The sequence below is a fragment of the Micromonospora sp. WMMA1976 genome (assembly GCF_027497335.1).
Lineage (GTDB): Bacteria > Actinomycetota > Actinomycetes > Mycobacteriales > Micromonosporaceae > Micromonospora > Micromonospora aurantiaca.
Window position 1 is genome coordinate 6,283,364 of sequence record NZ_CP114912.1, and the last position, 224,160, is coordinate 6,507,523.

The 224,160-nt window shown below is 72.9% G+C and carries 222 protein-coding genes, 5 tRNA genes, 1 pseudogene and 1 riboswitch (2 of these 229 only partly in view); of the genes and pseudogenes, 123 read left to right on the forward strand and 105 right to left on the reverse strand.

All coding sequences use genetic code 11. The features are described 5' to 3' along the window. Positions 1-232 carry the 3' end of a putative immunity protein gene (locus tag O7546_RS29065; RefSeq protein ID WP_194800257.1) on the forward strand. The gene continues 284 nt to the left of window position 1, outside the view, so the window shows 232 of its 516 coding nt (coding positions 285-516); the start codon falls outside the window, past its left edge; the stop codon is at positions 230-232. Positions 233-246: 14 nt separating this feature from the next. On the opposite strand, the gene O7546_RS29070 is transcribed toward O7546_RS29065, so the two are convergent. Both O7546_RS29070 and O7546_RS29075 read right to left on the reverse strand, forming a co-directional pair. Beyond that, complete coding sequence (locus O7546_RS29070; protein WP_281600264.1) at positions 247-1,647, reverse strand: PQQ-like beta-propeller repeat protein; 1,401 nt, start codon at positions 1,645-1,647, stop codon at positions 247-249. Between the two features lie 18 nt (positions 1,648-1,665). Next, positions 1,666-3,129 (reverse strand): hypothetical protein, encoded by a 1,464-nt coding sequence (locus tag O7546_RS29075; RefSeq protein WP_281600265.1) that lies wholly within the window; start codon positions 3,127-3,129, stop codon positions 1,666-1,668. A 253-nt stretch (positions 3,130-3,382) separates the two neighbouring features. On the opposite strand from O7546_RS29075, the gene O7546_RS29080 reads away from it, so the two are divergent. From O7546_RS29080 to O7546_RS29090, 3 genes are read left to right on the forward strand one after another with little or no spacing between them, the layout of a single operon-like run. Next, a complete protein-coding gene (locus O7546_RS29080; RefSeq protein WP_194800254.1) occupies positions 3,383-4,153 on the forward strand; it encodes an SGNH/GDSL hydrolase family protein in 771 nt (256 codons plus the stop codon). 2 nt (positions 4,154-4,155) lie between these two features. Next, positions 4,156-4,602, forward strand: coding sequence for a hypothetical protein (locus O7546_RS29085; RefSeq protein ID WP_194800253.1), 447 nt, complete (start codon positions 4,156-4,158; stop codon positions 4,600-4,602). Positions 4,603-4,642: 40 nt separating this feature from the next. Next, on the forward strand, positions 4,643-5,545 hold the full coding sequence (locus O7546_RS29090; protein WP_194800252.1) for a sulfurtransferase: 903 nt from the start codon (positions 4,643-4,645) through the stop codon (positions 5,543-5,545). Positions 5,546-5,600: 55 nt separating this feature from the next. Here the strand turns inward: O7546_RS29090 and O7546_RS29095 are convergent, their stop codons facing one another. Genes O7546_RS29095 through O7546_RS29105 form a run of 3 tightly spaced genes read right to left on the reverse strand, consistent with a single transcriptional unit; the run spans position 5,601 to position 7,936 of the window. Then, the gene (locus O7546_RS29095) at positions 5,601-6,794 is read right to left on the reverse strand and encodes a hypothetical protein (RefSeq protein ID WP_194800251.1); all 1,194 of its coding nucleotides are present in this window, start codon (positions 6,792-6,794) and stop codon (positions 5,601-5,603) included. Then, on the reverse strand, positions 6,791-7,321 hold the full coding sequence (locus O7546_RS29100; RefSeq protein WP_194800250.1) for a SigE family RNA polymerase sigma factor: 531 nt from the start codon (positions 7,319-7,321) through the stop codon (positions 6,791-6,793). The genes O7546_RS29095 and O7546_RS29100 overlap by 4 nt, the downstream gene beginning before the upstream one ends. Before the next feature lie 15 nt (positions 7,322-7,336). Continuing rightward, positions 7,337-7,936: a TetR family transcriptional regulator gene (locus O7546_RS29105; RefSeq protein ID WP_194800249.1), complete on the reverse strand. Its 600-nt coding sequence runs from the start codon at positions 7,934-7,936 to the stop codon at positions 7,337-7,339. Between the two features lie 91 nt (positions 7,937-8,027). Between O7546_RS29105 and O7546_RS29110 the strand changes: the two genes are divergently transcribed. The 9 genes from O7546_RS29110 (at position 8,028) to O7546_RS29150 (ending at position 22,604) form a co-directional block, all read left to right on the forward strand. Further along, positions 8,028-9,167 (forward strand): FAD-dependent monooxygenase, encoded by a 1,140-nt coding sequence (locus O7546_RS29110; RefSeq protein ID WP_281600266.1) that lies wholly within the window; start codon positions 8,028-8,030, stop codon positions 9,165-9,167. Between the two features lie 164 nt (positions 9,168-9,331). Further along, positions 9,332-11,125: an HSP90 family protein gene (locus O7546_RS29115; RefSeq protein ID WP_281600267.1), complete on the forward strand. Its 1,794-nt coding sequence runs from the start codon at positions 9,332-9,334 to the stop codon at positions 11,123-11,125. After that, positions 11,118-13,961 (forward strand): hypothetical protein, encoded by a 2,844-nt coding sequence (locus O7546_RS29120; RefSeq protein ID WP_281600268.1) that lies wholly within the window; start codon positions 11,118-11,120, stop codon positions 13,959-13,961. The genes O7546_RS29115 and O7546_RS29120 overlap by 8 nt, the downstream gene beginning before the upstream one ends. Before the next feature lie 71 nt (positions 13,962-14,032). After that, entirely contained in the window at positions 14,033-14,647 is a 615-nt protein-coding gene (locus O7546_RS29125) for a TetR/AcrR family transcriptional regulator (RefSeq protein WP_135242640.1), read from the forward strand. Between the two features lie 77 nt (positions 14,648-14,724). Beyond that, on the forward strand, positions 14,725-16,062 hold the full coding sequence (locus tag O7546_RS29130) for a biotin carboxylase N-terminal domain-containing protein (protein ID WP_269698178.1): 1,338 nt from the start codon (positions 14,725-14,727) through the stop codon (positions 16,060-16,062). Positions 16,063-16,087: 25 nt separating this feature from the next. Next, entirely contained in the window at positions 16,088-17,008 is a 921-nt protein-coding gene (locus O7546_RS29135; RefSeq protein WP_281600269.1) for a hydroxymethylglutaryl-CoA lyase, read from the forward strand. 188 nt (positions 17,009-17,196) lie between these two features. Next, positions 17,197-18,729: an acyl-CoA carboxylase subunit beta gene (locus tag O7546_RS29140; RefSeq protein ID WP_281600270.1), complete on the forward strand. Its 1,533-nt coding sequence runs from the start codon at positions 17,197-17,199 to the stop codon at positions 18,727-18,729. A gap of 92 nt (positions 18,730-18,821) precedes the next feature. Next, positions 18,822-19,970, forward strand: coding sequence for an acyl-CoA dehydrogenase family protein (locus tag O7546_RS29145; RefSeq protein ID WP_281600271.1), 1,149 nt, complete (start codon positions 18,822-18,824; stop codon positions 19,968-19,970). Positions 19,971-20,072: 102 nt separating this feature from the next. After that, positions 20,073-22,604 carry a helix-turn-helix domain-containing protein gene (locus O7546_RS29150; protein ID WP_194800243.1) on the forward strand — a complete coding sequence of 844 codons (2,532 nt, stop codon included), beginning with the start codon at positions 20,073-20,075 and terminating at the stop codon, positions 22,602-22,604. A 268-nt stretch (positions 22,605-22,872) separates the two neighbouring features. On the opposite strand, the gene O7546_RS29155 is transcribed toward O7546_RS29150, so the two are convergent. After that, positions 22,873-23,364 (reverse strand): MarR family transcriptional regulator, encoded by a 492-nt coding sequence (locus O7546_RS29155; protein ID WP_194800242.1) that lies wholly within the window; start codon positions 23,362-23,364, stop codon positions 22,873-22,875. A gap of 101 nt (positions 23,365-23,465) precedes the next feature. Here O7546_RS29155 and O7546_RS29160 point away from each other — a divergent pair, with 101 nt between their 5' ends. Together O7546_RS29160 and O7546_RS29165 are read left to right on the forward strand one after the other, a co-directional pair. Next, positions 23,466-24,047, forward strand: a complete 582-nt coding sequence (locus O7546_RS29160; protein WP_262012862.1) for a YceI family protein — start codon at positions 23,466-23,468, stop codon at positions 24,045-24,047. A gap of 253 nt (positions 24,048-24,300) precedes the next feature. Then, a complete protein-coding gene (locus O7546_RS29165) occupies positions 24,301-25,779 on the forward strand; it encodes a glutamate--cysteine ligase (RefSeq protein WP_194800240.1) in 1,479 nt (492 codons plus the stop codon). 166 nt (positions 25,780-25,945) lie between these two features. Here O7546_RS29165 and O7546_RS29170 read toward each other — a convergent pair whose 3' ends face one another. Next, positions 25,946-27,421: a hypothetical protein gene (locus tag O7546_RS29170; protein WP_281600272.1), complete on the reverse strand. Its 1,476-nt coding sequence runs from the start codon at positions 27,419-27,421 to the stop codon at positions 25,946-25,948. 103 nt (positions 27,422-27,524) lie between these two features. On the opposite strand from O7546_RS29170, the gene O7546_RS29175 reads away from it, so the two are divergent. Both O7546_RS29175 and O7546_RS29180 read left to right on the forward strand, forming a co-directional pair. Continuing rightward, on the forward strand, positions 27,525-28,196 hold the full coding sequence (locus tag O7546_RS29175; RefSeq protein WP_228531852.1) for a PASTA domain-containing protein: 672 nt from the start codon (positions 27,525-27,527) through the stop codon (positions 28,194-28,196). A 97-nt stretch (positions 28,197-28,293) separates the two neighbouring features. After that, a complete protein-coding gene (locus tag O7546_RS29180; RefSeq protein ID WP_269697898.1) occupies positions 28,294-29,205 on the forward strand; it encodes a PASTA domain-containing protein in 912 nt (303 codons plus the stop codon). 35 nt (positions 29,206-29,240) lie between these two features. Here the strand turns inward: O7546_RS29180 and O7546_RS29185 are convergent, their stop codons facing one another. Both O7546_RS29185 and O7546_RS29190 read right to left on the reverse strand, forming a co-directional pair. Beyond that, entirely contained in the window at positions 29,241-29,720 is a 480-nt protein-coding gene (locus tag O7546_RS29185; RefSeq protein WP_194800236.1) for a hypothetical protein, read from the reverse strand. Between the two features lie 98 nt (positions 29,721-29,818). Continuing rightward, positions 29,819-30,106: a hypothetical protein gene (locus O7546_RS29190; protein WP_018785581.1), complete on the reverse strand. Its 288-nt coding sequence runs from the start codon at positions 30,104-30,106 to the stop codon at positions 29,819-29,821. 617 nt (positions 30,107-30,723) lie between these two features. Between O7546_RS29190 and O7546_RS29195 the strand changes: the two genes are divergently transcribed. The 3 genes from O7546_RS29195 to O7546_RS29205 all read left to right on the forward strand — a co-directional run bounded on the left by O7546_RS29195 (position 30,724) and on the right by O7546_RS29205 (position 32,344). Further along, positions 30,724-31,605, forward strand: coding sequence for a helix-turn-helix transcriptional regulator (locus O7546_RS29195; protein WP_194800235.1), 882 nt, complete (start codon positions 30,724-30,726; stop codon positions 31,603-31,605). Then, complete coding sequence (locus tag O7546_RS29200; protein WP_013283299.1) at positions 31,575-31,796, forward strand: DUF397 domain-containing protein; 222 nt, start codon at positions 31,575-31,577, stop codon at positions 31,794-31,796. The genes O7546_RS29195 and O7546_RS29200 overlap by 31 nt, the downstream gene beginning before the upstream one ends. A gap of 149 nt (positions 31,797-31,945) precedes the next feature. Next, positions 31,946-32,344, forward strand: coding sequence for a hypothetical protein (locus tag O7546_RS29205; RefSeq protein WP_281600273.1), 399 nt, complete (start codon positions 31,946-31,948; stop codon positions 32,342-32,344). Here O7546_RS29205 and O7546_RS29210 read toward each other — a convergent pair. From O7546_RS29210 to O7546_RS29225, 4 genes are all read right to left on the reverse strand, one after another. Further along, positions 32,312-32,914, reverse strand: coding sequence for a hypothetical protein (locus O7546_RS29210; protein ID WP_194800232.1), 603 nt, complete (start codon positions 32,912-32,914; stop codon positions 32,312-32,314). The two genes, O7546_RS29205 and O7546_RS29210, sit on opposite strands and share 33 nt — an antisense overlap. A gap of 90 nt (positions 32,915-33,004) precedes the next feature. Further along, positions 33,005-33,811 carry a WecB/TagA/CpsF family glycosyltransferase gene (locus O7546_RS29215; RefSeq protein ID WP_194800231.1) on the reverse strand — a complete coding sequence of 269 codons (807 nt, stop codon included), beginning with the start codon at positions 33,809-33,811 and terminating at the stop codon, positions 33,005-33,007. Next, positions 33,808-34,917 (reverse strand): NAD-dependent epimerase/dehydratase family protein, encoded by a 1,110-nt coding sequence (locus tag O7546_RS29220; protein ID WP_281600274.1) that lies wholly within the window; start codon positions 34,915-34,917, stop codon positions 33,808-33,810. Before O7546_RS29220 ends, O7546_RS29215 begins: the two co-directional genes overlap by 4 nt. Positions 34,918-34,988: 71 nt before the next feature. Beyond that, positions 34,989-35,074: transfer RNA gene (locus O7546_RS29225), tRNA-Leu, on the reverse strand. Positions 35,075-35,283: 209 nt separating this feature from the next. Between O7546_RS29225 and O7546_RS29230 the strand changes: the two genes are divergently transcribed. The 7 genes from O7546_RS29230 (at position 35,284) to pknB (ending at position 44,246) form a co-directional block, all read left to right on the forward strand. Beyond that, positions 35,284-36,072, forward strand: a complete 789-nt coding sequence (locus tag O7546_RS29230; RefSeq protein WP_026267912.1) for a DUF3662 and FHA domain-containing protein — start codon at positions 35,284-35,286, stop codon at positions 36,070-36,072. 6 nt (positions 36,073-36,078) lie between these two features. Further along, on the forward strand, positions 36,079-36,564 hold the full coding sequence (locus O7546_RS29235) for an FHA domain-containing protein (protein WP_128138039.1): 486 nt from the start codon (positions 36,079-36,081) through the stop codon (positions 36,562-36,564). After that, positions 36,561-37,997 (forward strand): PP2C family serine/threonine-protein phosphatase, encoded by a 1,437-nt coding sequence (locus O7546_RS29240; protein WP_194800229.1) that lies wholly within the window; start codon positions 36,561-36,563, stop codon positions 37,995-37,997. Before O7546_RS29235 ends, O7546_RS29240 begins: the two co-directional genes overlap by 4 nt. Positions 37,998-38,136: 139 nt before the next feature. Then, complete coding sequence (locus O7546_RS29245) at positions 38,137-39,519, forward strand: FtsW/RodA/SpoVE family cell cycle protein (RefSeq protein ID WP_228531894.1); 1,383 nt, start codon at positions 38,137-38,139, stop codon at positions 39,517-39,519. After that, positions 39,516-41,024 carry a penicillin-binding transpeptidase domain-containing protein gene (locus O7546_RS29250; protein ID WP_194800227.1) on the forward strand — a complete coding sequence of 503 codons (1,509 nt, stop codon included), beginning with the start codon at positions 39,516-39,518 and terminating at the stop codon, positions 41,022-41,024. The genes O7546_RS29245 and O7546_RS29250 overlap by 4 nt, the downstream gene beginning before the upstream one ends. A 1-nt stretch (position 41,025) precedes the next feature. Continuing rightward, entirely contained in the window at positions 41,026-42,411 is a 1,386-nt protein-coding gene (locus tag O7546_RS29255; RefSeq protein WP_194800226.1) for a serine/threonine protein kinase, read from the forward strand. Then, positions 42,408-44,246 carry a Stk1 family PASTA domain-containing Ser/Thr kinase gene (gene pknB / locus O7546_RS29260; RefSeq protein WP_194800225.1) on the forward strand — a complete coding sequence of 613 codons (1,839 nt, stop codon included), beginning with the start codon at positions 42,408-42,410 and terminating at the stop codon, positions 44,244-44,246. The genes O7546_RS29255 and pknB overlap by 4 nt, the downstream gene beginning before the upstream one ends. Before the next feature lie 179 nt (positions 44,247-44,425). On the opposite strand, the gene O7546_RS29265 is transcribed toward pknB, so the two are convergent. The 4 genes from O7546_RS29265 to O7546_RS29280 are packed head-to-tail and all read right to left on the reverse strand — an operon-like array spanning position 44,426 to position 47,804. Next, a complete protein-coding gene (locus tag O7546_RS29265) occupies positions 44,426-45,076 on the reverse strand; it encodes an aminodeoxychorismate/anthranilate synthase component II (RefSeq protein ID WP_194800224.1) in 651 nt (216 codons plus the stop codon). A 5-nt stretch (positions 45,077-45,081) separates the two neighbouring features. Beyond that, complete coding sequence (locus O7546_RS29270) at positions 45,082-45,354, reverse strand: hypothetical protein (protein ID WP_013473364.1); 273 nt, start codon at positions 45,352-45,354, stop codon at positions 45,082-45,084. Positions 45,355-45,357: 3 nt separating this feature from the next. Then, a complete protein-coding gene (locus tag O7546_RS29275) occupies positions 45,358-47,001 on the reverse strand; it encodes a class E sortase (RefSeq protein ID WP_269697899.1) in 1,644 nt (547 codons plus the stop codon). Then, positions 46,998-47,804, reverse strand: a complete 807-nt coding sequence (locus O7546_RS29280; RefSeq protein WP_194800222.1) for a DUF881 domain-containing protein — start codon at positions 47,802-47,804, stop codon at positions 46,998-47,000. Before O7546_RS29280 ends, O7546_RS29275 begins: the two co-directional genes overlap by 4 nt. 230 nt (positions 47,805-48,034) lie before the next feature. On the opposite strand from O7546_RS29280, the gene O7546_RS29285 reads away from it, so the two are divergent. Together O7546_RS29285 and O7546_RS29290 are read left to right on the forward strand one after the other, a co-directional pair. Further along, complete coding sequence (locus O7546_RS29285) at positions 48,035-48,298, forward strand: cell division protein CrgA (protein ID WP_135242661.1); 264 nt, start codon at positions 48,035-48,037, stop codon at positions 48,296-48,298. A gap of 180 nt (positions 48,299-48,478) precedes the next feature. Further along, positions 48,479-50,677 (forward strand): (Fe-S)-binding protein, encoded by a 2,199-nt coding sequence (locus O7546_RS29290; RefSeq protein ID WP_281600275.1) that lies wholly within the window; start codon positions 48,479-48,481, stop codon positions 50,675-50,677. Between the two features lie 66 nt (positions 50,678-50,743). Here the strand turns inward: O7546_RS29290 and O7546_RS29295 are convergent, their stop codons facing one another. Next, positions 50,744-51,421 carry a GPP34 family phosphoprotein gene (locus O7546_RS29295; RefSeq protein ID WP_194800220.1) on the reverse strand — a complete coding sequence of 226 codons (678 nt, stop codon included), beginning with the start codon at positions 51,419-51,421 and terminating at the stop codon, positions 50,744-50,746. 82 nt (positions 51,422-51,503) lie between these two features. Between O7546_RS29295 and O7546_RS29300 the strand changes: the two genes are divergently transcribed. From O7546_RS29300 to O7546_RS29310, 3 genes are all read left to right on the forward strand, one after another. Continuing rightward, positions 51,504-52,811 (forward strand): hemolysin family protein, encoded by a 1,308-nt coding sequence (locus O7546_RS29300; protein ID WP_281600276.1) that lies wholly within the window; start codon positions 51,504-51,506, stop codon positions 52,809-52,811. Beyond that, on the forward strand, positions 52,804-53,808 hold the full coding sequence (locus O7546_RS29305; protein ID WP_013283320.1) for a hemolysin family protein: 1,005 nt from the start codon (positions 52,804-52,806) through the stop codon (positions 53,806-53,808). The genes O7546_RS29300 and O7546_RS29305 overlap by 8 nt, the downstream gene beginning before the upstream one ends. A gap of 170 nt (positions 53,809-53,978) precedes the next feature. Beyond that, the gene (locus O7546_RS29310; protein WP_194800218.1) at positions 53,979-54,989 is read left to right on the forward strand and encodes a C40 family peptidase; all 1,011 of its coding nucleotides are present in this window, start codon (positions 53,979-53,981) and stop codon (positions 54,987-54,989) included. A gap of 64 nt (positions 54,990-55,053) precedes the next feature. Here the strand turns inward: O7546_RS29310 and O7546_RS29315 are convergent, their stop codons facing one another. Then, positions 55,054-57,087, reverse strand: a complete 2,034-nt coding sequence (locus O7546_RS29315) for a peptidoglycan recognition family protein (RefSeq protein WP_194800217.1) — start codon at positions 57,085-57,087, stop codon at positions 55,054-55,056. 238 nt (positions 57,088-57,325) lie between these two features. Further along, positions 57,326-57,460, forward strand: a riboswitch (cyclic di-AMP (ydaO/yuaA leader). Positions 57,461-57,473: 13 nt separating this feature from the next. Here O7546_RS29315 and O7546_RS29320 point away from each other — a divergent pair. Beyond that, a complete protein-coding gene (locus tag O7546_RS29320) occupies positions 57,474-58,508 on the forward strand; it encodes a C40 family peptidase (RefSeq protein WP_194800216.1) in 1,035 nt (344 codons plus the stop codon). A gap of 49 nt (positions 58,509-58,557) precedes the next feature. Here O7546_RS29320 and dcd read toward each other — a convergent pair whose 3' ends face one another. Continuing rightward, positions 58,558-59,136, reverse strand: a complete 579-nt coding sequence (dcd, locus tag O7546_RS29325) for a dCTP deaminase (protein ID WP_043327610.1) — start codon at positions 59,134-59,136, stop codon at positions 58,558-58,560. A 78-nt stretch (positions 59,137-59,214) separates the two neighbouring features. Here dcd and O7546_RS29330 point away from each other — a divergent pair, with 78 nt between their 5' ends. Then, positions 59,215-59,760: a pyridoxamine 5'-phosphate oxidase family protein gene (locus O7546_RS29330; protein WP_194800215.1), complete on the forward strand. Its 546-nt coding sequence runs from the start codon at positions 59,215-59,217 to the stop codon at positions 59,758-59,760. A 70-nt stretch (positions 59,761-59,830) separates the two neighbouring features. Here O7546_RS29330 and O7546_RS29335 read toward each other — a convergent pair whose 3' ends face one another. Then, positions 59,831-60,823, reverse strand: coding sequence for a zinc metalloprotease (locus tag O7546_RS29335; RefSeq protein WP_194800214.1), 993 nt, complete (start codon positions 60,821-60,823; stop codon positions 59,831-59,833). 267 nt (positions 60,824-61,090) lie between these two features. Here O7546_RS29335 and O7546_RS29340 point away from each other — a divergent pair. Further along, a tRNA-Gly gene (locus tag O7546_RS29340) sits at positions 61,091-61,164 on the forward strand. A 48-nt stretch (positions 61,165-61,212) separates the two neighbouring features. Here the strand turns inward: O7546_RS29340 and O7546_RS29345 are convergent. After that, positions 61,213-61,989 carry a hypothetical protein gene (locus O7546_RS29345; RefSeq protein WP_269697901.1) on the reverse strand — a complete coding sequence of 259 codons (777 nt, stop codon included), beginning with the start codon at positions 61,987-61,989 and terminating at the stop codon, positions 61,213-61,215. A gap of 114 nt (positions 61,990-62,103) precedes the next feature. Between O7546_RS29345 and O7546_RS29350 the strand changes: the two genes are divergently transcribed. Next, positions 62,104-62,649: a hypothetical protein gene (locus O7546_RS29350; RefSeq protein ID WP_194800212.1), complete on the forward strand. Its 546-nt coding sequence runs from the start codon at positions 62,104-62,106 to the stop codon at positions 62,647-62,649. An 80-nt stretch (positions 62,650-62,729) separates the two neighbouring features. Then, complete coding sequence (locus O7546_RS29355; RefSeq protein ID WP_269697902.1) at positions 62,730-63,341, forward strand: dihydrofolate reductase family protein; 612 nt, start codon at positions 62,730-62,732, stop codon at positions 63,339-63,341. On the opposite strand, the gene O7546_RS29360 is transcribed toward O7546_RS29355, so the two are convergent. Then, positions 63,320-63,826, reverse strand: a complete 507-nt coding sequence (locus tag O7546_RS29360; RefSeq protein ID WP_194800210.1) for a GNAT family N-acetyltransferase — start codon at positions 63,824-63,826, stop codon at positions 63,320-63,322. The genes O7546_RS29355 and O7546_RS29360 overlap by 22 nt on opposite strands. A 9-nt stretch (positions 63,827-63,835) precedes the next feature. Beyond that, positions 63,836-64,231, reverse strand: coding sequence for a VOC family protein (locus O7546_RS29365; RefSeq protein ID WP_281600277.1), 396 nt, complete (start codon positions 64,229-64,231; stop codon positions 63,836-63,838). Between the two features lie 87 nt (positions 64,232-64,318). On the opposite strand from O7546_RS29365, the gene O7546_RS29370 reads away from it, so the two are divergent. The 4 genes from O7546_RS29370 (at position 64,319) to O7546_RS29385 (ending at position 67,870) form a co-directional block, all read left to right on the forward strand. After that, a complete protein-coding gene (locus O7546_RS29370; RefSeq protein ID WP_269697903.1) occupies positions 64,319-65,212 on the forward strand; it encodes a LysR substrate-binding domain-containing protein in 894 nt (297 codons plus the stop codon). Positions 65,213-65,241: 29 nt separating this feature from the next. Continuing rightward, positions 65,242-65,808, forward strand: a complete 567-nt coding sequence (locus tag O7546_RS29375; RefSeq protein ID WP_269697904.1) for an NUDIX domain-containing protein — start codon at positions 65,242-65,244, stop codon at positions 65,806-65,808. A gap of 76 nt (positions 65,809-65,884) precedes the next feature. Beyond that, entirely contained in the window at positions 65,885-66,937 is a 1,053-nt protein-coding gene (locus tag O7546_RS29380) for a MerR family transcriptional regulator (RefSeq protein WP_194800206.1), read from the forward strand. Between the two features lie 21 nt (positions 66,938-66,958). Next, complete coding sequence (locus tag O7546_RS29385) at positions 66,959-67,870, forward strand: LLM class flavin-dependent oxidoreductase (protein ID WP_194800205.1); 912 nt, start codon at positions 66,959-66,961, stop codon at positions 67,868-67,870. On the opposite strand, the gene O7546_RS29390 is transcribed toward O7546_RS29385, so the two are convergent. Then, positions 67,867-68,280: an ASCH domain-containing protein gene (locus O7546_RS29390; protein ID WP_151500991.1), complete on the reverse strand. Its 414-nt coding sequence runs from the start codon at positions 68,278-68,280 to the stop codon at positions 67,867-67,869. The genes O7546_RS29385 and O7546_RS29390 overlap by 4 nt on opposite strands. A gap of 40 nt (positions 68,281-68,320) precedes the next feature. Further along, positions 68,321-68,869, reverse strand: a complete 549-nt coding sequence (locus tag O7546_RS29395; RefSeq protein WP_194800204.1) for a phosphoribosyltransferase — start codon at positions 68,867-68,869, stop codon at positions 68,321-68,323. 183 nt (positions 68,870-69,052) lie between these two features. Between O7546_RS29395 and O7546_RS29400 the strand changes: the two genes are divergently transcribed. From O7546_RS29400 to O7546_RS29415, 4 genes are all read left to right on the forward strand, one after another. After that, a complete protein-coding gene (locus O7546_RS29400) occupies positions 69,053-69,685 on the forward strand; it encodes a septal ring lytic transglycosylase RlpA family protein (protein WP_281600278.1) in 633 nt (210 codons plus the stop codon). Positions 69,686-69,753: 68 nt separating this feature from the next. Then, positions 69,754-70,881: a PP2C family protein-serine/threonine phosphatase gene (locus tag O7546_RS29405; RefSeq protein ID WP_281600279.1), complete on the forward strand. Its 1,128-nt coding sequence runs from the start codon at positions 69,754-69,756 to the stop codon at positions 70,879-70,881. 116 nt (positions 70,882-70,997) lie between these two features. Next, positions 70,998-72,854: an acyl-CoA dehydrogenase gene (locus O7546_RS29410; RefSeq protein ID WP_194800201.1), complete on the forward strand. Its 1,857-nt coding sequence runs from the start codon at positions 70,998-71,000 to the stop codon at positions 72,852-72,854. A 184-nt stretch (positions 72,855-73,038) separates the two neighbouring features. Next, positions 73,039-73,308, forward strand: coding sequence for a DUF6458 family protein (locus O7546_RS29415; RefSeq protein ID WP_013283345.1), 270 nt, complete (start codon positions 73,039-73,041; stop codon positions 73,306-73,308). 6 nt (positions 73,309-73,314) lie between these two features. On the opposite strand, the gene O7546_RS29420 is transcribed toward O7546_RS29415, so the two are convergent. After that, the gene (locus tag O7546_RS29420) at positions 73,315-74,181 is read right to left on the reverse strand and encodes an aldo/keto reductase family oxidoreductase (protein WP_281600280.1); all 867 of its coding nucleotides are present in this window, start codon (positions 74,179-74,181) and stop codon (positions 73,315-73,317) included. A 130-nt stretch (positions 74,182-74,311) separates the two neighbouring features. Between O7546_RS29420 and O7546_RS29425 the strand changes: the two genes are divergently transcribed. Beyond that, a complete protein-coding gene (locus O7546_RS29425) occupies positions 74,312-74,719 on the forward strand; it encodes a helix-turn-helix domain-containing protein (RefSeq protein WP_194800200.1) in 408 nt (135 codons plus the stop codon). Between the two features lie 9 nt (positions 74,720-74,728). On the opposite strand, the gene O7546_RS29430 is transcribed toward O7546_RS29425, so the two are convergent. Beyond that, positions 74,729-75,265, reverse strand: coding sequence for a histidine phosphatase family protein (locus O7546_RS29430; RefSeq protein ID WP_281600281.1), 537 nt, complete (start codon positions 75,263-75,265; stop codon positions 74,729-74,731). Between the two features lie 117 nt (positions 75,266-75,382). Between O7546_RS29430 and O7546_RS29435 the strand changes: the two genes are divergently transcribed. Next, positions 75,383-75,673 (forward strand): DUF6458 family protein, encoded by a 291-nt coding sequence (locus O7546_RS29435; protein WP_091413749.1) that lies wholly within the window; start codon positions 75,383-75,385, stop codon positions 75,671-75,673. Positions 75,674-75,738: 65 nt separating this feature from the next. Here O7546_RS29435 and O7546_RS29440 read toward each other — a convergent pair whose 3' ends face one another. Further along, positions 75,739-76,416, reverse strand: a complete 678-nt coding sequence (locus O7546_RS29440) for a hemolysin III family protein (RefSeq protein WP_174532829.1) — start codon at positions 76,414-76,416, stop codon at positions 75,739-75,741. A gap of 75 nt (positions 76,417-76,491) precedes the next feature. Here O7546_RS29440 and O7546_RS29445 point away from each other — a divergent pair, with 75 nt between their 5' ends. The 3 genes from O7546_RS29445 to O7546_RS29455 are packed head-to-tail and all read left to right on the forward strand — an operon-like array spanning position 76,492 to position 78,705. Further along, the gene (locus O7546_RS29445; protein WP_194800199.1) at positions 76,492-77,106 is read left to right on the forward strand and encodes an allophanate hydrolase subunit 1; all 615 of its coding nucleotides are present in this window, start codon (positions 76,492-76,494) and stop codon (positions 77,104-77,106) included. Next, entirely contained in the window at positions 77,103-77,972 is an 870-nt protein-coding gene (locus O7546_RS29450) for a biotin-dependent carboxyltransferase family protein (RefSeq protein ID WP_281600282.1), read from the forward strand. Before O7546_RS29445 ends, O7546_RS29450 begins: the two co-directional genes overlap by 4 nt. Beyond that, positions 77,956-78,705: a 5-oxoprolinase subunit PxpA gene (locus tag O7546_RS29455; protein ID WP_194800197.1), complete on the forward strand. Its 750-nt coding sequence runs from the start codon at positions 77,956-77,958 to the stop codon at positions 78,703-78,705. The genes O7546_RS29450 and O7546_RS29455 overlap by 17 nt, the downstream gene beginning before the upstream one ends. A 9-nt stretch (positions 78,706-78,714) precedes the next feature. Here O7546_RS29455 and O7546_RS29460 read toward each other — a convergent pair whose 3' ends face one another. The 10 genes from O7546_RS29460 to O7546_RS29505 all read right to left on the reverse strand — a co-directional run bounded on the left by O7546_RS29460 (position 78,715) and on the right by O7546_RS29505 (position 94,547). Next, the gene (locus tag O7546_RS29460; protein WP_194800196.1) at positions 78,715-80,556 is read right to left on the reverse strand and encodes an NHL domain-containing thioredoxin family protein; all 1,842 of its coding nucleotides are present in this window, start codon (positions 80,554-80,556) and stop codon (positions 78,715-78,717) included. Positions 80,557-80,897: 341 nt separating this feature from the next. Continuing rightward, the gene (locus O7546_RS29465; protein WP_281600283.1) at positions 80,898-83,669 is read right to left on the reverse strand and encodes a hypothetical protein; all 2,772 of its coding nucleotides are present in this window, start codon (positions 83,667-83,669) and stop codon (positions 80,898-80,900) included. Positions 83,670-84,017: 348 nt separating this feature from the next. Beyond that, positions 84,018-84,155 (reverse strand): hypothetical protein, encoded by a 138-nt coding sequence (locus O7546_RS29470; protein ID WP_013283356.1) that lies wholly within the window; start codon positions 84,153-84,155, stop codon positions 84,018-84,020. 225 nt (positions 84,156-84,380) lie between these two features. Then, the gene (locus tag O7546_RS29475; RefSeq protein ID WP_281601193.1) at positions 84,381-85,850 is read right to left on the reverse strand and encodes a dihydrolipoamide acetyltransferase family protein; all 1,470 of its coding nucleotides are present in this window, start codon (positions 85,848-85,850) and stop codon (positions 84,381-84,383) included. 5 nt (positions 85,851-85,855) lie between these two features. Beyond that, positions 85,856-86,845 carry an alpha-ketoacid dehydrogenase subunit beta gene (locus tag O7546_RS29480; protein ID WP_030269708.1) on the reverse strand — a complete coding sequence of 330 codons (990 nt, stop codon included), beginning with the start codon at positions 86,843-86,845 and terminating at the stop codon, positions 85,856-85,858. Continuing rightward, positions 86,845-88,023, reverse strand: a complete 1,179-nt coding sequence (pdhA, locus tag O7546_RS29485) for a pyruvate dehydrogenase (acetyl-transferring) E1 component subunit alpha (protein WP_013473399.1) — start codon at positions 88,021-88,023, stop codon at positions 86,845-86,847. The genes O7546_RS29480 and pdhA overlap by 1 nt, the downstream gene beginning before the upstream one ends. A 609-nt stretch (positions 88,024-88,632) precedes the next feature. Then, positions 88,633-89,124, reverse strand: coding sequence for a hypothetical protein (locus O7546_RS29490; RefSeq protein WP_281600284.1), 492 nt, complete (start codon positions 89,122-89,124; stop codon positions 88,633-88,635). Between the two features lie 650 nt (positions 89,125-89,774). After that, positions 89,775-91,001, reverse strand: coding sequence for a hypothetical protein (locus tag O7546_RS29495; RefSeq protein WP_281600285.1), 1,227 nt, complete (start codon positions 90,999-91,001; stop codon positions 89,775-89,777). A 52-nt stretch (positions 91,002-91,053) separates the two neighbouring features. Then, positions 91,054-92,712 (reverse strand): GTPase, encoded by a 1,659-nt coding sequence (locus O7546_RS29500; RefSeq protein ID WP_281601194.1) that lies wholly within the window; start codon positions 92,710-92,712, stop codon positions 91,054-91,056. Positions 92,713-92,729: 17 nt separating this feature from the next. Next, a complete protein-coding gene (locus O7546_RS29505) occupies positions 92,730-94,547 on the reverse strand; it encodes an ABC transporter (RefSeq protein WP_194800192.1) in 1,818 nt (605 codons plus the stop codon). Between the two features lie 210 nt (positions 94,548-94,757). Between O7546_RS29505 and dnaK the strand changes: the two genes are divergently transcribed. The 5 genes from dnaK to O7546_RS29530 all read left to right on the forward strand — a co-directional run bounded on the left by dnaK (position 94,758) and on the right by O7546_RS29530 (position 99,521). Then, positions 94,758-96,620 carry a molecular chaperone DnaK gene (gene dnaK / locus O7546_RS29510; protein WP_013473404.1) on the forward strand — a complete coding sequence of 621 codons (1,863 nt, stop codon included), beginning with the start codon at positions 94,758-94,760 and terminating at the stop codon, positions 96,618-96,620. 48 nt (positions 96,621-96,668) lie between these two features. Beyond that, on the forward strand, positions 96,669-97,406 hold the full coding sequence (gene grpE, locus O7546_RS29515) for a nucleotide exchange factor GrpE (protein WP_281600286.1): 738 nt from the start codon (positions 96,669-96,671) through the stop codon (positions 97,404-97,406). 79 nt (positions 97,407-97,485) lie between these two features. Then, positions 97,486-98,673 (forward strand): molecular chaperone DnaJ, encoded by a 1,188-nt coding sequence (dnaJ, locus tag O7546_RS29520; protein ID WP_269697913.1) that lies wholly within the window; start codon positions 97,486-97,488, stop codon positions 98,671-98,673. Between the two features lie 24 nt (positions 98,674-98,697). After that, positions 98,698-99,138, forward strand: a complete 441-nt coding sequence (locus tag O7546_RS29525; RefSeq protein ID WP_120572381.1) for a MerR family transcriptional regulator — start codon at positions 98,698-98,700, stop codon at positions 99,136-99,138. A gap of 176 nt (positions 99,139-99,314) precedes the next feature. Next, complete coding sequence (locus O7546_RS29530) at positions 99,315-99,521, forward strand: hypothetical protein (RefSeq protein WP_013283368.1); 207 nt, start codon at positions 99,315-99,317, stop codon at positions 99,519-99,521. 173 nt (positions 99,522-99,694) lie between these two features. On the opposite strand, the gene O7546_RS29535 is transcribed toward O7546_RS29530, so the two are convergent. The 4 genes from O7546_RS29535 to O7546_RS29550 form a co-directional block, all read right to left on the reverse strand. Further along, on the reverse strand, positions 99,695-100,123 hold the full coding sequence (locus O7546_RS29535) for a hypothetical protein (RefSeq protein WP_135242700.1): 429 nt from the start codon (positions 100,121-100,123) through the stop codon (positions 99,695-99,697). Positions 100,124-100,286: 163 nt separating this feature from the next. After that, entirely contained in the window at positions 100,287-101,504 is a 1,218-nt protein-coding gene (locus O7546_RS29540) for a cation:proton antiporter (RefSeq protein WP_194800188.1), read from the reverse strand. A gap of 5 nt (positions 101,505-101,509) precedes the next feature. After that, positions 101,510-102,010, reverse strand: coding sequence for a cation:proton antiporter regulatory subunit (locus O7546_RS29545; protein ID WP_047892103.1), 501 nt, complete (start codon positions 102,008-102,010; stop codon positions 101,510-101,512). A 68-nt stretch (positions 102,011-102,078) separates the two neighbouring features. Then, positions 102,079-102,309, reverse strand: coding sequence for a winged helix-turn-helix domain-containing protein (locus O7546_RS29550; RefSeq protein WP_120572379.1), 231 nt, complete (start codon positions 102,307-102,309; stop codon positions 102,079-102,081). Positions 102,310-102,574: 265 nt separating this feature from the next. Here O7546_RS29550 and O7546_RS29555 point away from each other — a divergent pair, with 265 nt between their 5' ends. The 16 genes and pseudogenes from O7546_RS29555 (at position 102,575) to O7546_RS29630 (ending at position 115,543) form a co-directional block, all read left to right on the forward strand. Continuing rightward, positions 102,575-102,880 (forward strand): DivIVA domain-containing protein, encoded by a 306-nt coding sequence (locus O7546_RS29555; RefSeq protein ID WP_228531881.1) that lies wholly within the window; start codon positions 102,575-102,577, stop codon positions 102,878-102,880. Continuing rightward, positions 102,877-103,131: a hypothetical protein gene (locus tag O7546_RS29560; protein ID WP_120572377.1), complete on the forward strand. Its 255-nt coding sequence runs from the start codon at positions 102,877-102,879 to the stop codon at positions 103,129-103,131. Before O7546_RS29555 ends, O7546_RS29560 begins: the two co-directional genes overlap by 4 nt. 159 nt (positions 103,132-103,290) lie before the next feature. Next, positions 103,291-105,882: an ATP-dependent chaperone ClpB gene (gene clpB / locus O7546_RS29565; RefSeq protein WP_281600287.1), complete on the forward strand. Its 2,592-nt coding sequence runs from the start codon at positions 103,291-103,293 to the stop codon at positions 105,880-105,882. Positions 105,883-106,033: 151 nt separating this feature from the next. Continuing rightward, complete coding sequence (locus O7546_RS29570; RefSeq protein WP_269697915.1) at positions 106,034-106,414, forward strand: hypothetical protein; 381 nt, start codon at positions 106,034-106,036, stop codon at positions 106,412-106,414. A gap of 81 nt (positions 106,415-106,495) precedes the next feature. Continuing rightward, positions 106,496-107,134: a DUF4178 domain-containing protein gene (locus tag O7546_RS29575; protein WP_269697916.1), complete on the forward strand. Its 639-nt coding sequence runs from the start codon at positions 106,496-106,498 to the stop codon at positions 107,132-107,134. A gap of 1 nt (position 107,135) precedes the next feature. Further along, the gene (locus O7546_RS29580) at positions 107,136-107,630 is read left to right on the forward strand and encodes a DUF2617 family protein (protein ID WP_269697917.1); all 495 of its coding nucleotides are present in this window, start codon (positions 107,136-107,138) and stop codon (positions 107,628-107,630) included. Then, on the forward strand, positions 107,627-108,052 hold the full coding sequence (locus O7546_RS29585) for a DUF4247 domain-containing protein (RefSeq protein WP_194800181.1): 426 nt from the start codon (positions 107,627-107,629) through the stop codon (positions 108,050-108,052). The genes O7546_RS29580 and O7546_RS29585 overlap by 4 nt, the downstream gene beginning before the upstream one ends. A 31-nt stretch (positions 108,053-108,083) precedes the next feature. Further along, positions 108,084-108,506 (forward strand): DUF350 domain-containing protein, encoded by a 423-nt coding sequence (locus O7546_RS29590; RefSeq protein ID WP_030269725.1) that lies wholly within the window; start codon positions 108,084-108,086, stop codon positions 108,504-108,506. Continuing rightward, complete coding sequence (locus tag O7546_RS29595) at positions 108,506-109,279, forward strand: hypothetical protein (RefSeq protein ID WP_194800180.1); 774 nt, start codon at positions 108,506-108,508, stop codon at positions 109,277-109,279. The genes O7546_RS29590 and O7546_RS29595 overlap by 1 nt, the downstream gene beginning before the upstream one ends. Then, a complete protein-coding gene (locus O7546_RS29600) occupies positions 109,276-110,844 on the forward strand; it encodes a polyamine aminopropyltransferase (RefSeq protein ID WP_269697919.1) in 1,569 nt (522 codons plus the stop codon). Before O7546_RS29595 ends, O7546_RS29600 begins: the two co-directional genes overlap by 4 nt. A gap of 67 nt (positions 110,845-110,911) precedes the next feature. Then, a complete protein-coding gene (locus O7546_RS29605; RefSeq protein ID WP_194800421.1) occupies positions 110,912-111,910 on the forward strand; it encodes a hypothetical protein in 999 nt (332 codons plus the stop codon). Positions 111,911-111,977: 67 nt separating this feature from the next. Beyond that, complete coding sequence (locus tag O7546_RS29610; protein ID WP_194800178.1) at positions 111,978-112,754, forward strand: hypothetical protein; 777 nt, start codon at positions 111,978-111,980, stop codon at positions 112,752-112,754. A 72-nt stretch (positions 112,755-112,826) separates the two neighbouring features. Beyond that, a pseudogene (locus O7546_RS29615) lies at positions 112,827-113,396 on the forward strand (hypothetical protein); the annotation flags it as partial. A gap of 209 nt (positions 113,397-113,605) precedes the next feature. Then, a complete protein-coding gene (locus O7546_RS29620) occupies positions 113,606-114,415 on the forward strand; it encodes an SDR family NAD(P)-dependent oxidoreductase (protein ID WP_194800176.1) in 810 nt (269 codons plus the stop codon). Positions 114,416-114,568: 153 nt separating this feature from the next. Next, the gene (pyrE, locus tag O7546_RS29625; protein ID WP_091413808.1) at positions 114,569-115,108 is read left to right on the forward strand and encodes an orotate phosphoribosyltransferase; all 540 of its coding nucleotides are present in this window, start codon (positions 114,569-114,571) and stop codon (positions 115,106-115,108) included. Positions 115,109-115,165: 57 nt separating this feature from the next. Then, a complete protein-coding gene (locus O7546_RS29630; RefSeq protein WP_007454255.1) occupies positions 115,166-115,543 on the forward strand; it encodes a metalloregulator ArsR/SmtB family transcription factor in 378 nt (125 codons plus the stop codon). 172 nt (positions 115,544-115,715) lie between these two features. Here O7546_RS29630 and O7546_RS29635 read toward each other — a convergent pair whose 3' ends face one another. From O7546_RS29635 to O7546_RS29650, 4 genes are all read right to left on the reverse strand, one after another. Further along, entirely contained in the window at positions 115,716-116,561 is an 846-nt protein-coding gene (locus O7546_RS29635; protein ID WP_194800175.1) for a DedA family protein, read from the reverse strand. A gap of 23 nt (positions 116,562-116,584) precedes the next feature. Continuing rightward, on the reverse strand, positions 116,585-119,101 hold the full coding sequence (locus tag O7546_RS29640; RefSeq protein ID WP_281600288.1) for a polynucleotide kinase-phosphatase: 2,517 nt from the start codon (positions 119,099-119,101) through the stop codon (positions 116,585-116,587). Beyond that, positions 119,098-120,627: a 3' terminal RNA ribose 2'-O-methyltransferase Hen1 gene (locus O7546_RS29645; protein ID WP_281600289.1), complete on the reverse strand. Its 1,530-nt coding sequence runs from the start codon at positions 120,625-120,627 to the stop codon at positions 119,098-119,100. Before O7546_RS29645 ends, O7546_RS29640 begins: the two co-directional genes overlap by 4 nt. 213 nt (positions 120,628-120,840) lie before the next feature. After that, positions 120,841-122,406 carry an LPXTG cell wall anchor domain-containing protein gene (locus tag O7546_RS29650; RefSeq protein WP_281600290.1) on the reverse strand — a complete coding sequence of 522 codons (1,566 nt, stop codon included), beginning with the start codon at positions 122,404-122,406 and terminating at the stop codon, positions 120,841-120,843. Between the two features lie 166 nt (positions 122,407-122,572). Between O7546_RS29650 and O7546_RS29655 the strand changes: the two genes are divergently transcribed. Both O7546_RS29655 and O7546_RS29660 read left to right on the forward strand, forming a co-directional pair. Beyond that, entirely contained in the window at positions 122,573-123,055 is a 483-nt protein-coding gene (locus O7546_RS29655) for a SigE family RNA polymerase sigma factor (protein ID WP_269697920.1), read from the forward strand. Next, the gene (locus O7546_RS29660; RefSeq protein WP_194800170.1) at positions 123,055-124,107 is read left to right on the forward strand and encodes an LCP family protein; all 1,053 of its coding nucleotides are present in this window, start codon (positions 123,055-123,057) and stop codon (positions 124,105-124,107) included. The genes O7546_RS29655 and O7546_RS29660 overlap by 1 nt, the downstream gene beginning before the upstream one ends. A gap of 12 nt (positions 124,108-124,119) precedes the next feature. Here the strand turns inward: O7546_RS29660 and O7546_RS29665 are convergent, their stop codons facing one another. Beyond that, entirely contained in the window at positions 124,120-124,329 is a 210-nt protein-coding gene (locus O7546_RS29665) for a hypothetical protein (protein ID WP_120572362.1), read from the reverse strand. A 138-nt stretch (positions 124,330-124,467) separates the two neighbouring features. Between O7546_RS29665 and O7546_RS29670 the strand changes: the two genes are divergently transcribed. Continuing rightward, positions 124,468-124,851, forward strand: a complete 384-nt coding sequence (locus O7546_RS29670) for a phage holin family protein (RefSeq protein ID WP_135242722.1) — start codon at positions 124,468-124,470, stop codon at positions 124,849-124,851. Between the two features lie 163 nt (positions 124,852-125,014). Beyond that, positions 125,015-126,037: a class II fructose-bisphosphate aldolase gene (gene fbaA / locus O7546_RS29675; RefSeq protein WP_194800169.1), complete on the forward strand. Its 1,023-nt coding sequence runs from the start codon at positions 125,015-125,017 to the stop codon at positions 126,035-126,037. Positions 126,038-126,091: 54 nt separating this feature from the next. Here the strand turns inward: fbaA and O7546_RS29680 are convergent, their stop codons facing one another. After that, entirely contained in the window at positions 126,092-127,306 is a 1,215-nt protein-coding gene (locus O7546_RS29680) for a hypothetical protein (protein ID WP_194800168.1), read from the reverse strand. Positions 127,307-127,568: 262 nt separating this feature from the next. Between O7546_RS29680 and O7546_RS29685 the strand changes: the two genes are divergently transcribed. Next, on the forward strand, positions 127,569-127,997 hold the full coding sequence (locus O7546_RS29685; protein ID WP_194800167.1) for a DUF3151 domain-containing protein: 429 nt from the start codon (positions 127,569-127,571) through the stop codon (positions 127,995-127,997). Positions 127,998-128,045: 48 nt separating this feature from the next. On the opposite strand, the gene O7546_RS29690 is transcribed toward O7546_RS29685, so the two are convergent. Continuing rightward, positions 128,046-129,893: a chromosome partitioning protein gene (locus tag O7546_RS29690; RefSeq protein ID WP_194800166.1), complete on the reverse strand. Its 1,848-nt coding sequence runs from the start codon at positions 129,891-129,893 to the stop codon at positions 128,046-128,048. A gap of 74 nt (positions 129,894-129,967) precedes the next feature. Beyond that, positions 129,968-130,966, reverse strand: a complete 999-nt coding sequence (locus O7546_RS29695; RefSeq protein WP_281600291.1) for a diacylglycerol kinase family protein — start codon at positions 130,964-130,966, stop codon at positions 129,968-129,970. Positions 130,967-131,087: 121 nt separating this feature from the next. Here O7546_RS29695 and O7546_RS29700 point away from each other — a divergent pair, with 121 nt between their 5' ends. From O7546_RS29700 to purD, 3 genes are all read left to right on the forward strand, one after another. Beyond that, positions 131,088-132,377, forward strand: coding sequence for an adenylosuccinate synthase (locus O7546_RS29700; RefSeq protein ID WP_120572356.1), 1,290 nt, complete (start codon positions 131,088-131,090; stop codon positions 132,375-132,377). A gap of 211 nt (positions 132,378-132,588) precedes the next feature. Beyond that, positions 132,589-133,518 carry a type IV toxin-antitoxin system AbiEi family antitoxin domain-containing protein gene (locus O7546_RS29705; protein ID WP_194800164.1) on the forward strand — a complete coding sequence of 310 codons (930 nt, stop codon included), beginning with the start codon at positions 132,589-132,591 and terminating at the stop codon, positions 133,516-133,518. Between the two features lie 90 nt (positions 133,519-133,608). After that, the gene (gene purD / locus O7546_RS29710; RefSeq protein WP_281600292.1) at positions 133,609-134,856 is read left to right on the forward strand and encodes a phosphoribosylamine--glycine ligase; all 1,248 of its coding nucleotides are present in this window, start codon (positions 133,609-133,611) and stop codon (positions 134,854-134,856) included. On the opposite strand, the gene O7546_RS29715 is transcribed toward purD, so the two are convergent. From O7546_RS29715 to O7546_RS29730, 4 genes are all read right to left on the reverse strand, one after another. After that, positions 134,840-136,339: a N,N-dimethylformamidase beta subunit family domain-containing protein gene (locus tag O7546_RS29715; RefSeq protein ID WP_281600293.1), complete on the reverse strand. Its 1,500-nt coding sequence runs from the start codon at positions 136,337-136,339 to the stop codon at positions 134,840-134,842. The genes purD and O7546_RS29715 overlap by 17 nt on opposite strands. A 76-nt stretch (positions 136,340-136,415) precedes the next feature. Next, positions 136,416-137,981: an AMP-binding protein gene (locus O7546_RS29720; protein ID WP_281600294.1), complete on the reverse strand. Its 1,566-nt coding sequence runs from the start codon at positions 137,979-137,981 to the stop codon at positions 136,416-136,418. A gap of 166 nt (positions 137,982-138,147) precedes the next feature. Beyond that, positions 138,148-139,362: an acyl-CoA dehydrogenase family protein gene (locus O7546_RS29725; protein WP_281600295.1), complete on the reverse strand. Its 1,215-nt coding sequence runs from the start codon at positions 139,360-139,362 to the stop codon at positions 138,148-138,150. 1 nt (position 139,363) lies between these two features. After that, positions 139,364-139,816 carry an SCP2 sterol-binding domain-containing protein gene (locus O7546_RS29730; RefSeq protein ID WP_194800159.1) on the reverse strand — a complete coding sequence of 151 codons (453 nt, stop codon included), beginning with the start codon at positions 139,814-139,816 and terminating at the stop codon, positions 139,364-139,366. Between the two features lie 78 nt (positions 139,817-139,894). Here O7546_RS29730 and O7546_RS29735 point away from each other — a divergent pair, with 78 nt between their 5' ends. After that, positions 139,895-140,533 (forward strand): TetR/AcrR family transcriptional regulator, encoded by a 639-nt coding sequence (locus O7546_RS29735; protein WP_194800158.1) that lies wholly within the window; start codon positions 139,895-139,897, stop codon positions 140,531-140,533. On the opposite strand, the gene O7546_RS29740 is transcribed toward O7546_RS29735, so the two are convergent. Then, complete coding sequence (locus O7546_RS29740; RefSeq protein ID WP_269697930.1) at positions 140,508-141,185, reverse strand: DedA family protein; 678 nt, start codon at positions 141,183-141,185, stop codon at positions 140,508-140,510. The two genes, O7546_RS29735 and O7546_RS29740, sit on opposite strands and share 26 nt — an antisense overlap. Positions 141,186-141,345: 160 nt before the next feature. Here O7546_RS29740 and O7546_RS29745 point away from each other — a divergent pair, with 160 nt between their 5' ends. Then, positions 141,346-142,488, forward strand: coding sequence for a histidine kinase (locus O7546_RS29745; RefSeq protein WP_269697931.1), 1,143 nt, complete (start codon positions 141,346-141,348; stop codon positions 142,486-142,488). Continuing rightward, positions 142,485-143,129: a response regulator transcription factor gene (locus tag O7546_RS29750; RefSeq protein ID WP_269697932.1), complete on the forward strand. Its 645-nt coding sequence runs from the start codon at positions 142,485-142,487 to the stop codon at positions 143,127-143,129. The genes O7546_RS29745 and O7546_RS29750 overlap by 4 nt, the downstream gene beginning before the upstream one ends. Before the next feature lie 9 nt (positions 143,130-143,138). Here O7546_RS29750 and O7546_RS29755 read toward each other — a convergent pair whose 3' ends face one another. The 7 genes from O7546_RS29755 to O7546_RS29785 form a co-directional block, all read right to left on the reverse strand. Further along, on the reverse strand, positions 143,139-143,753 hold the full coding sequence (locus tag O7546_RS29755; RefSeq protein ID WP_269697934.1) for a DedA family protein: 615 nt from the start codon (positions 143,751-143,753) through the stop codon (positions 143,139-143,141). A 24-nt stretch (positions 143,754-143,777) separates the two neighbouring features. Beyond that, the gene (locus O7546_RS29760; protein WP_281600296.1) at positions 143,778-145,037 is read right to left on the reverse strand and encodes an adenylosuccinate synthetase; all 1,260 of its coding nucleotides are present in this window, start codon (positions 145,035-145,037) and stop codon (positions 143,778-143,780) included. Further along, entirely contained in the window at positions 145,034-145,993 is a 960-nt protein-coding gene (locus O7546_RS29765) for a hypothetical protein (RefSeq protein WP_281600297.1), read from the reverse strand. The genes O7546_RS29760 and O7546_RS29765 overlap by 4 nt, the downstream gene beginning before the upstream one ends. A gap of 10 nt (positions 145,994-146,003) precedes the next feature. Next, positions 146,004-146,945, reverse strand: coding sequence for a serine/threonine protein kinase (locus tag O7546_RS29770; RefSeq protein ID WP_194800154.1), 942 nt, complete (start codon positions 146,943-146,945; stop codon positions 146,004-146,006). Beyond that, positions 146,942-147,700 (reverse strand): NUDIX domain-containing protein, encoded by a 759-nt coding sequence (locus O7546_RS29775; protein WP_194800153.1) that lies wholly within the window; start codon positions 147,698-147,700, stop codon positions 146,942-146,944. Before O7546_RS29775 ends, O7546_RS29770 begins: the two co-directional genes overlap by 4 nt. Before the next feature lie 78 nt (positions 147,701-147,778). Continuing rightward, on the reverse strand, positions 147,779-148,837 hold the full coding sequence (locus O7546_RS29780; protein WP_228531846.1) for a MaoC/PaaZ C-terminal domain-containing protein: 1,059 nt from the start codon (positions 148,835-148,837) through the stop codon (positions 147,779-147,781). Continuing rightward, positions 148,837-150,195, reverse strand: a complete 1,359-nt coding sequence (locus tag O7546_RS29785; protein WP_194800152.1) for a 3-oxoacyl-ACP reductase — start codon at positions 150,193-150,195, stop codon at positions 148,837-148,839. The genes O7546_RS29780 and O7546_RS29785 overlap by 1 nt, the downstream gene beginning before the upstream one ends. Positions 150,196-150,250: 55 nt before the next feature. On the opposite strand from O7546_RS29785, the gene O7546_RS29790 reads away from it, so the two are divergent. From O7546_RS29790 to purB, 4 genes are all read left to right on the forward strand, one after another. Beyond that, entirely contained in the window at positions 150,251-151,543 is a 1,293-nt protein-coding gene (locus O7546_RS29790; protein ID WP_069088131.1) for an acetyl-CoA C-acetyltransferase, read from the forward strand. Between the two features lie 94 nt (positions 151,544-151,637). Next, on the forward strand, positions 151,638-152,153 hold the full coding sequence (locus tag O7546_RS29795; protein WP_194800151.1) for a SigE family RNA polymerase sigma factor: 516 nt from the start codon (positions 151,638-151,640) through the stop codon (positions 152,151-152,153). Then, on the forward strand, positions 152,150-152,899 hold the full coding sequence (locus O7546_RS29800) for a hypothetical protein (protein ID WP_194800150.1): 750 nt from the start codon (positions 152,150-152,152) through the stop codon (positions 152,897-152,899). Before O7546_RS29795 ends, O7546_RS29800 begins: the two co-directional genes overlap by 4 nt. An 88-nt stretch (positions 152,900-152,987) precedes the next feature. Next, complete coding sequence (gene purB, locus O7546_RS29805; RefSeq protein ID WP_194800149.1) at positions 152,988-154,412, forward strand: adenylosuccinate lyase; 1,425 nt, start codon at positions 152,988-152,990, stop codon at positions 154,410-154,412. 98 nt (positions 154,413-154,510) lie between these two features. On the opposite strand, the gene O7546_RS29810 is transcribed toward purB, so the two are convergent. Together O7546_RS29810 and O7546_RS29815 are read right to left on the reverse strand one after the other, a co-directional pair. Continuing rightward, positions 154,511-155,086, reverse strand: coding sequence for a YbjQ family protein (locus tag O7546_RS29810; protein WP_194802200.1), 576 nt, complete (start codon positions 155,084-155,086; stop codon positions 154,511-154,513). A 12-nt stretch (positions 155,087-155,098) separates the two neighbouring features. Next, positions 155,099-155,782, reverse strand: coding sequence for a trypsin-like serine protease (locus O7546_RS29815; protein ID WP_194802199.1), 684 nt, complete (start codon positions 155,780-155,782; stop codon positions 155,099-155,101). A gap of 472 nt (positions 155,783-156,254) precedes the next feature. Here O7546_RS29815 and purS point away from each other — a divergent pair, with 472 nt between their 5' ends. The 4 genes from purS (at position 156,255) to O7546_RS29835 (ending at position 160,716) form a co-directional block, all read left to right on the forward strand. Next, positions 156,255-156,518: a phosphoribosylformylglycinamidine synthase subunit PurS gene (gene purS, locus O7546_RS29820; protein ID WP_013473439.1), complete on the forward strand. Its 264-nt coding sequence runs from the start codon at positions 156,255-156,257 to the stop codon at positions 156,516-156,518. Beyond that, on the forward strand, positions 156,515-157,198 hold the full coding sequence (gene purQ, locus O7546_RS29825; RefSeq protein ID WP_018785472.1) for a phosphoribosylformylglycinamidine synthase subunit PurQ: 684 nt from the start codon (positions 156,515-156,517) through the stop codon (positions 157,196-157,198). Before purS ends, purQ begins: the two co-directional genes overlap by 4 nt. Before the next feature lie 64 nt (positions 157,199-157,262). Further along, the gene (purL, locus tag O7546_RS29830; RefSeq protein ID WP_194802198.1) at positions 157,263-159,956 is read left to right on the forward strand and encodes a phosphoribosylformylglycinamidine synthase subunit PurL; all 2,694 of its coding nucleotides are present in this window, start codon (positions 157,263-157,265) and stop codon (positions 159,954-159,956) included. Between the two features lie 10 nt (positions 159,957-159,966). After that, positions 159,967-160,716 carry a 2-phosphosulfolactate phosphatase gene (locus tag O7546_RS29835; RefSeq protein ID WP_194802214.1) on the forward strand — a complete coding sequence of 250 codons (750 nt, stop codon included), beginning with the start codon at positions 159,967-159,969 and terminating at the stop codon, positions 160,714-160,716. A 68-nt stretch (positions 160,717-160,784) separates the two neighbouring features. On the opposite strand, the gene O7546_RS29840 is transcribed toward O7546_RS29835, so the two are convergent. Then, on the reverse strand, positions 160,785-163,097 hold the full coding sequence (locus O7546_RS29840; protein WP_194802197.1) for a carboxypeptidase-like regulatory domain-containing protein: 2,313 nt from the start codon (positions 163,095-163,097) through the stop codon (positions 160,785-160,787). A gap of 160 nt (positions 163,098-163,257) precedes the next feature. On the opposite strand from O7546_RS29840, the gene O7546_RS29845 reads away from it, so the two are divergent. The 5 genes from O7546_RS29845 (at position 163,258) to amcA (ending at position 167,921) form a co-directional block, all read left to right on the forward strand. Beyond that, positions 163,258-163,611 (forward strand): sterol carrier family protein, encoded by a 354-nt coding sequence (locus O7546_RS29845; protein WP_194802196.1) that lies wholly within the window; start codon positions 163,258-163,260, stop codon positions 163,609-163,611. Between the two features lie 168 nt (positions 163,612-163,779). Then, positions 163,780-165,297, forward strand: a complete 1,518-nt coding sequence (gene purF, locus O7546_RS29850) for an amidophosphoribosyltransferase (protein WP_013283425.1) — start codon at positions 163,780-163,782, stop codon at positions 165,295-165,297. Positions 165,298-165,354: 57 nt separating this feature from the next. Beyond that, entirely contained in the window at positions 165,355-166,509 is a 1,155-nt protein-coding gene (purM, locus tag O7546_RS29855; RefSeq protein ID WP_013283426.1) for a phosphoribosylformylglycinamidine cyclo-ligase, read from the forward strand. A gap of 127 nt (positions 166,510-166,636) precedes the next feature. Beyond that, positions 166,637-167,728, forward strand: coding sequence for a cyclophane-forming radical SAM peptide maturase AmcB (amcB, locus tag O7546_RS29860; RefSeq protein WP_269698185.1), 1,092 nt, complete (start codon positions 166,637-166,639; stop codon positions 167,726-167,728). Next, positions 167,709-167,921, forward strand: a complete 213-nt coding sequence (gene amcA / locus O7546_RS29865; protein ID WP_135242751.1) for a multiple cyclophane-containing RiPP AmcA — start codon at positions 167,709-167,711, stop codon at positions 167,919-167,921. Before amcB ends, amcA begins: the two co-directional genes overlap by 20 nt. A gap of 151 nt (positions 167,922-168,072) precedes the next feature. Here amcA and O7546_RS29870 read toward each other — a convergent pair whose 3' ends face one another. Together O7546_RS29870 and O7546_RS29875 are read right to left on the reverse strand one after the other, a co-directional pair. After that, positions 168,073-168,288: a DUF3073 domain-containing protein gene (locus tag O7546_RS29870; protein ID WP_013283429.1), complete on the reverse strand. Its 216-nt coding sequence runs from the start codon at positions 168,286-168,288 to the stop codon at positions 168,073-168,075. A gap of 291 nt (positions 168,289-168,579) precedes the next feature. Further along, complete coding sequence (locus tag O7546_RS29875; RefSeq protein ID WP_194802195.1) at positions 168,580-169,662, reverse strand: Glu/Leu/Phe/Val dehydrogenase; 1,083 nt, start codon at positions 169,660-169,662, stop codon at positions 168,580-168,582. Between the two features lie 175 nt (positions 169,663-169,837). On the opposite strand from O7546_RS29875, the gene O7546_RS29880 reads away from it, so the two are divergent. Then, positions 169,838-170,677 (forward strand): hypothetical protein, encoded by an 840-nt coding sequence (locus tag O7546_RS29880; protein WP_135242753.1) that lies wholly within the window; start codon positions 169,838-169,840, stop codon positions 170,675-170,677. Positions 170,678-170,933: 256 nt separating this feature from the next. After that, complete coding sequence (locus tag O7546_RS29885) at positions 170,934-171,143, forward strand: BldC family transcriptional regulator (protein ID WP_007073996.1); 210 nt, start codon at positions 170,934-170,936, stop codon at positions 171,141-171,143. A gap of 91 nt (positions 171,144-171,234) precedes the next feature. Here O7546_RS29885 and O7546_RS29890 read toward each other — a convergent pair whose 3' ends face one another. Further along, on the reverse strand, positions 171,235-171,612 hold the full coding sequence (locus O7546_RS29890) for a PPOX class F420-dependent oxidoreductase (protein ID WP_135242754.1): 378 nt from the start codon (positions 171,610-171,612) through the stop codon (positions 171,235-171,237). Positions 171,613-171,666: 54 nt separating this feature from the next. On the opposite strand from O7546_RS29890, the gene O7546_RS29895 reads away from it, so the two are divergent. Further along, entirely contained in the window at positions 171,667-172,443 is a 777-nt protein-coding gene (locus tag O7546_RS29895) for a class I SAM-dependent methyltransferase (protein ID WP_281600298.1), read from the forward strand. Positions 172,444-172,482: 39 nt separating this feature from the next. Here the strand turns inward: O7546_RS29895 and O7546_RS29900 are convergent, their stop codons facing one another. Next, positions 172,483-172,770, reverse strand: coding sequence for a hypothetical protein (locus tag O7546_RS29900; protein ID WP_043327533.1), 288 nt, complete (start codon positions 172,768-172,770; stop codon positions 172,483-172,485). A 162-nt stretch (positions 172,771-172,932) separates the two neighbouring features. On the opposite strand from O7546_RS29900, the gene O7546_RS29905 reads away from it, so the two are divergent. Continuing rightward, positions 172,933-173,790, forward strand: a complete 858-nt coding sequence (locus tag O7546_RS29905; protein WP_281600299.1) for a 3-hydroxyacyl-CoA dehydrogenase family protein — start codon at positions 172,933-172,935, stop codon at positions 173,788-173,790. Continuing rightward, on the forward strand, positions 173,787-174,530 hold the full coding sequence (locus tag O7546_RS29910; RefSeq protein ID WP_194802192.1) for an enoyl-CoA hydratase/isomerase family protein: 744 nt from the start codon (positions 173,787-173,789) through the stop codon (positions 174,528-174,530). The genes O7546_RS29905 and O7546_RS29910 overlap by 4 nt, the downstream gene beginning before the upstream one ends. 63 nt (positions 174,531-174,593) lie before the next feature. Here the strand turns inward: O7546_RS29910 and O7546_RS29915 are convergent, their stop codons facing one another. Further along, the gene (locus O7546_RS29915; protein WP_194802191.1) at positions 174,594-175,931 is read right to left on the reverse strand and encodes an ABC transporter substrate-binding protein; all 1,338 of its coding nucleotides are present in this window, start codon (positions 175,929-175,931) and stop codon (positions 174,594-174,596) included. A gap of 166 nt (positions 175,932-176,097) precedes the next feature. On the opposite strand from O7546_RS29915, the gene O7546_RS29920 reads away from it, so the two are divergent. After that, positions 176,098-176,487, forward strand: a complete 390-nt coding sequence (locus tag O7546_RS29920; RefSeq protein WP_013283438.1) for a hypothetical protein — start codon at positions 176,098-176,100, stop codon at positions 176,485-176,487. Positions 176,488-176,532: 45 nt separating this feature from the next. Next, a complete protein-coding gene (locus O7546_RS29925) occupies positions 176,533-177,237 on the forward strand; it encodes a DUF2786 domain-containing protein (protein ID WP_194802190.1) in 705 nt (234 codons plus the stop codon). Positions 177,238-177,243: 6 nt separating this feature from the next. Here O7546_RS29925 and O7546_RS29930 read toward each other — a convergent pair whose 3' ends face one another. Beyond that, complete coding sequence (locus O7546_RS29930; RefSeq protein ID WP_194802189.1) at positions 177,244-177,756, reverse strand: SRPBCC family protein; 513 nt, start codon at positions 177,754-177,756, stop codon at positions 177,244-177,246. Between the two features lie 255 nt (positions 177,757-178,011). On the opposite strand from O7546_RS29930, the gene O7546_RS29935 reads away from it, so the two are divergent. Then, positions 178,012-178,965 (forward strand): hypothetical protein, encoded by a 954-nt coding sequence (locus tag O7546_RS29935; protein ID WP_194802188.1) that lies wholly within the window; start codon positions 178,012-178,014, stop codon positions 178,963-178,965. An 80-nt stretch (positions 178,966-179,045) separates the two neighbouring features. Here the strand turns inward: O7546_RS29935 and O7546_RS29940 are convergent, their stop codons facing one another. Both O7546_RS29940 and O7546_RS29945 read right to left on the reverse strand, forming a co-directional pair. After that, the gene (locus tag O7546_RS29940) at positions 179,046-179,405 is read right to left on the reverse strand and encodes a transcriptional regulator (RefSeq protein WP_194802187.1); all 360 of its coding nucleotides are present in this window, start codon (positions 179,403-179,405) and stop codon (positions 179,046-179,048) included. Between the two features lie 2 nt (positions 179,406-179,407). Beyond that, a complete protein-coding gene (locus O7546_RS29945) occupies positions 179,408-180,154 on the reverse strand; it encodes a hypothetical protein (protein WP_281600300.1) in 747 nt (248 codons plus the stop codon). A 190-nt stretch (positions 180,155-180,344) separates the two neighbouring features. Here O7546_RS29945 and O7546_RS29950 point away from each other — a divergent pair, with 190 nt between their 5' ends. Continuing rightward, positions 180,345-180,782, forward strand: a complete 438-nt coding sequence (locus tag O7546_RS29950; protein WP_281600301.1) for an ArsI/CadI family heavy metal resistance metalloenzyme — start codon at positions 180,345-180,347, stop codon at positions 180,780-180,782. An 86-nt stretch (positions 180,783-180,868) separates the two neighbouring features. Here the strand turns inward: O7546_RS29950 and O7546_RS29955 are convergent, their stop codons facing one another. Then, entirely contained in the window at positions 180,869-181,279 is a 411-nt protein-coding gene (locus O7546_RS29955) for a RidA family protein (RefSeq protein WP_281600302.1), read from the reverse strand. After that, positions 181,279-182,103 (reverse strand): NAD(P)-dependent oxidoreductase, encoded by an 825-nt coding sequence (locus tag O7546_RS29960; protein WP_269697952.1) that lies wholly within the window; start codon positions 182,101-182,103, stop codon positions 181,279-181,281. Before O7546_RS29960 ends, O7546_RS29955 begins: the two co-directional genes overlap by 1 nt. Before the next feature lie 79 nt (positions 182,104-182,182). On the opposite strand from O7546_RS29960, the gene O7546_RS29965 reads away from it, so the two are divergent. Continuing rightward, positions 182,183-183,079 (forward strand): LysR substrate-binding domain-containing protein, encoded by an 897-nt coding sequence (locus O7546_RS29965; RefSeq protein WP_281600303.1) that lies wholly within the window; start codon positions 182,183-182,185, stop codon positions 183,077-183,079. Between the two features lie 63 nt (positions 183,080-183,142). Here the strand turns inward: O7546_RS29965 and O7546_RS29970 are convergent. The 8 genes from O7546_RS29970 to O7546_RS30005 all read right to left on the reverse strand — a co-directional run bounded on the left by O7546_RS29970 (position 183,143) and on the right by O7546_RS30005 (position 188,673). After that, a tRNA-Phe gene (locus O7546_RS29970) sits at positions 183,143-183,216 on the reverse strand. 76 nt (positions 183,217-183,292) lie between these two features. Further along, positions 183,293-183,366, reverse strand: a tRNA-Asp gene (locus tag O7546_RS29975). A gap of 33 nt (positions 183,367-183,399) precedes the next feature. After that, positions 183,400-183,472: transfer RNA gene (locus O7546_RS29980), tRNA-Glu, on the reverse strand. A gap of 143 nt (positions 183,473-183,615) precedes the next feature. Further along, positions 183,616-184,404, reverse strand: coding sequence for a polysaccharide deacetylase family protein (locus O7546_RS29985; RefSeq protein WP_281600304.1), 789 nt, complete (start codon positions 184,402-184,404; stop codon positions 183,616-183,618). 76 nt (positions 184,405-184,480) lie between these two features. After that, positions 184,481-185,428 carry a MerR family transcriptional regulator gene (locus O7546_RS29990; protein ID WP_194802181.1) on the reverse strand — a complete coding sequence of 316 codons (948 nt, stop codon included), beginning with the start codon at positions 185,426-185,428 and terminating at the stop codon, positions 184,481-184,483. Then, positions 185,418-186,011: an isopentenyl-diphosphate Delta-isomerase gene (gene idi, locus O7546_RS29995; RefSeq protein WP_194802180.1), complete on the reverse strand. Its 594-nt coding sequence runs from the start codon at positions 186,009-186,011 to the stop codon at positions 185,418-185,420. Before idi ends, O7546_RS29990 begins: the two co-directional genes overlap by 11 nt. After that, positions 186,008-187,489, reverse strand: coding sequence for a phytoene desaturase family protein (gene crtI / locus O7546_RS30000; protein ID WP_194802179.1), 1,482 nt, complete (start codon positions 187,487-187,489; stop codon positions 186,008-186,010). The genes idi and crtI overlap by 4 nt, the downstream gene beginning before the upstream one ends. Positions 187,490-187,518: 29 nt before the next feature. Next, entirely contained in the window at positions 187,519-188,673 is a 1,155-nt protein-coding gene (locus tag O7546_RS30005; protein WP_194802178.1) for a polyprenyl synthetase family protein, read from the reverse strand. A 65-nt stretch (positions 188,674-188,738) separates the two neighbouring features. Here O7546_RS30005 and O7546_RS30010 point away from each other — a divergent pair, with 65 nt between their 5' ends. Together O7546_RS30010 and O7546_RS30015 are read left to right on the forward strand one after the other, a co-directional pair. Further along, entirely contained in the window at positions 188,739-189,665 is a 927-nt protein-coding gene (locus O7546_RS30010; protein ID WP_194802177.1) for a phytoene/squalene synthase family protein, read from the forward strand. Continuing rightward, complete coding sequence (locus O7546_RS30015) at positions 189,662-190,984, forward strand: deoxyribodipyrimidine photo-lyase (protein WP_194802176.1); 1,323 nt, start codon at positions 189,662-189,664, stop codon at positions 190,982-190,984. Before O7546_RS30010 ends, O7546_RS30015 begins: the two co-directional genes overlap by 4 nt. Before the next feature lie 375 nt (positions 190,985-191,359). Here the strand turns inward: O7546_RS30015 and O7546_RS30020 are convergent, their stop codons facing one another. Beyond that, the gene (locus O7546_RS30020; protein WP_281600305.1) at positions 191,360-192,460 is read right to left on the reverse strand and encodes a serine hydrolase domain-containing protein; all 1,101 of its coding nucleotides are present in this window, start codon (positions 192,458-192,460) and stop codon (positions 191,360-191,362) included. A gap of 91 nt (positions 192,461-192,551) precedes the next feature. Here O7546_RS30020 and O7546_RS30025 point away from each other — a divergent pair, with 91 nt between their 5' ends. Continuing rightward, a complete protein-coding gene (locus O7546_RS30025; RefSeq protein ID WP_194802174.1) occupies positions 192,552-194,036 on the forward strand; it encodes an FAD-dependent oxidoreductase in 1,485 nt (494 codons plus the stop codon). Positions 194,037-194,040: 4 nt separating this feature from the next. Here O7546_RS30025 and O7546_RS30030 read toward each other — a convergent pair whose 3' ends face one another. Genes O7546_RS30030 through O7546_RS30040 form a run of 3 tightly spaced genes read right to left on the reverse strand, consistent with a single transcriptional unit; the run spans position 194,041 to position 195,477 of the window. After that, positions 194,041-194,805 (reverse strand): crotonase/enoyl-CoA hydratase family protein, encoded by a 765-nt coding sequence (locus O7546_RS30030; protein ID WP_194802173.1) that lies wholly within the window; start codon positions 194,803-194,805, stop codon positions 194,041-194,043. Positions 194,806-194,845: 40 nt separating this feature from the next. Continuing rightward, on the reverse strand, positions 194,846-195,271 hold the full coding sequence (locus tag O7546_RS30035) for a PIN domain nuclease (protein ID WP_194802172.1): 426 nt from the start codon (positions 195,269-195,271) through the stop codon (positions 194,846-194,848). Continuing rightward, entirely contained in the window at positions 195,268-195,477 is a 210-nt protein-coding gene (locus O7546_RS30040; RefSeq protein ID WP_194802171.1) for a type II toxin-antitoxin system VapB family antitoxin, read from the reverse strand. Before O7546_RS30040 ends, O7546_RS30035 begins: the two co-directional genes overlap by 4 nt. A 110-nt stretch (positions 195,478-195,587) precedes the next feature. Here O7546_RS30040 and O7546_RS30045 point away from each other — a divergent pair, with 110 nt between their 5' ends. After that, positions 195,588-196,439, forward strand: coding sequence for a Rieske 2Fe-2S domain-containing protein (locus O7546_RS30045; protein WP_135242775.1), 852 nt, complete (start codon positions 195,588-195,590; stop codon positions 196,437-196,439). 1 nt (position 196,440) lies between these two features. Here the strand turns inward: O7546_RS30045 and O7546_RS30050 are convergent, their stop codons facing one another. Genes O7546_RS30050 through O7546_RS30105 form a run of 12 tightly spaced genes read right to left on the reverse strand, consistent with a single transcriptional unit; the run spans position 196,441 to position 205,389 of the window. Further along, a complete protein-coding gene (locus O7546_RS30050; protein WP_269697966.1) occupies positions 196,441-197,457 on the reverse strand; it encodes a LysM peptidoglycan-binding domain-containing protein in 1,017 nt (338 codons plus the stop codon). A 15-nt stretch (positions 197,458-197,472) separates the two neighbouring features. Next, on the reverse strand, positions 197,473-197,904 hold the full coding sequence (locus tag O7546_RS30055; RefSeq protein WP_269697967.1) for a pilus assembly protein TadG-related protein: 432 nt from the start codon (positions 197,902-197,904) through the stop codon (positions 197,473-197,475). Next, positions 197,901-198,374: a TadE/TadG family type IV pilus assembly protein gene (locus tag O7546_RS30060; RefSeq protein ID WP_194802168.1), complete on the reverse strand. Its 474-nt coding sequence runs from the start codon at positions 198,372-198,374 to the stop codon at positions 197,901-197,903. Before O7546_RS30060 ends, O7546_RS30055 begins: the two co-directional genes overlap by 4 nt. Next, entirely contained in the window at positions 198,371-198,853 is a 483-nt protein-coding gene (locus O7546_RS30065; protein WP_228532557.1) for a TadE/TadG family type IV pilus assembly protein, read from the reverse strand. The genes O7546_RS30060 and O7546_RS30065 overlap by 4 nt, the downstream gene beginning before the upstream one ends. Then, positions 198,853-199,062, reverse strand: coding sequence for a hypothetical protein (locus O7546_RS30070; protein ID WP_194802167.1), 210 nt, complete (start codon positions 199,060-199,062; stop codon positions 198,853-198,855). Before O7546_RS30070 ends, O7546_RS30065 begins: the two co-directional genes overlap by 1 nt. Before the next feature lie 25 nt (positions 199,063-199,087). After that, on the reverse strand, positions 199,088-199,951 hold the full coding sequence (locus tag O7546_RS30075) for a type II secretion system F family protein (protein WP_194802166.1): 864 nt from the start codon (positions 199,949-199,951) through the stop codon (positions 199,088-199,090). Then, the gene (locus O7546_RS30080; RefSeq protein ID WP_269698186.1) at positions 199,948-200,802 is read right to left on the reverse strand and encodes a type II secretion system F family protein; all 855 of its coding nucleotides are present in this window, start codon (positions 200,800-200,802) and stop codon (positions 199,948-199,950) included. The genes O7546_RS30075 and O7546_RS30080 overlap by 4 nt, the downstream gene beginning before the upstream one ends. 41 nt (positions 200,803-200,843) lie before the next feature. Beyond that, entirely contained in the window at positions 200,844-202,382 is a 1,539-nt protein-coding gene (locus tag O7546_RS30085; protein WP_194802164.1) for a CpaF/VirB11 family protein, read from the reverse strand. After that, entirely contained in the window at positions 202,372-203,205 is an 834-nt protein-coding gene (locus tag O7546_RS30090; protein ID WP_194802163.1) for a ParA family protein, read from the reverse strand. The genes O7546_RS30085 and O7546_RS30090 overlap by 11 nt, the downstream gene beginning before the upstream one ends. Then, positions 203,205-203,873, reverse strand: coding sequence for an SAF domain-containing protein (locus O7546_RS30095; RefSeq protein WP_262015953.1), 669 nt, complete (start codon positions 203,871-203,873; stop codon positions 203,205-203,207). Before O7546_RS30095 ends, O7546_RS30090 begins: the two co-directional genes overlap by 1 nt. Then, complete coding sequence (locus O7546_RS30100; RefSeq protein WP_281600306.1) at positions 203,870-204,829, reverse strand: hypothetical protein; 960 nt, start codon at positions 204,827-204,829, stop codon at positions 203,870-203,872. Before O7546_RS30100 ends, O7546_RS30095 begins: the two co-directional genes overlap by 4 nt. After that, positions 204,823-205,389: a hypothetical protein gene (locus O7546_RS30105; RefSeq protein WP_194802160.1), complete on the reverse strand. Its 567-nt coding sequence runs from the start codon at positions 205,387-205,389 to the stop codon at positions 204,823-204,825. The genes O7546_RS30100 and O7546_RS30105 overlap by 7 nt, the downstream gene beginning before the upstream one ends. Before the next feature lie 559 nt (positions 205,390-205,948). Between O7546_RS30105 and O7546_RS30110 the strand changes: the two genes are divergently transcribed. Further along, entirely contained in the window at positions 205,949-206,725 is a 777-nt protein-coding gene (locus O7546_RS30110) for an A24 family peptidase (protein WP_281600307.1), read from the forward strand. A 108-nt stretch (positions 206,726-206,833) separates the two neighbouring features. Then, positions 206,834-209,209, forward strand: coding sequence for a glycoside hydrolase family 65 protein (locus O7546_RS30115; RefSeq protein WP_194802158.1), 2,376 nt, complete (start codon positions 206,834-206,836; stop codon positions 209,207-209,209). Here O7546_RS30115 and O7546_RS30120 read toward each other — a convergent pair. Beyond that, positions 209,182-209,664: a hypothetical protein gene (locus O7546_RS30120; protein WP_281600308.1), complete on the reverse strand. Its 483-nt coding sequence runs from the start codon at positions 209,662-209,664 to the stop codon at positions 209,182-209,184. The genes O7546_RS30115 and O7546_RS30120 overlap by 28 nt on opposite strands. A 116-nt stretch (positions 209,665-209,780) precedes the next feature. Between O7546_RS30120 and O7546_RS30125 the strand changes: the two genes are divergently transcribed. Then, on the forward strand, positions 209,781-210,554 hold the full coding sequence (locus tag O7546_RS30125) for an SAM-dependent methyltransferase (protein WP_269697969.1): 774 nt from the start codon (positions 209,781-209,783) through the stop codon (positions 210,552-210,554). 8 nt (positions 210,555-210,562) lie between these two features. Here the strand turns inward: O7546_RS30125 and O7546_RS30130 are convergent, their stop codons facing one another. Continuing rightward, entirely contained in the window at positions 210,563-210,856 is a 294-nt protein-coding gene (locus O7546_RS30130; protein ID WP_194802155.1) for a hypothetical protein, read from the reverse strand. 26 nt (positions 210,857-210,882) lie between these two features. Then, positions 210,883-211,764: an RNA polymerase sigma-70 factor gene (locus O7546_RS30135; RefSeq protein ID WP_194802154.1), complete on the reverse strand. Its 882-nt coding sequence runs from the start codon at positions 211,762-211,764 to the stop codon at positions 210,883-210,885. 167 nt (positions 211,765-211,931) lie between these two features. Between O7546_RS30135 and O7546_RS30140 the strand changes: the two genes are divergently transcribed. Continuing rightward, on the forward strand, positions 211,932-212,417 hold the full coding sequence (locus tag O7546_RS30140; protein WP_194802153.1) for a carboxymuconolactone decarboxylase family protein: 486 nt from the start codon (positions 211,932-211,934) through the stop codon (positions 212,415-212,417). Positions 212,418-212,426: 9 nt separating this feature from the next. Here the strand turns inward: O7546_RS30140 and O7546_RS30145 are convergent, their stop codons facing one another. Continuing rightward, on the reverse strand, positions 212,427-213,518 hold the full coding sequence (locus O7546_RS30145) for an epoxide hydrolase family protein (RefSeq protein WP_269697972.1): 1,092 nt from the start codon (positions 213,516-213,518) through the stop codon (positions 212,427-212,429). Between the two features lie 93 nt (positions 213,519-213,611). Here O7546_RS30145 and O7546_RS30150 point away from each other — a divergent pair, with 93 nt between their 5' ends. From O7546_RS30150 to O7546_RS30185, 8 genes are all read left to right on the forward strand, one after another. Continuing rightward, entirely contained in the window at positions 213,612-214,073 is a 462-nt protein-coding gene (locus O7546_RS30150) for a MarR family transcriptional regulator (protein WP_194802151.1), read from the forward strand. Positions 214,074-214,150: 77 nt separating this feature from the next. Then, positions 214,151-214,747: a helix-turn-helix domain-containing protein gene (locus O7546_RS30155; protein ID WP_269698187.1), complete on the forward strand. Its 597-nt coding sequence runs from the start codon at positions 214,151-214,153 to the stop codon at positions 214,745-214,747. Further along, on the forward strand, positions 214,747-215,118 hold the full coding sequence (locus tag O7546_RS30160; protein ID WP_194802150.1) for a hypothetical protein: 372 nt from the start codon (positions 214,747-214,749) through the stop codon (positions 215,116-215,118). The genes O7546_RS30155 and O7546_RS30160 overlap by 1 nt, the downstream gene beginning before the upstream one ends. Beyond that, the gene (locus tag O7546_RS30165; protein ID WP_269697974.1) at positions 215,115-216,020 is read left to right on the forward strand and encodes an ATP-binding cassette domain-containing protein; all 906 of its coding nucleotides are present in this window, start codon (positions 215,115-215,117) and stop codon (positions 216,018-216,020) included. The genes O7546_RS30160 and O7546_RS30165 overlap by 4 nt, the downstream gene beginning before the upstream one ends. Further along, complete coding sequence (locus O7546_RS30170; RefSeq protein ID WP_281600309.1) at positions 216,017-216,811, forward strand: ABC transporter permease; 795 nt, start codon at positions 216,017-216,019, stop codon at positions 216,809-216,811. The genes O7546_RS30165 and O7546_RS30170 overlap by 4 nt, the downstream gene beginning before the upstream one ends. 111 nt (positions 216,812-216,922) lie before the next feature. After that, positions 216,923-217,915, forward strand: a complete 993-nt coding sequence (locus O7546_RS30175) for a DUF559 domain-containing protein (protein WP_281600310.1) — start codon at positions 216,923-216,925, stop codon at positions 217,913-217,915. Continuing rightward, entirely contained in the window at positions 217,902-218,543 is a 642-nt protein-coding gene (locus O7546_RS30180) for a hypothetical protein (protein ID WP_194802146.1), read from the forward strand. The genes O7546_RS30175 and O7546_RS30180 overlap by 14 nt, the downstream gene beginning before the upstream one ends. Continuing rightward, complete coding sequence (locus O7546_RS30185; protein ID WP_194802145.1) at positions 218,543-221,707, forward strand: DUF87 domain-containing protein; 3,165 nt, start codon at positions 218,543-218,545, stop codon at positions 221,705-221,707. The genes O7546_RS30180 and O7546_RS30185 overlap by 1 nt, the downstream gene beginning before the upstream one ends. Here the strand turns inward: O7546_RS30185 and O7546_RS30190 are convergent. Beyond that, the gene (locus O7546_RS30190) at positions 221,689-222,603 is read right to left on the reverse strand and encodes an NADP-dependent oxidoreductase (RefSeq protein ID WP_194802144.1); all 915 of its coding nucleotides are present in this window, start codon (positions 222,601-222,603) and stop codon (positions 221,689-221,691) included. The genes O7546_RS30185 and O7546_RS30190 overlap by 19 nt on opposite strands. Before the next feature lie 113 nt (positions 222,604-222,716). On the opposite strand from O7546_RS30190, the gene O7546_RS30195 reads away from it, so the two are divergent. Beyond that, entirely contained in the window at positions 222,717-223,148 is a 432-nt protein-coding gene (locus tag O7546_RS30195; RefSeq protein ID WP_194802143.1) for a helix-turn-helix domain-containing protein, read from the forward strand. Between the two features lie 288 nt (positions 223,149-223,436). After that, on the forward strand, positions 223,437-224,160 hold the beginning of the coding sequence (locus O7546_RS30200; RefSeq protein WP_281600311.1) for an endo-1,4-beta-xylanase. The gene runs 755 nt beyond the window's last position; 724 of the gene's 1,479 nt are visible here — the first part of the coding sequence; the start codon lies at positions 223,437-223,439; its stop codon lies off the right edge, out of view.

A 224,160-nucleotide genomic window follows, 5' to 3' on the forward strand; every position in this document is an offset into this window, starting at 1 on the left:
GTACGCCGCCGGTCAGGCCGCCGTCGTGGCCCACGTGGCCGCCCACGAACTCGGCGCCGCCGCGTACGCGATCAAGGCGGTACGCGCGGCGGCGCCCGCCGGTCTCGCCGAGGCGGCCGGGCGGGCCGAGTGCCGGTGGCAGCGCGACCAGCTCCCGGCCGAGATCCGCGAGCTGGTCCTGGACGACCAGCGGCTGCGCAACGACATCTGCTGGTCGGTCTTCGACTGCTGACGCCGCTGCGCCGGTCAGCGCAGCACGGTGATCGCCGCGTCCGCCGTGACCTGCTTCCACGGCACCAGCACCACGGTGCCGTCGCGTTCCAGCACCTTCGCGTCGCTGCCCTCGGTGCCGGCCGACAGCGGTGCCTCGGCCACCACGCTCACCTTCCCGGTGGCCGCGTCGATCCGGACCAGCCGCGGGGCGAGGTCACGCCGGTCGCCCACCTCCCACGCCAGCACGCCCTGCTCGTCGAGGCGCACGAGTTCCACCTCGCTGTCGGTGTGCCCGGACGACACCCAACGCCGCTTCCCGGTGGTCAGGTCGATCGCCACCACCTGGTTGGCCTGGCGCATCTTGTCGCCGACCGGAGCGGACTCGGTGGGCAGGTACAGCGTGTCCGCGTCGGCCAGGTACGGCCGGACCTCCGGCCCGCTCACCGTGTTGGAACGGTTGACCGGCAGGTCGCTGAACCCCGTACCGTCGACGGGGTTGCCGAACGTGGCCCGCGCCCTGCCGGTGGCGTCGCGCGCGACGAACGTCTCGGTGACCAGACCGGGCCGGCTGACCAGCGGGTCGACGCTGAGCACCCCGTCGCTCTGCTGCGCGGCGGGCAGGTCCTGCTTCCAGCGCGGCTTGCCGGTGGCCGGGTCCAGGCCGAGCAGCGCGCCTTGGTCGCCGTCGCAACGCGCGGTGACCACCGCCTGGTCCCCGGCGGCCTGCGCCTGGGTCAGACGGCAGTCCCGGCCGGGCAGCAGGCGGTCCGCGTCGGTCTGCCACAGCCGCTTGCCGTCGGCCAGCGCGTAGCCGAGCACGCTCTCGCCACTGCGGACGACCACCTGCCCGGCGGTCACCGACAGGTCCGGGGCGACGATCTCGGAGCGGCCCGTCCGGCGTTCGACGGGGAACGTCGCCCGCCACGTCTGCGTGCCCCCGGCAGCGTCGAACCCGACGAGCGTGTCGCACGAGTCGGCGGAACCGAGCGCCACCACGCCCCGCCCCTCGGCGAGCGTCTGCGCGGCCGCGCACAGCGAGGACGCCTGCGGCGCGGGCACGCCCCACGCCTGGCCGCCGTCGCCGAGCCGGTAGGCGATGACGCCGTCCGGCTGCGCCCGCACCACCGCGTCGCCGATCAGCCAGGCGCCGAACATGTCCTGCCCGTCGTACGTCTTCAGCCCGTTGCGCTGGAGTTCCGGGAAGTCGAGCACCCACGCGGTGCGCAGCTTCTTCCCGTCGTCACCGCCGCCGACCAGCCGGGACACGCCGTAGGCGGTGCCGGCCGCGACCGCGAGCACCGCCACCAGGCCACCGGCGACGAGCAACGCCACGCGTCCGCGCCGCTTCGGCGCCACCGGCGGCGCACCGGCCGCACCCGGCCGGCCCGCCGGTGGGTACGCGGGCGGCTGCTGGTGCTGATGCTGGTACGTCATCGGTCGTCTCCGTTCCCGTCAGCGCGCCTGCGCGCGGACGTAGTCGGCCCAGCCGGCCTGGAACTCGTCGAGCGACACGCCCAGCACGTCCCGGGCGGCGCGGTCGGTCGGGGTGCCCGCGTAGACGGCCTCGACGAAGCGGAACAGTTTCGGCTCACCGTGCTTCTCGGCGAGGTGGTTCATCGCGGCGTGCCCGAGCCAGTAGTGGAAGCTCAGCCGGCCGGGGTCGTCCCAGTCGCCGTTGCCGGGCAGCGTGCCGTTCCACCCGTCGCGGACCAGCTTCCGGGCCTGCGCGGTGCGTTCGCTGGCACCGAGCGGGCGGCCGTGGAAGGCGACGTACTCGGCGAAGCCCTCGACCACCCACTCGTCGAGCTTGCTGAACTCGTCCACAGCGGTCAGGTCGGTGCGGGGTGTCATCAGGGAGTGCGCGATCTCGTGACGCAACACCATGCGGGCGTCGTTGTCGCCACCGGAGCGGGTGAAGTAGCGATCGGTGGTGTCCACCACGATGCGGGTGCCGCCGATCGTGGCCTTGCCGTCCTTCCGCTCGGCCGCGACCATGCCCAGCGAGATGCCCGCCTCGGTGGCCTTCTCGGTGCCGATTCGGTAGAGCGAGGTCATCTCGTCCTTGCCGTCGGCGAGCGTGACGACGAACTTGTCCGTCATCGGCTCGGGCGGCGCGTTGGCCCGCCACACGGCCAGGTTGCTCGTCACCGCCTTGTCGACGGCCGGGGCGTACCGCCTCGCCAGGTCGCCCCGGGCCGCGTCGGTGATGATCAGGGCGTACGGGGTCCGCTCGACGTGGATGTCCCGCCACTTGTCCCACGGCCCGGGGTAGTAGACGGTCTTCGAGTCGCCGTTGCCACCGGCCGGCGCTCCGGTCACAGCGACGACCCGGATCGGCGCGTCCTTGCCGGCGCGGACGATCGTCCACCGGTACCACTCGGAGACCGGGGCCCGGTCGAAGCCGTCCAACTGGTGCACGAACGAGACGTCGAGCTGGAACGTGACGCCCTGCCCGAAGGCGTCGCTCACGCGGCCCTGCTGCTCGACCGTCTCGTAGCGGGCCACCGACAGCGGCAACTTCATGAGGTTGCGGAAGAGCTGGGTCTGCCCGGCGATCAGATCCTTGCGGGCCGGATCGAACGCGGCCAGGTAGCCGTCCAGATCCTTGGCCGCGAGCGCCTTGCTGTGCCGGTCGAGCAGTCCGGCCAACTCGGCGTTCGTGACGGTGACGCCGTTCGCGCCGGCTGCCGCCTTCGGCGCGGGGGCGTCCTCGTCGTTGCCGCGCAGGCCCAGCCCGACGCCGACCGCCGTGCCGGCGCAGACCGCCAGCGCGAGTGCACCCGCCGCGAGCCCGATCCAGAGCCCACGGCGGGACTTCGGCGCCGGGGGCGGCGGCGCCCACGGCACCGGCTGCGCGGGCGGCGACACGCCGTACCGGGGGTCGGCGTGGCCGGGCGGTGGGTGCCCCTGCGTCATGTGGTTCCTCGCTCGTGCCGGGTGCGGGACCGGCCGGACGGTTCGCCCGGCCGGATGACGGCAGACATCATCCCCGGTCCGGGCGACGGATTCTGCCCCGCCGGTCGTGTCCGGTGGATTTGTCCCCTCGGGTGGCTGTCGTGAACAGGACGTCGAGACATCCGCCACGTCCGGGGTTCAGGGCCAGCGGGACCGGCCCGCGCGGTGACAGACTGTGCGACGCACTTCTGCCGGGACGTCTGAGGGAGGCGCCGTGCGCTGGCGCAGCTACGTGGCGGTGGGCGACAGCTTCACCGAGGGCATGGACGACGCGTATCCGGACGGCAGCTACCGGGGCTGGGCCGATCTGGTCGCCACCCGCCTCGCCGCCGAGGCCGGGCCCGACTTCGGTTACGCCAACCTGGCCATCCGCGGCCGGCTGTTCCCCAACGTGGTGGCCGAGCAGGTGCCGTCCGCGCTGGCCATGAAGCCCGACCTGATCAGCTTCGCGGCCGGTGGCAACGACGTGCTGCGCCGCAGCTTCGACCCGGACGCGTTCGTCCCCCGCTTCGACGCGGTCGTGCAGCGGCTGCGGTCCGGCGGCAGCGACGTGATCCTGTTCCGGTTCGCCGACGTGATGTCCCGGCTGCCCGGCCAGCGGCTGATGGCCCCGCGCGTGACGCTGCTCAACCGGGTCGTCGGCGAGGTGGCCGAGCGGCACGGCGCGATCCTGGTCGACCTGTACGCCGACGACACCTACCTCAACCCGCTGCTCTGGAGCACCGACCGGATCCACCTGTCGGCGGAGGGGCACCGCCGGGTCGCCGCGCAGGTGCTCACCGCGCTCGGCGTCGGCTGCGACGAGGAGTGGCTGCTGGTGCCGCCGCACCCGGCGCCCAGCCCGTGGCTCGCCGCGCGCGCCGCCGACCTGCGCTGGGCCGGCAAGCACCTGGCGCCGTGGATCAGGCGCCGGCTGACCGGGCGGTCCTCCGGCGACTTCATCACTGCGAAACGGCCGGTGCTCGGGCCGGTCGAGCGCGACTGAGCGTGCGTACCGTCCACGCCGCCGACCTGCTGCGGCTGACACCCGGCGACCCACCCCGCGCCGGGCTCGCCGTCGTGATCGCCGGTGACCGGGTCGAGGCGATCGTGCCCACGGCCGAGCTGTCCGGCGCGTACCCCCGGGTGCGGGTGCGGCGGTGGGCCGGCACGCTCGGGCCGGCGCTGGTGCACGACGGACCGCTACCAGCGGCGCCCACGCCCCGCGAGCGGGTGCACGCGCTGTTCCGGCTCGGTGTGGCCGCCGTGCTCGACGAACATGTCACCGATCCGGCGTTGCGGGCTGCCGCGGCCCGCAACGAGGTGTCGGTGCTGCCCGCTGCCCGGCCGCCCGCGCTCGTGACCGGCGGGCGCGCCGACCTCGCCGTGTTCGACGCGGACGGGTCCTGCCTGGCGACTGTGGTCGCCGGCCGCCTGGTGCACCGCCGCGCCTGACCGGCACCGCGCTCCGCGGATCCGGCGTACCTTGGGGATCATGCCTGTGCCGAGCGATCCGCATCCCCGCCTCCAGTCGTACGCCGACCCGCAGCGCCTGGTCACCACCGAGTGGCTGGCCGAGCACCTGGGCGACGAAGGGCTCGTGGTGGTCGAGTCCGACGAGGACGTGCTCCTCTACGACACCGGCCACATCCCCGGCGCCGTCAAGGTCGACTGGCACACCGAACTCAACGACCAGGTCACCCGCGACTACCTGGACGCCGCGAGCTTCGCCGAGCTGTGCGCCGCAAAGGGCATCGGGCGGGACGACACGGTCGTCTTCTACGGCGACAACTTCAACTGGTGGGCCGCGTACGCCCTCTGGGTCTTCTCCCTCTTCGGTCACCAGGACGTACGGCTGCTCGACGGCGGCCGGCAGAAGTGGATCGCCGAGGGGCGCGAGCTGACCCGGGACAAGGTGAGCCGGCCCCGCGCCTCGTACCCGGTGCCGGAGCGCAACGACGCGCCGATCCGGGCGTACCGGGAGCAGGTCATGGCGCACGTGGCGGCCGGCCGTCCGCTGGTGGACGTGCGGTCGCCCGGCGAGTACACCGGCGAGATGCTGCACATGCCGGACTACCCGCAGGAGGGCGCGCTGCGCGGCGGGCACATCCCGGGCGCGGTGAGCAAGCCGTGGAAGTCCGCCGCGAACGACGACGGCACGTTCAAGTCCGCCGACGAACTGCGCGCCATCTACGCCGACCAGCTCGGGCTGAGCCCGTCCGACGACGTGGTGGCGTACTGCCGGATCGGTGAGCGGTCCAGCCACACCTGGTTCGTGCTCCACCACCTGCTCGGGTTCCCGCAGGTGCGCAACTACGACGGCTCGTGGACCGAGTGGGGCAACCTGGTCCGGGCGCCCGTCGTGAAGGGCGACCAGCCCGGCGGCCTGACCCGCTGAACGTCCCGGCCGGTCCCGCCGTCACCGCGGCGGGGCCGGCCGCGTTCCAGGCCGGTCAGCGGGCGGCTATCGACAGCCGGCCGGGGACGTTGCTCGCCACCCAGTCGACGGCGCCGGTCTCCGGACGCCACCGGGCCAGCCCGGCGTCGTAGCGGAACAGCAGGTCACCGTCGGTGGTCCAGGCGTACACCTCGCAGCACCCCTTGGCCCGGCCCTCGCGTCCCAGGTCGAGCAGGCGGGTCACCGCCCCGGTGCGGGCGTCCAGGACCGCCACGCCCTCGGCGCCGCTCATCGTGCCGGCGGCACCTGCGGTGGTGGTCCACCCGGCCTGGCCGATCCGGTCGCCGCGCTGCCAGCCCCGCCCGTAGACCTCGTTCAGCTGGTAACCGGAGGGAAGCTCCCCGGTGGTCACCGGCCGTCGCTCCGGCGCGCCACCGGAGGCGGGGAACCGGCGTACGGCCAGACCGCCGTCCCCGGACCAGCCGCCCACTGTGAACAGATCACCGGGCCGGGCCGGCTCGGGCACGACGAGCGTCCACGGGTCGACCGGGAGCTTCCGCGTCTCCCCGGTGCGCCGGTCCAGCTCGTACGTGGTGTCGTTGTCCCCGACCAGCAGCCGGTCCCCGGCCCAGACCACGTGTTCCAGGTGGCCGGTGAGCGGATAGCGGCGGACCGCGCCGTCGGTCAGGCCGACCACGACGACCTCACCGGTCTGCGCGAACGCGGCGGTCCGGCCGTCCGGCGACAGGCTGCCCGGCTTGAGCGGAGTGGCCTCGTTGCCCTCGGCGTCGCGGGTGGGCGCGAGCGTCACCACGTCGAGTTCGCGGACCATACCGTCGTCACCCAGCACCCGGACCGGGCCGGCGTCGCCGGTCTCCGGGTCGACCGGCTGGTACAGCGCCAGCGCCCGGCTCACCGGCCGGTCGGAGAGGCGGTAGGCGACCCGGTCGCCGAGCCGGCCCAGCGGGTCGCCCGCCTGTCCGAGCCGGTCCGGGGGCCGCTGCACCACCGGGGCGCTCGGCGCCGACGTCACAGTCGGGCGGGGCGGTGCCGCAGGGGGCGGGCCGGAGCGGTGCAGCAGTGCCGTCGTACCGCCGCCGAGCAGGAGCACGGCGACGGCTGCTGCACCGGCGGCCCGGCGGGCGCGGCGGACCCGCCCGGCCCGGTCCCATCCGGCCTCGGCCGGCCGGGTCGGGCGGATCTCCTCGGCGGCCCGGGTCAGCAGCCGGGTCAGCTCGGGTTCGTTCACGGGTTCGCCTCCATCCCGGTCACCAGGCCGTCTCCGGACGTGCCGGGGGCGGGTACGACATCGCGCAGCTTGCGCAGCGCGTCGTGGCACTGGCTCTTGACGGTGCCGACGGTGACGCCGAGCGCCTCGGCGGTGGCGACCTCGGTCAGGTCCTCGAAGTAGCGCAGGACCACCACGGCCCGCTGGCGTGGTGGCAGCCGGTCCAGCGCCGCGCGCACGGTGAGCCGCAGCGCGGCGTCGGCGTCACTGCCCGGCCGGTCCGGTGGGTACGCACTGAGCCACTCGCGTCGCCGCCGTCGCCACCAGGAGACGGCGTCGCGGTAGAGGATGGCGCGCACGTACGCGGCCGGGTCGCCGTCGCGCACCGACGGCCAGCGCAGCGCCAGCTTGAGCAGCGCGTCCTGGAGCAGGTCCTCGGCCTGGTGGCGGTTCCCGCAGATCAGGTACGCGGCGCGCAGCAGCCGGTGCTGGTGCGACTCGACGAAGGCGAGGTAGTCCGCCCGCCCGTCGTCCGCGTTCCGCCCCATCCGGCTCCTCCTCCGTCACCGGCCAGACGCGCGGGACGGGGGCAAAGGTTGGGTCAGGTAGCGCTGAATCGTCGGGCCGACCCAGTCGGCCAGTTCCTCGGGGTCGAGGTCTGCCACCGGTGGCAGCCGGACGACGTACCGGGTGAGCGCGAGACCGAGGATCTGGCTGGCCACCAGACCGGCCCGGCGGTCGGCGGTCGCCGGGTCGGCACCGGACCGGGCCACCGCGGTGGCGAGCTGGCCGGCGAAGATCCCGCGCATCCGTTCGGCCGCGCCGGGGTTGGTGGCGGCGGCCCGGAGCAGGGCGACGAGTGTCCCGTCCGCCTCCCAGCGGCGGACGAAGTGCCGGGTCAGTGTCTCGCCGAGCCGGTCCGGCGGCACCTCGGCCAGGTCGGGCAGGCGCAGGTCGAACTCGGCCGCCGCCGCGAACAGCCCCTCCTTGCTGCCGTAGTAGCGCATCACCATCGACGGGTCGATGCGGGCGTCGGCGGCGATGGCCCGGATGGTGGCCCGGTCGTAGCCGTCGGCGGCGAAGCGTTCCCGGGCGGCGCGCAGGATGGCCGCCCGGGTGGCGTCCGAGCGGCGGGTGCGGGTGGCGGGTTCGGTCACGTCCACGACTGTAGGCCAACACGTGTTGACATCGGCTCTACAGTGAAGTCAACACGTGTTGGCAAACAGTTGTTGACCGAACCCGGAGGTGGAAGCGATGCTGCCCGAACGCACCGACGTCCTCGTGGTGGGAGCCGGGCCGACCGGCCTGGCGGTGGCGGTCACGCTCGCCCGGCACGGGGTGACCGCGACAGTCGTCGACCGGCTCGCCGAGCCGCCCGTCACCTCACGCGCCGCGGTCGTGCACGCCGGCACCCTGGAGGTGCTGGACCGGATCGGGGTCGCCGCGCCGCTGGCCGCGCGAGGGCTGCACTCGGCCCGGTTCAGCGTCCGCGACCGGGACCGGGTGCTGGTCACCGTCCCCTTCGACAGGTTGCCGTCGCGTTATCCGTACGCGCTGCTGATCTCCCAGGCCGACACCGAGGCGGTGCTCACCGACCGGCTCACCGCGCTCGGCGGGCGCGTGCTGCGGCCGTACGAGATGACCGGCCTGGACCTCGACGGCGACGGCGCCGTCGCGCGCTTCGACGGCGGCCGCGCGGTCCGGGCGCGCTGGGTCGTCGGCGCGGACGGGATGCACAGCCGGGTCCGCGAACTCGCCGGCATCGGTTTCGGCGGCCCGGCCGACCCCGGTGAGTCGTTCCTGCTCGCCGACGTCCGCGTGGACAGCGCGCTCCCGCGCGACCAGGTGAGCCTCTTCCTCTCCCGCCGGGGCCCGCTGGTCTGGGCGCCACTGCCCGACGGCACGGTCCGGCTGGTCGCCACAGTGGACGACGCACCGCGCGACCCGCAGGCGCACCACTTCCAGGCGCTGCTCGACGAGCGCGGCCCGGCGCGCCGGCCGGACCGGGTCACCGGCATGGCGTGGTCCTCCCGGTTCCGGATCCACCACCGGATCGCGAGCACCTACCGTCGCGGGCCGGTGCTGCTCGCCGGGGACGCCGCGCACGTGCACAGCCCGGCCGGCGGGCAGGGGATGAACCTCGGCCTGCGGGACGCGGTCGCCCTCGGCGACGCGCTCGCCGCCGGAGGGCAGGCCCTCGACCGGTACGCGGCCGACCGCCGCCCCCGCGCCGAGGAGGTGCTCGGCTTCGCCGCCGGCCTGACCCGCCTGGCCGCCGCCCCACCTTTCGCGCGCCCCCTGCGCAACGTGCTGCTCCGCCTCGTCTCCACCCTCCCCCCGGCCCGGCACCGCATCGCCACCCGCCTCGCGGGCTTCGAACCACCACCCCGCTGATCTTGCAGTTGCGGCCCTCGGCGGGTCCACTTTGTGCGCGTTCGCCCGGGCGGAAGGTGCAAGATCGGCGGGGAGGTGGGCGGAAGGGGGAGGGATGGAACGGGACGGACACTGTCGGCGCTGACCGGTACGGTGAGCGCCGAAAATCCGAACCGGGAGCGCGATTGGACCGCACCTTCCAGGTGGACCTCCGTGGCGTGGTCGACCTGCTCAGCCATCACCTCTACGGCAGCCCGCGGGTCTACGTGCGCGAGCTGCTCCAGAACGCCGTCGACGCGATCACCGCGCGGCGGTCCGCCGACCCGAAGGCCCCGGCGCGGGTCCGCATCGAACCGCCGGAGCTGACCGGCGACGGGACGCTCCGCGTACACGACACCGGCATCGGCCTGACCGAGGCGCAGGTGCACGAGCTGCTCGCCACCATCGGCCGCAGCTCCAAGCGCGACGAGCTGGGCTTCTCCCGGCACGAGTTCCTCGGCCAGTTCGGCATCGGCCTGCTCTCCTGCTTCCTGGTCGCGGACGAGATCCGGGTGGTCACCCGGCACACCGACGAGCCCACAGTGCTCTGGACGGGCTGGTCCGACGGGCGGTACGCGGTCCGGCTCGCCGAGCCGGACCAGGCCCGCGACGAGCCCGGCACCACAGTCACGCTGGTGCCCCGGCGCGACGCCGACCAGTGGCTCGGCGTACCCACAGTCACCGAACTGGCTCGCCTGTACGGCAGCCTGCTGCCGGTCGACGTCCGGGTCGGTGACACGCCGACCACGTCCGGCCCGCCGCCGTGGCCGACCACGCCCGGGGCGCCCGTCGACCGGGCCGCCCTCCAGCGGTACGCGCAGGAACTGCTCGGATTCGCCCCGTTCGACGTGGTGCCGCTGTCCGTGCCCGAGGCCGGCCTGACCGGCGTCGCGTTCATCCTGCCCGCCGCGGTGAACCCGGCGGCCCGGGCCGGGCACCGGGTCTACCTCAAGCGGATGCTGCTCAGCGAGCACGCCGACGGGCTGCTGCCCGAGTGGGCCTTCTTCGCCCACTGCGTGGTCGACGCCAGTGAGCTGCGCCCCACCGCCAGCCGCGAGGCGCTCTACGAGGACGGGCTTCTCACCTCCGTCCGGGACGCGCTCGGCGACCAGATCCGCGGCTGGCTGGTCCGGCTCGCCAAGCACGACCCGCGCCGGCTCGGCGAGTTCCTCCAGGTGCACCACCTCGGCGTCAAGGCGCTCGCGATGCACGACGACGAGATGCTGCGCCTGGTCGACCAGTGGTGGCCGATGGACACCAACGTCGGCACGATGACGCTCGCCGAGTTCCGGCAGCGGCACGGCGTGCTCCGGTACGCCGCCAGCCTGGACGAGTTCCGCCAGCTCGCCGCCGTCGCCGCCGCGCAGGAACTGGCAGTCGTCAACGGCGGCTACACGTACGACACCGAGCTGATCGAGCGACTGCCCGCAGTGGACCGCTCGGTGCTGATCGAGCGGCTGGAGCCGAGCGACCTGACCACCCGGTTCGAGATCCTCGACCCGGCGACCGAGCTGGCCCTGCGGCCGTTCCTCACCGCCGCGCAGCGGGCCCTGGAACGGCTCGGCTGCGAGGTCGTGATCCGCGCGTACGATCCGGTCTCGCTGCCGGCGCTCTACCTGGTGTCCCGGTCGGCCGCGTTCCACGACCAGCTCGCCGCCAGCCGGGACAAGGCCGACGAGCTGTGGGGCGGCGTGCTCGACGCGCTCGCCGCCTCCGCCCCGCCGGACCGCCCGCAACTCGTGCTCAACCACCGCAACCCGCTGGTCCGCCGGGTCACCACGCTCGCCGACCCGGAGCTGGTCGGGCTGGCCGTCGAGGCGCTCTACGGGCAGGCCCTGCTGCTCGGGCACCACCCGATCCGGGCGGCCGACGCCGCACTGCTGAACAGTTCCTTCCTCGGCCTGCTCGGCCGGGCCGTACCGGGAGAGACCCGTGACTGACGACGACCTCTGGCGGATGCACCACGAGATCGAATCCATGCCGTACGGCCCGGGGCAGATCGCCGCGCTGGAACAACTGCTGCGCCGCGCCGACGCGGGCGACGACAGGCACCTCGCCTTCGCCGCCCGGGTCACCGGCACCACCGCGTACGTCTACGGCGGCGAACCGGCGAAGTCCTTCGTCACGTTCTCCTGGTGCCTGGCCGAGTACGACAAGGATCCGCAGCCCTACCACCAGCGCTACACACACCAGTTGCTCTGGTTCTTCAAGTACATGGTCAACGCGATGGTGAAGTTCCCGGAGCTGCCGCTGGACCGGACGTACGCGGTCCTCGACGACATGGAACGGCGCTACCGCGACTCCGGGCACTCGCTCCAGGCCGTCTACAAGCACCGCTACCTGGTGGCCGCGCACCTGGGCGACGAGGAGGCGGCCGAGCAGTGGTACCGCAAGTGGATGACCACCCCGCGCGACACGCTCTCCGACTGCGCCGGCTGCGACCCGACCACGCAGGTCGCGCACCTGGTGCGGCACGGCCGGCACGAGGAGGCGGTGGCACTCGCCGAGCCGGTGCTCGCCGGGCGCCTCACCTGTAGCGAGCAGCCGCAGGGGATCCTCACCGCGCTGCTCACGCCCTACCGTGAGACCGGCCGTACCGACGCGGCGCGGGACGCGCACCGGGAGGCGTACCGGCGGGTGCGCGGCAACCTGGCCGACCTGTGGGACATCGCCGACCACGTCGAGTTCTGCACCGTGACCGGCAACGAGGCGCGGGCGCTGGAATTGGTCGAGCGGCACCTGGACTGGCTGGACCGGGCACCCACCCCTGCTGCCGCGATGCACTTCGCGGCCGCCGCCTCGGCGGCGCTGCGCCAGGTGCCGGCCGAGCTGACCGTGCACCGCCGCGCCTCCGGCGAGCGGCCGGCCGCCGACGTACCGGTGGGCGCGCTCGCCGACGAGCTGGCCGGTACGGCGACCGCGCTGGCCGAGCGCTTCGACGCGCGCAACGGCACCACGCACCAGTCCGGGTTGATCGCCCGCAAGCTGGCGGCCGGGCCGGTCGGTGAGCACCTGCCGCTGTCGGCGAGCCTGCGCCGCCCGGCGGTGCCCGCGCCGCGTACCGGCTCGGACGCGCCGGTGGCCTCTCCGCAGCCGGTGACGGTGCCCGCCGACGCCGGTGCCGACGAGCTGCTCGCGCTGGCCGAGGAGTGCTGGCGCACCAACCGCCGGGACGGCCTGGTCGCCGCGTTGCGCGCGTACGACGAGCGGTTCGGTGACGCCGACGTGCCGGCGACCACCCGGGCCTGGCGGCTGGAGCTGCGGGCCGGTGAGCTGTCCCAGGACGACGACGGCGTACCGGCGGCGATCGCTGTCAACCGGGAGGCGCTGGCCGCCTGGCGGGAGGTGCCGGATCCGCTGCGCGCCCAGGTGGTGGCCGGGCGGCTCGGTGTGCTGCTCAGCATGGTCGAGGAGAGCGCGGACGAGGGGATGACCCTGGCCCGCGAGTCGGCCGGATACCTGACCGAGCACGGTCAGCCGCGTGACCGGGCCGCCGGTTGGGACCGGCTCGCCCTGGCCCACGTGCACCGCGAGGAGTGGGCGGAGGCGCTCGACGCGCTCGACCGGGCCGAGGCGGAGGCGGACGCCGATCCGTGGCTGGCCGGACGGGTCGCGCTGCACCGCACGCACGTGCTGGAGCAGTTGGAGCGGGCCGAGGAGTTCCGGGACGCGGCGGTGCGGTCCCGCCGGCTGGCGAGTGAGCTGGGCGACGCCGAGATGCTCACCGGCGCCTGCCTGGCGTACGCCCGCTCCACCGACGACCCGGCCGAGGCGGTGGCCGCCTGCGACGAGGCGCTGTCCGTCGCACCGGCCGGCGCGTACCTGCCGCTGCGGGTGACCCGGGGCCGGGCGCTGATGGCCGCCGACCGGGCCGGCGAGGCGGTGGAGGATCTGGCCGAGGCGGTCACCCTCTGCGTCGAACAGGGGCTGGACGGCGACGCGCTGCTGCGCTGGGAGCTGGCCGAGGCGTACCGGGTGGCCGGGCGGCTGGCCGAGGCCGCCGAGGTGGCCGAGGAGGCGGTGCTCGGGCTCGACCGGGCGGGCGCGCAGGCCGAGGCGGACCGCTGCCGGCACATGCTGGCGGGCATCTACGCCGGTCTCGGCGAGACGGATCTGGCCCTCACGGTGCTCGACACGCTGGCCGAGAACCTGGACGGGCCGGACAATCTCCCGCACCGGGCGCAGGTGCTGGAGGAGTCCGGTGGCCTGCTCTACGACGCCGACCGGGACGCCCTCGCCGCGCAGCGGTTCGCGGCGGCGGCGACCGCCTGGCGGCTGGCCGGTTTCCAGGTGGACGAGCTGCGGGCCCGGCGGCGGGAACTGCTCGCCCTGCACTGGTCCGGCGACCTGCCGGCCGCGGTCGCCGCGATCGAGCGGGTGGACGAGGCGGCGGCCGTGCTCCCGGCCGAAGCAGACGAGGCGCCGGTGGTGACGTACGAGCGGGCGATGGCCGCCGACGCGGTGGCCCGGGTGCTGATCGGCGAGGACCGGCTGACCGCCGCGCTGGACCGGGTCGACGGCGTCCCGGAGCGCCTGCGGTCGATCGAGGCGTTCGGCGAGGCGGCGCAGGTCGAGGTGCTGACCGGCGAGCTGCTGCTGCGCGACGGGCGGCCGGAGCAGGCCGAAGGGCTGCTGCGCCCGGTCCTCGCCGGGCTGCCCACCGGTTCCCGCCCGGCCACGCAGGCCGCCTGGCTGCTGGCCCGCGCGCTCGACGAGCAGGGCCGGGAGGCCGAGGCGGCGAAGGTGCGCGCCGACCACGGCATCGAGGAGAACTGACACGACGGGCTGGGGCAACCGTTGGGTAACCGCGGCTGCCCCAGCTCGAACGCGAGGTCTAGGCTGGTCCGGTGGCGGTGGAACAGCAGGCACGGGGTGCGGCGGGTGCGGCCCGGCGCCGGTCCCGGCGGGACGAGATCCTGGAGATCGCGGTCGGCCTCTTCGCGGCGCGCGGCTACCACGGTGTGTCGATGGACGACATCGGCGCGGCGGCCGGTGTCACCGGTCCGGCGCTCTACCACCACTTCGCCGGCAAGGAGGCGATGCTCGCCGCCGCATTGATCCCGGTGAGCGAGGGGTTGCTCGCGGGCGGGCGGGACCGCGCCGCCGGCCATCCGGGTGACCCGCGTGCGGCGCTGGAGTCGCTGATCGACTTCCACGTCGACTTCGCGCTCGCCAACCCGGCGGTGATCGCGTTGCACCTGCACGAACTGGACCGCCTCCCGGACGAGCCGCGCCGCCGGATCCGCCGGCTCCAGCGGATGTACGTCGAGGAATGGGTCACCGTGCTGACCGCGCTGCATCCCGGCCTGCCCGACGGCGCGGCCCGGGTGCTCGCCCACGCGGCGTTCGGCCTGATGAACTCGACGCCGTTCCTCGGCGGCGAGGTGGACCGCCGGCGCCGTGCCGAACTGCTGCGCGGCGCGACCCTCGCGGCCCTGCTCGCGCCCACCGACCCGACCTGACACGCCGCGCGTACCTTAACGCGTGTTAAGAAGAGACCCCGGCTTTGCGTCGAGAAGGGGTCACGTCCGTGCAGAAGATGATCGAATCGTTGTTGGTCGCGAATCGGGGGGAGATCGCGCGGCGGATCATTCGCACCGGTAGGCGGCTCGGGATCCGGACGATCGCGGTGCACTCGGAGGCCGACGCCGCGCTGCCGTTCGTGACCGAGGCCGACGAGGCGGTCTGCGTGGGCCCGGCGAACCCGGCCCAGAGCTACCGGAACGTCGAGGCGATCCTCGACGCCGCCCGCAGCACCGGCGCGGAGGCGATCCACCCCGGCTACGGCTTCCTGTCCGAGAACGCGGACTTCGCCCGTACCGTCGAAGGGGCCGGCCTGATCTGGGTCGGGCCCGGCGCCGATGCGATCAGCGCGATGGGCGACAAGATCAACGCCCGGAACCTGATGGCGGCGGCCGGCGTGCCGGTCGCGCCCGGCACCACCGAACCGGCGAGCGACCTGGACGCTGCGGTCGCCGCCGCCGCGGAGATCGGCTACCCGGTGATGGTCAAGGCCGCCGCCGGTGGTGGCGGCATGGGCATGGGCGTGGCCGCCGACGAGGCGGCGCTGCGCACCGAGTACGACAAGGTCCGCGCGTTCGCCGAGCGGATGTTCGGCGACGGGTCGGTGCTGATCGAGCGGTACTTCCCCCGGGTGCGCCACGTCGAGGTGCAGATCCTCGGCCTGGCCGACGGCCGGGTGGTGGCGCTCGGCGAGCGGGAGTGCTCGGTGCAGCGGCGCAACCAGAAGCTGGTCGAGGAGTCGCCGTCCCCGGCGGTGTCGCCCGAGCTGCGCGAGCGGTTCCTGGCCGCGGCGGTACGGGCCGGCGAGGCGGTCAACTACCGCAACGCGGGCACCGTCGAGTGCTTGCTCGATCCTTCGACGCAGGAGTTCTTCTTCCTGGAGATGAACACGCGGCTGCAGGTCGAGCACCCGGTCACCGAGTACGTCTACGGCGTCGACCTGGTCGAGGAGCAGTTGCGGGTGGCGTCCGGCCTGGCGCCGACGTTCGACCCGGACGCGCTCACCCCGCGCGGTCACGCCATCGAGCTGCGGATCAACGCCGAGGACCCGAAGCGCTTCATGCCCGGCCCGGGCGCGATCGCCACCTGGAACGAGCCGTCCGGCACCGGCGTGCGGGTCGACTCCGGCTACGTCGCCGGCAACACCGTCACGCCGTTCTACGACAGCCTGATGGCCAAGCTGATCCTCACCGGCGACACCCGCGAGGAGGCGGTCGAGCGGGCGCGGGCGGCGGTCGCCCAGTTCGAGATCGTCGGCCCGAAGTGCAACCTGCCGTTCTTCGCCGAGCTGCTGGAGAACCCGGAGTTCCTCTCCGGCGACTACGACACCGGCATCGTCTCCCGGATGCGCTGACCTTCGACCCAGTGAGGTGAATCTGATGGCGGAACTTCCAGGCTCGGTGAGCATCCGTGAGGTCGGTCCCCGCGACGGCCTCCAGAACGAGGAGCCCATCCCCACCGACGCGAAGGTGCGGCTGCTCGACGCGTTGTCCCGCACCGGGGTACGGCGCGTCGAGGCGGTCTCCTTCGTCCACCCGAAGGCGATCCCGCAGATGGCCGACGCCGACGAGGTGTGGCAGCGGGCGGAGAGGGTCGACGGCGTGCGCTACTCCGCCCTGGTGCCGAACACCCGTGGCGCGCAGCGGGCGCTGGCTGCGGGCTTCACCGAGATCGAGGTGGTGGTCTCGGCCAGCGACACGCACAACCGCCGCAACGTCAACCGCTCCACCGACGAGTCGCTGGACGACATCGCCGAGCTGATCGACCTGCTGCACGGCGCGGGCGCCACCGCCGAGGTGATCGTGGCGACGAGCTTCGGCTGCCCCTACGAGGGCGACGTGGACCCCCGCCGGGTGGCCGCGATCGTCGACCGCGTCGCCCGCGACGGCGCGGACCGCGTCGCCTTCGGCGACACCACAGGCATGGGTACGCCCCGGCGCGTCCGCGAACTGGTCACGGCGGTCCGGGACCGTAACGCCCACCTGCCGGTGCTGCTGCACTTCCACAACACCCGGGGTACCGCCCTGGCGAACATGCTCACCGCGATGGAGTTGGGCGTCACCGAGTTCGACGCCAGCGTCGGCGGCCTCGGCGGCTGCCCGTACGCGCCGGGTGCCAGCGGCAACCTGGCCACCGAGGAGGCGGTGCACATGCTGCACGACATGGGCATCGACACCGGCATCGACCTGGACGCCCTGATCGCTGCCGCCGAACTGGCCGAGACCCTGGTGGGCAAGAAGCTCCCGTCCGGAGTCCTCCGAGCCGGCCCCCGAACCCGCCTGACCCCCCACCCCTCCTGACCGTTTCCGCGTTGATCAAGGAGTTTGTGTCCTCATTCGGCCGCGTGGAGGACGCAAACTCCTTGATCACGGGAGTGGATGGGTGGGGGGCGAGGAGCGGGTCGCCGGAGAGGGCGGCGGTGGGGTAGCCTAACGATCGTTCAGGTCGGTGGGCGCCCTGTGCGGGGGCCGTGGCAACGGGAGTCGGCGTGACGCTCGACGGTGAGGCTCTGGAGCAGCTACGCAAGCGCGCCCGCGCCGGAGGTGCGGACAAGTACCACGCGGCGAACGCCGCGAAGGGGAAGCTGTTCGCCCGCGAGCGCGTGGCCTACCTGGTCGACGAGGGCTCCTTCGTCGAGGACGGGCTCTACGCCAACGCGATGGCCGACGGGCTGCCCGCCGACGGCGTGGTAACCGGCACCGCCACCATCGACGGCCGCCAGGTCTGCCTGATGGCGAACGACTCCACGGTCAAGGCCGGCAGCTGGGGCGCGCGTACCGTCGAGAAGATCATCCGGATCATCGAGCGGGCGTACGCCACCGGCGTCCCGATGGTCTACCTGGTCGACTCGGCCGGCGCCCGGATCACCGACCAGGTCGACCTGTTCCCGGGCCGGCGCGGCGCCGGCAAGATCTTCTGGAACCAGGTCCGCGCCTCCGGCTCGATCCCGCAGGTCTGCGCGCTGTTCGGGCCGAGCGCGGCCGGTGGGGCGTACATCCCGGCGTTCTGCGACGTGGTCGCCATGGTGGACGGCAACGCCAGCATGTACCTCGGCTCCGACCGGATGGTCGAGATGGTCACCGGCGAGAAGACCACGCTGGAGGCGATGGGCGGCGCCAAGGTGCACTGCGCCGAGTCCGGCGTGGGGCACTTCCTCTGCAAGACCGAGAACGATGCGCTCGACGTGGTGCGGACGTACCTGTCGTACCTGCCGTCGAACTGGAAGCAGGACCCGCCCGCCGCCGAGGCGGTGGCCGCGCCGGAGAAGGCCGACCTGGCCGCGCTGGTCCCGGCCAGCGAGCGGCAGGCGTTCGACATGCGCCGGTACGTCAAGGGTCTGCTCGACTCCGGCAGCTTCTTCGAGATCCAGGCGCTGTGGGCCAAGGAGCTGACCATCGGGTTCGGCCGGCTGAACGGCGAGGTCGTCGGCGTGGTCGGCAACAACTCGATGTTCAAGGGCGGCGTGCTCTTCGTCGACTCGGCCGACAAGGCGACCCGGTTCGTGCAGCTCTGCGACGCGTTCAACGTGCCGCTGCTGTTCCTCAGCGACGTGCCCGGGTTCATGGTCGGCAGCGCGGTGGAGAAGCAGGGCATCATCCGGCACGGCGCCAAGATGATCACGGCGATCTCCGAGGCGACCGTACCCAAGATCTGTGTGGTGGTCCGCAAGGCGTACGGCGCCGGTCTCTACGCGATGGCCGGTCCCGGCTTCGAGCCGGACGCCACGATCGCGTTGCCCACCGCGAAGATCGCGGTGATGGGCGCGGAGGCCGCCGTCAACGCGGTCTACGCCAACAAGATCGCCGCCATCTCCGACGAGGCCGAGCGGGCCGCGTTCGTGGCCGCGAAGCGCGAGGAGTACGAGCGCGACATCGACGTCGTCCGGCTCGCCAGCGAGCTGGTGGTGGACGCCATCGTCGAGCCGCACGAGCTGCGCGCCGAGCTGGTCCGCCGGTTCGCCGCCGCGCGCGGCAAGGAGCGGCACTTCTCCCGGCGCCGACACGGCGTCACCCCGGTCTGACCGACCCACGCCCGCCCCGGGTCCGACCGACCCACGCACCGGCGTCACGAGCGCCCGGCCCGTCCGTACCGCCGTCCCACCAGGAGGATCAGATGGACTTCCGGCTCAGCGACGAACAGGAGGCGCTGCGCTCCAGCGTGCGGGAGTTCGCCCGCGAGGTGGTCGCGCCCACCATCGCCGAGCACTACGAGCAGCACACCTTCCCGTACGAGATCGTCCGTCAGATGGGCAAGATGGGCCTGTTCGGGCTGCCCTTCGCGGAGGAGCACGGCGGCATGGGCGGCGACTACTTCGCGCTCTGCCTCGCACTGGAGGAGCTGGCCCGGGTGGACTCCAGCGTGGCCATCACGCTGGAGGCGGCGGTGTCGCTCGGCGCGATGCCGATCTACCGCTTCGGTACCGAGGAGCAGAAGGCGCAGTGGCTGCCGAAGCTGCTCAGCGGTGAGGCGCTGGCCGGGTTCGGGCTCACCGAGCCGGGCACCGGCTCGGACGCGGGCGGCACCCGGACGCGCGCGGTCCTGGACGGCGACGAGTGGGTCATCAACGGCTCGAAGGCGTTCATCACAAACTCCGGTACCGACATCACCGCGCTGGTCACCGTCACCGCCGTCACCGGTACCCGGCCGGACGGCGGCAAGGAGCTGTCCACGATCATCGTGCCGTCGGGTACGCCCGGCTTCACCGTCGCGCCCGGCTACTCGAAGGTGGGCTGGAACGCGTCGGACACCCACGAGCTGACGTTCGACGACTGCCGGGTGCCGGCGGCCAACCTGCTCGGCGAGCGCGGCCGGGGCTTCGCCCAGTTCCTGCGCATCCTGGACGAGGGCCGGATCGCCATCGCGGCGCTCGCCGTCGGCCTGGCCCAGGGCTGCGTCGACGAGTCGATCAAGTACGCCAAGGAGCGTCAGGCGTTCGGCCAGCCGATCGGCAACTACCAGGCCATCCAGTTCAAGATCGCGGACATGGAGATGAAGGCGCACACGGCCCGGCTTGCCTACTACGACGCGGCTGCCCGGATGCTCGCCGGTGAGCCGTTCAAGCGTCAGGCGGCGATCGCCAAGCTGCACGCCAGTACGGTGGCGGTGGACAACGCCCGCGAGGCGACGCAGATCCACGGCGGGTACGGCTTCATGAACGAGTACCCGGTGGCCCGCTTCTGGCGGGACTCCAAGATCCTGGAGATCGGAGAGGGCACCAGCGAGGTGCAGCGCATGATCATCGCGCGCGACCTCGGCATGTGAGGACGGCCCCCGGACCGTGTCCTGTCGGATATCGGCAGTGGACGGTCGGGTGGTTGACGATGGGCTGTGGAGCGTCGGAGTCCATCCGTAATCTTCGTGCCCATGACTCCGGATCATGACCGTGCGCGGGGCACAGGCGGTCGTACCGGTCTGTCCGATCTGCTGCGCGGGCACCGGCTCGCCGTCGGCCTGACCCAGGCCGAGCTGGCGGGCCGGGCCGGCGTTGGCGTACGGACGGTCCGCGATCTGGAACGAGGACGGGCCGTACGGCCCCAGCGCACCACTGTCGACCTGCTGGCCGACGCGCTCGGCCTGAGCGGGGACGAGCGGCGGGAGTTCGTCGACACCGCCCGGCCGGCGGCGTCCCGCCCTTCCGGCCCCGGCACCGAGGATCCGCCGGTGGCGCTGCCGCAGCCCGTACCGCTGGTCGGCCGCGAGCGGGACGTGGCGGAGGTGTCCGGCCTGCTCGACGCGTACCCGGTGGTCAGCCTGGTGGGACTCGCGGGCGTGGGGAAGACCGCGCTCGCCGTCACCGTCGCGCACGCGGTGGCGGCCCGGCACCCGGCGGGCGTGGCCGGGGTGCTCGTGGGTGAGGGCTCGGACACCCCGGACGTGCTCGCCGCGTCGGCGTCGATGTTCGGCGTGAACCGGCTGGCCGACCTGTCCTGCCGGATCGGCGACCGGCGGGCGCTGCTGCTCGTCGACGCCGTCGACCGGGCGCCGGGGGCGGTGGCCGAGGCGCTGCGCGTCCTGACCGCCGCCGTGCCGACGCTGCGGGTGCTTGTCACCGGCCGCCGTCCGGTCGGCCTGCCCGGCGAGCTGGTCCGGCCGGTCGCGCCGCTCGACGTACCGCCCCCCGGCGTCGTACCCGCCGACCGGGCCGACCTGGACCGCTGGCCGGCGGCGGCGTTGTTCGCCGCGCGGCTCGCCCAGGTCCGCCCGGAACCGCCGGCCCCGGTCGAGCTGCCGGCGCTCGCCGCGCTCGTGCGCCGGCTCGGCGGACTGCCGCTCGCCATCGAGCTGATGGCGGCACGGGGACGCATCCTCGACGTCACCGAGCTGCTCGACCGCTACGGCGACCGTGTCCTGGACCTGACCGGCGGACGCCCCGGCTGGGAACCCGCCGGTCCGTCCGCCGGTACGGTGACGTTGCGCGACGCGGTGGCGACCAGCTACCGCCTGCTCGCGCCCGCCGACCGGGCGGCGCTGCGGCGGCTGTCCGCGTTCCGTAACCGCTGGTCGGTCGAGCTGGCCGAGGATCTGCTCGCCGACGGCGGCCGGCGGTGGGACGCCGCGCCGATGCTGGACCGGCTGCGCGAGCTGGGCCTGCTGAGTGTCCGGGGCACCGGCCCGTTCCGGTTCCGCCTGCTCGACGCGGTCCGTGACTTCGCCGCGGAGCAGGCCGACGCCGACGGCGAGACCGCCCGTATCCGGATGCGGCACGCCGCGGTGGTCGCCGGGCTGGTCCACCGCACCGCGCCGGGGCTTGTGGGTCCGCGGATGGCCGACGCGGTGCGCGTGCTCGACGAGGCGACGAGCGACATCACCGCGGCGCTGGCGTACGCCGCCGAGCACGCGCCCGAGACGGCGCTCCTGCTCGCCGCCTCCCTGCCCCGCTGGTGGCGGCTGCGCGGGCGGGACGTCTCCGGCCGGCGCCGGCTGCGGGAACTGCTGGCCGATCCGCGTACCGCCGGTGCCCGGCCCACGCTGCGCGCCTGGGCGATGCTCGGCGCGGCCCGGCTCGCCGCCGAGCACGGCGCGGGCGCGGAGGAACTTCCGGGCGTGCGGGCCGCCCTGGTCGTCTTCACCGAGGCGGGCGACGTGACAGGCGAACTGTCCGCCCGGTCCGTGCTCTGCGCGCTCCTGCCCGGGCTCGGCGCGCACGACGAGGCCCGCGAGCAGGCCGAGGCCGCGCTCGCGGCGGCCACCCGGCACCACCGGGTACGCGAGATGGCCGTCGCCCAGGCGCACCTGACCTGGCACGACGTACGGGAAGCTCGGCTGGCCGGCGCCCGGCGGCGGCTGGCCACCGTCGATCGCCTGGCGGCGCAGTGCGGTGACCAGCGTCTGCGTGTGCTGGCGCGGGCCGATCAGGCCGAGCTGACCCGCCTGGAGGGCCGGTACGCCGAGGCGGCCGAGCAGGGGCGCCGGGTGGCGGCCGCGCTCGCGGAGCTGGGCGATCCGGGGCGGCGGCGCCGGACGATCGGCGCGGTCGGGCTGGCCCTCGCCCACGCCGGGCGTACGGACGAGGCGCTGGCCACGGTGGCCGAGCTGTGGCCGTCGGGCGCGGTGCCGGGCCGGCGCCGGCCACCGGCTGTGGAGATGCTCGACCTGCCCGGCTCGGGTGGGGACGTGCGCACCGAGGACGCGTTGCGCGGGTTGATCGAGGGGCACGTGGCGCTGCGCCGGGGAGACCGGGAGGTGGCGGCGGAGTGGTTCGCCGCGACCGCCGACGCGGCGGAGGGTGTCGCCGACCGGCGGGATCTGGTGGAGGCGCTGGTGGGGCTGGCGGTCAGTACCGCCGACCCGGCCGTGCTGGACCGGCTGGACACGGCGCGGCAGGTGACAGGCGTCAGCCTGCTGCCGCAGGAGGAGGAGTTGCTGTTCTCCCTTTCGGCCCGACGGCGGCGATGAACGTCGACGACGCCGCGGCGGTCGCCGGCCTGTCGGCGGGGCACTGGGAGGCGGAGGGCGCGGGGGTGGCGCGAGCGAAGTAGCCCCCTGGTGCTGCCCCTCGCTCCACGCTCGCGCCAGCACCCCCCGGTGCCCCCCGCTGCCGGAAGACTACCGAGGCCGAACGATCGATTCGTGAGTATGTAGACCGCTTTGTCCGGCCGTTGGGGCGGTTCTGCCGGTCATTCTGCCGGTGACCGGTGGGTAGTCGGCGGCTGAGCACGTCCGGTCAGGCGGCGTCCTCGGCCGGTTCGGTGCTGCCGGCGGTGGCACCCGGATGAACCGCGTCGCGTACCCGGCGCAGCCCGTCCAGCAGCCCGTCGAGCTGTGCCGGGTCGAGCTGGCTGGTGAACCACTGCTCGATGATCTTCAGGTGACCGGGCAGGACGTCGTCCAGGCGGCCGAGTCCGGCAGTGGTGACCACCGCGAAGGAGCTGCGCCGGTCGGACGGGCAGGCACGCCGGCAGATCAGCCCGTCCCGTTCCATCCGGTCCACCACGCGGGTCACGCCGCTGGTGGAGAGTGAGGTCTGCGCGGCCAGGTCGGTCATCCGCAGCTGGTTGTTGGGTGAGCGGGCGAGCCGGGTCAGCACCTCGAACTCGACCGGGGAGAGGCCGTGCTCCTCGAACTGGGCGGCGAACCGGGCGGCGAGCCCGGCGTGCGCCTCGACGAGCAGGCCGACGGCAGTGATCCGGGGGTCGTCGAACACGTTCTGGTCCACGCCACCATCCTAGCAACACTTGACACGGGGAATATTGCTATGACTATAGTTGCTCAGTCAGTCGTTGGGCTCCTAAACATTCTTCTCCGGAGGAGAGCATCATGACCAGCAGCACCGAGCCGACTACCCGCGACTGGGAGGGTCTCACCATCCCCGCTCCCGGCACCTACGTGCTGGACGCCGCGCACAAGCGTGTCGGCTTCGTCGCGCGGCACATGATGGTCAGCAAGGTACGCGGTGAGTTCGCCGACGCGACCGCCACCATCACCGTCGCCGACGACCCGATGCAGTCCACGGTCACCGCCAGCATCCAGGCGGCCAGCATCAACACCGCCCAGGCGGACCGCGACGCGCACCTGCGCAGCCCCGAGTTCCTCGACGCGGAGCAGTTCCCGACGCTGGAGTTCCGCAGCACCGAGGTGAAGTCCCGCGACGGCAACGAGTTCGTGCTCGTCGGCGAGCTGACCATCAAGGGCGTGACCCGCCAGGTCGAGCTCGAGGTGGAGTTCGAGGGCGTCGGCCGCAGCCCGTTCGGCCAGGACATCTTCGGCTTCTCCGCCTCCACCGAGATCGACCGGGAGGACTTCGGTCTGACCTGGAACGTGGCGCTGGAGACCGGCGGCGTCCTGGTCGGCCGCAAGGTCAAGATCGAGATCGAGGGTGAGGCCATCCGCCAGGGCTGAGCCCGGCACCGGCCCGTGGGGCCCGCACCGTCCGCCGACGGTGCGGGCCCTTCTCGCGTACGCCTGGCGGTGCGAATCGTCACGCGAAGTTCTCCGCACTGACGCGCTGGTGACGGCCGCGACGGGGTACAGGTGCAGACCTGTCGCCCGTCCAGCCGGGTGGCGGGGCGGGCGCACTTACGCCCACCACGCGAATGGTTCACAATGCGTTGCGGAACGGTACGGTTCCGTCGCACCAGCGCCGGGAGGACACATGGGCACAGACGTCGAGCAGGGCGCCTTCTCCCGCGAGGATCGGGTCCGCTACCGGCAGAAGGTCCGACGGTGCCTGGACGTCTTCGCGCTGATGCTCGACGACTTCGGCTTCGACGCCGACCGCCCGATGACCGGGCTGGAGATCGAGCTGAACCTGATCGACGCCGCCGCCGAACCGGCCATGCGCAACGACCAGATCCTCGCCGACATCGCCGACCCGCTGTTCCAGACCGAGCTGGGGCAGTTCAACCTCGAACTGAACGCCTCGCCCCGGCTCATCGAGGGCAGCGGCTTCGCCGACTACGAGCAGGACCTGCGCAGCAGCCTCAGCCGCGCCGACGAGCGGGCCGCCAAGTCCGACGCGACGATCATGATGGTCGGCATCCTGCCCACGCTCACCGAACGCCACCTGGTCGCGGACAACCTTTCCACCAACGAGCGGTACCGCGTCCTCAACGACCAGATCGTCGGCGCCCGCGGCGAGGACATCGAGCTGGACATCAACGGCGTCGAGCGGCTGCGTACGCACACCGACTCGATCGCGCCGGAGGCCGCATGCACCAGCCTCCAGTTCCACCTCCAGGTCGCGCCGGACAGCTTCGCCGACTACTGGAACGCCTCCCAGGCCATCGCCGGCGTGCAGGTCGCCGTCGGCGCCAACTCGCCGTTCCTCTACGGCCGGCAACTCTGGGCGGAGACCCGGATCGCGCTGTTCCAGCAGGCCACCGACACCCGCCCGGACGAGCTGAAGGCCCAGGGCGTACGCCCCCGCGTGTGGTTCGGCGAGCGCTGGATCACCTCGATCTTCGACCTGTTCGAGGAGAACGTCCGCTACTTCCCCCCGCTGCTGCCTATCTGCGAGGAGGAGGACCCGGTCGAGGTGCTGCACGCCGGTGGTGTGCCCAAACTCGGTGAGCTGCGGCTGCACAACGGCACCGTCTACCGCTGGAACCGACCGGTCTACGACATCATGAACGACCGCCCGCACCTGCGGGTGGAGAACCGCGTGCTGCCCGCCGGCCCGACGGTGGTGGACATGCTCGCAAACGCGGCGTTCTACTTCGGGCTGGCCCGCGGCCTCGCCGAGTCGGACCGTCCGATCTGGAGCCAGCTGACGTTCAGCTCCGCGGAGGAGAACTTCCACGCCGCCGCCCGGCGCGGCATCGAGGCGGTCCTGCACTGGCCCCGGCTCGGCGACGTGCCGGTGACCACGCTCGTGCTCGACACGCTGCTGCCGGTGGCCGCGCAGGGGCTGGACCGGTTCGGTGTCGCCCCGGCCGAACGGGACCGCCTGCTCGGCGTGATCGAGGGCCGCTGCCGTACCGGCCGCAACGGCGCGGTCTGGCAGACCGAGACGGTGTGGACGGCCGAGCGGAACCGGGGGCTGGACCGGGAGGCCGCGCTGCACCACATGGTCCAGCGGTACGCCGAACTCCAGCGCGGCAACGAGCCCGTCCACACCTGGCCGGTCGACTAGTCCCCTGCCGCCCTCATCCCGGCCCTCCGCGCCTCGTCGATCTTGGAGTTGCGGCGCCTTGAATATCCCGAATGGGAGTTTTGTGAGGTGCCACAACTCCAAGATCGATGCGGGCGTGCGGGTGGCTCAGCGGCCGAGGTGACGTGCGGGCTGGGCGGGTGGGGTCTCAGCGACCACGGCGGCGGGTGGTCTCGGTGGGCGGCGGCGGGTCGGCCTGGTCCGTCGAACCGGTCTGGCCTGACGAGCCGGTCGGGGACGAGGAACCGGTCTGGCCTGACGAACCGGTTGGGGACGAGGAACCGGTCCGGCCCGACGAGCGGGTCGAGGACGAGGAGTCGTCCTGCGACGCGGCCGTCGTGCTTCGCGGGTTCGGGTCGTCGGCGGGTGAGCCCTTGTCGTGCGAGCCGGCCTGCGTGGGTGACTCGGGTTGCCGCTGCGGTGGCACGGCCCGGCCTCGGCGGCCGGCGGTCGACCGGGTGGCACGTCCCCGATCCGTCTCCGTCCGGACGGACGCCACGCCTGGCTCGTCGTCCACTGCCGCATCCCGGAGCGCGCCGGCCGACGCGTCCGACGAGGCCGAATCCGACACGCTTGCCGTCGACGTGCCCGCCCGCTTCGATGGCGCCGCGCCTGATCGGCCCGACGTCGAGCTGCCCGGCAACGGCCCGTCCGGCCCGTCCGGTTCAGCGGTGGTGGGCGAGGCATCCCCGCTGATCTCGTCCGGCTCGCCGGTGCGCTGGCGGGGCAGTGTCACCCGCTCGGCGCTCCGGCGCTCGGCACGCTGGGCCAGCGCGGCCATCACCATCGAGCCGCCGACACCGGCGATCACCGCGTACGGGGCGATCAGGTGGGCCGACAACTGCTCCGCGGCGATCCCGGCCAGGCGCGGCACGGCGAGCAGGTACGCCAGCGCGACGAGCAGCGGTCCGGCCGCCCCGGAGGCTGCCGCGCCGACCCGGATCTCCGGTGCGCGGGCGGCTCGACGGGCCGCCACCAGGCCGATCACCAGTGCGGAGAGCACCGACAGCAGCGCCCCGGGCCAGTAGAAGTAGTCGCGGATCCAGAACGCGCCACGGTCCGCGCTGATCTGCCAGATCCCGAGCTGAGCGGTGGTCAGGCCACGGCCGGCGACCACCCCGTCGACCACCGACACCACCGCGAGCAGCCAGAGCCAGCCGGTGGTGGCGATCAGGTTGGTGGCGGCGGCGCGGGTGTGCAGCGCCCAGACGGCGAGCAGTACGCCGAGCACCAGCCCCGCGCCCGCGTAGGCGGCGGCGACAGCCTGCGGCGAGGAGACGTCCGGCACCCGGGCCGCCCGCGCGGGTACCGCCACCAGCAGGACGGTGACGATCGCGCCGACACCCGCGGCGAGCGCCAGGCCGAGCCGGGGCAGCGTGCCCGGCGACTCGTCGGCGCCACCACGCAGGCGCTGGGCGCAGACCGCACCGACGATGACCGATGTCGCCGCGATCCAGGTCGCCCAGGCGAGGCTCGCCACCCAGGCCGCCTCGGCCCGTACCGCGCCGTCCGGCACCCAGTTGATGATGCCCAGCCCGTACCCGAAACCGAGCTGCGCGGCGCCCGCGCCGGCGGCGACGCCGAGCGCGGCGGCTGTCGATCCTCCCCAGCCCCGTCTGACCATGCCGGGGAGCGTAACGTCCCGTGGTCGGCGCGGCGAGTCGTAACGACTGGCCGTGACCGTCAGTGAGCAAGGGATACGGTCGTCGATGATCGGGCGGGGGAGCATGACGGACGAGCGGCAACCGGCGGGCGACGGCACCGGGCCGGGGCGGGGCAGGCTGCTCCTCGGTGGTGGTGTGGCAGTGGTCCTGCTGGCCGTGATCGGCGCCAGCGTCGGGTGGATCCTCGCCGGTGAGCCGGAGCGCTCGGCCGCGCCCGGCGACTCCGCTCCGCCCGCCGCCGCGTCCACATCGGCCTCCCCGACCACGGCGCCGCCGACCACCGCCGCCCCATCATCCGGTACGCGCACCAGCGCCCCGGCCGGGCTCACCGTGCCCGAGGTGGTGGGCGTCGACTTCGAGCAGGCCCGCCGGGACCTGCGCGAGCGCCGCCTCGGTTGGCGACTGGTCTTCGGTACGGGCAGCGGACGCACCGTGGAGCGCGCCTCACCGGCTCCGGGCACTCCGGTGAAGCGCGGCACCACTGTCACCGTGTGGGTCTCCGGGCCGGCGCCGGCCGTGAGCGTGCCGGACGTGGGCATGCTGTCCTGCTCCGACGCGGCAGACGATCTGGTGGAGGCGGGCCTCTATCCCCGGTACGCCACCGGCCGGCAGGGTCCGGTCACGGCACAGGTGCCGGTGGCCGGCAGTACCGCCCGGTGGAACGACCAGGTGACCCTCACCTGCGGGGACCGGGCGTCCACGCCGCCGACGGTCTCCCCGTCGCCGACTCTCTGACCGGCGCGGCGCGCTGATCCCGGCCGGTGTCGCCGTGGCCCGCTACGGTGGACGATCGAGGGCCGTGCGCCCCGTCCCGGTGGGGAAAGGACGTGCCATGAGCGACGACCGTCAGGAACCACCCGCCGGTGACGCGGACGCGACCCGGGCGCTGCCTCCCGAGCCGGACGCGGATGCCACGCGGGCGATGCCGAGGAACGCCGCCGGGGAGGACGCCGACGTCACCCGCGCGATGCCCCGGGACGCGGCCGGGCACGACGCGGACGCGACCCGGGCGCTGCCGAGGAACGCAGGCGAGGAGGACGTGGAGGCGACCCGCGCGATGCCGCGGAACGCGGGCGACGCCGCCCGTCCGTTGCCCGGCGGCCCGGCAGGACAGGCGGGCCCGGAAGGGCCGGGTGGCCCGCGCCGCCCGCTCGACGCGACCGCCGCGCAGGAACCGGTGGGTGCCTGGTCCGGGCGGGCCGGCGTACCTCCACCGCGTCCGGCGGGCTACCCCGAGCCCGGCGGCGAGTACTACGGCGACGAGCAGGCCGGGCGCCGCTGGTGGATGCCGATCCTGCTGGGCATCCTGGCGCTGCTCCTGCTCGGGTTGATCGGGGTGGGGGTGTGGCTGGCGTTGCGTGCCGCCGACCGGAACTCCGATCCGGGCCCGCCGGTGCCGAGCATCTCGGCGCAGACGAGCGCCGCCCCGACCAGCGCCGCGCCGAGCAGTTCACCGCCGAGTACGGCGCCGGCCACGACCGCCCCGGCCGAGGTGCCGATGCCACCGCTGGTGGGGCTGCCGGAGGCCGCCGCCCGGGCGGCGCTCGACCGGCTGGACCTGGACTACCGGGTGCAGCGGCGGGCGTCGGATCGCCCGGCCGGCACGGTGATCTCCACCGATCCCGAGGCCGGTTACCCGGTGGGCGAGGACGAACGGGTCACGATCGTGGTGGCCGTACCCGCGCCACCGACGAGCGGCCCGAGCACCCCGGGCTCCGCCCCGGCGACGACCACGACGCCCTGACGATCACCGAGACGCCCTGGCCGGCGCCGCCACGATCACCACTGGCGTCTGCGGGTGCCGACCAGGCCCAGTCCGGCCAGTGAGATGGCGAGCCCGAGCAGCCCGGAGTAGAACAGCGACCGGCTGAGGTCGTCGGTGACAGCGGTGGGCCGCTCGGCGAGCGTGCCCTCCCCGCCCCCGGTACCCGAGGCCCGGTCGTCGTCGTCCTCCGGCGGGTCGGCGGCCTCGCCGTCCTCGTCGTCGATCGCATCGGACCCGGCGGCATCCGAGTGGGCCGTATCGGAATCGGTCGTATCGGTCGTGGCCGCGTCGGAGTCCGTCCGGCCGTCCTCGCCGGCCACGGTGATCTCCGGTGCCGGTACGGGCTCGGCGAGCTGCTGGGTGGCGGAGAAGGCGGGGTGACGGACCGCGAGCGCGAGGGCGGTCGCGGTGACGAGGAAGAGGAAGAGCCCGAGGGCATAGCCGATACGGGACCGGTGGTGCCGGCGCGCGGCGGGCAAGTTGACCATGACCATCCCAGGTTCAGGGTCCGTGGCGCGCGGGGTGGAACGTGCCGGGGTGGGCGTACCGATTCTATGGCGACGGCACGCCCTCCCGGCCGGGAATCGTCAGGTCAGCCGACCCGGACCGGAGTCCGGACCACCGGGCGGCGGGCCGTCCGCACGGTGTGCTGACGCGGAGCCGGCGCGGCTTGGAGCTGCCGCAACCCCTCCTGGAGTACGAAGATCGACCTCCGGTTGACCGCGTCCCCCGCCGCGTTCAACTCGTAGCCGTCGAGCCAGAGCCAACCGTCGTAGGTCGGCCAGTCGAGCACCCGGATCACCCGGAACATGATCGGTCGGAGGAACTGGACACTCGCCGCGCGAGTCACGTGCAGTACGTCACCGGAGCGGGGAAGCACATGGGCTCCTGGGAAGGTCGGCCGGCGGGACCGGCGAGGCTGAAACGGGGGTCGGGTGCGGTCCGGTGACGGGCGGTCTGCCTCGTGGACCGGCGGTCGGTGGGTCGGTGCTGGTCGGGCCGTACCCACGGTGGCGGACCGCCACCCGACCATCACCCGGCTGCTCCCGGTTACCGCTCCCGCCGCCGCAGCCAAACTGGCGTGCAGCGACGGGGTCTTCATTCCGGGGCAGGTCGCACGGCGCGGGACGGCTCCCCTCCGGCCGTCCCACGGACCGTGGTGTCACCACGCCCGGAGATCAAGCGAAGACGGTGAGTAACCCGTGCCATACGGACAGACTGCATCAGGGACGTGCGACATGCAAGTTGCACGTCGACTTTTGCCGATAGGTGAGTCGGACACGCAAACGGCGAAACTTGAAGCGTCAGGTATCTGAGCGGCACACTGGACGCCGGTTTCGCCCGTCGCGGCCGGTCGACGACCGGCACCACCCCCTGCCGCGAACGACACCCGCCGCTCGCCGGTCGCGCCCGCGGTGGGAGCCGCACCGGGGCGCGACCGACCGGAGGTAGCCGGGTGACTGTGAAGCGTGGTCCCGCAATCCGATGGACGGCACCGTGAGTGAACGGCGCAGCCCCACCATCCGGCGGCGCCGGCTGGGTGCGGAACTCCGCCGGCAGCGGGAGGCGGCGGGCATCACCATCGAAGTCGTCGCCGAGCAGCTGGAGTGCTCGGCGTCGAAGATCTCCCGGATCGAGACCGGCCACACCACGGCGACCCCGCGCGACGTCCGCGACATGCTGCGCATCTACGGTGTCGTCGGCGCGGAGAGCGACGAGCTGGTGCAGATCGCCCGGGAGGCCCGGCAGAAGGGCTGGTGGCATCCGTACAGCACGGTTCTCGTCGGCGCGTACGTCGGCCTGGAGGCGGCGGCCAGCTCCATCCGGGCGTACGAGCAGCAGGTGGTGCCCGGCCTGCTGGAGACCGAGGAGTACGCGAGCGCGATGATCCGGGCGGCCCGGCCGGACTTCACCGACGAACAGGTCGACCAACGGGTGCGTGTCCGTCTGGGCCGTCAGTCGTTGTTGACGCAGGACGATCCGGTCGATCTGTGGGTGGTGCTCGATGAGGCGGTGCTGAGCCGGCCGGTTGGCGGCGACGCGGTGATGCGTGGTCAGCTCAAGCGGTTGGTGGAGGTGGCCGAACTGCCGAACGTGACAGTGCAGGTCCTGCCCTTCGAGGTGGGAGCGCACGCCGGCATGGACGGGACCTTCACGATCCTCAGCTTCCCCGAGCCGAGTGATCCCGATGTCGTGTACGCGGAGAACGCCACGGGTGGGCTCTTCCTGGAGAAGAGTGACGAACTGCAGAAGTACAGCTTCATCTTCGATCACATTCGAGCAGCGGCCATGCGCCCGGAGGAGTCCGTCGCACACATCGCGAAACTGGCAGAGGAGCCACTGTGGAAATGGCGACCAAGGAGTTCCCCGTGGACCTGACGCAGGCGACGTGGTTCAAGAGCTCGAAGAGCGGGCCGAACTGCGACAACTGCGTCGAGGTCGCGTACGTGACCGGGGCGGTCGGAGTGCGGGACTCGAAGGACAAGACCGGCCCGGCCCTGGTCTTCGCTCCGGGTGACTGGCACGCCTTCGTCGCCCGCGCCCGGAACGGCGTGTTCGGCCGGAGCTGACCGGCACCGAGATGTGGTCCCGCCCGGCAGCGCCGCCGGGCGGGACCATTCGCGTCCGCGTACCCGCGCCGCGGCGGGCACCCGTCGCCAGTTCCGATCCGCCTCGTTGAACCGCACGGATCGGCAACCGAACAAGGCAGGCGAGACGGATGACGACGATCGGTTCAGAGAACCTCACCAGCGGCCCGGGCAAGCCCGAGCGGTTCGGTGGCAAGTACCGGGGTGCCCGCCGGGACACCGTCCTCACCGAGGTGGTCTCCGGTGACGGCGACGACACCCGCGAGGGTGGCGTCCCCGAGCAGGCAGCGGCGCCGCTGTCCCTGCCGTCGCTGGAACCCAACCCGCTGACCGAGCCGTCCTTCCCGCCGAGCGGCTGGCCGCTCGAGCAGCAGGAGTCCCTGGTGGACCACCCGCTGCTGCGCGGCCTGCTGATGGAGCTGCCCCCGAAGGGCAGCGTGCCTCCGCCCGGCTGGCTGGATCGCTGGTTCGAGGCGACCCGCGCGATCCTGGAGCTGCTATACGTGCAGGGCGCGAGCCGGTCGCGCTGACACCGCCTCGGCGGCCGGCATGGCCCGCTCGGCGAGCCGGTTGTGCCGCAGCGCGTGGCGTACCCCGATCGCGCACACGCCGAGCACCCCGACGGTGATCGCCGGGCCGGCGACGCCCGGCGCGGCGAACAGGTCGACCCCGGCCGCCGGCAGCACCGCCACCAGCACCGCGATCGCCGTCGCCTGGAGCGGCAGCGCGATCAGCGGGTGCGCCGCCGCCGCGCGCAGTCCGTGCGGGGCGGGGGTGCCCGGCGCCGCCGCGAACGCGCCCGCACCGGACCGCAGCCGCCGGACCCGCCGTACCGTGCAGACCGCCACCACCGCTGCCGGCACGGCCGCGAGGCCGAGCGCGGCGGCGGCCCGGTCCACAGTGGTGTCGCCGGCGCTCTGCAGGCCCACGGCGAGGACCGCCGCGGTGAGCGCGAGGCCGGTCAGCACCAGGGCGGACAACCATCCGGTACGCCGGCGCAGCGCGCAGGCGCGGTCGAGCCCGGGCAGGCCCTCCGCGACCAGTCCGGCGGCGAGCCAGACGGCGGCGACGGGAAGCAGTACGGCGAGACGGTCATCCATGCCCCCTAGCCTTGCCCGTTTCGACGTTCGGCGAATCCGGGACGGCACCCCGGTTCGCCCCGTACCCGGGCCCGTAGGGGTAGGGGCGGCTCAGATGTCGAACGTGGCGGGACGCCCGGTGGCCGGAGCCGGCGGGGTGGCCTTCCACAGGCCGGTCTTCTGGGCGGCGAGCCGGGCCAGGTAGGCCGGGTTGAGGATGACGTACCGGCGCCACAGGCGCTTGGGTTCCAGGCCGAGCCGCCAGAACCACTCCAGCCCGGCGCGCTGCATCCACGGTGGTGGGTTGCGCAGCAGGCCGGCGTGGTAGTCGAAGGCCGCGCCGACGGCCATCAGCGGCATGTCGAGCAGCGGGCGCATGGCGTACGCGAAGACCTCCTGGCGCGGGCAGCCGAGCCCGACCAGGACGAGGCGGGCACCGCTGGCCCGGATCCGGTCGGCGATCTCGGCGTCCTCGCCGGGGGTGGCGGCGCGGAACTTGGACGGCTCGACCCCGGCGATCTTCAGCGCGGGGAACTTCTGCTCCAGCGCCGGTACCAGCCGGGACAGGGTCTCCTCGGTGGAGCCGTAGAGGTAGACCGGCAGCCCTTCCTCGGCGAACCGGGCGAGCACCCGCAGGGTCAGCTCCGGCCCGTAGACGCGGTCGGTGAGCCCGGCGCCGTGCAGCAGGTTGAGCGCCCAGCGCACCGGCTGCCCGTCGGGGGTGACCACGTCGAACGAGTTGAGCCGGGCGTTGTGCGCCGGGTCGAGCACGCCGGTCATCACGCCGTGCACGGCGAGCGCGGTCAGCGCCAGCGGGCGGCGTTCGTGCGCGGCCGCCACGACGGCCTCGGTGGCCCCTGCGTAGTCGGTGGCGTCGACCCCGACGCCGAGCACGTTGCGCTTGGTCCCGGTGGTCATGCCTTCGGCACCCACTTGTCGACGTTCGCCTCGTAGATCTCGCGGAGGATCATCGGCACGTCGTACGTGATCTTCCAGGACGGGTAGTGCTCCTCGAAGCGGGCCATGCTGCTGACGTACCACTGGTGGTCGCCGGTGCGGGCCTGCTCGACGTAGTTGATCCGGGCCTCGCGGCCGGTGATCTCCTGGGCGACCCGGAACGCCTCGATGTGCGAGGTGTTGGAGTGTCGGCCGCCGCCGAGGTTGTAGACCTGGGCCGAGCGCGGCTCGCGGAAGAACGCCTCGAACGCGGTCAGCACGTCGTGCGAGTGGATCGCGTCCCGGACCATCTTCCCCTTGTAGCCGAAGAGGTTGTAGGTCCGGCCCTCCATCACGCAGCGCATCAGGTACGCCAGGAAGCCGTGCAGCTCGGCGGCGGAGTGCGCCGGGCCGGTCAGCGTGCCGCCCCGGAAGCAGGCGGTCTTCATGCCGAAGTAGCGGCCGTACTCCTGGACCATCACGTCGGAGGCGACCTTCGAGGCGCCGAAGATCGAGTGCAGCGACTCGTCGATCGACATGTCCTCGGTGATGCCTTCGTACCAGCGGTGGTCCTCGGGCAGCTCGTAGCGGGTCTCCAGCTCGATCAGCGGGAGCGAGTTCGGCCGGTCGCCGTACACCTTGTTCGTGGAGCAGTGGATGAACGGCGCGTCGATCGCGTGCCGCCGGGTGTTCTCCAGCACGTTGAGTGTGCCGCCGGCGTTCACGTCGAAGTCGGTGAACGGCTCCTTGGCGGCCCAGTCGTGGCTCGGCTGGGCGGCGCTGTGGATCACCACGGCGATGTCCTTGCCGTACCGCTTGAAGACCTGCTCCAGCCCGTCGCGGTCGCGGATGTCGACGGCGTGGTGGGTGTACGCGGAGCCGAGGTCGGCGGCGAGCCGGTCCAGGCTCCAGGCGGTCGAGCCGTCCTCGCCGAAGAAGTACCGCCGCATGTCGTTGTCGATGCCGACCACGTCGAGACCGAGTCCGGCGAAGTGCCGGGCCGCCTCGGAGCCGATCAGACCGCCGGAACCGGTCACCAACGCGACAGTCACACGCCACTCCTGGTCCGTGGGAGGCAGGGAAACCATCGGAGCATAGCGTGACGTCCGGAACGCCCCGATACGAAGCAAGGGCCCCGCTGTGTGCGGAGCCCTTGTTCTGGTGGGGATGGGGGGAGTTGAACCCCCACGTCCTTTCGGACACACGGACCTGAACCGTGCGCGTCTGCCATTCCGCCACATCCCCGTGGCACGACCCGGAACACCATATCGCATCCCGCGCCCGCCATCTGCGGCGGGTGCCGGGACATATTACGCTGTCCACTGGCCACGCCACGAACGATCACCGCTCGTGGCGGGCGAAACTTTAGCACGCTCGCGGGCCTGGTCACGAACGGGCCGACGGCAGCCGGCCGAGCGGCGTGTGAGCTGCGGAGGCGGTGTCCGGATACCATCATTGCCTCGGGACCCGAGGAGGAGCCGGTGAGCGTGCTGCAACGCTTCGAGAAGCGTCTGGAAGGCCTGGTCGAGGGGGCCTTCGCCAAGGTCTTCAAAGGGGTGGTCCACCCCGTGGAGATCCTCAACGCCATGCAGCGGGAGGCCGAGGCGCACAAGGCGATCCTGGCCGGTGGGCGCACCCTTGTGCCCAACCGCTACGTGATCGATCTCTCGCCCTACGACCACAGTCGGCTGGCGCCGTACGCTGCCGCGCTGGCCCAGGAGCTGGCGCAGTCGCAGGCCGAGTTCATCGGCGAGCAGGCGTGGACGGTCTACGGCGACGTGATCGTCGAGGTCGAACGCGGTGAAGGCCTGGACACCGGCATGTTCCGGGTCACCGCCGAGGTGTACACCGGCGGCGACGTCGCCCCGGTCTCCGCGCCCGGCGGCTACGACGCCGGCCCGGCGTACCCGGCGTACGACCAGGGTGGCGGCTACGGCCCTCCGCCCGGTCACGGCGGTGGCCGCAACGTCCGCTTGGTCTCCGGCGACGGCCGCACCTACCCGCTCCAGATGGGCTCGACCGTGATCGGCCGCGGCGACCAGGCCAACCTGCGCCTGCCCGACGTCGGCATCTCCCGGCGCCACGCCCGGCTGGACTTCGACGGCGGCCAGGTGGTGCTGACCGACCTGGGCTCCACCAACGGCACGATGGTCAACGGCCAGCGGGTGTCGGCGGTCGCCCTCAACCCCGGCGACATGATCCAGCTCGGCACCACGACGCTGACCTTCCGCGTGGACGGCTGACCCGCGTTGCCGGAACTGGTCATCACCGTCGCCCGGTTCGGGTTCCTCATCCTGCTGTGGATCTTCGTGTTCACGGTGGTCGGCGTGATCCGCCGGGACCTCTTCGCCGGTGCCCGGTCGGGCAAGCTGGTGGCCGCGCCGCGGGGGATCGGCGCGTCGACCGGGCAGCCGGGGAAGCCGGCGAAGGCCAAGCGCGGCCGGGCCGCCCACCAGTTGGTGGTCACCGCCGGTCAGCTCGCCGGCACCCGGATCACGCTCGGAGAGGCCCAGATCACCATCGGCCGGGCGGAGGACTCGACCCTGGTGATCACCGACGACTACGCCTCGGCGCGACACGCCCGGCTGGTGCCCCGCGACGGGCAGTGGTACGTCGAGGACCTCGGATCGACTAACGGCACCTATCTCGATCGCGCTAAGGTCACCGGACCAACCCCCGTCCCCCTCGGCGTGCCGATCCGGATCGGCCGCACTTCCCTCGAATTACGGCCATGACTCTGACCCTGCGCTACGCGGCCCACAGCGACCGCGGTCTGATCCGAGACGGCAACCAGGATTCCGTCTACGCCGGACCGCGGCTGCTCGCCGTGGCCGACGGCATGGGCGGCATGGCCGCCGGTGACGTCGCCAGCAACATCGTCATCGGTGCCATGGCGCCGCTCGACGAGGACGTCCCCGGTGACGCCCTGGTCGACGCGCTCCGCTCCGCCGTGGGCACCGCCAACCAGCAGCTCCGCGACACCGTGGACGCCAACCCGCAGCTGGAGGGGATGGGCACGACGCTCACCGCGACCCTCTTCTCCGGCAGCAAGCTCGGCATGGTCCACATCGGTGACTCCCGGGCCTATCTCCTGCGCAACGGTGAGTTCGCGCAGATCACCAAGGACGACACGTACGTCCAGATGCTCGTCGACGAGGGCCGGATCAGCGCGGAGGAGGCGAGCAGCCACCCCCAGCGCTCGCTGCTCACCCGGGCGCTCGACGGCCGCGACATCGACCCGGAGTACAGCGTCCGCCAGGTGCTGCCCGGCGACCGCTACCTGATCTGCTCCGACGGGCTCTCCGGCGTGGTCAGCGCGGAGACCATCGCGGACACCATGCGGGAGTACCCCGACCCGCAGCGCTGCGTGGAACGCCTGGTGCAGCTCGCGCTGCGCGGCGGCGGCCCGGACAACATCACGGTGATCATCGCCGACGCCACCGACCAGGACATCGTCGAGGCGTCCCCGATCGTGGGCGGCGCCGCCGCCCGCGACCGGGGCATGGCGACCTCGGCCGACGACTCCACCCCGGCGGCCCGCGCCTCGGCGCTGTCCGCCCCCCGGCCGCCCGCGCCGGAGGAGCCGGCGGACAACCGCGACGACGAGCCGGAGCGTCGCCGTCGGCGGCCGCTGCGTACCGTCGCCATGGTGCTGGCGCTCGCGGTGATCGTCGGCGGTGGCGCGTTCGGCGGGTGGACGTACACCCAGCGGCAGTTCTACGTCGGCGCCACCGACGACGGTCAGCTGGCCGTCTTCCGCGGGGTGCCCGGCCAGGTCGCCGGACTGGACCTGTCGAACGTGCACGAGCGCAGCGAGTCCCGGCTCGACGACCTCACCCTCGCCGCCCAGGAGCGGGTGAAGCAGGGCATCCAGGCCCGCAACGAGCCGGACGCGGAGCGCCGGCTGGCGGAGCTGACCAGCGACGACCCGGCGAACCCGAACCTCAAGCCGCTCTGCCCGCCCGACCCGTCGCCCGGTGCGACCAGCCCCAGCCCGGCAGCGGGTGGGCTGAACCCGCAGGTCAGCGGCAGTCCCGCACCGTCCGTTCCGCCGGTCGGCTCACCGAGTCCCGGCGCGCCGACGCCGCTGACGACCATCACGCCCGACGCCGTACCCTCCGACACCGTTCCGCCGGCCGACCCGGCGGGTTGCCGGTCGCCGGAGTGAGTGCCGGCTCGATCCCGAGGACGTATCCGTGACCGCAGCCGCCGTACCGGCCGCCTCGCCCGCTTCGACGGGCGAGCAGTCCGGCGTACGCCTGGCCCGGTCCCGGCGTAACGCCGAGCTGTCGCTGCTCCTGCTCGCCATGGTGCTCGTGGCGGCGTACGCGGCGATGGTCGAGGCGAAGGCGCTGGACACGATCACGCCCGACTTCTGGATCCCGGCCGCCGCGCTGGGGCTGGTCTTCCTCGGCCTGCACCTGGTGATCCGCTGGCTGGCGCCGTTCGCCGATCCGGCGCTGCTGCCGGCGGTGGCGCTGCTCAACGGCATCGGGGTCGGCTTCCTGCGCCGGTACGACCTGGCCAAGGCCACGCCCGCAGAGCGGGAGGACCTGGCCATCTTCGCCGGCACCGGTGGCCGGCAGCTCGCCTGGACGCTGGCCGCCGTGGTGCTGGCGGCCGGGCTGCTGGCGATCCTGCGGGACCACCGGTCGTTGTCCCGGTACGCGTACACCCTGGGCCTGGCCGGCATCGTGCTGGTGATGATCCCGGCGTTGCTGCCGTCGCGGTTCTCCGAGATCAACGGCGCCAAGCTCTGGATCATCGTGCCCGGCCTGGGGCAGATCCAGCCGGGTGAGTTCGCCAAGCTGACCCTGCTCACGTTCTTCGCCTACTACCTGGTGCGCAAGCGCGAGGTGCTCTCACTCGCGAGCCGGCGCGTGCTGGGCATCGACTTCCCGCGCGGGCGTGACCTCGGCCCGGTGCTCGTGGTGTGGCTGGTCAGCCTCCTGGTCCTGATCTTCGAGAAGGACCTGGGCACGTCGCTGCTCTACTTCGGCATGTTCGTGGTGACGCTCTACATCGCCACCGAGCGGGTGAGCTGGCTGCTCATCGGTCTGATCCTGTTCTTCGGCGGCGCCTACCTGGCGTACGTGCTGGGCAGCACCGTGGGCGGTCCGTTCGCGAACTTCTACGACCGGGCGCAGATCTGGCTGGACCCGTTCGCCGAGCCGTACGACAGGGGCTACCAGCTGGTGCAGGGTCTGCTCACGCTCGGCACCGGCGGCCTGTTCGGGGCCGGGCCGGGCGGCGGCCAGCCGGCGCTGCTGCCCGAGGTGCAGACCGACTTCATCTTCGCCGGCATCGGTGAGGAGATCGGCCTGTTCGGTCTCTCCGCGCTGCTGGTGATCTACCTGCTGATCGTGGAGCGGGGCCTGCGGGCCGCGCTGGCGGTACGTGACTCGTTCGGCAAGCTGCTCGCCGGTGGTCTGGCGTTCACGCTGGGTCTGCAGGTCTTCGTCATCGTCGGCGGCATCAGCAAGCTCATCCCGTTGACCGGTCAGACCACCCCGTTCCTGTCCGCCGGTGGCTCCTCGCTGATGGCGAACTGGCTGCTCATCGCGGTGCTGCTGCGGGTCTCCGACGGCGCCCGCCGCCCGGTGACCGGCGGCGGTGGTCCGGCCGCCCGGCCCGCCGGTGGTCCGCCCGAGCAGTTGCACGGCGCCCAGACGGAGGTGATCCGGCCGTGAACGCCCCCCTGCGCCGCGTCGGCGTTGTCGTGATGGTCCTGTTCGGGCTGCTGTTCGCCAACCTGAACTGGATCCAGGCGTACAAGGCCGACGAGTACCGCAACAGCGACTACAACGGCCGGGTCCAGGTCGCCGAGTACGACCGCAAGCGCGGCAACATCGAGGTCGGCGGCACCGCGTACGCGGTCAGCAAGGAGACCGGTGGTGAGCTGAAGTACCAGCGCACCTATCCGGGCGGGGCGATGTACGCGCACGTGCTCGGCTGGAAGCCGGTCAACGGCAGCGCGAGCGGCATCGAGCGGGTGGAGAACGACTTCCTGGCCGGCACCAGCGACGCGCTCATCGCCAGCCGGATCAAGGACATGTTCACCGGTGACGAGACCGGTGGCGGCAACGTGCTGCTGACGCTCTCCAAGCGGGCCCAGGAGACGGCGTTCAAGCAGCTGAACGACAACCAGGTCGGCGCGACCAAGGGCGCGGCCATCGCGATCGACCCGCGTACCGGCGCGGTGCAGGCGCTCGTCTCCATGCCGAGCTTCGACCCGAACCCGCTGGCCAGCCACAACAGCACCGAGGCGGACCGGGCGTACAACACGCTGGAGAAGGACAAGGACCGGCCGCTGGCGAACCGGGCGCTGTCCGAGACGCTGCCGCCGGGTTCCACCTTCAAGATCGTCATGGCCGCGGCGGCGCTGGAGAACGGAGTCGGCCAGCAGACCCGCATCCCGGCCGGCTCCAGCTACACCGCGCCCGGCGCGGGCCAGCCGATCCGCAACGCGGCGCCGTCGATCTGCCCCGAGTCGCAGGTCACGCTGCGGGAGGCGGTGACCGAGTCCTGCAACACCGGCTTCGCCCAGCTCGGCGTCCGCCTCGGCGCGGACAAGGTCAAGGAGAAGGCGAAGCAGTTCGGCTTCGAGCAGGAGGACCTCAACGTCGGCCAGCTCGGCGAGGGTGGCCTGCCGGTGGCGGCCAGCCGCACCGGCGACATGCAGAACCCGGACGGCAGCACCGACCAGGCCGCGCTGGCGCAGTCCTCGATCGGCCAGAACAACGTGCGGATGACCCCGTTGCAGGGCGCGATGATCGCCGCCGCGGTGGCGAACAAGGACGGCAAGCAGATGCGTCCCTACCTGGTCAAGCAGCTGCTCGGGCCGGACCGCACCACCGTCTACGACGCCGCCCAGCCGCGCGAGCTGCGCCGCCCGATCAGCGGTCAGGTCGCCGCCGACCTGCGCGACATGATGCAGAACGTGGTGAAGGAGGGCACCGGCCGCCGGGCCGCCATCGACGGCTTCGTGGTCGGCGGCAAGACCGGTACCGCCCAGTCCGGCCCGAACACCCCGGACCACGGCTGGTTCATCGGCTTCGCGCTGGACAAGGACGGCACGCCGCTCTCCGCGGTCTGTGTCGAGCTGGAGCAGGCGGGCAGCGGCGGCAGCGCCGAGGCGGCCCGTATCGCCGGCCGGATCATGGCGGCGGCGATCGCCGACTCCGGGAGGCGCTGACGTGCTCGGTCCGGGAGTGAAGCTCGGCAACCGCTACCGCCTCGACGAGCGGATCGCCAGCGGTGGCATGGGCGACGTGTGGCGCGGCACCGACCAGGTGCTGGGCCGTACCGTCGCGGTCAAGAGCCTGCTCCCGGCGCTGCTGGACGAACCGGGCTTCGCCGAGCGGTTCCGCGGCGAGGCCCGGACGATGGCCACCATCAACCACCCCGGCGTGGTCGACGTCTACGACTTCGGCAGCGACCAGCACATCGCGTTCCTGGTGATGGAGTACGTCGAGGGCGACGCGCTCTCCGCCACGCTCAGCCGCGTCGGCCGGCTGACCCCGGCGCGCACGATGGCGTTGCTGGCGCAGGCCGCCGACGCGTTGCACGCGGCGCACGAGAAGGGCATCGTGCACCGCGACGTGAAGCCCGGCAACCTGCTGGTCCGGCCGAACGGCACGCTCGTGCTCACCGACTTCGGTATCGCCCGCTCGGACCTGGTCGGCCAGCTCACCGCCGCCGGCTCGGTGCTCGGCACCGCCTCGTACATCTCGCCGGAGCAGGCCACCGGCGCTGTCGCCACGCCCGCCTCGGACGTCTACGCGCTGGGCGTGGTCGCGTACCAGTGCCTGGCCGGCCGCCGCCCGTTCGAAGGGGACAACCCCCTCGAAATCGCCATGAAGCACGTGCGGGACACCCCGCGGGCGCTTCCGCCGGACATCCCGCCGCAGGTCCGGGCGATCGTGGAGCGGGCTATGGCGAAGGACCCGGCCGCCCGCTGGCCGAGCGCCGCCGCGCTGGCGAGCATCGCCCGGCAGGCCAAGCTCGCGCTCTCCCAGGCGGCCCGCGTCGGGCACCCGATCTCCGGCGTACCCGCCTCGCCCGCCGCGCCGGTCGCGCGGGCGCAGGTGCCGACCGCCGTGCCGCGCCCGCAGCCGCCGGCCGCGGTCCCGCACCCACAGCCCCGGCCGCCCGTGTCCCCGGCGCGCCCGCCTCTCGCCGCGCCGCGGCCAGCAGTTGTCGCGCATCCCGTCCCGCAGCCCCGCCCGCCGGTGGCGCCGCGCGGCGCGGCCCCCGTGCCGCAGCCACGCCCCGTGCCTCAGCACAACCCCCTGGGGTACGCGCGACCGCCCGCCGCCGCCCCGCCCCGGCGCTCCCGGTCCGGGCTGTGGACGACGGCGATCGTGGTGGCCGTGCTGGTCATCCTCTGCTCGGGCGTGATTTCGTTCCTGTACCGGAAATACGGTGATACCGCAGCCGCGCCGGCGAGTGTGAGCGTGACCTCCGGCGCGGTGCGGGCGTACGGAGGCGACTATCCGGTCCGCACGTCGTACCGTCGTGAGGTACGCCTCCTGCCGGCCGGCGGCGGTACGACGACGAGCGAAGGACGAGAGACGCGATGACAGCGCAGGCCCGCCTGCTCGGTGGCAGGTATCAGGTCGGCGAGCTGCTGGGCTACGGCGGCATGGCCGAGGTGCACCGCGGCCGTGACCTCCGGCTCGGGCGGGATGTCGCGATCAAGATGCTCCGTGCCGATCTGGCCCGGGATGCCACGTTCCAGATGCGGTTCCGCCGTGAGGCGCAGAACGCCGCCTCGCTCAACCACCCGGCCATCGTCGCCGTCTACGACACCGGCGAGGAAACCGGCCCCACGGGCGAGACCCTGCCGTTCATCGTGATGGAGTTCGTCAACGGCCGGACCCTCAAGGAGGTCCTCGGCGTCGAGGGACGGCTCCAGCCGCGCCGGGCGCTGGAGATCTGCGCCGACATGTGCGCCGCGCTGGAGTTCAGCCACCGGCACGGGATCATCCACCGGGACATCAAGCCCGGAAACGTGATGCTCACCCAGACCGGCCAGGTCAAGGTGATGGACTTCGGCATCGCCCGGGCGCTCGCCAGCGGCGCCACCACGATGACGCAGACCAGCGCGGTCATCGGCACCGCGCAGTACCTCTCCCCGGAGCAGGCGCGCGGCGAGGCGGTCGACGCCCGCTCCGACGTCTACGCGGCCGGCTGCGTGCTGTTCGAGCTGCTCTGCGGCCACCCGCCGTTCGTCGGGGACAGCCCGGTCAGCGTCGCGTACCAGCACGTACGGGAACAGCCGCCGACGCCGAGCACGATCAATCCGGACGTCAACCCCGCTGTCGACGCCATCGTGCTCAAGGCGCTGTCGAAGAACCCGCTCAACCGCTACCAGAGCGCCGGCGAGATGCGGGCGGACCTGCTCCGCGCCGCCGCCGGGCGGCCGGTGCTCGCCACCCCGGTGATGCCGGCCGACGAGACCATGCCGATGGGCGCCGCCGCGGGCGGCGGGTACCACCAGGCGCAGCAGACCCAGATGATGGGCCCGCAGACCCGCCAGCAGCCGGTGGCGCGGGTGGGTGATCCGGGCAAGCGCAAGAGTTCGTCCTGGGTCATCGCCGCGTTCGCCGCGCTCGGTGTGCTCGCGGTGATCGCGCTCGGCACCGCGCTCTGGCTCAACCAGGCCGGCAACGAGAAGGTGTCGGTGCCGCAGGTGGTGGGCCGTTCGCAGGCCGAGGCGCAGGCGGCGCTCACCCAGGCGGGGCTGCGGTTCACCACTGGCGACCCGGTGCAGAACACCACGTGCGAGAAGGGCTCGGTGGTCGACCAGAGCCCGTCGTTCGGCCAGCGGGTGGAGAAGGACACCGAGGTCACCGTCAACGTCTGCACCGGCCCCGGCCAGGTGACCATCCCCACCAACCTGAGGGGCGGCACGTTCGACGCCGCGAAGGACCGTCTGACCGAACTCGGGCTGACCCCGGTGCGCGAGACCGTCAACAGCAGCCTGCCGAAGGACCAGGTCGTCGACGTTTCGCCGAAGGAAGGCAGCGCGGTCGCCGAGGGCAGCAAGGTGACGCTCAAGGTCTCCCTGGGCAACGTCAGCGAGGTGCCGAACGTCCGCGGCTACACCGAGGACCAGGCGAAGCAGCGGCTCAAGGAGGCCGGCTACGAGGTCCGGGTCCAGGAGGGCGACGAGGTCGACCCGGCCGAGGCGGGCAAGGTCAGCAGCCAGTCGCCGGCCGCCGGGACCAGCCTGGCCAAGGGCGAGCGGGTGACCATCCGGGTCGACGTGCCGCGTGAGGAGGAGCCGACCAGCCCGACGCCGAGCGGCTCCCCCAGCACGTCCCCGAGCACGCCGGGCAACGGTGGCGGCGGCAACGGCGGCGGCAGCGGCTTCCCGTTCCCGCCCGTGACCCCGACCCGCACCGACCGCTGACCACCACCTGACCGACCGACGCGGCGGCGTCCCCGATCCCGGGGCCGCCGCCGCGCCCATGTCTGCGTCGATCATGAAGTTAGCGGTACCGGGCGTCCGATTTGTCCCCGCCAACTTCATGATCGACGGAGAGGGGGCGGGCGGGACCCCGCGCGGGGGTGGGGCGGGAAGCGCGGGGGTCAGGCTGGGGAGAAGGCGGCTCGGCGGCGGGCGTCGACCTCGGCGGCCAGCTCCGGGGCGCGCTCCAGCGCCGCCGGGAAGCCGCAGGCGGCGAGCCAGTTCGCCAGCATCAGGTGACCGCCCTCGGTCAGCACCGACTCCGGGTGGAACTGCACGCCCTCGAGCGGCAACGTGCGGTGCCGCATCGCCATCACCACACCGGAAGCGGTCCGGCCGGTGACCTCCAGCTCGTCGGGGAGCGTCTCGGGCAGGACGGCCAGCGAGTGGTAGCGGGTGGCGGTGAACGGGTCGGGCAGCCCGGCGAGCACGCCCACGCCGTCGTGGCGTACCTCCGAGGTCTTGCCGTGCAGCAGTTCCGGAGCGCGGGCGACTGTCGCGCCGAACGCCTCGCCGATCGCCTGGTGACCGAGGCAGACGCCGAAGATCGGGAGCTTGCCGGCGTACTCCCGGATCACGTCCAGGCAGATGCCGGCCCGGTCCGGGCTGCCCGGCCCGGGCGACAGCAGGACACCTGCGGCGCCGGCGCGGCCCACCTCGGCGACGTCGATCTCGTCGTTGCGCCGCACCTCGCAGTCGGCACCGAGCTGGCCGAGGTACTGCACGAGGTTGAAGACGAACGAGTCGTAGTTGTCGATCACCAGTACGCGCATCGCTGTCACCTGTTCGGGGTGGAGGGTGGGGCGTTGTTCGTCTCGGTGCTGTACGGCAGCTCCTCCTCGCCGGGCAGCCCGGTCGGTTCGGTGATCCCACCGTCACCCGGTACGCCGGAGTCCTGCGTGACCTGCACGTCGTCGAAGGGCAGCAGCGGCTCGGCCCACGGGAAGACCACGAACCAGAGCAGCGCGACGGTGGCGGTGGCCAGCACCAGCGAGCCGAACAGCTTGCCGGGCAGCCCGAACGGCAGTTTGCGCCAGATCCACGAGTACACGGCTCACGCCTCCAACTCGGCCGGACGGCCCGCCGACTTGGCCTGCGTGTGGTCCAGCCGGGCGTGGATGATCAACCGTTGGTAGTTGTCGAACTTCGGGTTGCAGGTGGTGAGCGTCAGCAGCTTCTCGGTGGGCTTCTGACCCGGTTTGCCGGGCACCGGCGCGACCACCTCCACCTGGGACGGCTTGACGATCCGCTGCTGGTATACCCGGTAGACGAGCCACTCCGTCTTGGTCTCGACCACTATCGCGTCGCCGGTCTTCATCTCGTCCAGCCGCCAGAACGTGGAGCGGATCCGGTGGCCGGCGACGGAGAAGTTGCCCACCTCGCCGGGCATGGCACTGTCCGGGTAGCGGCCCGGCGCGTACCGGATGTCCTCCGGGCTGACCCCCTCGACCACCACCCAGTGCTTGTCGAACTTGGGGATGTAGAGGCCGGCGACCGGCCTGCCCTCCGCCGGTGGCTTCGGCTTCACCGTCGGCCCGGTGGTCGGACCGACGGTCGGGTCCGCCGCCGCGTCCCACTCCTGGGCGAGCTGGCTGTTCAGGTCGTTCTGGTGGGCCTCGACGATGACCGCCTTGCCCCAGATCTCGTACCCGGCGAACAGGAGCACCACCAGCCCGAAGGTGATCAGCAGTTCGCCGGTGCCCCGCACGACGGTGCGCAGCCGGGAGCCGACTGTGGGGCGGGTCAGCTCGGAGTAGACGCTGCGGTAGCCGTCGCCGGTCTGCTCGGGCCGCAGTTGCACCACCCGCTCGCCGCGCCGAGGGCGGGGCGGCTCGGCGGGCGGTTCGGCGCCACCGCCGTCCCCGTTCTCGGGGGGCGGGGGCACCGCGCCCATCAGCCCGGTGGCGTCCAGGCGGGGGTCCGCGGGTGGGCGGGTGACGGCGGGCAGCACCGCCGTGGCGCCGCTGTCGGCCGGAGGGTTCCGGTCCGCGCCGGTCGGCCCACCGAGAGGGGGTACGCCGGGCGGCCGTCCCTCACCCCCCGCCGTTCGGCGACCGTCCTCCGGCGGGCGTCCGCCGGCCTCCCACGGGCGGGTGCCGTTCTGCGGTGGCTGCCCACCGCGGCCACCACGCTCGGGCGGGATCGCCCCACCTGTGGAATGGCGGACGGCGTACGGCTGTCCCGCCGGTCCGTACCCCTCCGGTCGCGACTGGCGCCCGCCCGGCCGGTGTGCGACGTCGCCGGGCGCGGCCGGGCGCACCCCGGGGGCGGGACCACCCCGGGGCGCCGCTCCGTGGGGCGCGGGGCCGTTCTGCGTAGGGCCGTGGTGTCCGGCGCCCTGGTGCGCAGGGCCGGCCGGGTGGGGCGTACCCCTGGGGGGAAGCTCGCTCGCCGGGGGGCGGAACCGGGGGTCGGCCTCGGGGCGGGGGGCGCTCGCCGGTTGATGCGCCTGACCGCCCGGCCACGGCGGCGGCGGAGCGACCGGCGGGGCGGTCCGTGGCGCGGAAGGCGGTGGGACGGGCGGCCGGGTGTCCCGGCCGCGTCGGGCCGGGGCGGTGTGGGCCGGGCCGGCGTCCGGCCAGGGCAGGTCGAGCGGCTGTGGCGACGCCGGGGCCGGACGCTCGACGCGGGGAAGGAACGCGGTGGGCTCCTCCCGGCGGTCGTGGCCGGCGCGTTCCCGGGGGTCGCCGCCGGTCACCGGGGCACCGTCGCCGACTGCAACGCGGTGGAGTCCTCGAACGCGGGCACGGTGACTGTGGAGACGCGCTCGGCGTACCCGAGTTGGTAGTGGTCGGCCACTTCCTTGAACACCCGCACTCCCTCAGAGGCGGCGAGCGCCCGCTGGAGTTCCGCGGGATCGCCGATTGCCACGATCTTGAAAGGAGGGGAGTACACCCGGCCGTGCAGCAGCAGGGTGTTACCGACGCAGCGTACCGCGCTGGTGCTCAGCACGCGGACGTTCATGATTGACATGGCCTCCGCGCCGCCGGCCCAGAGCGCGTTGACGACCGCCTGGACGTCGCCCTGGTGCACCACCAGGTCGTCGTTGCTGGCGCCCTTCGGCAGCGGCTGGTCGGGCCGGCGGTCGGCGTCGTTCAGCTCGACTGTCACGCCGCTGCCGGTGAGCGCGGTGAACCCGGCGCCCTGCCGGCTCGCGGCGGCCCGGTCCCGCTCGGTCTTGATCGGCCCGTCGGCGCCGGCGAGCGCTTCGGTCTGCTCCTCCACCTCGGCGCGGAGCCGGGCGGCCTTCGCCTCGCTGGCGGCGACCTCCTCGCGGCGGTCCTCGATCAGCTGGGTGAGCTGGGGCCGGCGGTCCTCACGCAGGGAGGTGCCGCCCGCGGTGGTGGCGGTGGTGGTGAACAGCAGACCGGCCGCGGCGGCGATCAGGGGCACGCCGACGGACCAGCCGGGGCGGCGCTGGCGTGCGCGCCGGGGCAGCAGGGCGGCTGCCGCGCGGCGGAGGACCTTCTGCCAGGAGGCGGCGCCGGACGTGTACTCCACCGGGCGTTCCCTTTCCCGTCGTCTCGTTCCGGCCCGCGCCGGTGCGAGCCGACCTGCTCGACCCGGAAAGTCCGCTCTTTCCGGTTACTGAGTGCACCGGCCTGGCCCCATTCGTGGCCTGGACGGTCCGTCGGGACTACGCTAGCTGTCGAACATTATTGGCCATGGACCGTCGCCCTCGCGCCCGGTTGTCAGGCCGGACGAGGTCGTACCCCCCTCTGGAGAGCGTCGTGCCCAAGTCTCAGGTCCGCAAGAAGAAGGTGTACACCCCGCCGACGGACGTCCGTCCGACGGCGACGGCGTCGACGCGCAAGCCTAGCCCCATCTGGCTGCCCGCTACCGCGGTCGCGCTGATCGTGGTGGGCATCGGCTGGCTGGTGCTCTACTACCTCTCCGAGCAGGCGTACCCGGTCGCCAGCTGGGGTTACTGGAACCTCGCCGTGGGCTTCGGCGCGATGGTCTCGTCGCTGATCCTGCTCTCCCGCTGGCGCTGATCCGGCGCTGCCCCGCCCCGGCGTAGGTCACGCCACGCCGCCCCTGCACGGCGCTTCGGTGCCGGTCCACCTATGGTGTGCGCAGGGCGGCGTGGCCTGGTGCGAGAAGACTCACGTTACTGCTGGGTAACCTTGCGCGTAGGCTGCACGCACAAAGCAGCAGACCGGGAGGCCAACTCGATGGGCAGCGTCCAGATCGTCACCACGATCCTCGCGGCCGCCATCACCGCCGTTGCGGTGTGGCTTGCGGTGCGTGCGGTCATGAAGATGACCGCCGTCATCCGGCTCGGCCAGCCCGCGCCGGAGCGGTTCGGCGACAAGGGCGCGCGTACGAAGAAGATGCTGGTGGAGACCGCCGGTCACACCCGCATGCTCAAGTGGAGCGTGGTCGGCGCCGCCCACTGGTTCGTGATGGTCGGCTTCATCGTGCTGTCGCTGCTGGTGCTGGAGGCCTACTTCGAGGTGGTCTCCACCGGCGGCGGGCTGCCGATCATCGGGCACTGGACGATCTTCGGCCTGGTCACCGAGTGGATCGGCATCCTCGGCCTGGTCGGCATCGGGGTGCTGATGGCGATCCGGCTGCGCAACCGGCCGGGCCGCGCGGAGAACCGCTCCCGGTTCACCGGCTCGACCATGTGGCAGGGCTACTTCGTCGAGTGGGTCGTCCTGCTGGTCCTGATCTTCGGGTTCGTGATCCGCGGCTTCAAGGTCGCCACCGACCACTTCGAGTACCCGGTCTGGGCCGCCCCGCTCAGCCACGCGGTCGGCTCGGTCCTCCCGAACTGGGAGGCGGGCGTCAGCGTCGCCGCGCTCATCAAGATCATGATTTCGATGACCTGGCTCATCGTGATCTCGCTGAACGTCACAATGGGCGTGGCCTGGCACCGCTTCCTGGCCTTCCCGAACATCTTCTTCAAGCGCGACCCGGAGAAGCCGGCCGGTTCCGGCCTGGGCCCGCTGCGCCCGATGACCAGCGAGGGCAAGCCGCTGGACTTCGAGGAGGCCGACCCGGAGAAGGACCAGTTCGGTGTCGCCCAGGTCGAGCAGTTCAGCTGGAAGGGCCTGCTCGACTTCAGCACCTGCACCGAGTGCGGTCGCTGCCAGTCGCAGTGCCCCGCCTGGAACACCGGCAAGCCGCTGTCGCCGAAGCTGCTGGTGCTGAGCCTGCGCGACCACGCGTACGCCAAGGCGCCGTACCTGCTGGCCGGTGGCGGCAAGGACCTGACCGGCGAGGAGAAGGCCACGCAGGAGCAGCTGGCCGGCGTGGACGTGCTCGCGATGGCCGAGGCGGACCGGCCGCTGATCGGCACCGCCGAGGAGGGCGGCGTCATCGACCCGGACGTGCTCTGGTCCTGCACCACCTGCGGCGCGTGCGTCGAGCAGTGCCCGGTCGACATCGAGCACGTGGACCACATCGTCGACATGCGCCGCTACCAGGTGCTGATCGAGTCGAGCTTCCCGTCCGAGGCCGGCGTCATGCTGCGCAACCTGGAGAACAAGGGCAACCCGTGGGGCGCCCCGCAGAACACCCGCGAGGACTGGACCAAGGGCCTCGGGTTCGAGGTGCCGCGCGTCGGCGAGGTCGACGACTTCGAGTACCTGTTCTGGGTCGGCTGCGCCGGCGCGTTCGAGGACCGGGCCAAGAAGACCACCCGCGCGGTCGCCACGCTGCTCAACGAGGCGGGCGTCAAGTTCGCCATCCTGGGCGAGGGCGAGACCTGCTCCGGCGACCCGGCGCGGCGGATCGGCAACGAGTTCGTCTTCCAGATGCTCGCCCAGCAGAACGTCGAGACGCTGAACGAGGCGTTCGAGGGCCGCGAGAAGAGCAAGCGGAAGATCGTCGCCACCTGCCCGCACTGCTTCAACACCCTGGGCAACGAGTACGGCCAGCTCGGCGGCGAGTTCGAGGTCGTGCACCACACCCAGCTGCTGGCCCACCTGGTCAGCGCCGGCAAGCTCACCCCGGTCCAGCCGGTCGACGGCGGCGTGACCTACCACGACCCGTGCTACCTGGGCCGCCACAACCGGATCTTCGCCGCGCCGCGCGAGGTGCTCGGCGATTCGATCCAGGGCGAGCTGACCGAGATGCCGCGCAACAGCGAGCGCTCCTTCTGCTGCGGCGCCGGCGGCGCCCGGATGTGGATGGAGGAGAAGATCGGCAAGCGGATCAACGTGGACCGGGTCGAGGAGGCCATGTCCACCGGGGCGAAGACCATCGCGGTCGGCTGCCCGTTCTGCTCGACGATGCTGAACGACGGCGTGAACGGCAAGGGCGCGGGCGAGCAGGTCGAGGTCGTCGACGTGGCGAGCGTGCTGCTGCGCTCGGTCAAGCCCGAGGCCCCGGCCGGTGAGCCGGAGGTAGCGCCGGCCGCGAGGTGAGGCGTACCCCGGCAGGAGCCGGACCACGACGGCGGCGGCACCCGTGCGGTGCCGCCGCCGTCGCGTTCAGCTGGTCGTGGTGGTCATGATGGCGGCGCTCGTCCCGGCGGTCATCGCGATCATCAGCGCGGCCTGCATCTCCTCGATCGCCTTCTTGGTGGCGGCCGACGCCCAGTCGCCCGCCGCGATCTCCTCGATCCGGGCCTTGACCCGCTCCTTCGGCAGCTCGCGGAAGATCTTGCGGTCCAGGCCGACCGCGCGGGTCAGCGTGAGCAGCGCGGCGGTCCGGGCGTCGACCGGGCCGTCGGTGGTGAGCGCCGTCGTCATCCGTTGCCGGGCCGCGGTCTCCACCGCCGGCTCCGCGCCGGTCGGCGAGGGATAGCGGGTACGCGGGAAGACCAGCAGCACCCGGTCGGACTCCCGGCGCAGCACCCCGCCGTCGACGAGCCCGCCGAGCACCCGGTCGGGCAGGCCCCTGGCGAGCTTGCCGATCCAGTCCTTCGGCTTGCGCGGGCGGCCGGACCCCACAGTCGCCAGCGCCTCGTCCAGCAGCGGTACGCCGGTCGGGGCGGGATCGGTGACCACGAGCCGCTTGTCCACCACCTCCACCCGACCGGCCAGGGCCAGTTCCAGCAGCACCGCCCCGGCGAGGCCGTAGCCGAGGTGCGGACTGCCGAGCCGGTTCGCGCCGTCGTCGTCGTACGCGAGCAGGACCAGTTCGTCGGTGAGCAGCAGACCGTCCATGCGCACCACGCTACGGGGGGTCCACCATCGGCGTCCGCGTGCCACAATCACGCGCATCGACGGCCTTCTGCTTCTGACGCTGTTGCCACTGGTCGGTTTCGTGCTGCTGACCGCCGGCAACGCGTTCTTCGTCGCGACCGAGTTCGCCCTGGTCACCGTCGACCGGGCGGAGATCGACAGGCGGGCCGACGAGGGCGACGGCCGGGCCGTCACGGTACGCCGCGCGTTGCGGGAACTGTCCTTCCAGCTCTCCGGCGCGCAGCTCGGCATCACGCTCACCGCGTTGCTCACCGGCTACCTGGCCGAGCCCGCCCTGGCCCGGATCTTCGCGCCGCTGCTGCGCCCGCTCGGCGGCGCGGAACGCTTCTCCGGCCTGCTCGCGCTGGCTCTCGCCACGCTCATCTCGATGCTGTTCGGCGAGCTGGTGCCGAAGAACCTCGCGCTGGCCCGCCCGATGCCGGCGGCGCTCGCCACGGCAGCGCCGATGCGGGCCTTCTCCCGCACGTTCGGCTGGCTGATCCGGCTGCTGAACGAATCCGCGAACCGGCTCGTGCGCCGCCTCGGCGTGGAGCCGCAGGAGGAACTGGCGAGCGCCCGCTCCCCGGAGGAACTGGGCCTGCTCGCCGCGATCTCGGCCCGGGCCGGCGCGCTGCCGCCGGACACCGCGATGCTGCTGCGCCGCACCATCCGTTTCGGCGACAAGCGGGCCGCCGAGGCGATGACGCCCCGGGTCGACGTCACCGCGCTGCGCGCCACCACGACCGTGGCCGAGCTGCTGGAGGCGTCCAGGCGGACCGGCCGCACCCGGTTCCCGGTCTACGAGGAGACGCTCGACCTGGTCACCGGCGTCGCCGGGGTGCCGGACGCGCTGGGTGTGCCGCTGGCCCGCCGGGCGGCCACCACTGTCGCCGCCGTGGCCCGGGAACCGGTGTACGTCCCGGAGAGCCTCAACCTGAACGGGGTGCTGGCCGCGCTCAAGGCCGCCGGGGCGGACCTGGCGATCGTGGTGGACGAGTACGGCGGCACCGACGGTGTGGTGACGGTGGAGGATCTGGTCGAGGAACTGGTGGGCGAGATCGCCGACGAGTTCGACCCGGACGCGGTGGACGGCTTCGGGCCGGTGGAGCTCACAGTGCCCGGCGGCGAGCGCACCGTCCTGGCCGACGGCGTGCTGCGCGCCGACGAACTGGTGGAGCAGACCGGGTTCCGGCTGCCCGACGGGCCGTACGAGACGCTCGGCGGGTTCCTCATGGCGCGGCTCGGCCACATCCCGGTGCCGGGCGAGACGCTCGACGAGGCCGGGTACGAGTTCACAGTGGTGGAGGTCGACCGGCACCGGATCGAGCAGGTGCGGGTGGTACGCCCCGAGGAGCCCGACGACGGTGCCTGAACTACTCGTCGCGGTCGGGTTGCTGCTCGGCAACGCGTTCTTCGTGGGCAGCGAGTTCGCGCTGATCGCCTCCCGCCGTACGGTCATCGAACCGCTGGCGGCGACGTCGAAGCGGGCCCGGCTGGCGCTGGCGGCGATGAACCAGATCCCGCTGATGATCGCCGGGGCGCAGCTCGGCATCACCGTCTGCTCGCTGGGCCTCGGCGCGATCGCCGAGCCGGCGCTGGCGCACCTGCTGGAGCCGGCGTTCGCCGCCCTGGGGCTGCCCGCCTCGGCCGTACATCCGGTGTCGTTCGTCATCGCGCTCGCGGTGGTGGTGTTCCTGCACACGGTGGTCGGCGAGATGGTGCCGAAGAACATCACGCTCGCCGGGCCGGAGCCGTCGGCGCTCTGGCTCGGCCCGGCCATGCTGGCGTTCTGCCTGGCCACCAAGCCGCTGCTGCTGGCGATGAAGTGGGCGTCCCGGCAGGTGCTGCGGTGGTGGCGGGTGGAGGCGACAGACGCGGTGAAGACCGTCTTCACCGCCGAGGAACTGGCCGGGCTGGTCTCCCAGGCGCGTACCGAGGGACTGCTGGACGCCGAGGAGCACGCCCGGATCACCGGCGCGCTGGCCCTGCACAGCCGTACCGCGGCGGACGCGCTGCAACCCTGGTCCACTGTCACCACGGTGGCCGAGGACGTCTCACCGGCGTCGCTGGAGGTGCTGGCGACCCGTACCGGCCGGTCCCGCTTCCCGGTGGTGCAGCGGGCCACCCGCCGGGTGCTCGGTTTCGTGCACGTCAAGGACGTGCTCGGGTACGCCGGGGCGAGCCGCCGGGCGCCGGTGCCGGCCGAGATCTACCGGCCGCTGGCGGTGGTGCCGCCGGACCGTACGCTCGCCGATCTGCTGCTCGCGATGCGCCGCGAACGCCGCCACATGGTGCTGGTCAGCGACGGACGCCGGCCGATGGGTGTGGTGACGCTCGACGACGTATTGACAGCCATCGTGGGAAGATGAATTGAATACCCTTGGTGTGCAACCGATTGCGGATACGTGATTGAACAAACGGTCGCCTTGATTCCATCGGACGCCTTCCCTAATGTGAGGCACCGACCGCTGTGGGTCGTCTGCCTCGATCTTCCCTCTCGCGAGGCGCCCGGCGGTCGGTTGCAAAGGAGTCCGTGCCGGTGGCAACCACGCCCCCTCAACGTCACGCCCCGAGCGCTCCACCCGGCCGGCGGGCCGGGTTCCGACGGGTGGTACACGGTCTGGTCACCCTGGTCGCGGCCGCCGCGGTCGGCGCCGGAATGCTGACCGCCCCGGCGCACGCGGCGCCGTCGGTGGACGAGATCGACGCGCAGATCGACAAGCAGTGGCAGCAGCTCGAACCCACCATCGAGCAGTTCAACAAGGTCCGCTCGCAGCTTCGCGCCAACCAGAAGAAGTCCAAGGCGCTGAAGGACAAGATGGTGCCGCTGGAGCTGGCCTCCACGCTCGCCATGAACAAGGTCGGCGACATCGCGGCCCGGTACTACATCCAGGGCCCGTCGCAGGAGCTGGGCGCACTGTTGGTGAACACCAAGCCGGGCACGCTGGCCGAGCAGCTGGTCATGCTGGACCGGATCGCCGACGACCAGCGCCGCCAGATCGCCGGTGTGCTCAAGGTGCGCGACGAGTACAACAGGCAGAAGGAGAAGCTCGACGCGCTGATCGCGCTGGAGATCAAGCAGCAGAACGATCTCGCGGCGAAGAAGAAGCAGATCGACTCGGAGATCAAGCGGCTGACCGCCATGCTCCCGGTGACCTCGATCCGCCCGGCGGGCTGCCCGAAGATCGACGGTGTGGTGAGCAGCGCCGCGCGGACCGCCATCAAGACGGCCTGCGCCCAGGTCGGCGACCCGTACGTGTGGGGCGCCACCGGCCCGAACTCGTTCGACTGCTCCGGCCTCACCCAGTACGCGTACAAGGCGGCGGGCATCTCGCTGACCCACTTCACCGGCGCGCAGTGGAACGAGGGCCGCAAGGTGTCCCGCTCCGAGGCGAGACCGGGTGACCTGGTGTTCTTCGGTTCCGACCTGCACCACGTCGGGCTCTATCTCGGCAACGGGGTGATGGTGCACGCGCCACGGACCGGCAAACCGGTCCAGGTGTCGAGCATCAGCACCCAGCCGCTCGCCGGCTTCGTCCGGGTCGCCTGACCCCTGTCACACGGAAAGCCCCCGGTCCGCAGGGACCGGGGGCTTTCGCGTTCTCGTGGAGAGGTCAGCTTGGCGTGCCGACCGGGGACGGCAGGACCAGCACGTCGTCCAGGTTCACGAACATGATCCGGTGACCGAACTGGACCTGCACGTACTTGTTCTTGCCGCGGACCACGGTCCGGTCACCCGGTGCCGAACCGTCGAACGAGACCGCCCGGTAGTACTCGCCGGGCAGCACCCCGCCGACCGCGTACCGCTGGCCCGCGGCGAACGTGTACTGCAGCGGCGAGATGGTCTGGTACGGGATGGTGTCCGGGTAGGCGGCCTGCTCCGGGTAGGCCCGCCCGTACACCGGGATGGTGGCCTTGCCGGGCCGCGGGGTCACCACGAAGCCGGTGGCCCACTTGGCGGTCGGCGCGGAGGCCGGGTTGAGGAACCACGCCTTCTGGCCGAGGTACCAGATCGCCGTCCAGTCACCCTGCCGGCCGGCGAGCGCGTACGTCTGACCGGCGGAGGCGCGGGCGCCGTGGTCGGAGATGTACATGGTGTCCGGCGTACCGTCCGGGCGCAGCCCGAGGTCGTTGACGAGCGGGGCGTCCGGGCTCGGCGCGGTCCGCAGGATCACTGCGGAGGAGCCGCGCGACGGGCACGGCTCGGCCGGCGGCCGGGGCGTCGGGACACCGGGCGGCTGCTGGTTGCAGCCGGTGAACGCCGGCCGGTTGGTGGCGAAGTCCGGGTCGATGGTGACCAGGCCGGTACGGGGCGTGCCGGTGCTGCGGAACGGCGCCTTCATCAGGTCGAAGTAGTGCGACCAGTCCCAGTACGGTCCCGGGTCCCAGTGCATGCCGCCCACGTTGGCGGCGGTGATGCCGGGCACGTTGTCGTGGCCGATGATGTGCTGCCGGTCCATCGGGATGCCGAGCTTGAGCGCCAGGTGCCGCACCAGCTTGGCGGAGGTGCGGTACATCGCCTCGGTGTACCAGGTGCCCTGACCGGCGAAGCCCTCGTGCTCCAGGCCGATGGACTTGGCGTTGACGTACCAGTTGCCGGCGTGCCAGCCCACGTCCTTGGTCTTGATGTGCTGGGCGATGTAGCCGTCCACCGAGCGCAGCGTGTAGTGCCAGCCCAGGTAGTCGGCCCGCTTCACCAGGTCGACGCTCGGGCCGAAGTAGCCCTCGGTGTCGTGGATGACGATGTACTCGATCTTCTGCTGCTTCGGCCGGTCGCCCAGGTCGTGGTTGCCGTAGTCGCCCGGGTCGTCGCTGAGCTGCTCGTACGGCGCGGGGATCCACTCGCAGGCCAGCCGTACCGGGCACTCCAGCCCGTCCGGCCGCTCGGCGTTGCGCAGGCCGAGGCGGGCCAGCCGGGAGCGGTCCGGCTGCGCGGCGGTGGCGGCGAGCGTGACCCGCTGGCCGTCGTCGGTGGTGCGGCTGGCGCCCTGGCCGAGCTGGTCGTAGACCTCGTCGGCGAAGGCCGCCGCGGCGTCCGAGGTGTCCGCGCCGGAGTACCGGGCCACCGCGCCGTACCAGGCCGCCGGGTCGGTGCCGGCGCCGACCGGCCCACCCAGAGCCTTCTGGTACGACGCCAGCAGCGCCGCGCCACCGCGGATGTTCGCGGCCGGGTCGGTGCGCAGCGTGCCCGCGTCGAGCCCGGTGAGCGCGGCGGCGGCGTCGAGCGTCTGGAGCGAGGCGGGCGGCAGCGGGGTCTCCCGCTCCGGCGCGGCGGCGGTGGCCGGGTCGAGCTTCAGCGGCCGGGAGTCGTCGCCGCGCGGGTCCTCGTCCTCGTCGACGTGGGCGCTGCCCGGCATGGCGAGGATGTGCGCGGCGTCGGTCAGGTGCATCGGGCCGTAGCCGCCGCTCGTGCTCGGCTGCCCGGGGTGGGTGTCCCAGCGGGACTCCAGATAGGAGACACCGAGCAGCACGTTCTGCGGCACGCCGTACTCGGCCGCCGCGGCGGCGTATTGTTGTTGCCTGTCGCTCGCGGGCGCGGACGTGTCCGGCGCGGCGGTCACCGGGCCGGTCGTCGCCAGCGCGGTGGCTGTCGCCACTGCGGCGGCGAGCAGTATCCGTCTGCCCGACGGCGGGGCGGAGAGGTGCATCGAACCTCCTGGACAGGGATGGGTGTCACTGCGTCTCCACCCTCACTCCGCACACCCGCGGGGGTCAATACCTTTCCAGCGAGTAATCAGCCTTGAAAGAAAATTTCACCTCCGCTCCGGGTGTGGCCCTTCATCGCGTACGGAGTGTCACGTCGCTGGAAGTTGCGGATCGATAACGGTGGTCCCTACTCTGGTGAATCGTCGGCCGCACGTCTCACCGTCCAACCCGGTCGGTGACGGTCCGACACCGCCGAGTCGCCTCCGGGCGAGCCGGGGAACCAGGTACCTGGGGTGAATCCGCAGCGATGCGGTAGGGCGGCTCCCTTCCCGCCCGAATCCGTCAGCTAACCCGGTAGGCGGTACGGAAGAAGGAGTACGGACGCCCGGTGGCACTCCATGCCCCGCGGCCGTCGTCGAACCGGTCCACCGACCGGTCCAGCGTCGCGCCGCGTTCCCGCTGGTCCCGCTTCACCACCGCCCTCGCCGCGCTGGTCGGCACCGCAGTCGTTCTGACCGGCGGCGCCACTGCGGCACACGCCGAACCCTCGGTCGCCGAGATTGAGGCCCAGATCGACCGCGACTGGAACAAGCTCGAACCGGTCATCGAACAGGTCAACGCCGTACGCGAGCAGCTCGCCGCGCGGCGCAAGCAGGCCGACGCGCTCGGCCGGCAGATCGCACCCCTCCAGGCCCGGGTGGACGCCGCGCTCGGTCAGGTCGGCGGACTCGCCGCCGACGCCTACAAGGGCGACAACCTCTCCACAGTGAACGCGCTGCTGGGCAGCCGCTCACCCGGTGACCTGGTCACCGGCCTGGAACTGCTGGACCGCTTCGCGCACCGCCAGCACGAGCAGGTGCGCTCCGTCGCCGCGCTGCGCGACGAACTGGCGGCGAAGAAGAAGCCGCTGGACGAGATGATCGCCGGGCTGGCCCGTACCGAGGCCCAGCTCGCGGCGAAGAAGAAGCAGATCGACGCCGAGATCGCCAAGCTGGAGAAGCTGCGGCTCAAGGTGTACGGCAAGGGCGGCGGCGGCCCGCTGCGCCCGGCGCCGTGCCCGGCCGGCTACCCCGGCGGCCCGGCCGGGGCGGCGGTCAAGTTCGCCTGCGCCCAGATCGGCAAGATCTATGTCTGGGGCGCGGCCGGGCCCGACCACTTCGACTGCTCGGGCCTCACCTTGGCGGCCTGGGCCAAGGGCGGGGTCTCGCTGCCGCACAACGCGCGCCAGCAGCACGGCGTGACGAAGCGGATCAGCCGCGCCGAGCTGCGCGCCGGTGACCTCGTCTTCTACTACAGCGACCTGCACCACGTGGCGATGTACGTGGGCGACGGCTGGGTGGTGCACGCCTCCCAGTCCGGCAAGCCCATCACCATGAAGCGGGTCGACGACGGCGACATCAACAGCTACGGCCGTCCCGGCTGAGGTCGTGGCCCGGGGCTCCGCCGGTGACGGCGGGGCCCCGGCCGTGCCGTCAGCGCGTCGGCCAGGTGCGCCAGCTCTGCCAGGACCGGCTCGGCGTCGGACCGCGCTGCCCCTGGTAACGCGAGCCGTAGACGGCCGAGCCGTACGGGTGCTCGGCCGGCGAGGAGAGCCGGAAGATGCAGAGCTGGCCGATCTTCATGCCCGGCCAGAGCGTGATCGGCAGGTTCGCCACGTTCGACAGCTCCAGCGTGACGTGACCGGAGAAGCCGGGGTCGATGAAACCGGCTGTCGAGTGGGTCAGCAGCCCCAGCCGCCCCAGGCTCGACTTGCCCTCCAGCCGGCCCGCGAGCTGGTCGCCCAGCGAGATCACCTCGAGCGTGGAGGCGAGCACGAACTCGCCCGGGTGCAGCACGAACGGCTGGCCCTCGGGCACCTCCACCATCGAGGTCAGGTCGTCCTGCTGGACCGACGGGTCGATGTGCGTGTAGAGGTGGTTGTTGAAGACCCGGAACAGCCGGTCCAGGCGTACGTCGATGCTCGACGGCTGCACCAGCGTGGGCTCGAAGGGCTCCAGCGCGAGCGTGCCGGCCTTGATCTCGGAGATCAGGTCGCGGTCGGAGAGCAGCATCGGAACACCATAGCGACCGGTACGGGTGACCTGCGTGTCGCACTACATCTTCGTACACGTGTTCGATAGAGTGTCCACATGGCTTCCTGGTCCGAATTCGCCGCCGACGAGCCCCGCCTCGCCGACGAGATCCGCCTCCTGATGCAGCAGTACGGGCCGGGCTTCGGCTACCTCGCCACGGTCCGCGCCGACGGTGGCCCCCGCGTCCACCCGGTCTCCCCGGTGATCACCGCCGACGGTCTCTGGTGTTTCGTCATCGACTCGCCGAAGCGGCGCGACCTCGAACGCGACGGCCGCTACGCGCTGCACTCGTTCCCGCCGGAGGAGAGCGACGACGAGGCGTACATCGCGGGGCGCGCGCGGCCGGTGACCGACCCGGCCACCGTGACGCGGCTGGCCCGGATCGCCCGCGCGTCGCCGCAGGGCGACTGGCGGCTGTTCGAGTTCACCGTCGAGGTGGCGATGCTGACCCGGCGCGACCCGGTGGCCCAGCCCGGCGCCGCCCCGCCGCAGGTGCGGGTCTGGCTCGACCCGCGCGGAGCCGAACCGGCCCGGCGGGAGCGGGTGGCCGCCGAGGGTCGGCGCGGGCGGCACGGCTTCGACACCCGCCGCCCGGCCGCCTGACCCCGACCCCGAAACGACCGGTGCCGGCCCCGTCCGAGGACAGGGCCGGCACCGGTACGTGGTACGACGGTCAGGCTGCGCGGTAGGCGTTCCACGCGGTGAGCATGCGGCTCGCCTGACCGGCGGTGAACTGGTACATGCAGGAGTCGTACGTGTAGTCCATGAAGTTGGTGATCGGGTCCTTGCCGGCGGTCGAGCAGGTGTCGCGGCCGGTCGGGCACTGGTACGCCGGGGACGCCTCGGCCGGGGTGTCGGAGACGCTGTCGCCCGAGCCGGAGCAGCCGCCCTGGAAGGTGTGGTAGAGGTTCAGCCAGTGGCCGACCTCGTGGGTGCCGGTGTCACCCTGGTTGTAGTTGGTCGCGGTGCCGCCGGGCAGCGACTCGTTGAGCACGACCACGCCGTCCATCTTGTCCAGCGTCCGCTTCGGGAACGTCGCCCAGCCCAGCAGGCTGTCGCTCAGCTCGCCGAGGTAGATGTTCAGCGTGTTCTTGCCGCCCTCACGCAGCGAGGTCTTCATCGAGCGCTCGGCGGAGGAGCCCTGCACGATCGGGTACCACGACGGGTTGGTCACCCGGTTGATCTTCGTGAGCTGGAACCCGAACGCGGTGGCGGCACCGCCGGTCGAGCCCGCGTACGCCTGGTTCAGCACGGTGATCTGCTGGTTGATCATCGAGTCGGTGATGTTGCCGCCGGCCCGGGTGCTGTTCTCCTGGATGACGTGTACGACGACCGGGATCGTCACGGTGGCCAGCGGAGCGACGGCGCCGGTCCGGAAGCCGGCCCGCTCGCGCTGCGCGGCGGCGAGGTCGGCCTCACGGTCACGGACCTGCTTGGCGGTCAGGTGGTTGGGGTCCAGCTTGGCGTTGCCGCCCTTCGCGACGCGAGCGTTCGCGTGCTCGTCGGCGTGGGCGTCGGCCGGTTCGGCGCAGACGCCGTCCGGGGCGGCCGAGAAGGCCGAAGCAGCGGGGACGACGCCGACGGCGGCGGTGCTGAGCAGCAGCGCGAGGGTCGACGTCGCGACACCGGCGGTACGCCGGGTCAGCAGGTTGGGACGGAGTCCCATGGGCCCACCTCTTTCTGACGGCGTGGCAGGGGGTGTGTCACGCCGGTTCGGAAACGTGGGGCAGACGTTACATCCCATCGACGCATTTGAGAACGCCCATACGTTTCCGACGTGCAACTTCGCGCCTGTCGGCTCCGATGGGTGCTTGATCCACTCCAGTTCGGGGAGGTGGCGGGGTCAACCGCCCACCGATGCCGCCACCTCGCCGAGGTGGCGCGCGCACCTGACTGCACGGGGGTGGTGACCTTCAGGTAGAGTGGTGCCGCTGCGGGTGTAGTTCAATGGCAGAACATCAGCTTCCCAAGCTGACAGTGCGGGTTCGATTCCCGTCACCCGCTCCACGCGAAAGGCCCTGGTCAGGACGCAAGTCCCAGCCAGGGCCTTCGACGTCACTCAGGCCACGGGCGCCCGGCGCGCCACCGCGAGAGCGGCTTGTCGTACCGCTCGGAATCGGGCCGGCTGAGCCTGCTGATGTCCTCGAGCAGCTCGGCCGACGCGTTGTGCTCGCGCAGGACGGCCGGCGCGTGTCGTATCACCCACAGTTGCAGCGCGGGGGCCCACGCGTCGATGTCGTGCCAACTCGACCACGGGAGTGCGTCGCCCCCCAGGTCGTACATCCACTCATCCATGGCCTCGACCAGCTGTCGCCGGGCCGGCTCGTCAGCCAGCGCCTCCGCCCAGTCGGCCAGCCAAGGGGTGAGCTTTGTGGTGGCCTCGGCGAGGAACGACAGGGCTGCGTGGGCGGGCACCTTCGCGTCGGGCTCGACCAGGACGTGCACCCACCAGACGTTCAGGAATCTCCGCAGGGCGGCCTGTTGCTCTCTCGGCCACTCGTGCCAGGGGGAGACGGCGAAGAAGTTCGCCAGGCTGTCCAGCCCGTCCGTCGCCACTATTCGGCCGTCCACGAGGTGCTGGGTCACCTGGGGCAGGATCCGGCGCAGCAGCAGACCGGGGTAGTGCCAGTCCGTGGTCCAGTACGTGCGACGAAACAGGTCATCATCGAGCGGCACGTCCGGCGTCTTCAGCAGTGCCAGTTCCTCCGCGCTGCCCCAGTGGCACTCGCAGTTGGACTCCTGCTCGTGGGCCGTCATGCCCTGGAACGCGACGGCCACACCCGCCAGTGCCTCGTCCAGGAGGACGCTTGTCTCAGTCCGATCGGGGATCATGGCGAATCCACCTTCGAGGACTCCGGAGGCATACGCCTGCCGAAGAGATGACCTTACTGTGGAGACGGGGCGGGGCGTGCACCCGATCTACGATCATCTGCCGGAGGTCGCCGAATGACACCGAGCGCTTCGCCGACGACGGACCGGCTCGCCGTCCTGCTCGACTGGGACGGGTCGGCGGGAATCGAGGTCGACTGGCCGGCCCTCACCGAGGCCGCCGGCCACCCCTTTCCCGAGGACTACCGACGCTTCGTCGAGCGCTTCCCACACGGCAACCTCGGCTTCCTGGAAGTGCTTCATCCTTCCGACTGGGGCGTACCGGAATTCCTCCGGTACGCGCGGAACTGGCATCACGCGATGAACGAGAGGGCGGAGTGCACAGGAGGGTTCCCGTACCACTTCGGCACCTCACCGGGAGACCTCCGGGTCTGGGGAGCCGTGAACCTCGACTATCTGCTCTGCTGGCACCTGGACGACGGTCCTCCCGAGCAGTGGCCGACGGTGGTCTGCGATACCGCCCTGATCGACCCGCCCGAGCCCTACGCCGGCACTGCCACCGCATTGCTTGTCGAGATCGCGGAACTGAAGAACCCGGTGCCGGTGATCGGGTACGTCACGGAGATCGACGGGGTGCCCTTCAGGCTCGTCCGGCACGAGTAGAGCGGCTCGGTGGCGGCGATGAGTTGCGGGTCGTTGCCGGGTCTGACGGGGGGACGAGCGGTGACCGGAGGAGCGGACCAATGGGCAAGTTGATCGTGACCGAGTTCCTGACCCTCGACGGCGTGGCGCAGGCGCCCGGCGAACCGGACGAGGACCGCGAGGGCGGCTTCAACCACGGCGGCTGGCAGATGCCGCTGCTCGACGACGCGTCCGGCGCGGTGATGTTCCAGCAGGCCAGCAGCATGGATGCGCTGCTGCTGGGCCGCAAGACCTACGACATCTTCGCCGGCTACTGGCCGAAGGCGCCCGAGGAAATCCCCTTCACCGGCCTGCTCAATGGCGTGCCGAAGTACGTGGTCAGCCGTACCCTCACCGAGCCGCTGGCCTGGGCGAACTCGTCGCTGGTGTCCGGTGACCTCGCCGAGCGCGTCACCGAGATGAAGGCCCGCCACGACGAGGTGCACGTCATCGGCAGCCTGGACCTGATGCAGTCGCTGCTGCGCGCCGGTCTCGTGGACCGGCTCAACCTGTGGGTGTACCCGGTGCTGCTCGGCACCGGCAAGCGCCTGTTCGGCGAGGGGACGGTGCCGAGCGCGCTGCGGCTCACCGAGTCGGTCACCCACGCCCACGGCACGCTGCAACTGACGTACGAGCCGGCCGGTGCGCCCGCCTACGGTGACGCGGCCGCGTAGGGCGCGCGGAGGTCGAGCACGTGCCGCAGGCCGGGCTCCCCGTCCAGCTCCACCCGATGATCCGGCACGAAACCGGCACGCTTGAGCACCGCCAGCGAGGCCGGGTTCGCCAGCGCCGCCGAGGCGACCAGCCGGCGCAGCCCGTACTCGGTGCGGGCCAGTTCGCAGACGCGCCGTACGCCTTCACTCGCGAGCCCGCGCCCGGCGGCGCGTTCGGCGACCCGGTAGCCCAGCTCGGCGCTGCCGTCTGCGACGTCGACCAGGTTGAACCGGCCGAGCACGGCGCCGTGGTCGCCGACCAGCACGTGGAAGTGGCAGGTGCCGCGTTCCTGCTCGTCCAGCAGGGCCGCGTGCCGGGCGGCGTATCCGGTGAAGAAGTCGTCGCCCCGGTCGGGGACGTACCGGGCGAAGTAGGCCCGGTTCTCCCGCTCGAACCGCAGCACGGCGGGTGCGTGGTGGGCGGCGAGTCGTTCCAGCTCCGGCATCGGCCCAGGCTAGGCGTCGGCCGGGTAGCAGCGCAGTTCGATTGTGTTGCCGTCCGGGTCGCTGACGTAGATCGAGGTGCCGGTGCCCCGTGCGCCGAAGCGCAGGACCGGGCCGGTCAGCACGGTGAACACCCCGGAGTCGACCACCCGCTGCCAGTCGACCGGCTCCACCACGAGGCAGAAGTGATCCACGTTGGACCCGGTCGGGTCGCCCTTGATCAGGTCGATGATGGTGCCGGCGTCGACGCGTACGGAGGGGAACGGCACCTCGCCGGCCCGCCACCTGTCGACCCGCACCGGGGCCAGGCCGAGCGTGCCGCAGTAGAAGCCGAGGGAGCGTTCGACGTCGCTCACCGAAAGCACGAGGTGGTCGAACCCGGTCACCGTCACGAGATGGTTCTGCATGCGTCAACCCTGGTCCGCCGGGTGAGCCGGACCAAGCCCGATCCGGACTACGATCGTTTACTCGCAGGCAACGACGGAGGTGCTCCGGTGCTGGAGCGGTACGAGGTCGAGACGTTCCTGACCCTGGCCGAGGAGCTGCACTTCGGGCGGACCGCCGAGCGGCTGCGGGTGAGCACCGGGCGGGTCAGCCACGTGGTGCGCAAGCTGGAACGCCGCATCGGCGCGCCGCTGTTCGAGCGCACCAGCCGGGTCGTCCGGCTCACCCCGATCGGCGCCCGCCTGGCCGAGGAGATGCGCCCGCTGGTGGCCGGCATCGAGGCGGCGGTGCAGCGGGCCGTCGACGCCGGGCGCGGGCTCACCGGCGAGCTGCGGGTGGCGTACGTGGGTGAGTCGACAGCTCCGGTGCTGCTGCGCGCGGTGGCCCTGTTCACCGAGCGCCATCCGGACTGCGAGGTGCACGTGCACGAGGCGCCGCTGGCCAGCACCCGGTCGAGTCTGCTGGACGGCACGATCGACGTGCTGATCGCCTCGTACCCCTTCGACGGCATGGCGAACGGCCCGGTGCTGCTGCGCGAGCGCCGGGTGCTCGCGGTGGCCGCGGGCCATCCGCTCGCCGCCGAGGAGTCGGTGTCGCTGGAGGTGCTCGGCGACCATCCGGTGGTGCAGTACCCGGTGGTGACCTCGGCCGCGTTCAAGCAGGACCGCACCCCGGACCGCACCCCGTCCGGCCGCCCGGTGCCGAAGGGCCCGGTGGGCGGCAGCTTCTCCGAGATGCTGGCGCTCGTCGCGCTGGGGCGCGGGGTGCTGCCGGTGGGCGAGCAGGCCCGTCAGTTCTACGCCCGCCCGGACGTGGCCTACGTGCCGATCCACGACGCGCCGCCGATCTGTCGCGGTCCGGTGTGGCCGGCCGGGAACACCACCACCCGGGTACGCGAGTTCGTCCGCGCGGCCGCCGACGCCAACCCGCTGCCGCCGGAGTGACGTCGTACCCGGCTGGCAGCATCGGCGGGATGCGGGACGAGATCCGGGCACTGGTCGAGGAACTGCCACCGGGGGACGATCTGGAGGCGCGGCACCGGGAGGCGGCACTGGCCTGGCTGGCCGGCACGGAGGACATCTTCCGCCGGGCCAAGCCGCGTACGCCGTCGCCGCACCTGGTCGCGTACTTCCTGCTCCGCGACCAGGCTGACGGCGCGGTTCTGCTGGTCGACCACCGTCTCGCGGGCATGTGGCTGCCGAGCGGCGGGCACGTCGAGCCGGGAGAGCACCCGGCCGACACGGTGCGCCGCGAGCTGCGGGAGGAACTGGGCGTGGCGGCGGTCTTCGCGCCGCCGTTCGGCGAGCGCCCGGCGTTCCTCACCGTCACCGAGACGGTCGGCCCGCCCGAGCACCGGCACACCGACGTGAGCCTCTGGTACGTGCTGTCCGCCCACCGTGACCAGCGGTTCACGCCCGATCCGGTGGAGTTCGCCGGCATCCGCTGGTGGACGCCGGCCGAGGTGACCGAGGCGCCGGCCGGCACGATCGAGCCGCACCTGGGCCGGATGCTGACCAAACTGGCGGCAGCGACGCCTTGACCCGTCCCCTGCGGCAAGGCCCAGCGTGATCGGTGCCGGTCGCGGTGACCGGCACGAGGAGCGCGAGGGAGGCACGGTGCGACTGCTGACCATCGGCGCGTTCGCCCGCGCGACCGGCCTGAGCGCCAAGGCGCTGCGCATCTACGACGACTGCGGGCTGCTGCCCCCGGCTGCGGTGGACCCGCACTCGGGCTATCGCTACTACGCGCCGGAGCAGGCGGACCGGGCGCGGCTGATCGCCGGGCTGCGCCGGGCCGGGATGCCGCTGGCCGAGATCCGTACCGTCTGCGGCCTTCCGCCCGCTGCCGCCGCCGAGGCGCTCGACGCCTGGTGGCGGCGGGTCAGCGCGGACACCGCAGCACGCGGCCGGGCCGTCGCGCTCCTCGTCGACAGGCTCAGCGAGAGGGGCACCACCATGTCCGAGACCACCTTCCGGTACGCGACGCGCTGCGAGACCGGCACGGTCCGCGATTCCAACGAGGACACCGCGTACGCGAGCGCCACGCTGCTCGCGGTCGCCGACGGCGTACGCGGTCCCGCCGGGTCCACCGCCAGTGCGGCGGCGGTGGACGCGCTGCGGCAGTTGGAGCAGGCGGACGCGCCGCAGGCCGACCTGCTCGCCGCGCTCGCCGACGCGGTGAACCGGGCCGACCGGGCGGTACGCGCGCACGCCACAGACGCCGACCAGCCCGCCACCACGCTCACCGCGCTGGTGCGGCGCGGCACCCGGCTCGCGCTGGTGCACGTCGGGGACAGCCGGGCGTACCTGCTGCGCGGCGGCGAGCTGTCCCGGCTCACCCAGGACCACACGTACGTGCAGACGCTCGTCGACCAGGGCCGGCTCACGCCGGCCGAGGCGGGGGTGCATCCGCAGCGGGCGCTGCTGGCCCGGGCGCTCGGCGCGGGCGCGGAGGTGGAGGCGGACCTGGCGCTGCGGACCGCGCTGCCCGGCGACCGCTACCTGCTCTGCTCCGACGGTCTCTCCGCCGTGGTGGACCCGGGCGCGCTGCACGCCGCGCTGGCCGAGGCGGACGACCCGGAGACGGCCGTCGAGCGCCTGGTAGAGCTGGCGTACGCGGCCGGCGCGCCGGACAACGTCGCCTGCGTGGTCGCCGACCTGGCGGCGTGATCCCCCGCGACCCGGGCCGGGATGTCCGGCCCGGGTCGTACCCTGGCGATCATGCGAATCGGCATCGTGATCCTGCCCGACCAGCGCTGGTCGGAAGCACGTCGGCGGTGGGCCCAGGTGGACGAGTGGGGCTTCGACCACGCCTGGACCTACGACCACCTGGGCTGGCGTGACCTGGTCGACGGGCCGTGGTTCGACTCGTGGACGACGCTGACCGCGGCGGCCGGCGTGACGTCCCGGGTGAAGCTCGGCACGCTCGTGGCGTCGCCGAACTTCCGGCACCCGGCGGCGTTCGCCAGGCAGGTGACGGCGCTCGACGACGTGTCGGACGGCCGGGTGCTGCTCGGCCTGGGTGCCGGCGGCATCGGCTTCGACTCGGCGGTGCTCGGCGGCGAGACGCTTCCGCCCCGGCAGCGCGTGGACCGGTTCGCCGAGTTCACCGAGCTGCTCGACGCGATCCTGCGGGAGGACGGCACGACCTGGCGCGGGGAGTGGTTCACCGCAGTGGACGCGCGCAACAACCCGGGGTGCGTCCAGCAGCCCCGGGTGCCGTTCGTGATGGCCGCGAACGGTCCCCGCTCGATGCGGCTGGTCGCCCGGTTCGGGCAGGGCTGGGTCACCACCGGGCTCGGCGGCGACGACGTCGAGGCGTGGTGGGGCACGGTGACGGAGCTGTCCGAGCGGATGTCGCGGACGCTGGAGGAGGCCGGCCGTGACCCGGCGACGCTGGACCGCTACCTGTCGCTCGACTCCGCGCCGATGTTCTCGCTGACCAGCGCCGACTTCCTCGCCGAGCAGGTGGCCCGGGCGGCCGGGCTGGGCTTCACCGACGTGGTGACGCACTGGCCCCGGGCCAGCAGCTGGTACGCGGGTGACGAGGCGGTGCTGGTGGAGGCGGCGGCGCTGCTGCCGGAGCTGCGCCGGGCCGGCTAGGTGCCGACGCTGCCCTCGGTGGAGACCAGCCGGAACCGGAGGCAGACGATCCGGGTGTCGTCGGTGACCGGGGTGCCCTGCCGGGCCCAGTAGGCGCCGTGGCCCTCGCGCCACTCCTCGATCGACCGGTCGCCCTCGCCCTCCGCGCGGGCGAAGTCCCACGGCACGTCGGCGAAGCGCACCACCTCGACGCCGGTGACCTCCACGACGCCGACGAGCGCGTCGTTGTCGTCGACCAGGACCAGTCGCTCGCCGACGTACTCCAGTTCTTCGTTCTCGTCGTCGTACTCCTGCACGAGACCGGCGGTGGCGGTCTTCACGCCGGAGAGCACGAGGGTGTTGAGCCGGGTGCGCAGCTCGCCTGGTGTGCCGAGGGCGAGTGCGCGCAATCCACCGATGCGGGGCCACATGCCGCCGACGCTACGGCATGCTCCGCCACCGCCGGCGGGCTCACGGCAGGTCGGCGCCGGTCAGCAGGGCGCGCAGCCTCAGCCGCGCGGCGACCTCGGGCGGGCAGGTCGCGACGAGCGCGGCGGCGCCGATCAGGTCGGCCCCGGCGTCCCGGACGACCCGGCTGAGCGCGTCGAGCTGGGCGCCGGTGTCGACCCAGTCGTCGACCAGCAGCACCCGGTCGCCGGTGCCGAGCCGCCGGCCGTCCACGCCGACCCGCAGCCGCCGTTCCCGGTAGTCGGGGGGTGTCTGCGCCCAGCGCGTCGGCCCGACCCGGCGCCGCTCGCCGCCGTCCTTGTACGCGGGCAGGAACCCGGCACCGGCGGCGACCGCGACGAGGGGGCCGAGCAGCAGCCCGGTCACCTCGGGGGCGATCACGACGGTCGGGCGGTCCTCGGGGAACAGCCCGGCCACTGCCGGCCCGACCTGGGCCAGCACCTCGGGGTCACGCCACCAGCCGGAGATGTCGCTGACCAGGTGGGTGCTGCCCGGGCCGGGGTCGATCCACCGGAAGAGCTCGACCAGGCGACGACTCAGCACGCTTTCCATCCTGGCGGATCCACGGTTTCCGTCCCGGCGGATCGGTGGGCCGTTCGGCCGATCGACGGTGGCGTGATCGGCTACACGTACCAGGGTAAATGCGGGCATAGCACCATGATCACGTTGACTTCGGAAGTGCTTCTCTCGTTACGGTCCGGGCCGGTTTGTTCAGCTGACGAAAGGACCGGGCCGGTGGCTGCTAGGCACCTTCGTACCCGCAAGTTCTCCTCGCCCGCCGCCATCGCCGCGACCGCGGCGGTCGGTGTGGCGCTCGCGGTCGGCGGTACCGTCGGCGCCGTGCGGCTCACCTCCGCCGAGCCGCCCGCCGAGCCGGCCGTGGTCGAGACGCTGCCCAGCACGCCCGCCCCCACGTCGGCCGCCCCCTCGCCGAGCGCGTCCGCCTCGCCGAGCGCGAGCCTCAGCCCGTCGCCGAAGGCCACCCCGAGCCCGAAGTCGAGCCGTACGCAGGCAGCCTCCCGGAGCAAGGCTCGGACCGCCTCCCCGTCGCCGACGGCGAAGAAGACGAGCAGCCCGAAGGTCGTGGACAGCGGCTCCTGCGGCGCGTCCTTCTACGCCGAGGGTCAGATGACGGCGAACGGTGAGTCGTTCAACCCGAATGCGCTGACCGCGGCGCACAAGACGCTGCCGTTCAACACGAAGGTCCGGGTGACCAACCCGGCAAACGGCAAGTCGGTGGTGGTGCGGATCAACGACCGTGGCCCGTTCATCGACGGCCGGTGCCTGGACCTGTCCCGCGCCGCGTTCGCGACCATCGCCGCCACGAGCCTCGGTCACGTGAACGTCCGGTACGAGGTGCTCGGCTGACCGGCCACTCGGGCAGAACTTCCACGACCGACGGGCCAGGTTCATTCTCCCGTCCACGTCCATCAGGCATGCTGTCCGATGTACGCACGCAACCCTTCCAGCCGGGCCGAGGCCCGCTGAGTCCCGGATCCCGCGCCGGTCTCGGCGCGGCCCTCGCGCTGCTCGCGATCGTGGTCGCGGTGGAGCTGGCCGACGGCCGTCCGGCGCACTACCTCGCGTTGATGGTCGTCGCGCCGTTCCTCGCGGCGGCGCTGGCGTCCTGGCGGGTGGTGCTCGTGGTCGGCGGCCTGGCCACCGCCATCGGTGTCGGCTTCGCCGTCGCGGAGCGGGGCAGCCCGCTGGTGACTGTGGTCAACGTGACGGCTGTCGGGGCGGCGACCGCGATCGCGGCCGCCACGGCGGCGATTCGCCAGCGCCAGGCGGACCGGATCGCGGAACTGTCCCGGCTCGCCTCGGTCGCCCAGCAGGCGGTGCTGCGGCCGCTCGGCCCGCAGGTCGGCACGCTGGCGGTGGCCGCCCGGTACATCTCGTCCACCGCCACGGCGGAGATCGGTGGCGACCTGTATGAGGTGATGGACACCCCGTACGGCGTCCGCATGATCATCGGTGACGTACGGGGCAAAGGGCTGGACGCGGTCCGCCTGGCCAGCATCGTGCTCGGTTCCTACCGGCACGTCGCGTACGAGCGGGCCGACCTGCGCGCGGTGGTGACCGACCTGGACCGTGCGGTGGCCCGCAACGTGGGCGACGAGGACTTCGTCACCGCGGCCCTGGTCGAGGAGCGCGGCGGCACGCTCACCATCGTCAACTGCGGGCACCCGCCACCGTTGCTGCTGCGCCGGGGCGCGGTGATCCCGCTGGAGCCGCCCGCGCCCGCGCCGCCGCTCGGCTTCATGCCCGTGGTCCGGCCCCGGGTGGAGCGGCTGGAACCGGGCGACCGGCTGCTGCTGTTCACCGACGGGCTGGGCGAGGCGCGCCGGGACGGTGAGTTCTTCCCCACCGCCGACCGGGCCTGGCGGCTGCTCGGCCACGGTACCGTCGCGGACGGGCTGGCCTCGCTGGAGACCGCCCTGGTCGAGTGGGTGCACGGCCGGCTCGACGACGACATCGCGCTGGTCCTGATGGAGTACGTCGGCCCGCGCAGCACCACCGCCACCCCGGTTCCCAGCTGGGAGGTCGGCGCCGCCGACGGATGAACGGGAAGTGTGTAATCGCTGTCACTTCCGAGATCGGCTTGTCGTTGCCTACCGGCGAGTAATACAGTCTGGAGTTACTGATCGGTAACACCTGTCCGGAAGCGGGGCCAGCGAGCATGACCCACTACAAGAGCAACGTGCGGGACCTCGAGTTCAACCTGTTCGAGGTATTCGGGGCGGACCGGACGCTCGGCCAGGCCCCGTTCACGGACCTGGACGTCGACACCGCCCGCAGCTTCCTCGGCGAGGTCGACCGCCTCGCCCGCGAGGACCTGGCTGCCAGCTACTCGGACAGCGACCGCAACCCGCCGGTCTTCGACCCGGCGACGTTCACCGCGCCGCTGCCGGAGTCGTTCAAGAAGTCGTACAAGGCGTTCATGGACTCCGAGTTCTGGCGCCTGGACCTGCCGGAGTCCCTGGGCGGCACCAACGCCCCGCGTGCCCTCTGGTGGTCGCTCGCCGAGTTGGTGCTCGGCGCCAACGCCCCGATCTGGATGTACGCCTCCGGCCCGTCCTTCGCCCACGTGCTGCACGTCGAGGGCACCGAGGAGCAGAAGAAGTGGGCCCGGCTGTTCATCGACAAGCAGTGGGGCTCGACCATGGTCCTCACCGAGCCGGACGCCGGCTCGGACGTGGGCGCCGGCCGTACCCGCGCGATCCAGCAGCCGGACGGCTCGTGGCACATCGAGGGCGTGAAGCGCTTCATCACCTCCGGTGAGCACGACCTGAGCGACAACATCGTCCACTACGTGCTGGCCCGCCCGGTCGGCGTCGAGGGTGTCGGCGGCCCGGGCACCAAGGGCCTGTCGCTGTTCGTCGTGCCGAAGTTCCACTTCGACCCCGAGACCGGCGAGCTGGGCGAGCGCAACGGCGTCTACGCCACGAACGTCGAGCACAAGATGGGCCTGAAGGTCTCGAACACCTGCGAGGTGACCTTCGGCGAGCACGGCGTACCGGCCAAGGGCTGGCTGCTGGGCGAGAAGCACGACGGCATCCGCCAGATGTTCATGATCATCGAGTACGCCCGGATGCTGGTCGGCACCAAGGCGATCGCCACGCTCTCCACCGGCTACCTCAACGCCCTGGAGTACGCCAAGAACCGGGTGCAGGGCGCCGACCTCACCCAGATGGCCGACAAGACCGCCCCGCGGGTGACCATCACCAACCACCCGGACGTGCGCCGCTCGCTGCTGCTGCAGAAGTCGTACGCCGAGGGCCTGCGCGCGCTCGTCTGCTACACCGCGACCTGGCAGGACAAGGTCACGATCGCCGAGGCGGCCGGTGACGAGAAGGCCACCAAGCTGGCGAAGCGGGTGAACGACCTGCTCCTGCCGTTGGTCAAGGGCGTCGGTTCGGAGCGGGCGTACGAGCTGCTCGGTCACGAGGCGCTCCAGACCTACGGCGGTTCCGGCTTCCTCCAGGACTACCCGCTGGAGCAGTACGTCCGGGACGCCAAGATCGACACCCTGTACGAGGGCACCACCGCGATCCAGAGCCTCGACCTGATCTTCCGGAAGATCGTCCGGGACAACGGCAAGGCCCTGATGGCGGTCGCCGCCGAGATCCAGGAGCACATCGCCTCCGAGGCCGGCAACGGCCAGCTCAAGGAGGAGCGTCAGGCGCTCGGCAAGGCGCTCGCCGAGATCCAGAACATCCTCGGCGTGATGACCGGCTGGCTGGGCGAGGCCCAGGGCGGCGACACCCGCGCGCTCTACAAGGTCGGCCTGAGCAGCCGCCGGTTCCTGCTGGCGATCGGCGACCTGGTGGTCGGCTGGCTGCTGCAGAAGCAGGCGGACGTGGCGCTGAAGGCGCTGGCCGGCGAGGTCTCCGCGGCCGACAAGTCCTTCTACACCGGCAAGGTCGCCGCGGCCCGGTTCTTCGCCCGCGAGGTGCTGCCCCGCATCGGCGCCGACCGGCGGATCATCGAGGGCACCGACCTGGAGATCATGGACCTCCCGGAGGAGGCTTTCTGAGCCCTTCCGGGGGCTTTCATCCCTGAAACGTCACTCTCCCCCTCATGACGACGGCCGGCGGGCACCAGCCCGCCGGCCGTCGTCGTGCGCGCGGCCCGGGTGGATAGGCGGCCCGTTGGCGGGTAACCGTCGCGGACCACGACCGAGTACGCCCAAGGCCATCGCACGGGGGAGTGCAGCGCACATGGGCATTGGTAGCGCCATCTTTCTCATCGCGCTCGGCGCGATCATGACCTTCGCCATCCGGGCCAACGTCTGGTGGATCGACCTGCGCGCGGTCGGCTGGGTGTTCATCCTGGCCGGGCTGGGCGTCCTGCTGACCACGCTGTGGTTCTGGCAGGACCGCCGCAAGCGGGCCCGTACGCTCATCGTGGAGGAGAACCGGCTCTCGCATCCGACAGCGATGATGCCGCCGCCGCCCGACCCGCCGCCGCCGACGGCCCCGCCGTCCTGACGCGTCTCAGCGGCCGATCCGGTCCAGCTCGGCGAGGTCGTCGCCGGAGAGCGCCAGCCCGGCGCCGGCGATGTTCTCGCGCAGGTGCGCGACGGATTTGGTGCCGGGGATCAGCAGGATGTTCGGTGAGCGCCGCAGCAGCCAGGCCAGGGCGACGCCCATCGGTGTCGCCCCCAGGCGCTCGGCCACCGCCGACAACGCCGAGGACTGCAACGGGGTGAACCCGCCGAGCGGGAAGAACGGCACGTAGGCGACACCCTGCCGGGCCAGTTCGTCGATCAGGTCGTCGTCGCCGCGGTGGGCCAGGTTGTACTGGTTCTGCACGCAGACGATCGGCGCGATCGTCTGCGCCTCGGCCACCTGCTCCGGCGTCACGTTGCTCAGGCCCAGGTGGCGGATCAGACCCTCCTGCTGGAGCGCGGCGAGCGTGTCCAGCGCCTCGGTGAGCGATCCGGGCTGCGGCCCCGTGGCGTCGCCGAGCCGCAGGTTCACCAGGCCGAGCGCGTCCACGCCGAGCGTCTCCAGGTTCTCCCGGACCTGCCGGCGCAGGCTCTCCGGATCCCGTGCGGTGGGCCACCCGCCCTGCTCGTCCCGGTCCGCGCCGACCTTGGTGACGACGTGCAGCGAATCCGGGTACGGGTGCAGCGCCTCCCGGATCAGCCGGTTCGTGACGTGCGGCCCGTACGCCGCGCTGGTGTCGATGTGGGTGATGCCGAGCGCGACCGCCTCCCGCAGCACCGCCAGGGCGCCGTCGTGGTCGGCCGGTGGTCCCATGACCCAGGGGCCGGCGAGTTGCATCGCGCCGTAGCCGAACCGGGTGACGGTCAGGTCGCCCAGCGCCCAGGTGCCGCCGGGCAGGGTGGTGCGGGCCATGCGTGTACCTCTCGTCGTTTTCGCGACGCCGCCGGATCGGGGCGTCCGGCTTCCACTATCGAGGTGTAACTTTCCATCGGGAAGTAGGCACCTCAAAGTGCGTAGCTCACCGGCGTGGCAGGAGCAGAGCATGAGCAAGGCCGAGTACGACGCGTTCCTGGCCGGGTGCCCCAGCCGGCAACTGCTCGACCGGATCACCGACAAGTGGGTCACGTTGGTGCTGGCCGCGTTGCGCACCGACGGCTCGCACCGGTTCGGAGCGGACTGCGCCGGTGAGCCGCGACCGAGGCGATACTCCGAGCTGTTCCGCACGCTGCCCGGGGTCAGTCAGAAGATGCTCACCCAGACGCTGCGCGCCCTGGAGCGCGACGGAATGATCACCCGCACCGTGGAGCCGACAGTGCCGGTGACTGTCACCTACGAGCTGACCGACCTCGGGTTCTCCCTGCACGAGATGATCCGGGGCCTGAAGACCTGGGCCGAGACGCACATGGACGACGTGCTCGCCAACCGGGCGACCTACGACAGCCGGGCCTGAGCCGTCCGTTCAGGCGCGGGCGGTGTGGCGGCCGGTGATCGGCGCGTTCCCCGGCGCGAGGTCGGCCCAGCGGGTCGTCGGCCGGTGCACCACCAGATCGGTGGTCCGTAGCCCGTCCGGGTCGGCCCGCTGTGGATCGAGCAGCGCCGACAGCAGAGAGATCCCCGGGTTGTGCGCGACGAGCAGCACCGTCCCGGCGGTCGGCTCGACCGTCCACAGCAGCTCCAGCAGCTGATCCGGAAGCGCGTCGTACGCGGTCACCTCGTATCGCACCGCGGGAGCCGAGCCCGCCGGACCGCCCTCCGGCGGGGAACCGCTCATGCCCATCGCCACGTCGTGCCAGGTCTGCCGGGTGCGCCGGGCGGGCGAGCAGAGGACCACGTCGGGGAGCAGCGCATGCCGGGCCAGCCAGGCGCCCGCGGTGGCGGCGTCGGCGTGCCCGCGCGCGGTGAGCGACCGGTCCGTGTCCGGGAGGTCACCGGACTGCTCGGCCTTGGCGTGCCGCAGCAGCGCCAGCGTCCGCTGCCCGTTCCTGCCGTCCGTCATACCGCCCAGCTTGCCTGATTGACGATCAAAGCGCCTGGGTATGTCGATGTGTGCCGCTACCTCATCCATGGCCGCGGCGGGCAGGAAACGCCAGCAGGACGCCAAGGAGGCGACGTCATGGGCATCGGTGCCAGCATCTTCCTCATCGCGCTCGGCGCGATCTTCGCGTTCGCCGTCGACGCCAATCTCGGATGGCTGAACCTCAACGTGGTGGGCTGGGTGCTCATGCTCGCCGGCGTCGCCGGCCTGCTCACCACGCTCTACTTCTGGAACAGCCGCCGCCGTGTGGTGGCCGCTCCGGTACGCGAGCAGGTCGTCGCCGAGCCGGTGGTGCCGGTGCGCGACGACCGCGTCGTACGCGAGGAGTACCGCGAGGTGCGCCGTCCGGGCTCGGGCTACCCGGCCTGACCCCCGAGAACCCGAGGGCCCCGCAACGGAGCGGGGCCCTCGCGCATGTCCGGGGTCCGCCCGGGTCAGGCGAACAACGCGAAGTAGATCGCGATGTGGTGGCAGATCGCCGCGACGAGCGTGCAGGCGTGGAAGAACTCGTGGTGGCCGAAGACGGTGGGCCACGGGTTCGGCCGGCGCAGCGCGTAGAACACCGCGCCCACGCTGTAGATCGCGCCGCCCACGCTCAGCAGCACCAGCGCGGTCACGCCACCGGAGTGCAGGATCTGCGGCAGCATGGCCACCGCTACCCAGCCGAGCGCCAGGTACAGCGGGGCGGAGACCCAGCGTGGCGCGTGCGGCCAGATCAGCTTGACCGCCACGCCCGCGATCGCGCCGCCCCAGACCAGGCTCAGCATGATCGTGGCCTGCCGGGTGTCCAGCAGCAGCGCGCAGAACGGTGTGTAGGTGCCGGCGATGAACACGAAGATCATCGAGTGGTCCATCCGGCGCATGATCTGGTAGCCGCGTTCGGACCAGACCCGCCGGTGGTAGAGCGCGCTGGTGCCGAACAGCCCGCACACGGTGAAGCTGTAGATCAGGCAGCTCACCAGCGGCGCCCAGCCGGGACGACCGGCGGCGATCGAACACAGCACGATGCCGCAGACGAGAGCGGCGAAGAACGCGTAAGCGTGCAGCCAGCCGCGCATGCGCGGCTTCCCGATGTCGGCCGGCCGGAGCCGGAACGGTGCGGAGGTCGTCACCTCAATAGGTTACGACGGCGTAGGTTACTTGCAAGTAGTGTGGACCGTCACCTCACCCGGCGGGAGGATGACCGGATGCTGATCCGGCCGGTCGGGGCGTACGCCCTGCTCCTCGACTGCGACGACGCGGAGCAGGCACAGGCGTGGCGGGCCGAACTGTGGCGCCGGCGCGAGGCGGGCGAGCTGACCGCCACCGAGATCGTCCCCGGCGCGGTCACCGTGCTGCTCGACGGCGTACCGGACCCGCAGGCGGCAGCCGCGCGGATCGCTGCCTGGCACCCCCGGACCGCCGCCTGCGGCGCGGCCACCACCGAGGTCCGGGTGCCAGTCGTGTACGACGGTGAGGACCTCCCGCTTGTCGCCGACCACTGGCAGGTGGACGTGCCCGCGGTCGTGGACCGGCTGCGGCGTACCGAGTTCCGGGTCGCGTTCTGCGGGTTCGCACCGGGGTTCGCTTACCTGACCGGGCTGCCGCCCGAGCTGGCGGTGCCCCGGCTCGCCACGCCACGTACCCGGGTGCCGGCCGGCTCGGTCGCGCTCGCCGGCCCGTACGCGGGCATCTACCCCGCCGCGTCACCCGGCGGCTGGCTGCTCGTCGGCCGCACCGACCTGCCGCTGTTCGACGTGCACGCCGACCCGCCCGCCCGGCTCACCCCCGGCAGCCGCGTCCGGCTGGTCGACGCGCCGTGATCGAGGTGCTGCGTGCCGGGGCGCTCACCACCGTTCAGGACCAGGGGCGGCCCGGGTGGGCGCACCTCGGCGTACCCCGCTCCGGCGCGCTCGACCCGGCCGCCCTGCGCCTGGCCAACCGGCTCGTCGGCAACGACGAGGACGCCGCCGGGCTGGAGATCACCATGACCGGCTGCGCGCTGCGCGTCACCCGGGCCGTGGCTGTCGCCCTCACCGGCGCCCCGGCCGACGTGGTCGTCGAGTGGCCGGCCGGGGCCGCGCAGCGCCGCCCGGGGGACGTGGGACGGCCGCAGGCGCTGCCCGCCGGGGCGGTGCTGCACGTCGGACCGGCCCGCGCCGGGGTACGGACCTGGCTGGCGGTCAGCGGCGGGATCGCTGTCGAGCCGGTGCTCGGCAGCCGCGCCACCGACACGCTCTCCGGCCTCGGCCCGCCGCCGCTGCGCGACGGGGACCGGCTGCCCCTCGGCACCCCGGCCGGCCCACCCGCACCCGTCGACGTCCCCGTCACCGGGCCGGTCCCGGACGAGCTACGGCTGAGCGTGCGCCCCGGCCCCCGGCAGGACTGGTTCACCCCCGAGGCGCTCGATCTGCTGTGCCGCGCCGCGTACACGGTGAGCCCGGACAGCAACCGGGTCGGCGCACGGCTGGCCGGCGCGACGCTGACCCGCGCGGTCGCCGGCGAACTGCCCAGCGAGGGTCTGGTGCTCGGCGCGGTGCAGGTGCCGCCGGACGGCCGGCCGCTGGTCTTCCTGGCCGACCACCCCACCACCGGCGGGTACCCGGTCATCGGGGTGGTGGACGACGTGACAGCGCTCGCCCAGGCCCGGCCAGGCACTACGGTGACGTTCCATGGACCTCAACGCTGACCTGGGCGAGGGATTCGGAAGCTGGCGGCTCGGCGACGACCACGCGCTGCTCGACCTGATCAGCTCCGCGAACGTCGCCTGCGGCTTCCACGCCGGTGACGCGACCACCATGCACCGGGTCTGCGCCGGCGCCGCCGAACGCGGCGTCGCGGTGGGCGCTCAGGTCGGCTACCGGGACCTCGCCGGCTTCGGCCGGCGGCACATCGCGTACGACTTCGCCGAACTACGCGACGAGACGATCTACCAGCTCGGGGCGCTCGACGCGTTCTGCCGCCGGTACCGCACCAGGGTCCGCTACCTCAAGCCGCACGGCGCGCTCTACCACGCAGTGGCCCGCGACGAGGGCCAGGCCGCCGCGCTGGTGGCGGCGATCAGCGGGTACGACCACGAGCTGCCGGTGCTCTGCCAGCCCGGCACCGTGCTGGCCCAGCTCGCCGCGGGCGCCGGGCTGCGGGTGGTGGCCGAGGGCTTCGCCGACCGCAACTACCTCCCCAACGGCACGCTCGTGCCGCGCAGCTCACCCGACGCGCTGGTGACCGACCCGGAGCAGGTGGCCGTCCGGGCGGTACGGATGGCCGTCGAGCGCACGCTGGTCGCCGTGGACGGGACGGTCATCCCCGCCCCGGTCGAGTCGATCTGCCTGCACGGGGACACGCCCGGTGCGGTGCGCTGTGCGGAGCTGGTCCGCGCCGCGCTCATCGACGCCGGGGTGACCCCCACCCCGTTCACCTGAACGGAGCGGTCAGGACTCGTCCATGCCGCGCAGGACCAGCGGCACGCGGGTCGCGCCACCGGTGACCACCCGGACCGGCACCCCCCAGTCCTGCCGCGTCAGGTGGCAGGCCGCGTGCTCCACGTCGGCGTCGCAGGTCGCCGCCTGGGCGGTCACCTGGAGCACCCCCTGCGCCACGTCGCCGCTCACCACCAGCCTGCGGGACAGGTCGGTGGTCGTGCCCGCGCCCTCGACCAGCAGCTCCGGCGGGGACGCCGAGACCACCAGCCGGGTCGACGGCCCGTACGTCTCGTCGAGCTTCTGCCCCGGCGCCGGCGTGAAGATCACGTCGAGCGTCAGCTCCCCGGCCGCCACGTCGGTGGGCTTGCGCTCCAGCCGGTGCCGGGGGCCGTCCACCGTGCTCGCGCCGGCCGAGGTCAGCGCGCCCGGCGCCAGCCGGGTCAGCCGGTGCGCGGCCGACTCGACCACCAGCACGTCGCCCTCACCGGTGAGCACCAGGTCGCTCGGCTCGGCCAGCCCGTCCGCCACGGTGCCCACCTGGCCGGTCTCCGGGTCGAAACGGCGCACCGCCCCGTTGTACGTGTCGGCGATCAGCACCGAACCGTCGGGCAGCGCGCACACGCCCAGCGGGTGCTGGAGCAACGCCTGGTCGGCCGGGCCGTCGACGTGCCCGAAGTCGAACAGGCCCTGACCGACGGCGGTGTGCATCTCGCCGCCGGAGACCCACCGGATCGCGCTGGTCTCGCTGTCGGCCACCCAGAGGCGGGTGCCGTCGGCCGAGACCGACAACCCGGACGGCTGGGCCATCCACACGTCCGGCAGCGGGCCGTCGCGCAGCGCCTCGACAGTGGTCCCGGCGTACATGCCGGCGGTCCGCTTCATCGGGTCGAACCACCAGAGCTGGTGGATGCCGGCCATCGCCACGATCACCCGGTCGTCGTACCAGGCCACGTCCCAGGGGGAGGACAGGTCGACGGCACGGGCGTCGTGCGCGTGGTCGTCGACTGTCGAGCGCCACTGCCGCCCGGTGCCGGCCACGGTGACCACCTCGCCGGAGGACAGCCGTACGCCGCGCAGCAGGTGGTTGACCGTGTCCGCGACGACCACGTCGTAACCGGCCACCTCGGCCACGTGCGGCGGCAGCAGGCAGAGCCCTTGCGGCTCGGCGAACGTGGCGGCGGAGGCTGGGCCGTCCGTACGACCCCGGGAACCGGCGCCGATGCGGCGGACCACCGTCTCGCCGTCGGCGGCCAGCTCGACCAGTGAGTGCCGGGCCGAGTCGCTGACCAGCAGGTTCCCGCCGTCGAGCGGCAGCGCCTTGCCGGGGAACCTCAGCACCGTGTCCGGCTCGGCCGGCGGCACGTACGGGCCCTCGCCCCGGTGCAGCGTGCCCTTCGCCTCGTGGCCGGCGATCAACTCGTCGATCAGCCGGGCCAGCCCTTCGGCGTGCCCCTCGCCGGCCATGGTGGCGACCACGTAGCCCTCGGGGTCGACCACGGCGAGCGTCGGCCACGCCTTGGCCGCGTACTGCTGCCACATGTCCATCTCGGCGTCGTCGAGCACCGGGTGGTGCACGCCGTACCGCTCGACGGCCGCGGCCAGCGCCGCCGGGTCCTTCTCGTGCTCGAACTTCGGCGAGTGCACGCCGATCACGACCAGGACGTCGCCGTACTTGTCTTCGAGCGGGCGCAACTCGTCGAGCACGTGCAGGCAGTTGATGCAGCAGAACGTCCAAAAATCTAGGATGACGCAACGACCTCGGAGGTGCCGCAATGTCAGGTTTCGTCCGCCTGTGTTGAGCCAAGCGCGACCGCGAAGCTCGGGAGCTCGTACCCGTGGTGCAGAGGTCATGCGGCCAAGCCTGCCACGCCGCTAACGACGCCGTCAGAGGCCCTAGCAACGCCAAACGGCCCCAGCTCCAGCTGGACTAGTTACCGGGCCGAACAGGCGCGGGATGGGGTCCTACGGGGGTCACGCGCAGCGGCGGCTCGTCGGGACGGGCCGGACATGCCGAGGACGCTAGGGCCCTGGCGGGACTAGATGCAAGCGTCTTTCAGGACTTACAGGAGTCGAGCAGGACGATCTTGCCGCGCAGGTCGGCCAGCATGACGGCCTTGCCGCCGGTGTTCAGCACACCGATACGGCGCGGAGCGCCCACCCCGGCGAGGGGTGGGCGCTCCGCGTCCGTGTGGTTACTGGCCGGCGGGCTTCAGGCAGAGGATCCGGGTGGTCCCGCCGCCCTCGACCGAGACCGAGGGCTGCGACAGATCGGCGCACTTGTCCTTGTTGTCCACCTTCGACACCACGCTGAACGCGCCCGGCTCGCCGCAGTCGGCGGCCACGGCGCTCGTGCCGGACTGCTTCACGCAGGAGCCGACGGCCGGGTCGAAGCCCGCCGACTTGTCGCCGCCGACCTTGCCGAGCAGCGTGAGCAGACCCAGCGGTACGGCGAGGATGAGCACCGCCGCGATCAGCACGGCGGCGAGCACCCGGCCGTTGCGCACCTTCGGCGGGGGCGCCTCGGTCTGCGACTCGGTGGCATCCGGCTTGAACGCGTCGAAGCGGCCCTGCTCCGGCTCGGTGCCGGGCCCGTCCTGCGCCCACGCCGGCGGGGCCTGCTGGGGCGGCGGGAAGGCGTTCGGACCCGCCGGGCCCTGGCCGGGCACCGCGACCGAGGCGCGTCCCCCGGCGGACGGGCCGAACCGGTCCGGCTCGCCGAACGGCTCGGGCCGGCCGGCCGGGCTGCCGAACGCCGCCTGCTGCCCACCCGGACCGCCGAACGGGTCGGGCTGACCGCCCGGGTTGCCGAACGGATCCTGGTGCCCGCCGGGGCTGCCGAACGACTCCTGCTGACCCCCGGGGCCGAACGGGTCCGGCCGGCCACCCGGGCCGCCGAACGCGTCCTGGCCGCCGGGAGCGCCGTACGGGCTCTGCGGGCCGCCGAACGGGTCACGGGAGGCGTCGGGCTGCTCGCCGCCCGGGTGCACGCCGTTTGCCGGGCGGGTGTTGCCGGGCGGGTCCACGAAGGACGGCACACCGACCGGGAACGACGGCGGCGCGGCCGGCGAGGAGGGTGCTCCGGCGTACCCGTGCGGGCCGTCGGCGTCCTCGGATCGCGACTGCGGGCCGGGGAAGCCGTTGCCGTGCGGCCCGTCCTGGCCGGGGAACCCGGACTCGTCCTGCTCGGGGGCGTCCTCGGGCTCCGGGCGGGCGGGCCGCCCGTACACGCGGGGCTGCGGCGTGGGGCCGCCGGTCGGCAGCGGCTGGTCGGACGGCGGGGTGACCCGGCTGGCCACCGGCACCGATGCGCTCGCCGAGACCGGGCCGCCCTCCGGGGAGGTACGCGGGCCGGGAACGGCGGGCGACTGCGGCTCCTCCGGGCGGGACGCGTTCCAGCCGCCGTCGCCGCGCTCCGGCTCGTACCCCTGGGGTTCGGGGCCCGGGTGGTCGGCGGGCGACGACGCGGCCAGCGCGGCGCCCGGCACTCGCTGCTGCTGTGCCGGCAGCGGCACCGCGTTGCCGGGCGAGATGCCCGGCGCGGGCGCGGGCTGGTAGGCCGGGGCGGAGTCCTCGGACCGGCCCCACGCCTCGGCCTGCGGCCACGGCTCGGGCGACGGTGCGGCCGGACGCTCGTCCTGGTTGCCGCCCCAGCCGGCGGGCGCGTCGGACGACGGCACGGACACGCTCGCGCGGGCCTCGACCGGCGCGGCGGCACCCCAGGCGGGCTGCGCCTGCTCGTCCGACGGCCGCGCGGGCTCGCGCTGCTGCGGTACGGCGGCGCCGTCACCCCAGCCGCCGGACTGCCGGCCCTGGTTCGGCTCCCAACCGCCCGGCTGTGCCGCCTCGGCGGGGTTCGCGGCGCGCCCGGCGGCCCAGCCGCCCGAGCGGTCCGGGTCCTCGGTGCGGGCCGGCTCGTCCCAGCCGCCGGACCGGTTCTCGGCCTGCGGGGCGGGCCAGCCACCGGAGCGCTGTCCCTCGTCGTGCTGGGGTCCACCGGTCGCGCGCCAGCCGCCGCTGTCCTCGGCCGAGCGGTTGTCCTGATCGGACTGCTCCGGAGTGGACCAGGCGTTGTCCGGCCGGGTGGCGCCGGGCACCGAGACCGCTGCGGCGGCCCGGGCGGGGGGGTCGGCCGGCGGCCAGGTGGCGCCGGTCTGCTGACCCGGTGCCCAGGCAGGCTGGCTCTCCCGCGGGTTCCAGCCGCCCGAGCGGTTCGGGTCGTCGGACGCGGCGGGCTGCTCGTCGCGTGGGGCCCAGCCGCCGGAGCGGTTCGGGTCGTCCTGCTGCTGCTGCTGCGCGGCGGCCCAGCCACCGGCGCGACCGGAGGCGTCCTCGTGCTGCCCGCCGGTGGGCGCGAAGCCGCCGGAGCGGTTCGGGTCGTCCGCGGGGGCGGGCGTGACCCAGGTCTCGTTCGGCACGGTGGCCGGGGCGGGCACGTAACCGGTGCCGCGGGCGGCCGGGTCACCGGAGGGCGACCAGCCCTGCTGCTGCTCGCCGGCGTTCCACCCCTGACGGTTCTGCTCGGCGGCGGCCCAGGGGGCCTGCGACGGCTCGGCCGGGCTGCCCGGCGGCGTGGCGGACCAGGCGGGCGGCGCCTGCTCGGCGCCGCGATCAGGGCCGGGCTGCTCCTGGTTGCCCCAGGCGGGGCCACCGGAACCGGACCAGGCGGGGCTGCCCTGGTCGTTGCCGCCCCAGGCGGGCTGCGGGACCTGGGCGGTCGCCCGCCCGGTCACCGGTTGCCCGGCGGGCGGGGCCCACGCGGGTGGCTGGTCGTCGTTCGCGGCCCAGGCCGGGGCCGGCTGCGCGGGCCGACCGGCCGGCGGGGGCGGTGCCCAGCCGAGGTCGGGTGCGCCGTTGTACCCGTTTTCCTGCTGCGCCGGCTGATCGCCGTACGGCACCGGTCCGCCGGTGCCCGGCGACACCTCGCCCGGCTCCTGGCCGGGGCGGTGCGGAGCCTCGGACGTCATGGGTGCGCCTCCTCCATCACAGGTCGGCCGCCGATGCCGGTCGGGAGAACCGTCGGCACGACTACCGGCGTCGCCGGCGGGTACCGGCCGTGCGGGCTCCCCGCACCGTATCCGGTGGTCGCCCGAGGCCGCTCGGGGGAGCATCAGCGGTCACCGAAAGTCACCGGACGACGTCGATGGGTTTCGCTGTCTCGTATCCGTCCGGAGTCAGCCGGTTGGCGACCGTGCCAACCGTACCGGGCGGTGAAGCGAGGTGGAATCCCGGTGCCGACCGATACCGGTACGCCGAAGACCCGCCCGGAGTCGGGCGGGTCTTCGGACTGGAGGAGGTGAGAAAGGTCTGTGGCGTCAGCTCATGTGACGCTGGGCGATGGCGAGAAGCTCCTCGCGGACCGCGGGCGAGTTGGCGGAACGCAGCGCGTGCTCGATGGCGCGGGCGCGGCGGTTGGCGTCGCGGCGGGTGCGGATTCGCTCGATCATGCTCATCTTGGGTCTCTCCTCCTGGCTATTCGGTTGTCAGCCCCTTGATGTCTCTATTTAAGCGCACTGGGCCCCGCCATCGCCATCGATTATTAGGTGAGCTGAACCACGCACCTACGGATCGTAGGTCCACCCGCCCCTTAATCCTATGATTCCGTTCCCAAAACGGTTACGGCCGGTGTGCCGGGCGTTCACCCTCGGCACACCGGCCGTGACCGGAGCGGTGGTTCGTCAGGTCCAGGCGAGCAGCGCCGCCTCCGGGTCGGCCAGGAAGTCCCCGATGTCGCGGAGGAACTTCGAGCCCAGCTCACCGTCGATGATCCGGTGGTCGAAGGAGAGGCCGAGCGTGGTCACCAGGCGCGGCTTCACCTTGCCCTTGTGCACCCACGGCTGCTCCCGTACGGCGCCGAAGGCGAGGATCGCCGACTCGCCCGGGGGCAGGATCGGCGTACCGGTGTCGACGCCGAAGACGCCGACGTTGGTGATGGTGAGCGTGCCGCCGGACATGTCCGCCGGGGACGTCTTGCCCGACTTCGCGGTCTGCACCAGTTCCGTCATCGCGTCCGCCAGCTCGCGCAGCGAGAGCCGCCCGGCGTCCTTGATGTTCGGCACGATCAGGCCGCGCTCGGTGGCCGCCGCGATGCCGAGGTTGACGTACTCCTTCACCACGATCTCGTCACCGGCCCAGGTCGAGTTGACCATCGGGTGCCGCTTGACCGCCAGGAGCACCGCCTTGGCGACCAGCAGCAGCGGCGAGACGCGTACGTCCCGCCACTCGCGCCGCTCGCGCAGCCGGTCCAGCGCCTTCATCGCCCGGGTCACGTCGACGGTCAGGAACTCCGTCACGTGCGGGGCGGTGAACGCCGAGCGGGCCATGTTCTCCGCGGTGAGCTTGCGTACCCCCTTGACCGGGATGCGCTGCTCGCGGTCCGCGCCGAAGCTCGCGGCCGACGCGGCCGGTGCCGCGACCGTCTGCGGTTCGGCCGCCGCCGGGGTCGCGCTCGCCGCCCGCTGCACGTCCTCACGGGTGATCGAGCCGAGCGGACCCGAGCCGGTGAGCGTGGCCAGGTCGATGCCGAGATCCTTCGCCAGCTTGCGGACCGGCGGCTTGGCCAGCACCGGACCGGTGACCCGGCCGTTGCCGTTGACCGCCGACGCCGGAGCGGGTGCCACCGGCGCGGGAGCGACAGGCGCGGGCGCCACCGGGGCGGCGGCCTGAGCCGGTGCCGCGGCCGGCGCGTCGCCCTTGCGCGGGCGGCGCTTGGCCGGGGCGTTGCGCGGGCCGTAGCCGACCAGCACGGCGGTGCGCCCACCCGGGGCCACACCACCGATCAGGCCCGGCTCGACCATGCCCTCGGCCGGCGCGACCTGGACCGCGGCGAGCGACGCGGCAGACGGTGCGGGCAGGTCCGACGCGGGGGTCGCGGTCGTCGACTCCTCGATCGGCCCGGCGCCCGGGTCGGTGTCGATCGCGATGATCGGCACGCCGACCTCGACCGTGGACCCCTCCGGGTGGAAGATCGCCTGCACCCGGCCGGCCCACTTCGCCGGGATCTCGACCGCCGCCTTGGCGGTCTCCACCTCGACGATCGGCTGGTTCAGCTCGATGTCATCGCCGACCTTGACCAGCCAGGCGAGGATCTCGCCCTCGGTCAGGCCCTCGCCCAGGTCGGGAAGGTTGAACTCCTTGATCCGGGACATGCCGCTCACCAGCCGAACGTGCGGTCGACGGCGTCGAGCACCCGGTCCAGGTCGGGCAGGTACTCCTCCTCCACCCGGGCGGCCGGGTAGGGGGTGTCGAAGCCGGTCACCCGCAGCACCGGAGACTCCAGGGAGTAGAAGCACTCCTCGGTGATCCGGGCCGCGATCTCCGACCCGAGACCCAGGTTGCCCGGGGCCTCGTGCACTACTACGCAGCGGCCGGTGCGCCGTACCGACTCGTACGCGGCGGTCAGGTCCAGCGGCGAGATCGTGCGCAGGTCGATGACCTCCAGCTCGCGGCCGTCCTCGGCGGCGGCGGTGGCCGCGTCGAGCGCGGTGCGGACCATCGGGCCGTACGCCAGCACCGTCGCGTCGGTGCCGGGCCGCGCGACCCGGGCCGAGTGCAGCGGGTACGCGTCGGCGATCGGCGCGTCCAGGTCCACCGGACCCTTCTCCCAGTAGCGCCGCTTCGGCTCCAGGAACACGATCGGGTCGTCCGACGCGATCGCCTGCTGGATCATCACGTACGCGTCCTGCGGGTTCGCGCAGCTCACCACCTTGAGACCGGCGGTGTGCGCGAAGTACGCCTCGGGCGACTCGGAGTGGTGCTCGACCGCCCCGATGCCGCCGCCGAACGGGATGCGGATGACCATCGGGATCCGCACCTTGCCCTGCGAGCGGTAGTGCATCTTCGCCACCTGCGACACGATCTGGTCGTACGCGGGGTAGACGAAGCCGTCGAACTGGATCTCGCAGACCGGCCGGAAACCACGGATGGCCAGGCCGACGGCGGTGCCGATGATGCCGGACTCGGCCAGCGGGGTGTCGATCACGCGTTGGTCGCCGAAGTCCTTCTGGAGGCCGTCGGTGATCCGGAACACGCCGCCGAGCTTGCCGACGTCCTCGCCCATGATGACGACCTTGGGGTCGTTCTCCAGGGCCCGCCGCAGGCCGGTGTTCAGTGCCTTGCCGAGGGTGAGCGTCTCCGTGGCCATCAGTGCGCGCTCCCCTCGAAGGACTCCATGTACTGCGTGAACCGGGCCCGCTGCTCGTCCAGTTCGGGAGAGCCGTTGGGGTAGACGTGGTCGAACATGGTCACCGGCTGCGGGTCGGGCATGGCGAGCACGCGCTCGCGCAGGTGCACCGACTCGGTGCGGGCCTGCTCGTCGACAGCGGTGAAGAACGACTCGTCGGCGATCTTCTGCTTGGTCAGGAACGCCTTCATCCGGGCGATCGGGTCCTTCGCCTGCCACGCCTCGACCTCGCTGGCGATGCGGTAGCGGGTCGGGTCGTCGGAGGTGGTGTGCGCGCCCATCCGGTAGGTGTACGCCTCGATCAGGCTCGGGCCCTGGCCGTTGCGCGCGTTGTCCAGCGCGTGCCGGGTCACCGCGTACGACGCGAGCACGTCGTTGCCGTCCACCCGGACGCCGGGGAAGCCGAACCCGCCGGCCCGCCGGTACAGCGGCACGCGGGTCTGTCGCTCCAGCGGCTCGGAGATGGCGTACTGGTTGTTCTGGCAGAAGAACACCAGCGGGGCGTTGAAGACGCTGGCCCAGACGAACGACTCGTTGACGTCGCCCTGGCTGGTGGCGCCGTCGCCGAAGTAGGCGATGACCGCCTCGCCGTCCTCGCCGCCGGTCTTGCCGTCCATGGCGACACCCATTGCGTACCCGGTCGCGTGCAGGGTCTGCGCCCCGATCACGATCGTGTACATGTTGAACTTGAACTCGTTCGGGTCCCAGCCGCCCTGGTCGACGCCGCGGAACAGGCCCAGCGGCATGATCGGGTCGATGCCGCGGCAGTAGAGCACGCCGTGCTCGCGGTAGGTCGGGAAGGCCATGTCCTGCGTACGCAGCGCCCGGCCGGAGCCGACCTGCGCGGCCTCCTGGCCCAGCAGACTGGCCCAGAGTCCCAGCTCGCCCTGGCGCTGCAGAGCGGTGGCCTCGGCGTCCAGCTTGCGGACCAGCACGAGGTCGCGGTACAGCCCGCGGTACTCCTCGTCGGTGAAGTCGACGCGATACTCGGTCCCGTCCGGGCCGAGCGCGCTCTCGATCCGCTCACCCTCGGGGGTCAGCAGTTGTACGAGTTCCGGTTCACCGGTCGCGGCGGCGCGTCTGGTTCGGGGTGCGGCCCGCTTGCTGCGGGTGGCGGCCCCGGGGTCGCCCTTTGCCATCCGTCTCTCCCTGTCTGTCTGCGCCGGCGCCGGGGGTTACCCGAGCCGAGCACCTCGTGCGCCCGCCCGGCTGGTGCCGGGTCGGTCCCTGGCGACCGCGCCTGACCCCGGTAGGGGTTGCCGCGCGGCGTGAGCCGGAGTCGGTCGGGGACAGACCCAGGCCCGGGAGCGCCGGCACCGTTCCGCACCAGCCGCGGGGTACGCGGAGGTGGCGGCTGCGTTGCCGTCGTGTCTGAATGATTGCAGAGGAGGTGAGCGGGCCCACAGTATGGCCTCCCTCGCCGGTGAGGTTCGATCGGGTTCACGACGGATAAGCGCTTTGTCCGCAGTGGTGGATGCGGCCGACGTACAAAATGTGTGTCGACACGCGGTTGCGGCTGGTGAACTGAGCGTCACTGGGTCAAGCTTGCGGTGAGCTGTTGCGCGGCATTTGTCCGAATATCCGCGCGTGCTCTTCGTCCGTCCGTGCGTGAGGAGTGTGCCGGTGTCCGAACCAGAGGGTCCGCCCGGTACGCCCTTCCTCGGCCGGCACCGGGCACTGCCCGCCTCACCGTACCGCCGGGTCGTGGGCGCCCACCGCGCCACCGGGACCGGCGGTCCCAGCCGCGGCTACCTGCTCACCGTGGCGTTGCTCGCCGGCACCGCGTCGATGCCGATCCTCGCCGCGATCAGCACCGGATCCGCCACGGTCGGCAACAGCGCCCTCCCCGACACCAGCACCCCGTTCCTGCCGACCCCCTCGGTCGGCCCGGTGGTGATCCCGATGCCCCACGGCACCCAGGCCCCGGCGCCGTCCACGCCCACGCCCGCCGTCGGCGTGACCTCGGTGCCCCCGGCGCGGCCAGTGCTCCCGGCGGCGCCGGCCCTGCCCGACGACAGCGACCTCGGCTCCCGGCACCGGTCCCGCCCGGTCGCCGCGCCCCCGCCGCCGTCCACGCCGGTCCGGCCCACCCCGATCCGCCCGCCGCGCCCGTCGCCGATGCCCTCACCGTCGCCGTCACACTCGCCGTCGCCGTCACACTCGCCGTCGCCGTCGCACTCGCCGTCGGACCCGGCCACGCCGACGCCCGAGCCGAGCCCGAGCCCCGAGCCGTCCGTCACGACCGCCGAGCCGACGCCCTCGGGAGGCTCGTCCGGCCCGTCCAGCCCATCGGATCCGTCAGGTCCCGCCGACCCGTCGAGTCCCGCCGAGCCGTCGGGTTCTGCTGCTCCGTCGGGTTCCGCTGATCCGTCGGGTCCTGCCGGGCCGTCCGCCACCTCTGTTCCGTCCGGCCCGTCGGTGTCCCACACCTCATGATCGACACCACTCCGGCGTAGTGGTGTGGTCCCGCCTGGCCCGATGCAGCCACTTCGCCGAGGTGGTGTGGATCAACGAGGGGTGAGGTGATTGGGGGCTGGCGCCGGCATGATCGACACCAGTACGGCGTGGTGGTGTGGTCACGAGCGGCTTGATACGGCCACCTCGCCGGAATGGTGTGGATCAACGAGGTTCGGGGGAAGCCCCGCGTGTCGGGCGGGGTGGTCCCGATGCGCGCGGGTCGCATGATCGACACCACTTCGCCGTGCTGGTGTGGTTCCGACCGGCTCGATGCAGCCACCTCGGCGAGGTGGTGTGGATCAGCGAGGGCAGGGCCGAGGCCATCGGGTCGGTCACCCGCATGATCGACACCAGTACGGCGTGGTGGTGTGGTTCCGGGCGGTCTGATGCCGCCACCTCGCCGACGTGGTGCCGATCATGCGAACGGGAATGCCTAGGCCGGGTCGTCGGTCAGGCGGTGGCGGTTCGCCTCGATCCAGGCGTTCAGCGCCTCCGGGTCGTCCGGGTCCACCCCGTCCGCCATGAGCTGGGCCACCGCCGCGGTGGCCGGGCTGCGCCGCTCGCCGGTGCTGTAGAGCCGGGCGAACTCCGGGACCATCTCGGTGATCGCCTCGTCCGTCCGGGCGGCGGCCGACTGCGACAGCCCGCGCTGCCGGGCCGCGTACGCCGCCCAGGCCCGTAGCACCCGGGGCAGCATCGCCGCGTCGTCCATGTCCAGTACGGCCCGGCGGTGCACCCAGTCGAGCAGGAACAGCTCCGCCACCATCGGGCTCCACCGCATCGGGTCGGCATCCGGGAAGCTGGCCGCGTGGTCGAGCAGCAGGCCGAGGCAGAAGTGCAGCGAGGCCAGCTCGCCGTCGGCCACCTCGGGCAGCCCGAACCGGGTCGCCTCGGGTGAGTCGAGGAAGGCACGCACCAGGCGGGTGCGCTCCTCGTCGGTGGGCGGCGGCACGACCGCGGGACCGGCCGGCGGGGTCTTCCCCGGGAGTACGGCGAGCCGGGCGCCCACGAGCGCCCGGTCGGTGGCCAGCGAGCCCTGTGCGGGCAGCTCGGTGAGGTCGTCGGTGACCGCCAGGTGGCGGCTCACCTCGGCGTGCATCCGGGCCGGGTCCTCGGTGCGGAACCAGGTGAACTCGTCCTCGGTGCAGATCTCCCGGGCCTGCTCGACGATCCGTCCGGCCGGGCCGCCGACGAAGACGTCCTTGGTGATGCCGATGTTGTGGTCGACGAGGGCGACCAGGGCGTGCTCCGGGCCGCCCTCCTCCTCGTCGTCGTACGCGAACGTGGCGAGGTAGGAGGTCTGGTCGCCGTACACGTCGCCGTACGCCCAGGCGCCGGTGACGCGCACCCGGCCGAGCTGGCCGGCCCACGACGGGGCGTACGCCCCGGGCCGGACCCGGGCGGCGCCGTCGGCGTCGGGCACCAGCGCGGCGAAGACGGCCCGCAGTGTGGTCGCGGCGGCACTGCGGCGCCGGGACGTGGCGGCGAGGAAGCCGCTGACGAACTCGCGGACGGCCTGCTCCCGGTCGTGCTCCGCGACGGCGTAGACGCTGCCCAGCAACGCGGCGCCGAGCATCTCCGCGTCCAGGGCCGAGTCGAGCCTCGTCACGTCGCGCGCGGCGTGCAGCACCGCGTCGTAGGGGGTCTGTGGCGTGGCCATGCATCGACCCTACGCCGCACCGGCCGCCCCCACACCGGTCAGCACGCCGGGTTCAGCGCCGTCCCGCCTCGCGCAGCGCGTCCCGGGCCGTGCCGTAGCGCGCCAGCACCGCCCAGACCGGGTCCAGCACGTACTTCTCGGAAACGCTGCCCACCGACGTGAGCAGGCGTTGCTCGGCCCGCGCCCGGGCCCGCCGGGCCGCCCACCCGATGACCGGCCGGGTCAGCGCCGCGATCAGCAGCCCGGCCAGCAGGCCGCCGAGCAGCAGGACCGTGGGCCAGGGCACCACGCCGAGCGTCGGATGCTCCAGCGGCGGCAGGCCGAGCAGGCGCACCGCGTACCCGACGAGCAGCCAGACCAGGCCGGCCAGCGCGGCGAGGGTGACCACCCACTGGAGCGCGCCGACCACCCGCCACCAGGCGGGCCGCCGGTCCATGCCCAGGTCGGTCGCGGCGACCGCGTGGTCGAGCGCGCCCGGCAGGTCGGCCTGCCGGGCGCGGGCCGCGGCGGTCACCGCGGCCGGCCACGGCGCCGGCAGGCCGCTCGCGGACCGCTCGGCCACCGCGCGGATCGCCAGCGTGACGGCGGAGCGCTGCGCGGCTGTCGGATCGGGTACGGAGGTGGCAGCGACCAGGCTCTCCGCCGGCGCGTCCGGGTCCCGCCCGGACAGGTGCAGCCGGCGCAGCGGATCCGGCCGCAGCTTGCGCCAGCTCCGCAGCAGCGGCCAGCCGGTGTTGCCGACCGCCCGGTGCCGGTACGCGCCCTCGACCGCCGCCGCCACCGTCGGCACCCCGGCCGCGCCGGCGAGGGCCCGGGTCAGCTCCTGCGCCGAGGCGTCACCGGGCCGGGTGCGCGGCGGTTCCGGCCCCACGAGCGGTTCGAGATCGGCCACCACGGCGTCCACGTCGCCGGAGAGCCGGCGCAGCGCGGCCTGCCGTTCGGCGACCGTACGCTCCAGCTCGGTCCGCAGCCCTTCCAGCCCGTTCGGGTCCACCGCGACGGTCGGCAGCAGCGGCACCCCGCCCAGCCCGTCGGCGTCGAGCAGCCGGCGCAGGTCGTCGAGGACCTTCGGCAGCTCGGTCGGGTGCAGCCGGTCGGCCTGGTTGAGCACCACGACGGTGACGTCCTTGTGCCTGTGGAACTCGCGCAGGTAGCTGGTGTGGATCACGCGGTCGGCGTACTTCTGCGGGTCGACCACCCAGACCACCAGGTCGACCAGGCCGAGCAGGCGGTCCACCTCCAGCCGGTGGCCGTGCTGCACCGAGTCGAAGTCGGGCAGGTCGAGCAGGACCAGGCCGTGCAGCCCGGACTCGTCGTCGGCGTCCAGCGGGCTCTCCCGGACGAACCGGTGCCGGGGCAGCACGCCGATCCAGTCGAGCAGCCGGACCGCGCCGTCGAGCGGACCCCATACGCAGGCGTGCGCGACTCCCGTCGTGGGCCGGCGTACGCCCACCGGCGAGAGGTCCAGCCGCGCCAGCGAGTTGAACAGGCTCGACTTGCCGCTGCCGGTCGCGCCGGCGAGCGCGACCACGGTGTGGCGGCCGGAGAGCGCGAGCCGGTCACCGGCGCGTTCGACCACCGTGTGCGCGGCGACGAGCTGGGCGTCGGGCACGTGGCCGTCCACCGCGGCCAGGAACCGCTGGATCGCCTGGAGACGCTCGATCAGCACGTCCGGGTCGACCCGCTGCTCGCCGCGCAGCGCGTCACGCATCCGTCCGACGACGTTGCTCACGGGCGACCGTCCTGCTCGATGTTCGGGAACAGGCCGCTGCGGTGCCGGGCCCGCTCGACCTCGACGGCGGCCCAGCGCAGCGCCGCACCGGCGTTGGCGGCGGGGCGCTCGGCCTCGGTGCGGCTCAGGTAGCGCTCGGCCTCCTCGGCCAGCAGCTTGCCGACCCGGTCGAGCAGGTCGACGCGGGCCTTGCGGGCCAGGTTGCGGACCGCCTGGTCGCCGAAGATCGCCTGGAGCACCGTCTGCCCGGCCACCGCCGTACCGGTGCCCGCGGCGACCTCCAGGCCGGTCGGGATGAACGCGGTGGAGGCGAACACGCCGATCATGACGGCGAGGCCGGTGGCGTTCACCGCGTACGCGGCCGTGCGGGCCACGAACCGCCGGTCGCCGCCCTCGACCCGGACCAGCTCCAGCACGCCGCGCTGCCAGTCGCGGACCAGCTGCTCGGCCCGCTCCGGCAGGTCGGCCGAGGGATGGGCCAGGTCCGGCTCCAGCAGCGCCGCACCCGCCGGGTGCGCCTTCCAACCGGTGTACGCGTTCTCCGCCGCCTCGGCCGCCACCCCGCGCAGCAGCGTGACGAGCTGGGACTCGATCGCGGTACGCAGTTCCGCGGCCGGCGCGGGCCGCCCGGTGACCGCCGCGACCACCCGGTCGCGCAGCCGCCCGATGCGGGCCTCCAGCCCGCGGAAGAAGTCGCCGGTGCCGATGAACTCCTGCCAGCGGGCAAGCACCTCACCGCGCAGCAGCCGGCCGTCCCTGAGCCCCTGGTCGACGCTGCGCTCCGCGCTCCGGTACGCGGCCTGGACCCGCTCGTCCAGCGCGTCGGCGGCGCTCACCTGCTCGTCGGCGGCCTCGGCCAGCGCCTCCACCACCGGGTGCAGCGCGGCCAGCGCACCGTCGAGCGTCTGCCGGACCACCGCGGCGCGGGCCTCGGCGTCGGCGGCGAGCCGGGCGAACCAGTCGCTCAGCGGCGCGGTGATCCGGTCCGGCAGCAGGCCCTGCCCGTCCACCCAGGTCTCCGGCAGCACGAACAGCGGGGAGGCGCCCAGCTCCTGCTCGGCGAGCATCTCGGACAGGTGGGCGGCGACCTCGTCGGCTGCCTCCGGGGGGACCCGGTCCAGCACCATCGCCACTGCGGTGCCCCGGGCCCGGGCGCTGCGCAGCAGTTCCCAGGGGACGGCGTCGGCGTACCGGGCGGCGGTGGTGACGAACAGCCAGAGGTCGGCGGCGGCGAGCAGCTGACCGGCGAGCGCCCGGTTGGCGTCGACCACCGAGTCGATGTCGGGCGCGTCGAGGAAGGCCAGGCCGGGCGGCAGCGCCGGCGCGGTGACCAGGTGCAGGGTGCCCGGCTGCTCGCTGGGCTCGGTGGTCCGGGTCAGGCCGGGCAGCAGCTCGCCCTGCCGGAACCAGGCCGCGTCGGTCGGGCTGCACACCAGCACCGGGGAGCGGGTGGTGGGGCGGAGCACGCCCGCCGCGCTGACCCGAGCCTGGACCAGGCTGTTGACGAGCGTCGACTTGCCGGCGCCGGTGGAGCCGCCGACGACCACCAGGAGCGGGGCGTCGAGCCGGGCCAGCCGGGGCAGCAGGTAGTCGTCGAGCTGGTCGGTGAGGCTGGTGGCGGCGTGCCGGGCCGGCTCGGCCGAGGGAAGGGTGAGCGGGAAGCGGGCCGCGTCGATCGCCGCGCGCAGGCCGGTGAGCGCGGCGGGCAGGCCGTCGGCGGCGTGAGCAGGCTGATCGTCGCCCGTGGTGGGCCCGGTGCGGGCTGCGACGGCGGGCGCGCCGGCACGGGTGGCGGAATCGCCATGCGTCGTCACCGCTAAAGCGTGCCCGACCGACGCAAGGTAAGACAACCGGACAGTAGTAACGGTCGGGTTGCGCCGGGTCGGCTCAACCCCGACTTGCGGATTGGCGATCGCGTGGCACTATTGAGTCAAGTTCACTCAACTTGTGGTGCGGTCGCTTCCCGGCGACCCGCCGGGCAGGCCGTCTGACCTGCTCACCCGTTACGAAGCGAGGAAGCGAACATGGCACGTGCGGTCGGCATCGACCTCGGCACGACGAACTCCTGCGTCAGCGTTCTCGAGGGCGGTGAGCCCACCGTCATCGCCAACGCCGAGGGCTCGCGTACGACTCCCTCGATCGTCGCGTTCGCCCGCAACGGCGAGGTGCTCGTCGGTGAGGTCGCCAAGCGCCAGGCGGTGACCAACCCCGACCGGACCATCCGGTCGGTCAAGCGTGAGATCGGCACCAACTGGACCGTCGACATCGACGGCAAGAAGTACACCCCGCAGGAGATCTCGGCGCGCACGCTGATGAAGCTCAAGCGGGACGCCGAGGCGTACCTGGGCGAGCAGATCACCGACGCGGTGATCACCGTCCCGGCCTACTTCAACGACGGGCAGCGCCAGGCCACCAAGGAGGCCGGTGAGATCGCCGGCTTCAACGTGCTGCGGATCGTGAACGAGCCGACCGCGGCGGCCCTGGCGTACGGCCTGGACAAGGGCTCCAAGGAGCAGACCGTCCTGGTCTTCGACCTCGGTGGCGGCACCTTCGACGTGTCGCTGCTGGAGCTGGCCGAGGGCGTGGTGGAGGTCAAGTCCACCAGCGGTGACAACCAGCTCGGTGGTGACGACTGGGACCAGCGGATCATCGACCACCTGGTGAAGACGTTCCGCGGTGAGCACGGCATCGACCTCTCGCAGGACAAGATGGCCATGCAGCGGCTCAAGGAGGCCGCCGAGAAGGCCAAGATCGAGCTGTCCGCCGCCACCACCAGCAACATCAACCTGCCGTACATCACCGCCGGTTCGGCCGGCCCGCTGCACCTGGACGTGACGCTCAGCCGCGCCGAGTTCCAGCGCATGACGCAGGACCTGCTGGACCGCTGCAAGGGCCCGTTCGAGCAGGCCGTCAAGGACGCCGGCATCAAGATCTCCGACGTCGACCACGTCATCCTGGTCGGCGGCTCGACCCGGATGCCGGCCGTGACCGACCTGGTCAAGCAGCTCACCGGCCGCGACCCGAACAAGGGCGTCAACCCGGACGAGGTCGTCGCCGTCGGCGCCGCCCTCCAGGCGGGCGTGCTCAAGGGCGAGGTCAAGGACGTCCTGCTGCTCGACGTGACCCCGCTGAGCCTGGGCATCGAGACCAAGGGCGGCATCTTCACCAAGCTCATCGAGCGCAACACCACCATCCCGACCAAGCGTTCCGAGGTGTTCACCACCGCCGACGACAACCAGCCGTCGGTGCTGATCCAGGTGTTCCAGGGCGAGCGGGACATCGCCGCCTACAACAAGAAGCTCGGCACCTTCGAGCTGACCGGTCTCCCGCCGGCCCCGCGCGGCGTGCCCCAGATCGAGGTCACGTTCGACATCGACGCCAACGGCATCGTGAACGTGCACGCCAAGGACCTGGGCACCGGCAAGGAGCAGAAGATGACGATCACCGGCGGCTCCTCGCTGCCGAAGGACGACATCGAGCGGATGCGCCGGGACGCCGAGGAGCACGCCGACGAGGACAAGCGCCGCCGCGAGGAGGCCGAGACCCGCAACGTCGCCGAGGCGCTCCAGTGGCAGACCGAGAAGTTCCTCGCCGAGAGCGGCGACAAGCTGCCCGGCGAGAACCGCGACCAGCTCAACGAGGCGCTCGGCGAGCTGCGCAGCGCCCTCGGCGGGCAGGACATCGAGAAGATCAAGTCCGCGCACGAGAAGCTGGCGCAGGTCTCCCAGCAGGCGGGCTCGCTGCTCTACGCCCAGCAGCAGGAGGGTGAGCAGACCGCACCGGGTGCGGCCGGGCCGGGTGCCGGCGCGGGTGCGGCCGGTGGCCCGAAGGCCGGTGGCGACGACGACGTGGTCGACGCGGAGATCGTGGACGAGGACAAGAAGTGACATCCGGTCCCGGACACGATTCGCACGGCAGAGGGATGAGGTAACCGCATGACGGACAAGCCACGAGCGGCCGACCCGGGTGCCACCGGGTCGGCGCCGGGCGCCGGCAAGGACACCGGCGACGAACCCCGGGTCGTCATCCGCGACAAGCGCAAGCTCGGCAAGGTGACCGAGCAGCCGGCGAACGACGCCTCGGCGGCCGACGCGGCCGCCGACGCGCCCGCCGAAGGGCTGGTCGAGGAGGCCGAGGTCGTGGTCGACGAGATCGGCGGCGAGGCCGAGGTCAGCGGTCCGACCGTGGTCGACTCGCCCGCCGAGCCGAACGGCGGGACCGGCACGGACACGCCGCTCGGCGCCGAGCTGGAGTCGCTCCGCACCGACCTGGAGGAGCGCACCCGCGACCTCCAGCGGGTGACTGCGGAGTACGCCAACTACCGCAAGCGGGTCGACCGGGACCGCAACCTGGTCCAGGAGCAGGCCACCGGGGCGGTGCTCACCGCGCTGCTGCCGATCCTCGACGACCTGGACCGGGCCCGCGAGCACGGCGACCTGGTGGGCCCGTTCGGCAGCGTGGCCGAGCAGCTCACCGGCGCGCTCGCGAAGTTCGGCCTGACCGCGTTCGGCGAGCAGGGTGACCCGTTCGACCCGACCCGGCACGAGGCGGTGGCGCACCAGACCTCCGCCGACGTGACGGAGCCGACCTGCGTACAGGTCATGCGCCGTGGTTACCAGCTCGGCGAGCGGCTGCTGCGGCCCGCCATGGTCGCGGTCGCGGACCCGGAGTAGTGCCGACCCGTGACGTCCCGCCCGCCCGCACCGGGCGGGCGGGGCGACCGGGGTTCGACCCGTGGAAGGGGGTGGACCGGTGAGTTCCAAGGACTGGATCGAGAAGGACTACTACGCCGCGTTGGGCGTGGACAAGTCCGCCTCCTCGGACGAGATCAAGAAGGCGTACCGCAAGTTGGCCCGGGAGTCGCACCCGGACCACAACCCCGGCGACACCGGTGCCGAGGAGCGGTTCAAGACCGTCTCCGAGGCGTACGCGGTGCTCGGCGACGAGAAGAAGCGCCGCGAGTACGACGAGATGCGCTCGCTGTTCGGCTCCGGCGCCTTCCGGCGCAGCGCCCGCGGCGCGGGCCAGCCGGGCGGCATGCCGTTCGACGTCTCCGACCTGTTCGGCGGTGGCGCCGGCGGTGGCGACAACCGGTTCAGCGGCGGCGGCTTCACCGACCTGTTCAGCTCGATCTTCTCCGGTGGCGGGGGCGGCGGAGGCCCGGCGCGTCCGCGCGGCCCGGCCCGCGGCCGGGACGTCGAGACCGAGGTGGCGCTCGACTTCGACGACGCGGTACGCGGCGTCACGCTGCCGCTGACGCTGCGCGCACCCGGCGTCTGCGACACCTGCCACGGCAACGGCGCGAAGCCCGGCACCCAGCCGGTGGCCTGCCCGGTCTGCCACGGCGCCGGGGTGACCACCCGCAACCAGGGGTCGTTCAGCTTCTCCGAGCCGTGCCGCAACTGCCAGGGCGTCGGCACGATCGTCGAGGAGAAGTGCCCGGAGTGCCACGGCACCGGCGGTGTCACCAAGACCCGCACGCTGAACGTGCGCTTCCCCGCCGGGGTGGCCGACGGGCAGCGGATCCGCCTGGCCGGCCGGGGCGAGCCCGGCGAGCGGGGCGGTCCGGCAGGCGACCTGTTCGTGCAGGTGAAGGTCCGCCCGGACGAGCTGTTCGGGCGCACCGGGGACGACCTGACCCTGACCGTCCCGATCACGTACGCCGAGGCGGTTCTCGGCACGGACCTGCGCGTGCCGACCCTGGACGGGACGGTGACCCTGCGGGTGCCACCGGGTACGCCCAGCGGGCGGGTGCTGCGCGCCCGCGGCAAGGGCGTCGTACGCAAGGACGGCCGCGCAGGTGACCTGCTGGTCACGCTCGACGTGGTGGTCCCGGCGAAGGTCTCGGACGAGGCGCGGGCGGCGCTGGAGACCTTCGCGGCGCAGACTCCGCCCGCCGCGCGGGAACATCTCGACGCGCGGGTACGTCGATTCAGTTGACGGCGGCACCGGAGGTGAGCGGGCATGTCGGAGGAGTACGTCGGCTCGGGTGACCCGGCCTACGAGGCCAAGGTCTTGATGATCTCGGTGGCCGCGCGGATGGCGGGGATGCACCCCCAGACGCTGCGCCAGTACGACCGGCTGGGCCTGGTGCAGGCCGGCCGGGCGTCCGGCGGCGGTCGCCGGTACAGCGTCCGGGACGTGGTGCTGCTCCGCGAGGTGCAGCGGCTCAGCCAGGACGACGGGATCAACCTGGCCGGGGTCAAGCGGATCATCGGGTTGGAGCGGCTGCTCGAAGAGGCGCAGCAGCGGGTGGCCCGGCTGGAGGCGGAACTGGACGCCGCGTACCGGCGGATCGCCGAGCTGGAGTCACTCGGCGGCTTCCCCCGCGGCGACCTCGTGCCCACCAACCGGACGTCCACCGCGCTCGTCGTCTGGCGTCCGCGCCGCGCTCCCGACCGCTGACCTCGTACCGGAAGGCCGGTGCGCCCCGCTCCCCCGGGGCTGCGCCGGCCTTCGTCGTTCCCCGGGCGGTCCGCCGCCCGGCTCGGGGAAAGCCGGGGTACGGCAGAGCAGGGTCGACTAGGCTTTCCGCAGGGCAAAAAAGCCTCAAATCGGACTCCGGGCTGGCGGGGGGAGCCATGACGGAACCGGCGAAGAAGGTGGCCGAGCGCGCGGAGGAACGGCTGGAGAAAGTGGCCGAGAACGTCCGCGAGCGGTTCGACAGGGTCACCGAGGGACGCTTCAGCGACAAGGTCAAGGAAGGGCGCTTCGCCGACCAGACGGACCACGGCGTGGACCGGGCGCGGGACGACGAGCGGCGCAAGAAGCAGGGCGGGTCGACCTAGACGGCCTGCCGACGTGCGGGCCGGGATCCACGGGGGATCCCGGCCCGTTCGTGTCCCGCCCCTCGCGGTCGATCATGAAGTTGGCGGAGACAAACCGGACACCAAACACCGCCAAGTTCATGATCGACCAGGCGGGTCGGGTCGAGGTGGCTGGGCGACGCTGATCCGGGGGGTCAGAGGCGGCGGTTCTCGCGGACCAGGCCGCCCTCGCACCAGTCCCGGTAGACGAAGAGATCCGGCCGGGCGAGCAGCACCCGGCTGTTGTGCGCCCAGTTGCGCATCAGGTCGTCGCCGGACTTCTCGGCCTGCTCGACCAGCTTGCGGAACCGGCGCTTGGGGTGGGCGCGGAAGTTCGTCCGGATGCCGTCGGCGGCGTAGATGTAGAGGCAGTGCAGCGCGAACCGCCGCGCCGGGCAGCCCTGGTCCATCGCCAGATCGAACAGCGTCTGCACCAGGTGGTCACCGGCGACCAGCAGATCCCAGTCCGGCGGCATCGAGGTCAGCGGCACCGAATCCGGCTGATACGCCCACGACCGAAGCTCGGCGGGCGAGGGATCGACCGGGTTGGCGAAGCCGCGGAACGTCTCTTCCTGCACGCTCACCGGCCGACCTTCCGCTTGCGCTGGCGGGGGCGCAGGCCACCCGCGGACCCTGGCTGCTGGGCCGAAACGTTAACGCGGTTGGACAGAGCAGGGGTAGACCTTCCCGGGATCAATTTGACAACGCCGGGCCGGATCTGCCCTCGGCTGATCCGGCCCGGCCCGGTCAGTCGCCGGAGCCCAGGGGCAGCGGCGCGGGCGGACGAGCGGCGGCGGCGCGGGTGCGCAGCCACTGCTTGAACCACGGGCTGTCCGGCAGGCGGGCGAGCAGCGGCCCGGTCACCACCGTGATCAACACGTACGCGGTGGCGAGCGCGGCGAGCTTCGGCTCCACCGGGTAGACGGCCGCGACGGCCAGCCCGGCGATGACGATGGAGAACTCGCCGCGTGGAGTAAGCGCCAGGCCGGCCCGCCAGCGTCCGGGCTCGGCGATCCCGGCCCGGCGGGCGGCCAGGTAGCCGGTCGCCACCTTCGTCGCCATGGTCACCACTGCGAGCAGCAGCGCGGGCAGCAGCACCGGCGGCATGTCCAGCGGGTTGGTGACCAGCCCGAAGAAGACGAAGAAGACCGCGGCGAACAGGTCACGCAGCGGGGAGAGCAGCTCGGTGGCGTGGTGCGCCACCGGCCCGGACAACGCGATGCCCACCAGGAACGCGCCGACCGCCGCCGACACCTGGAGCTTGGCCGCGACGCCCGCCACCAGCAGGGTCAGGCCGAGCACCCCGAGCAGCAGCGCCTCCGGATCCTTGGCGGAGAGCGCGGCGGAGATCAGGTGGCCGTACCGGATCGCCACGGCCAGCACCACGACGACGGTGAACACCGCGATGGCGAGCGCGATGCCGCCCTTCATCAGGCCGACCCCGGCGAGCAGCGCGGTGACCAGCGGCAGATAGAGGGCCATCGCCAGGTCCTCGATCACCAGGACGGACAGGATCACCGGGGTCTCCCGGTTACCGACCCGGCCCAGGTCACCGAGCACCTTGGCGATCACGCCGGACGACGACACCCACGTGACGCCCGCGAGCACCACCGCCGCCACCCAGCCCCAGCCGAGCAGGAGCGCGAAGGCGAACCCGGGCAGCGCGTTGAACACCGCGTCGATCACGCCGGCCGGCGCGGCGGACCGGAGGTTGCCCACCAGTTCGTTGGCGCTGTACTCCAGGCCGAGCATGACCAGCAGCAGGATCACGCCGATCTCGGCGCCGACCGCGAAGAACTCCTCGCTGGCGTTGAGCGGCAGCAGCCCACCGTGCCCGAACGCCAGGCCGGCGAGCAGGTACAGGGGGATGGGCGACACGCCGAAGCGACGGCTCAGCCGGCCGAGCAGGCCGAGCAGGAGCAGCAGCGCACCGACCTCGATGAGCAGGATTGTGGTTTCGTGCATACGCGTCAGCCGTCCGGATCGGTCTCGGCGAGGATCGCGGTCACGCCGTCGAGCCCCTGACGGGTACCGACCACGACGACCACATCGCCGGCTTCGAACCGGAAGGTGGGATCGGGCGAGACGTTCACGGCGCCCTGACGCAGCACGGCCACGATCGACGCGCTGGTCCGGGTGCGTGCCTTGGTGTCCGCGAGCCGCCTGCCGACGTACTTCGACCCCGCCGGGATGGCGATCTGCTCGGTCAGCAACCCGGCGGCCTGCTCACGCAGACCGGAGAGCTGACCCAGCATCAGCGACGCGCCGAGGATGTCGGCGAGCGCCTCCGCCTCGTCGTCGGTCAGGGGTATGTCGTGTTGGCAGGAGTCGGGATCGTCCGGGTCGTAGAGGACCAGGTCGCGACGGCCATTGCGGTGGGAGACCACGCCGAGCCGGCGGCCGGACTCCGTCATCAGATCATGACGTACGCCGATCCCGGGCAGGGCGGTCTGTTCGACACGTACTCGCACGCCGGTGAGGCTACTCCGGGCACGCACCTGCCGCGTCCGGGGTGGATCGGGTGCCCGGTGGTGCGGGATCAGGGGGCGTCGTCGCGAGCGGTGACATAGGTGCCCTTGCCCTGATGCCCCTCGACCAGACCTTCGGCTTGAAGGATCAACAGCGCCGAGCGGACCGGCTCCGCAGACACCTGGTAGTGCGCGATCAGCTCACGCAGGGAGGGGAGTTTGTCGCCGGGGCCGTACTCGCCCGAAGCGATCTTGTCTCTGATGTCCTGCGCGATTCTCTGACGGTCCGAAACTCGGGGCATGGCGGCAACTCCTGGTAGGCCCCAAGATCTTCCCACGAGTCAGACCGGTCAGCCAACACTTCGCGTGCTAAGCATGCTCACTCCTTGTCATGCAATGCTTTGCATTGTATGTTCCTCGTGCGGATGCCTTCGGCGGAACGCCTGGTAGGCAAACCGGCCCTCCGGTTGGCACCCGTGGTCGGCGCGACTGGTCGTGCGCGGCCAGTCGTGTCGCCTCACCCGTCTCCTTTGGTCTCCAAGAAGGGACAGTGTCGTGCGCAATCTCCTGCGAATACGTCCGAAGCGGCGGAGCCTGACCCCGCCCAACTCCGCGCCGGTCGGCGCCTACCGCTCCGCGTCGTACCTTCCGCTGCGGCCCTGGCAGGTGCGGGGCCGCCGCTTCACGACGTGCCGTCGAGGGCTGGACCCGGCCGAGGTCGCGGCGTTCCTGGATCGCGCCGCCGGGGATCTCGCCGCCGCGTACGCCGAAGTCGCCCGGAGTCGTGAGGAGACGGCCCGGATCAAGGGTGCGTTGCGCGAGTGGCAGTCCCGGCAGGCCCCGTCGATGCGTGACCTGGCCGGGCGGCCGTGACCGGGCGGTACGTGATCCATCTGCCGGTGCGCGCGGCCGATCTGGCTCGGGCGAAGATGCTCGGTCGCACGGCCGGGCGGTCGTTGGCCTTCCTCGCGGTGGTGGAGCTGGGCGGGATCACCGTCTCGGCCGAGGACGACCAGGCCGTACGCCATTGGGTGTTCTGTGACCGCAAGCTGGACGGCGGCCGGCGTTGCGTGCTGCGCGCCGACCACGAGACCCCCTGCCTCGCGCGTCTCCCGCGTCGCTGAGATCTTGGTACGAAACGGCCCCTCCAAGGGCCTTTTCGTACCAAGATCTCTCCGGCCGGACCGGAGGAGGGTGACTCAGGTCACAGGGGTGGAGTTGAGCGGAATAGACTCAACTCTGGTTGTGTCATGTCCAGTGGACACGCCGATCCGGGGGAGCCCATGAACACGGAACGTCTCACCACCAAGAGCCGCGAGGCCATCACCGGTGCCGTCGCGCTGGCGAACCAGCGCGGTCACGCCACCGTGGAGCCCTGGCACCTGCTGCTGTCACTGCTGGACACCGAGGGCTCGACCGCCGCGGGCCTGCTGCGCGCCGTCGGGGCCGACCCCGCCGAGCTGCGCCGCGTCGCCCAGCGGTCGGTCGACGCGCTGCCCGCCGCACGCGGGTCGAGCATCGCCGAGCCGACCCTGGCCCGCGAGTTCGTCAACGCCATCGGCGCCGCCGAGCAGATTGCGCGGCCGCTGGGCGACGAGTACACCTCCACCGAGCACCTGCTGGCCGGGCTGGCCCGGGTCGGCGGCGCGGTCTCGGTCGCGCTGAAGAACTCCGGCGCCACCGAGGAGAACCTGGTCGCCGCGTTCCCGACCGTCCGAGGCGGCGACCGCCGGGTCACCACCGCCGACCCGGAGCAGACCTACCAGGCCCTCGCCAAGTACGGCGTGGACCTCACCGCCAGCGCCCGCGACGGCAAGATCGACCCGGTGATCGGCCGGGACTCGGAGATCCGCCGGGTGATCCAGGTGCTGTCCCGGCGTACGAAGAACAACCCGGTGCTGATCGGCGAGCCGGGCGTCGGCAAGACCGCGATCGTGGAGGGCCTGGCCCAGCGCATCGTGGCCGGCGACGTGCCGGAGTCGCTGCGGGACAAGAAGCTCGTCTCGCTCGACCTCGGCGCGATGGTCGCCGGCGCGTCGTACCGCGGTCAGTTCGAGGAGCGGCTGAAGTCCGTACTGGAGGAGATCAAGAACTCCGACGGCCAGGTCATCACGTTCCTGGACGAGCTGCACACCGTGGTCGGCGCCGGCAAGGGCGAAGGCTCGATGGACGCCGGCAACATGCTCAAGCCGATGCTGGCGCGCGGCGAGCTGCGGATGGTCGGCGCGACCACGCTCGACGAGTACCGCGAGCACATCGAGAAGGACCCGGCCCTGGAGCGCCGCTTCCAGCCGGTGCTGGTCGGCGAGCCGACCATCGAGGACACCATCGGCATCCTGCGCGGGCTCAAGGAGCGCTACGAGGTGCACCACGGCGTACGGATCACCGACGCCGCGCTGGTCGCCGCCGCCGCGCTCTCCGACCGGTACATCACCGACCGGTTCCTGCCGGACAAGGCGATCGACCTGGTGGACGAGTCCGCGTCCCGGCTGCGCATGGAGATCGACTCGCGGCCGGTCGAGGTGGACGAGATCGAGCGGGCGGTACGCCGGCTGGAGATCGAGGAGATGGCGCTGGCGAAGGAGCCGGACGCCGCTTCCGCCGAGCGCCTGGAGCGGCTGCGCAAGGAGCTGGCCGACAAGCGCGAGCAGCTCACCGCGCTCTCCGAGCGCTGGCAGACCGAGAAGAGCCACATCACCAAGCTCTCCACCGCCAAGGAGGAGCTGGAGCGCCTCGGCGGCGAGGCCGAGCGGGCCGAGCGTGACGGCGAGCTGGAACGCGCCGCCGAGCTGCGGTACGGCCGGATCCCCGCGCTGCGGACCGAGCTGAAGCAGGCCGAGGAGGAGCTGGCCCGGCTCCAGGCCGACGGCGCGATGCTCAAGGAGGAGGTCGGCGCGGACGACATCGCCGCCGTGGTCGCCTCCTGGACCGGCATCCCCGCCGGGCGGCTGCTCGAAGGCGAGACCGCCAAGCTGCTGCGGATGGAGGAGTCGCTGCGGGCCCGCGTGGTCGGCCAGGCCGAGGCGGTGGGTGCTGTCTCCGACGCGGTACGCCGCGCCCGGGCCGGCGTCGCCGACCCGGACCGCCCGACCGGCAGCTTCCTGTTCCTCGGCCCGACCGGCGTCGGCAAGACCGAGCTGGCAAAGGCGCTCGCCGAGTTCCTCTTCGACGACGAGCGGGCAATGGTCCGCATCGACATGAGCGAGTACGGCGAGAAGCACTCCGTGGCCCGCCTGGTCGGTGCCCCGCCCGGGTACGTCGGCTACGAGGAGGGCGGCCAGCTCACCGAGGCGGTACGCCGCCGCCCGTACTCGGTGATCCTGCTGGACGAGGTGGAGAAGGCCCACCCGGACGTCTTCGACGTGCTGCTCCAGGTGCTCGACGACGGCCGGCTCACCGACGGTCAGGGCCGTACCGTGGACTTCCGCAACGCGATCCTGATCCTCACCTCGAACCTGGGCTCGTCGGTGATCAGCGACCTGACGCTCACCGAGAACGAGCGCCGGGAGGGCGTGCTCGCGGTGGTCCGGTCGCACTTCAAGCCGGAGTTCCTCAACCGGCTCGACGACATCGTGGTGTTCGCCGCGCTCCAGGGCGAGGACCTGCGGTCGATCGTGGACATCCAGCTCGACCGGATGCGAACCCGTCTAGCGGACCGCCGGTTGGGCCTGGAGATCACCGAGGCGGCCCGGACGTGGCTGGCCGAGCACGGTTACGACCCGATCTACGGTGCCCGCCCGCTGCGCCGGCTGGTGCAGTCGGCGATCGGCGACCAGCTCGCCAGGGCGCTGCTGGCCGGTGAGATCCGCGACGGCGACACGGTCCGCGTCGACCTGTCCGACTCCAAGGAGTCCCTGGCGGTCACCGCCGCCTGACCCGCACCACCCCGCGAAGGCCCGGCCGTCCCGGCCGGGCCTTCCCCGTCCCCGCCCCGCCCCTGGCGATCACCGGGGAGGGCGAGGGACCGGGGCGGGGGCGGAGGGCAGGGAGGGGTGAGGGGTTGGTGGGGTGGGCACATAGTGGGGCATGAGCGGGAGCTGGGAACGGGAACTGGACGCGGCGGCGCGGGAACTCGACGACGCGGACACCCTCGCCTTCGGCGGGGTGGGGCTGGCCGGGCAGATCCTGCCCGCGACCGAGGCGTACCGGACGCTGGAACAGGGGTTGCGGGAGCACCCGGAGGCGGCCCGCAAGCGGGTCGACAGGTTGCTCCGCAAGGGTTCGCCGGCCGGCCGGGCGTACGCGGCCACGTTGCTGGAGGCTGTCGACCCGGCCGCCGGGCGGGACGCCTGGACGCGGCTGCGCGGCGACGACGGCGAGTTCACCACGTTCTCCGGCTGCCTCATGGGCCGCGCCACGCTGGGCGAATACGCCGTCGACCGGCTCGCCGGTGCCGAAGGTAGCTGAGCGCACACTCAGCGAACAGGACTTCAGAAGGCGTGCGTGCGGTTGTTACCGTTCCCGCCGAGCGCGTTGGGGGAGGCGGTAGTGAACGGTTCGTTGGCGTACGTGGTGACCACGCTGGGGTGCCTCGTCGGGGTGGCCGGTGTGGTGATCGCTGTCATCGCGGTACGGAAGTCCCGGTCGGCGTCCCACCCGAAGACGAAGGCGGCGCCGGGTGATCCGTTCCGGGACCGGGACGCCGACGCGCTGCGTGGTGACCCGCGCGCCCTCAAGCCCGGTGACATCGTCGAGATCCGTACGGTGCCGTACACCGTGCGCGGCTCGGTGCACCTGGTCGAGGGCGGCTGGAGCTGGGCGGAGCACCTGCTCGACGACGCGGGCGGCGTGAAGCGCTGGCTCTCCGTCGAGTCCGACCCGGACCTGGAGATGGTGCTCTGGACCAGCGAGCCGGGGGCCACCGTGACGCCCGGCGCCCCGACGCTGGAGATGGCCGGCCGACGCTACAACTGGGACGAGTCGGGCCAGGCCCGCTACACCGCGACCGAGGGCACCGGCCTCGACCCGCACGGCACCATGCGCTACTACGACTACCAGGCGCCCGGCGGCGCACGGCTGTCGTTCGAGGCGTACGGGGAGGCCGGCTGGGAGGTCAACCTCGGCGAGGAGTTGCGCCGCGCCGAGGTGATGATCTACCCGCAGGGCGGCCCGGAGACGGTGCGCTGACGTGCTCGTCTGTCTGGACGCGCCGTACGTCGACACCAGCGCCGCCGATCTGAGCCTGGCCCTGGGCGGCCCGGAGCTGCCGGCGCTGGCCGTACGCGACATCGACCTGCCCGGCCTGCCCCGGCTGCGGCTGCGCCTGCTCGGCGCCTCCCACCAGGTGGTGCTCGGCGGGCTCACCGAGACGGTCGCCTGCCTGCCCGGCCGCCCGCCGCACCTGCCCGGCACGCTGCACGACGAGACGGCCGGCTACCGGTTCCTCGCCACTGTGCTCCGGCCGGAGGGCGACGGCCTGCGTACCCGGGTCGCGGCGCTGCGCGCCGAGCTGGCCGAGGACCCGTACGCGCTGATCGGCGTCTTCCCCGGTGACGAGGACGCGGTCACCGCGCTCTCCGTGCGGCCCGGCCCGCCGGACGGCGCGCTCGCCTGGCGCACCTGGCACGCCTACCCGCAGACGAACGAGCTGGTCCTGACCGAGACGGTGGTGGAGGAGCTGTGACGTACCGACGGTGGTTCGTGGTGGGCGTGGCGGTCGCCGTCATCGGCGCGCTCATCGCCGCCTTCACGATCTTCTACGGCAACTTCTCGCCCCGCGGCTACGTGGAGGACAACTTCTCCCGCGCCACCGGGCGGGACATCGGCTCGAACGCGATCGCGTACACCTCGAACAAGGCGCCGAGCGACGTGTCCAAGCAGATCACCGACGCCTGGAAGCCGGCCGACCAGTACGTCGACGGCAGCGGCGTCTACCTGCGCTACGACGACGACTCGGTGGTGATCCTCCCGCTCGCCGTCGGCTCGGTGATCCTGCTGGAGAAGATGACCACCGCCTACCCCCGGTACCACAACGTCGTCGGCAACAGCTGGGGCTGGGGCCGAGGCAGCACGGTCCGGGGCGGCGGCCCCGGTTCCGGCAAGTAGCCCCTCCGACCCCCTCACCCTGGAGTCTCCCGTGCAGCATCTCGTCACCGACCTGCTGGTCACCCTCGCCTACGGCGCGGTCGGCGTCGTCCTGATGGCGATCGGCTACGTCCTGGTCGACCTGGCCACCCCCGGCAAGCTCCACGAGCTGATCTGGACCGAGCGCAACCGCAACGCGGCGCTGCTGCTCTCGTCCAACCTGCTCGGGGTGGGCACGATCGTGGTCGCCGCGATCGTCGCCAGCGACGACGACTTCACGCTGGGGCTGGTCGGTGCCGCCGCGTACGGCATCCTCGGTCTGGTGATCATGGCGGCGGCGTTCGTGCTGCTCGACGTGGCCACCCCGGGCAAGCTCGGTGAGCTGCTCGTGGACCCGGAGCCGCACCCGGCGGTGTGGGTCTCCGCCACCGTGCACCTCGCCACCGGTGCGATCATCGCGGCCGCGATCATCTGATGAGCGGCAAGCCCGCACAGCATTCGGCGGGGAAGGACAAGCGCACCCAGACGGTGATCTGGTCCGTGGTCGTCGGGGTCGTGGTGGTCGTCTGCGCCATCGGCGCGTTCGGCGGCGACTCGGACACCTCGGTTCCCGCGCCGGCCGCCGACGAGCGCTCCGGCACCGTGCCGATCCTCCGGGCCGCCGCCGGCAGCCAGGGCATCTGCTACGGCTGGGAACTGCTCGACGTGTACGACGAGGTGAGCGTCGGCTCCAACCTCGGCGACGGCACCACAGTCGTCGAGGCGCCCGGCTGCGCGCGCTGGATCGCGGTCTCCGCGAACGTCAGGTACACCTCGTCGAGCAGCGAGTCGGAGGACTCCGCCACGATCCGGATCAAGGGGTCGGACGACATCGAGTTCGCCGACCTCGCCGCGATCGAGACCCGGCTGGGCCGCTTCGGGCTGGACGAGGACGCGTTCGTCGACGACCCGGGCTGGGCCGTCACCCGGGCCGCCACGATCCTGCCGCTGCTCGCCGCCGAGCGCGGGCTCGCCGAGCCGGCCGCGACGCCCACCGCCGCGCCGTCGACGGCCGCCGCCCCGCTGCCGGACGCCGGAAACGACTTCTGGCGGGACCGCTGGATCTACGTCCTCAGCTCGGTCGGCCTGTTCCTGCTCGCCGCGCTGTTCCTCGCCGTGGGCGTGCGACAGCGCCGCAACCACCGGGTACGGGTGCCCGCGCAGCGCGCCGGGGCGGGAGCCGCCGGACGTACCCGGAGCAGACGGTGACCGCCGACGTGGCCGCACGGCCGCGGTGGCGCCTGGCCCGCTCGGCGGTCCTGCTCGCGGTCTTCGTGTGCGCGGCCTGCGGCCTGGTGTACGAGCTGGCGCTGGTCGCGCTCGGCAGCTACCTGATCGGCGACACGGTCGGCCAGGCGTCGATCGTGCTCGGCGTGATGGTCTTCGCGATGGGCGTCGGCGCGCTGGTGGCGAAGCCGTTGCAGTCCCGGGCGGTGGTCTCGTTCGCGGTGATCGAGCTGACGCTGGCGCTGCTCGGCGGCCTGTCGGTGCTCGGCCTCTACGCCGCGTTCGCCTGGCTCGACCTGTACGGCCCGGCGCTCGTCGGCACCGCGTTCGTGCTCGGCCTGCTGATCGGCGCGGAGATCCCGCTGCTGATGGTGATGCTGCAACGCATCCGGGAGCAGTCCGCGGGCAGCGCGGTGGCCGACCTGTTCGCCGCCGACTACGTGGGCGCGCTGCTCGGCGGGCTGGCGTTCCCGTTCCTGCTGATCCCGGTCTTCGGCCAGCTCAAGGGCGCGCTCGTGGTGGGCGCGGTGAACGCGGTCGCCGGCGTGGTGCTCGTCTTCACCGTGTTCCGGTCCGACCTCAGCCGTCGGGCGCGGGCCGCGCTCGGCGCCGCCACCGTCGTGGTCGGTCTGCTCCTCGGGTACGCGTGGGTGACCGCGCACGACTTCGAGGTGACGACCCGCCAGCAGCTCTACCGCGACCCGGTGGTGCACGCCGAGCGCAGCCGCTACCAGGAGATCGTGCTGACCCGCTCGGTGCGCGAGCCCGGCCACTCCGACACCGACCTGCGGCTGTTCCTCAACGGCGACCTCCAGTTCAGCTCGATCGACGAGTACCGCTACCACGAGGCGCTCGTGCACCCGGCGATGCGCGGGGCGCACGGCGACGTGCTGGTGCTCGGCGCCGGGGACGGGCTGGCCGCGCGGGAGCTCCTCAAGTACCCGGACGTGCGCTCGGTGACGCTCGTCGACCTCGACCCGGCGGTGGTCGAGCTGGCCCGCCGCGAGCCGCAGCTGCGTGAGCTGAACCGGGAGTCGCTCACCGACCCCCGGGTGCGGGTGCTCAACCTGGACGCGTTCGCGTGGCTGCGTACCGCCACGGACCGCTTCGACGTGGTGATCGCCGACCTGCCCGACCCGGACGAGACGGCCACCGCGAAGCTCTACACGATCGAGTTCTACACGCTGATCCGGCCGGTGCTGGCCCCCGGCGGGCGGCTCGTCGTGCAGTCCGGGTCGCCCTACTTCGCGCCCCGGTCGTACTGGTCGATCGAGCGGTCGATCCGCGAGGCGGGCTTCGCCACCGTGCCCTACCACGTCGACGTGCCGAGCTTCGGCGACTGGGGGTTCGTGCTCGCCGCGCCGGGTGACGTCGCGCCCGAGCTGGCGCTGCCGGACGATCCGCCGCCGCTGCGGTTCCTCACCCCGGCGGTGCTGGCCGCCGCCGGCACGTTCCCCGCCGACCGGGCCCGGATCGACGTACCGGCCTCCACGCTGTTGCGGCCGAGGGTGCTGGACTACGCCCGCGAGGAGTGGCGCGGCTACTAGGTTTCGGGACATGCCACCCGAATCGTCGTCGCGCCACCGACCGGGGATCGGCTGGCTGGTCCGCCGGCTGCCGACCCGGGCGGTCGAGGCGGCCTCCTACCTCCAGGCGTTCGTGCTCTCCGGCGTGGTCACCGTGCTGGCCGTGCGGGCGTACCTGAAGGCCACCGACTATCCACAGCTCGGCGGCGGCGGGCTGCACATCGCGCACGTCCTCTGGGGCGGCCTGCTGCTCGCCGTCGGCCTGGGCATCCCGCTCGTCTTCCTCGGCGGCGGCGCCCGCAGCGGCGGGGCGGTGATCGGCGGCATCGGCTTCGGACTCTTCATCGACGAGGTGGGCAAGTTCGTCACCACCGGCACCGACTACTTCTACGCTCCCGCCGCCGCCATCATCTACGTCGCGTTCGCTCTGCTGGTCCTGCTCACCCAGGCGGTACGCGGACGCACCGGCCGGTCCCGGCTGACCCCCGCCGAACGCACCGCGAACGCGCTGGACATGGTGCTCAGCGGCCTGCCGGGCGGACTGACGGATCGCCGCCGGATCGCCGTGCTGCGGCTCGTGCAGGGCACCGGACCGGCCACCGAGACGGCGGTGGCGCACCTGCTGGACGCCGTACCCCATCGGGAACCGCCGCCGGTGCCGCTCTGGCAGCGGGCGGCGGACCGGGCCCGGCGTCTCGCCGTCTGGGCGGCCGGACGCCGCTGGCTGGTCTGGCCGGTGGTGGTCTACCTGGTCGTCGAGCCGGTGCTGACAGTGGTGGCGGTGTTCCTCGACGGCGTGACCGGGCACCTGGACCAGGAACGGGAGTGGGGCGCGGTGCTCGGCGTCAGCGCCACCGCGCTCGTCACCGCGGTGCTCGGTCTGCGGGCCGCCTGGCTGCTGCGGCGTAACCGGGCCGAGGCGTTCCGCCTGTTCAAGCTGGCGCTCCTCGTCGACCTGCTGTTCGGCCAGGTCTTCAACTTCACGGTGAACCAGTTCGGCGCGGTCTCCGCCGTCGCGCTCGATCTCGCCCTGCTCGGCGTGGTCACCGCCGAGCACCGCCGGTTGCGGCGCGCCGCCGAGAGGTGAGCCATTCCGGCGTGCTGACCTGGTGGAAGATCGCTACGGTGGGCATCTGATCCAGGAAGGGAGAATCATGGTCGATGCTCCGGGCACCCCGCCCCGCACGCGTCCCGGCGTGGTGACGCTCTCCAGTTGGCTGCTCATCCTCGTCGCCGCGATCCAGGTGCTGAACCTGATCGTGGCACTCGCAGTCGTCGGCAAGATCCGCGATGTTCTCGCCGACGCCTACGCGGGCACCTCGGCCGAGTCGGCCGCCGACATCGCGTACGCGTTCAGCATCATCACGGCCATCGTGTCGCTGCTGATCGCGGCCGGCCTCGTCGTCCTCGCGCTGTTGAACAACCGGGGCAAGAACGGCTCCCGGATCACCACCTGGGTGCTGGGCGGCATCCTGTTCTGCTGCACCGGCGGCGGGCTGCTGACCGGTCTCACCGGCGGCATGACCGGCGGCGGCAACACCACCGGTGACGTGCCCAGCTCGGAGGAGATCCAGCGCCGGCTGGAGGACGCGCTTCCGTCCTGGTACACCCCGGTCAACCTGCTGCTGGGCCTGGTCGCGCTGCTCGCCCTGCTGGCCGCGCTGATCCTGCTGGCGCTGCCGCAGGCGAACGAGTTCTTCCGCAAGCCCAAGGCCGGCTGGGAGCCGCCGGTGCCCGGTGGCGCCTACCCGGCGTACCCGTCGCACCCGGGCCAGTCGGGCGACCCGGCGTACCCGCCGTACCCGCCGGCTCCCGGCACGCCGCCGTCGGCGCCCGGTGGTCAGCCGCCGTCCGCCGGTGGTCAGCCGCCGTCCGCGCCGGGCGGTCAGCCGGGTGAGCGCCGCGATCCGGAGCCGCCATCCGGAAGTTGACGTCCGGATTACAGCGACGCCGACGATCCCTCCGAGTAGGTTGCAAGCCGACGCCTACCGGAGGGATCAGTCGTGTCGTACCCCGAACGGGCCGCACCCCGCCGGCCGGGCACGGTCGTCGCCGCGGCGGCGCTGCTGCTGGCGATGGCGGTCGGTGCCGTGGCGTACGCGGTGGTCAACCTGGCCGTCGGTGGCGGCACGGTGGGCCGGTTCCGGGACGCGGCGGCGGAACGGACCGGCGCGAGCGGCGGCGACATCGACCAGGTGGCCGGCCTGCTGCGCGGCTCCACAGTGCTGGCCGCCGTGCTCGGCGTGCTCGCCGGGCTGCTGCTCGCCGGGCTCGCGCTCGGTCTGCTCGCCGGCCGGTCCGGCGCCCGCACGGCGACCTGGGTGGTGGCCGGGACCGGCCTGCTCTGCGGTTGCTGCGGGCTGGCGGTGCTGGTCGGCCAGCGCGCCGCCCCGCTGCGGCTCGGCGCGGACGACCGGATCACCGCAGAGCTGCTGGGCCTCGTCGGCGACGCCTACCCGTCCTGGTGGATCCCGGTGAACGCGACGCTGTCGGCGGCGCAGATCCTCGGCTACCTGGTGGTCGCCGTGCTGCTCACGCTGCCGCCGTCCGGCGCGTTCCTGCGTCGTCGTACCGCACCGCTGCGGCTGTCCGGCTACGGCTCGACCGTGTCCGGCGCGACCGCCCCCGGGCCGACGCCCTGGGGACCGCCACCCGGCCTGAACCCGCCCGCCTCCGCGCCGCCCGCCTCCGGCCCGTCGCCGTACGAGCGGCCCGCACCGCCCCCGTCCGCACCGCCCGCGCCCCCGCCGGGTGGGTTCCCGCCACCTCCGGAGGACCGCCGATGACCGGTGACACCGACCCCTCCCGGCGCCGTGCCCTGGTCACCGGCGCCAGCCTCGGCATCGGCGAGGCGTTCGCCCGCCGGCTGGCCGCGGACGGCTGGGACCTCGTCCTGGTGGCCCGGGACGCCGCCCGGCTCGACGCGCTGGCGGCCGAGCTGACCGGCCGGCACGGCGGCGACGCCGAGACGATCGCCGCCGATCTGTCCACCGAGGACGGCTGCGCGGCGGTCGAACAGCGGCTGACCGCCGGTACGCCGATCGAGCTGCTCGTCAACAACGCCGGCATCAGTCTGAACACGTCGTTCGTCCGGTCGTCGGTGGCGGACGAGGCGCGGCTGGTGCGGCTCAACGTGCTCGCGGTGCTGCGTCTGACCCACGCCGCCCTGGGCCCGATGACCGAACGAGGCCACGGCGCAGTGATTAATGTCTCTTCCGTCGCGGGCTTCGGTGTCCCCATGCCGGGATCCACGTACTCGGCCAGCAAGGCGTGGGTGACGAATTTCAGTGAATCGATCGGCCAGTCCGTCGCGCCGCTGGGTGTGCGCGTGATGGCGCTCTGTCCCGGCTACACGCGAACCGGAAATCACGAACGCGCGGGCATCGACATGTCGCGCCTGCCCGCCTGGGCCTGGCTGCGAGCCGACGATGTGGTCGCCGAAGGGCTCCGTGACCTGCATAAAGGTAAGTCCGTCAGTGTCCCGGACTGGAAGTACAAGGTGGCGGTGGCCGGGCTGCGGCACGCGCCCAAGCGGCTGCTGCGCGGCTTCCGGCGGGACACCCGGGGCGCGGTCGGCCGGCAGCGCGGCTGACCGGCGAGGTACGCACCCGAGCCGGTTCGGTGGCCGGCCGGGATGGACGGTCGCACAGCGTAGCCGCTCATCGCCACCCGTCGGTCGCCCGCAGGGTTGACCAGGGCGGACCCGAAACACGGCGCTCAGACTTGCGAAGTACGCTCTGGGGCCATGGGCGACCACGACGACCTGCGCAAATTCATCACTGACCTTGCTGTGGTGCACGGCCGGGTGGTGCTCTCGTCGGGCCGCGAGGCGGACTGGTACGTGGACCTGCGCCGCGTCACGCTCCATCACGAGGCGGCTCCGTTGATCGGTCGGGTCATGCGTGACCTCACCGCCGACTGGGCGTACGACGCGGTCGGCGGCCTGACCCTGGGCGCCGATCCGGTGGCCGCCGCCATGCTGCACGCCTCGGCGGGCACCGGCCGCGCGGTCGACGCCTTCGTCGTCCGCAAGGAGGGCAAGGCCCACGGTCTCCAGCGCCGGATCGAGGGGCCGGACGTCTCCGGGCGACGGGTGCTCGCGGTCGAGGACACCTCCACCACCGGTGGAAGTGTGTTGACGGCCGTCGAGGCATTGCGTGAGGCAGGGGCCGAGGTGGTGGGTGTGGCGGTTATTGTTGATCGAGGTGCCGGCGACACGGTGCGAGCCGCCGGATTGCCCTATCGGGCGGCCTATACGTTGGCTGACCTCGGCCTTGTGGCGTAAAAGTTTGCCGATTCGGATCTGCTGATATGCAGGCGGATCGATGCTGCTGGTGGAAGGATGGAATACGTGGGAACTGCGTTGGCTGAAATGACCATGCCTCAGATCTCGCCGCTTGCCGGCGAGCCGATCGAACGCGCCGACGCCGAGCGGCTTGCGGGGGTCCTCAAGGCCCTTGCGGACCCCGCTCGGCTGCGGCTGCTCAGCCTGATCCAGTCGGCTCCCGAGGGGGAGGCGTGCGTGTGTGACCTCACCGCGCCGCTCGGCCTCTCGCAGCCGACGGTCAGCCACCACCTGCGAATCCTCACCGAGGCCGGCTTGCTGGAGCGGGAGAAGCGCGGGGTCTGGGCGTACTACCGGCTGGTGCCGTCCGCGATCGCCACGATCGCGGATCTGCTCACCCCGCCGCGGAAGCGGGCCACGAAGAAGGCTCGCTGAAACCTCCGGGCCGGCCCGAACGAGGGTCGTCCCGACCGGGTGACCGGTGGCGTGCGAGGGGTGGCGCCATCAGCGCACGGTGACGGCTGTCGTCGTCCGTGTGACCCGGCTGGAGCAGTGATGTCGAAGGCCGGTCCTCGTCCGAGGGCCGGCCTTCGGCGTCCGTACGTGCTCAGTGGCGGTGCTGACCGCCGTGCCCGTCACCGTGACCGGGGCGGTGCTCCTCGATGCTCTCCCGGGCCGCCTCCACAGTGCCGGCCATCGTCGCCGCGGTGATGACGGCGACCGCCTCGCCGCGCTTGCGCGCCCGCCGGTCGCGGAGGAACTCGAAGAAGATCGGCAGCACCGAGATCACGATGATCAGTGCGACCACCGGCAGGATGTACCTGTCGATCTTGTCGCCGATGGCGTCGTAGATCTGCCGGGCCAGCAGGTAGCCGACCAGCAGGATGCCGTCCACCCAGAGGACCGCGCCCACCACGTTCCACACGAAGAACTGGCGGGCCGGCATGCCGAGCACCCCGGCCACCGGGTTGAGGAACGTCCGCACGATCGGGATGAACCGGGCCAGCACCACGGCCTTCGCCGGGCCGAACTTCTGGAAGTAGTACTCCGCCTTCTCCACGTACTCCCGCTTGAACAGCCGGGAGTTGGGCTTCTCGAACATGCGGCGGCCGTACCGGGCGCCGAGCCAGTGCCCTAGCTGGGCGCCGACGATGGCGCAGATCGGACCGCCGATCAGCAGACCGGCCAGGGACAGGCGGGTGCCGTCGCCGAAGATGGCGTCGGCCACCGGTGAGGCGGCCACCCCGGCCAGGAACAGCAGCGAGTCACCCGGGAAGAAGAAGCCGACCAGCAGCCCCGTCTCGGCGAAGAGGATCACCCAGACGCCGATCATGCCGAAGGTGTGGATGAGGTCCTTCGGGTCGAGCGGGTTCAATGCCACGCTCTCGGAGAACATCCGGGTCTTCTCTGCTGTGTCCACGGCCACACAGGGTACCCCGGCCCGGTCCGGCATATCGGCCGGACCGGGCGTCGTCGTCAGAGGCGGGGGTCCACCGGCTCGGACTCGCAGGCGAGGATCGCGAACACCAGCTCGTGGCGGCGCCAGAGCGGAGCGTCGTCGGCCAGCGCGTCCAGGGCGGCCAGGCCGAGGCCGTGCTCCCGCAGGGCGAGCCCGCGCTTGCGCCCCAGCGACCGGCGGCGCAACGCGGCGAGCTGCGCCGCCTCGGTGTACCCGGGACCGTAGATGATCCGCAGGTACTCCCGCCCTCGGCACTTGATCCCCGGCTGGAGCAGCGAGCCCTTCGGCGAACGGGCGGCCAGGCCCCCGTACGGCTTGACCACCATGCCCTCGCCGCCGGCCGCGGTGAGCGCCAGCCACCACTCGGTGGCGTCGGCCACCGCCGACTCGTCGGCCAGGTCCACCACCCGGCGCCGGGTCGGGGTGAAGAACTCCGGGTCGGCGGCGCAGAGCCGGTCGGCCAGCGCCAGGTGCCAGCCGTGGTCGCGGTCGGCGTAGCTCACCCCGGCCCCGGCCAGCACCGCGAACGGCGCCAGCGTCACCCCGCGCAGCCCGTCGGTCGGCCGGACGTACGCCCGGTAGGCAGCCGAGTAGGCGGTGACCTCGGCGGCCCGCCCGGCCATCCGGTTGCGCAGCGTGTCCACCGGCATCCCGCGCCCGGCGGCGGTGTCCAGCGCGGCGAGCACCGCGGGCAGCGCGGCCCGCCCGGCCGCGCCGACCCCGGCGTACTGCTCGCGGATCAGCCCGCCCGCCTTCGCCGACCAGGGCAGCAGCTCGGCGTCGAGCAGCAGCCAGTCGGTGCCCAGCTCGGCCCAGAGGCCGGCGCTGGTGACCGCGGCGCGCACCCGGGCCAGCAACTCGCCGTCGAGCGGCGGGTCGAAGAACGGCCTGCCGGTACGGGTGTGCACCACCCCGCCGCCGAAGCGGCCCGGCTCCCGCTCCACGAGCACCACCGCCCGCGAGCCCATGTGCTTCTCCTCGCAGACCACCCGCTCGACGCCCGCCGCGCGGTAGTCGGCGAACGCCTCGGCCGGGTGCTCCAGGAACCCGTCCACTGTCGACGTGGAGCAGGGCGCCATTGTCGGCGGCAGCCACACCAGCCGGCCCGGGTCGACCGCGAACCGGCTCATCACCTCCAGCGCGGCGGCGGCGTTCTCGGCCGGCACTGTGAGCGACCCGTACGCGTGGGTGAGATGCCGTCGCCCGGTGACGTCGGCCAGGTCCAGCACGGTGTCCGGCCGTGACGGTGCGACCGGGACCAGCGGGCGGGCCGGGGCGTACCACTCCTTGACCGCCGGGACGGCCACCAGCTCCTTCTCCGGGTAGCGCAGCGCGGTGAGCTGCCCGCCGAACACGCAACCGGTGTCCAGGCAGATGGTGTTGTTCACCCACTCCGGCTCGGGCGTCGGCGTGTGCCCGTACACGACCATCGCCGAACCCCGGTAGTCCCGCGCCCACGGGTAGCGCACCGGCAGGCCGTACTCGTCGGTCTCGCCGGTGGTCTCGCCGTAGAGCGCGAACGACCGCACCCGGCCGGACGCCCGTCCGTGGTATGCCTCCTTCAGCCCGGCGTGCGCCACCACGAGCCGGCCGCCGTCGAGCACGTAGTGGCTGACCAGCCCGTCGATGAACGTCTCCACCCCGGTGACGAACTCCGGCGGCTCGGCGGCGAGCTGCTCCATCGTCTCGGCCAGGCCGTGGGTCAGCTTGACGTCCCGGCCGCGCAGCTTGCGCAGCAGCTTCTGCTCGTGGTTGCCCGGCACGCAGATCGCGTGGCCGGCCGCCACCATGCCCATCACCAGGCGGAGCACGCCGGGCGAGTCCGGGCCGCGGTCCACCAGGTCTCCGACGAACACCGCGGTACGCCCCGACGGGTGTGCCGCGTCCACCGGGCGGCCCGCGTCGTCGTGCCGCAGCACGTAGCCGAGCCGGGACAGCAGCGCCTCCAGCTCGGTACGGCACCCGTGCACGTCCCCGACCACGTCGAACGGACCGGTCAGCTCGCGCCGGTCGTTGAACAGCTTCTCGTAGCGGATCTCCGCGGCGTCGATCTCGTCCACCCCGCGCAGCACGTGCACCTTGCGGAAGCCCTCGCGGGCCAGCCGCCCGTACGACTGCCGCAGGTCGCGGCGCATCCGGTTGAGCACCTGCCGGCCGTGCGTGCGGTCGGCGCGCGCCTCGGTACGCTCCCAGGCCACCGCCTCCGGCACGTCCAGCACGATCGCCACCGGCAGCACGTCGTGCTCCCGGGCCACCCGGATCAGCCCGGCGCGGGCGTGCGGCTGGAGGTTCGTCGCGTCGACCACGGTGAGCAGGCCGCGCCGCAGCCGGATGGCGGCGACGTGGTGCAGCGCGTCGAACGCGTCGGCGGACGCGGACTGGTCGTTCTCGTCGTCGGCCACCAGGCCGCGGAACGTGTCCGAGGAGAGCACCTGGCTGGGCGCGAAGTGCCGCCGGGCGAACGTGGACTTGCCGGAGCCGGAGACGCCGACGAGCGCCACCAGTGCCAGCTCGGGGATGTCCAGGACGGTCATCGGTTCGTCGCCTCCTTCCGGTCGTTGCTGTCGTTCCGGTTGTTCCGGTCGGCCCGGTCGCGCCGGCCGGTGCTTTCGTCGCGGTCGGCGCGGGTGAGCACCGCCATCTGGGTCGGCGTGCCGACCTCCGGGTCGTCGTCGCCGACGCCGCTGAGCACCGCCGTGTAGCCGTGCGCCGCCGCCACCCGGTCCACCCAGGCGGCGAACTCGGCCCGGGTCCACTCGAACCGGTGGTCCGCGTGCCGGAACCGGCCCGGCTCGAGCCCCTCGTAGCGCACGTTGTACTCCACGTTCGGGGTGGTCACCACCACCGTGCCCGGCCGGGCGTGGCCGAACACCGCGTCCTCCAGCGCCGGCAGGCGCGGCGGGTCGAGGTGCTCGACGACCTCCATCAGCACCGCCGCGTCGTACCCCCGGAGCCGATCGTCCCGGTAGGTCAGCGCGGACTGCCACAGCCGGATCCGGTCCCGCTGCCGCTCCGGAAGACGGTCCAGGCGCAGCCGCCGGGCGGCCAGACCGAGCGACCGGTCCGACACGTCGACGCCCACCACCTCGGTGAACCGCCGGTCGGCGACCAGCGCGGTGAGCAGCGCGCCGCCACCGCAGCCCAGGTCCAGCACCCGGCTCGCGCCGCTGTCCCGCAGCGCGGCCAGCACCGCCTCCCGACGCCGTACCGCCAGCGAGGCCCGGCGGACGTCCTCCGCCGTCCCGGCCCCGCCGCCCGACGACTCGGCCGGCTCTCCGGTCGACGGCTCGATGCTGTCGTCGGCGGGCGGCTCGTCGGCCAGCCGCAGCTCGGTGAGCCGGGCCATCGCCTCGCCCGCGAGCGCCCGGCGGTGCGCCAGGTAGCGGCGCGTGATCAGGCCCCGCTCCGGATGACCCGCCAGCCAGCCGGCGCCGGCGCGCAGCAGCTTGTCCACCTCGTCCGGCGCCACCCAGTAGTGCTTCGCGTCGTCGAGCACCGGCAGCAGCACGTACAGGTGGTTGAGGGCGTCCGCGAGCCGCAGCGTGCCGGTCAGCGTCAGGTCGACGTAGCGGCTCTCGCCCCAGTCCGGGTACGTCTCGTCGAGCGGGATCGGGGTGGCAGTCACGGTCCAGCCCAGCGGGGCGAAGATCCGTACCGCCAGCTCGGCGCCGCCCCGGCAGCGCAGCACCGGCACCCGTACGGTCAGCGGGATCGCGCTCGCCGCCAGCTCGGGACGGTCGCGCGACTCGCCGCGCAGGGCGGAGCGGAACACCTTCGCCAGCGCCGACGAGAGCAGGCTCGACGCCGCGTACGGGCGGTCGTTCACGTACTGTCCGAGCGCGAAGCCCTCCGGCGCGCGGTTCTTCCGGCCGCCGCCCAGCTTCAGCGGATCGACCTCGACCAGCAGCGCCGCCGTGCAGCGCGCCTCGTCCGCCTCCGGGTAGAACACATGCGCGGACCCGGCGGGCAGGTCGAAGCTCTGCACGCGGTCCGGATGCTTCACCAGGAGGTGGCCGAGGTCGGTCGCCGGACGGTGGGTCGTGGTGAGGGTCAGCAGCACTTGTCGATGATCTCTTGGTTTGTTGGCTCGTGTCGTGGGGTTTCCGGGGAGCCCGACCCGCTCCGGGCGGTCAGGCTTGATCCCTGCGCGGGCCGGGCTCCCCGGAAACCTGACGTGGCCCGGCTTGTCGGAGCCGTGCTGCTGGATGTCCTTCTTCTATATGGCGGTGCCCCGCCGACCTCTGGGTCGGCGGGGCACCTGGTGTCGCGTGGGTCAGGCGACGAAGCGGGTCTTGCGGCGGCGGGTCAGCACGTAGCCGACCACACCGGCGGCGAGCAGCAGCGCGCCGATGCCGGCGATCAGGCCGGTGGCGGAACCGGTGATCGGCAGCGTGCCGCCGTCACCGCCGCCCTGGCCACCGTCGCCCGGGTCACCGGGCGTGCCGGGGGTGCCGCCGGCCGGGTTGATGACGATCGCGGCGGTGTCGTTCTTGCCGTTCGGGTCGCCGGCGAGCTTCGTGGTGAAGCTGCCGGTCGCGTTCGCGGTCACCGTGTCGACGCGAAGGCGGAACTCGTACGGGTTCTTCATGCCCCTGGGGCTCTCGGTGACCTGGCAGGCGTACTCCTTGGCGCCCGGCTCACCCCAGTTCGCGGTCCACGGGTCCCACTCCTTCGAGGGCAGGAACGGCACGCAGCCGTACGGCGCCTCGACGGCGGTCGTGCCGGCCGGGACGGTGACCCGGACCGGCAGGTCCTCCAGGCGGATGCCTGGGGTGCCCTGGCCCAGGTACTCCAGCGTGGCCGGACCCAGGTTGGTGAAGCTCGGCGCGACAGTGACGACGTCGCCCTTCTTCCCGGTGGCGGTGGCGCCCTCGGCGGCGAGGTCGGCCGGGTTGTCACCGGTGACCTTCACTGTTGCGACAGTGAAGTTGTTCATCTGGTCCAGGTCGGTCTGCGGCACCCGCGCGGCCTGCACCGACTTCTCGACCAGACGCAGCTCGGGGCCCGTGCCGGGCTTGACCTCGTCGAGCCAGTCCTCGAACGCCTGGTCGAAGTCGTCGGTGGTCCACCAGTCGAGGTAGACCGGGAACCGGGCGCCGGTACGCGTCTCCGGCCGCAGCTTGATCGGAAGGTCCTCGGAGAGCTTGTACGACCGGCCCGGCTCGATCTTCGTGTCGAAGGCGCAGAAGGCGTAGAACCCGTCTTCCTGAGCCCGGCAGTTGGAGAAGTTCCCGCCGTACGACGCGAGCCAGTCGGCCTGCACGACGAGCACCGTCCCGTCGACTGTGGTGTCGCCGCCGTTGCGGACGACACCCGGCACGGCGGCGCGGCCACCGGGGGCGCCGCTCGCCTCGACGGTCGGGTCGCTCACCAGGTCGACGCCCTCGGCGATGGTGACGCCGGCCGTACCGGTGGCGGTCTTGCCGCCCGACGTGACGCTGATCTTCAGTGCGCCCTTCTGGCCCGGCTCGGCGGTGTCCTTGCCGTTGACCAGGTAGTCGAACCAGGGCTCGTCGCCGTCGGCGAGGTCCGCCTCGCAGTGCATCTTGGTGGAGGAGACGTCGCAGGTCCAGTCCCACGCCGGCTCGACGGTGGCGAAGCCCGAGACCGCGGAGAAGTCGATGTCGATCGTGGTCCGGCCGAACTTGGGCTCCGACTCGCCGTCGGACATGTGCGCGAAGAGCGAGCCGTAACCCAGGTGGCCCGGGGCGACGAGCAGGTCGTGCGTGACGACCTCGAACGGCGCGTCCGCCGCGAGGGCGGGGGTGGCGGAGGCGGCGACGAACGCGCCTGCGACGCCCAACCCGGCGAACCAGCGCCGGGTGGAGTTGCTGAGCATGTGGGGGGTCCTCCCGTGGGGTGATCAGGTGGAGCCCCCGGAGCTTAAGGATTCCTTAAAGGATCGCGTTGTCCCACATCATGAATATTGACCGAACGGATGATCGGCGCCACCGCAATGTTCCACCTGCCCGGAACCGTCCATCAATCGGACACCGGGAGGTGCAGTGACGTACGAGGAGTTCGCCGACGCGCGGTTGGGCGCCCTGCTGCGGTACGCGGTCATGCTGACCGGGGACCCGCACCAGGCGCAGGATCTGGTGCAGGACACCCTGGTCCGGGTCCAGCTCAACTGGCGGCGGGTGGCCCGCACCGACGCCCCGGAGCGGTACGTGCGCCGGATGCTCACCAACCAGTTCATCGACTGGCGGCGCGGATCGTGGGCGCGGCGGGTGCTGCTGCGCGGCGCGGCGGACGAATCGGTGCCCGCGCCGGCCGACCACGCCCAGTCCGCGGCGGACCGGGACCAGATCCGGTCCTGGCTGTCCCGGTTGCCCCGGCGTCAGCGCGCCGCGCTGGTGCTGCGCTACTACGAGGACCTGCCGGACGGGGAGATCGCCGAGGTGCTCGGCTGCGCCGTCGGCACCGTCCGGTCCAGCATCTCGCGTGCGCTGGCCACCCTCCGAGCCGAACTCGTGGAGGTCTCCTGATGATCGAGGACGAGCTGCGGGCCGCGTTCGCCCGCCTCGAGGAGTCGACCCCGCCCGTCGGCCCGGTCCGGGCCGCCGTCGACCGGGCGGTGATCATCCGCCGTCGGCGCCGCCGGCGCGTACGCCTGGCCGGCACGGCGCTGGCGGTCGCCGCCGTCGCGCTCGTCGGTTTCACCGCGATGGCGCCCCGGCCGCCGGCGCCCACGGCGGCGCCCCCGCTCGCCACGCCGGTGCCCGAGCCCGGCGGCGCACTGAACCTGCTGCTGCTCGGCGTCGACCAGCCGGTCGGCAGCCGGCGCGCCGACTCGGTGCTGCTGGTGCACCTGCCGGCCGACCGGAGCCGGCTCTATCTCGTGTCGTTCCCGCGTGACCTGCTGGTGCCGGTGCCGCCGCAGGGCGGGACGGAGAAGCTCAACGCGACGTTCTCCCGCGCCGCCGGGTCGGGCACCGACCTGGCCGCCGGCTACCGGGCGACCCGCGAGGCGGTCGCCCGGCTGACCGGGGTACGCGTCGACGCCGGCGCGGTGCTCACGTACCCGGGGGCGCGCGAGCTGACCGACGCGGTCGGCGGCGTGCCGGTCTGCCTGCCGGCGCCGGTGCGTTCGGTGCACACCGAGCGGCGGTTCCCGGCCGGATGTCAGCGGCTCGACGGCGCGGCGGCGGTGGACCTGCTGCGGCAGCGGTACGGGCTGCGCGACGGTGGGCTGGACCGGGACCGCAACGCGGCCCGCTACGCCGCCGGCCTGCTCCGCCAACTGCGGGAGCAGGGCACGGCGACCGATCCGGCGCAGCTCGGCCGGCTGCTCCTACGGATCGGATCGGCCGTCACGATCGACACCGGTGATCTGTCGCTGCCGGTGCTGACCGCCGCGAGCGGCCGAACCGCCGCCGCGGAGCCGGTCGCGCTCGCCTTCCCGGTACGCGACGAGTGGAACGGCCGCGGGTACGAGCCGGACCCGGAACTCGCCCCCGGATTCCTGGACGCGCTACGGGCGGACCGGCTGGCGCAGTGGGCCGCCGCCCACCCGGGACAGGTCACCGCCCTGCGGTGAGCGGGCCCCGGATCAGCGGTAGTCGTCCTCGTCGGCGGTGACGACGCGGGCCTGCTCCATGGCGTCCCAGTCGTCGACCTCCATGCCCCGGTGCGGCTCACCGTCCGTCTCGTCGGTCACCGTGGTGGCCTGCTCGACCGCGTCGGCCGGTTCGGCCTCCAGATCCCGCTCCTCCGGGGCGAGGTGGTCACTGGGGGCGAAGTCCTCGTCGGGCTGACCCATCGTCCCTCCCTGTTCTCCGTGCGGGCATCGTCCCCACCACCGTACGGGCTGCTCCGGGCCCTCGCTGGGTGGCGGGCGGAACGGCGGAGTCGGCGATTGTCCCGCTCCCGGCGCACGGCCGGTGCCAGGATGGGAGGCATGGGCTTCCTGATCCGACTGGCGATCACCGCGGTCGCGTTGTGGATCGCGACCCTGATCGTGCCCGGAGTGGAGGTGAGCGGCCGCAACACCGGCAGCAACGTGCTCACCCTGATCGTGGTGGCACTGGTCTTCGGTGTCGTGAACGCGGTGCTCAAGCCGCTCATCAAGGTGTTCGGCTGCGTGTTCTACCTGCTCACGCTCGGCCTGTTCGCGCTCGTGGTGAACGCGCTGCTGTTCCTGCTGACCGACTGGATCGCCGGGGTGCTGAAGCTCCCGTTCCACGTGGACGGCTTCTGGGCCGCCTTCTGGGGCGCCATCGTGGTCGCGGTGGTGAGCTGGCTGATCAGCGTCGTCGTACCGGACCGGCTGGAGAACCGGTGAGCGGCGTCCGGGCCGGTTGTGCCCCGCTCACGCTCCTGCGGGATACTGCCCGCGGTGGACAGCGCGGTCCGGCGCAACCGTGGACGTGAGCGACCGGAACGGGTCGCGCCCATGGAAGACAGCGGCCTGCACGGCCGAGAGCGGTAAGTAAGGAGCGTTCGACATGCCCATCGCTTCCCCCGAGGCTTACGCGGAGATGCTGGACCGGGCCAAGGCCGGCCGGTACGCGTACCCCGCGATCAACGTGACCTCCTCGCAGACGCTGAACGCGGCGCTCAAGGGCTTCGCCGACGCGGAGAGCGACGGCATCATCCAGGTCTCCACCGGTGGTGCGGAGTACCTGTCCGGCCCGTCCGTGAAGGACATGGTGACCGGCGCGACGGCGTTCGCCGCGTACGCGCACGAGGTCGCCAAGAAGTACCCGGTGAACATCGCGCTGCACACCGACCACTGCCCGAAGGACAAGCTGGACAAGTTCGTCCGGCCGCTGATGGCCATCTCGCAGGAGCGCGTCAAGAACGGCCAGGAGCCGCTGTTCCAGTCGCACATGTGGGACGGCTCGGCCGTGCCGGTGGCGGAGAACCTGGAGATCGCCGAGCAGCTCCTCGCCGAGGCCGCCAAGGGCAAGATCGTCCTCGAGATCGAGGTCGGCGTCGTCGGCGGCGAGGAGGACGGCGTCGAGAACGCCATCAACGACAAGCTCTACACCACCGTCGAGGACGGCCTGGCGATGGTCGACGCGCTCGGCCTGGGCGAGAAGGGCCGCTACATGGCGGCGCTGACCTTCGGCAACGTGCACGGCGTCTACAAGCCGGGCAACGTCAAGCTGCGCCCCTCGGTGCTGCACGACATCCAGGTGGCGGTGGGCGCCAAGTACGGCAAGGACAAGCCGCTCAGCCTGGTCTTCCACGGCGGCTCCGGCTCGCTGCTGTCGGAGATCCGGGAGGCGTTGGACTACGGCGTGGTGAAGATGAACATCGACACCGACACCCAGTACACCTTCACCCGCCCGGTCGCGGACCACATGTTCCGCAACTACGACGGCGTGCTGAAGGTCGACGGCGAGGTCGGCAACAAGAAGATGTACGACCCGCGCGTCTGGGGCAAGGCCGCCGAGGCCGGCATGGCCGCCCGCGTGGTCGAGGCCTGCGAGCACCTGCGCTCCACCGGTACCACCATGAAGTGACGCCCCGCGCGTGAACGGAAGGCCGGCACCCGGACGGGGCCGGCCTTCCGTGTCTCACCCGCCGGTCAGCACCCGGACGGCCTCGCGGACGTCGTCGGTCAGGTGGATCGTGTGCGACAGGTCGCCGAACGGGGACGCGGCGAACAGCGGCCGCAGCAGCGACTCCACCGGCAGCTCGGTGGTCCAGTACGTGCGGTCCAGGAAGACGTACGCCCCGCTCGCCCCGTCGGTGCCGTAGAACGTCTTGGTGGCCGCCTGGAACACCTCCTGCACGGTGCCGGCCTTGCCGGGCGCGAACACGATCCCGCCCCGGGCCAGCCGCAGGATGGTGTCCTCCCGGATGGCGTTGGAGAAGTACTTCGCGATCCGGCCCGCGAACAGGTTCGCCGGCTCGTGGCCGTACAGCCAGGTGGGGATGGCCAGCCCGCCGGAACGGGCCCACTCGGTGCCCGGCGCCGACGGGCGGGGCGAGGGCAGCGACGTGCCGTCCGCGTACCGCTTGCGCACCGCCAGCGCCGCCGCCGTGTACCGGTCGTGGTCGGTGAAGTCCGGCGCGACGGCGAGCACGTCGATCGCGGCGGACAGCTCCTCGGCCGGCCAGGCCGCGAGGAACGCGCCGAGGTTCGCCGCCTCCATCACGCCCGGACCGCCGCCGGTGACCACCAGGCGGTCGGCCCGCGCCAGCTCCCAGCCCAGCACCGCGGCCATCCGGTACGCGACGCTGCCGCGCGGCACCGCGTGCCCGCCCATCACCCCCACCACCGACTGCGGCCCGTGCGCGGCCAGCCACGACCGGGTGGCGTCGGCGAGCGCGTTGTCCACACCGTGGTCGTGCAGTCGCTGCCCGAGCGCCTCGCGTACGTCGGGCAGCGCGCCGCCGTGTGCCCGGAAGTGCGCGTACACCCGGGTGTCGTACATCTCGGCGAACCCGCCCTCGGCGAACCCGGCGGCCAGCTCGTCGGCGGTGTAGAGGTGCGACGGCTGGGTCGGATACGGCAGCCCGGAGAACGGCGGGACCACGTTGGCGCCCCGGCGGACCAGGTCCGCGCCCACCTCCCGGCCGGCGAAGCGGCAGCCCACGAAGAGCGTGCCGGTGACGTCGACGTCGCGCAGGTCGGGTACCGGGTCGAGGTCGAGGCGCAGGCCCTGCACGGTCAGGCCGGCCAGGGTGCCCCCGGCCAGCCGCTGCTCGAACGCGGTGCGGGTCTCGATCTCGTTGACGTGGGGCGCGTGCGGCTCGATGACGTCCGCGGGTGGTGGGGTCGGCACCAGGTCATCCTGCCCCCGCACGGCAAGTGCCGAAACCGGGGCGGGGAACGACAGGAGCCCGGCGGGCACGCCGCCGGGCTCCTGCATAACCGGGTCCTGGGGAGGCTCCGGATCTGTATTTGTAGTGCAAGAACCACGGCGGCGGCATGGGCCGCGGGTACGTGTGCTCCCGCCGCAGGCGTGACGAAACCCTCAGCCGTTCAGCCAACCGTCCGGGCGGGGCCCCTCGCGTACCCGTGGGCGAAGCGGGTTGAATGGGGCGATGCAGAACCTGTTGCCTGAGCCACCGGCCACCCTGCTCCCGACCCACGAGGAGGCCGACGCCGCGCTGGCGGCGGCGGCCGAGCAGGGCACCGACGAGGCGTACGCCGAGGTCGCGGCCCGTTTCCCGACCTACAGTGCGGCCTGGGCCGCGCTGGCCGGCCGCTCGCTCGCCGCGGGTCAGGTCGTGACGGCGTACGCGTACGCCCGCACCGGCTATCACCGGGGCCTCGACCAGCTGCGCCGCAGCGGCTGGAAGGGCCACGGCCCGGTGCCCTGGTCGCACAAGCCCAACCGGGGCTTCCTCCGCTGCCTCTACGTGCTGTCCCGCGCCGCGGGGGAGATCGGCGAGGCGGACGAGGCGGCCCGGTGCGCCCAGTTCCTCCGCGACTGCGACCCGGCCGCCGGAGACGCGCTCTCCGGCGACTGACCACTGCCGCGACGGCCGGCCCTCTCGTGGTCGGCCGTCGCGCCCGTCCTACAGCCCTTCCGCCACCGACGCGGCGATCTTCAGCCAGGCGTCCCGGGTGGCGGAGGAGAGCTGCCCGTACCGCAGCGGCTCGCCGGTGTCGATGAGCCGCTCGTACGGTGCCAGCAGCACCGCCCGGGTCCGCGCCGCGAAGTGGGCCTGGATCGCGGGCAGGTCGATCTCCTTGCGGGACGGCGGCATCGAGACCACTGTGACCGCCTGGCGTACCAGCCGCTGCCGGCCGCTCTGCTCCAGGTGGTCGAGCATCCGGGCGGCGGTCTCGGCCGAGTCGTTACGGGCCGACATGGTCACCACGAGCTGGTCGGTGGCGTCCATCGCGGCCTGCCAGTTCTGCGCCCGGACGTTGTTGCCGGTGTCCACGAAGATTAGCTTGTAGAAGCGGCTGACCACCTCGCGGATCTCCGCGAACGCGGCGGCGGTGAGCATCTCGCCGCCGGTCGCCGACTCGTCCGAGGCGAGCACGTCGAACATGCCCTCGCCCTGCGAGCGGACGTACTGCGACAGGTCGCCCACCCGGCCGTGCGGCCCCTGGAACTGGGCCAGGTCCCGCAGCATGTCCCGCACCGTACGGGCGTGGAAGTCCTGCTGGGCCCGCATGCCCAGGGTGCCCTGGGTCTCGTTGTTGTCCCAGGCCAGCACGTATCCGCCGCGCTTCTGCCCGAACGTCATGGCGAGCAGCAGGATCGCCACCGTCTTGCCGGCGCCGCCCTTCGGGTTGACCACCGTCACCTGGCGCAGCCCGCCGAAGTTGCGGCGGACCATCTCGATGTCGCGCTTCATCTCCTGCTCGTGCCGCCCGGGCGGGAGCCGGACCAGCCCGATCTTGTTGACCACCGCGCGTACGCCCATCGTGGCCACCGGGTCGACCGGCCGGGCCTGGCGGCGGCGGGCGAAGTCCTCGGCGGTCGGGGGTACCGCCTGCTGCGGTGTCCAGCCCTGCTCCGGGTGGGGCGCTCCGGGCTGAGGCGGCGGTGGCGGCACCACCGGGCCCGACACCGGCGCCTGCGGCGGCAGCGGGCCGCCCGGCTGCGGCTCGCCGGCCTGGGGCGTCCAGCCGGGCGGCGGGTACCAGCCGGGCTGACCAGGTTGCGGCTGGTACGCGGACGGCGGGTAGCCGTTGCCGTACGGGGACGGCTGCGCCGGCACGCCCGGCGACGGCGGGAACGGCCCGAGGCGGGGCGTCTGCTCGGACGCGCCCGGCCCTGCCGGTCCCGTACCGGATTCCGGTGACGGCTGCGTCCCGGCGACGGTGGCCCGGCCCGCGGCGACGCCGTCGGCGGGGAGGGCGTCGGACGGTGGGGACGGTGCCGGGGTGACAGTGGCGCGGCCGGACACCGTGCCGTCCTCGGGGAGGGCGTCAGGAGGCGGGGGCGGCGCCACGGTGGCGCGGCCGGACGCGGTGCCGTCGGCCTCCGCCGCCTCGGCCGGCGGAGCTGCTGCCTCGACGGGAAGCGGGTCCGGCGTGGTGGCGGAGTCCGACCCGGCCCGCTGCGGCGGCTGCGCCCACGGCGAGGCGGGCCGTCCGTTCCCGGCGCCGTCGCCCGCGGTAGCCGCTCCGGCAGTGCCGGAGGTGGGCGTGGTTGCCGGGACATCAGCCGCTGCCGGTGCCTGGGGCGCGGGGACGTCCGCCGCTGCCGGTGCCGGTGGCGCCGGGACGTCCGCCGCCACCGGCGTGGGAGCGTCGGCCGACGGGAGCGGCCAGGGCACCGACGCCCACGGCGGGATCGTGGCCGCCGCCGCGTCGGTCTCCTCCGGCGGCCACAGCGGCTCGACGTCCCGCTGCGGCACCTGCGGTCGGCCCGGTACGTGGGCCCGGTCGTCGTTCTCGTGCACCACGGTTCCTCCCCATTCCTTCCGCCGAGGATAGGCGGTCCGGCCAGCGCCGCGAGCCGGGTGGGGATCGACCGAGGTCAGCCCGTCCAGACCGCCCAGGCGCCCGGCTCGGTCCACCAGGAGCGCTTACGGCTCAGTTCGCCCTCGACGCCGTCGTCGAGGAAGGGCACCTTCTCGTCGCGGGGCACCACCGCCACCGCGCGTCCCCGCGCCCGGCGTACCTCCAGCCGGACCTTCTTCCGGCCCAACGCCGACCGGGTCACCACCGGTACGGCGACGCCCACCGTCACCCGCCCGTCGGCCGGATCCGGGCCGCCCAGCAGGTCCACCTCACCGAGGCGCGCGTACCCGCCCGCGTTGCCGATCGCGCACGCGGTGATCGGCTCCGAACCGTCGCTGAGCACCGTGCCGTCGACCTCGACCCGGGCCCGCCAGTGCAGCGGGCGGCCGGCGTCGTCGGCGGCGCCGAGCAGCGCACCGTCCAGCGTCACCGAGCCGCCGTCGTTGCGCAGCAGGTCGAGCCGCCGGGCGGTGCCGTCCAGCACCGCGGCGGCCACACCCGCCGGATCCCGGGGCAGCCCGAGCTGCGCGGCCAGGTCCCGCGCCGTCCCGGACCGGGCCGGATCGAGCGGGAGTACGCCGACCGGGGGCAGGTCGGGCACCGTACGGTCGTCGGCGAGGTCCGCGGGGCGGCGGCTCGGCGGCGGAGCGTACCGGCGCACCAGCCGGCGCAGGACGGCGCGCAACTGACCGTCACTCGCCGTGGCGACGATCAGCCGGGTCTTGCCGTCGGAATCGGGCCAGGTGAGTCCGTCGGCGCGCGGCGGACCGTCGAGGCGGGCCAACACCTCGTCGATCTCCTTGTCGGACCGCGCGGTCACGGTGGTCACCCGGGCACCCCGGGCGGTCAGCTCGTCGGCGCAGGCCAGCACCGGTACGCGCGGCGTCTCGCAGCGCTCCTCGCCGGCCTCGGCGGCGGTGTCGTCCGCGCCGCCGCAGCAGGCGCCGCCGCTGCCGCAGCCACCACCGGGAGCGTCCCGCTCCGAGCCGAGAGTGAGCAGCACCACGTCGTACACGAAGGAGCCTCCTGCTTCTCGACCAACCCCTGCTGGTCCCACCGTCACTACTTGTTAGCCTGACACCCCGGGCTCGCTGACCGGTCGCCACCTGGCACCCGAGCCTTCTGGAGGCGAGAAGATGCCAGCGATCGTGCTGCTCGGCGCCCAGTGGGGCGACGAGGGCAAGGGCAAGGTTACCGACCTGCTGGGTGAGCGGGTCGACTACGTCGTGCGCTACTCCGGCGGCAACAACGCAGGGCACACGGTGATCACGCCGGACGGCCAGAAGTACGCGCTGCATCTCATGCCGTCCGGGGCGCTGTCACCGAGCGCGATGATCGTGATCGGCAACGGCGTGGTGGTCGACCCGAAGGTGCTGCTGCAGGAGATCGACGGACTCGCCGAGCGCGGCGTGGACGTGTCCCGCCTGCGCATCTCCGGTGACGCGCACCTGATCATGCCGCACCACCGGGCGCTGGACCGGGTGGTCGAGCGCTACCTCGGCAGCTCCCGCATCGGCACCACCGGCCGGGGCATCGGTCCCGCGTACGGCGACAAGGTCGCCCGCATGGGCATCCGGCTCCAGGACCTGCTCGATCCGGGCATCCTGCGCAAGAAGCTGGAGCTGGCGCTCCGCGAGAAGAACCAGCTGCTGTTCAAGATCTACAACCGCAAGGCGATCGACGTCGAGGAGACCGTCGAGGAGTACCTCCAATACGCCGAGCGGCTGCGCCCGTACATCGCCGAGACCCGGGTGATGCTCTGGGACGCGCTCGACCGCGGCGAGACCGTGCTGCTGGAGGGCGCCCAGGCCACCATGCTCGACATGGACCACGGCACCTACCCGTTCGTCACCTCGTCGAATCCGACGGCCGGCGGGGCGTGCGTGGGCGCGGGCATCCCGCCGACCGCGATCACCAAGGTCATCGCGGTGAGCAAGGCGTACACGACGCGGGTGGGCTCCGGCCCGTTCCCGACCGAGCTGTTCGACGACAACGGGCAGCACCTGCGCAAGGTCGGCCACGAGTACGGCACCACCACCGGCCGGGAGCGCCGCTGCGGCTGGTTCGACGCCGTGGTGGCCCGGTACGCGTGCCGCCTCAACGGCGTCACCGACCTGGTGGTCACCAAGCTGGACGTGCTGACCGGCCTGGCAAAGGTGCCGATCTGCGTCGGTTACGAGATCAACGGCGAGCGTTTCGACGACATGCCGATGACGCAGACCGACTTCCACCACGCCACGCCGATCTACGAAGAGCTCGACGGCTGGTGGGAGGACATCACCAAGGCGCGGACCGAGGACGAGCTCCCGGAGAACGCGAGACGCTACATCGCGCGGATCGAGGAGCTGACCGGCACCCGGGTGAGCGTGGTGGGCGTAGGCCCAGGCCGAGAGGAAAACGTCCTCCGCCACCCCCTCCTCCCCTAACCCCACCCCGCCCCCTCCGCCCCGGGGCACTCACCCCGGTGATCAAGGAGTTTGTGTCCAGTTCGTCGTCGGATCCGGACGCAAACTCCTTGATCACCGGGGGTGGTCGCGGGCGGTCGGCCGGGGGAGGCAGTGGGAGGGTGGCTGTGGTTGTCCACAAGGTTGTCCACAGGGGTGTCGGCTGTGGGGTGGCGCGGGGGAGCCTGCGCGTGTGGGTGAATTCGGCGAACTGACGCGGCTGGCCGCAACACAGGGCGGGTTCGTGACGGCCGGGCAGGCGTTGCGCCTGGGCGTCGGCCGGGAGCAGATCCGGTACCTCGTCCGGTCCGGGCGATGGACGCGCATCTCGCGTGGCTGCTACCTGCCGTCACCGGCCGGGCCGGTGGCACTCCGGCGGGCCATGATCCGCGCCGCGATCGCGAGCATCGGGCCGGGTGCGGTCGCGGTGCTGGGCACCGCCGCCGAGCTGCACGGCATCGCCGGCCTTCCACCGACGGCCGCGATCCACGTCTCGGTGCCGCCGCATCGTCCGCACGTGCAGCGCCGGGCGGAGCCCAGCCTGACGGTGCATCAGTTGACGCTCGGTGACGCGGACGTGTGCCGGGCCGACGGCGTACCGGTCACGACTCCGGCGCGCACCGTTGCGGACGTCTTGCTGCGGGCGAGGCGCTACCCGGCGGTGTGCGTCCTCGACTCCGCACTCAACCAGGGCATCCTGGCCGAGAACGACATGTCCCTGGTGCTCGCGTACCTCGCCGGTCGCCGCGGGGCGGTCGCCGCTCGGGAGTTCCTGGCCGAGGCGGACGGCCGGGCCCAGTCGCCCCTGGAGACCCGCGCCCGGCTCCGGTGCGTCGACGGTGGCGTCCCGCCGGAGGTCCTGCAACTGCCGGTACGGGACGACGACGGCTACCTGCTCGGCGTCGGGGACCTGGCATGGCGCGGGGCGCGTCTGATCGCGGAGGCGGACGGTCGAGCCCCGCACCTGACGCCCGAGGCCGTCTACGCTGACCGCTTCCGGCAGAACCGCCTGGTCAACGCCGGCTGGCGGATCCTCCGCTTCACCTGGTCCGACACCCTGCGTCCCGACTACATCCCCCAGACGGTCAAGCACGCCCTCCGCCAGAGCCCGAAGCGCCGGTGATCAAGGAGTTTGCGGGCGATCACCCCTCAATCTGAGACGCAAACTTCATGATCGACGGGGTGGGGTGGGGTGGTCAGTAGGATGCCGGGCGTGCGCGTACTTCTTGTGGGTGGTGGTGGGCGGGAGCACGCTCTCGCGCTCGGACTCGCCGGGGATCCGGCTGTCGAGGCGCTCGTTGCGGCGCCGGGGAATCCGGGGATCGCTGCGGTGGCGCAGTTGCGGGAGGTGACACCCACCGACCCGGCGGCAGTGGCGGCCCTCGCCGTCGAGGTCGCGGCCGACCTGGTGGTCGTCGGTCCGGAGGCGCCGCTGGTGGCGGGCGTCGCCGACGCGGTACGCGCCAAGGGCATCGCGGTGTTCGGCCCGAGCGCGGAGGCGGCCCGGCTGGAGGGCTCGAAGACGTTCGCCAAGGACGTGATGACCGCCGCGGCGGTGCCGACCGCCCGCGCGTACACCTGCGAGGACGCGGCTGCGGTGGCGCGTGCGCTCGACGAGTTCGGTGCGCCGTACGTGGTGAAGGACGACGGGCTCGCCGCCGGCAAGGGTGTGGTGGTCACCGACGACCGGGCGGCCGCCGAGCGGCACGCGGCGGAGTGCGGCCGGGTGGTGATCGAGGAATACCTGTCCGGTCCCGAGGTCTCCCTGTTCGTGGTGACCGACGGCGAGGCGGCGGTGCCGCTGCTTCCGGCGCAGGACTTCAAGCGGGTCGGCGACGGTGACACCGGGCCGAACACGGGCGGCATGGGCGCGTACGCGCCGCTGCCGTGGGCCCCGCCGAACCTGGTCGAGGACGTGATGCGCGACGTGGTGCACCCGACGCTGGCGGAGCTGCGCCGCCGGGGCACCCCGTTCGCCGGCCTGCTCTACGTGGGCCTGGCGATCACCCCGTCCGGCCCGCGTGTCATCGAGTTCAACGCGCGCTTCGGCGACCCGGAGACGCAGGTCGTGCTCGCCCTGCTGGAGACGCCGCTGGGCGGGCTGCTGCACGCCGCCGCCACCGGCACGCTCGGCGCGCACCCGCCGCTGCGGTGGCGCGACGGCGCGGCCGTGACGGTCGTGGTGGCGGCCGACGGCTATCCGGCGGGCCCGCGTACCGGTGACGTGATCACCGGCGCGGACCGCGCCGGGATCATCCACGCCGGCACCCGCCGGGACGCCGACGGCACGTTGCGGTCCGCCGGGGGCCGGGTCCTCTGCGGTACGGCGACCGGGCCGGACCTGGCCGCCGCGCGCGACGCCGCCTACGAGTTGGTACGCGACGTGGAGCTGGCCGGTTCCCACCACCGCACCGACATCGCGGCGGCGGCGGTGGACGGCCGGATCACGATCCCGGGCTGACCGTCCCGCGTCGGCGGCCGGCCATCCGGTTGAGCACGTTCGCCGTGGCCCGCTCGATGCGCGGGTCGCGGTGCCCCTGCCGGTCCAGAGCCAGCGTCCAGCCGAGCGTGCCGCTGGCGAACACCACGGCGCCGCGTGCCGTCTCGTAGACGTGGCTGCTCTGGAGTCGTCGGCCGCCCTGCTGCGCCGGGTACGGCGACGAGCTGAGCGTGGTCCCGGCGGGCCGGGCGAGGGCCGCGTGCAGCCCGTCCGCCTCGCCCGCGACCACGCCCGGGATGCGGTCGCCGTCGGCGACGCCGGTGCCGGACCACACCCAGTTGTCGGCACCGCGCACCACCAGCGGCTGCGGGGTCAGCACGATGCCGTTGTACTGCACGCCGAGCAGCGCCTGTTCCGGCCGGTCGAGGTCGCGCCACGTCACAGTCGGGTCGCCGGTGCCGGCGCCCGGGTCGGGGAGCGTCTTGGCGCACTCCACGATCCGTTCGGGGCGGCCGCCGGCGGCGGGGCGTACGCGGGCGTGCCAGTAGACGCTGTTCGCGCCGAGGAACGCGAGGCTGGTGCCCCCGTCCAGGCCGACCTCGGTGGCGCGGCGCATCTCGGCCGACCAGTACTCGTCGTGCCCGCAGAACACCAGGCCCCGGTACCGGGCCGGGTCGAGTCGCCCGGAGTGCAGGTCGAAGCTGGTGGCGTAGCTGACGTCGTAGAGATTGCGTTCCAGCCACCGGACCGCTGCCTCGTCGCGGTCGAAGTGGGTGGGCCGGCCCGCGTCGGCGTACGGGCGGTCGAAGGAGACCGCACGTGCCCGCAGCGCCGGGTCGCGCCGCCCGTCGGGCCGGTAGCCGTTGTAGAGGCTCTTGCCGAGCCGCCGGTCGCGCGGCCACTGGTTGTACGCCTGCCAGGTGGTCACCGGTAGCACCACGCAGAGCGCGGCCGGGCGCCTGTCGTCGCGCACCACGAACGGAGTGCACGCTCGCCAGCCGCCGGCCGAGGTGAAGACCGCCTGGTAGAGGCCGGAGGTCCAGCCGTGCGGGACGGGCAGGCGCCACGACACCGGCCACCGGCAGGCGAGCACACCGGTGTCCGGGTCGGCGACCGGCACCGGTTGCGGCACGCCGCGCAGGTCGGGGCTGGTCAGCAGCGTGCGGGCGCCCGCGCCGTCGTACCAGCCGATGCGGTGCACGCTGATCCGGAACCGGCCGCCCGGGTTGACGGCGACGTGGAAATCGATCACCTCGCCGGGGGCGACGCTCGTCGTCGAGGCGTACCCCTGGATCTGACGCCGCCGGTCGTCGGCGGCCCGGCCGCCTTGCTCGGGCCACCACGGCTCACCGGCGGCGCGGTTCTCCCGCTCGACGGGCGGAACCGGCCAGCGGGTGGGTGGGTCGTCGGGCCGGCCGTGGACCGGGTCGAACGAGCCGAGCGCGGCGGCGGACGCGCCTCCGACGAGGAGGCCGAGCGCGGTACGCCGCCGAAACCGGTCCATTGTGGTTCTCCCCGTTCCCCGTCCGGTCGGGAGAGAAGGTAGCACCGGGCGGCCGGGGCTGTCTGTCCGATGTTGATCAATCGAAGTAGCGGCGCAGCTCCCGGGTGAGCACCTTGCCGGTGGCGTTGCGCGGCAGGTACTTGACGAACACCACGTCGCGGGGCACGGAGAAGCGGGCCAGGTAGCGCCGGACGTACTCGCGGACCGCCTCCGGGTCGAGCGTCTCGCCGGCCCGCAGCGCCAGGAACGCGGCCAGCCGCTGACCGTAGTCGGGGTCCGGTACGCCGATCACGGCGACCTCGCGGACCTGCGGCAACCGGGCGATCAGATCCTCCACCTCGGACGGGAAGACGTTCTCGCCACCCGAGACGATCATGTCGTCCGCGCGGCCGTCCACGAAGAGCAGTCCGTCGGCGTTGAGCCGGCCCAGGTCGCCGGTGTCGAGCAGACCGTCGCGGCTCTCCCGGCCGGTGCCCGAGGTGTAGCCCTCGAACAGCATCTCGTTGCCGACGAAGATCCGTCCGACCTCGCCGTCGCGGACCGGCCGGCCGGCCTCGTCCAGGATGGCCAGCCGGGTGCCGTGCGGCGGGCGGCCCGCGGTGGTGGGCGCGGCGCGCAGTTCGGGCGGGCCGGCGATGGAGGCCCAGGACACCTCGGTCGAGCCGTAGAGGTTGTAGAGCACGTCGCCGTACCGGTCCATGAAGGCGGTGGCCAGGTTGCCGGGCAGCGCGGATCCGCTGACCGCCACCACCTTGAGCGGCGGCCGGGGCTGCGGCGGCGCGACCTCCATCAGCCGTTGCAGCATCACCGGTACGGCGAACATCCCGTCGCACCGCTGGTCGACGAGCGCGGCGAGCGTGGCGGCCGGATCGAAGCGCCGGTGCAGCACGACAGTGGCGCGCAGCGCGAACGAGACCTGAAGTGCGGCGTACCCCCAGGTGTGGAAGATCGGCGCGGCGATCATCACGGTGTTCTTCGCGTGCAGCGGGATTCTGTCGATGATGGACACCAACGGGCCGAAGCCGTGCGGGGTGGGCCGGCGGGCGCCCTTGGGTGCGCCGGTGGTGCCGGAGGTCAGCACTATGGTGCGGCCGTCGCGCTCCGGCGGCTGGAGCTTCTCCCCGGGCACGGCGGCGGCGATCAGCTCCTCCTGCCCCCGCTCGTCGACCCGGTGCAGCTCGGCCGGGAGGCCGAGGACGCGTTCGGTGAACTCGCCGTCGTGCACCAGGACGCGCAGGCCCTGTTCCTCGGCCACGGTCACCAGTTGCGCGGCGGACAGGCCGGTGTTGACCAGGACGGCGTCCGCGCCGAGCAGCATCGCTGCGACTATCGCCTCGATCAGGCCGTGGTGGTTGCGGCAGAGCACCCCCACCCGGTCGCCGGTCTGCACGCCGAGGTGGGAGCGCAGCGACCGGGCCAGCCGCTCGGAACGGTCGAGCAGGTCCTGGTACGTCATGGTGGCGCCCTGCTCGTCGACCACGGCGACGCGGCCGGGGTCGCGGGCGGCGGCCTGGCGCAGCTCCCCGGCGAGGCTCCAGCCCCACCGGCGCAGCGCGTTGAGCTGGGAGACCACGCGGATCGGTCCACCCGGGGCGAGCAGTCCACGTCGGGTCAGCGTGGCGGCGATGAACGGCAGGTCCACGGCGCAACTCCTTCGCGTTCGTGGTTCGTCGACCAGGCTCCGGACGGTCGGCCGTCCGGTTCGGCGTGATCTTGTGCCCGATCGCGGTTCGGGTCGGCCCGGGAGCGGCGGCCCGGCCCGCGACGACTCTCGTGCCGTCACGGGTCGGGCCGCGGCCCGCCGGTGGTCAGCGGATCTGCATCCCGGAGATGGCGCGGGAGATGACCAGCCGCTGGATCTCGGAGGTGCCCTCGAAGATGGTGTAGATCTTGGCGTCGCGGTACCACCGCTCGACCGGGTGGTCGCGCAGGAAGCCGGCGCCGCCGAGGAGCTGGACCGCCTTGTCGGTCACCGAGACGGCCACCTCGCCGGCCTTGAGCTTGGACATCGAGCCCTCGCCGGCGGTGAACGGCCGGTTGTTGCGGCCCATCCAGGAGGCGCGCCAGACCAGCAGCCGGGCCGCGTCGATCTCCATCTTCATGTCGGCGAGCGCGAACGCGACCGCCTGGTTTTCGATGATCGGCCGTCCGAACTGGACCCGCTCCTTGGCGTAGTCCAGGGCGTACTCGTAGGCGGCGCGCGCCACGCCGAGCGCCTGCGCGCCGACCGTCGGGCGGGACAGCTCGAACGTCCGCATCGCTGCCTGACCGGAGGCGCGCTGCCCGGACCGGGCGCGGGCCAGACGCTCGTCGAGCGCGTCCTTGCCGCCGAGCAGGCAGCGGCCGGGCACCCGGACGTCGTCGAGGAAGACGTCCGCGGTGTGCGAGGCGCGCAGCCCCAGCTTGCGCAGCTTGCGGGTGGCGGCCAGACCGGGATTGCCTGGGGGTACGACGAAAGCGGCCTGGCCGCGCGAGCCCAGCTCCGGCTCGATCGAGGCGGTCACCACGTGCACCCCGGCGATGCCGCCGTTCGTGGCGTACGCCTTCTGTCCGTTGAGCACCCACTCGTCGGTGGCCTCGTCGTAGACGGCGCGGGTACGCATCGAGCCGACGTCGGACCCGGCCTCCGGCTCGCTCGTGCAGAACGCGGCGACGGCCGGGGAGTCGACGTCGCCGAAGCACTGCGGCACCCACTCGACGAGCTGGTCGGGGGTGCCGGCGCCGTAGATCGCGGCGACCGCGAGGGAGGTGCCGAAGATGCTCAGGCCGATGCCGGCGTCACCCCAGAAGAGTTCCTCGCTGGCGATCGGCAGGGAGAGGCCGGTGGGGTCGGCCCAGCAGGTGGCGAGGAACTCGAACCCGTACAGGCCGACCTTCGCGGCCTCCTGGATGATCGGCCAGGGGGTCTCCTCCCGGGCGTCCCACTCGGCCGCGGCCGGGCGCACGACCTCGGCGGCGAAGCCGTGCACCCAGTCGCGAAGGTCCCGCTGTTCCTCGTTCAGGTCGAGCGAGAACTCGGCCATGTCAGGCCTTGGGGATGTCGAACAGGTTGGCGATGTTGGCGGCCAGGCCCAGGTCGCCCTTGGCCTTCAGCTTGCCGGTCATGAACATCATCACCGGGTTGGCGCCACCGGAGACGATCTTCAGGAACTCGACCGGGCCCATGGTGAGGCTCAGCTTCGGGTCGCGGGTCGCGGTCTCCGAGACGGTGCAGGTGCCGTTCTCGATGACGATCTCGTAGGTGTCGGTGCCACCGTCCGGACGGCCGGTGATGTTCCAGTGGATGACCGCGTTCGTGGCACCGGCGCGGTCGGCGCGGAACAGCGTGGGCATCCGGTTGAAGACCTCGCTGAGGATCTTGCCGCGCGCGTCACCGGACATGATCTCGGCGATCTTGGCGTCCGGCGTGGACTTGACCAGCTGCGCGAATTCCTTCGGGCCGACGTTCGCGAAGTTGGCCGGGTCGAAGTCAGTCATGGGGGATTGCACCTCTCGGGCGGGGCCACTTTGGTTACTCTGGCGTAACCTTACGCACGGGTAGGTATGCTCGCAAGGGTGTCCAGCACGCCGACCTTCAAGCGCCTCCCCCGCGCCGTACGCGAGCAGCAGATGCTCGACGCGGCGGTGAAGGTGTTCTCCCGCCGCGGCTTCCACGCCGCCAGCATGGACGAGATCGCCGACGACGCCGGCATCTCCAAGCCGATGGTGTACGCCTACCTCGGCACCAAGGAGGAACTCTTCATCGCCTGCCTGCACCGGGAGAGCACCCGGATGATGGAGGCGATCGCCGGCGCCGCCGCCCCCGACCTGCCCGCCGACGAGCGGCTCTGGCGCGGGCTGCGCGCGTTCTTCGGCTTCGTCGGCGCACACCGCGACGGCTGGGCGGTGCTCTACCGGCAGGCCCGCGGCTCCCAGCCGTTCGCCGCCGAACTCGCCACCATGCGGGGCCGGCTGGTCGAGGTGGTCGCCGGGATGCTCGACCACGCGCTGCGCGCCTCCGGCCGCGAGGTCGGCGCCACCGACCTGGAGGTGGTCGCGTACGGGCTGGTCGGCGCCAGCGAGTCCCTCGCCGACTGGCTGGCCGACCACCCGGAGGCGGACGCGGGGAAGACGGCGACGCGGATGATGAACGTGGCCTGGCTCGGCGCCGACCAGCTTCTGCGCGGCGTCACCTGGCATCCGCCGGCGGTGTAAGGAAGGGCCTCTTCTTGACGTCTCCGGTAGAGGAAGGGTCCCTTCTTGACACCTGCGGTGCGCGGCGCCCCCGGGCCCAGCGCGCCACCTCCACCACCAGCGTCACGGTGAGCGCGAGCCCCAGCCCGAACAGCAGGCCACGAACAGGGTCCCGCTCGAAGGCCAGCCCACCGAGATAGCCCACCGACGCCGAGTAGGTGCCCCAGGTGGCGGCGGCGAGCGCGTCGAAGGCGAGGAACCGCCGTCGGGGAAAGCGGGTCGCGCCCATGGTGAGGGTGACCGCGGTCCGGCCACCCGGCACGTACCGGGCGACGGTGAGGATGAGTCCGCCGCGCACGGCGATCCCGCGCCGGGCCCGGTCCACCGCGGCCCGCCGACGGCTCTCCCGTGGCAGCCGGTCCAGCAGCCGCGCGCCGCCGTGCCGGCCGATCGCGTAGGAGACGTGGTCGCCGACCAGCGCGCCGAGCGCGGCCACGCTGATCACCAGCGGCAGGTCCGGCTGGCCGGTGGCCGCGAAGACGCCTGCCGTGATGACAGCCGTCTCGCTCGGTACGACGGGGAAGAACCCGTCCACGACGGCGATGGCGAACAGCGCCAGGTAGACCCACGGCGAAGAGATCGTGTCGTGGAGCAGTTCGAGAGCGGCATCCATGGCGTCGATGCTGGTCCGGCCGGCGTCCCGGGGAATCTGCCGTCGGTCGGCCGTGGGGGTTCACTTTCGTCGTGCCGTACCCCGAGGTGGTCTCGGGGTCGGCACCCAACCCTCCCCGAGCCCGGTGCCGTCGCGGGCCCGCCGGGCCTAGGCTCGTCAGGTGACCGCCTGGCTGGGCGCCGTCCGGCGCGTCGAACCGTACCTGCCGGTGCTGCTGGCCGGGACGGTGGCCGCCGCCACCTGGGCCTCGGCGACCGGCGGGCTCGGTGTCCGCTCGCCGTTGCCGACCGCGGTGATCCTACTGCTCGCGCTGGCCACCGGCGCCTCGGTGCTCTCGTCACGCCGCTGGGTGCTACCCGTCGTGGCCGCCGTGGGCTGGCTGGTCCTGGCCGCCTGGGCGGCCGTCGTGGTCACGTCCTGGCGGGCCGGCACCGGACTGCGGGGCCGGCACCTCGCCGCGTACCTGCTCGGGACGCTCCCGGTCATGCTCGCCGGAATGGCGGTCGGCAGCGCGGTGGGTGGCGAACGCCGCCTGGTCATGGCCACCCCCGCAAACGCGGTGGTGTTCTACGCCTGGCTGGTGATCGCTCCGGCGATCGTCGGGCTCTGGATCCGCGCCCGCCGGGACGCCCTGGTGGCCCTGCGGGACCGGGCCGAGCGGCTGGAGCGCGAGCAGGAGGCGCGTGCCGACCGGGTACGGGCCGACGAACGGGCCAGGATCGCGCGGGAGATGCACGACGTCGTCGCGCACCGGGTCTCGCTCATGGTGGTGCACGCGGGTGCCCTGGAGGTGACCACGGCCGACCCCGCCACGGTCGAGACGGCCGCGTTGATCCGGTCCACGGGCCGGGCCGCTTTGACCGACCTGCGGGAGGTGCTCGGCGTGCTGCGTCAGGAACGGCCGCTCCCGGCACCGGGTTGGGACACGGTCGACGACCTGGTCCGTGAGTCGCGCGCGGCCGGGCTGCGGGTGAGCCGGTCGGACGAGGGAACACCCGGGCCGGTGCCGGACGCGGTGGCCCGCACCGTGCACCGGGTGGTGCAGGAAGGGCTGACGAATGTGCGGAAACACGCCCCGGACGCGGCGGTCGACGTACGCCTGCGGCACCTGGCGGACGGGGTCGAGGTCACCGTCCGCAACGACCGGTCCGACCGTCGCGATCCGGTGCTGCCGGGTGCCGGGCTCGGCCTGGTCGGCCTGCGCGAACGGGTCGAGCTGACCGGTGGGCGGCTCACGGCGGGGCCGACCCCCGGCGGCGGATTCCTGCTGCATGCGCTGGTGCCGGCCGGGGAGACGTCATGATCCGGGTCGTGCTCGCGGACGACGAGCAGCTCATCCGCGCGGGGCTCCGGCTCATCCTGGAGGCCGCGCCGGACATCGCCGTGGTCGGCGAGGCCGCCGACGGTACCGAGGCGCTGGCCGCCGCTGTCCGGCTACGCCCCGACGTGGTGCTGCTGGACGTTCGCATGCCCGTCGTCGACGGGCTGGCCGCCGCTTCCGGAATCGTGGCCGCCGGACCGAAGGTGGTCATGCTGACCACCTTCGACCTGGACGAGTACGTGCACGAGGCGCTCCGGGCCGGCGCGGTCGGCTTCCTCCTCAAGGACACACCGCCCCGGGAACTCGCCGCCGCCGTACGGACCGTCGCGGCCGGGAACGCCATGCTCGCGCCGACGGTGACCCGGCGGCTGATCAGCTCCTTCGCCGAGCGTGGTCCGGCGCGACGGGAGGCGGCCCGGCAGCGGCTGTCCCGGCTGACCGAGCGGGAGGCGGCGGTCGTGCGCGAGGTGGCCCGGGGTGACGGGAACGCCGAGGTGGGCCGCCGGGTGGGTGCCAGTGAGGCGACCGTGAAGACGCACGTCAGCCGCGCGCTGGCCAAGCTCGGTGTGGCCAACCGGGTGCAGCTCGCCATCCTCGTGCACGACGCCGACCTGCTGGACTGACAAGCCCGGTCACCGGCCGGCGGCGCGTTCACGGGCGCGCCGCCGGCCCCAGCGAACGGCCTCGAACAGACCGGTGACCGCCAGCGAGATGGCGACGCCGGCGAGCAGCCCGGACAGCGGGTTGTGCTCGAACGCCAGCCCACCGAAGTAGCCCAGCAGCCCGCAGTAGACCCCCCAGGTGGTGCACGCCAGGCCGTCGTACAGCAGGAACGTGCGCGCCGGGTAGCGGACCGCGCCCATGGTCAGCGTGACCGCGGTCCGGCCGCCGGGGACGTACCGGGCGGTGGTCAGGATCATCCCGCCGCGCCTGTCGACCGCCCGGCGGGCCCACTCCGAACTGGCCCGCCGCCTGCTGTCCGCCGGGAAGCGGGCCAGCCGGTGCGCGCCGCCACCGCGCCCGATCGCGTACGAGATGTGGTCGCCCACGAGCGCGCCGAGCGCGGCGGTCACGATCACCAGCGCCAGGTTCGGCTCGCCGCCGGCCGCGAAGACCCCCGCGGTGATCACCACAGTTTCGCCCGGTACGGCCGGGAAGAACGCGTCGACCGCGGTGACCGCGATGATCACCAGGTATACCCACGGTGACGTCACCGTGTGGTGCAGCAGGTCGAGCACGTCCCCCATGCACCCATGCTCGGGGGTGCGGTGTTAAGCCCGGGCCCTTCCCGTGCAAAAGGCGTCAACAAGGGGCCCTTCCTTCTCCTCGGCCGTGGGCCCGCGCGACGTGAGCACCACCGGCGCCCCCAGCGCCTCCGAGACCGCAGCCGGCCAGTCGGCGGGCGACTCGTCCAGCACCGGCCGGGCCCGCATCAGCCGCTCGGTGAGCGCCGCCTGCCGGTCCAGGTCACCGGCCGGGCCGGGGACGAGCCGGTCCAGACCGTCGTACCGGCGGCAGATCCGCAGCTCCGGGCCGGCCAGGTCGAGGTGGGTCAGCGCCAGCCCGTCCACCCCACCGGCCACCTCCAGCGCGTACCGGTGGGCGACCGCGTCGAAGTGCCCGAACCGGAAGCGGCCTTGCCAGGGGTTCGTCCCGTTGTGGCGGTCGGTGAACGGCAGCGCCGCGTCCTCGGTGACCAGCGGCCCGGGACCGTGCCGGGTGGTGGTGGCCCGCAGCACGCCGAGCCGCTGCGCGGTACCGGCCATGCCCGCCTCGGCGAGCAGCGTCTCGGCGTTGGCGAACGTCGTGGTGCTCCACGTCGTGTACGGGTGGAAGCCGTGCCACTCGTCCAGCAGCACCCCCTGGGCGCCCTCGAACACGCAGGTGCCCTCGCGCAGCGCGGATGCCAGCCAGGTCCGGTCGACGATCGCGACCCGGCGCGCGAAGGCCGCGTACGCGGGCAGGCAGTCCTCCACCGGCGGCGCGTCGAGCGGGCCCAGTTCGGCGGTGAGCCGGTCCAGTAGCGCGGTCAGCCGCCGGCGCAGCACCGCCGGGCGGCGGCAGTCCGCCACCCGGGGTGCCTCGTCGGGGTGGGCGAGGCCGTACGCGACCGCCTCGCCCACCCCGAGCCCGCAGGAGCCGTGCCGGTCGGCTCCCCGGGCGATCTCCCGGGCGCGGTTCGCGGCCCGGTGGTACGGGGTGGCGAGCAGCGCCTCCCCGTCCACTGTCAGACGGTCGAGCGCGTCCGGCACGCCGACCGACGCGAGGTGATCGGCCTCGGCGGCCAGCGCCAGCGGGTCCACCACCACGTGCCGCGCCAGGTGTGTCCGTACGCCCGGACGGAACGTCCCGGCGCCGAACTGCGCGAACGTGTGGTGCCTCCCGTCGCGCAGGACGACGTTGTGCGCCGCCTGCGCGCCCCCGTTGAACCGGACCACCGTGTGCACCTGCCGGGTGGCGCAGAGCAGGTCCACCACTGTGCCCTTGCCGGCGTCGCCGTAGCCGAGGTCGACCACCGTCACGTGGTTCACAGCCGGGTGACCCCGCTTCCGCCGTCGGCCGGGCTGAACGGCAGCGTCGCCACCGCACGCCGGCCGGAGCCGAGCCGGGCGAGCGCCTTCGAGACGGTCCGGGTGGCGGTGGAGCCGGCCCGGTCCAGGTCGCGCAGCCCGGCGTCCAGGTCGATGGCCTGCTCGCCGAGGCCGACGGTGAGCGCGATCGTCTCGCAGACCGCGTCCAGGTCGTCCAGCTCGACAGCGTTCTGCCCGAGCAGGCCGCGCCAGAAGTCCAGCACCTTGCGGTTGCCCGCGTAGTGGCTGCCGGCGGGCAGCAGGTAGTAGGTGTCCCAGCGCGCGGTCACCTCGTCCACCATCTGCCGGACCGGCATGTCCTCGCCCAGGCCGTCGCCGATCAGCCGGGTCACCTCAGCGGCCTTCACCGCCGGGTACGCCAGTTCGTCGCCGATGATGAACAGGTAGCCGCGCCGGCCGCGCTTGTCCCAGCTGTCGGTGGCCGTGTGCCGGGCCATGAAATAGAGCGCCAGCTCGTACGACTCCATCATCTGGCCGCCACCGCCGCCCTCCAGCACGATCCGGCCGAGGTCGTCGTCCATCCGGTTGTCGGACTCGAACTGCCCGACCTGCAACGGCACCCGGTCGCAGGTGGCGTCGCCGATCGCGCCGAACATGACCTGCGGGTCCTTCGCGTACCCCTGCCGCAGCAGCAGGCCGAGCAGCTGCGGCAGCTTGCTCTGCAGCACCCGGGGTACGTGTCCCATCGAGCCGGTGACGTCGAACAGCACGGCGATCGGCGTCGACTGCGGGTGCTCGGCGGAGTCGCGGCTCTCCCGCAGCGCGTCGCGCGGGTCGAGCGCCGGGTGCACCTTGCGGGCGCCGCTGTCGCTGTACGAGAACGCGCTCTTTCCGGTGCGGCGCCGGTAACGGTCGGCGGCGTCGTACACGTCGGTGGACCAGATTCCACTGCCCACGGCAGCCTCCCTACGGGTTGAGGGTGAAGGGTCGGAAGGTGCGCGGCCCGTACAGCCGGTGCAGCACCTCGTCCAGTTCGCGCAGCAGCCGCCAGGCGTCGTCCGGCCGGCTGGCGAGCGCGGCGCCCTGGCAGCCGTCGGCGAAGGCGCGCAGCTCGCGCGGCGCGCGGTCGCCCATCAGCCAGGTCATGCAGCGGGCGGCCATCGCGATGTCGGTGCCCGGGCCGCACTGCCGCTTCGCGGCGACCTCCGGCGGATACCAGGCCTCGTGGCCGGGCACCAGCGCCGGCACGAGCCCACCGGGCTCGGCCGAGAAGCACCAGTCGACGAGCACCACGCCGTGCGCGTCCGGCTCGATCAGGACGTGCCGGGGCAGCACCGCGCCGTGCACCACGCCGGCCCGGTGGGCCAGGCCGAGCGCCACGAGCAGCCGCCGCCACATCCAGGCCGCGTCGCGCGGGTCCAGCCCGTCCGGGTACGCGCGGCGTACGTCGTCCAGGCTGCGCAGCCCGGGTACGGTCACCAGCTCGTTGACCTGCCGTTGCACGCCCGTGGACGGGTCACGCGCCGGGTAGGAGTCGACGAGCCGGGGCACGTATGCGAGGTGCTTGGCGTCGCCGCGCTCGGCGATCCGGCGCAACGCGCGCGCCTCGCGGGCCATCAGGTCGTTGTCGCCGGGGTGCCGGGCCACCTTGAGCAGCCGCCCGTCCCCGTGGTCGTGCAGGTCGGCGACGTCGCCGGCGTACGTCGGGGCGGGGGTGCGCCACCGGGTGGTGACGGTGACCAGCGCTTCGGCGGCGGCGGCGCGTACCCCGGGCTCGGCCGCGCCCAGCCGGTCGGGGTGCAGCGCGCCGACCAGCTCGCGGTAGCGGCGGGCCGGCTCCTGCGTGCCGAACAGGTCGGCGTCGGTACGCGCAGCGGTGACCAGCCGGATCGCCTCCTCGGTCCTCACCGCACCGTCTCCTCCCGGGCGGGGCGCAGGAGCGCCGGGTGCAGCAGCCGGGCGTCTCCGGCGCGGTAGAGCTTGGCCCGGGGGCCGCCGCGCGCGCCGCCGCGTTCGGTGCTGGCGCCGGTGCTCTCCACGAAGCCGGGCACCGAGAGCACCTTGCGGTGGAAGTTGCCGGCGTGCAGCGGGTGGCCCCAGACCGTCTCGTAGACCTCCCGCAGCTCGGTGACTGTGAACTCGGGGGCGAGGAACCGGGTGGCCAGCGGCGTGTACTCCAGCTTGGAGCGGGCGCGCTCCAAGCCGTCGTCGATGATCCGGCCGTGGTCGAAGGCGAGCTGCCGGCTGGTGAGCGCGGTGACCGGCAGCCAGATCGCCTCGTCGGCGTCGGTGTCGGCGACCGGGTCGGGCAGGTCGGGGGCGAATGCCAGGTGCGCGACCGAGACCACCCGCATGCGCGGGTCGCGGTCGGGGGCGCCGTAGCTGCCGAGCTGTTCCAGGTGCACCCGGCGCAGCCGCTCGCCGCCGAGGCCGGTCTCTTCGGCCAGCTCGCGCCGGGCGCCCGCGGTCAGGTCCTCGTCCGGGTGGACGAAGCCGCCGGGCAGCGCCCAGTGCCCCGCGTAGGGCGGCGCACCCCGGCGGATCAGCAGCAGGTGCAGCGCGCCCTCGCGGATGGTCAGGGCGACCACGTCGACGGTGACCGCGACCGCGGGGTAGTCCCGGGGGTCGTACCCGGCGAGGAAGTCCTGCTCGTTCACGGTCACTCACTCTCAGGTTGAGAACAACTCAATCTGAGAACAACTTAGCGCCGAAAAGAGGGGACGGCAAGTCCCCTCTTTCGCTCAGCGCACCGAACCGACCAGATGCGGCCTTCCGTCCCGGGCGCTGTGCAGCGCGAAGTCCCAGCCCGCGCCGGTCGTCGAGGCGCTGAACGCGACTGTCGACGGCAGCGGCACCGGCAGCTTGAACGACACGTCCACCGTGTACGCCTCGGGCAGCCGGGGTTCCAGCGCGGCCAGGCAGCGGGCCTTGCTCCACATGCCGTGCGCGATCGGGCGCGGGAAGCCGAACAGCCGCGCGCCCAGCTTCGACGTGTGGATCGGATTGTGGTCGCCGGAGACCCGGGCGTAGTCCGTACCCACGCGGGGTGTCACCCGCCACCGGGCCGAGGCGGCCGGCGGCGCCGGGCGGTCGCCCCTGTCGCGCCGCGGGCCGCCGCCGGACGCGCGCTCCTTCCCGAGGTACGTGGACACGCCGCGCCACACCTCCTCGCCGCCGATCGACCCGACCAGCACCACGTCGAGCTGGCGGCCCCGCTCGTGCGGGCGCAGGTTCTCCGCGTACGTGTGGAAGTCGACGTTCTCGCCGACCTCGACCGGGCGGTGCACGGTGATCCGGTTGGCCACGTGCACCACGCCGGTGAGCGGGATGGGAAAGCCCGGACCCGTCATCAGCCGCAGCGACAGCGGGAACCCGAGCACGTGCAGGTACGTCGCCGGCAGCCGGTCGGTCAGCCGGAACCCGCACACCCGGTCGTAGTCCGCCAGGTGCCGCTGATCCACAGCGACCCCGCCAACGGCAAGTTCCAGCCCCGGCACGTCCCCACCGCGCCGCCCCCCGACCCCAGGCACCACCCCGAGTAGCGCCCGCCGATAAAGCGCCGAACTGGCCGGCAGCCCGTCCAACTCCACCCGCCGCCGCCCCGCCGCTCCTTCACCCCGTTGATCATGAAGTTGGCTGCCTTGTGGATCTCCAGAAATGCCGTCAACTTCATGATCGTCGGAGGAGGGGCGGGCCTGCGTGCGAGCCAGGGCGGCGGCTCGGGCCGCCGTGAGGTCGCGGGTGGGGCCCTCGATCAGGTCGTGCAGGGTCAGGTCGTCGTCCTCGTGGTCCTTCGGCATCACGCCCCCAGGAGGCTCTGGCCGCAGACCCGGACCACGTTGCCGCTGACCGCGCCGGTCGCCGGCCAGGAGAGCCACCCGATCGTCTCGGCCACGTCCACCGGCAGGCCGCCCTGGGCCATGCTGTTCATCCGCCGTCCCGCCTCGCGGATGGTCAGCGGGATACGCGCGGTCAGCCGGGTCTCGATGAAGCCCGGCGCCACGGCGTTCAGGCTGATCCCGCGCTCGCGCAGCACCGGGGAGAGCGAGTCGACCAGGCCGATCACGCCGGCCTTGCTCGTCGCGTAGTTGGTCTGCCCCCGGTTGCCGGCGATCCCGGCGATCGACGAGACCGAGACGATCCGGCCGCCGGCCGGAATCAGGTCGCGTTCCAGCAGCACGTCGTTGATGCGCTCCTGGCTGGACAGGTTCACGTCGATCACCGAGTCCCACCGGTCGGCGTCCATCCGGCCCAGCGTCTTGTCCCGGGTGATGCCCGCGTTGTGCACCACCACGTCGACCCGCCCGTGCCGGGACGCCAGGTGCTCCGCCAGCCGGGTCGGCGCATCCGGCGCGGTCAGGTCGAGCTGCACCGCGCTGCCGCCGATGTCGTTGGCGACGGCGGCCAGCTCGTCCCCGGCCGCCGGGATGTCCAGCGCCACCACCTGCGCGCCGTCGCGGGCCAGCACCTTCGCCAGCGCCGCGCCGATGCCCCGGGCCGCGCCGGTCACCAGCACCACCTGCCCGTCGAGTGGCCGGTCCCAGTCGGCCGGGGCGACGGCGGTGCCGGTGCCGACCCGGATCACCTGGCCCGAGACGTACGCGGACCGGCCGGAGAGCAGGAACCGGAGCGTGGACTCCAGGCTCACCGGGGTGCCGGCGTCACCCTCGCGCGTGACGTAGACCAGCTGGGCCGTCACGCCCCGGCCGAACTCCTTGCCGATGCTGCGGGTCAGGCCCTCCAGCGCGCGCTGGGCGGTAGCCTCCCGGGGGGAGCCGCACTCGGCCGGCGGCGTGCCCAGCACGATCACCCGGCCGCTGGGCACCAGCGAGCGGGCCTGCGGGTGGAAGAAGTCGTAGAGCTGGCGCAGCCCGGCGGAGTCGGTGATGCCGCTGGCGTCGTACATCAGGGCCGCGAAGCGGCGGTCGGCGTCGTGGGCGGCGACCGGGTCGGCCAGCTCGACCCCGGCGGCGGTCAGGATCTTCCCGGCCGGCTCGGCGATCCGGCCGCCGGCCGAGGAGCCGAGCAGGACCGGCCCGGGAACGAGCGGGTCACCCGGCGTGTGTCGGCGCAGTCGGGGCGGGTCGGGCAGCCCGAGGCGCTTGACCAGCGCGCGACCGGCCCCCGTCTGGACGAAGCTCGCGTACCTGTCGGTCATAGGCGTAGCCTACTGGCGAGTAGGGTTCGGGCAACAGTTTCGAGGGAGGCCGATCGTGCAGAGTGTCCGGCGGGTCGCGGTCATCGGGGGCAACCGCATCCCCTTCGCCCGGTCCAACTCGCGCTACGCGCACGCGTCGAACGCGGACATGCTCGGTGCGGCGCTCGACGGGCTGGTCGCCCGGTTCGGGCTGGCCGGCGAGCGGGTCGGCGAGGTGGTGGCCGGCGCGGTGCTCAAGCACTCCCGCGACTTCAACCTCACCCGTGAGGTGGTGCTCGGCTCCCGGCTCGACCCGCACACCCCCGCGTACGACATCCAGCAGGCCTGCGGCACCGGGCTGGAAGCGGCCATCCTGGTCGCCAACAAGATCGCCCTCGGGCAGATCGAGGTCGGCATCGCCGGTGGCGTCGACACCACCTCGGACGCGCCGCTCGCCGTCAACGAGGACATGCGGCGCACGCTGCTCCAGCTCAACTCCGCCCGTACGCTCGGCGAACGACTCAAGATCGCGGCGAAGCTGCGCCCGCACCAGCCGTTCAAGCCGGAGATCCCGCGCAACGCCGAACCCCGTACCGGGCTGTCCATGGGTGAGCACGCGGCCCGCACGGCGCTGCGCTGGAACGTCGACCGGACCGCGCAGGACGAACTCGCGCTGCGCTCGCACCAGCGGCTCGCCGCCGCGTACGACAAGGGGTTCTTCGACGACCTGATGACCCCCTACCTGGGGCTGACCCGCGACCAGAACCTGCGCCCGGACACCAGCCTGGAGAAGCTCGGCTCGCTCAAGCCGGTCTTCGGCGCCTCCGGTGCGGACGCCGAGCGGGCCACCATGACCGCCGGCAACTCCTCGCCGCTCACCGACGGCGCATCGACGGTGCTGCTCGCGTCCGAGGAGTGGGCCAAGGCGCACAACCTGCCGGTGCTGGCCTGGTTCTCCTGGTCCGAGACCGCCGCCGTCGACTTCGTGCACGGCGACGAGGGCCTGTTGATGGCCCCCACGTACGCGGTGCCGCGGATGCTGGCCCGCGCCGGGCTGAGCCTCCAGGACTTCGACTTCTACGAGATCCACGAGGCGTTCGCCTCCCAGGTGCTGGCGACGCTGGCGGCCTGGGAGTCGCCGGAGTTCTGCAAGGAGCGCCTCGGCCTGGACGCGCCGCTCGGTTCCATCGACCGGGAGAAGCTCAACGTCAACGGCTCGTCGCTGGCGGCCGGGCACCCGTTCGCCGCCACCGGCGGCCGGATCGTCGCCACGCTGGCCAAGCTGCTGGACCAGAAGGGCAGCGGGCGCGGCCTGATCTCCATCTGTGCGGCCGGCGGGCAGGGCGTGACAGCGATCCTGGAGCGCTGACGACGGCGTCCCGCCCGGTTCTCCACCGGGCGGGCAACCCGCCTGCCGGCCCGTTCCGTCCCCTGGGCATGAGGCGAACGAGGAGCGGCGCCCCGTGACCGGGCGTGACGAGGAGTTCCGCGACTACGTGACCGCCCGGCTGGAGCCGCTGCGCCGCACGGCGTACCTGCTCTGCCGGGACTGGCACACGGCGGACGACCTGGTGTCGATCACGCTGGGCAAGCTCTACCGCAACTGGCGACGGGCGCTCGGCGCGAACAACATCGACGCGTACGTCCGGGGGATGCTCACCAACGCGTGGCTGGACGAACGGCGCCGCCCGTGGCGGCGGGAGCACAGCACCGACGAGGTGCCGGACCGGGCGGACCTGGCAGCCGGGGAGCCGTCGGTCGGTGAGCGGGAGATGCTGCTGGACCTGCTGGGCGGGCTCGCGCCGCGGCGTCGGGCGGTGGTGGTGCTCCGGTTCTACTGCGACCTGTCCGTCGAGGAGACCGCGCAGATCCTGGGCGTCACCACCGGCACCGTGAAGAGCCAGTCCGCCCGCGCGCTGGAGACGCTGCGGCTGCTCGCCTCGCACCATTCGACAGTGGAGAGCGGGAGGCGGCGATGACGTACCGGCAGATCTTCGACGCGGCGATCGGCGACGCGCCGCCGACGACGGTCGACGTGGACGCCCTGGTGGCGCGGGAGGGCCGGCGTCGCCGGCGTCGGGTGGGCGCGTACGCCTCGGCGACAGCGGTGCTGGCGCTGGCGTTCGGCGTCGGCGTGGTCGTGCAGCCGGGAGCGTCAGGCGGCCCGGCGCCCACCCTCCCGGTCGCGTCGGCCTCCGCCTCCGCCCGGTCCGAGCCGGAGCGCCTGCAAGCGGCGATCCTTACCGCGTTCCACCGGGAGGCGCCGGACCTGCGGTGGGTGCAGGGCGGGTCGACCGCCGACCGCGAGACCTGGGACGGCCCGGTCACCGACACGCCGCCGTGGACGGTGAAGCCGTTCCAGTGGGAGTCCATGACCGGCTGGTTCGCGGTGGGTGTCGCCGCTAGGGGCGAGGTCCGGTCGTATCTGACCATCAACGTGGGCAGGATGCGCCCCGGCCACACGAGCCCGGGCGACTGCACCCCCGGCCAGGTCACGTGCCGGTCCTTCACCGGCCCCGCGGGTGAGCTCGTGGTGGCGCACGACACGGAGGGCAGGCGCCTGGTCGGGTCGGTGACCAAGCGCACGGTCCTGCGTAGCGTGACCGTCGAGCGGGCCGACGGCACCAACGTGTCGGTGCAGACGGTCTCGTCCACCGACCGGCATCTGATGACAGTCGAGGAGATGGCTGCGGTCGCGCTCGACCCGGAGATCCGGCTGGGCTGACGCCGTGTCCCGGTCCGGCCCGCCCACAGGCCGGACCGGGTACCGGCGTCGCCGGGACCGGCCCGGGCCTCATGAAAGACTGAGGTACGTGACGACGATCCCGAACGTGCTCGCCAACCGGTACGCCTCGCCCGAACTGGTCGCCCTCTGGTCGCCGGAGGAGAAGGTCCGGATGGAGCGCCGGCTCTGGCTGGCGGTGCTCAAGGCCCAGCGTGACCTCGGCGTGCCGGTGCCGGACGGGGTCGTCGAGGCGTACGAGCGGGTGGTCGACCAGGTCGACCTGGCCTCGATCGCGGCGCGCGAGCGGGTCACCCGGCACGACGTGAAGGCCCGGATCGAGGAGTTCAGCGCGCTCGCCGGGCACGAGCACGTGCACAAGGGGATGACCTCCCGAGACCTCACCGAGAACGTCGAGCAGCTCCAGATCCGCGCCTCGCTGGAGCTGATCCGGGACCGCGTGGTCGCCACGCTGACCCGGCTGGGCTGGCACGCGGGCGAGTACTCCGCGCTGGTGATGACCGGCCGTTCGCACAACGTCGCCGCGCAGGCCACCACGCTCGGCAAGCGCTTCGCGTCGGCGGCCGAGGAGCTGCTCATCGCGTACGAGCGGCTGGAGGACCTGATCGGCCGCTACCCGCTGCGCGGGATCAAGGGACCGGTGGGCACCGCCGCCGACCAGCTCGACCTGTTCGACGGCGACGCCGGCAAGGTGGCCGAGCTGGAGCAGCGGGTGGCCGGGCACCTGGGCTTCCGCCGGGTGCTGGACAGCGTCGGCCAGGTCTACCCGCGCTCGCTGGACTTCGACGTGCTCTCCGCGCTGGCCCAGGTGGCCGCCGCGCCGTCCTCGCTGGCGACCACGATCCGGCTCATGGTGGGCCAGGAGCTGGTCACCGAGGGCTTCAAGCCGGGCCAGGTCGGGTCCAGCGCGATGCCGCACAAGATGAACACGCGCTCGTCGGAGCGGGTGAACGGCTTCGCGGTGATCATCCGAGGTTACCTGTCGATGGTCGGTGAGCTGGCCGGCGACCAGTGGAACGAGGGTGACGTCTCCTGCTCGGTGGTGCGCCGGGTCGCGCTGCCCGATGCGTTCTTCGCCGCCGACGGGCTGTTCCAGACGTTCCTCACCGTGCTGGACGAGTTCGGCCCGTACCCGGCGGTGATCAACCGGGAGCTGGAGCGTTTCCTGCCGTTCCTCGCCACCACGAAGATCCTCGTGGCCGCCGTACGCCGGGGTGTCGGCCGGGAGGTCGCGCACGAGGTGATCAAGGAGCACGCGGTCGCCGTGGCGCTGGCGATGCGGGAGAAGGGCGCGGCCGAGAACGACCTGTTCGACCGCCTCGCCGCAGACGGCCGGCTGGGCCTCACCCGGGCCGAGATCGACACCCTGGTGGCCGACCGCAACGCCTTCGTAGGCGCCGCCACCGACCAGGTCACTCGGGTGACCGCAAGAATCACCAAGATCGTCGAATCCCACCCCGAGGCCGCCACCTACTCCCCGCCCCCCATCCTCTGACCTCTTCTTCCGGTTCTTCCGGTCGATCATGAAGTTGGCGGCACTCAAGGAGATCATTCCTGCCGTCAACTTCATGATCGACCCGGTGAACGGGCCGGTCAGGGGCCGGTGGGGGTTTCGGCTGCGGAACTCAGGTTGGGGGCGGACGCGGGTTCGGCGATGCCGCCGGGAGCGGAGGCGATCTCCGGGTCGTGGGCGGTCTCGGCCGCGATCGCCGGCTGGTCCGGCGGCATGACGTCAGGCATCTTCGGCGCGACGATCACCGCCGTGCCGTACGCGCAGATCTCCATCCACATCTCGCCGCAGTCCCGGCTGTCGAAGCGCATGCCGATCACCGCGTTCGCGCCCAGGCGGCGCGCCTCCTCGCCGAGGCGGGCCACCGAGTCGGTACGCCACCGGGTCAGGTTGTCCGGCGCCATCGGGTCGTAGGCGCCACCTCGCAGGTTCTTGACCCCCTCGCGGTACGGGTTGCGGGTCCTCGCCATCGAGGAGACCACTTCGCCGAGGATCTGGCGGATCTCGTAGCCGGGCAGTTGATCCGTCGTCACGACCAGCACACTTCCGATGCTGTCAGTCCCCGGCCGGGTGGTTCGCGAGCCGTGTTCAGCTGAACGGATGCTGAAAAACGGCGCGGCGCGGACGGCCGGGACGCACCCGGCCGATCCGCGCCGCATCGGCATCAACCGTCAGACACCGGCCGTCGAGGTGATCCAGGACCGGTTGTACGCGACACTGCCGTAGTTCTGGATCGTGGTGCCGTTGGCGGTGGAGGCCACGCCGACCTGCCGGCCGTTGTAGAACTGCGGGCCGCCCGAGTCGCCGCGCCACGCGTTGCCGTTGACCCGGGTGCTCCGGATCGCCTGGCCACCGTACGCGTCGGTGACGCTGGTGCTGGTCACCTGGACGGTGGCGGTCTTGAGCTGGGGCGACGCGCCGCAGCCGCTGTAGCAGGTCATGCCCCAGCCGTAGATCGTGTTCGTCGAGCCGACCGGCGGGTTGCTGCTGGCGAGCGAGACGGCGGAGGTGCTGACCGTGCTGGACAGGCGCAGCAGGGCCAGGTCGTAGCGGGTGTAGGAGGCGCTCACGGTTCGGGTCACGCCGCCCGAGGCGTAGTAGACGCTGCCGACCCGGACCGACATGGTGCCGCTGACGCAGTGCCGGGCGGTGAGCACCCACTGGGGCGCGATCACGCTGCCGGAGCAGGTGAACGAGCCGTTGCTGAAGACGGCGGCAGCCCACGGCGCGGACGAGACGGTGCCGCCGCCGATGATCGGCTGGGGGCCGGCCGGCGCGGCGGTGGCGCCGGAGGCGGTGGCCAGGACGCCGGCCAGCGCGGTGGTCAGCACGGCGAGCAGGGGACGGAGGCGCATGTCGGGGCTCCTTCTGCGCGGACGCCCGGGGGTTGCCGGGCAGGGGGTGACACCCGCCGGCTTGGGGTGGGCCGGCGAGGGACATCGATCTAACTCATCGACATCTGACGATGCATGCTACGACCGCGACACCCTCTGTCACAAGGTGCGGATCGAATCACGCCGATGGCGTGACGCGCGCCGCGTACCGCACGAGTGTGCTGTCGGATACCGGTCCAAGGTGGGGTGTTTCACGGCAGAATGCCTGCTGGGAGGCGTTGTCGAAGGGCTCCGGCGAGCACGCAGCGCAACGAATTCGCATCGACGCCGCAACGAACGGGCAACGGTGCCGGTCCGGCCCTGCCGGTGGCGCCGATCGGTGCCGGAACTGCCCCCGGCCGGTGCGGGCCGGGCGGTATCTGCCAGGTAGGCTGGCTGCGCTCGCCCGATTGTTGGGCCGGCACCCAACTGCGTACACAGTCAGGAGTGCCCAGTGCCTCGCGTCGTAGTCGACGTCATGCTCAAGCCCGAGATCCTCGATCCGCAGGGCCAGGCCGTCGCAAACGCGCTGCCCCGCCTCGGCGTCAGTGACGTCGCCTCGGTTCGGATCGGCAGGCGGATCGAGATCGAGTTCACCGGCGAACCGGACCTGGACCGGGCCCGGGAGATCGCCGACAAGCTGCTGGCCAACCCGGTCATCGAGGACTTCACCGTCCGCGTGGTCACCGCCGACGAGACCGCGGGCGCGCAGTCGTGACCGCCCGGGTCGGTGTGGTCACCTTCCCCGGCTCGCTCGACGACGGGGACGCGGCCCGGGCCGTACGGATCGCCGGCGCCGAGGCGGTCCGGCTCTGGCACGGCGACCCGGACCTGCACGGGGTGGACGCTGTCGTCCTGCCCGGCGGCTTCTCCTACGGCGACTACCTGCGCTGCGGCGCCATCGCCCGGTTCGCCCCGGTGATGGAGACGATCGTCCAGGCCGCGCGCGGTGGCCTGCCGGTGCTCGGCATCTGCAACGGCTTCCAGATCCTCTGCGAGGCCCATCTGTTGCCCGGGGCGCTCACCCGCAACCAGCACCTGCACTTCCGCAACCGGGACCAGGTCCTGCGGATCGAGAGCACCGGCACCGCCTGGACGAACGCGTTCCAGCCGGGCCAGGAGGTGCTCATCCCGGTCAAGAACGGCGAGGGCTGCTACGTCGCCGACCCCGCGACGCTCGACCGGCTGGAGGGCGAGGGCCGCGTCGTCGCCCGCTACGTCGGCGGCAACCCCAACGGATCGCAGCGCGACATCGCGGCTATCACCAACGAGGCCGGCAACGTCGTCGGCATCATGCCGCACCCCGAGCACGCGGTGGAGGCGCTCACCGGCCCCTCCCTGGACGGCCTCGGCTTCTTCACCTCGGTGCTCAAGCATCTGGTGGGAGCGCCGGCGTGATGGTGGCCGGGAACATCGGTCGGCTCACCCGCCGCACCGGCGGCGAGCGCAGCAAGGAGACGTCATGACCACCCATCCGGACCCGGCCCTGCGCGAGGCGCAGGGCGTGGTGCCGCAGGCCGGCCCGAACGACGACTGGGCGCTGGGCGTGGACACCGTTCCCCGGGCCGCCGACTCGCCGGAGGAGCTTCAGCCGTACGCCGAGCTGGGCCTCCGCGACGACGAGTACGACCGGATCCGGCACATCCTCGGCCGCCGGCCCACCCAGGCCGAGCTGGCCATGTACTCGATCATGTGGAGCGAGCACTGCTCCTACAAGTCGAGCAAGGTGCACCTCCGCCAGTTCGGCGAGAAGGCGCCGCCGAGTGACCGGCTGCTCGCCGGCATCGGCGAGAACGCCGGCGTGGTCCGGGTCTCCGACGAGCTGGCGGTGACCTTCAAGGTCGAGTCGCACAACCACCCGAGCTTCGTCGAGCCATACCAGGGCGCGGCGACCGGCGTCGGCGGCATCGTCCGCGACATCCTCGCCATGGGCGCCCGCCCGGTCGCCGTGATGGACCCGCTGCGCTTCGGCGCGGCCGACCACCCGGACACCGCCCGGGTCCTGCCCGGCGTGGTCGCCGGCGTCGGCGGCTACGGCAACTGCCTGGGCCTGCCCAACATCGGCGGCGAGGTCGTCTTCGACCCCTGCTACCAGGGGAACCCGCTCGTCAACGCGCTCTGCCTGGGCGTGCTGCCGGTCGACCGGCTGCAGAAGAAGGACGCCACCGGCCCCGGCAACATCGTGGTGCTGATGGGCGCCAAGACCGGCCGCGACGGCATCGGCGGCGTGTCGGTGCTCGCCAGCGCCACCTTCGACGAGGGCAGCGAGCAGCGCCGCCCGTCCGTGCAGGTGGGTGACCCCTTCATGGAGAAGCTGCTCATCGAGGCGTGCCTGGAGCTGTACGACGCCGAACTGGTCGTCGGCATCCAGGACCTCGGCGGCGCCGGCCTGACCTGCGCCCTCACCGAGACCGCCGCCTCCGCCGGCACCGGCATGCGGGTCTGGCTGGAGCGCGTGCCGCTGCGCGAGCCGTCGATGGAGCCGCACGAGATCCTGGCCAGCGAGTCCCAGGAGCGGATGCTGCTCGTCGTCTCGCCGGACAAGCTCGACGCCGTGCTGAAGACCGCCGAGAAGTGGGGCGTCTGGGCCACCGCCATCGGCGAGGTCACCGCACCGTCGGCGGACGGCCAGCCGGGCCGCCTGGTCATCACCTGGCGCGACCAGCTCGTGGTGGACGTGCCGCCGGGCTCGCTCGTCGACGACGGTCCGGTGTACGCCCGGCCGATGCGTGAGCCGGCCGACCTGATCCTGCTCCAGGCCGACCGCGCCGAGACGCTGCCCCGGCCGAGCACCCCGGAGGCGCTCCGGGAGACCGTGCTGCGCATGATCGCGTCGCCGAACCTGGCCGACAAGACCTGGGTCACCGAGCAGTACGACAGGTACGTGCTCGGCAACACCGTGCTCGCCCAGCCGGAGGACTCCGGCGTGATCCGGATCGACGAGCGCAGCGGCCTCGGCGTCGCGCTCTCGGTCGACGGCAACGGCCGGTACGCCCGCCTCGACCCGTACCACGGGACGAAGCTGGCGCTGGCCGAGGCGTACCGGAACGTGGCGGTGACCGGCGCGAAGCCGATCGCGGTGACCAACTGCCTGAACTTCGGCTCGCCGGAGGACCCGGGCGTGATGTGGCAGTTCGCCGAGGCCGTGCGCGGCCTGGCGGACGGCTGCCTGGAGCTGGGCATCCCGGTGACCGGCGGCAACGTCAGCTTCTACAACCAGACCGGCGCCGCCGCCATCCACCCGACCCCGGTGGTCGGCGTGCTGGGCGTGCTCGACGACGTCGCCGACCGCGTGCCGATGGGCTTCGTGCCGCGCCCGGCCGGCGACCACGACCAGCTGTTCCTGCTGGGCGAGACGCACGTCGAGCTGTCCGGCTCGGAGTGGGCCTGGGTGACGCACGAGCACCTGGGCGGCATCCCGCCGCAGGTCGACCTGGCCCGTGAGCGGCAGCTCGCCGAGCTGATGGCCGAGGCGGCCCGGGTCGGGCACCTCAGCTCCGCGCACGACCTGTCCGACGGCGGTCTGGCGCAGAGCCTCGTCGAGTCGGCCCTGCGCCGCGGCGTGGGCGCCCGGGTCGTGGTCCCGGAGCACTTCGCCGGTGGCTCGATGCCGTTCGTCTTCCTGTTCAGCGAGTCCGCCGGCCGCGTGCTGGTGTCGGTGCCGCGCGGCCACGAGAAGGCGTTCACCGCCCTGTGCGCCGAGCGCGGCGTGCCGTGGGAGTTCATCGGCGTCACCGACCCGGCCTCCGGCGCACTGGAGGTGCACGGCCAGTTCCGGATCGGCCTGGACGAGCTGCGCGAGGCGCACACCGGTACGCTCCCGCGCCTGTTCGGCGCCGCCGAGGCGGCCCGGGTGGAGGTGGAGGCGACCCGTACCGGGACCACCACTGTGCTTCCGGCCACCGCCGAGCAGCCGGTCGGCGTGGACCCGGCCGCTGTCGACGCCGAGCCGATCGCAGAGGCCGGCCGGGACACCCCGCCGGCCGACGCCGAGGCGTCCGCACCCGCTGTCGAGGCGCAGTCCGACGCGCCGGACGAGGCTGCGCAGGCCGACGCGACGACGCCCGTGGACGGAACCCCGGCCCAGGACGAGTCGGAGAATGCCGACGGGTCCGACGGTCCGGCTCCCGGTGAGCCGGCGCCGGGTCAGCGCTGAGGCGCTGGCCTTGGCCGTCTTCGCCCAACCCGGCTCCGGTGCCCGGTTCGACTGGGGACTGACCGGGGCGGCGGAACTCGGCCGGGTCTGTGCCGCCCTGGTGGTGGTGGACGTGTTGTCGTTCACCACCGCCGTGGAGGTGGCGGTGAGCCGTGGCATGCGGGTGCACCCGTTCCCGTGGGGTGAGCAGGCCGCCGACTACGCCCGCCGGGTGGGTGCCGTGGCCGCCGTGGGCCGCCGGAAGACGACTGCGGAGCACCAGTGGTCGCTGTCCCCGGCGGCGCTGCGGGCCGCGCCGGTCGTCGCCGACCTGGTGCTGCCCTCTCCGAACGGCTCGGCGATCAGCGCCGCCGCCAGCGCCACCGGAGTGCCGGTGGTCGCGGCGTGCCTGCGTAACGCACCCGCCGTCGGGCGCTGGCTCCTGGCCGAGGGGTACGGCTCGAAGGACGCACCCGTGGGCGTGGTGGCGGCCGGGGAGCGCTGGCCCGACGGGTCACTCCGGCCGTGCGTGGAGGACCAGCTCGGTGCGGCCTGCGTACTCGATGCGCTGGCCGGGGTGCCCGGCGGGCTCTCGGTGGAGGCTGCGATGGCGCTCGCCGCGCTGGCGAGCACGCCGGACGTGCCGGCGGCGGTCCGGGGCTGCGTCTCCGGGCGGGAACTCGCCGAGGGCGGCTTCGCCGAGGACGTCACGGTGGCGACCGAGGTGGGCGTCTCCGACGTGGTGCCGGTGCTCCGCCAGGGCTACTTCGCCCCGGCCTGATTCCCCCTGCTGACGACTGTGGCCGCCCGCTGTTCGCGGACGGCCACAGTTCTCACATCTGGTGCCGGTCAGTCGTCCAGCCAGTCGAGGCGTCGTCCGCTCCGGTCCGCCTGCCCGTCCGGGCGGGCGCGACCAGCCTGCGCCGGGTCGTTGGGGTAGCCGTTGTCGTAGCCGCCCGCGCGCTGCTGCGGCGGCTCCTGACCGTATCCGCCCTGCTGGCCGTAACCGCCCTGCGGGGCCTGGCCGTAGCCGTCGCCGTATCCGCCGCCCTGCTGGCCGTAGCCGCCGGACTGGTGGCCACCGTCGTAACCGCCACCGGTGTTGCCGTAGCCACCGGCCGACGCGTCGCCGTATCCGCCCTGCTGACGGCCGTTGTCGTAGCCACCTGTCGCGCCGCTGTCGTAGCCGCCCTGGGACCGGCTGTCGTAGCCACCGGGGTTGTCGTAGCCGCCCGCGGGCGCGTCGCCGTATCCGCCCTGCTGCCGGGTGCTGTCGTAGCCGCCGGCCGGGGCGTCGCCGTAGCCGCCGGCGGGGGCGCTGTCGTACCCGCCGGTCGGCGCGTCGCCGTAGCCGCCGCCCGCCGCGCGACCGCCGCCGTAGCCCGGGGCGTCGCCGTACCCGCCGGTCGGGTTGTCGCCGTAGCCCCCACCGGCGGCGTTGCCGTAGGCGCCGGTGGGCTCGCCGTACCCGCCCTGCGGGCGGGCGCTGTCGTACCCGCCGGTCGCGCCGTTGTCGTAGCCGCCCGACGCGGCACCGCCGTAGCCACCGGCCGCACCGTAACCGTCGCCCTGCTCCGGGCTGCGGCCGTACGGGGCCGAGCCGGCCTGGTCGTAGCCGCCGCGGTCCTGCTCCGGCTGGTAGGTGCTGGTCGGGTACGGGTCGGCCGCCGGCGCGTACTGCGTGCTGTCACCGGTGTAGCGGCCGGTGGGCTCGTCGAAGCGCTCGTTGCCGTAGCCGCCGCCCTGGGCCGCGTAGCCGGCCGCGCCCGCCGCCGCGCCTGCGGCGTAGCCGGCACCGGATGACGGGCCGTTGCCGTAGCCGGCACCGGAGGAGGGGCCGTTGCCGTAGCCGCCGCCCGACGAGGGCGCGTTGCCGTAGCCGCCCGCGCCGCCGTAACCGCCCTGGCCCGCTGCGTCGTCGCCGTAGCCGTAGCCGCCCTGGCCGCCACCTGCGCCGTACGCCGGGCCGGGCGGCGCGCCGTACGGGTCCGGCGGGACGTCGTCCACGACCGGCCGCTGGAGCATGGTGGGGGCGTCGCTGATCGAGGGGCCGCCGACCATCGTCGCGGCCGGCCCGGCGCCCATCCCGTTCACCACCCGGGTCTGGTCGTCGGTGCCGTGGTAGGCGCCCCGGGCGCCCGGGATCGCACCGGCCCCGCCGGGACCACCCGGACCGGCCGGCCCACCCGGACCGTCGCCGTCACCGTCGTCGCCCTCGTTCTTGCGGCGCATGTAGAGCAGCACGATGGTGCCCACGCCGACGGCGACGAACAGGCCGCCGAGCAGGATGAGCAGCCAGGAGCCGAAGCCGCCGGAATCCTCGTTCGCGGCCGGCTGCTGCGCGGCGGGCGCCTCGGCCGACGGGGTGTCGGTCGCCTCCTCGTCGAGCGGCTCCTCGGACGGCGGGGCGGACTCACTCGCCGACGGGCTGGCGCTCGGGCTCGCCGACGCCTTCAGCTGGATGCTGAGCCGGACGCCGGTCACCGACTGGCCGGCGTTCGCGTTTATCGACCGGGCGACCGGCGAGGCGCCGTCGGTGGAGGCGCCGAGGTCGATCCGGCCGGGCGCGATCGGGTTGGACTCGGAGCCGCTGAAGCTGAAGTTGCCGTTGCCGCTGGTGTTGGTGCGGCGTTCCTTGCCCGCGCTGTCGCGGAGCATGACCAGGGCGCCCTCGATCGGATCGCCGTCGGCGTTCACCACCTTGCCGGACACCGTCTTGACGGTCTGCGGCTGCTGCGGCGCCTCAACCTTGCCCTTGACCGCGAGCTGGAAGTTGCCGGTGGCCGGGTCGGAGTTGTTGGGCCGGACCTGCACCGTGACCGAGGCGTTGGCGTCCTGCGCGTTGTCGTTGGCGCGGATGGTGAGCAGTTGCGTCCGCGGCCTGTTGTTCCCGGGCGGGAAGTTGATCTGACCGCAGCCCGAGGCACAGCTGACGCCGGACGGCAGGCCGGTCAGGCCGATCTCCGCGCTCTCGTCGCCGTCGCCGGGAGTGACCTGGACGCTCACGGTCGCGTCGCTACCGGCGTTGACCGTAATCGATCCCGGAGAGACGCTGACGTTGGCGGCGAAGGCGGGAGCTGCGGGGACGGTGAGCAGGGCGCCGAAGACCAGCGCTACGACCACACCGGCCCGCTGCTTCCAGGCACGTCGGTGTGTTGACACGTCCACCGCCTTCCGGGTCTGATCGCCCCGCCGGCCGTTCGGCCGAGGTTGATCACTCACGGTACGAATAACGCCGTCGGCAACTATGCCTTGTCTGACCGGATCATCTCTACCCAGGGCCGCCGTCGGACGGCCTTCTGCCGGGTCGTATCGTCCCGTCGTGTCCTCTCCGCACGCTTATTCCGAAGCGGTACTCGCCGCCCTGGCGGCGCTGGACGAGGGGCGTACGCCCGAACGGCCGGTGCTCCGGGAGGCGGTCCGGACCCTCTTGGCTGCCCTCGCGGATCGCGCCCCCGGCCGATCGGTGGAGGTGCGCGTCCCACCCTACGGTGCGGTCCAGTGCGTGAGTGGTCCACGACACACCCGCGGCACGCCGCCGAACGTGGTGGAGATGGATCCGGCGACCTGGCTGGCGGTCGCCACCGGGCGCCGGGGATGGGCGGAAACGGTCACTGAGGGTCGCGTCCGGGTTTCCGGAAATCGGGCTGACCTCTCCCCGTACCTCCCTGTTTAGGCATCAAGCAGCGCAAACTCTGCTCACGCTGAGCGGATGCTTCGTGACTGTCGGTGTCGACTGCTGGTCGCGTACACTGAGAGCCGACGACGGTCCCGGCCCATGTGTGCGGAGCTGCCCCCCTGACTCCGCCAGGCCAGTCCAGACCCCACTGCGAGGGAGCGGCAGGTGCCCCGAGGCGATGGCCGGCTGAGCCACGACCTTGACCCCCAGCGACCCGGCCCACAGGACGCGTGCGGCGTCTTCGGCGTCTGGGCGCCGGGTGAAGAGGTCGCCAACCTCACCTACTTCGGGCTCTACGCCCTCCAGCACCGCGGTCAGGAGGCCGCGGGCATCGCGGTGAGTGACGGCTCCGGTGTCGTGGTCTACAAGGACCTCGGCCTGGTCGCCCAGGTGTTCGACGAGCCGACGCTGGCGAGCCTGCGCGGGCACGTCGCGATCGGGCACGCGCGCTACTCCACCACCGGCGGCTCGACCTGGGAGAACGCCCAGCCGACCATCCGCGCCACGACCGCCGGCACCACCATCGCCCTGGCGCACAACGGCAACCTGGTGAACACCGCCGAGTTGCAGCGCGAGGCCGCCGTGCGGGGGCTCGACTCGGACGGCTCGACGAACGACACCTCGCTGGTCACCATGCTGCTGGCGAGCCGGCCCGACCTGTCGGTCGAGGCGGCCGCGCTGGAGGTGCTGCCGCAGCTGCGGGGCGCGTTCAGCTTCGTCTTCATGGACGAGTCGACGCTCTACGCGGCGCGTGACGCGCACGGCGTACGCCCGCTGGTGCTCGGCCGGCTCGAACGCGGCTGGGTGGTGGCGAGCGAGACCGCCGCGCTGGACATCGTCGGCGCGAGCGTGGTCCGCGAGGTCGAGCCGGGCGAGCTGATCGCCATCGACGAGAACGGGCTGCGGTCCAGCCGGTTCGCCTCGCCCGAGCCCAAGGGCTGTCTCTTCGAGTACGTGTACATCGCCCGGCCGGACGCCACCATCGCCGGTCGCAACGTGCACGCCGCGCGGGTGCAGATCGGCCGCCAGCTCGCCAAGGAACACCCGGTCGAGGCCGACCTGGTGATCCCGGTGCCGGAGTCCGGCACGCCGGCCGCGATCGGCTACGCCGAGGAATCAGGCATCACCTACGGCCAGGGCCTGATGAAGAACCCGTACGTCGGGCGCACGTTCATCCAGCCCTCGCAGACGCTGCGCGCGCTCGGCGTCCGGCTGAAGCTGAACCCGCTGCGCCAGAACGTCCGCGGCAAGCGCCTGGTCGTGGTGGACGACTCGATCGTGCGGGGCACCACCCAGCGGGCGATCGTCCGGCTGCTGCGCGAGGCGGGCGCGCTGGAGGTCCACGTCCGGATCTCCTCGCCGCCGGTGAGCTGGCCCTGTTTCTACGGCATCGACTTCGCCACCCGCGCCGAGCTGCTCGCGAACGGGCTCGACAACGACGGCATCCGGCGGTCCATCGGCGCCGACTCGCTCGGTTACGTATCGCTGCCCGGTCTCATCGCCGCGACCGAGCAGCCGAAGAGCCGGCTCTGCCGGGCGTGCTTCGATGGGGAGTACCCGATCGAACTGCCGGCCGGGAACCTGATCGGCAAGCACGTGCTCGAAGGAGTGGGACGCCGGGTCGCCGCCGAGGCGGCCGGGCCGACCGGTCCGCTCGTCGCCACACCGACCCACCACCCGTAGCACCACCGACGCGGGTCCGGCCGCTCCGGGCTCGCGGGAACCACAAAGGGGAGAACCGTGACGCACGTGTCCGAGCGCAGCGGCGCAGGATCCAGCCCGACGGGCGCCGGCGGCGACCGCCAGCCCTGGTCGGCGGGGTCCGGCCGGACGCAGCGCAAACGCTCGGTCTCGTACGCCGACGCCGGGGTGTCGATCGAGGCGGGCGACCGCGCTGTCGAGCTGCTCAAGTCCAAGGTCAAGGAGACCCGGCGCCCCGAGGTCATGGGCGACCTGGGCGGCTTCGCCGGCCTGTTCCGGCTGGACACGAAGAAGTACAAGAACCCGATCCTGGCGTCCTCGACCGACGGCGTGGGCACCAAGCTGGTGATCGCCCAGCAGCTCGACATCCACGACACGGTCGGCATCGACCTGGTCGCGATGGTCGTCGACGACCTGGTGGCCTGCGGCGCCGAGCCGCTGTTCCTGCTCGACTACATCGCCACCGGCGAGGTCGTGCCGGACAAGGTCGCCGAGATCGGCGCCGGCATCGCGGACGGCTGCCGGTACGCCGGCTGCGCGCTGCTCGGTGGCGAGACCGCCGAGCACCCGGGCGTGCTGCGCCCCGACGAGTACGACATCTCGGCCACCGGCGTCGGCGTGGTCGAGGAGAGCGAGATCCTCAGCCCGGAGCGGGTCGAGGTGGGCGACGTGGTGATCGCGATGCGCTCGTCCGGCCTGCACTCCAACGGCTACTCCCTGGTCCGGCACGTGCTGCTCGGCGCCGGCCGGATGCGGCTGGACGTGGTGATCGACGACTTCGGCCGCCAGCGGACGCTGGGCGAGGAGCTGCTCACCCCGACCAAGATCTACGCCCAGGACTGCCTCAAGCTGATCGCCGAGGCCGAGGTGCGGGCGCTGGCCCACGTCACCGGCGGCGGCATCCCCGGCAACCTGGTCCGGGTGCTGCCCGAGCACGTCGACGCGGTGGTGAACCGCTCCACCTGGAAGCCGCAGCCGATCTTCGACCTGATCCAGTCCAAGGGCCGGATCGAGGACCCGGAGATGGAGGCCACGTTCAACATGGGCGTCGGCATGTTCGCGATCGTCTCCGCCGAGGACGCCGACCGCGCGCTGGCCACCCTGACCGGCCGGGGCGTGGACGCCTGGCAGGCCGGCGAGATCATCGAGGGGTCCGGCAACGTGCAGATGGTCGGACAGCACACCCGAGGCTGATCACCCTGCGCCGATCGGCCGGGCACGTGATCGGGGGTTCACCCGAGCGGTCGCCGCGGCCTAGCCTGGAGGTTCGGTTTTCAGGCAGGCGGGGGAGGTGCTGATGGCTGCGCGCGCACCCGAAGGGATGCGGGGCATCGCCGCCGTCCCGTCGTACGTGGTGATGCAGCCGACGACCTTGTGCAACCTCGACTGCGCCTACTGCTACCTCCCGTTCCGGGCGGTCGACAGGCGGATGCCGGTGGCCGTCGCCGAGGCGGTGGCGGCATCAGTGAACCCGTGGGCGGCGGGCGGTCGCTTCTCCGTCGTCTGGCACGGCGGCGAGCCGCTCGCGGCCGGCCGGGAGCACCTGGCCGCGCTGCTGGCGCCGTTCGGGCCGGACGTCGAGCACCACGTGCAGACGAACGCCACGCTGATCGACGACGCGTGGTGCGCGTTCTTCGCCGAGCACCGGGTGCGGGTGAGCGTCAGCGTGGACGGGCCGCGGGCGCGCAACGGCGAGCGGGTCACCCGGGGCGGGCGGCCCGCGTACGACCGGATCGTGGCGGGTGTGGCGGCGCTGCGTCGCCACGGCCTGCCGTTCTCGGCGCTCGCGGTGGTGTCGCGGCCGGAGCCGGGCCTGGCGACCGAGCTGTACGACTACTTCCTCGACCTGGGCTGCGACGTGCTCGGCGTCAACATCGAGGAGACCGAGGGCGTCAACACCCGGACGAACGCGCGCGACGAGGGCGCGGTCACCGGGTTCTGGGCCGAGCTGGTGGCGGCCTGGCGCCGGGATCCCCGGATCCACCTGCGCGAGGTGGAGTGGTCGCTGCGGTACGCGGGCGCGGTGCTGGCCGGCACCGCCGACGACCTGCTGCCGCGCAGCCTCGACCCGATTCCGACGGTCGGGCACGACGGTTCGGTGGTGGTGCTCTCGCCGGAGCTGGCCGGCTTCACCGACCCCCGGTACGGCGACTTCGCCAGCGGGAACGTGCTCACCACGCCGCTGGGGGACATCCTCGCCGGCGCGGCCGGTACGCCGTGGGTGGGCGAGTTCGTCGCCGGCGTGGAGGCGTGCCGGGCGTCCTGTGCGTACTTCGGGTTCTGCGGCGGTGGGCACGCCGCCAACCGTTACTTCGAGCTGGGGCGTTTCGACGGTACGGAGACCGAGCACTGCCGTAACAGCAAGATCCGCCTACTGGAGGGAGTGTTGGAGCATGCCCGAGACCATCAGTGACACCGACCGGGAGGCGGTCGCCGACCGGGTGCGGGACGCCGCTGCGGGGCTTACCGCTCTGCTCCACGAGGCGGAGGCGGCGCGGCTGCTGCGGGCGGAGGTGTCAGGCGGTGACGGCGCCGACGCGGTCTGCGCGTGGAACCACTTCGAGAACATCCCGACGTTCTACAACTGGAACAACCGGCCGCGCTGAGGGGACGGTTCCGCGATCAAGGACCTGCCGGCGCGTCGGAGCGGGGCGCCCCGGAGCGCCGGCAGGTCCCTGATCGTCGGTCGTACGCCGGCTCAGCAGAGCACATGCGTGAGCACGCGGGGGTTACCGCGTGCTCAGATGTGACCGGAGGTCAGCGGGTCGGACGAGCCCAGGTATCCGGGTCGTCGTCCGCGTGGTCCTCGTCATCGTCGTCGACATACTCTTTGTAGTCGTCGTCGAAGTTGTGCTCAGACTTTCCACTACCCGCCAGTTCGCGCTGCAAGGCGGTTAGGTCGGTGTTCGGGGAGTGGTACTTCAACTCCCGGGCCACCTTCGTCTGCTTGGCCTTAGCACGGCCGCGCCCCATGGCTCGACCCCCTCGCACAGAATGCGGGGCAGCCCGAAGGCGGGCCCCGATGACGTCAGGCATCTCTCGTGGCTCTTACGGTACATGGGGATGCCATCGTTCGGCACCTCGGGTCACCGTCGACCGGACCTGCGCGTCGCGGTGGTCCAGCTGTCACAAAGTGTACCGGGTAAGGGGTAAGCCCCGGGGCTGGCCGTGACACCGGACAAACCGGCACGAACAAGCCCGAGGATCAGCTTAACGCGCACCGACTCCGGGGGAGGAGCGCCGCCCCGCCCCCGGAGGTGAGCTTCACCGCAGATGGATCGTCCGCAGCCGGCCGACCTCGGCCATCCGCCGCTCGGCGAGCCGGTCCGCGGCGACCGCCGGCGGCACGCCCTCGTCGTCGGCGAGCTGGAGGATCTGCCGGGTCGTGTCGAAGATCCGGGTCGCGCGCAGCTTGGCGCGGTCGAAGTTGAAGCCCTCGATCTCGTCGGCCACCTGGATCACGCCACCGGCGTTCACCACGTAGTCCGGCGTGTAGAGGATGCCCCGGTCGGCGAGCACCTTCTCGATGCCCGGGTGGGCGAGCTGGTTGTTCGCCGCCCCGGTGACCACCTTCGCCCGCAGCACCGGCACGGTGTCGTCGTTCAGCGCGCCGCCGAGGGCGCACGGGGCGTACACGTCGATGTCGGAGGCGACGAGCGCCGCGGTGTCGTCGACCAGGGTGACCTGCGGGTGGGTGGTGCGCGCCCACTCCAGGGCCCGCGGGCTGACGTCGGTCGCCACGACCTCGGCGCCGTCGTCGAGCAGGTGGGCGGTCAGGTACTTGCCGACCTTGCCCAGCCCGGCCACGCCGACCCGGCGCCCGGCCAGCGTCGGGCTGCCCCAGACGTGCTCGGCGGCGGCCCGCATGCCCTGGAACACGCCCCAGGCGGTGAGGATCGAGGAGTCGCCCGCGCCGCCGTGCTCCACGCTGCGGCCGGTCACGTAGCGGGTCTCCCGGGCGATCACGTCCATGTCCGCCACGTAGGTGCCCACGTCGCAGGCGGTGTAGTAGCGGCCGTTGAGCGACTCGACGAAGCGGCCGTACGCGCGCAGCAGCGCCTCGCTCTTGATCTGGTCGGGGTCACCCCAGATGACCGCCTTGCCGCCACCGAGGTCGAGGTTCGCCAGGGCGTTCTTGTAGGCCATGCCGCGCGAGAGGTCGAGCACGTCGGCGAGGGCGTCGGCCTCGCTGGCGTACGGGTAGAACCGGGTGCCGCCGAGCGCGGGGCCCAGCGCGGTCGAGTAGATCCCGATGATCGCCTTCAGGCCGGACTGCTTGTCCTGGCAGAACACGACCTGCTCATGCCCCGTGGAGACGGGGTCGTCGGTACTGGCGAATACGCCCATGGCTGACTCCTGTGTCGGTGTGCGCCCTTGTGGGGCGCGGAACCCGGGTGGCACGCCGGCGGGATGCTGCCGGTGTCGTTGAGCCTAATATCGGCCCGAACCGTACTGTCGCGCATGTCACGCCACGGGCCCGAGGGCGGCGACGGGCGGTCCCGTCTCGTGGGAGGATCGCGCCGTGCCGTCGCTCTTCGCTTCATACCTGCGCGTGTACGAGCCGCTGACCGCCTTCGACCGGGATCGGCAGTCGTACTGGCGCCGGTACGTCAGCGAGGGTCGTGCGATAGCTCCGCTGGAGGGGCCGGTACGGCAGCGGACCGCGGTGATCGAGGCGCTCGGCGCCGGCTGGACCCGGCTGCCCGACCTGCCCGACGAGGCGTACGTCCTGGAGTCCGACGACGCGCTGCTGGTCTGCCCGTGGAACCTGCGCATCCGGGTCGCCGAGGCGGCGCTGAGCGCCCGCGACGGCGTGCCCTCGGTGCTCGCCGACGCGTTCGTGCCGCCGGTGCTCGCCGGCCAGGCCAAGGCCGTGGTGGAGGACTGGCGCAGCGGCGCCCGGGTGCTGGAGCACGGGGTGCCCCGGGTGCACGAGCAGATCGCCACCTGGGGCGTGCCGCTGCGCTGGTTCGTGCTGTTCGAGGCCGGTGAGCGGCACCTGGTCACCGATCCGGGGCGGCGGGCGCTGCGCTACCGCACCGAGATCTCCAAGGCGCGCCGCCGCGCGTCCCGGGCGCTGTCGGTGCTGCGCAAGTCGATCGGCGAGGCGCCGATCACCGAGGCGGTCGAGGAGGCGGCCCGGTGGCTGGAGGAGTTCCACCCGCGCTCGGTGGTCGAACTGGACTACGGCGGCCTGGTGCAGCTGCTGCCGGACGAGACGCTCGAAGCCGACGACTCGACCGATCTGGTGGCCGCCGGACTGTCCGGACTGGGCCGGGGCGAGGCCGAGGAGGCGTCCGCCGCGTACGACAAGCTGGTCGCCCGCTGGCGCGCGGTGCAGCTGCTCGAACGGTGCAACTGACGCCCGGTTTGCCCTGCTAAGTGGCCTTGGACACGAGAGTGTCTCGTAGCTAATGCATCACGAACCGTGATCATGAGTCCGAATAAGGTACTTTCTGCGGCATAAAAGTCGTAAAAATCGGGCATGGTTCATCCGTCCGTCTAGGGACCTTCAGCCGTTCGGCCCATGTCGGACATCGGGGACTAGCCGGACCATGGGAGACGCGTCGGCCGGCGGGACCCCGGCCGATGTCTATACATGTGGAGGAGTGACCCCGATGGCATCGCGAACGCACGAACCTGAGCCGCTACTCACACCGGCCGAGGTGGCGTCGATGTTCCGTGTCGACCCGAAGACGGTGACCCGGTGGGCCAAGGCTGGCAAGCTCAGCGCCATCCGGACCCTCGGCGGTCACCGCCGCTACCGCGAGTCGGAGGTTCGGGCCCTGCTGCAGGGGCAGATCCCCCAGCAGCGCCAGGGAGACTGACGAACCGGCGTTCTCCGGCGTTCCGATCAAGGGCGGTGCCGTCACGGCGCCGCCCTTTATCGTGTCCGGGCTCGATCGTGTCGGGTGCGGCTCAGTCCAGCACGATCCGCAGCCCCACCGTGCCGCGCTCACCCCGGCGCAACCGGCTGCCGAGCAGGCTCAGCCGGCCGATCAGCCGGTACTTCCGCTTGAGCAGCGTCCGTACACGGTTCGTGCTCTCCGGGTCGGCGATCGTCGCGTGACCCGGCACCGCCTCACCGTGCGGCCGGCCGCGCACGTCGCACGGTGCCACGGTGACCCGGCCGTCGCGCCGGATGCGCTTCACCTTGCCGGAGTCGGCCACCGTCCAGACCGCGAGCCCGTCGCCGTCGCGTACCGCCCACACCGGAGTCGGCACCGCCCGGCCGTCCTTGCGGAACGTGGTGAGCAGGACGTACTTCTCCGCAGCCAGGCGGTCCAGGTCGGTCACGCCGCCAAGGATACGGCGGTCAGGGTGCCGCCGACCGCCGGATAGCGTGCTCTCATGACCGGGGAACCCGAGATCGGCGACGTGTTCGGCGAGATGATCCGCGACGCGTACGCGGTCGCCACCGGGATCGGCCCACGCCCGATGGCCGGCGGTCGCCTGCCGCGCCCGGTCATCGAGATCATCGAGCGCGACGACGGGCTGATCAACGGCGCGCCCGCCGGGCACTACCTGGACCCGCCGCAGCGGTGGCAGCCGCACGACCACCGGGCCGTGGACCGGGTACGCGGGCACGTGCTCGACGTCGGCGTCGGCGCCGGCCGGATCGCGCTGCACCTCCAGGAGCGCGGCGTGCCGGTCACCGGGCTGGACACGTCGCTCGGCGCGCTGCGGGTCAGCCGGCACCGGGGCGTATGCGACCTGGTGCACGGCACCGTCGACGAGCACGCCGCCGACGGCCACCGGTACGACACGTTCCTGCTGCTCGGCAACAACCTGGGACTGTTCGAGGGGCGGGAACGCGCCCCGGCGATGCTCGCGGCGCTCGCCGCGCTGGCCCGTCCCGGCGCCCGGGTGATCGCCCACGGCACCGACCCGTACGGGACCACCGACCCGGTGCACACCGCCTACCACGAGCGCAATCGGCAGCGGGGCCGGATCGGCGGGCAACTGCGGCTGCGGCTGCGCTACCGGCTGCTGGGCACCGCCTGGTTCGACTACCTGGTCTGCTCGCCGGAGGAGTTCGCCGAGCTGGTCCACGGTTCAGCGTGGCGACTGGCCGACGTGGACGACACCGACCATCCCTACTACCTCGCCACGCTGGAGCTGCGGTGAGCGGGGAGCCGCCGGGATCCGGCGGCTCCCCCGCACCACTCAGACCTGGACGGTGGGGGTGGTCTGCTCCGGAGGCAGCCCGCCGTCGCCGTCGACCACCTCGTCCGGCGTGCCGTCCTCGTCGATGTCCACCATGGTGATGTCCACCTTGCCGTCACCGTCGGTGTCGAACTGGAACAGGTCGGCCTTGCCGTCGCCGTCGGTGTCCACCACCCACACGTCGGTCTTGCCGTCGTTGTTGGTGTCCGCGCGGAGCAGGTCCACCCGCTCGTCGCCGCGGGTCTCGACCGTCTCGGTGTTCTCCGCGCTCTCCGGTGCCTGGCTCATCTCGTTCCTTCCTTCGGCGTTGACGGCCGTCCTTACCCCGTCCGCTCCGCCCCCACGCATCCCGGCGGCCCGGCCCTGCATAGGGTCGCATGCAGGAACGAGCGAGCGGACGGGCCCGGCGGCGGAGACCCCGCGCGCCCCCGCCGCGGCGAGGGGACATCGATGAGTGGTCGTTTTGTGGTCGTCGGGGCCGGCACCATGGGCCTCGGCATCGCGTACGTGGCGGCCGGCGCCGGGTACGCGGTCGAACTGGTCGAGGTCGACCCCGCCCGGGGCGCCGAGGCGCTGCGCCGGCTCGGCGAGCTGTGGGACCGGGGCGTGCAGCGCGGCAAGCTGACCGAGGAGGCCGCCACCGCCAACCGTGAGCGCGTCACGCTCCGGGCCGGGCTCGCCGAGGTGACCGAGGGCGCCGACGTGATCGTGGAGGCGGTGCCCGAGCGGCTCGACCTCAAGCGTGCCGTCCTGCGCGAGGCGGAGAGCCGCCGGCCGGCGCTGCTTGGCAGCAACACGTCCAGCATCCCGATCGCCGAACTGGCCGCCGGGCTGGACCGGCCCGCCAGCTTCGTCGGGTTGCACTTCTTCAATCCGGTGTGGGCGATGGCGCTGCTCGAGGTCGTGGTCGGCCCGGCCACCGCGCCGGCCACGACCGAGGCGGCCGTCGCGCTCGCCGCCCGGCTGGGCAAGGACCCCGTCGTCGTACGCGACATGCCCGGCTTCGCCACCTCCCGCCTCGGCGTCACGCTCGGCCTGGAGGCGATCCGGATGGTGGCCGACGAGGTGGCGAGCCCGGCCGACATCGACAAGGCGATGGTGCTCGGCTACCGGCACCCGATCGGCCCGCTGGAGCTGACCGACCTGGTCGGGCTGGACGTGCGGCTCGACATCGCGCGCACGCTCCAGGCCGCGTACGGCGACCGCTTCGCGCCACCGCCGCTGCTCGTCGAGATGGTGGCCGCCGGGAAGCTGGGCAAGAAGTCGGGGCAGGGCTTCTACACGTGGAAGGACGGCGTGAAGCAATGAGCGGGCTGCGGATCGAGGAGCTGCCGGACCGGCTCGTGGTCACCCTGGACCGGCCGGAGAAGCGCAACGCCATCGACGCCGACCTGGTGGGCGAGCTGCACGCGGTCTGCGCCGACCTGGAGGCGCGTCCCCGGCTGCTGCTGCTCACCGGCGGGACGGCGGGCATCTTCGCCGGGGGCGCCGACATCGCCCAGCTCCGCGAGCGCGGCCGGCTGGACGCGCTGGCCGCCATCAACCAGGGTGTCTTCGCCCGCATCCGGGCACTGCCGATGCCCACCGTGGCGGCAGTCGACGGGCCGGCGCTGGGCGGCGGCGCCGAGCTGGCGTACGCCTGCGATCTCCGGGTGTGCACGGACCGCGCGGTGTTCGGCCAGCCCGAGGTGCGGCTGGGCATCCTGGCCGGCGCCGGCGCGACCTACCGGCTGCCGGCGCTGATCGGTGAGGCCCGGGCCAAGGAGCTGCTGTTCACCGGCCGGCGGGTGGACGCCGAGGAGGCGCTGCGGATCGGGCTGGTGAACCGGGTGGTGGCCGATCCGGAAGAGCTGCTGCCCACCGCGCACGGCCTGCTCGACGAGATGGCGAAGGGTTCCGCGCTGGCGTTGCGGCTGACCAAGATGGCAGTGGACGCCCCGGCGACCGCGCACCCGCAGCTCGACCTGCTGAGCCAGGCGGTGCTGTTCGAGGACGAGGAGAAGCACCGGCGGATGACCGAGTTCCTGGACCGGCGCCGGGCCCGCTGAGCCTGGGAGAGACGACGAGGGCCGCACCGGTGTCTCCGGTGCGGCCCTTCGCGTCGGTACGCGTCAGCGCTTGATGTCGACTCCCGCGTCGTCCAGCGCGGTGATCGCCGGCGCGGACTCGGCGAAGCCGATGAGCAGCAGCGCCTCCGGTCCGAACGCCTTGATCTCCTTGGCGGTGCCGCTGAAGTCGACGGGCGTCTTCGGGTCGGCCGGCGGCTCGTAGGTCAGCAGCTTGATCCGGTCCGCGCCGATGCCGGCCTTCTCCAGCTCCGAGCGGACGTTCTCCTGGAGGCCCTCACCGTACGAGTCCTTACGGGCCAGGATCGCGATCTTGCGCGGCCCGTCCCGGAGCATGACGTCGGCCAGCGCACGGCCCTGGAGGCTGTCCGGCGGCGCGGTTCGGAAATAGAGGCCGTTGTCGTCCACGGCGCTCAGCCCCGCGTCGGTGTTCGACGGGGAGAACAGGATCCGCCCGGCGGCGACCACGTCCGGCAGCACGGCCCGGGAGATGCCGGAGCCGCCTGCGCCGATGATGACCTGCACGCCCTTGCTGACGTGCGAGGCGACGGTGGCCTTGGCGACCGCCGGGTTGGTGCCGTCGTCGCCCTCGATCCACTTCACCGGCTCGCCGAGCACACCACCGGCGGCGTTCACCTCACGGATCGCGAGCGCCGCGCCGGCCGCCAGCGGCGGGTTCGCCAGCGCCAGGTCACCGGTCTTCGGCAGCAGCCCGCCGAGGACCAGCGGGGCGTCCTTCGCCTTCCCGTCGCGCAGCTTGCGCCCACGCGGCGGGGCCTTCGTGCTCGCCCCCGACTCCTCACCTGCGCCGACGAACTCGGTCTTGCTGTCGTCGATCTTCTGGTTGTCGAAGTGCATGGTGCCGTAGCTCGCGGTGGCCGGCTCGCCGGTGTCGGTGAACCCGGCGCGGGTCAGCGACACGCCCCGGTACTCGATGTCCCGGCCCGCACGGGCGAGCTCCAGGCAGGACGACACGTCGTCGCAGCGTTCACCGCCGGTGGTCACCCCGACGATCTGCTTGGCGATCTCGGCCGGAGCGGTGGTGCCGGCGAGCTGGGCGGCCAGCGCGCTGATCACCACCGCGTCGTACGACTCGGCGGAGTAGAGGAAGTCACCCAGCTTCGGGTCTACGGCGAGTAGTCGTTCCTTGAAGCTCTCGGGCAGTGGGGTGAGGGGCGTGGTGCCCTTCATCCCGTTCACCAGGTCTCCCCGGTCCTTGAGCTCAGCGGGGTACGAATTGAGCATGTTGCCGTCGGTGCCGTAGAGGCGTACCTGGGTGGCAGGCGTTTCCTCCGGCTCGTCGCTCCCGCAGGCGCTCGTGGCGAGCAGAAGCGCCGCGCAGGCCATGGACAGGGCCGCGCGCGACGTGCGTGTTCTCAGCATGGTCGTCCTTCCTCCGGCGAAGGTCCGCTGCGCACCTTAGCGTGCTCACGCGGCACGCGGGACTGTGGAGTCGGCTCCGTCGGCACCCCGACTGCGGGTATCACTCTGCGTGGTCGACGAGCCGTTTCCGGGTCACCGCTTGACCCCCGGCGATACTGTTCCGCGGGTGAACGACGAAGCACAGCAGACGCTCGACGACGCGACCGCCGTGCTCCGTTCCGCCCTCGCCGGGGACGGCGCCGGCGTGGTGGGCACGTTCGACGCGGTGGTGGACCGCTCCGGCCTCGCCGGGGCGTACGGAGTGGCGTGGTGCCTCGCCGCCACCATGCTCGGCGACGACACCCCGGGCGGCGGCGCCGCCCTCGACTTCCCCGGCATCGACCAGGCCGACTACGACACCCGCTGGGTGGCCCGTTTCGTCAGCGCGTGCGCCAACGACGACGCGGACACCGGCGAGGCGCTGTTCGGGGCGGCCGCAGCCGACGGCCTGCTGCCCGACTGCCTGCTCACGCTCGCCGGGTCGACAATCGCCACGCTGCGCAGCCGCTCGGACTGAGCCCGGCGCGCGGCCAGGCGCCCCGACTGTGGTAGCTCTGGGTGCATGTCCGAGGCGATGCTCAGCAAGGTGCGCAAGCTCCTCGCCCAGGCGGAGGACCCGGCCTGCACCCCCGCCGAGTCGGCCGCCTTCATGGCGAAGGCCACCGAGCTGATCGCCCGCTACGGCGTCGACCGGGCGCTGCTCGCCGCCCGCGACCCGGCCGCCGACCCGGTCGGTGACCGGACCGTCGAGGTGATCGCGCCGTACGCCCGGGACAAGGCCGGCCTGCTCGCGGCGGTCGCCGAACCGTTGCGGTGCCGATGCGTACGCCGCCGGCACGGCAGCGGCTTCGTCATGCACCTGTTCGGCTTCGCCAGCGACCTGGAACGGGTCGAACTGCTGTTCACTTCGCTGCTCGTGCAGGCCGCGCACGGGCTCGCCGGTGCCGTCGTACCGGCCGGGGAGCATCCGGCGGCGTTCCGGCGTACCTGGCTGGCCGGGTTCGCGTACGTCGTCGCGGAACGACTGCGCGCTGCCGAGAGCAAGGCGGTGGCGGAGTCGGGTGGACCCTCCACGGCTCTGGTGCTCGCCGACCGCTCCGATCGCGTCCAGCGCCGGGTCGCCGAGGCGTACCCCCGGTTGCGCACCGCCCCGCGACGGCGGCTGGCGGGCGGTGGCTTCGGTTCCGGCGCGGACGCCGGCCGCCGGGCCGACCTCGGTGGCACCGGCGTGGCCGGCACCGGCGCGGCGCCCGGTATCGCCGGCTGACCGATCTCAGGCGGTACGGGCGACCGTTGCCAGATAGCGGCAGAGCAGTTCGTGCCAGCCCGCGGTGAGCGCCTCGCGGTAGCCCTCGGCCGCCGTGCCGTGCCTGTCGAAGTAGCGGTGCTCGACGTCCACCCGGGTCTGCTCCGGACCTTCGGCGTGGAACAGGACCTCCACCTCGCTGGCCCGCGCCGGATCCGGCACCGGCACCCGGTCCGGGCCGATCTGCCAGGTGAACACCAGGCGCCGCGGCGGATCCCAGGTCAGCACGCGGCCCCAGTCGTTGCGGAAGCCGTACGGGCCGATCTCGTAGAGCATGCCGCCGGCCCGGGGCTCGATGCCGAGCGCGGCGAGCGCCTCCGGGCCGGACCAGGTGTATTCACGCACCCACCAGTCGGCGAGCGCGCCGGTGAAGACGGCGTACGCCCGCTCGGCGGACGCCGGGACGAGCAGGCTGCTGCGGAGGGAGAAGCGATCGGATTCCTGCTGGACCTCATCCGGATCGGCCATCTCCTGTCCCATAGGTCCGGACCATACCGGCTCATGTCTCGGTGTGCAGCTTCCGTTCCGCCCGCTTCCGGACACCGGGAACACCGTTTCCCGACAGCGCTGAGTGGTGGGACAGGCGCTCTGTGCAAGGCGCGGGCGGCGCTTCCGGGAGGTCAGGTGGGCTTCCGCGAGGTGCGGGCGGGCTTCCGCGAGGTGCGGGTGGGCGACGGATGCCGTACCGGAAAGCGGGTAAGCGCCCCCGACCGGACCGATGGGAGAGCGGGCAGCATGACCGACAGCCGAGCCACCGCACCAGTGCCGGACCCAGGCGACGAACCGACCGGCTCGCCGGCCGGTCCCGAGCCGGAGCCGGACGTCCTGCTCGACGTGCCGGAACTGACCGTCGACGAGATCCGGCTCGTGGTGGACGGGCTCGACGCCGACCTGTCGCTGCGCGCCCGGCTGGCGAACCTGCTCCAGCTCGACGCCGGCGTCCGGGTGCACCTGGAGGGCGTCGAGCTGGACATCACCGGGGTGAGCGCCGAGGCGCTGCTCAAGGTACGGCTGGAGAAGCTGGTGCAGATCCTGGACCGGGCGCTGACCACCATCGACCGCAACCCGCAGCTGATCGACGCGCTGGCGCGCTCGGCCGGCGTCACCCTGGACGACGTGCACCGGCTCGCCGCGCCGGTGGTCGACCAGACCGGGCGTACGGTGGCCGCAGCCGGCGAGGTGGTCGAGCGCACCGGTCCGGCGGTGGCAGACCGGGCCGCTCCGGCGGTGGCCGATCGGACGGGGCCGGCCGTGTCCGGCCCGATCGAGGCCCCCGAACCGCCCCGGCGCCCGGCGCGGACGGAGCCGCCACCACCGAGCCGTCCGGGTTCTTCGTCGGCGCCAGGTACTGCTGGTGGTAGTTCTCGGCGAAGTAGTCCCGAGCGGACCGAGCCGCCGCCCGGTTCCGGGCGGGCGGAGCCGTCACCGGCGTCGGTTGCCGGGCGGGAGGGGAAGCCGGAGTCCGAGCGTGCCGCCGGATCGGGGCAGGGCGCCGGGGCGGGCCCGTCGGCGGAACGTCCCGCCGAGAAGAAGCGCGGCTCGGAGCGCTCCGGCCAGCCGGCGAGCGCAGCCGCCGAGGCGGCACAACTGGCGGGACAGGCCGGGCAGGCACTGCGGCAGGCCGGCCGAAGCGTCTGGGAGGCGATCCAGGGCAGCCCCACCCAGAACCGCCGCCCCCCACAAACCTGACTGTCCCACCCGCTCCCGGCACTCCCGGGCCCGCCGCCCGCCCACCGGGCGGGGCCGGGGCGGTCGGGCAGGAGAGGGCGTTACGGGGGTGGGGAGTCGTCCGGCGCGGTCTGCTGGTGGCGGCGGAGCAGCTCCTGGAGGGCGGTGATCTCGGAGTGCAGGGCCTGACGGCCCTCCCGGGTGATCCGGATCCACGTCCGCGGACGACGGCCGTGGTAGCCCTTCTCCACCTCGATCAGGCGTGCCTCCTCCAGCACGGTGAGGTGCCGGGACAGGTTGCCCGCGGTGAGTTCGAGGGCCTGGCGGAGATAGGCGACCTCCACCCGCTCGCCTTCAGCGGCGATGGTCAGGATGCCGAGCCGGTGCCGCTGGTGGACCGTGTCGTCGAGGCCGTTCGTCGGGAATGGCCCGCTCGCGCGAGGGTCGTCCACGGTGCTCACGACTACCGATTGTGCTGCTTCTTGGCGGCGGCGAGCGCCAGACCCCCGCCGATCAGCAGGACCGGTGCCGGGAGCACGGCCGCCAGCATGAAGCTGAACCGGGTCAGATCACCCGGTTGCAGGTCGGAGAGCTGGAACCAGGCGTTCACGGCTACCAGCACGACGGTGTAGAGACCGACCACGACCCGCAGGCTCCGGCTGCGTTCCAGGCGGGCGAGGACCGCCAGGCCGACGGCGATCACGAGGTGCGGCAGCATGCCCCGGTTGGCGAGGCCGAGCAGCGGACCGGTCAGCCGACTGGTGCCGCCCCACACCGGCCCGCTGGTGTTGAACAGCAGGAACTCCAGGACGACCGGAAGGGCGAGGCCGACGAGAGTGCCCGCGAGGCCGGCGATGACGTACGACCGGGTCGGGGTCTGGACGCCGGCTCGCCGGCCGTGCCAGCGGTACCACGCCAGGCCGGCCAGGTAGCCGCCGACGAGCGCGGCCAGCCAGTACCAGCCGAGCGCGGTCGACTTCTCCAGGAAGCCGCCGCCGAGACCGCTCAGGGCAGGGCCGTCGGTCCCGGCACGCAGCGGGGCTGGTTCCGCCGACTCGACGTACAGCGGCGCGGCCGCCGCGATGAGCACCCCGAAGAGCAGGAGCGGAAGCCAGTACGCCTGACGAGCCGCCCGGGCCTGCCGACGGAGGTTGGTCATCGAGGCGAGCAGTTCCTGGGCACTGTCGTCGCGGGGTGACTCGGACGGCATGGTTCCTCCCGGCAGCCGATGTGCTGTGACTCAAATAGGTTTGCATTGCAAACCTAATAGCGCAAGGGGGCTCGCCCGTCGGTGCCACCACCGGCGGGCGCTTGTTTCGATATTCCTCTAGGTTGACAGGCTTCAAAACAGGAGGCAGAGTGGAGAATGCTTAGATGAACATCTAGACAGGGAGTCAGTCATGTCCCGCGTCCAGCTCGCCCTGCGCGTCTCCGACCTCGAAGGCTCCGTGGCCTTCTACAGCAAGCTGTTCGGCGTCGAGCCGGCCAAGCGCCGCCCCGGCTACGCCAACTTCGCGGTGGAGAACCCGCCGCTGAAGCTCGTACTCCTCGAAGGTGAGCCCGGCCTGCCGACGGTGATGGACCACCTCGGGGTCGAGGTGGCCACCACCGACGAGGTGAACGCCGCGACCGGTCGGCTCACCGACTCCGGCCTGATCACGCTGGAGGAGAACGACACCGAGTGCTGCTACGCGCTCCAGGACAAGGTCTGGGTGCGCGGCCCCGGCGACGAGCCGTGGGAGGTCTACACGGTCAAGGCCGACTCACCGCAGTTGGAGAAGGCGACCGAGAGCGCCTGCTGCGCCTCGGACACCGCCGAGCAGCCCGCCGCGGTCTGACCCGGATACGGCAAGGATCCCCATCGGAGTGTCCGCCGGTGGGGATCCTTCCCGACGGTTCAGCTACGCCGCCTGAGTGTCGAGCCCTAGCGGGACCGGACCACTGCCATGACCTCGACCTCGAGCACGGCACCGGGCAGGAAGAGCTTGCTGACCTCGACAGTCGTGCTCGCCGGCGGCGGTGTGCCAGGGAAGAGCCGGCGCCGGACGGCCGCGTACGCCGGCAGGTCAGCCAGGTCAGTCATGAACGTGCGGATGTGCAGCACGTCGTCGAAGGACGCGCCGTGCGCCGCGAGCACGCCGCCCACGATCTCGAAGATCCGTTCGGCCTGGGTGCCGGGGTCTCCGGGAGCGACCACCTCGCCTTCGTCGTCGACGGCGACCTGTCCGGCGAGCATCAGCAGCGCCCCGCCGCCGACATCGATCCGGGCGACGTGCGCGAAGCGGTCGCCGAACGGGGCCGCGACGGGTGCGGGGTTGTCCAGGGTGAGGCGCATCAGCATCCCTTCGCAGAGTCGGCTGAGACGAGGGAGGAGAGATCCGCATCCTGGTCCGGCGCGGCCTGCATCAGGTCGAGGGCGGCCTCCAGCACGGGGGCCGGCACCGGACGGCGCAGCGCCAGCCGCGCATCCTTCGCCGCCAACGCGACTGCGAACGAGGCGCCCGGCGCGGTGGCCCGTCCGACCGCGCCGGCGAGGGCCCCACGGCCGAGCACGTCGAGGGCGGTCTGCCTGTCGACACCGAGCGCCGCGGCGACAGCGAGCGCGTCGTGCAGCGCGGCGACAGCCGTCACCAGGCCCGTGTTCGCGACGAGCTTGACGGCGGCGGCTGCGCCGATCGGGCCGCAGTGACGGACCGAACCGAGCTGTTCCAGCACCGGAGCTGCCCTCTCCACGACATCGGCGGGACCGCCCGCGAAGATCGCCAGCGTGCCGGCCCGGGCGGCGTCGACGCTGCCGCCGACGGGGGCGTCGAGGAGGGAGACGCCCGTCGGAAGCCGGCCGGCCACTGCTCGGACTTCGTCCGGCCCGATCGTCGACATCTGCACCACGACCGTGCCGGGCCGGAGCGCGGTGGCGGCGCCGTCCGGCCCGAACAGCACCGTCTCGACCGCGCCGGCATCGGCGAGCATGACGACGACGACGTCGGCTCCGTCGACTGCGGCAGACGGGCTCGCGGCCACCGTCGCGCCGGCCGCGGCGAGCGGCTCCGAACGCTCCGGGCTGCGGTTCCACACTCTGACCCGGTTGCCGCCGGCCAGGAGGCGGCGCGCGATCGGCGTACCCATGTGTCCGGTCCCGAGAACCGCGATGATCTTCACGCGGTAACGCTAGGCCGGTGGGGGCAATGCGACAAACGAATGTCTCGCATGCCTGCCATGCGTGACTAACATGCCTGGCATGGAGACTCAGCTGCTGGAGGTGTTCCGCACCGTCGCGCGGCACGGCTCGATCACGACCGCCGCCCGCGCTCTCAGCTTCACCCAGTCGGCTGTCTCCCGGCAGATCGCCGCGCTGGAGGCCGACATCGGCGCTCGGCTCTTCGACCGGCTGCCCCGCGGCGTCGCCCTCACCGAGGAGGGACGAGAGCTGCTCCCGCACGCCGAGGCGGTCCTCGACCGGCTCGCCGCGGCCCGGCGTGACCTCGACGACCTGCGCGGGCTCGGCCGAGGGCGGCTGCGTGTGGGCGCCTTCCCGACCGCTGTCGCGGCTCTCGTACCCCGGGCGATGGCGTCGTTCCGCTCGGACCACCCCGAGATCTCGCTGTCGCTGGTCGAGGGGGTGACGCCGCAACTGCTGGAGCGCTTGCTCGCGGAGGAGGCGGATGTGGCAGTGGTCAGCGCCTCGCCCACGGGCGAACTGGACCGCGAACGATTCGACCTGCGACATCTGCTCGACGAGCGGCTCCTGGTCGCGGTCGCACGTGACCACCGGCTCGCGCACCGCCGCTCGGTGCGCCTGGCGGACCTCGCCGAGGACGCGTTCGTCGTGGGCTCGGCCACCGCGGAGAACAGCCTGCTCCGGGCAAGCCTGCCCAGCGGTCTCTCACCGCGCGTCGACATCGTCGCGGCCGAGTGGACCGGCAAGCTGGGATGCGTCGCCGCCGGGTTGGGGGTGGCTCTGGTTCCGGCCCTGGCGGTACGCGGAACCCCGCCGGACATCGCACTGCTACGCCTGCATCCGGACGACGAGTCGGTACGGCAGATATTCGCGGCGACCATGCGGGGCAGGACGCCGTCGCCGGCCGTCACGCACTTCCTCGAGCATCTGCGGGTGGAGGCGGCCCACCTGGGCTGAAAAGCAGAACGCCGACCGGCGTCTCCGCTGATCGGCGCTCCTGTAGCCCGGCGAAAGGCTATGTGGCCAGGGGCGGGGTCGAACCGCCGACCTTCCGATTTTCAGTCGGACGCTCGTACCAACTGAGCTACCTGGCCGTGGTGCTCGGCACATGCTACCGCACGGGCCGATACGCAGAACGCCGCGCATCGAGCTGCGCGGCGTCAGCGCTTGCGGTCCTGACGGGACTTGAACCCGCGACCTCCGCCTTGACAGGGCGGCGAGCACTCCAACTGCTCCACAGGACCTGGCTGGTGTTGCATCCGGCGCGAGCCGGACCGTGCCCCCAACGGGATTCGAACCCGTGCTACCGCCTTGAAAGGGCGGCGTCCTGGGCCGCTAGACGATGAGGGCGGCCCCGCCATCATCGCACACTCGCAACTTCAAGCGGACTTGCTCCCATCCGGCCCCGCCGGAGGCAGGAGAAGCATATGTCATGCCTGCGCGGACGACAAAACCGGTATGGGGATGGCTGTGGGACCGGGTATAACCGCAGGTCAGCGGGGTAGGGCGATGCCGTACCGCCGCTTGATGTCCGGGATCAGGTGTCGGCACGCGGCCATCGTCTGGGCCCGGTCGCCCCCTGCGTCGTGCATCAGCACGACCGAACCGTGCCGGGTGGCGCCCTTCACCCGCTTGATGATCGTCTTCGCCGGTGGGTGGTCCCAGTCCTGCGGGTCCACGCTCCAGTGCAGCGGGCGCAGGCCCATCTGCTTGGCGATCACGACCTCCTCGGCCGTCCAGCGGCCACCGGGCTGCCGGAACCAGGTGATCGGCGCCGTGGGCGCGGCGGCGTGGATCGCCTCGTTCGTCCGTTCCAGGTCGGATCGGATCTCGGCGGCGGAGCGCCGGCCCAGGTTCACGTCGTGGTGCCAGCTGTGATTGCAGAGCTGGTGACCCTCCCGGACGATCCGGGCCACCAGCTCCGGGTAGCGCTTGGCCTGCTTGCCGACGACGCAGAAGGTGGCCTTCACACGGGCCGCCCGGAGCTGGGCCAGGATCTGCGGGGTGTACCGGGGATCCGGCCCGTCGTCGAAGGTGAGCGCCACGCCGCTGCTCCCGCTGGCCCGGTGCAGCCCGGCCGGCAGCTTCTTCGGCACCGGGCGCAGCTTGGGCTTCGCGGGGGTGGTGTGGGTCGGTGAGGGCTTCGTCACCGGCGTCGGGGACGGCGACGCGGAGGCCGACGGCGGTGCGGCGGCCTTCTCGGGTGACTTGCCGGCCTTGCCGCAGCCGGTGACGAGGAGCACCAGGCCCAGGGCGAGCGCCGACAGGGCGCGTGGACGCATTCGTCGCTCCCGGAGGGGTCGGGGTCAGACGGACTTTCCGACCGTAGTGGACGCCGACCCGGAACGGGAGAGGGGCTCAGCTCGTCGTCGACTGGTCCAGCGAGTCCCGCACGGCCACGGCCAGCGACAACGCCTCGGCCAGGTCCACCGGCCGGACCACCCCGGCCGGCAGCGAGTCGGCCCGCCAGCCGGGCCCGGCGGCGAGTACCAGCAGCGGCCGGCGCGGCACCGCCAGCAGCGCGGTGAGCTGGCACGGGTCGGCCGTCGCCCGGATGTGCGACCAGAGCACCACGGCCGCCGGACCGGTCCGGTTGACGGCCTCGACCAGGGCCGGCACCGGTACGCGGGCACCGAGCATGCGATAACTCACACCGACCTCGGCCAGCGCGGCGGCGAGCGCCTCCAGCGGCAGCGAGTGCTGCTCCTCGTCGGCGCAGGAGAGCAGGATCCGGGGCGGCCCGGTCATCGGGTGCGCCCGTGCCACTGTGGCGAACGCCTCGGAGACGCACCGGGACATGAGGTGTTCCACCTCGATCAGCGCGGAGGTGGCGGCGTGCCGCTCCCCGATGCCGGCGAGCACGGGCCGCAGCAGCCCTTCCCAGGTCGCCACCACCCCGTCGGCGGCCAGCGCGTCGGCGATGGTGCGGCCGATGGTCACCGAGTCCAGCCGCATGGCGGCACGAGCCAGCCCGCGCGCCGCCGGCCCGGCCCGGCCGACCGGGATGGTGGTGCCGCCGCCGTCGCGTACCGTCGAGGCCCTCGCCTTGAGGCCGAGCCGCTCCGGGGGCGGCACGGCCGGCGCCTGCCGGGCCCAGCGGGCGGCCTCGGCGGGCGCCACCCCCTCGGTGGTCAGCCGGCGCATGATCTCCAGGCGGGCGAGGTCGGCGGGCGTGTACCGCCGGTGGTGACCCGGCACGTGCTCGCTGGGGCCGAGACCGTAGCGCTGGTGCCAGGTACGCAGCGTGGTGACCGCCACACCCAGTCGGCGTGCGACGGCCCCCGCGCTCAGCGCCTCATCGGCCACCCGACCGCTCCGGTGCCTCGGTGGCCGCTACGCCCGGCCGGGACGCGTCGGTGGGGTGCAGCAGCCGGTTGACCACGCCGCCGAGCCACGGGGCGTACTCACGGGGGTGGGCGTCCAGGTCGCCGACCACCGCGCCGGGGTCGACCCAGCGCAGGTCGGCCACCTCGTCCGGGTCGGGCCGCGTGACCAGGTCGGCGGGTACGTCGGCGCGCAGCACGTGGTCGTACTCGAACTCGACCCGTCCGGTAGCCGGGTCCTCGGCGTAGTAGAGGTACACGCCGACCTCGGTGAGGTCGACCGGATCGACGCCGAGTTCCTCGGCGAGCCGCCGGTTGGCGGCCTCGGCCGGCGACTGGCCGGGCAGCGGGTGCCCGCAGCAGGAGTTCGCCCAGCGCAGCGGGAACCGCGTCTTGACCGCGGCCCGCTGCTGCAACAGCACCCGCCCGTCGGGGTCGACCAGGAGCACCGAGAAGGCGCGGTGCAACCGCCCGGGTGGCTGGTGGGCGGCCGCCACGGTGGTTTCGCCGAGCACCCGGCCGTCGTCGTCGACCAGCTCGACCAGGTGGGTCTCCCGCTCGCTCACGACATCGCCCCGGTGACCCGGGCTGCGGCGATCTTGCCGCTGATCAGCACCATCGGCACGCCGACACCGGGCTGCGTGCCGGAGCCGACGAACACCACGTTCTCCAGCGTCCGGTGCAGGTTGGAGGGGCGGAACGGGCCGGTCTGGAAGAGGCTGTGCGAGGCGGCGAACGGGGTGCCGGCGGCCATGCCCTGCGCCGCCCAGTCGGCCGGGGTGACCGCCCGCATCACCTCGATGCCGTCGCCGAAGCCGACGTAGCCGCGCTCCTCCAGCGTGCTCACGAGTTGGTCGGCGTACCGCTGGGTGAGGTCGCCGGTCCAGTCGAACGGCGCCCGCTCCAGGTTCGGCACCGGGGCCAGCACGTAGTAGGTGTGCTTCCCGGCCGGCGCCACCGACGGGTCGGTGCGGCTCGGGTTCGTCACCAGCAGCGACGGGTCGGTCATCAGCTCGCCTCGCCGGATCACCTCGTCGAACGTCCCCTTCCAGGAGCGCCCGAAGTGGATGTTGTGGTGGGCGATCTTGCCATAGCCCTGCGTCGAACCGATGTGCAGCACCACGCAGGACGGCGAGTAGGTCAGCTTGCGCTGCCGGCTGGGCGGCAGCAGGTCCTGGTAGGCGACCGGCAGGTCCGGGTTGAGCACCACCGTGTCGGCGGGGATGAAGTCGCCGTCCGCGGTGACGACGCCGGTGGCGCGGCCGTTGGCGGTCTCCACCCGGGTCACCGTGGTGCCGTACCGGATCTGCACGCCGTGCTTCTCGGCCGCGCCGGCCATCCCGCGGGAGACCGCGTGGATGCCGCCGCGCGGGAAGCACACACCGGCCACCGAGTCGAGGTACGCGATGACCGCGTAGATCGCCAGCGCGTCGTGCGGCGACAGGCCCGCGTACATGGCCTGGAAGGAGAAGATCCGCTGGGTACGCGGGTCGCGGAAGAACTGGTTGATCTTCGTCTGGAGCCGCCGGAAGGCGCCGCTCGCGAACAGCTTCAGCAGGTTGCCGGTGAGCAGGTCGGTCGGCGCGTCGAGGTTGCGCTCGATGAAGTCGGCCCGTTCCCACTGCCAGAGGTTGCGCGCGTAGTCGACGAAACGCAGGTAGCCGTCGGCCTCCCGGGGGCCGCAGACGCGGGCGATCTCGGCGGCCATCCGGGTGGTGTCGGTGATGACGTCGAGCGTCGACCCGTCCGGGTAGTAGGCGCGGTACGCCGGGTCGAGCGGGGTCAGGTCGAGCCAGTCGGTCAGCTCCTCACCCACCGCGCCGAGCGCCTCGGCGATCAGGTCGGGCATGGTGAGGACGGTCGGGCCGGTGTCGAACTCGTACCCGTCGACGCTGAGCCGCCCGGCGCGGCCGCCCGGCACCGGCTCGCGTTCCAGCACCGTCACCTGCCGGCCACTGCCGGCCAGGTGCAGCGCGCAGGCCAGCCCACCCAGCCCGGCGCCGACCACTACCACCCGGTCGGTCCGTCCCTTGACGGTACGCATTCCGGCCCCCTTGCTCACGAAGTTGCTCATCATGCCCGCCGCGCCGTGGCGGCGGTGGCGAGGCCGGTCAGCGCGGTGCGCGCGGTCTCGTCGATCGGTGCGGTGCCGAGCGCGGCGAGCGCCTCGGTCACCCGGTCGGAGATCATCCGCTCCACCCGGGCGGTGGCGCCGGTGTCCCGGACCACGTCGGCCAGCCGGTCCACCTCGTGTGCCGCGGTGACCGAGCCGGCCCGCTCCAACGCGCGGCGCTGCGCCGGGTCGGCGAGCTGCCGGGCCAGCATCAGCAGCGCTGTCGGCTTGCCGGTACGCAGGTCGTCCCCGGCCGGCTTGCCGGTGGTCTCCGGGTCGCCGTACACGCCCAGCAGGTCGTCGCGGAGCTGGAACGCCTCGCCGACGGCCAGCCCGTACCTGGTGTACGCGGCGATGAGCGGGTCGTCCGCGTCGGTGCCGGCCAGGCAGGCGCCGAACAGCAGCGGGCGCTGGACGGTGTAGCTGGCGGTCTTGTAGCGGGCCACCCGCAGCGCCCGGTCGACGGTCCAGCTCGCCGAGTCGTTCTCGCCGAGCACGTCCAGGAACTGCCCGGCGACCGTCTCGACCCGCATCTGGTCGTAGCAGCGGCGCACGTCGAGCAGCCGGTCCGCCGGGACCGCCGCGTGTGCCATGAGCCGGTCGGCCCACACCATGCACAGGTCGCCGATGAGGACGGCGACGGCTTCGCCGTACCGGTCGGGGTCGCCCGTGTGCCCGGCGGCCCGGTGCCGGGCGGCGGCGGCCCGGTGCGCGGTGGGCAGCCCGCGCCGGGTGTCGGAGGCGTCCATCACGTCGTCGTGGACCAGCGCGAACGTGTGCAGGAGTTCGAGCGCGGACAGCGCGGGGAGCACCGAGCTCAGCGGTTCCTCACCGCCGACCACACCCCGCCATCCCCAGTACGCGAACGTGGGGCGGACCCGTTTGCCGCCGGCCAGCACGCAGTCACGTGCCGTCGCGGCGAAACCACCCATCGCTGCGTCGATCTCGGTGAGTGATTCGACTTCTGCGGCCAGGAACGCCGCCAGCGTCTCGTCGACCCCTTTGATCAGGTCTTTCGTGAACGCGGCCAGTACGCCGCGGACCGGATCGTCCGTCGCCCCGGCCTGAGCCGGCGCGACGCGGAGCGCATTACCCGCAACTGCGTCGTTGGCCATGTGGGGGAGCGTACCCTAGGGTTACGAGTTGCGTCGATTGCTGCGTCGAAACTGAGGAGGGGCCGATGGACACGGATCTGACCGCTGCCTATGACCGTTGCCGCGAGCTGCACCGGCGTCACGGCCGTACCTACTATCTCGCCACCCGGCTGCTTCCCGCCTGGAAACGGCGGCATGTGCACGCCTTGTACGGCTTCACCCGCTACGCGGACGAGATCGTCGACCGCACCGAGGACCTGCCGCCGGCCGAGCGCGCCGCCCGGCTGCGCGAGTGGTCGGATCGATTCGTCGCCGGGCTGCACGGTGCGTCGGTCGACGACCCGCTGCTCCCCGCGGTGCTGCACACCATTGCCGTGTTCGACCTGGACCGCGACGACTTCGCGTCGTTCCTGCGCAGCATGGCGATGGATCTGACGGTCATGTCGTACCCGACCTACGACGACCTGCTCGACTACATGGAGGGCTCGGCCGCTGTCATCGGCACCATGATGCTGCCGATCCTCGGCAGCTCCGACCCGGCCGCCGCCCGCGAGCCCGCCCGCCAGCTCGGCTTCGCGTTCCAGCTCACCAACTTCATCCGGGACGTCTCCGAGGACCTCGACCGGGGCCGGACGTACCTGCCCGACGAGGACATGGCCAAGTTCGACCTCACCCGCGACGACCTGCTCGCCGCAAAGGCCGCCGGCCGCACCACGCCGCGCATCCGCGAGCTGATCGAGTACGAGGTGACCCGCGCCCAGGCCCACTACGTCGCCGCCGCACCGGGCATCCCGCTGCTCGATCCCGCCTCGCAGGCGTGCATGCGCACCGCGTACGCGCTCTACGGAGGCATCCTCGACGAGGTGGCCGCCCAGGACTACGACGTCTTCGTGCGGCGTGCCCTGGTGCCGCAGCGGCGCCGGATGGCGGTGGCCGCGCGGGCGCTGCTCACCCCGTCGGGCACGCCGGTGCGGGTGCCCGGCCCGGCCCTGGAACCGGCCCTGGCCGGATGACCGGCCGCACGGCGGTCGTGCTGTTCACCCGTGACCTGCGGGTGCACGACCACCCGGCGCTCGCCGCCGCCTGCTCCGCGTTCGACCGGGTGGTGCCGCTCTACGTGCTCGATCCGGCGTTGCAGAAGCTCTCGCCGAACCGCACCCGGTTCCTGCATCAGAGCTTGGCCGACCTGCGTGAGGCGCTCCGCACACGCGGTGGGGACCTGGTGATCAGGCGCGGCGACCCGGTGGCCGAAACAATCGAGCTGGCCCGGAAGGTGGGCGCCGAGGGCATCGGGCTCTCCGCCGACGTGAGCCGCTACGCCCACCGCCGGGAACGGCGGCTGCGCGCCGAGTGCGACAGGCACCGGATGTTCCTGCGCGTGTTCCCCGGCCTCACGATCGTCGAGCCCGGTGCGCTGCGCCCCGGCGGCGGCGACCACTACCGCGTCTTCAGCCCCTACTTCCGCGTCTGGCAGGGCGTGCGGTGGCGGGATGAGCTGGCCGCCCCGAAGCAGGTCCGGCTGTCCGACGGCGTCGACCCCGGCCGGCTGCCGGATCCGCCGACTGGCGACAGCCCGGACGCCGCCGTCGGTGGCGAGGCCGTCGCCAGGCGCCGGCTCACCGCCTGGCTGCCCACCCTCGATCGGTACGACGACATCCACGACGACATGGCCGGCGACGAGACCTCGCGGCTCAGCCCGTACCTGCGCTTCGGGTGCGTGTCGCCGCTGGCCGTGGCGAACCGGGCCGGTGACCGGGACGGCCCGTTCGTCAGGCAGCTCTGCTGGCGCGACTTCTACCACCAGGTGGTGGCCGGTTTCCCCGACCTGTCCACTGTCGCCTACCGCCGCGGTGCGCGCGAGGACTGGCGCGACGACGCGCACGCGTTCGACGCCTGGGCCGAGGGGCGGACCGGCATGCCGATCGTGGACGCGGGCATGCGCCAGTTGCGCGCCGAGGGCTGGATGCACAACCGGGCGCGGCTGATCACCGCCGGCTACCTGACCAAGCACCTCGGGCTGGACTGGCGGCCCGGCCTGGAGGTCTTCTTCCGGTGGCTGCTCGACGGCGACCGGGTCAACAACTCGGGCAACTGGCAGTGGGTGGCCGGCACCGGCAACGACACCCGGCCGTACCGCGGCTTCAACCCGGTACGGCAGGCCGAGCGCTACGACCCCGACGGCGCGTACGTGCGGCGCTGGGTGCCCGAGCTGGCGTCGGTGGCGGGCAAGGCGGTCCACCAGCCGTGGCGGCTGCCAGACGAGGTACGCCGCACGCTCGACTACCCGCCACCGCTGGAGGTGCCGGGCGCCGACCCGGTCTGGCTCCGCTGACGCCGCCCGCCGCCCGCCGGCTTGCGCGGACGCGCGGGCGGTCGCGCCAGATGCGTCGCCCGCGCACGATCACGAACGCCGCCGGCGCAGACCTCCCGCGCGTCGCAGGCCGACTTCCTTGGTTACCGTAGGTGATCGGGTTCCCCGCCGACGCCGTTCACCTCTGGTCCCCTTTGCTCTGCAGCCATATCCGCACCGGTTGCGGAACGTGACCGTCGGGGCCCCGCGCGGTTTTCGGACCTGCGAGGAAACCCCTGCTCAACGCGATGCTGCGCCGATGGCTGCAGAGCAAGGCGGAAAGGGGAGTCCAGGCTGCCCGGCCGGCTCGAATGCGCTGCGTGACGACGCCCGGCAGTCACCGACTGTGACGGTCGGTCAGAGGCAGGAGTGCAACGCCTCGACCAGGTCCTCCACGCGGTCGTGGTCGGCCAGCCGGGCGGTCGCGTACGCGAAGGTGTAGCCGCGTTCCGGGTCGGCCCAGGCGCTGCTGCCGCCGATCCCGCCCATGCCCCAGCTGCCGTCCGGCTCCCACTGCATGCCGAGCGTCCAGTCCACCGGCCGGTCCAGCAGCAGGTCCGGGCCGGAATACTGCACCCGCGTCGCCTCGGCGACCACTTCCGGGCTGAACAGGCGTACCCCGTCCAGCGTGCCGCCGGCGAGCAGGCCCGCGTACAGCCGGGCGAGCCCGGCGGCGGTGGCGTGCAGGTTCACCGCCGGGATCTCGGCGGCGCGCCACAGCTCGCTGTTCACCATCGCCACGTCGCGCCCGCCCGGCGGGTTGTCCAGCGCCCGCGCCCGCAACGAGCCCGGCTCGCCGCGCATCGCGTCCGGCCAGGCCGGATCGGCGTACGACAGATCGGCGCACCGCCGCCGGTCGGCCTCGCCCAGTCCGAAGGCGAGGTCCAGGCGCCACGGTCCGGCGATCTCCTCGGCCAGGAACCGGCCCACCGAGCGTCCGTCCACCCGGCGGACCAGCTCGCCCACCAGGTGCCCGTACGTCCAGGCGTGCTCGGCCGCGACGGCGCCCGGCGTCCACTCGGGCTCGGCGGCGGCCAGATCGGCGCAGAGCAGGTCCCAGTCGGCGACGGCGGCGGCGGGCCGGGGCACCGGGAAGGCGGGCAGCCCGGCGGTGTGGGCGAGCACCTGCCGGACGGTGGCCGGGGCGCGGAAGCCCGGCCAGTAGACCGAGACCGGCGCGTCCAGGTCGACCCGGCCCCGGTCGACGAGCAGAAGCAGGCAGAGCGCGGCCACCGGCTTGCCGGTCGAGTAGACGTCGACGAGCGTGTCCGGTCGCCACGGCCGGTCCGACCCGGAAACCGGTACGACCACGCCGGGCGGGACCGCTGCGGTGGTGCCACCCACCAGCTCGATCACCGGTACGCCGCCGTGCCACACCGCCAGTGACGCGCCCGTCTCCCGGCCGGTGGCGAACAGGTCGTGGAAACAGTCCCGGACCGGAGTGAAGCGCGTGTGCATGCGGCCACCGTAGGCGGTGGCATTCGTGACGAGCGCGGAATTCGGGCCCGGTGCGGTGGTCGGTGTCCCGAAGGTACGGAATGCTTGCGGAATGGCGGAGCCGGAGCTGGTGGATGTGGTCGTTGTCGGGCTCGGCGTCGGCGGCGAGGAGGTGGCCGGGCGGCTCGCCGAGGCCGGCCTCAGCGTGGTCGGCATCGAACGGGACCTGGTCGGTGGTGAGTGCCCCTACTGGGGGTGCGTGCCCAGCAAGATGATGATCCGGGCGGCGAACGCGCTGGCCGAGGCGCACCGGGTCAACGAGCTGGCCGGGTCCGCCCAGGTGCGGCCCGACTGGGCGCCGGTGGCGAAGCGGATCCGCGCCGAGGCCACCGACACCTGGGACGACAAGGTGGCGGTGGACCGCTTCACCGGCAAGGGCGGCCGGTTCGTCAGGGGCAGCGGACGGCTCGACGGACCGAACCGGGTACGCGTCGGCGACCAGGTGTTCCAGGCGCGCTACGGCGTGGTCCTCGGCACCGGCACCCGGCCCTCGGTCCCGCCGATCGACGGGCTGGCCGACACGCCGTACTGGACGAACCACCAGGCCATCGAGGTCGAGGAACTGCCCGCGTCGCTGCTGGTGCTCGGCGGCGGCGCGATCGGGCTGGAACTGGCACAGGTCTTCGCCCGGTTCGGCGTGCGGGTGACGGTGATCGAGGCGGCCGACCGGGTGCTCGCGGTCGAGGAGCCGGAGGCGTCGGCGCTCGCCGCCGACGCGCTGCGCGCCGACGGGGTGGAGATCCACACCGGGGCCAAGGCCGGCCGGGTCGGCCACGACGGCGGTGCGTTCACCGTGTACGCCGACGGCGCCGAGTTCACCGGCGAGAAGCTGCTCGTGGTGACCGGCCGCAAGGCGCACCTGGAGGAGCTGGGCCTGGACACCGTCGGGGTGGACGCCGGGCAGCGCTACCTGCCGGTGAACGACCGGATGCACGTCACCGACGGGATCTGGGCGGTCGGCGACCTCACCGGCGAGGGTGCGTTCACCCACATCGCCATGTACCAGGCCGGCATCGTGGTGGCGGACGTGCTCGACCACATGCGGCGTACCAAGGGCGGCCCTGATGCCAGCGGCACCGCGAGTGTGGTCGGCGGCGCGGCCGGTGTGGTCAGCGCGGTCGGCGGCGCGATGAGCGCGGGCGGGTCGACCGCCGCGCCGGGCAGCGTCCCGGTCGCCGACTACCGGGCGCTGCCCCGGGTCACGTTCACCGACCCCGAGGTCGGCGCGGTCGGCCTCACCGAGCAGCAGGCCCGCGAGCGCGGCGTCAACGTCCAGGTCGGGTACGCCGACCTCACCTCGTCGGCCCGGGGCTGGATCCACAAGAGCGGCAACGCCGGGTTCATCAAGCTGATCGCCGACGCCGACCAGGGCGTCCTCGTCGGTGCCACCTCGGCCGGTCCGGCCGGCGGCGAGGTGCTCTCCGCGCTCGTCGTGGCGGTGCACGCGGCGGTGCCGATCAGCCAGCTCCGGCACATGATCTACGCGTACCCGACGTTCCACAGGGCCATCGAGGACGCGCTGCGCGCGCTGAAGTGAGGCCTCAGCCGGCCGGCACGCCGTGCCGGCCGGCGCCGTCGGCGAACCGGCCTGCGCCGCGTACCCCGTCCACCGCCAGCGACTCCAGGCCGTAGGCCAGCTCGGTCGCCATCGCCTCCGGCTCGGGCTGCCCCGCGCCGTCCAGCACCGCCGCCCGGTCGTTGCGCAGGCACGTCTGCGGAGACCGGGCGACAGCGGCGGCCAACTCCTCGGCCGCCGCGCGGGCCTCACCCGGCGCGACCAGCCGGTTGACCAGACCCATCGCGTACGCCTCGTCGGCGCCCACCGCACGGCCGGTGAGGATCAGGTCCATCGCCCGGCTCTCCCCGATCAGCCGGGGCAGCCGGACCGTCCCGCCGTCGATCAGCGGTACGCCCCACCGGCGGCAGAACACGCCCAGCGTGGCGTCCGACTCGGCGACCCGCAGATCGCACCAGAGCGCCAGCTCCAGCCCACCGGCCACCGCGTACCCGGAGATCGCCGCGATCACCGGCTTGGACAGCCGCATCCGGGTGGGGCCCATCGGCCCGTCGCCGTCGGGCTCGACCCGGTTGCCGCGCGGCGTGCCGACGGCCTTGAGATCGGCGCCGGAGCAGAACGTGCCGCCCGCACCCCAGAGCACACCCACCGCCGCGTCCGGGTCGGCGTCGAACGCGCGGAACGCGTCGGCCAGCGCTCGTGCGGTCGGCCCGTCCACGGCGTTACGGGCCTCGGGCCGGTCCAGGATCACAGTGGTCACGGCACCGGCGTGCTCGACGCGTACCCCCATAGGCCCAGCATGCCCGCGACGGCGCCGTCGTGGCTACGGCCTATTTGATCGTGCCGGGCCGGGTCAGCCAGCGCATCGGCTGGCCGGTGACGGCGCCGACCTGGTCGAAGTCCCGGTCGTAGTGCAGCAGCGAAAGCCCGTGGTATTCGGCGGTGGCGGCGATGAGCAGGTCGACGGCGCCCGCCGAGCGGTGCGTGCCCCGCGCGGTCAGCTCGCCCTGGATCTCGGCGGCGCGCTCGTAGATCCGGTCCGGCATCACCACCCAGCCGAAGGCGGCCCGGAGCTGCTCCGCCAGGCGCGTCCGGTCGGCGACGGACCGGGCGGTGTAGAGGAACTCCAGCTCGACCAGGGGGCACACGGCGAGCAGGCCCGCTGTCACCTGCTGGTCCCACCGCGCCAGCACGTCGGGATCACGCAGGAGCCGGACCAGGGCACTGGTGTCGATCAGGTAGTCGGCCAGCTTCACGAGCGGTAGGCGCCCTTGTCGAGCAGTTCGTCGAAGTCACCGGTCTGCCCGCGCTCGGCCAGTTCCGCCAGCGCGCGGGCGCGGCGCAGTCTTGCCGCGCCCTCGCGGAGCGCGACGTTCACCGTGTCCTTCTTGGTCTTCGTGCCGTACGCCTCGGCGGCATCCGCAAGCGCCTCGTCGTCGACGTCCACCAGGATCTTGGTCATCGCAGCTCCCTATATACAGTCGGCCGCCCGAGTATATCCAGCGGGGGTTCCGTGCGAGGGAATTCCGGGGCGTCCGGTTTGGGGGCTCTCCTGCCGGGAAGTCGGAACAGGTGCGCGAACTACTGACGAAGCTCGAACAGGCCACCGGTCTCGACCGGGTGGGTGACCGGTTGCAGCGCGCCGTCCAGGGCACGCTGCGCTCGCAGCGGGTACGCGACGCGCTGCACGGCGTGTGGCTCGGCCATCCGCTGCACCCCGCGATGGTGCAGGTGCCGGTCGGCGCCTGGATCTCCGCCGCCGTGGTGGACCTGCTGCCCGGCCAGCGCCGCGCCGCCACCGCCCTGGTGGGTCTCGGTACGGTCAGCGCGCTGCCCGCGGCGGTCGCCGGGCTCAACGACTGGGCCACGCTCTCCCGGGACCAGCGCCGGGTCGGGCTGGTGCATGCCGCCGCCAACACGGTCGGCCTGGCGTTGTTCGCCGGCTCGCTGGCGGCCCGGCTCAACGGGCGGCACGGCCTCGGCCGGACGCTGTCCTACCTGGGGCTGTCCGCCGCGAGCGGTGGGGCGTACCTGGGTGGGCATCTCGCGTACAAGCAGGGTGCCCAGGCCAGCCAGAGCGTCTCCGAGCTGCACCTGATCAGCGACGGCTGGCACCGGGTCGGCGACCTGAGCAGCCTGCCCCGGCACGAACTGGTCACCAAGAAGATCGACGACGTCTCGGTGATCCTCTACCGGGACGGCGACGACGTCACAGTCATGCTGGAGCGCTGCCCGCACCAGAGCGGCCCGCTCGGCGAGGGCACGATCGAGCAGGTCGACGGCCACGCCTGTGTGGTCTGCCCCTGGCACGGCAGCGCGTTCCGGCTCGACGGCGGCGAGGTGGTGCACGGCCCGGCCGCCAACGACCAGGTCGTGCTGCCCACCCGCGTGGTGTCCGGCCGGGTCGAGGCCCGGCTGCCCTGAGTCAGTCCCGCCGGTGCCGCCCACTGGACAGCGCCCGGGCCGGCACCGGCCGCTTACGCAACCCGAGCAGCGCGCCGATCTGCGCGCCGACGATGCTCGCCACGGCCAGCACCGCCGAGATGGCGAGCGGACGGTTGATGCCCTCCTCGGCGGTGGCCCGGGACGCGCCCGCCGACATGGCCGGCGGCTGACCGACGGGCGCCTCCACGGTGGGCGTCGCGTCGCGCGGCGTGGGCTTGGGCTTCGCCTTCGGGGTGGTCGACGAGGCGCCGCCGCCACCCGGCTTCGCCGGTGCCGTCTCGGCCGGCTTGGTGACCACGATCCGTCCGGCGGCGTGCCGCCGGGCACCCGAATCCGTCGCGCCGTCCGGCAGCGTGATGAGCTGACCCGGGCGGATCCGGTCCGGGTCGGCGAGCCGGTTCAGCCGGGCCAGCTCCTTGTACCTGTCGAAGTCGTCCAGATAGCGATCCGCCACCTCGCCCAGGTAGTCGCCCTTCGCCACCCGGTACACGGCCGGGTCGTCCGCCTGCGACGCGACCGGGGGCGGCGGCGCGACCTGGCTCGCGGCCACGGCCGGTGAGGTGACGGCGGCGACCGCCGGCTGCGGGGCGGTCAGCGCGGCGGCACTAGCCGCGGCCGGGCTCGCGACCAGGATCAGCGCGACCGAACCGACGAGGGCGGCTGCGGCCTTCTGCTGGCGGTGCATGCCGGGCAGCTTCGGCGCCGGCCGGCGTACCGCCGCCGCGAGCAGCTCCACCACGACGGAGAACGCGAACGTGGCCCAGCCGAACCAGCCCACCACCGCCAGCGCGCGCAGGAACAGTTGACCGTCGTCGCGGCTGGTCAACGCCGTACCGACCTCGGCCAGCGTGGGCAGGTGATCCGGCAGCGGGTTGCCGGCGAACGCCAGCAGCGCGACCGGCCCGCCGGCCAGCACGCCGACGAGCACGACGAGAGCGCCGAGGCCGGTGAGAACCTGGCCGGCGCGGCGGACGGGGGAGCGTCGGGGTGCGCGCATGGCGGCCTTCCCTTCCTACGGTGGTCCGGTGAGGGCCCGAGCGGTGGCCTCACCGGTGACGGTGGCGGTCTCTTGCACGCCGAACAGACTCAGCAGGTCCCGGCTGTAGGTGATCTGCACGCTCACCCGGATCTGGGTCTCGGTGCCGACCACCGGGAACTCGACCTCGTGGTCCTGGACGCCGCCCGCGGCGTTCAGGTAGGCGGCGACAGCGGCGCGGGCGGCGACCTGGTCGATCTGCTTCGGGCCGCCCTCGATGGCCCGCGCGCGGTCGATCATCTGGCCGCCGGCGCGGGCCGCTTCGGCGGCCAGGTTGTCCGCGCGCTGAAGTGTGCGCAGTTGACCCGCGCCGTCGTAGGCGAGGCCGATGATCGCCAGTACGCCCGTCATCGCCACGGCCAGGAACAGGCTCACCCGGCCGCTCTCCGCCTCGCGCCGCCCGGTCATCCGCGACTCCGGTACGTGTCCAGCGGCGAGGTGAACCTCGCCGAGACGGTCTTGCCGCCCGGCACGCCGGGCAGGCCGGGCGCGCTCAGGTCGTCGAAGGAGACGGTGCAGGTCACCGTGACCGTCACGGTCGCCGGCATGCCTGCGGCGCTTGCGTACGCGGCGGCGAAGCTCGTCGTCGTCCCGGCCACGGAGCCCGCGAGATCGATCTGGGGTGGGCCGGTGCAGTTCAGTCCCGCCCAGCCGAGCTGGTCCTGGGCCGCCTCCTCGGCGGCCTCCGCACCGTCGTCGGCGTTGCGGGCGAGTGAGGCGGCCCGGGCGGCGTCGTGGGCGGCCGACTCCACCGCCTCGTCCGCGATCGCGGTCCGCCCGGCGACCCCGGCCAGCACCATCAGTCCGATGAAGGCGGGCGCGAGCACCGCCACCTCGATCGAGACGGAACCCCGGTCCCGCCGCGGCCCGCCGCTCATCCGGTGGTCCAGCGTTCGGCCGGGCCGTGCGCGGTCTGCGTGACCTCGAACGAGACGCCCGGGATGACCGACAGGGAGCGTCCCTGCACCGTGCAGGTGACGCCGGTGGCGCTCTCGACGCAGGTCGGGCCGGTCTGCTCCCAGCCGACCAGCCAGTCCCCGGACTGTTGCAGGAAGCTGATCGCCCGCTGCCGGCCGGCGTCCGGCCCGGCGTCGATCGTGCGCTGCGCGTTCACAGCGGTCTGCGCGGCGTTCAGCGCGGTGGACCGGGCCACGAACCAGACGGCGACCTGGATCGAGCCGAACAACATCACCAGGATCACCGGCATCACCACGGCCAGCTCGACCGGGTTGGCGCCCCGCTCGCCCTCGGCCAGGCGGGCGCGCAGGGCAGCGGCGATCCGCCCCGGACCGGGCGGACCGGCGGGCCGGCCGGCAGACGCCGGCCGGCTCCGGGCCGTACGGACGGGGCGCTGCATCACGGGGCCTGCGGCGCCGTGTTGTCCGGGATGGCGTTCATCCAGTTGTTCGCCTTGGCCAGGGCGAGCCCGGTGACCGCCATGGCCACCGCGACCAGGCCGAAGATGATCACCGCGGTCGGCACCGGGCTGTCGCCGCGCTCGGAGTCGCGGCGCAGCTCGGCGAGGCGGGTGCTCACCGCCACGTACAGGTAGGCGTAGAGGTGCATGGTCGTCTCCTTCTCGAAGGTGGGTTCACAGACGGGCGAGGAACGGATAGACGGCGAAGCCGAGCAGGACGAACACCAGCAGCGAGCCGGGGATGTCCAACTTGCTGGTGACCCCCTCGGCCCGGGCCAGGTTGTCGGTACGGATCTGGTCGCGCAGCGAGTCGGCACGGGACCGCAACGTCTCGTGCACCTGGGCGCCCTCGCTGCCGGAGGAGCGCATGATGGCGCCCACGTCGCCCAGCTCCGGGATGCCGATCCGCTCGGCCAGTTCCTGCAACTCGTCCCAGGGCGAGTGCATCTGGAGCTGGGCGAGCCGCAGCGCCTCCCGGATCCGGTCGAAGACCCAGCCGTCGCAGACCGCCGCCGCGCGCTCCAGCGACTGCACCGGGCCGTGCGCGGCGGACAGCTGCAACGCCACCAGGTCGAGGTAGGTGCAGACCGCCTGCCGGAACTCGTCCCGGGCGGCGTCGGCCTTGGCGAGGACCGCGCGGTGCGCGAGCAGCCCGGCGCCGAGCGCCAGGCCCAGGCTGGCCACCACCGGTACGGCCACCGGCAGCGCCACCCCGCCGACGAAGAGCACCGCCGAGGCGACCGCCGGGGTGGCGAACCCGATGAGCGCGGACAGCAGCACCGACAGCGCGTACTGCTCGGGGGTGCGGTCGAGCAGGGCGAGTTGCCGGTGCGGCGGGCGCAGCCAGCGGGCGAACCCGCCGAGCCAGTCCGGCCCGGCACCGACGGCCGGGGCCTGACCGGGCGGCTGGTGCAGCCGGCGCAGCGCCGGGCCGAGCGCCGGGGTGGCCGGCAGCGCCTCGCGGACGACCAGGAACAGCCCGAGCCCGACCGCGCACCCGCCGAGCACCCCGATCGCCATCTGCCAGTTGAGGATCATGCGATCGCCTCGTCCAGGTCGGGCGCCGGCAGGAACCGCGCCGGCCGGGGCGGCTGGCTCATCGAGCGCACCCAGACCAGCAGGCCGACGAACGCCGCACCGAGCACCGCCATCACGAGCTGACCCGTCACCGTCCCGTAGGGACGGATGTAGTCGCTGTTCACCAGCCCGTACGCGAGCGTCGCCAGCGTCATGCCGGTGAGGAAGCGGACCGCGAACCGGGGCTGGGTGCGCTTCGCCTCGACCTCGCGCCGGGTCGCCACCTCGGCCGAGGCGGCGCCGGCGATCGACCCGAGCACGTCGCCGAGGCGCTCGCCCCGGTCGGTGAGGTGCAGGATCAGCGCGGCCACCACCTGGTCGGCGACCGGATCGGCGATCTCGTCGGCGAAGGCGAGCAGCGCGGAGCGGGCCAGCCAGCCGGCCTGGAGGCGGGCGGCGAGTGTGCGTACCTCCTCCTGGATCTCCTCCGGCGCGGTGGCGATGGTGCCGATGATCGCCTGTTGGAGTCCCTGGCCGGTGGCCGAGATGTCCTTGAGCCGGCGGGTCCACTCGCCTACGGCTTCGACCCGGGCGATGGCCCGCTGCTCGGCCCGGCCGACCGCGAACAGCCACGGCACGCCCGGCACCGCCAGCGCCACCAGCAGGCCGACCACCGGCAGCCCGGTGAGCAGGAACGCCGCCGCCCCGGCGACCACAGCGGCGCCGAGCAGGAGCTGGTAGCGGCGCTGGTCGGCGCGGCTCGCGCCGGAGCCGGTCCAGAGCCGGCTCAGGCCCGGCCCGGTACCGGGTGCCGGACCCGGTGGCCGCCGGGTGCCGACGAGCGCGACGACTGTCAGCACCAGCCCGGCCATGCACGCGGCGCCGGAGACCAGGGCGATCAGTTCGATCTGCGTCACGCCGGGCCTCCGTTCGGCCGCGCCCCGAGGCGGGTGTGCCGGGGACGCCGCCACGCGCCCATGCCTGCCTCGACGAACCGGGTGAGCAGGCGGGCGTCGTAGCCGACGCGCAGCAGTTGGTCGCGGATGCGTTCGGGCAGGTGACGGGGGACCGCCCGGCCGTCCGGGCCGGGGCCGAAGACGGTGGTCGTGGTGATCCGGTTGCCCTCGCCGACGCCGATGACCTCCTCGACGTGCGAGACGAACCGGTGCTTGCGCCCGCCGATCGCTGTCTCGTCCTCGACCGTCACGTAGACGATCAGGTCGAGCGCGTTGCCGGCCATCCGGCGGGCCTGGTCGACAGTCATCTCCCGGCCGTGCGACAGCGCCAGCTCGATGATGCGTTCGCTCACCCCCGAGGGGGTACGCGCGTGGATGGTGCACATCGACCCGCGGCTGGTGGTCATCGCCTGGAGCATCGGCACGATCTCACGGGACCGCACCTCGCCGACGATGATCCGCAGCACGCCCATGCGCAGCGACACCGGGATCAGGTCGGCGATGCTGACCTCACCCGCCGGCCGCCCGTCCGCGCCGCGCTCGCCGTGCCCCTCCCGGGACTCGAAGCTCATCACCGCCCGGTGCTTGTGCCCGCGCCGGGCCGGCAGCAGTTCCCGGCTCTCCTCCAGCAGCACGTACGGTTCGTCGGCCGGGATCTCGTCCATCAGCGCGCGGATGACTGTGGTCTTCCCGGCCCCGGCGAGCCCGGCGACCATGATGTTCAGCCCGGCCCGCATGGACGCGCGGAGGAAGTCGCGCAGCAGCGGGTCGATCATCTCGTCCAGGTCGGGCCGGCCGCCCGCGATGTCCTCCAGGCTCACTTCGAGCGTGTTGTGCTTGCGGATCACCGCGTACGGGCGGTGGCTGACCAGGAACACGGCGGCGAGCCGGCTGCCGTCGGGAAGTTGCAGGTCGAGCGTGGGCTTCGAGGTGGACAGCGACCGCTCGGTGGCACCCGCCCGGCGGGCCGCGGCCTGGAGGATCTCCACCAGTTCGTCGTCGGTCTCGGCGATCGGCTCGGCCCAGTCGACGCCGCCGCCGTGCCGGGTGATGCGCACCTGGTCGCAGCCGAGGATGTGCACCTCCTCGATGCTGTCGTCGACGAGCAGCGTCTGGAGCCGGCCCAGCCCGACGAGTTCGGCAGTCACCTGGTCGAGCAGCAGCCGCTCCTCGTCGGCGGCCATCGGGGTGCCGGCCCGGCGTACCGAGTCGGCGTACGCGGACACCACGGCTACCGCCAGCCGGGCGCGCTCGACCTCCTCGGCGTCGGCGTCGAACTCGCGTCCGCGCTGCCAGTGGGTGAGCCGCTCGCTCAGTTCCCGGCGCAGCTCGCGGACCACTGCGAAGTCGACCCGGGGGCGTGGCGGTGGCGCCGACGCGGCGGGCATCGGACCGGGTACGTGGTGCCGCCCGTTCGGCGGGGCCAGCGGCGGGACGGTGGAGACGACGCCCGGCTGCTGGACGCGCGGGTCGTGGGAGACCGGCTCAAACCGCACCGGACACCCCCGGCACGCTCGGCGCGGTCACCGCGCGCGGTGTGGTCGCCCCGGGCCAGGCCAGCCGGGCGCGCCGCCGGTCCAGCAGCGCCCGTACCGGCACCTCCAGGGCGCCGGCCGCGCGCATCAGCGGCCGGTTCGCCCGTACGGTGCCGCCGTGGGCGAGCACCTCGGCGGTACGCGGGTCGTGCGGCAGGCGGGCGATCACCGGCAGCCGGAGCGCCTTGCTGATCTCGCTGGTGCCGTGCCCGTCCCCGACGACGAGGAGCCGCAGCGTGCCGGGCGGTAGGCGGTGCTCGGTGAGGTCCCGTTCGATCGCGCGGGCGGTGGCCCTGGTGGCGGAGAGGTCGGGCAGGTGCGCGCGGGTGACGAGCAGCACCACGGCGGCGGCCCGCAGCAGCGGCCACGGTGGACCGCCCACCGCCAGCCGGCCACAGTCGACCAGCACGTCGTACGGCGGTTCGCCCCGCTCCAGCCCGGTGAAGTAGTCGGCGAAACGCTGCCACAGCGGGATCACGCTGCCGGCCTGGGCCGGGTCCACCACGCCGGGCAGCAGCAGCCGTTCGCGGCGGGGCGCGTCCAGGTCGACCAGCTGGGACCAGAACGCGTGCTCCAGGCTGCCGTCGCGCAGCTCGCCCACGGCCAGCTCACCGATGCCGCGCGGGCCGTCCAGCGCCCCGCCGAGGTAACCGGCGAGGATCGAGCCGCCCGCCGGGTCGCACTCGGCCAGCACGAGCCGCCGGTGCCAGCTCAGCGCGGCGGCGAGCGCGGCGGTGGTGACGCCCGGCGACCCCTTCGCCGAGACCAGGGCGATGATCGCCATCAGGCCGCCTCGGTGAGCACGAGCGCGATCCGGTCGTCGGCGGCGAGCGCCACGACAGCGGGCACGTCCCGCACGGCAAGCGCCAGGTAGACCACCACGTCGCCGTTCTGCGGCGTGGCGGTGTCGATCACGGTGCCCTCGAACCGGGTGCCGCCGCCACGGGACGCCTCCGAGCCGCCTCCGGTGGCGTTCGAGGGTGTGCTGACCAGCAGCACCTTGTCGCCGGGGTGCAGCTTGCGGGCCGGCACCTGCTCGGGTTTCAGCCCCAGCGCGATCTGCTGCTGCCCGGCGCCGAGCAGCGGGGCCTCGGTGAGCTGCGCCTCGGTGAGCAGCGTGCCCGGGGTGAGCCGGACGGCCGCCCGCAACCCCAGCACCTCGTCCATCCGGTCGGCAGGCACCGGCCGGAGTTCGCGGCCGCCGGAGACGCGTACCGGCACCAGGTCGTCGGCGCTGAGTTGCTGTCCCACGTCGACCGCCCGGGCCACGGCCAGGTACGTGCCGGTGGAGCGGACCGAGGTGACAGCGAACGCGGCGCCCAGACCGCCGAGGGCGATCAGCAGGACTGCCAGGCCGAGCAGGCCGGGTCGGACGCGTCGTTGCCGGACCACCTTCGGCGGTGCGACGGGTGCCTCCACCGGGGTTCCGTTGCGGGCTGCCACGACACTCATCGGGTCACCACCTGAAGCTCGTTGATCTGTACCGAGACGACGCCGCTGGACCGGCTCTGGGCGATCACGCCGCTCTCGCCGCCGCCGGACCACTCGACGGTCCAGAACGTCGTGGCGCTCACCTCGTAGGTGCCGGCCTCCGGATAGCCCTGGTCGAGGCCGCAGTCCGGGGAGGTGGAGCCGGCCCTCGGCCCGTTCGCCCGGTACGGCGTGCCCGGTCCGTCGCAGGTGACGTCGATGTCGTCGGACATGTGCCAGACGATCCGGTCCACCTTCGCGGTGATCTCCACGGTCAGCCCCCGGTCGGAGGCGGACGCGGACAGCGGCCCGAAGTACGCCTCGCCCGGGCTGGCCCACATCCAGACGGGCAGCCCGACCAGGCCGGGGCCCTGACTGCGCCGGGGCGCGACGGCGGCCCGGGGCGGGAGCAGGGAGATCGAGGCCAGCGCGCGGCGGGCCAGTTCCTCCGGGTCCGGCGGCGCGCCGTAGCCGGGCGGCGGGGCGTCCAGGAGTTCCTGGCGCATGCTGCCCGGGCTGGTGTCGCCGCCGTTGCAGGTCAGTTGGTACCACTGCTTGCCGGGAGGCGCTTCGTTCTGCGGCTCGGCGAGCTTGTAGTAGCAGCCGTCGGCGTTGTTGAACCAGCCGAGCGCCGCGTTGTAGCAGGGGATGGCCCGGCCGTTCCACTGGCACTTCGGGGTGCTGCCGCCGTTGCCGCCCCCGCCGCCGTTGTCTCCGCCGCCACCCGGCCCACCCGGTCCGCCGGGGATGCCGGGGTCGTCGTCCCAGACGTCGCAGTCGGTCTGTTCCGGCGGGCACGAGCCGCCCGGATCGGCGGCGCGGGCGGGTGCGCCGGTGAGCGTCAGCAGCGCGGCCAGGCCGGCGGCGAGCAGCAGCCGGCGGAGCGTCCCGGCCCGGGCCGGCCGGGCCGGGACACCCCTTCCTCCCCAGGTCAGCACGGCTGGTCCTGGTGCGCGGCGCCGCCGTTGACGCGCCACCGGCCGTCCGGGTACCGGACCGCAGTGGCGGTGGCCAGGTAGCGCCCGCCGCGCGTGCCGGGCACGGCCTTGCGGTCCTTGGCGTAGACGAGCCGGTAGCCGCTCGCGTCCAGGCAGTCCTGGATCTCGACGGTGGGCGGGCGCGCGGTCAGGTCGACCGACACGACCTCGGGGTCGGAGAGCAGTTTCCCGGTACGCATCGCGCCGTGCTCCTTCGCGTCGAGAATCGCCATTCGGACCCGAGTCAGCAGCGGATCAGCCAGAAAACGGGTCAGAGCGGGATGGGACGGATCGCTGCGCGCACTGGCCGCCCGGGACGCGTCGAGATAGCCGGAATAGGCGGCCAGAGCCGCTTTTCCGGCCGCGTCTTCCTCGGCGCTGGAATGGGCGGCGGGTGCGGCGGCGCGGCCGGTCAGCGGACCGGTCGCCGCCTCCGGCTCGGTGCCGCAGCCGGTCGAGCCGACCACCAGCACGAGGCTGAGCAGGAAGATTTCCCATCGGCGGGATTGCCGTGTGCGCAACGCCGATCCCTCCTCGGTGCCGGCCCGGGGCGATCACGCCGACCCGCTCCGGGCATGCGGAAGCGCGCCCGGAACTGTCACTCCGGGCCCCCGTCGCCACCACTTGTATTTACCTGTACTGATCGCTGCGGATTCTGTGCCCTTGCTCCTCCGACGCCAATTGATCGGGGGTTGCGTCGTACCCAAGGGGCGAGCATAGGCTCACGTCCGCCGATGCAACAGAGGCAATTCACGTGAACACGGTGAGTGAAGACGGGAGGTGGTGGCCGGTGTGTGTCACCACGGTGACGAGCGGGCTTCGGCGGGGTTCCGGGCCGGCTGGTGTGTGCTCACCCGTACGCCCCGCGGCGGTGCCGACAGGCCGCCGGTATGGGTGGGGAGTGTGCCGCTCGTCCGATCCGTCCCGCCGGTTCGGCAGCGCCCACGCCGTGGCCCGTCCCGGCCTGTCGCGCGTCGCGCCGCACGCCGCCGCGGGCTTCCCCCGTCACATCCGCGCGATCGATAAATCACTCTGCGTGTCCCACGACGGAACGCACGGCGACCGGACGGGGGATCCGGCATGACGGCTGAACGGGTGCGGCGCACCGGACCGGTGGCCGATGCCCGCCGTCCGAGCGCCCGGCTGGCCGCCGCCCTGACTGTCGTACCCCTGCTCCGGCTGGCGGTGGCGCGCTACGCCGTACCGCCGGGGTGTCCGGACCGGACGGCGTGCGACGGCTGCGGCGCGTCGATCGGGCTGGACCGGCCGCTGCCGGCGCTCGGCCCCGCGGCCCGGTGCCCGGCCTGCCGGGCCCGGGTCGGCGCGGCACCCGCGGTGGTGGAGGTGGCGTTGCTGCTCGCGGTGGCCGTCCCGGTGCTCACCGGCGGCGCGCCCGCCGCCCGGCTGGCGCTGGCGTGGTGGCTGGTCTGGGCGGTGCCGATGACGATCGTGGACGCGATGGCGCACCGCCTGCCCGACCGGCTCACCTGGCCGGCCGCCGCCGGCGTGTGGGCGCTGCTCGGGGTGGCCGCGCTGACCGGCCCTGGCGTCGACCCGCTGGTACGCGCCGTCCTGGCCGCCCTGGCGCTCGGCGGCGGCTTCGCCGCGACCACGCTGCTGTTCGGGCGGCGCGGCTTCGGTCTCGGCGACGCCAAGCTGGCGCTCGGCGCGGGCGCGCTGCTCGGCTGGTACGGCTGGCCGGTGCTGGTGGCCGGGCTGGTGCTCGCGCTGCTCCTCGCCGGGTCGGCCGGGGTGGCGCTGCTCGCCGCCCGGCGGGTCCGCTGGTCCGGGTACCTGCCGTTCGGCCCGTTCCTGGTGCTCGGCACCGCCGCCACGCTGGTGCTCGTCACGGTGTGATCGGCCACCCGCAGGTGCGGGCGGGTTCGCCACGGGTATCGGAGTCCCAGCCACCTCCCAGCCGGGTCTGGTTCGGTGGCGGTCCAGGCTTCGGACTCGGGAGGGCACGTGCCGCACGGCGACGACGGTTGGCGGATCCGGCGCACGAGCGCGGACCTGGACCGGCTGGGCGAGACCGAGTCCGTCTTCGCGCTCGCCAACGGCTGGGTGGGCTGGCGCGGGACGCTCGACGAGGGCGAGCCCTGCGGCATGCCCGGCAGCTACCTCAACGGGTTCCACGAGCAGCACGACCTGACCTACCCGGAGAGCGGGTACGGGTTCCCGGAACGCAGCGACACCGTGATCAGCGCGCCGAACGCCGCCCTGATCCGGCTCTGGGTGGACGACGAGCCGCTGGACCTGGGCACCGGCACGATCCGGCGGCACCACCAGGAGCTGGACCTGCGCGCCGGGGTGCTCCGCCGGGAGACCGAGTGGGTCTCGCCGGGTGGCCGGGGTGTGCGGATCCGCAGCACCCGCCTGGTCTCGCTGATCCGCCGTCCGGTCGCCGCCGTCGACTGGTCTGTTGAGCCGCTGGACGAGCCGGTCCGGCTGCGGGTCGGCGCCGACCTGCTCGCCAACCAGCGGGTGCCGGAACGCGCCGACGACCCCCGGGCCGCCTCGGTGATCCACGACCCGCTCACCGGCGAGATCCGCCGCGACGACGGCCTCGACGGTGTGCTCGTGCACCGGACCGGGCGCAGCGGCCAGCGGGTCGCCGTCGCCGTCGCGCACCGGGTCGAGGCGTCCGACGAGATCGCCACCGACACCGAGCTGACCGCCGACCGGTTCCGGCTGGCGCTGTCCGGTCCGGTACGCCAGGGCGAGCGGATCCGGGTCACCCGGTTCGCCGCGTACGAGTGCGCGGACGTCGACGGCACCCCGGCCGGTGAGCTGGCCGGCCTGGTCGTCGCGGAGGCGGACACGGCCCGGGACGACGGGTTCGACGTCCTGCTCGCCGAGCAGCGCGCCGCGCTCGACGCGGCGTGGGCCACCGCCGACGTCGAGCTGGACGGCGACCCGGAGCTGCAACTCGCGGTCCGGTTCTCGGTGTTCCACCTGCTTCAGTCCGGCCGCGCCGACGGCGACCGGACCATCCCGGCGAAGGGGCTGACCGGAAACGGCTACGACGGCCACGTGCTCTGGGACACCGAGGGCTACGTGCTGCCGGTGCTGACGTACCTGGCGCCGGAACTGGCCCGCTCGGCGCTGCGCTGGCGGCACGCCCACCTGCCCGAGGCCCGCGACCGGGCGGCGGAGCTGCGCCTGACCGGTGCCACCTACCCGTGGCGGACGCTCAGCGGCCGGGAGTGCTCCGGCTACTGGCCGGCCGGCAGCGCGGGCCTGCACGTCAACGCCGACATCGCCGACGCGGTGCTGCGGTACGTGGCGGCCACCGGCGACACCGCGTTCCTCGCCGAGTGCGGCGCCGAGGTGCTGATCGAGACCGCCCGGCTGTGGCACGGCTACGGCCACTTCGACGACGGCGGCGCGTTCCACCTCACCGGCGTCACCGGCCCGGACGAGTACTCCGCGCTGGTCGACGACAACGTCTTCACCAACCTGATGGCCCGGCGCAACCTGCGCGGCGCCGCCGACGCCGCCGAGGGCTGCCCGGACGTGGCCGCGCGGCTGGGCGTCGACGCCGCCGAGGTGGCCGGCTGGCGGGCCGCCGCCGACGCCATGTTCGTCCCGTACGACGGCAAGCGCGGCGTGCACGAGCAGTCGGCCGGATTCACCGCGCAGCCGGAGTGGGACTTCGCCGGCACCGGCGAGGACGACTACCCGCTGCTGCTGCACTTCCCCTACCAGGAGCTGTACCGCAAGCAGGTGGTCAAGCAGGCCGACCTGGTGCTGGCCATGCTGCGCTGCCCGGGGGAGTTCACCGCCGAGGAGAAGACGCGCAACGTCGCCTACTACGAGGCGCGGACCGTCCGGGACTCGTCGCTGTCGGCGTCCGCGCAGGCGATCCTCGCCGCCGAGGTCGGGCACCTCGACCTGGCGTACGACCTGTTCGCCGAGACGGCGTTCCAGGACCTCGCCGACCTGGGCGACAAGACCGCCGACGGGCTGCACCTGGCGTCCCTGGCCGGCGCCTGGCTGGTGGTGGCGCAGGGCTTCGGCGGGCTGCGCGACGACCGGGGCGTGCTCGCGTTCGAACCTCGGCTACCCCGGCCGATCACCCGGCTGGCGTTCCACCTGCGCCGGCACGGGCACCGGCTGCGGGTCACGCTCACGCCGCAGGAGGCCCGCTACGAGCTGCCGGACGCCGGGCCGGGCGACGCGGTGGAGCTGTGGCACCACGGCGAACAGTTCCGCGTCACCGGCGACGGGCCGGTCACCCGGCCGATGCCGCCGGTGCCCGATCCCGGCCCCGAGCCGCAGGCCCCGCCCGGCCGCCGTCCGGAACGGCGCGCTCAGGAGGCGGCCGGCGGCGACGACTGAGCCGGCAGGCCGGACATCCGGGCGACTACTTCCTCCAGCGCCTCGAACGCGTACGCCCAGTTGTGGCACTTGAAGCTGCGCAGCCCGGTGATCGGGGTGCGGCAGTCGGCACAGTGGACACCGGGGATCGCGTCCGGCACCTCGGTGTTCACGTACTTGCGGTCGCCGAGGATCACTCGCGCGATCATCGTGTGGTCGTGTACGCCGTGCAGCGCGGACGCGACGATGTCGTACCAGGTGACCCGCCGCCCGCACTTCGGGCAGTCCGGTTCGTCGCCGCTGACCCACAGCGGTGCGCCGATCGTGCGCGCGGGCATGTTCAGCAGCTTCTCCAGCCGCCGCACGTCCGCCTCCGGGGTGGTCCACCGGTGCTGCCCTGGTAGTGACGCGGGCGAGTCGTAGACGGCGCGGAACACCGCCGGCTCGACCTCCACTGTCTCCCGTTCACCTGTCATCGGGTACCTCCTCGCGCCGGCGTGTCCCACCGTCGTACCAGGTGGCGGCCGGGATCGGCCGGATCGTCGACACGACGGGTCAGCGGTGTGTCGCGCAGAGTGCTAGACATCGAGGCGTGACGGAGGCTGAGAACCGACCCAATGTCGCCCGGATGTACGACTACTACCTGGGCGGCTGCCACAACTTCGCCGCCGACCGCGCTGCCGCCGAGGAGGTCCTGAAGATCTTCCCGGACACCGGCGTCGCCGCGCAGAGCAACCGCGCGTTCCTGCGCCGGGTCGTGCGCTGGGCGGCCGAGCAGGGCGTCCGCCAGTTCCTCGACATCGGCGCCGGCCTGCCGACCCAGGGCAACGTGCACGAGGTGGTCCGCGCGATCCGCCCCGACGCCCGGGTGGTCTACGTCGACCACGACGAGGTCGCCGTCGCGTACGCCCGGCGGTTGCTGCCCACCGACGGCCGCACCGTCGTGCTCCAGGGTGACCTGCGGCGTCCCGCCGAGCTGCTGGCCGACCCGACGTTGCGGGCCACCATCGACCTGAGCGAGCCGGTCGCGGTGCTGCTGCTCGCGGTGCTGCACTTCGTGCCGGACGCCGACGCCCCGTACGCGGCGGTGGCGACGCTGCGCGACGCGACGGTCCCGGGCAGCGTGCTCGCGCTGTCCCACCTCACCCTGGACGGCCTGCCGACGTTGCCCACCGAGCAGGGCACCGCGATCTACCGCCGCAGCAGTTCCCCGCTGGTGCCCCGCACGCGCGACGAGGTGGCCCGGTTCCTCGACGGCTACGAGCTGGTCGATCCGGGCCTGGTCAAGGTGGCGGACTGGCGGCCCGACGGGGAGCCGCAGGCCGCGGTGTCGCACGGCTACGGCGGGGTGGGCGTGCGCCGCTGAGGCGGGAGTCAGTCCAGGCCGCCGTGCGCGGCCCAGAGCGCGGCGGCCCGGTCTGCCGCCGCCGCCACGAGCGCGGCCAGCTCCGGCCGGTCCGGCACCCGGAACGACACGTACGCGCCGCGTCCCCCAGCCGTGGGCCGGCCGTACGCCTTCGCGGCGAGCCGCCCGTCCGGCAGCAGCCTGATGTTGAGCGTGGTCAGCGTGAACTCCTCGCCGCGCCGGGTGTCGGTCCAGCGCAACTCCTCCGGCACTGTGACGTTGATGGCGAGGGCGCTGACGTCGGGGAAGGCGGCGCTGCTCATCGCCCGATCGTCGCACGATCGCCTGCTCAGCGGCGCAGCGTCGTTTCGCGGGTCATGTGGGACAGCTTCTCCGGGTTGCGCACCGCGTAGAGGCCGCTGATCAGGCCGTCGTCGAGGCGTACCGCGACGACGGTGTCCAGCTCGCCGTCGAGGCGTACCAGCAGCGCCGGGTAGCCGTTCACCTGCACCGGTTCCATCGACGCCACGGCCGCGACCCGGCGCCAGCCGCCCGCGAGCAGGCGGGCCACCTTGTCGCCGCCGGTGACCGGCCGGGCGATCGCCTGCTTGATCCCGCCACCGTCGCCCACCAGCACCGCGTCCGCGGCAAGGACGCGGAGCAGCCCGTCCAGGTCGCCGGTCTCGACCGCCCGCCGGAACGCGTCGAGCGCGTCGCGGGCCTCGGCCGCCGGGACGGTACGCCGGGGGCGGCGTGCCGCGACGTGGGCCCGCGCCCGGTGCGCGATCTGCCGCACCGCGACCGGGGTGCGCTCGACCGTCTCGGCGATCTCGTCGTAGCCGACGTCGAACACCTCCCGCAGTACGAACACGGCCCGCTCGGTCGGTGTGAGCGTCTCCAGCACCAGCAGCATCGCCATCGACACGCTCTCGGCAAGCGTCACGTCGTCTGCGACGTCGGGTGCGGTGAGCAGCGGTTCGGGCAGCCACGAGCCGACGTACGACTCCTTGCGCCGGCCCAGCGTACGCAGCCGGGACAGCGCCTGCCGGGTGGCGATCCGGACCAGGTAGGCGCGCCGGTCCCGGATCTCGTCGAGGTCGACGCCGGCCCACCGCAGCCAGGTCTCCTGCACCACGTCCTCCGCGTCGGCGGCCGAGCCGAGCATCTCGTACGCGACGGTGAAGAGCAGGTTCCGGTGCGCGAGGAAGTCCTCGGTGGCCGGGTCCGCCATGACTGACTCCTTCGCCGCTCGGTTGCGTTCCCCACCAGACGCCGCCCGCCGCCGCCGTGTGACATCGGGTCGCTGTGGCGGTCCTCACCCGGCGTCGCCGTCACGCCGGACGCGTCCCCGGCATCTCGTGGTCGTCAGACACTCACCCCAGCAGAGAGGGCGCCACCATGCAGACCCGATTCAACCTGTTCGAGAACCCGGTCTCGGCGACGTTCATGAAGCGCTTCGCCGGCGCGGGCCTGGTGATCCACCAGTCGTCGCTGCCCCGCACCGTCCAGGAGCTGGTGTCGTTGCGGGCCAGCCAGATCAACGGCTGCGGCTGGTGCATCGACATGCACACCAAGGAGGCGGTGGCGGGCGGCGAGAGCGCGGTCCGGCTGAACCTGGTCGCCGCCTGGCGTGAGTCGACGGTGTTCACCGAGGCCGAGTGCGCGGCGCTGGCGTTCGCCGAGGAGGGCACCCGGCTGGCCGACGCCCACCAGGGCGTGTCCGACGAGACGTGGGAGCAGGTGCGTAAGCACTACGACGACGACCAGATCGCTGCGCTGGTGTGTCTGCTCGGGCTGATCAACGCGGCGAACCGGTTCGCGGTGCTCGTGCACCAGCGCGGCGGCTCGTACGAGCCGGGCATGTTCGCGGCGGCGATGAGCTGAGCGCGGCCGTCAGCGCAGGTTCCAGAAGAACGACCGGACGTCGTCGGCGAACAGCTCCGGCACCTCCAGCGCGGCGAAGTGACCACCCCGGTCGAACTCGCTCCACTGCCGGATCGTGTACGTCAGTTCGGCGATCGGCCGGACGGACCGGGTGATGTCGTGCGCGAACACGGCGACCCCGAGCGGGGGCGGGCAGGGTGCGGGCGGGCCAGCGAACGCGCTCTCCCGCACCAGCCGCGCCGACGACGCGGCGGTGCCGGTGAACCAGTGGACCGAGACGTCGGTGAGGACGCGGTCCACGCTGACGGCCGATCCCGGGTCGGTCCACTCGGTGAACTTCTCCGCGATCCAGGCGAGCTGCCCGACGGGTGAGTCGTTGAGTGCGTACGACACGGTCTGCGGCCGGCTGGCGTAGAGCACCTGGTGGGGGTGGCGCTGCGTCTTGAGCCGCATGATCCGGGCGAGCCGGTCGCGGTCCTCGCCGGACAGCGCGGCCTCCCCGGTCCAGCCCGGTGGCGGGGGCGTGGGCAGGTAGTTCAGGTGTACGCCGACGACGTGCTCCGGGTCGATGCCGCCGAGCCGGGTGGAGATGACCGAGCCCCAGTCGCCACCCTGTGCGCCGTACCGCCGGTAGCCGAGCCGGCGCATCAGCTCGGCCCATGCGCGGGCGACGCGGTCGACGTCCCAGCCGCGTTCCCGGGTCGGGCCGGAGAACCCGAATCCCGGGATCGACGGTACGACCAGGTGGAACTGTTCGGACAGCGGGCCGAGCACGTCGAGGAACTCCACGACCGAGCCGGGCCAGCCGTGGGTGAGGATCAGCGGCAACGCGTCCGGGTCGGCGGAGCGTACGTGCAGGAAGTGGATGTTCTGCCCGTCGATTGTGGTGGTGAACTGCGGGTACCGGTTCAGCTCGGCCTCGGCCTCCCGCCAGTCGTACGCGGTGCGCCAGTGTTCGGCCAGCTCGCGTACCCGGGTCAGCGGGATGCCGTAGTCCCACCCGGCGTCCGGTAGCTCGTCGGGCCAGCGGGTGCGGTCCAGTCGGTCGGCCAGGTCGTCGAGGTCGGCCTGGGGGACGTGGACGCGGAACGGTTCGATCACGGTAGCTCCAATCGTTGGTGCCACTAACGTTGGTGCGACAAACGATAACGCAGATCGTTGGGGACGCCAACGTTTTACGGTTAGGCTGGGCGCGTGGAGAACCCGGAGCCGGACCTCGTACCGACCCGCCTGGCCGGCCTGCCGAGCTGGCTGATCACCCAGACCGCTGTACGTGCCGGCCGGCTGGTCGCTGACGGCCTCGCCGCTGTCGACGCGCGGGGTTACCACTTCCGACTGCTCGCCACGCTCGACGAGTTCGGGCCGGCCAGCCAGGCGGCGCTCGGACGGCGCAGCGGCATCCACGTCAGCGACGTGGTGGCCGCACTCAACGAACTCGCCGAGCGGGAGTTCGTCACCCGCAGCCCGGATCCCGCCGACCGGCGGCGCAACGTCGTCACCATCACCACGGCCGGGCGGCGGCAGTTGCGGCGGCTGGAGAAGCGACTCGCCGCCGTTCAGGACGAGCTGCTCGCGCCGCTGTCGCCGGACGAGCGTGCGGACCTGACCCGGCTGCTCGCGCGGGTGCTGGCCCACCACCCCCGCCCGTCCGCCTGACGGCTGCCCTCCGGCACCGTCCTCATTCACCGCCTATCATTATCGTTCTCGATAGTGATAACGTCTGCGGCGTGACGATGTCGATGGAGCGGTGGGCGGAGATCGCGCTGCACCCGGTGCGGATCCGCATCCTGCGCGCGGTCGCCGGTGCCCGGGTGACCACGCACGACCTGGTCGAGCTGCTGCCTGACGTCCCGCAGGCCACCCTCTACCGGCACCTGGCGACGCTCGTGAAGACCGGGATGCTCGACGTGGTGCAGGAACGCAAGGTCCGCGGCGCCGTCGAGCGGGTGTACGCGCTGCCCGCGCACGGCGCGGCGCTGGACCCGGCGGCCCTGGCGACGGCGACGCCGGAGGACCACGCGCGCTACTTCACCGCGTTCGTGTCGAGTCTGCTGTCGGAGTTCTCCCGCTACCTCGCCCGGGAGTCCGTCGACTTCGTCGCCGACGGCGTCGGATACCAGCAGCTCGTCCTGCACCTGACCGACGCCGAGCTGCACGAGTTCGCAGCCGGGCTCAACGCGCTGGTCGGCCCGTTGCTCGCCAGGGGCCCCGGCGACGGACGGATCCCCCGGCTGCTGGCGACCGTCCTGATGCCCGCCGAGCGTCCGGTGGCCCCCGGCGACACGCACACGTCAGCGCACGACTCCGACACGACGAAGGGCGACGACTGATGGCCTCGGTAACGCTTGACCGCGACGTGATCGACATCCGGTTCACCGGATGGGAACGGATGTGGGTCGGGCGGGAGCGGTTCACGCTGCGCCTGTCCGCCGTGCGGTACGCCGCCCCGGTGGACGAGCCGATCCGGCTGGCCCGTGGCGCCCGGCGCGGGTACACGGTGTCCGGCTTCGCCAAGGTCGGCGTCTGGGGCATCTTCGGCGGTCCCCGGCAGCTCGTGGCGGCCCGGCGCGGTCAGCCCGGTCTGCACCTGGTGCTGGACCGCGCGGCGGCCGGCGGGGAGTTCGACGAGGTCGTCGTCTCCGACCCGGCCGCATCGCACCTGGCCGAGACCATCGGGCGTGCGACGGGGAGCCGGCCATGACCGGTGACCGGCTGGCGATCGAGGCGTCGGGCCTGACCAAGCGCTACGGCGACGTCACCGCCGTAAGCGACCTGACGTTCACCGTGCGGCCCGGTGCGGTCACCGGCTTCCTCGGCCCGAACGGCGCCGGCAAGACCACCACGATGCGCATGCTGACCGGACTGGTGACGCCCACCAGCGGCGCCGCCACGATCGGCGGGCAGCCGTACGGCCGGCTGGCCCAGCCGTCACGGACCGTCGGCGCGGTGTTCGACGGCAACGCGTTCCACCCCGGCCACACCGCCCGTGACCACCTGGGTGTCTACGCCGCGATGGCCGGCTGCCCGGACAGCCGGGTCGCGGAACTGCTGGACCTGCTCGGCCTCGCCCAGGCCGCCGACCGTCGTACCCGAGGGTTCTCCACCGGCATGCGGCAGCGGCTCAGCCTCGCCACGGCGCTGCTCGGCGACCCCCGCGTCCTGCTGCTCGACGAGCCGTCGAACGGCCTGGACCCGGAAGGCATGTCGTGGCTGCGCGGACTGCTGCGCCGGCTCGCCGACGAGGGCCGCACCGTGCTGGTCTCCAGCCACGTCCTGCACGAGGTCCAGCAGGTGGTCGACGACGTGGTGGTGATCCGGCGCGGTGAACTCGTCGCCGCCGGGCCGTGGTCCCGGCTCACCGGCCCGCCGACGGTGCTCGTCACCTCGCCGGACGCGGAGGCCCTGGCCACCGCGCTGACGGCCGCCGCCGGGTCCGTCGAACCGGCCGGGCCCGGCCGGCTGCGGGTACGCGGACTGGACGCGCCGCGCGTCGCCGACCTGGCCGCGGACCACCGGCTGCGGATCCACGAGCTGGTCACCGAGACCACAAGCCTCGAACAGCTCTTCCTCGACCTGACCACCGACCCGGCGGAGGCCCGATGAACCTGCTCAGAGCGGAACTACGCCGGGTGCTGGCGACCCGGATGTGGGGCGGGCTGCTGCTCACCGCCGTCGCGCTCGGCGGCGGCCTGGTCGGGCTGATGGCGCTCGTCGGACCGGAGAACTTCGACCCGCCGATGCCCGGACTGCACACCGAGGAGGGCCTGCGGTCGATCCTCGGCATCCTCGGCTTCACCGCCTTCGTGCCGGCCGCCGCCGGCGCCCTCGCGGCCACGTCCGAATACCGGCACGGCACCGCCGCCGTCACGTTCATGTTCGCGCCGCGCCGAGGGCGGGTGCTCGCCGCCAAACTCGCCACCCACGCGATCGTCGGCCTCGGCTACGGGATCGCCCTGGCCGGCTCCGCCGCGGTGGCCCTGTTCGCGGTCGCCGCCGCGCGTGGTGTGTCGCTGGGCCTGCCCGCTCCCACGGTGCTGGCGCTGCTCGCCCGCATCGGTGTCGCGATGGCTGTGTACCTGCTCGTCGGCACCGGCGTGGGTGCGCTGCTCCGCAACCAGGTCGTTGCCGTGTGCGTCGTGGTCGGCTACCTGTACCTGGCCGAGCCCGTACTGATGATGATCCCCGGCGTCAACGCGCTCTACCCGCTCCTGCCCGGCGGCGCCACCGCCGCGCTCACCGACTTCACCTACGTCGCCGACGCGATGTCCGCGCAGCTCGGCAGCGACGCCGTCGCGCTCCTGCCACCGGCGGCCGGCGCGTTGCTGTTGACCGGGTACGCGCTCGCCGCCGCCGCGCTCGCCGTTGCCGTCCCGATGCGCCGCGACATCACCTGAGCGTCGCCGCTTCGTCGCCGTCCGGCGTATCAGGGCTGGCGCCGGCCGAAGACGATTCGTACTCTGGTCATCCGACGTCCGGGGTCGACGGTGGGGGAGGGTCGACGCTGCATGGACCCGGTCCTCGCCGATCTGCCGACCGACCGCGTCGTCGCCCTGCCCGGCGCGGACGCCGACGCGGTCGCCATGACGATCGCCCGCGGCCACGCGGAGCTGGCCGCCGTCGTGCACCGCCCGGTCTCGGCGTCCACCATGCCCGCGGACTTCGTGCACGCCGTGCTGGACCGGCTCGAACGGGTCGCCGTCGAGCTGCTGCCGGCCTGGCTGCCCGAGGCCGCGCACGACGTCCGCCCGGACACCTCCGGACTCGCCGCCGTGCGGGCCGCGGCCGCCGCGCGCTCGCGCCGTGACCGCTACCCCGGTTCGTTCCTGTCCGACCTGGCCGTCTTCGCGGTGACCGGGCGACGGTCCGGCGCCACGACGCTCCCGCTGCGCGCCCGGGCCGCCTCACTGGCGCGTCTCGTCGCCGACGCATTCGGCAGACGGAAGGTGGTGCTGCTCGCCGAGCCGGTCCACGGCGACGGCGCGGTGACGGCGGCCGGGGCCGCGTGGCTCGTGCAGCACGGTGGCCCGGCGGTCTGGCTGGCCGGAGCCGGTGCGGCCGGGCTGGACGGGCTTCCGGCTTTCCGCGTCGCACCGCCGGCCGCGCCCGTCGGCCAGGCACCGGTGGCAGGCCGGCCGCATCCGGGCAGCGACGCCGAGAAGCGCCTGGAGGCGGCGCTGGCCGCGCAGAGCTGGGCGGCCGGGCGGAGATGGAACCAGAACTACCAGTCGCACCGTCTTTCCGCGCCGGTACGCCTGGATCTAGTGTGGCCGGACGAGCGGTGCGTGGTGGAGATCGACGGCCCGGAGCACTGCCGCCCGGTCCGTTTCGAGGCCGACCGGCAACGTGACGTCCAGCTGCAACTGGACGGCTACGCCGTCCTGCGCTTCACCAACGCCCGAGTAATCCACGACGTCGGCACCGTGGTCACGCAGATCGGCACCTATCTGCGGGCACGTCGCCGAGACCTGGCGGAAGGACGGCATCATGGCCGGCGATGACCTGACCGCATCCGAGAGCGCGATCCTCGTCGTGCTCATGGCCGAGGCGCGGGAGGTGCTGAACACCGAACTCCGTGACCGTTACGGACTGGACGTACGCAAGCCGCAGCGCGACAAGCTCACCCGCCTGCACTACGTCGCCAGCCGCAAGAGCGGCTCGACGTACGCTCTGCAACTGGACGACAAGGGCTGGGTGCGGATGCAGAGCGACCTCGACTTCACGCTGCGGGGAGCGAGCGCGCTCGGCGCCGCGCTCACCGCGGTGCAGGCGCACCTGCGCGATCGTGTCCTGGCACGCAGCGGCTGTGCGACGCTCGCCGAACTCTTCGCGCTCACCGACGTGCGCGCGCCCGCCGCCGCGCCGGCCGGGTCGCTGGAGGCGCGTGTCGTCGCCGCGTACCGGGCGCTCGCCGACGAGCCCGGCGCCTGGGTGAGCCTGCGGCGCCTGCGACCGTTCTTCGCCGACGTGCCCCGCGACGACCTGGACGAGGCGCTGCGGCAGCTCAGCCGGTCCGAGGGCGTCACCATCGCGCCGGAGTCGAACCAGAAGACGCTCACCGAGGCGGACACCGCTGCCGCGCTCCGCCTCGGCGGGCAGGAGAACCACCTGCTGGCGATCGGCGTGTGATGAACGAGGCGGAACGGAACGCGTTGGCCGCCCTGCGGTTCGACTGGGCGCCGGTGCCCGACGACGTGTGGCGGCCGTTGCCCTTCCACGTCGACGGCTTGCACGTACCAGTCGTCCGGGACGTCCTCGCCGGGGTGGACGAGGCCGCGGCGAACCCGCACGGCAGCCCGCTCGGCCTGGTCGTCCAGGGTCAGCGCGGCTCCGGCAAGACCCACCTGCTGGGTGTGATCCGCCAGCAGGTGCAGGAGCGCGGCGGCTACTTCTTCCTGGTCGGTCTGCTCGACGCCGGCGGCTTCTGGGACGGCGTGCTCGCCGCGATGCTCGACGGCCTGTCCCGGCCGGTGCCCGGCAGCCGCGAGACGCAGCTCAAACTGCTGCTGCGGCGACTGTCCGCCCTGGTCGGGGCACCCCGGACGGCGCGCCGGGCCGTCATGGGCGACACCGAACTGACAAAGGCGGCGCTCGACGCCTTCCTGGACGGGCTCGGAGACTTCGACAGGCACGCGGCCCGCACCTGCCAGGAGACGGCGCGTGCGCTGGCGCTCAGCGCGTCCGAGGACATCTCCCACCGCGACATCGCGGAGAACTACTTCCTCTCCGGCGAGGAGGTGGCCGCCGGGGAACGCGCGGCCTGGGGCATGCGCCGCATTCCGCGCCCGGCCCAGCAGATCGTTCAGGACCTGTCCTGGCTGCTTGCCCTCACCGGCCCGTCGGTGGTGGCGATCGACCAGATCGATACGCTCATCGCCCAGCTGGCGATCCAGAGCGATCCCGCCCTGGCCGGTGCGGCTGCGATGAGCCCGGAGCAGGCGCTGATGCTGGCCCGGATGGCGGACGGCCTGATGGCGTTACGGCAGACGACCCGGCGCACGCTCACCGTCCTGGCCTGCATTCCGAACTCGTGGACCGTCATCAAGTCCACCGCCGCCGACACCGTCGCGGACCGGTTCCGGGAGACGCCGCCGCTGCGCCGCATCGACGACGCCGACGTGGCCCGGGCGATCATCGAGAAGCGGTTCACCCTCCGCTACCAGGAGGCGGGGTTCGTCCCGCCGTACCCGTCGTGGCCGGTGTCCCCGCGCGCCTTTGCCGAGGCCGGTGCGTTCACCCCGCGACAGCTGCTCATCGAGATCGACAAGCACATCCGGGAATGCCTCGCCGACGACCAGGTGCGGGAGATGACGAGCCTCGGCGAGCCGCCCATCGCGGAACCCCGGGCTCCCCGGCCCGCCCCGGTGGCCGCCACCGGCGAGGAGATGGACCGCTACGACGCCCGGTTCGCCGAGCTGCGGGAGGCCGCCGACGTCACCGGCCCGCTGCGCCGCGCATCCGAGGACGCGGCCATGCCGCCACTGCTCGCCGCCGGGCTCACCGCCTGGATCCTGGAGCGGGGCGACGCGGGCGAGGCGTTCAGCGTCGACCCGCCGCCGAGCACCGACCCGCCGCTGCACGCCCGGCTGCGGCTCACGCTCGACGAGCGCACCGAGGACCAGGTGCACTGGTGTTTCCGGGCGATCGGGGACGACCACCACGGCAACGCCGCGCTCGCCCGTCTCCGCAAGGCGTCAGTGGCCGCCGCCCTCGACACCGGATCGGGGCGACGGAAGCTGTTCCTGCTGCGCAACCGCGCCTGGTCGACCAGCGCGGCCACCAGCAAGGCGGTGGGGGCGTTCACCGCGGCGGGTGGCCAGACGCTCGGCGTCGACGAGGAGGACCTGCGAGTCCTCTCCGCGCTGCGGGTCATGCTCGCCGAGGCCACCATGGACCTGCAGGGCTGGCTGGCCGAGCGCCGGCCGACCCGGGAGCTGAAGTTCCTCCAGCACGCCCTGGCCGACGTGGACCGCTGGACCACCGACGCCGGACCGCCGCCGGAGCCCGCCGAGCCGTCGCCGGCCGCCGCCGCTGCCACCGGCCCGGCCGATCCCTCGTTCGTCGTCGGGCACGGGTACGACGACGGGACGCCCGTGCCGCTGGCGCTGGAGGCGTTGCGCAAGCACACCACGATCTTCGCCGGGTCCGGCTCCGGCAAGACCGTCCTCATCCGCCGCATCGTCGAGGAGTGCGCGCTGGCGGGCGTCTCGGCCATCGTGCTCGACCCGAACAACGACCTCGCCCGCCTCGGCGAGGGATGGCCCGAGCCGCCCGCGCAGTGGCGGCCGGATGACGCGGACCGGGCCCGGGACTACCTCGCGCACACCGACGTCGTCGTCTGGACGCCGCGCCGCAACTCGGGCCGCCCGCTGAGCTTCCAGCCGCTGCCCGACTTCACCGGCGTACGCGACGACCCGGACGAGTTCGCCGAGGCGGTCGAGGCTGCAGTCGCGTCGCTCGCGCCGCGCGCCCTGGTGACCGGCCGGGCCACCCGGGCGCACCTCGGGCTGGCCGTGCTGCGCAAGGCCGTCGAGCACTACGGCCGGCGCGGCGGCTCCCGGTTGCAGGGCCTCGTCGACACGCTCGCCGACCTGCCGGACGGGATCATCGACCTGGACGACGCCGACAAGATCGGCCTCAGCCTGGCGCAGACCCTCACCGCCGCCATGGTGAACGACCCGCTGTTCGGCGGCGAGGGCACGCCGATGGATCCCGGCGTGCTCCTCACACCGGCACCCGGCAAGCGGGCCCGTGTCTCCGTGGTCAGCCTGGTGGGCCTGCCGTCCGACGACGTACGGCAGAGTTTCGTCAACCAGCTCCAGATGGCCCTGTTCGCCTGGATCAAGAAGAACCCGGCCGGGGACCGGCCGCTGCTCGGGCTGCTCATCATGGACGAGGCGCAGACGTTCGCCCCGTCCGGCGCGATGACCGCGTGCACCCAGAGCACACTGGCGCTGGCCGCCCAGGCCCGCAAGTACGGCCTCGGTCTGATCTTCGCCACCCAGGCGCCGAAGGGGCTGCACAACCGCATCCCCGGCAATGCGGCGACCCAGCTCTACGGCCTGATGAACAGCCCGATCCAGATCGAGGCGGCCCGGGAGATGGCCCGCGCGAAGGGCGGCGACGTGCCGGACATCTCCCGCCTCACGGTCGGTGAGTTCTACCTCGCCGCCGAGGGCGCCGCGCCCCGCAAGATCCGCACCCCGCTGTCGCTCACCCACCATCCGCGCAGCCCGCTCACCGTCGAGGAGGTGCTGGACCGGGCGCGCGGCGGTCAGGGGCGCAGCACGTAGCGTCCGCGTACTCCGCCCTTGGCCGCCTCCCGGTGGGCGTCCGCCACCCGGTCCAGCGGCACCACCGCGTGCACCCGCGCGGGCAGCTCACCGGCGGCGGTGCGGGCGAGCAGGTCGGCCAGGCGTACCCCGTCGGCGTGCACCTCGACCGCGCGTACCGTGACGCCGCGCTCGGCCGCCGGGTGGGCGTTCGGCCGTACCCCGACGAACACGCCGCCGTCACCGACCAGCGCGAGCCCGCGGTCCTGGAGCACCGCGGCGTCGGCGACCGCGTCCCAGCCCGGCTCGGCGGCGGTGGTGAAGTCGGCGCCGAGCCCGCGCACGAACTCCTCGTCCTCGGCCCGCGCCAGGCCGGTCACCCGCCACCCCCGGTCCCGGGCGAGCGGCACGACGTAGCCGCCCACCGCGCCGGCCGCGCCGGTGACCAGCAGCCGGCCGCCGGCGGGCGGGTCGCCGAGCAGGTCGACGATCTGCGCCGCGGTCAGGCCGTTGAGCGGCACCGTCGCCGCCGCCACCAGATCCAGATCATCGGGTACGACCGCCAGGTCGGCCACAGGTACGACGAGCTGCTCGGCGTACGTGCCGAAGTCGCGGTCGAACCCGCCGACGAGCCCGGCGACCCGGGTGCCCACGGCGAGGTCGACGCCCGGCCCGGCGGCGGCGACGACACCGGCGAAGTCCCAGCCCAGGCCGGTGTGGTGCGGCTGCTTGATGAGCCCCAGCGAGTGGAAGAAGCCGCCGACGACGCCGAGGTCGGCCGGGTTGACCGGAGCCGCCGCGACGTCCACCCGGACCTCGCCGGGCCCCGGCTCGCGCTCCGGGACGTCGATGATCTCGATGGCGTCGGGTCCGCCCGGGGTGCGGACGACGGCAGTGCGGAAGGTACGCGTACCCATGATGGTGTCTCCTTGTTCGTGAGGGATGCCCTGCTCCACGATGGAGGGGTAACTCTCCATCGGGAAGTACGCACTTCGGAGTGCGTTGGGTACCCCCGGGTAGGAGGCGGACGATGCCGACGCAGACGGCGGCGGAGAAGCGGGCGCAGGCGCGGGAGGCGTACGACGCGTTCCTCGCCGGCTGCCCGAGCCGACAGCTCCTGGACCGGATCTCCGACAAGTGGGTGGCGCTGATCCTGGCCGCGCTCGGCCGCGACGGTCCCGACCGCAACGCGGAGCCGCAGGTCATGCGCTACTCCGAGTTGTCCCGCCGCCTGGCCGGGGTCAGCCAGAAGATGCTCACCCAGACGTTGCGCTCACTGGAACGCGACGGCCTGGTCATCCGCACCGTGACGCCGAGCGTGCCGGTGACCGTCACGTACGAGCTGACCGACCTCGGCCAGTCGCTGCACCGGCTGATGTACGGCATGAAGCTGTGGGCCGAGGCGCACATGGACGAGGTACACGCCAACCGCGAGCGGTACGACGCGGCCGCCCAGCACTGACCGGCTACGCCGGATTCTCCGAAACTTTCGGACCGCGTCGCGCTTCTCGTCGCGCTTCGCTCTCATGGTCATGTATGGACTCCCGCGCTGATCAGCCGGTTGAGTCCATGTTCGATTCGACATCGACATTGACCGATCGTGCCGTCGCGGATATCTTCCCAGGGAAGTTACCGGTACATCTTCGAAAAGTTTCAGGGCAGTGACGCGGGGGTGGGCGCACCGCCGGCTCCCACCCGCGTCCAGCCGGGCATCGCCAGCGCATCATCGTCCGATATGCAGAGGAGTGTCATGAAACATCTACCGAGGCGCAGCCACCGCGTGGTGCTGGCCGCCGTCAGCAGCGCGCTGGCCCTGGCCGGTGCTGCGCTCGTGGTGCCCAGTCTGGCCCAGGCAGCGGAGAGCACGCTCGGTGCCGCCGCCGCGCAGTCGGGCCGCTACTTCGGCACCGCCATCGCGGCGAACCGGCTGAACGACTCCACGTACAGCACCATCGCGGCGCGTGAGTTCAACATGATCACCGCCGAGAACGAGATGAAGCCGGAGGCGCTCCAGCCCAACCGGGGCCAGTTCAACTTCTCCTCCGGTGACCAGATCTACAACTGGGCGACCCAGCGCGGGCTGAAGGTCCGTGGCCACACGCTGGCCTGGCACGCGCAGCAGCCGGGCTGGATGCAGAGCCTGAACGGCAGCAACCTGCGGCAGGCGATGATCGACCACATCAACGGGGTGATGGCCCACTACCGGGGCAAGCTGGCGGCGTGGGACGTGGTGAACGAGGCGTTCAATGAGGACGGTAGCCGCCGTAGCTCGAACCTGCAGGGCACCGGTAACGACTGGATCGAGGTGGCGTTCCGTACCGCGCGGGCGGCCGACCCGTCGACGAAGCTCTGCTACAACGACTACAACATCGAGAACTGGTCGTACGGCAAGACGCAGGGTGTCTACAACATGATTCGGGACTTCAAGTCCCGTGGTGTGCCGATCGACTGCGTGGGTCTGCAGACCCACTTCA

What these genes read in the sequence shown, in the direction of transcription:
- O7546_RS29070 (WP_281600264.1), bottom strand. Translation starts at nt 1,647, where the DNA reads ATGACGTACCAGCATCAGCACCAGCAGCCGCCCGCGTACCCACCGGCG.
- O7546_RS29075 (WP_281600265.1), bottom strand. Translation starts at nt 3,129, where the DNA reads ATGACGCAGGGGCACCCACCGCCCGGCCACGCCGACCCCCGGTACGGC.
- O7546_RS29090 (WP_194800252.1), top strand. Translation starts at nt 4,643, where the DNA reads ATGCCTGTGCCGAGCGATCCGCATCCCCGCCTCCAGTCGTACGCCGAC.
- O7546_RS29100 (WP_194800250.1), bottom strand. Translation starts at nt 7,321, where the DNA reads ATGGGGCGGAACGCGGACGACGGGCGGGCGGACTACCTCGCCTTCGTC.
- O7546_RS29110 (WP_281600266.1), top strand. Translation starts at nt 8,028, where the DNA reads ATGCTGCCCGAACGCACCGACGTCCTCGTGGTGGGAGCCGGGCCGACC.
- O7546_RS29130 (WP_269698178.1), top strand. Translation starts at nt 14,725, where the DNA reads ATGATCGAATCGTTGTTGGTCGCGAATCGGGGGGAGATCGCGCGGCGG.
- O7546_RS29135 (WP_281600269.1), top strand. Translation starts at nt 16,088, where the DNA reads ATGGCGGAACTTCCAGGCTCGGTGAGCATCCGTGAGGTCGGTCCCCGC.
- O7546_RS29145 (WP_281600271.1), top strand. Translation starts at nt 18,822, where the DNA reads ATGGACTTCCGGCTCAGCGACGAACAGGAGGCGCTGCGCTCCAGCGTG.
- O7546_RS29150 (WP_194800243.1), top strand. Translation starts at nt 20,073, where the DNA reads ATGACTCCGGATCATGACCGTGCGCGGGGCACAGGCGGTCGTACCGGT.
- O7546_RS29160 (WP_262012862.1), top strand. Translation starts at nt 23,466, where the DNA reads ATGACCAGCAGCACCGAGCCGACTACCCGCGACTGGGAGGGTCTCACC.
- O7546_RS29165 (WP_194800240.1), top strand. Translation starts at nt 24,301, where the DNA reads ATGGGCACAGACGTCGAGCAGGGCGCCTTCTCCCGCGAGGATCGGGTC.
- O7546_RS29170 (WP_281600272.1), bottom strand. Translation starts at nt 27,421, where the DNA reads ATGGTCAGACGGGGCTGGGGAGGATCGACAGCCGCCGCGCTCGGCGTC.
- O7546_RS29175 (WP_228531852.1), top strand. Translation starts at nt 27,525, where the DNA reads ATGACGGACGAGCGGCAACCGGCGGGCGACGGCACCGGGCCGGGGCGG.
- O7546_RS29180 (WP_269697898.1), top strand. Translation starts at nt 28,294, where the DNA reads ATGAGCGACGACCGTCAGGAACCACCCGCCGGTGACGCGGACGCGACC.
- O7546_RS29185 (WP_194800236.1), bottom strand. Translation starts at nt 29,720, where the DNA reads ATGGTCATGGTCAACTTGCCCGCCGCGCGCCGGCACCACCGGTCCCGT.
- O7546_RS29200 (WP_013283299.1), top strand. Translation starts at nt 31,575, where the DNA reads ATGGCGACCAAGGAGTTCCCCGTGGACCTGACGCAGGCGACGTGGTTC.
- O7546_RS29205 (WP_281600273.1), top strand. Translation starts at nt 31,946, where the DNA reads ATGACGACGATCGGTTCAGAGAACCTCACCAGCGGCCCGGGCAAGCCC.
- O7546_RS29210 (WP_194800232.1), bottom strand. Translation starts at nt 32,914, where the DNA reads ATGGATGACCGTCTCGCCGTACTGCTTCCCGTCGCCGCCGTCTGGCTC.
- O7546_RS29215 (WP_194800231.1), bottom strand. Translation starts at nt 33,811, where the DNA reads ATGACCACCGGGACCAAGCGCAACGTGCTCGGCGTCGGGGTCGACGCC.
- O7546_RS29220 (WP_281600274.1), bottom strand. Translation starts at nt 34,917, where the DNA reads ATGGTTTCCCTGCCTCCCACGGACCAGGAGTGGCGTGTGACTGTCGCG.
- O7546_RS29240 (WP_194800229.1), top strand. Translation starts at nt 36,561, where the DNA reads ATGACTCTGACCCTGCGCTACGCGGCCCACAGCGACCGCGGTCTGATC.
- O7546_RS29245 (WP_228531894.1), top strand. Translation starts at nt 38,137, where the DNA reads ATGGTGCTCGTGGCGGCGTACGCGGCGATGGTCGAGGCGAAGGCGCTG.
- pknB (WP_194800225.1), top strand. Translation starts at nt 42,408, where the DNA reads ATGACAGCGCAGGCCCGCCTGCTCGGTGGCAGGTATCAGGTCGGCGAG.
- O7546_RS29265 (WP_194800224.1), bottom strand. Translation starts at nt 45,076, where the DNA reads ATGCGCGTACTGGTGATCGACAACTACGACTCGTTCGTCTTCAACCTC.
- O7546_RS29290 (WP_281600275.1), top strand. Translation starts at nt 48,479, where the DNA reads ATGGGCAGCGTCCAGATCGTCACCACGATCCTCGCGGCCGCCATCACC.
- O7546_RS29295 (WP_194800220.1), bottom strand. Translation starts at nt 51,421, where the DNA reads ATGGACGGTCTGCTGCTCACCGACGAACTGGTCCTGCTCGCGTACGAC.
- O7546_RS29315 (WP_194800217.1), bottom strand. Translation starts at nt 57,087, where the DNA reads ATGCACCTCTCCGCCCCGCCGTCGGGCAGACGGATACTGCTCGCCGCC.
- dcd (WP_043327610.1), bottom strand. Translation starts at nt 59,136, where the DNA reads ATGCTGCTCTCCGACCGCGACCTGATCTCCGAGATCAAGGCCGGCACG.
- O7546_RS29330 (WP_194800215.1), top strand. Translation starts at nt 59,215, where the DNA reads ATGGCTTCCTGGTCCGAATTCGCCGCCGACGAGCCCCGCCTCGCCGAC.
- O7546_RS29335 (WP_194800214.1), bottom strand. Translation starts at nt 60,823, where the DNA reads ATGGGACTCCGTCCCAACCTGCTGACCCGGCGTACCGCCGGTGTCGCG.
- O7546_RS29345 (WP_269697901.1), bottom strand. Translation starts at nt 61,989, where the DNA reads ATGATCCCCGATCGGACTGAGACAAGCGTCCTCCTGGACGAGGCACTG.
- O7546_RS29350 (WP_194800212.1), top strand. Translation starts at nt 62,104, where the DNA reads ATGACACCGAGCGCTTCGCCGACGACGGACCGGCTCGCCGTCCTGCTC.
- O7546_RS29355 (WP_269697902.1), top strand. Translation starts at nt 62,730, where the DNA reads ATGGGCAAGTTGATCGTGACCGAGTTCCTGACCCTCGACGGCGTGGCG.
- O7546_RS29360 (WP_194800210.1), bottom strand. Translation starts at nt 63,826, where the DNA reads ATGCCGGAGCTGGAACGACTCGCCGCCCACCACGCACCCGCCGTGCTG.
- O7546_RS29365 (WP_281600277.1), bottom strand. Translation starts at nt 64,231, where the DNA reads ATGCAGAACCATCTCGTGACGGTGACCGGGTTCGACCACCTCGTGCTT.
- O7546_RS29375 (WP_269697904.1), top strand. Translation starts at nt 65,242, where the DNA reads ATGCGGGACGAGATCCGGGCACTGGTCGAGGAACTGCCACCGGGGGAC.
- O7546_RS29385 (WP_194800205.1), top strand. Translation starts at nt 66,959, where the DNA reads ATGTCCGGCCCGGGTCGTACCCTGGCGATCATGCGAATCGGCATCGTG.
- O7546_RS29390 (WP_151500991.1), bottom strand. Translation starts at nt 68,280, where the DNA reads ATGTGGCCCCGCATCGGTGGATTGCGCGCACTCGCCCTCGGCACACCA.
- O7546_RS29395 (WP_194800204.1), bottom strand. Translation starts at nt 68,869, where the DNA reads ATGGAAAGCGTGCTGAGTCGTCGCCTGGTCGAGCTCTTCCGGTGGATC.
- O7546_RS29405 (WP_281600279.1), top strand. Translation starts at nt 69,754, where the DNA reads ATGCTGTCCGATGTACGCACGCAACCCTTCCAGCCGGGCCGAGGCCCG.
- O7546_RS29410 (WP_194800201.1), top strand. Translation starts at nt 70,998, where the DNA reads ATGACCCACTACAAGAGCAACGTGCGGGACCTCGAGTTCAACCTGTTC.
- O7546_RS29415 (WP_013283345.1), top strand. Translation starts at nt 73,039, where the DNA reads ATGGGCATTGGTAGCGCCATCTTTCTCATCGCGCTCGGCGCGATCATG.
- O7546_RS29420 (WP_281600280.1), bottom strand. Translation starts at nt 74,181, where the DNA reads ATGGCCCGCACCACCCTGCCCGGCGGCACCTGGGCGCTGGGCGACCTG.
- O7546_RS29425 (WP_194800200.1), top strand. Translation starts at nt 74,312, where the DNA reads ATGAGCAAGGCCGAGTACGACGCGTTCCTGGCCGGGTGCCCCAGCCGG.
- O7546_RS29430 (WP_281600281.1), bottom strand. Translation starts at nt 75,265, where the DNA reads ATGACGGACGGCAGGAACGGGCAGCGGACGCTGGCGCTGCTGCGGCAC.
- O7546_RS29435 (WP_091413749.1), top strand. Translation starts at nt 75,383, where the DNA reads ATGGGCATCGGTGCCAGCATCTTCCTCATCGCGCTCGGCGCGATCTTC.
- O7546_RS29445 (WP_194800199.1), top strand. Translation starts at nt 76,492, where the DNA reads ATGCTGATCCGGCCGGTCGGGGCGTACGCCCTGCTCCTCGACTGCGAC.
- O7546_RS29455 (WP_194800197.1), top strand. Translation starts at nt 77,956, where the DNA reads ATGGACCTCAACGCTGACCTGGGCGAGGGATTCGGAAGCTGGCGGCTC.
- O7546_RS29460 (WP_194800196.1), bottom strand. Translation starts at nt 80,556, where the DNA reads ATGACCTCTGCACCACGGGTACGAGCTCCCGAGCTTCGCGGTCGCGCT.
- O7546_RS29465 (WP_281600283.1), bottom strand. Translation starts at nt 83,669, where the DNA reads ATGACGTCCGAGGCTCCGCACCGCCCCGGCCAGGAGCCGGGCGAGGTG.
- O7546_RS29470 (WP_013283356.1), bottom strand. Translation starts at nt 84,155, where the DNA reads ATGAGCATGATCGAGCGAATCCGCACCCGCCGCGACGCCAACCGCCGC.
- O7546_RS29475 (WP_281601193.1), bottom strand. Translation starts at nt 85,850, where the DNA reads ATGTCCCGGATCAAGGAGTTCAACCTTCCCGACCTGGGCGAGGGCCTG.
- O7546_RS29480 (WP_030269708.1), bottom strand. Translation starts at nt 86,845, where the DNA reads ATGGCCACGGAGACGCTCACCCTCGGCAAGGCACTGAACACCGGCCTG.
- pdhA (WP_013473399.1), bottom strand. Translation starts at nt 88,023, where the DNA reads ATGGCAAAGGGCGACCCCGGGGCCGCCACCCGCAGCAAGCGGGCCGCA.
- O7546_RS29495 (WP_281600285.1), bottom strand. Translation starts at nt 91,001, where the DNA reads ATGGCCACGCCACAGACCCCCTACGACGCGGTGCTGCACGCCGCGCGC.
- O7546_RS29500 (WP_281601194.1), bottom strand. Translation starts at nt 92,712, where the DNA reads ATGCGTGACGCGCTGCGCGGCGAGCAGCGGGTCGACCCGGACGTGCTG.
- dnaK (WP_013473404.1), top strand. Translation starts at nt 94,758, where the DNA reads ATGGCACGTGCGGTCGGCATCGACCTCGGCACGACGAACTCCTGCGTC.
- grpE (WP_281600286.1), top strand. Translation starts at nt 96,669, where the DNA reads ATGACGGACAAGCCACGAGCGGCCGACCCGGGTGCCACCGGGTCGGCG.
- O7546_RS29525 (WP_120572381.1), top strand. Translation starts at nt 98,698, where the DNA reads ATGTCGGAGGAGTACGTCGGCTCGGGTGACCCGGCCTACGAGGCCAAG.
- O7546_RS29530 (WP_013283368.1), top strand. Translation starts at nt 99,315, where the DNA reads ATGACGGAACCGGCGAAGAAGGTGGCCGAGCGCGCGGAGGAACGGCTG.
- O7546_RS29540 (WP_194800188.1), bottom strand. Translation starts at nt 101,504, where the DNA reads ATGCACGAAACCACAATCCTGCTCATCGAGGTCGGTGCGCTGCTGCTC.
- O7546_RS29550 (WP_120572379.1), bottom strand. Translation starts at nt 102,309, where the DNA reads ATGCCCCGAGTTTCGGACCGTCAGAGAATCGCGCAGGACATCAGAGAC.
- clpB (WP_281600287.1), top strand. Translation starts at nt 103,291, where the DNA reads ATGAACACGGAACGTCTCACCACCAAGAGCCGCGAGGCCATCACCGGT.
- O7546_RS29570 (WP_269697915.1), top strand. Translation starts at nt 106,034, where the DNA reads ATGAGCGGGAGCTGGGAACGGGAACTGGACGCGGCGGCGCGGGAACTC.
- O7546_RS29595 (WP_194800180.1), top strand. Translation starts at nt 108,506, where the DNA reads ATGAGCGGCAAGCCCGCACAGCATTCGGCGGGGAAGGACAAGCGCACC.
- O7546_RS29610 (WP_194800178.1), top strand. Translation starts at nt 111,978, where the DNA reads ATGGTCGATGCTCCGGGCACCCCGCCCCGCACGCGTCCCGGCGTGGTG.
- O7546_RS29620 (WP_194800176.1), top strand. Translation starts at nt 113,606, where the DNA reads ATGACCGGTGACACCGACCCCTCCCGGCGCCGTGCCCTGGTCACCGGC.
- pyrE (WP_091413808.1), top strand. Translation starts at nt 114,569, where the DNA reads ATGGGCGACCACGACGACCTGCGCAAATTCATCACTGACCTTGCTGTG.
- O7546_RS29630 (WP_007454255.1), top strand. Translation starts at nt 115,166, where the DNA reads ATGGAATACGTGGGAACTGCGTTGGCTGAAATGACCATGCCTCAGATC.
- O7546_RS29635 (WP_194800175.1), bottom strand. Translation starts at nt 116,561, where the DNA reads ATGCCGGACCGGGCCGGGGTACCCTGTGTGGCCGTGGACACAGCAGAG.
- O7546_RS29640 (WP_281600288.1), bottom strand. Translation starts at nt 119,101, where the DNA reads ATGACCGTCCTGGACATCCCCGAGCTGGCACTGGTGGCGCTCGTCGGC.
- O7546_RS29650 (WP_281600290.1), bottom strand. Translation starts at nt 122,406, where the DNA reads ATGCTCAGCAACTCCACCCGGCGCTGGTTCGCCGGGTTGGGCGTCGCA.
- O7546_RS29660 (WP_194800170.1), top strand. Translation starts at nt 123,055, where the DNA reads ATGATCGAGGACGAGCTGCGGGCCGCGTTCGCCCGCCTCGAGGAGTCG.
- O7546_RS29665 (WP_120572362.1), bottom strand. Translation starts at nt 124,329, where the DNA reads ATGGGTCAGCCCGACGAGGACTTCGCCCCCAGTGACCACCTCGCCCCG.
- O7546_RS29670 (WP_135242722.1), top strand. Translation starts at nt 124,468, where the DNA reads ATGGGCTTCCTGATCCGACTGGCGATCACCGCGGTCGCGTTGTGGATC.
- fbaA (WP_194800169.1), top strand. Translation starts at nt 125,015, where the DNA reads ATGCCCATCGCTTCCCCCGAGGCTTACGCGGAGATGCTGGACCGGGCC.
- O7546_RS29685 (WP_194800167.1), top strand. Translation starts at nt 127,569, where the DNA reads ATGCAGAACCTGTTGCCTGAGCCACCGGCCACCCTGCTCCCGACCCAC.
- O7546_RS29700 (WP_120572356.1), top strand. Translation starts at nt 131,088, where the DNA reads ATGCCAGCGATCGTGCTGCTCGGCGCCCAGTGGGGCGACGAGGGCAAG.
- O7546_RS29715 (WP_281600293.1), bottom strand. Translation starts at nt 136,339, where the DNA reads ATGGACCGGTTTCGGCGGCGTACCGCGCTCGGCCTCCTCGTCGGAGGC.
- O7546_RS29725 (WP_281600295.1), bottom strand. Translation starts at nt 139,362, where the DNA reads ATGGCCGAGTTCTCGCTCGACCTGAACGAGGAACAGCGGGACCTTCGC.
- O7546_RS29730 (WP_194800159.1), bottom strand. Translation starts at nt 139,816, where the DNA reads ATGACTGACTTCGACCCGGCCAACTTCGCGAACGTCGGCCCGAAGGAA.
- O7546_RS29740 (WP_269697930.1), bottom strand. Translation starts at nt 141,185, where the DNA reads ATGGATGCCGCTCTCGAACTGCTCCACGACACGATCTCTTCGCCGTGG.
- O7546_RS29750 (WP_269697932.1), top strand. Translation starts at nt 142,485, where the DNA reads ATGATCCGGGTCGTGCTCGCGGACGACGAGCAGCTCATCCGCGCGGGG.
- O7546_RS29755 (WP_269697934.1), bottom strand. Translation starts at nt 143,753, where the DNA reads ATGGGGGACGTGCTCGACCTGCTGCACCACACGGTGACGTCACCGTGG.
- O7546_RS29780 (WP_228531846.1), bottom strand. Translation starts at nt 148,837, where the DNA reads ATGCCGAAGGACCACGAGGACGACGACCTGACCCTGCACGACCTGATC.
- O7546_RS29785 (WP_194800152.1), bottom strand. Translation starts at nt 150,195, where the DNA reads ATGACCGACAGGTACGCGAGCTTCGTCCAGACGGGGGCCGGTCGCGCG.
- O7546_RS29800 (WP_194800150.1), top strand. Translation starts at nt 152,150, where the DNA reads ATGACGTACCGGCAGATCTTCGACGCGGCGATCGGCGACGCGCCGCCG.
- O7546_RS29810 (WP_194802200.1), bottom strand. Translation starts at nt 155,086, where the DNA reads ATGCGGCGCGGATCGGCCGGGTGCGTCCCGGCCGTCCGCGCCGCGCCG.
- O7546_RS29815 (WP_194802199.1), bottom strand. Translation starts at nt 155,782, where the DNA reads ATGCGCCTCCGTCCCCTGCTCGCCGTGCTGACCACCGCGCTGGCCGGC.
- purL (WP_194802198.1), top strand. Translation starts at nt 157,263, where the DNA reads ATGACCACCCATCCGGACCCGGCCCTGCGCGAGGCGCAGGGCGTGGTG.
- amcB (WP_269698185.1), top strand. Translation starts at nt 166,637, where the DNA reads ATGCGGGGCATCGCCGCCGTCCCGTCGTACGTGGTGATGCAGCCGACG.
- amcA (WP_135242751.1), top strand. Translation starts at nt 167,709, where the DNA reads ATGCCCGAGACCATCAGTGACACCGACCGGGAGGCGGTCGCCGACCGG.
- O7546_RS29870 (WP_013283429.1), bottom strand. Translation starts at nt 168,288, where the DNA reads ATGGGGCGCGGCCGTGCTAAGGCCAAGCAGACGAAGGTGGCCCGGGAG.
- O7546_RS29875 (WP_194802195.1), bottom strand. Translation starts at nt 169,662, where the DNA reads ATGGGCGTATTCGCCAGTACCGACGACCCCGTCTCCACGGGGCATGAG.
- O7546_RS29885 (WP_007073996.1), top strand. Translation starts at nt 170,934, where the DNA reads ATGGCATCGCGAACGCACGAACCTGAGCCGCTACTCACACCGGCCGAG.
- O7546_RS29895 (WP_281600298.1), top strand. Translation starts at nt 171,667, where the DNA reads ATGACCGGGGAACCCGAGATCGGCGACGTGTTCGGCGAGATGATCCGC.
- O7546_RS29900 (WP_043327533.1), bottom strand. Translation starts at nt 172,770, where the DNA reads ATGAGCCAGGCACCGGAGAGCGCGGAGAACACCGAGACGGTCGAGACC.
- O7546_RS29905 (WP_281600299.1), top strand. Translation starts at nt 172,933, where the DNA reads ATGAGTGGTCGTTTTGTGGTCGTCGGGGCCGGCACCATGGGCCTCGGC.
- O7546_RS29910 (WP_194802192.1), top strand. Translation starts at nt 173,787, where the DNA reads ATGAGCGGGCTGCGGATCGAGGAGCTGCCGGACCGGCTCGTGGTCACC.
- O7546_RS29915 (WP_194802191.1), bottom strand. Translation starts at nt 175,931, where the DNA reads ATGCTGAGAACACGCACGTCGCGCGCGGCCCTGTCCATGGCCTGCGCG.
- O7546_RS29925 (WP_194802190.1), top strand. Translation starts at nt 176,533, where the DNA reads ATGTCCGAGGCGATGCTCAGCAAGGTGCGCAAGCTCCTCGCCCAGGCG.
- O7546_RS29930 (WP_194802189.1), bottom strand. Translation starts at nt 177,756, where the DNA reads ATGGGACAGGAGATGGCCGATCCGGATGAGGTCCAGCAGGAATCCGAT.
- O7546_RS29935 (WP_194802188.1), top strand. Translation starts at nt 178,012, where the DNA reads ATGACCGACAGCCGAGCCACCGCACCAGTGCCGGACCCAGGCGACGAA.
- O7546_RS29945 (WP_281600300.1), bottom strand. Translation starts at nt 180,154, where the DNA reads ATGCCGTCCGAGTCACCCCGCGACGACAGTGCCCAGGAACTGCTCGCC.
- O7546_RS29950 (WP_281600301.1), top strand. Translation starts at nt 180,345, where the DNA reads ATGTCCCGCGTCCAGCTCGCCCTGCGCGTCTCCGACCTCGAAGGCTCC.
- O7546_RS29955 (WP_281600302.1), bottom strand. Translation starts at nt 181,279, where the DNA reads ATGCGCCTCACCCTGGACAACCCCGCACCCGTCGCGGCCCCGTTCGGC.
- O7546_RS29965 (WP_281600303.1), top strand. Translation starts at nt 182,183, where the DNA reads ATGGAGACTCAGCTGCTGGAGGTGTTCCGCACCGTCGCGCGGCACGGC.
- O7546_RS29985 (WP_281600304.1), bottom strand. Translation starts at nt 184,404, where the DNA reads ATGCGTCCACGCGCCCTGTCGGCGCTCGCCCTGGGCCTGGTGCTCCTC.
- crtI (WP_194802179.1), bottom strand. Translation starts at nt 187,489, where the DNA reads ATGCGTACCGTCAAGGGACGGACCGACCGGGTGGTAGTGGTCGGCGCC.
- O7546_RS30005 (WP_194802178.1), bottom strand. Translation starts at nt 188,673, where the DNA reads ATGGCCAACGACGCAGTTGCGGGTAATGCGCTCCGCGTCGCGCCGGCT.
- O7546_RS30010 (WP_194802177.1), top strand. Translation starts at nt 188,739, where the DNA reads ATGGACACGGATCTGACCGCTGCCTATGACCGTTGCCGCGAGCTGCAC.
- O7546_RS30015 (WP_194802176.1), top strand. Translation starts at nt 189,662, where the DNA reads ATGACCGGCCGCACGGCGGTCGTGCTGTTCACCCGTGACCTGCGGGTG.
- O7546_RS30020 (WP_281600305.1), bottom strand. Translation starts at nt 192,460, where the DNA reads ATGCACACGCGCTTCACTCCGGTCCGGGACTGTTTCCACGACCTGTTC.
- O7546_RS30025 (WP_194802174.1), top strand. Translation starts at nt 192,552, where the DNA reads ATGGCGGAGCCGGAGCTGGTGGATGTGGTCGTTGTCGGGCTCGGCGTC.
- O7546_RS30030 (WP_194802173.1), bottom strand. Translation starts at nt 194,805, where the DNA reads ATGGGGGTACGCGTCGAGCACGCCGGTGCCGTGACCACTGTGATCCTG.
- O7546_RS30040 (WP_194802171.1), bottom strand. Translation starts at nt 195,477, where the DNA reads ATGACCAAGATCCTGGTGGACGTCGACGACGAGGCGCTTGCGGATGCC.
- O7546_RS30050 (WP_269697966.1), bottom strand. Translation starts at nt 197,457, where the DNA reads ATGCGCGCACCCCGACGCTCCCCCGTCCGCCGCGCCGGCCAGGTTCTC.
- O7546_RS30055 (WP_269697967.1), bottom strand. Translation starts at nt 197,904, where the DNA reads ATGACCGGGCGGCGCGAGGCGGAGAGCGGCCGGGTGAGCCTGTTCCTG.
- O7546_RS30060 (WP_194802168.1), bottom strand. Translation starts at nt 198,374, where the DNA reads ATGAGCGGCGGGCCGCGGCGGGACCGGGGTTCCGTCTCGATCGAGGTG.
- O7546_RS30065 (WP_228532557.1), bottom strand. Translation starts at nt 198,853, where the DNA reads ATGCAGCGCCCCGTCCGTACGGCCCGGAGCCGGCCGGCGTCTGCCGGC.
- O7546_RS30070 (WP_194802167.1), bottom strand. Translation starts at nt 199,062, where the DNA reads ATGCACCTCTACGCCTACCTGTACGTGGCGGTGAGCACCCGCCTCGCC.
- O7546_RS30075 (WP_194802166.1), bottom strand. Translation starts at nt 199,951, where the DNA reads ATGATCCTCAACTGGCAGATGGCGATCGGGGTGCTCGGCGGGTGCGCG.
- O7546_RS30080 (WP_269698186.1), bottom strand. Translation starts at nt 200,802, where the DNA reads ATGGCCGGGCTGGTGCTGACAGTCGTCGCGCTCGTCGGCACCCGGCGG.
- O7546_RS30090 (WP_194802163.1), bottom strand. Translation starts at nt 203,205, where the DNA reads ATGGCGATCATCGCCCTGGTCTCGGCGAAGGGGTCGCCGGGCGTCACC.
- O7546_RS30095 (WP_262015953.1), bottom strand. Translation starts at nt 203,873, where the DNA reads ATGAGTGTCGTGGCAGCCCGCAACGGAACCCCGGTGGAGGCACCCGTC.
- O7546_RS30110 (WP_281600307.1), top strand. Translation starts at nt 205,949, where the DNA reads ATGACGGCTGAACGGGTGCGGCGCACCGGACCGGTGGCCGATGCCCGC.
- O7546_RS30120 (WP_281600308.1), bottom strand. Translation starts at nt 209,664, where the DNA reads ATGACAGGTGAACGGGAGACAGTGGAGGTCGAGCCGGCGGTGTTCCGC.
- O7546_RS30130 (WP_194802155.1), bottom strand. Translation starts at nt 210,856, where the DNA reads ATGAGCAGCGCCGCCTTCCCCGACGTCAGCGCCCTCGCCATCAACGTC.
- O7546_RS30135 (WP_194802154.1), bottom strand. Translation starts at nt 211,764, where the DNA reads ATGGCGGACCCGGCCACCGAGGACTTCCTCGCGCACCGGAACCTGCTC.
- O7546_RS30140 (WP_194802153.1), top strand. Translation starts at nt 211,932, where the DNA reads ATGCAGACCCGATTCAACCTGTTCGAGAACCCGGTCTCGGCGACGTTC.
- O7546_RS30155 (WP_269698187.1), top strand. Translation starts at nt 214,151, where the DNA reads ATGTCGATGGAGCGGTGGGCGGAGATCGCGCTGCACCCGGTGCGGATC.
- O7546_RS30160 (WP_194802150.1), top strand. Translation starts at nt 214,747, where the DNA reads ATGGCCTCGGTAACGCTTGACCGCGACGTGATCGACATCCGGTTCACC.
- O7546_RS30165 (WP_269697974.1), top strand. Translation starts at nt 215,115, where the DNA reads ATGACCGGTGACCGGCTGGCGATCGAGGCGTCGGGCCTGACCAAGCGC.
- O7546_RS30170 (WP_281600309.1), top strand. Translation starts at nt 216,017, where the DNA reads ATGAACCTGCTCAGAGCGGAACTACGCCGGGTGCTGGCGACCCGGATG.
- O7546_RS30175 (WP_281600310.1), top strand. Translation starts at nt 216,923, where the DNA reads ATGGACCCGGTCCTCGCCGATCTGCCGACCGACCGCGTCGTCGCCCTG.
- O7546_RS30180 (WP_194802146.1), top strand. Translation starts at nt 217,902, where the DNA reads ATGGCCGGCGATGACCTGACCGCATCCGAGAGCGCGATCCTCGTCGTG.
- O7546_RS30185 (WP_194802145.1), top strand. Translation starts at nt 218,543, where the DNA reads ATGAACGAGGCGGAACGGAACGCGTTGGCCGCCCTGCGGTTCGACTGG.
- O7546_RS30190 (WP_194802144.1), bottom strand. Translation starts at nt 222,603, where the DNA reads ATGGGTACGCGTACCTTCCGCACTGCCGTCGTCCGCACCCCGGGCGGA.
- O7546_RS30195 (WP_194802143.1), top strand. Translation starts at nt 222,717, where the DNA reads ATGCCGACGCAGACGGCGGCGGAGAAGCGGGCGCAGGCGCGGGAGGCG.